Origin of the sequence: Advenella incenata (genome assembly GCF_004217095.1) — a bacterium.
Classification (GTDB): domain Bacteria; phylum Pseudomonadota; class Gammaproteobacteria; order Burkholderiales; family Burkholderiaceae_B; genus Advenella; species Advenella incenata.
Window position 1 is genome coordinate 57,378 of the sequence record NZ_SHKO01000004.1, and the last position, 230,686, is coordinate 288,063.

General features: G+C 54.4%; 211 protein-coding genes and 3 tRNA genes (2 of these 214 only partly in view). 129 read left to right on the forward strand and 85 right to left on the reverse strand.

Translation table 11 applies throughout. The features are described 5' to 3' along the window. The 3 genes from EV681_RS19220 to EV681_RS19230 form a co-directional block, all read left to right on the forward strand. Nucleotides 1-1,316 carry the 3' portion of a PqiB family protein gene (locus EV681_RS19220; protein WP_130304887.1) on the forward strand. It extends 532 nt beyond the left edge of the window, so 1,316 of the gene's 1,848 nt are visible here — the last part of the coding sequence; the start codon falls outside the window, past its left edge; the stop codon is at nucleotides 1,314-1,316. Beyond that, the gene (locus tag EV681_RS19225; RefSeq protein WP_128396829.1) at nucleotides 1,313-1,969 is read left to right on the forward strand and encodes a PqiC family protein; all 657 of its coding nucleotides are present in this window, start codon (nucleotides 1,313-1,315) and stop codon (nucleotides 1,967-1,969) included. The genes EV681_RS19220 and EV681_RS19225 overlap by 4 nt, the downstream gene beginning before the upstream one ends. Nucleotides 1,970-2,063: 94 nt before the next feature. Beyond that, a complete protein-coding gene (locus tag EV681_RS19230; RefSeq protein WP_128396830.1) occupies nucleotides 2,064-3,221 on the forward strand; it encodes an ABC transporter substrate-binding protein in 1,158 nt (385 codons plus the stop codon). 224 nt (nucleotides 3,222-3,445) lie between these two features. Here EV681_RS19230 and EV681_RS19235 read toward each other — a convergent pair whose 3' ends face one another. The 8 genes from EV681_RS19235 to EV681_RS19270 form a co-directional block, all read right to left on the reverse strand. Then, a complete protein-coding gene (locus tag EV681_RS19235) occupies nucleotides 3,446-4,447 on the reverse strand; it encodes a Bug family tripartite tricarboxylate transporter substrate binding protein (protein ID WP_128396831.1) in 1,002 nt (333 codons plus the stop codon). A gap of 135 nt (nucleotides 4,448-4,582) precedes the next feature. After that, nucleotides 4,583-5,029, reverse strand: a complete 447-nt coding sequence (gene dut, locus EV681_RS19240) for a dUTP diphosphatase (protein WP_128396832.1) — start codon at nucleotides 5,027-5,029, stop codon at nucleotides 4,583-4,585. Then, the gene (locus EV681_RS19245; protein ID WP_130304888.1) at nucleotides 5,026-5,541 is read right to left on the reverse strand and encodes a hypothetical protein; all 516 of its coding nucleotides are present in this window, start codon (nucleotides 5,539-5,541) and stop codon (nucleotides 5,026-5,028) included. The genes dut and EV681_RS19245 overlap by 4 nt, the downstream gene beginning before the upstream one ends. Before the next feature lie 55 nt (nucleotides 5,542-5,596). Next, a complete protein-coding gene (locus EV681_RS19250) occupies nucleotides 5,597-6,220 on the reverse strand; it encodes a DedA family protein (protein ID WP_128396834.1) in 624 nt (207 codons plus the stop codon). 33 nt (nucleotides 6,221-6,253) lie between these two features. Then, the gene (gene coaBC, locus EV681_RS19255; protein ID WP_128396835.1) at nucleotides 6,254-7,471 is read right to left on the reverse strand and encodes a bifunctional phosphopantothenoylcysteine decarboxylase/phosphopantothenate--cysteine ligase CoaBC; all 1,218 of its coding nucleotides are present in this window, start codon (nucleotides 7,469-7,471) and stop codon (nucleotides 6,254-6,256) included. Then, nucleotides 7,468-7,986 (reverse strand): signal peptidase II, encoded by a 519-nt coding sequence (gene lspA / locus EV681_RS19260; protein ID WP_130304889.1) that lies wholly within the window; start codon nucleotides 7,984-7,986, stop codon nucleotides 7,468-7,470. The genes coaBC and lspA overlap by 4 nt, the downstream gene beginning before the upstream one ends. Beyond that, on the reverse strand, nucleotides 7,979-10,846 hold the full coding sequence (ileS, locus tag EV681_RS19265; protein WP_130304890.1) for an isoleucine--tRNA ligase: 2,868 nt from the start codon (nucleotides 10,844-10,846) through the stop codon (nucleotides 7,979-7,981). Before ileS ends, lspA begins: the two co-directional genes overlap by 8 nt. Continuing rightward, entirely contained in the window at nucleotides 10,836-11,801 is a 966-nt protein-coding gene (locus EV681_RS19270; RefSeq protein ID WP_130304891.1) for a bifunctional riboflavin kinase/FAD synthetase, read from the reverse strand. Before EV681_RS19270 ends, ileS begins: the two co-directional genes overlap by 11 nt. Nucleotides 11,802-11,850: 49 nt before the next feature. Between EV681_RS19270 and purN the strand changes: the two genes are divergently transcribed. The 5 genes from purN to EV681_RS19295 all read left to right on the forward strand — a co-directional run bounded on the left by purN (nucleotide 11,851) and on the right by EV681_RS19295 (nucleotide 18,205). Continuing rightward, entirely contained in the window at nucleotides 11,851-12,528 is a 678-nt protein-coding gene (purN, locus tag EV681_RS19275; protein WP_128396839.1) for a phosphoribosylglycinamide formyltransferase, read from the forward strand. 98 nt (nucleotides 12,529-12,626) lie between these two features. Beyond that, on the forward strand, nucleotides 12,627-13,988 hold the full coding sequence (locus EV681_RS19280) for an RsmB/NOP family class I SAM-dependent RNA methyltransferase (protein ID WP_130304892.1): 1,362 nt from the start codon (nucleotides 12,627-12,629) through the stop codon (nucleotides 13,986-13,988). A 382-nt stretch (nucleotides 13,989-14,370) separates the two neighbouring features. After that, on the forward strand, nucleotides 14,371-15,573 hold the full coding sequence (locus EV681_RS19285; RefSeq protein WP_128396841.1) for a DesA family fatty acid desaturase: 1,203 nt from the start codon (nucleotides 14,371-14,373) through the stop codon (nucleotides 15,571-15,573). After that, nucleotides 15,570-17,834: a UvrD-helicase domain-containing protein gene (locus tag EV681_RS19290; protein WP_130304893.1), complete on the forward strand. Its 2,265-nt coding sequence runs from the start codon at nucleotides 15,570-15,572 to the stop codon at nucleotides 17,832-17,834. Before EV681_RS19285 ends, EV681_RS19290 begins: the two co-directional genes overlap by 4 nt. Nucleotides 17,835-18,128: 294 nt before the next feature. Continuing rightward, nucleotides 18,129-18,205: transfer RNA gene (locus EV681_RS19295), tRNA-Val, on the forward strand. A gap of 299 nt (nucleotides 18,206-18,504) precedes the next feature. Here EV681_RS19295 and EV681_RS19300 read toward each other — a convergent pair. Further along, nucleotides 18,505-18,837 (reverse strand): winged helix-turn-helix transcriptional regulator, encoded by a 333-nt coding sequence (locus EV681_RS19300; protein ID WP_128396843.1) that lies wholly within the window; start codon nucleotides 18,835-18,837, stop codon nucleotides 18,505-18,507. 148 nt (nucleotides 18,838-18,985) lie between these two features. Between EV681_RS19300 and EV681_RS19305 the strand changes: the two genes are divergently transcribed. Continuing rightward, on the forward strand, nucleotides 18,986-19,312 hold the full coding sequence (locus EV681_RS19305) for a nuclear transport factor 2 family protein (protein ID WP_130304894.1): 327 nt from the start codon (nucleotides 18,986-18,988) through the stop codon (nucleotides 19,310-19,312). A gap of 184 nt (nucleotides 19,313-19,496) precedes the next feature. Further along, the gene (locus EV681_RS19310; protein WP_128396145.1) at nucleotides 19,497-20,198 is read left to right on the forward strand and encodes a class I SAM-dependent methyltransferase; all 702 of its coding nucleotides are present in this window, start codon (nucleotides 19,497-19,499) and stop codon (nucleotides 20,196-20,198) included. 24 nt (nucleotides 20,199-20,222) lie between these two features. Here the strand turns inward: EV681_RS19310 and EV681_RS19315 are convergent, their stop codons facing one another. The 5 genes from EV681_RS19315 to EV681_RS19330 form a co-directional block, all read right to left on the reverse strand. Further along, a complete protein-coding gene (locus tag EV681_RS19315; RefSeq protein WP_130304895.1) occupies nucleotides 20,223-21,167 on the reverse strand; it encodes an alpha/beta hydrolase family protein in 945 nt (314 codons plus the stop codon). Nucleotides 21,168-21,184: 17 nt separating this feature from the next. Then, complete coding sequence (locus EV681_RS19320; protein WP_130304896.1) at nucleotides 21,185-21,616, reverse strand: PaaI family thioesterase; 432 nt, start codon at nucleotides 21,614-21,616, stop codon at nucleotides 21,185-21,187. Nucleotides 21,617-22,209: 593 nt separating this feature from the next. Then, nucleotides 22,210-22,362: a hypothetical protein gene (locus EV681_RS22575; protein ID WP_165393145.1), complete on the reverse strand. Its 153-nt coding sequence runs from the start codon at nucleotides 22,360-22,362 to the stop codon at nucleotides 22,210-22,212. A gap of 306 nt (nucleotides 22,363-22,668) precedes the next feature. Next, nucleotides 22,669-23,007, reverse strand: coding sequence for a hypothetical protein (locus EV681_RS19325; protein WP_130304897.1), 339 nt, complete (start codon nucleotides 23,005-23,007; stop codon nucleotides 22,669-22,671). A 45-nt stretch (nucleotides 23,008-23,052) separates the two neighbouring features. Beyond that, the gene (locus EV681_RS19330) at nucleotides 23,053-23,940 is read right to left on the reverse strand and encodes a LysR family transcriptional regulator (RefSeq protein ID WP_130304898.1); all 888 of its coding nucleotides are present in this window, start codon (nucleotides 23,938-23,940) and stop codon (nucleotides 23,053-23,055) included. A gap of 252 nt (nucleotides 23,941-24,192) precedes the next feature. Here EV681_RS19330 and EV681_RS19335 point away from each other — a divergent pair, with 252 nt between their 5' ends. The 4 genes from EV681_RS19335 to EV681_RS19350 all read left to right on the forward strand — a co-directional run bounded on the left by EV681_RS19335 (nucleotide 24,193) and on the right by EV681_RS19350 (nucleotide 28,168). Beyond that, nucleotides 24,193-24,978 carry a sulfite exporter TauE/SafE family protein gene (locus EV681_RS19335; RefSeq protein ID WP_242612325.1) on the forward strand — a complete coding sequence of 262 codons (786 nt, stop codon included), beginning with the start codon at nucleotides 24,193-24,195 and terminating at the stop codon, nucleotides 24,976-24,978. 128 nt (nucleotides 24,979-25,106) lie between these two features. After that, complete coding sequence (locus tag EV681_RS19340) at nucleotides 25,107-25,877, forward strand: YoaK family protein (RefSeq protein ID WP_130304899.1); 771 nt, start codon at nucleotides 25,107-25,109, stop codon at nucleotides 25,875-25,877. A 269-nt stretch (nucleotides 25,878-26,146) separates the two neighbouring features. Next, complete coding sequence (locus tag EV681_RS19345; RefSeq protein WP_128396151.1) at nucleotides 26,147-27,559, forward strand: 3'-5' exonuclease family protein; 1,413 nt, start codon at nucleotides 26,147-26,149, stop codon at nucleotides 27,557-27,559. Between the two features lie 156 nt (nucleotides 27,560-27,715). Continuing rightward, a complete protein-coding gene (locus EV681_RS19350) occupies nucleotides 27,716-28,168 on the forward strand; it encodes a YaiI/YqxD family protein (protein ID WP_128396152.1) in 453 nt (150 codons plus the stop codon). On the opposite strand, the gene EV681_RS19355 is transcribed toward EV681_RS19350, so the two are convergent. After that, entirely contained in the window at nucleotides 28,153-29,328 is a 1,176-nt protein-coding gene (locus EV681_RS19355) for an NAD(P)H-dependent flavin oxidoreductase (RefSeq protein WP_128396153.1), read from the reverse strand. The two genes, EV681_RS19350 and EV681_RS19355, sit on opposite strands and share 16 nt — an antisense overlap. Nucleotides 29,329-29,802: 474 nt before the next feature. On the opposite strand from EV681_RS19355, the gene EV681_RS19360 reads away from it, so the two are divergent. Next, on the forward strand, nucleotides 29,803-30,108 hold the full coding sequence (locus EV681_RS19360; RefSeq protein WP_128396154.1) for a hypothetical protein: 306 nt from the start codon (nucleotides 29,803-29,805) through the stop codon (nucleotides 30,106-30,108). 147 nt (nucleotides 30,109-30,255) lie between these two features. Further along, nucleotides 30,256-30,417 (forward strand): DUF1328 domain-containing protein, encoded by a 162-nt coding sequence (locus EV681_RS19365; protein WP_024006252.1) that lies wholly within the window; start codon nucleotides 30,256-30,258, stop codon nucleotides 30,415-30,417. Between the two features lie 46 nt (nucleotides 30,418-30,463). Here the strand turns inward: EV681_RS19365 and EV681_RS19370 are convergent, their stop codons facing one another. Beyond that, on the reverse strand, nucleotides 30,464-31,705 hold the full coding sequence (locus EV681_RS19370) for an MFS transporter (RefSeq protein WP_130304900.1): 1,242 nt from the start codon (nucleotides 31,703-31,705) through the stop codon (nucleotides 30,464-30,466). 378 nt (nucleotides 31,706-32,083) lie between these two features. Here EV681_RS19370 and EV681_RS19375 point away from each other — a divergent pair, with 378 nt between their 5' ends. The 3 genes from EV681_RS19375 (at nucleotide 32,084) to EV681_RS19385 (ending at nucleotide 36,145) form a co-directional block, all read left to right on the forward strand. Further along, entirely contained in the window at nucleotides 32,084-34,537 is a 2,454-nt protein-coding gene (locus EV681_RS19375) for a PIG-L family deacetylase (protein WP_130304901.1), read from the forward strand. Nucleotides 34,538-34,666: 129 nt separating this feature from the next. Continuing rightward, nucleotides 34,667-35,338, forward strand: a complete 672-nt coding sequence (ung, locus tag EV681_RS19380; RefSeq protein WP_128396157.1) for a uracil-DNA glycosylase — start codon at nucleotides 34,667-34,669, stop codon at nucleotides 35,336-35,338. A 102-nt stretch (nucleotides 35,339-35,440) separates the two neighbouring features. Continuing rightward, entirely contained in the window at nucleotides 35,441-36,145 is a 705-nt protein-coding gene (locus tag EV681_RS19385; RefSeq protein WP_128396158.1) for a Crp/Fnr family transcriptional regulator, read from the forward strand. 126 nt (nucleotides 36,146-36,271) lie between these two features. On the opposite strand, the gene EV681_RS19390 is transcribed toward EV681_RS19385, so the two are convergent. Genes EV681_RS19390 through EV681_RS19400 form a run of 3 tightly spaced genes read right to left on the reverse strand, consistent with a single transcriptional unit; the run spans nucleotide 36,272 to nucleotide 38,345 of the window. Further along, nucleotides 36,272-36,838, reverse strand: a complete 567-nt coding sequence (locus tag EV681_RS19390) for a carboxymuconolactone decarboxylase family protein (protein ID WP_128396159.1) — start codon at nucleotides 36,836-36,838, stop codon at nucleotides 36,272-36,274. An 8-nt stretch (nucleotides 36,839-36,846) separates the two neighbouring features. After that, nucleotides 36,847-37,458: a DUF4286 family protein gene (locus EV681_RS19395; RefSeq protein WP_128396160.1), complete on the reverse strand. Its 612-nt coding sequence runs from the start codon at nucleotides 37,456-37,458 to the stop codon at nucleotides 36,847-36,849. Then, complete coding sequence (locus EV681_RS19400; protein WP_130304902.1) at nucleotides 37,455-38,345, reverse strand: amidohydrolase family protein; 891 nt, start codon at nucleotides 38,343-38,345, stop codon at nucleotides 37,455-37,457. The genes EV681_RS19395 and EV681_RS19400 overlap by 4 nt, the downstream gene beginning before the upstream one ends. A gap of 273 nt (nucleotides 38,346-38,618) precedes the next feature. Here EV681_RS19400 and EV681_RS19405 point away from each other — a divergent pair, with 273 nt between their 5' ends. Genes EV681_RS19405 through EV681_RS19450 form a run of 10 tightly spaced genes read left to right on the forward strand, consistent with a single transcriptional unit; the run spans nucleotide 38,619 to nucleotide 48,449 of the window. Further along, nucleotides 38,619-38,903: a Flp family type IVb pilin gene (locus EV681_RS19405; protein WP_128396162.1), complete on the forward strand. Its 285-nt coding sequence runs from the start codon at nucleotides 38,619-38,621 to the stop codon at nucleotides 38,901-38,903. A 20-nt stretch (nucleotides 38,904-38,923) separates the two neighbouring features. Next, on the forward strand, nucleotides 38,924-40,327 hold the full coding sequence (locus EV681_RS19410) for a pilus assembly protein TadG-related protein (RefSeq protein ID WP_242612326.1): 1,404 nt from the start codon (nucleotides 38,924-38,926) through the stop codon (nucleotides 40,325-40,327). Between the two features lies 1 nt (nucleotide 40,328). Further along, the gene (locus EV681_RS19415; protein WP_130304903.1) at nucleotides 40,329-41,033 is read left to right on the forward strand and encodes a pilus assembly protein; all 705 of its coding nucleotides are present in this window, start codon (nucleotides 40,329-40,331) and stop codon (nucleotides 41,031-41,033) included. A gap of 38 nt (nucleotides 41,034-41,071) precedes the next feature. Then, nucleotides 41,072-41,791 (forward strand): hypothetical protein, encoded by a 720-nt coding sequence (locus tag EV681_RS19420; protein WP_130304904.1) that lies wholly within the window; start codon nucleotides 41,072-41,074, stop codon nucleotides 41,789-41,791. A 13-nt stretch (nucleotides 41,792-41,804) separates the two neighbouring features. Beyond that, on the forward strand, nucleotides 41,805-42,848 hold the full coding sequence (gene cpaB / locus EV681_RS19425; protein WP_130304905.1) for a Flp pilus assembly protein CpaB: 1,044 nt from the start codon (nucleotides 41,805-41,807) through the stop codon (nucleotides 42,846-42,848). Between the two features lie 11 nt (nucleotides 42,849-42,859). Beyond that, complete coding sequence (locus tag EV681_RS19430; protein ID WP_130304906.1) at nucleotides 42,860-44,389, forward strand: type II and III secretion system protein family protein; 1,530 nt, start codon at nucleotides 42,860-42,862, stop codon at nucleotides 44,387-44,389. A 10-nt stretch (nucleotides 44,390-44,399) separates the two neighbouring features. After that, the gene (locus EV681_RS19435; RefSeq protein ID WP_130304907.1) at nucleotides 44,400-46,385 is read left to right on the forward strand and encodes a TadA family conjugal transfer-associated ATPase; all 1,986 of its coding nucleotides are present in this window, start codon (nucleotides 44,400-44,402) and stop codon (nucleotides 46,383-46,385) included. Beyond that, nucleotides 46,382-47,227, forward strand: a complete 846-nt coding sequence (locus EV681_RS19440) for a type II secretion system F family protein (protein ID WP_130304908.1) — start codon at nucleotides 46,382-46,384, stop codon at nucleotides 47,225-47,227. The genes EV681_RS19435 and EV681_RS19440 overlap by 4 nt, the downstream gene beginning before the upstream one ends. Before the next feature lie 13 nt (nucleotides 47,228-47,240). Continuing rightward, nucleotides 47,241-48,116, forward strand: coding sequence for a type II secretion system F family protein (locus tag EV681_RS19445; protein ID WP_130304909.1), 876 nt, complete (start codon nucleotides 47,241-47,243; stop codon nucleotides 48,114-48,116). Further along, nucleotides 48,117-48,449 carry a DUF192 domain-containing protein gene (locus EV681_RS19450; protein WP_130304910.1) on the forward strand — a complete coding sequence of 111 codons (333 nt, stop codon included), beginning with the start codon at nucleotides 48,117-48,119 and terminating at the stop codon, nucleotides 48,447-48,449. Nucleotides 48,450-48,543: 94 nt separating this feature from the next. Here EV681_RS19450 and EV681_RS19455 read toward each other — a convergent pair whose 3' ends face one another. After that, nucleotides 48,544-49,428 carry a LysR family transcriptional regulator gene (locus EV681_RS19455; RefSeq protein WP_130304911.1) on the reverse strand — a complete coding sequence of 295 codons (885 nt, stop codon included), beginning with the start codon at nucleotides 49,426-49,428 and terminating at the stop codon, nucleotides 48,544-48,546. 102 nt (nucleotides 49,429-49,530) lie between these two features. On the opposite strand from EV681_RS19455, the gene EV681_RS19460 reads away from it, so the two are divergent. The 8 genes from EV681_RS19460 to EV681_RS19495 all read left to right on the forward strand — a co-directional run bounded on the left by EV681_RS19460 (nucleotide 49,531) and on the right by EV681_RS19495 (nucleotide 58,850). Then, nucleotides 49,531-51,204 (forward strand): acyl-CoA dehydrogenase family protein, encoded by a 1,674-nt coding sequence (locus tag EV681_RS19460; protein WP_130304912.1) that lies wholly within the window; start codon nucleotides 49,531-49,533, stop codon nucleotides 51,202-51,204. 74 nt (nucleotides 51,205-51,278) lie between these two features. Further along, on the forward strand, nucleotides 51,279-52,259 hold the full coding sequence (locus tag EV681_RS19465) for a Bug family tripartite tricarboxylate transporter substrate binding protein (protein ID WP_130304913.1): 981 nt from the start codon (nucleotides 51,279-51,281) through the stop codon (nucleotides 52,257-52,259). A gap of 2 nt (nucleotides 52,260-52,261) precedes the next feature. After that, nucleotides 52,262-53,404 carry a CaiB/BaiF CoA transferase family protein gene (locus EV681_RS19470; RefSeq protein WP_128396175.1) on the forward strand — a complete coding sequence of 381 codons (1,143 nt, stop codon included), beginning with the start codon at nucleotides 52,262-52,264 and terminating at the stop codon, nucleotides 53,402-53,404. Between the two features lie 150 nt (nucleotides 53,405-53,554). After that, nucleotides 53,555-55,348 carry an acyl-CoA dehydrogenase gene (locus EV681_RS19475; RefSeq protein ID WP_130304914.1) on the forward strand — a complete coding sequence of 598 codons (1,794 nt, stop codon included), beginning with the start codon at nucleotides 53,555-53,557 and terminating at the stop codon, nucleotides 55,346-55,348. A gap of 154 nt (nucleotides 55,349-55,502) precedes the next feature. Next, nucleotides 55,503-56,147 (forward strand): peroxiredoxin, encoded by a 645-nt coding sequence (locus EV681_RS19480; protein WP_128396177.1) that lies wholly within the window; start codon nucleotides 55,503-55,505, stop codon nucleotides 56,145-56,147. 581 nt (nucleotides 56,148-56,728) lie between these two features. Continuing rightward, nucleotides 56,729-56,941: a hypothetical protein gene (locus tag EV681_RS19485; RefSeq protein ID WP_128396178.1), complete on the forward strand. Its 213-nt coding sequence runs from the start codon at nucleotides 56,729-56,731 to the stop codon at nucleotides 56,939-56,941. Nucleotides 56,942-57,523: 582 nt separating this feature from the next. Further along, nucleotides 57,524-57,910, forward strand: coding sequence for a 50S ribosomal protein L19 (gene rplS, locus EV681_RS19490; protein ID WP_128396179.1), 387 nt, complete (start codon nucleotides 57,524-57,526; stop codon nucleotides 57,908-57,910). A gap of 220 nt (nucleotides 57,911-58,130) precedes the next feature. Further along, nucleotides 58,131-58,850, forward strand: a complete 720-nt coding sequence (locus EV681_RS19495; protein ID WP_128396180.1) for an NUDIX hydrolase — start codon at nucleotides 58,131-58,133, stop codon at nucleotides 58,848-58,850. Nucleotides 58,851-58,924: 74 nt separating this feature from the next. Here EV681_RS19495 and EV681_RS19500 read toward each other — a convergent pair whose 3' ends face one another. From EV681_RS19500 to EV681_RS19510, 3 genes are all read right to left on the reverse strand, one after another. Beyond that, nucleotides 58,925-59,455 (reverse strand): ATP-binding protein, encoded by a 531-nt coding sequence (locus EV681_RS19500; protein ID WP_130304915.1) that lies wholly within the window; start codon nucleotides 59,453-59,455, stop codon nucleotides 58,925-58,927. A gap of 305 nt (nucleotides 59,456-59,760) precedes the next feature. Next, nucleotides 59,761-60,651, reverse strand: coding sequence for a ribosome small subunit-dependent GTPase A (gene rsgA / locus EV681_RS19505; protein WP_130304916.1), 891 nt, complete (start codon nucleotides 60,649-60,651; stop codon nucleotides 59,761-59,763). Next, complete coding sequence (locus EV681_RS19510) at nucleotides 60,648-61,919, reverse strand: M48 family metallopeptidase (protein WP_128396182.1); 1,272 nt, start codon at nucleotides 61,917-61,919, stop codon at nucleotides 60,648-60,650. Before EV681_RS19510 ends, rsgA begins: the two co-directional genes overlap by 4 nt. Nucleotides 61,920-61,972: 53 nt before the next feature. On the opposite strand from EV681_RS19510, the gene orn reads away from it, so the two are divergent. The 9 genes from orn (at nucleotide 61,973) to aceA (ending at nucleotide 70,180) form a co-directional block, all read left to right on the forward strand. Beyond that, entirely contained in the window at nucleotides 61,973-62,518 is a 546-nt protein-coding gene (gene orn / locus EV681_RS19515; protein WP_128396183.1) for an oligoribonuclease, read from the forward strand. A 20-nt stretch (nucleotides 62,519-62,538) separates the two neighbouring features. Continuing rightward, on the forward strand, nucleotides 62,539-62,964 hold the full coding sequence (gene acpS / locus EV681_RS19520; protein ID WP_128396184.1) for a holo-ACP synthase: 426 nt from the start codon (nucleotides 62,539-62,541) through the stop codon (nucleotides 62,962-62,964). Between the two features lie 107 nt (nucleotides 62,965-63,071). Continuing rightward, nucleotides 63,072-64,100: a beta-N-acetylhexosaminidase gene (gene nagZ / locus EV681_RS19525; RefSeq protein ID WP_128396345.1), complete on the forward strand. Its 1,029-nt coding sequence runs from the start codon at nucleotides 63,072-63,074 to the stop codon at nucleotides 64,098-64,100. Continuing rightward, nucleotides 64,063-65,892, forward strand: a complete 1,830-nt coding sequence (gene uvrC / locus EV681_RS19530) for an excinuclease ABC subunit UvrC (protein ID WP_130304917.1) — start codon at nucleotides 64,063-64,065, stop codon at nucleotides 65,890-65,892. Before nagZ ends, uvrC begins: the two co-directional genes overlap by 38 nt. A gap of 50 nt (nucleotides 65,893-65,942) precedes the next feature. After that, the gene (gene pgsA / locus EV681_RS19535) at nucleotides 65,943-66,515 is read left to right on the forward strand and encodes a CDP-diacylglycerol--glycerol-3-phosphate 3-phosphatidyltransferase (RefSeq protein ID WP_128396186.1); all 573 of its coding nucleotides are present in this window, start codon (nucleotides 65,943-65,945) and stop codon (nucleotides 66,513-66,515) included. A 43-nt stretch (nucleotides 66,516-66,558) separates the two neighbouring features. Next, nucleotides 66,559-67,878 (forward strand): MFS transporter, encoded by a 1,320-nt coding sequence (locus tag EV681_RS19540; protein ID WP_165393146.1) that lies wholly within the window; start codon nucleotides 66,559-66,561, stop codon nucleotides 67,876-67,878. 263 nt (nucleotides 67,879-68,141) lie between these two features. Further along, the gene (locus EV681_RS22580; RefSeq protein WP_165393142.1) at nucleotides 68,142-68,291 is read left to right on the forward strand and encodes a hypothetical protein; all 150 of its coding nucleotides are present in this window, start codon (nucleotides 68,142-68,144) and stop codon (nucleotides 68,289-68,291) included. Nucleotides 68,292-68,378: 87 nt separating this feature from the next. Next, a complete protein-coding gene (locus EV681_RS19545) occupies nucleotides 68,379-68,663 on the forward strand; it encodes a hypothetical protein (RefSeq protein ID WP_128396187.1) in 285 nt (94 codons plus the stop codon). 215 nt (nucleotides 68,664-68,878) lie between these two features. Further along, nucleotides 68,879-70,180: an isocitrate lyase gene (gene aceA, locus EV681_RS19550; protein ID WP_130304918.1), complete on the forward strand. Its 1,302-nt coding sequence runs from the start codon at nucleotides 68,879-68,881 to the stop codon at nucleotides 70,178-70,180. Between the two features lie 302 nt (nucleotides 70,181-70,482). On the opposite strand, the gene mltB is transcribed toward aceA, so the two are convergent. Next, on the reverse strand, nucleotides 70,483-71,604 hold the full coding sequence (gene mltB / locus EV681_RS19555; protein WP_128396189.1) for a lytic murein transglycosylase B: 1,122 nt from the start codon (nucleotides 71,602-71,604) through the stop codon (nucleotides 70,483-70,485). A 196-nt stretch (nucleotides 71,605-71,800) separates the two neighbouring features. Between mltB and EV681_RS19560 the strand changes: the two genes are divergently transcribed. From EV681_RS19560 to EV681_RS19570, 3 genes are all read left to right on the forward strand, one after another. Further along, nucleotides 71,801-72,727 carry a histone deacetylase family protein gene (locus EV681_RS19560; RefSeq protein WP_207227112.1) on the forward strand — a complete coding sequence of 309 codons (927 nt, stop codon included), beginning with the start codon at nucleotides 71,801-71,803 and terminating at the stop codon, nucleotides 72,725-72,727. Between the two features lie 219 nt (nucleotides 72,728-72,946). Beyond that, a complete protein-coding gene (locus EV681_RS19565) occupies nucleotides 72,947-73,696 on the forward strand; it encodes an electron transfer flavoprotein subunit beta/FixA family protein (protein WP_128396190.1) in 750 nt (249 codons plus the stop codon). A gap of 1 nt (nucleotide 73,697) precedes the next feature. Next, entirely contained in the window at nucleotides 73,698-74,627 is a 930-nt protein-coding gene (locus tag EV681_RS19570) for an electron transfer flavoprotein subunit alpha/FixB family protein (protein ID WP_128396191.1), read from the forward strand. Nucleotides 74,628-74,982: 355 nt separating this feature from the next. Here the strand turns inward: EV681_RS19570 and EV681_RS19575 are convergent, their stop codons facing one another. The 3 genes from EV681_RS19575 to EV681_RS19585 all read right to left on the reverse strand — a co-directional run bounded on the left by EV681_RS19575 (nucleotide 74,983) and on the right by EV681_RS19585 (nucleotide 77,755). Then, nucleotides 74,983-75,714, reverse strand: a complete 732-nt coding sequence (locus EV681_RS19575) for a M48 family metalloprotease (protein ID WP_128396192.1) — start codon at nucleotides 75,712-75,714, stop codon at nucleotides 74,983-74,985. A 251-nt stretch (nucleotides 75,715-75,965) separates the two neighbouring features. Continuing rightward, nucleotides 75,966-76,781, reverse strand: coding sequence for a BPSS1780 family membrane protein (locus EV681_RS19580; protein WP_128396193.1), 816 nt, complete (start codon nucleotides 76,779-76,781; stop codon nucleotides 75,966-75,968). 5 nt (nucleotides 76,782-76,786) lie between these two features. Further along, entirely contained in the window at nucleotides 76,787-77,755 is a 969-nt protein-coding gene (locus tag EV681_RS19585) for a homoserine kinase (protein WP_128396194.1), read from the reverse strand. A 188-nt stretch (nucleotides 77,756-77,943) separates the two neighbouring features. On the opposite strand from EV681_RS19585, the gene EV681_RS19590 reads away from it, so the two are divergent. From EV681_RS19590 to yfaE, 5 genes are all read left to right on the forward strand, one after another. Continuing rightward, a complete protein-coding gene (locus EV681_RS19590) occupies nucleotides 77,944-79,722 on the forward strand; it encodes a ClcB-like voltage-gated chloride channel protein (RefSeq protein ID WP_165393147.1) in 1,779 nt (592 codons plus the stop codon). After that, on the forward strand, nucleotides 79,719-80,825 hold the full coding sequence (gene dusA, locus EV681_RS19595) for a tRNA dihydrouridine(20/20a) synthase DusA (protein ID WP_278044097.1): 1,107 nt from the start codon (nucleotides 79,719-79,721) through the stop codon (nucleotides 80,823-80,825). The genes EV681_RS19590 and dusA overlap by 4 nt, the downstream gene beginning before the upstream one ends. 306 nt (nucleotides 80,826-81,131) lie before the next feature. Beyond that, complete coding sequence (gene nrdA / locus EV681_RS19600) at nucleotides 81,132-83,405, forward strand: class 1a ribonucleoside-diphosphate reductase subunit alpha (protein WP_128396197.1); 2,274 nt, start codon at nucleotides 81,132-81,134, stop codon at nucleotides 83,403-83,405. Between the two features lie 28 nt (nucleotides 83,406-83,433). Then, nucleotides 83,434-84,567 carry a class Ia ribonucleoside-diphosphate reductase subunit beta gene (gene nrdB, locus EV681_RS19605; protein ID WP_128396198.1) on the forward strand — a complete coding sequence of 378 codons (1,134 nt, stop codon included), beginning with the start codon at nucleotides 83,434-83,436 and terminating at the stop codon, nucleotides 84,565-84,567. After that, nucleotides 84,564-84,896, forward strand: a complete 333-nt coding sequence (gene yfaE / locus EV681_RS19610; protein WP_128396199.1) for a class I ribonucleotide reductase maintenance protein YfaE — start codon at nucleotides 84,564-84,566, stop codon at nucleotides 84,894-84,896. Before nrdB ends, yfaE begins: the two co-directional genes overlap by 4 nt. Here the strand turns inward: yfaE and EV681_RS19615 are convergent. Further along, nucleotides 84,850-85,137, reverse strand: a complete 288-nt coding sequence (locus EV681_RS19615) for a hypothetical protein (RefSeq protein ID WP_128396200.1) — start codon at nucleotides 85,135-85,137, stop codon at nucleotides 84,850-84,852. The two genes, yfaE and EV681_RS19615, sit on opposite strands and share 47 nt — an antisense overlap. A gap of 275 nt (nucleotides 85,138-85,412) precedes the next feature. Between EV681_RS19615 and EV681_RS19620 the strand changes: the two genes are divergently transcribed. From EV681_RS19620 to EV681_RS19630, 3 genes are read left to right on the forward strand one after another with little or no spacing between them, the layout of a single operon-like run. Then, nucleotides 85,413-86,471, forward strand: coding sequence for an alcohol dehydrogenase (locus EV681_RS19620; protein WP_130304920.1), 1,059 nt, complete (start codon nucleotides 85,413-85,415; stop codon nucleotides 86,469-86,471). An 11-nt stretch (nucleotides 86,472-86,482) separates the two neighbouring features. Beyond that, nucleotides 86,483-87,505 carry a diacylglycerol/lipid kinase family protein gene (locus tag EV681_RS19625; RefSeq protein ID WP_165393148.1) on the forward strand — a complete coding sequence of 341 codons (1,023 nt, stop codon included), beginning with the start codon at nucleotides 86,483-86,485 and terminating at the stop codon, nucleotides 87,503-87,505. An 8-nt stretch (nucleotides 87,506-87,513) separates the two neighbouring features. Then, the gene (locus EV681_RS19630; protein WP_128396203.1) at nucleotides 87,514-88,320 is read left to right on the forward strand and encodes a metallophosphoesterase family protein; all 807 of its coding nucleotides are present in this window, start codon (nucleotides 87,514-87,516) and stop codon (nucleotides 88,318-88,320) included. Between the two features lie 203 nt (nucleotides 88,321-88,523). On the opposite strand, the gene EV681_RS19635 is transcribed toward EV681_RS19630, so the two are convergent. Both EV681_RS19635 and EV681_RS19640 read right to left on the reverse strand, forming a co-directional pair. Further along, nucleotides 88,524-88,982: a CBS domain-containing protein gene (locus EV681_RS19635; RefSeq protein WP_128396204.1), complete on the reverse strand. Its 459-nt coding sequence runs from the start codon at nucleotides 88,980-88,982 to the stop codon at nucleotides 88,524-88,526. Between the two features lie 234 nt (nucleotides 88,983-89,216). After that, nucleotides 89,217-90,641 carry a YihY family inner membrane protein gene (locus EV681_RS19640; protein WP_242612327.1) on the reverse strand — a complete coding sequence of 475 codons (1,425 nt, stop codon included), beginning with the start codon at nucleotides 90,639-90,641 and terminating at the stop codon, nucleotides 89,217-89,219. Nucleotides 90,642-90,973: 332 nt separating this feature from the next. Here EV681_RS19640 and EV681_RS19645 point away from each other — a divergent pair, with 332 nt between their 5' ends. The 3 genes from EV681_RS19645 (at nucleotide 90,974) to aroC (ending at nucleotide 94,059) form a co-directional block, all read left to right on the forward strand. Next, nucleotides 90,974-91,348, forward strand: coding sequence for a DUF2069 domain-containing protein (locus EV681_RS19645; protein ID WP_165393158.1), 375 nt, complete (start codon nucleotides 90,974-90,976; stop codon nucleotides 91,346-91,348). Between the two features lie 2 nt (nucleotides 91,349-91,350). Next, entirely contained in the window at nucleotides 91,351-92,835 is a 1,485-nt protein-coding gene (locus tag EV681_RS19650; RefSeq protein ID WP_128396206.1) for a protein adenylyltransferase SelO, read from the forward strand. 168 nt (nucleotides 92,836-93,003) lie between these two features. Next, nucleotides 93,004-94,059, forward strand: a complete 1,056-nt coding sequence (gene aroC, locus EV681_RS19655; protein WP_128396207.1) for a chorismate synthase — start codon at nucleotides 93,004-93,006, stop codon at nucleotides 94,057-94,059. 150 nt (nucleotides 94,060-94,209) lie between these two features. On the opposite strand, the gene fahA is transcribed toward aroC, so the two are convergent. After that, the gene (gene fahA / locus EV681_RS19660) at nucleotides 94,210-95,538 is read right to left on the reverse strand and encodes a fumarylacetoacetase (protein ID WP_128396208.1); all 1,329 of its coding nucleotides are present in this window, start codon (nucleotides 95,536-95,538) and stop codon (nucleotides 94,210-94,212) included. Between the two features lie 129 nt (nucleotides 95,539-95,667). Continuing rightward, nucleotides 95,668-96,987 (reverse strand): omega-aminotransferase AptA, encoded by a 1,320-nt coding sequence (gene aptA / locus EV681_RS19665; RefSeq protein WP_130304921.1) that lies wholly within the window; start codon nucleotides 96,985-96,987, stop codon nucleotides 95,668-95,670. A 375-nt stretch (nucleotides 96,988-97,362) separates the two neighbouring features. Between aptA and leuC the strand changes: the two genes are divergently transcribed. From leuC to EV681_RS19715, 10 genes are all read left to right on the forward strand, one after another. Further along, on the forward strand, nucleotides 97,363-98,766 hold the full coding sequence (gene leuC, locus EV681_RS19670) for a 3-isopropylmalate dehydratase large subunit (RefSeq protein WP_128396210.1): 1,404 nt from the start codon (nucleotides 97,363-97,365) through the stop codon (nucleotides 98,764-98,766). Nucleotides 98,767-98,770: 4 nt separating this feature from the next. Beyond that, on the forward strand, nucleotides 98,771-99,427 hold the full coding sequence (leuD, locus tag EV681_RS19675) for a 3-isopropylmalate dehydratase small subunit (RefSeq protein ID WP_128396211.1): 657 nt from the start codon (nucleotides 98,771-98,773) through the stop codon (nucleotides 99,425-99,427). A gap of 33 nt (nucleotides 99,428-99,460) precedes the next feature. Then, complete coding sequence (gene leuB / locus EV681_RS19680) at nucleotides 99,461-100,537, forward strand: 3-isopropylmalate dehydrogenase (protein WP_128396212.1); 1,077 nt, start codon at nucleotides 99,461-99,463, stop codon at nucleotides 100,535-100,537. 134 nt (nucleotides 100,538-100,671) lie between these two features. Continuing rightward, complete coding sequence (gene asd, locus EV681_RS19685; RefSeq protein WP_130304922.1) at nucleotides 100,672-101,802, forward strand: aspartate-semialdehyde dehydrogenase; 1,131 nt, start codon at nucleotides 100,672-100,674, stop codon at nucleotides 101,800-101,802. Nucleotides 101,803-101,804: 2 nt separating this feature from the next. Further along, on the forward strand, nucleotides 101,805-102,020 hold the full coding sequence (locus EV681_RS19690; protein ID WP_128396214.1) for a hypothetical protein: 216 nt from the start codon (nucleotides 101,805-101,807) through the stop codon (nucleotides 102,018-102,020). A gap of 28 nt (nucleotides 102,021-102,048) precedes the next feature. After that, entirely contained in the window at nucleotides 102,049-102,861 is an 813-nt protein-coding gene (gene truA, locus EV681_RS19695) for a tRNA pseudouridine(38-40) synthase TruA (protein WP_165393149.1), read from the forward strand. A gap of 459 nt (nucleotides 102,862-103,320) precedes the next feature. Next, the gene (locus tag EV681_RS19700) at nucleotides 103,321-104,421 is read left to right on the forward strand and encodes a TRAP transporter substrate-binding protein (protein WP_128396216.1); all 1,101 of its coding nucleotides are present in this window, start codon (nucleotides 103,321-103,323) and stop codon (nucleotides 104,419-104,421) included. Between the two features lie 113 nt (nucleotides 104,422-104,534). After that, on the forward strand, nucleotides 104,535-105,149 hold the full coding sequence (locus EV681_RS19705; protein ID WP_041710160.1) for a TRAP transporter small permease subunit: 615 nt from the start codon (nucleotides 104,535-104,537) through the stop codon (nucleotides 105,147-105,149). A gap of 2 nt (nucleotides 105,150-105,151) precedes the next feature. After that, nucleotides 105,152-106,858: a TRAP transporter large permease gene (locus EV681_RS19710; protein ID WP_128396217.1), complete on the forward strand. Its 1,707-nt coding sequence runs from the start codon at nucleotides 105,152-105,154 to the stop codon at nucleotides 106,856-106,858. A gap of 137 nt (nucleotides 106,859-106,995) precedes the next feature. Beyond that, entirely contained in the window at nucleotides 106,996-107,664 is a 669-nt protein-coding gene (locus EV681_RS19715; RefSeq protein WP_165393150.1) for a phosphoribosylanthranilate isomerase, read from the forward strand. A gap of 92 nt (nucleotides 107,665-107,756) precedes the next feature. Here EV681_RS19715 and EV681_RS19720 read toward each other — a convergent pair whose 3' ends face one another. The 5 genes from EV681_RS19720 to dapC all read right to left on the reverse strand — a co-directional run bounded on the left by EV681_RS19720 (nucleotide 107,757) and on the right by dapC (nucleotide 114,312). After that, a complete protein-coding gene (locus tag EV681_RS19720) occupies nucleotides 107,757-109,703 on the reverse strand; it encodes an ABC-F family ATP-binding cassette domain-containing protein (protein WP_130304925.1) in 1,947 nt (648 codons plus the stop codon). Nucleotides 109,704-109,984: 281 nt separating this feature from the next. Continuing rightward, a complete protein-coding gene (prmB, locus tag EV681_RS19725) occupies nucleotides 109,985-110,884 on the reverse strand; it encodes a 50S ribosomal protein L3 N(5)-glutamine methyltransferase (RefSeq protein ID WP_128396220.1) in 900 nt (299 codons plus the stop codon). Between the two features lie 47 nt (nucleotides 110,885-110,931). Then, on the reverse strand, nucleotides 110,932-112,074 hold the full coding sequence (gene dapE, locus EV681_RS19730) for a succinyl-diaminopimelate desuccinylase (RefSeq protein WP_128396221.1): 1,143 nt from the start codon (nucleotides 112,072-112,074) through the stop codon (nucleotides 110,932-110,934). A 2-nt stretch (nucleotides 112,075-112,076) separates the two neighbouring features. Then, the gene (gene dapD / locus EV681_RS19735) at nucleotides 112,077-112,898 is read right to left on the reverse strand and encodes a 2,3,4,5-tetrahydropyridine-2,6-dicarboxylate N-succinyltransferase (protein ID WP_128396222.1); all 822 of its coding nucleotides are present in this window, start codon (nucleotides 112,896-112,898) and stop codon (nucleotides 112,077-112,079) included. A 211-nt stretch (nucleotides 112,899-113,109) separates the two neighbouring features. After that, a complete protein-coding gene (gene dapC, locus EV681_RS19740; RefSeq protein ID WP_128396223.1) occupies nucleotides 113,110-114,312 on the reverse strand; it encodes a succinyldiaminopimelate transaminase in 1,203 nt (400 codons plus the stop codon). A 205-nt stretch (nucleotides 114,313-114,517) separates the two neighbouring features. Here dapC and EV681_RS19745 point away from each other — a divergent pair, with 205 nt between their 5' ends. Together EV681_RS19745 and EV681_RS19750 are read left to right on the forward strand one after the other, a co-directional pair. After that, the gene (locus EV681_RS19745; protein ID WP_128396224.1) at nucleotides 114,518-115,033 is read left to right on the forward strand and encodes a GNAT family N-acetyltransferase; all 516 of its coding nucleotides are present in this window, start codon (nucleotides 114,518-114,520) and stop codon (nucleotides 115,031-115,033) included. Between the two features lie 152 nt (nucleotides 115,034-115,185). Continuing rightward, nucleotides 115,186-115,270 (forward strand) — tRNA-Leu (locus EV681_RS19750). A gap of 94 nt (nucleotides 115,271-115,364) precedes the next feature. Here the strand turns inward: EV681_RS19750 and EV681_RS19755 are convergent. Then, a complete protein-coding gene (locus EV681_RS19755; protein WP_128396225.1) occupies nucleotides 115,365-116,567 on the reverse strand; it encodes a Hint domain-containing protein in 1,203 nt (400 codons plus the stop codon). Nucleotides 116,568-117,387: 820 nt separating this feature from the next. On the opposite strand from EV681_RS19755, the gene EV681_RS19760 reads away from it, so the two are divergent. Then, nucleotides 117,388-118,344 carry a Bug family tripartite tricarboxylate transporter substrate binding protein gene (locus tag EV681_RS19760; RefSeq protein ID WP_242612328.1) on the forward strand — a complete coding sequence of 319 codons (957 nt, stop codon included), beginning with the start codon at nucleotides 117,388-117,390 and terminating at the stop codon, nucleotides 118,342-118,344. 33 nt (nucleotides 118,345-118,377) lie between these two features. On the opposite strand, the gene EV681_RS19765 is transcribed toward EV681_RS19760, so the two are convergent. Beyond that, on the reverse strand, nucleotides 118,378-119,538 hold the full coding sequence (locus EV681_RS19765; protein WP_128396226.1) for an enolase C-terminal domain-like protein: 1,161 nt from the start codon (nucleotides 119,536-119,538) through the stop codon (nucleotides 118,378-118,380). Nucleotides 119,539-119,784: 246 nt separating this feature from the next. Here EV681_RS19765 and EV681_RS19770 point away from each other — a divergent pair, with 246 nt between their 5' ends. Both EV681_RS19770 and EV681_RS19775 read left to right on the forward strand, forming a co-directional pair. Continuing rightward, nucleotides 119,785-120,102, forward strand: coding sequence for a hypothetical protein (locus tag EV681_RS19770; RefSeq protein WP_128396227.1), 318 nt, complete (start codon nucleotides 119,785-119,787; stop codon nucleotides 120,100-120,102). Nucleotides 120,103-120,678: 576 nt separating this feature from the next. Beyond that, nucleotides 120,679-121,854 carry a porin gene (locus EV681_RS19775; protein WP_128396228.1) on the forward strand — a complete coding sequence of 392 codons (1,176 nt, stop codon included), beginning with the start codon at nucleotides 120,679-120,681 and terminating at the stop codon, nucleotides 121,852-121,854. Here EV681_RS19775 and EV681_RS19780 read toward each other — a convergent pair. After that, on the reverse strand, nucleotides 121,851-122,051 hold the full coding sequence (locus EV681_RS19780) for a hypothetical protein (RefSeq protein ID WP_130304926.1): 201 nt from the start codon (nucleotides 122,049-122,051) through the stop codon (nucleotides 121,851-121,853). The two genes, EV681_RS19775 and EV681_RS19780, sit on opposite strands and share 4 nt — an antisense overlap. A 259-nt stretch (nucleotides 122,052-122,310) precedes the next feature. Here EV681_RS19780 and EV681_RS19785 point away from each other — a divergent pair, with 259 nt between their 5' ends. Continuing rightward, nucleotides 122,311-123,573, forward strand: a complete 1,263-nt coding sequence (locus tag EV681_RS19785; RefSeq protein ID WP_130304927.1) for a porin — start codon at nucleotides 122,311-122,313, stop codon at nucleotides 123,571-123,573. Between the two features lie 119 nt (nucleotides 123,574-123,692). On the opposite strand, the gene EV681_RS19790 is transcribed toward EV681_RS19785, so the two are convergent. Then, a complete protein-coding gene (locus EV681_RS19790; protein WP_128396230.1) occupies nucleotides 123,693-125,384 on the reverse strand; it encodes an argininosuccinate lyase in 1,692 nt (563 codons plus the stop codon). Nucleotides 125,385-125,523: 139 nt separating this feature from the next. Continuing rightward, a complete protein-coding gene (cysK, locus tag EV681_RS19795) occupies nucleotides 125,524-126,441 on the reverse strand; it encodes a cysteine synthase A (protein ID WP_128396231.1) in 918 nt (305 codons plus the stop codon). A 471-nt stretch (nucleotides 126,442-126,912) separates the two neighbouring features. On the opposite strand from cysK, the gene EV681_RS19800 reads away from it, so the two are divergent. Further along, nucleotides 126,913-127,614, forward strand: a complete 702-nt coding sequence (locus EV681_RS19800; protein ID WP_128396232.1) for an MgtC/SapB family protein — start codon at nucleotides 126,913-126,915, stop codon at nucleotides 127,612-127,614. Nucleotides 127,615-127,673: 59 nt separating this feature from the next. On the opposite strand, the gene EV681_RS19805 is transcribed toward EV681_RS19800, so the two are convergent. Together EV681_RS19805 and EV681_RS19810 are read right to left on the reverse strand one after the other, a co-directional pair. Continuing rightward, complete coding sequence (locus EV681_RS19805; protein ID WP_128396233.1) at nucleotides 127,674-128,588, reverse strand: DMT family transporter; 915 nt, start codon at nucleotides 128,586-128,588, stop codon at nucleotides 127,674-127,676. Nucleotides 128,589-128,943: 355 nt separating this feature from the next. Continuing rightward, nucleotides 128,944-130,389, reverse strand: coding sequence for an MFS transporter (locus EV681_RS19810; protein WP_242612329.1), 1,446 nt, complete (start codon nucleotides 130,387-130,389; stop codon nucleotides 128,944-128,946). Between the two features lie 259 nt (nucleotides 130,390-130,648). Here EV681_RS19810 and EV681_RS19815 point away from each other — a divergent pair, with 259 nt between their 5' ends. The 6 genes from EV681_RS19815 to EV681_RS19840 all read left to right on the forward strand — a co-directional run bounded on the left by EV681_RS19815 (nucleotide 130,649) and on the right by EV681_RS19840 (nucleotide 137,254). Next, nucleotides 130,649-131,563 carry a helix-turn-helix transcriptional regulator gene (locus EV681_RS19815; protein WP_207227113.1) on the forward strand — a complete coding sequence of 305 codons (915 nt, stop codon included), beginning with the start codon at nucleotides 130,649-130,651 and terminating at the stop codon, nucleotides 131,561-131,563. Further along, nucleotides 131,553-132,473, forward strand: coding sequence for a LysR family transcriptional regulator (locus EV681_RS19820; RefSeq protein ID WP_130304928.1), 921 nt, complete (start codon nucleotides 131,553-131,555; stop codon nucleotides 132,471-132,473). The genes EV681_RS19815 and EV681_RS19820 overlap by 11 nt, the downstream gene beginning before the upstream one ends. Nucleotides 132,474-132,824: 351 nt before the next feature. Then, nucleotides 132,825-134,015, forward strand: a complete 1,191-nt coding sequence (locus EV681_RS19825) for a CaiB/BaiF CoA transferase family protein (RefSeq protein ID WP_128396235.1) — start codon at nucleotides 132,825-132,827, stop codon at nucleotides 134,013-134,015. A 100-nt stretch (nucleotides 134,016-134,115) separates the two neighbouring features. After that, nucleotides 134,116-135,054 carry a hydroxymethylglutaryl-CoA lyase gene (locus EV681_RS19830; protein ID WP_130304929.1) on the forward strand — a complete coding sequence of 313 codons (939 nt, stop codon included), beginning with the start codon at nucleotides 134,116-134,118 and terminating at the stop codon, nucleotides 135,052-135,054. Between the two features lie 104 nt (nucleotides 135,055-135,158). Next, nucleotides 135,159-136,142 carry a Bug family tripartite tricarboxylate transporter substrate binding protein gene (locus tag EV681_RS19835; RefSeq protein WP_130304930.1) on the forward strand — a complete coding sequence of 328 codons (984 nt, stop codon included), beginning with the start codon at nucleotides 135,159-135,161 and terminating at the stop codon, nucleotides 136,140-136,142. A 173-nt stretch (nucleotides 136,143-136,315) separates the two neighbouring features. Beyond that, on the forward strand, nucleotides 136,316-137,254 hold the full coding sequence (locus tag EV681_RS19840; RefSeq protein ID WP_423191228.1) for a Bug family tripartite tricarboxylate transporter substrate binding protein: 939 nt from the start codon (nucleotides 136,316-136,318) through the stop codon (nucleotides 137,252-137,254). Between the two features lie 90 nt (nucleotides 137,255-137,344). On the opposite strand, the gene alkB is transcribed toward EV681_RS19840, so the two are convergent. Further along, nucleotides 137,345-138,013 carry a DNA oxidative demethylase AlkB gene (gene alkB, locus EV681_RS19845; protein ID WP_130305077.1) on the reverse strand — a complete coding sequence of 223 codons (669 nt, stop codon included), beginning with the start codon at nucleotides 138,011-138,013 and terminating at the stop codon, nucleotides 137,345-137,347. Nucleotides 138,014-138,576: 563 nt separating this feature from the next. Between alkB and EV681_RS19850 the strand changes: the two genes are divergently transcribed. The 3 genes from EV681_RS19850 to EV681_RS19860 all read left to right on the forward strand — a co-directional run bounded on the left by EV681_RS19850 (nucleotide 138,577) and on the right by EV681_RS19860 (nucleotide 142,473). After that, nucleotides 138,577-139,806, forward strand: coding sequence for an MFS transporter (locus tag EV681_RS19850; RefSeq protein ID WP_128396239.1), 1,230 nt, complete (start codon nucleotides 138,577-138,579; stop codon nucleotides 139,804-139,806). Between the two features lie 40 nt (nucleotides 139,807-139,846). Continuing rightward, the gene (locus tag EV681_RS19855; RefSeq protein WP_128396240.1) at nucleotides 139,847-140,449 is read left to right on the forward strand and encodes a glutathione S-transferase; all 603 of its coding nucleotides are present in this window, start codon (nucleotides 139,847-139,849) and stop codon (nucleotides 140,447-140,449) included. A 125-nt stretch (nucleotides 140,450-140,574) separates the two neighbouring features. Further along, nucleotides 140,575-142,473 (forward strand): bifunctional metallophosphatase/5'-nucleotidase, encoded by a 1,899-nt coding sequence (locus EV681_RS19860; RefSeq protein WP_165393151.1) that lies wholly within the window; start codon nucleotides 140,575-140,577, stop codon nucleotides 142,471-142,473. A 37-nt stretch (nucleotides 142,474-142,510) separates the two neighbouring features. On the opposite strand, the gene EV681_RS19865 is transcribed toward EV681_RS19860, so the two are convergent. The 3 genes from EV681_RS19865 to EV681_RS19875 all read right to left on the reverse strand — a co-directional run bounded on the left by EV681_RS19865 (nucleotide 142,511) and on the right by EV681_RS19875 (nucleotide 145,530). Continuing rightward, on the reverse strand, nucleotides 142,511-142,864 hold the full coding sequence (locus EV681_RS19865) for a hypothetical protein (RefSeq protein ID WP_128396242.1): 354 nt from the start codon (nucleotides 142,862-142,864) through the stop codon (nucleotides 142,511-142,513). A gap of 331 nt (nucleotides 142,865-143,195) precedes the next feature. Next, nucleotides 143,196-144,200, reverse strand: a complete 1,005-nt coding sequence (locus tag EV681_RS19870; protein ID WP_130304932.1) for an NADP-dependent oxidoreductase — start codon at nucleotides 144,198-144,200, stop codon at nucleotides 143,196-143,198. A gap of 421 nt (nucleotides 144,201-144,621) precedes the next feature. Then, nucleotides 144,622-145,530, reverse strand: coding sequence for a LysR family transcriptional regulator (locus EV681_RS19875; RefSeq protein WP_130304933.1), 909 nt, complete (start codon nucleotides 145,528-145,530; stop codon nucleotides 144,622-144,624). Nucleotides 145,531-145,667: 137 nt separating this feature from the next. Between EV681_RS19875 and EV681_RS19880 the strand changes: the two genes are divergently transcribed. From EV681_RS19880 to EV681_RS19890, 3 genes are read left to right on the forward strand one after another with little or no spacing between them, the layout of a single operon-like run. Further along, nucleotides 145,668-146,237: a pyridoxamine 5'-phosphate oxidase family protein gene (locus EV681_RS19880; RefSeq protein WP_130304934.1), complete on the forward strand. Its 570-nt coding sequence runs from the start codon at nucleotides 145,668-145,670 to the stop codon at nucleotides 146,235-146,237. Next, entirely contained in the window at nucleotides 146,234-146,851 is a 618-nt protein-coding gene (locus tag EV681_RS19885; protein ID WP_130304935.1) for a glutathione S-transferase family protein, read from the forward strand. Before EV681_RS19880 ends, EV681_RS19885 begins: the two co-directional genes overlap by 4 nt. A 54-nt stretch (nucleotides 146,852-146,905) precedes the next feature. After that, nucleotides 146,906-147,385, forward strand: a complete 480-nt coding sequence (locus EV681_RS19890; protein ID WP_128396247.1) for a nuclear transport factor 2 family protein — start codon at nucleotides 146,906-146,908, stop codon at nucleotides 147,383-147,385. A 9-nt stretch (nucleotides 147,386-147,394) separates the two neighbouring features. Here the strand turns inward: EV681_RS19890 and EV681_RS19895 are convergent, their stop codons facing one another. From EV681_RS19895 to EV681_RS19905, 3 genes are all read right to left on the reverse strand, one after another. Further along, nucleotides 147,395-147,841 (reverse strand): universal stress protein, encoded by a 447-nt coding sequence (locus tag EV681_RS19895; RefSeq protein ID WP_242612330.1) that lies wholly within the window; start codon nucleotides 147,839-147,841, stop codon nucleotides 147,395-147,397. Between the two features lie 404 nt (nucleotides 147,842-148,245). Beyond that, nucleotides 148,246-149,862, reverse strand: coding sequence for a gamma-glutamyltransferase (gene ggt / locus EV681_RS19900; protein ID WP_130304936.1), 1,617 nt, complete (start codon nucleotides 149,860-149,862; stop codon nucleotides 148,246-148,248). 13 nt (nucleotides 149,863-149,875) lie between these two features. Then, nucleotides 149,876-150,856: a Bug family tripartite tricarboxylate transporter substrate binding protein gene (locus tag EV681_RS19905; RefSeq protein ID WP_128396253.1), complete on the reverse strand. Its 981-nt coding sequence runs from the start codon at nucleotides 150,854-150,856 to the stop codon at nucleotides 149,876-149,878. 100 nt (nucleotides 150,857-150,956) lie between these two features. Between EV681_RS19905 and EV681_RS19910 the strand changes: the two genes are divergently transcribed. The 8 genes from EV681_RS19910 (at nucleotide 150,957) to EV681_RS19940 (ending at nucleotide 157,592) form a co-directional block, all read left to right on the forward strand. Next, complete coding sequence (locus EV681_RS19910) at nucleotides 150,957-151,925, forward strand: LysR substrate-binding domain-containing protein (protein WP_242612331.1); 969 nt, start codon at nucleotides 150,957-150,959, stop codon at nucleotides 151,923-151,925. A 273-nt stretch (nucleotides 151,926-152,198) separates the two neighbouring features. After that, nucleotides 152,199-153,479, forward strand: coding sequence for an aminotransferase class V-fold PLP-dependent enzyme (locus tag EV681_RS19915; protein WP_130304937.1), 1,281 nt, complete (start codon nucleotides 152,199-152,201; stop codon nucleotides 153,477-153,479). Between the two features lie 232 nt (nucleotides 153,480-153,711). Beyond that, nucleotides 153,712-154,221, forward strand: coding sequence for a GNAT family N-acetyltransferase (locus tag EV681_RS19920; RefSeq protein WP_207227114.1), 510 nt, complete (start codon nucleotides 153,712-153,714; stop codon nucleotides 154,219-154,221). Nucleotides 154,222-154,634: 413 nt separating this feature from the next. Further along, nucleotides 154,635-154,916, forward strand: coding sequence for a hypothetical protein (locus EV681_RS19925; protein WP_130304938.1), 282 nt, complete (start codon nucleotides 154,635-154,637; stop codon nucleotides 154,914-154,916). A 75-nt stretch (nucleotides 154,917-154,991) separates the two neighbouring features. Then, entirely contained in the window at nucleotides 154,992-155,672 is a 681-nt protein-coding gene (locus EV681_RS19930; RefSeq protein ID WP_130304939.1) for a metallophosphoesterase, read from the forward strand. A gap of 321 nt (nucleotides 155,673-155,993) precedes the next feature. Then, on the forward strand, nucleotides 155,994-156,533 hold the full coding sequence (locus EV681_RS19935; RefSeq protein WP_130304940.1) for an isochorismatase family protein: 540 nt from the start codon (nucleotides 155,994-155,996) through the stop codon (nucleotides 156,531-156,533). A 340-nt stretch (nucleotides 156,534-156,873) separates the two neighbouring features. Then, nucleotides 156,874-157,029: a hypothetical protein gene (locus EV681_RS22585; protein WP_165393152.1), complete on the forward strand. Its 156-nt coding sequence runs from the start codon at nucleotides 156,874-156,876 to the stop codon at nucleotides 157,027-157,029. Nucleotides 157,030-157,256: 227 nt separating this feature from the next. Further along, the gene (locus EV681_RS19940; RefSeq protein WP_130304941.1) at nucleotides 157,257-157,592 is read left to right on the forward strand and encodes a single-stranded DNA-binding protein; all 336 of its coding nucleotides are present in this window, start codon (nucleotides 157,257-157,259) and stop codon (nucleotides 157,590-157,592) included. Between the two features lie 79 nt (nucleotides 157,593-157,671). On the opposite strand, the gene EV681_RS19945 is transcribed toward EV681_RS19940, so the two are convergent. The 4 genes from EV681_RS19945 to EV681_RS19960 all read right to left on the reverse strand — a co-directional run bounded on the left by EV681_RS19945 (nucleotide 157,672) and on the right by EV681_RS19960 (nucleotide 161,988). After that, the gene (locus EV681_RS19945) at nucleotides 157,672-158,655 is read right to left on the reverse strand and encodes an LLM class flavin-dependent oxidoreductase (RefSeq protein ID WP_130304942.1); all 984 of its coding nucleotides are present in this window, start codon (nucleotides 158,653-158,655) and stop codon (nucleotides 157,672-157,674) included. Next, nucleotides 158,652-159,746 (reverse strand): Gfo/Idh/MocA family protein, encoded by a 1,095-nt coding sequence (locus EV681_RS19950; RefSeq protein ID WP_130304943.1) that lies wholly within the window; start codon nucleotides 159,744-159,746, stop codon nucleotides 158,652-158,654. The genes EV681_RS19945 and EV681_RS19950 overlap by 4 nt, the downstream gene beginning before the upstream one ends. Next, a complete protein-coding gene (locus EV681_RS19955) occupies nucleotides 159,739-160,383 on the reverse strand; it encodes a TetR/AcrR family transcriptional regulator (protein WP_165393153.1) in 645 nt (214 codons plus the stop codon). The genes EV681_RS19950 and EV681_RS19955 overlap by 8 nt, the downstream gene beginning before the upstream one ends. Nucleotides 160,384-160,797: 414 nt before the next feature. Then, a complete protein-coding gene (locus EV681_RS19960; RefSeq protein WP_130304946.1) occupies nucleotides 160,798-161,988 on the reverse strand; it encodes an MFS transporter in 1,191 nt (396 codons plus the stop codon). On the opposite strand from EV681_RS19960, the gene EV681_RS22590 reads away from it, so the two are divergent. Then, nucleotides 161,891-162,154 (forward strand): hypothetical protein, encoded by a 264-nt coding sequence (locus EV681_RS22590; protein WP_165393143.1) that lies wholly within the window; start codon nucleotides 161,891-161,893, stop codon nucleotides 162,152-162,154. The genes EV681_RS19960 and EV681_RS22590 overlap by 98 nt on opposite strands. Before the next feature lie 963 nt (nucleotides 162,155-163,117). Further along, the gene (locus EV681_RS19965; protein WP_130304948.1) at nucleotides 163,118-163,447 is read left to right on the forward strand and encodes a hypothetical protein; all 330 of its coding nucleotides are present in this window, start codon (nucleotides 163,118-163,120) and stop codon (nucleotides 163,445-163,447) included. A 1,064-nt stretch (nucleotides 163,448-164,511) separates the two neighbouring features. Here EV681_RS19965 and EV681_RS19975 read toward each other — a convergent pair. The 5 genes from EV681_RS19975 to EV681_RS19995 all read right to left on the reverse strand — a co-directional run bounded on the left by EV681_RS19975 (nucleotide 164,512) and on the right by EV681_RS19995 (nucleotide 169,591). Next, nucleotides 164,512-164,587: transfer RNA gene (locus EV681_RS19975), tRNA-Thr, on the reverse strand. 119 nt (nucleotides 164,588-164,706) lie between these two features. Then, entirely contained in the window at nucleotides 164,707-164,967 is a 261-nt protein-coding gene (infA, locus tag EV681_RS19980; RefSeq protein ID WP_014750950.1) for a translation initiation factor IF-1, read from the reverse strand. 527 nt (nucleotides 164,968-165,494) lie between these two features. Next, entirely contained in the window at nucleotides 165,495-166,748 is a 1,254-nt protein-coding gene (locus EV681_RS19985) for an Hsp70 family protein (RefSeq protein ID WP_130304950.1), read from the reverse strand. 525 nt (nucleotides 166,749-167,273) lie between these two features. After that, nucleotides 167,274-168,203 (reverse strand): 2-dehydropantoate 2-reductase, encoded by a 930-nt coding sequence (locus EV681_RS19990; protein ID WP_128396264.1) that lies wholly within the window; start codon nucleotides 168,201-168,203, stop codon nucleotides 167,274-167,276. Nucleotides 168,204-168,268: 65 nt separating this feature from the next. After that, on the reverse strand, nucleotides 168,269-169,591 hold the full coding sequence (locus EV681_RS19995) for an MATE family efflux transporter (protein WP_130305081.1): 1,323 nt from the start codon (nucleotides 169,589-169,591) through the stop codon (nucleotides 168,269-168,271). Nucleotides 169,592-169,830: 239 nt separating this feature from the next. Here EV681_RS19995 and EV681_RS20000 point away from each other — a divergent pair, with 239 nt between their 5' ends. Further along, a complete protein-coding gene (locus EV681_RS20000) occupies nucleotides 169,831-170,325 on the forward strand; it encodes a MarR family winged helix-turn-helix transcriptional regulator (RefSeq protein ID WP_128396265.1) in 495 nt (164 codons plus the stop codon). Nucleotides 170,326-170,334: 9 nt separating this feature from the next. Here EV681_RS20000 and EV681_RS20005 read toward each other — a convergent pair whose 3' ends face one another. The 3 genes from EV681_RS20005 to EV681_RS20015 all read right to left on the reverse strand — a co-directional run bounded on the left by EV681_RS20005 (nucleotide 170,335) and on the right by EV681_RS20015 (nucleotide 172,557). Continuing rightward, nucleotides 170,335-171,342 (reverse strand): aldo/keto reductase, encoded by a 1,008-nt coding sequence (locus EV681_RS20005; protein ID WP_130304952.1) that lies wholly within the window; start codon nucleotides 171,340-171,342, stop codon nucleotides 170,335-170,337. A gap of 23 nt (nucleotides 171,343-171,365) precedes the next feature. Beyond that, a complete protein-coding gene (locus tag EV681_RS20010; protein ID WP_130304953.1) occupies nucleotides 171,366-171,839 on the reverse strand; it encodes a MaoC family dehydratase in 474 nt (157 codons plus the stop codon). Between the two features lie 184 nt (nucleotides 171,840-172,023). After that, complete coding sequence (locus EV681_RS20015; RefSeq protein WP_130304954.1) at nucleotides 172,024-172,557, reverse strand: PaaI family thioesterase; 534 nt, start codon at nucleotides 172,555-172,557, stop codon at nucleotides 172,024-172,026. Between the two features lie 60 nt (nucleotides 172,558-172,617). Here EV681_RS20015 and EV681_RS20020 point away from each other — a divergent pair, with 60 nt between their 5' ends. From EV681_RS20020 to EV681_RS20030, 3 genes are read left to right on the forward strand one after another with little or no spacing between them, the layout of a single operon-like run. Then, the gene (locus EV681_RS20020) at nucleotides 172,618-173,058 is read left to right on the forward strand and encodes a MarR family winged helix-turn-helix transcriptional regulator (RefSeq protein ID WP_128396268.1); all 441 of its coding nucleotides are present in this window, start codon (nucleotides 172,618-172,620) and stop codon (nucleotides 173,056-173,058) included. Nucleotides 173,059-173,110: 52 nt separating this feature from the next. Beyond that, nucleotides 173,111-174,223 (forward strand): alkene reductase, encoded by a 1,113-nt coding sequence (locus EV681_RS20025; RefSeq protein ID WP_130304956.1) that lies wholly within the window; start codon nucleotides 173,111-173,113, stop codon nucleotides 174,221-174,223. Beyond that, nucleotides 174,220-175,434 (forward strand): multidrug effflux MFS transporter, encoded by a 1,215-nt coding sequence (locus tag EV681_RS20030; protein ID WP_242612332.1) that lies wholly within the window; start codon nucleotides 174,220-174,222, stop codon nucleotides 175,432-175,434. Before EV681_RS20025 ends, EV681_RS20030 begins: the two co-directional genes overlap by 4 nt. A gap of 16 nt (nucleotides 175,435-175,450) precedes the next feature. Here the strand turns inward: EV681_RS20030 and EV681_RS20035 are convergent, their stop codons facing one another. Then, complete coding sequence (locus EV681_RS20035; protein ID WP_130304958.1) at nucleotides 175,451-176,236, reverse strand: SDR family NAD(P)-dependent oxidoreductase; 786 nt, start codon at nucleotides 176,234-176,236, stop codon at nucleotides 175,451-175,453. A gap of 330 nt (nucleotides 176,237-176,566) precedes the next feature. On the opposite strand from EV681_RS20035, the gene EV681_RS20040 reads away from it, so the two are divergent. The 3 genes from EV681_RS20040 (at nucleotide 176,567) to EV681_RS20050 (ending at nucleotide 179,133) form a co-directional block, all read left to right on the forward strand. After that, nucleotides 176,567-177,133, forward strand: coding sequence for a TetR/AcrR family transcriptional regulator (locus EV681_RS20040; RefSeq protein WP_130304960.1), 567 nt, complete (start codon nucleotides 176,567-176,569; stop codon nucleotides 177,131-177,133). A 40-nt stretch (nucleotides 177,134-177,173) separates the two neighbouring features. Continuing rightward, nucleotides 177,174-178,175 (forward strand): NADP-dependent oxidoreductase, encoded by a 1,002-nt coding sequence (locus EV681_RS20045; RefSeq protein ID WP_130304962.1) that lies wholly within the window; start codon nucleotides 177,174-177,176, stop codon nucleotides 178,173-178,175. A 280-nt stretch (nucleotides 178,176-178,455) separates the two neighbouring features. Further along, entirely contained in the window at nucleotides 178,456-179,133 is a 678-nt protein-coding gene (locus EV681_RS20050; protein ID WP_130304964.1) for a cupin domain-containing protein, read from the forward strand. Nucleotides 179,134-179,342: 209 nt separating this feature from the next. Here EV681_RS20050 and EV681_RS20055 read toward each other — a convergent pair whose 3' ends face one another. Together EV681_RS20055 and EV681_RS20065 are read right to left on the reverse strand one after the other, a co-directional pair. Continuing rightward, a complete protein-coding gene (locus tag EV681_RS20055; RefSeq protein WP_128396274.1) occupies nucleotides 179,343-179,921 on the reverse strand; it encodes a peroxidase-related enzyme in 579 nt (192 codons plus the stop codon). Nucleotides 179,922-180,525: 604 nt separating this feature from the next. Then, entirely contained in the window at nucleotides 180,526-181,509 is a 984-nt protein-coding gene (locus EV681_RS20065; RefSeq protein ID WP_128396360.1) for a Bug family tripartite tricarboxylate transporter substrate binding protein, read from the reverse strand. 148 nt (nucleotides 181,510-181,657) lie between these two features. Here EV681_RS20065 and EV681_RS20070 point away from each other — a divergent pair, with 148 nt between their 5' ends. From EV681_RS20070 to EV681_RS20080, 3 genes are all read left to right on the forward strand, one after another. After that, entirely contained in the window at nucleotides 181,658-182,578 is a 921-nt protein-coding gene (locus EV681_RS20070) for a LysR family transcriptional regulator (protein WP_128396275.1), read from the forward strand. Nucleotides 182,579-182,807: 229 nt separating this feature from the next. Next, a complete protein-coding gene (locus EV681_RS20075; protein ID WP_130304965.1) occupies nucleotides 182,808-186,152 on the forward strand; it encodes an acetate--CoA ligase family protein in 3,345 nt (1,114 codons plus the stop codon). Between the two features lie 97 nt (nucleotides 186,153-186,249). Beyond that, complete coding sequence (locus EV681_RS20080; RefSeq protein WP_130304967.1) at nucleotides 186,250-187,182, forward strand: SDR family NAD(P)-dependent oxidoreductase; 933 nt, start codon at nucleotides 186,250-186,252, stop codon at nucleotides 187,180-187,182. A 131-nt stretch (nucleotides 187,183-187,313) separates the two neighbouring features. Here the strand turns inward: EV681_RS20080 and EV681_RS20085 are convergent, their stop codons facing one another. From EV681_RS20085 to EV681_RS20130, 10 genes are all read right to left on the reverse strand, one after another. Next, nucleotides 187,314-188,324 carry a Bug family tripartite tricarboxylate transporter substrate binding protein gene (locus EV681_RS20085; protein ID WP_165393154.1) on the reverse strand — a complete coding sequence of 337 codons (1,011 nt, stop codon included), beginning with the start codon at nucleotides 188,322-188,324 and terminating at the stop codon, nucleotides 187,314-187,316. 48 nt (nucleotides 188,325-188,372) lie between these two features. Continuing rightward, a complete protein-coding gene (locus EV681_RS20090; RefSeq protein WP_130304971.1) occupies nucleotides 188,373-189,158 on the reverse strand; it encodes a cyclase family protein in 786 nt (261 codons plus the stop codon). A gap of 11 nt (nucleotides 189,159-189,169) precedes the next feature. Then, nucleotides 189,170-189,817, reverse strand: coding sequence for a TetR/AcrR family transcriptional regulator (locus tag EV681_RS20095; protein ID WP_130304973.1), 648 nt, complete (start codon nucleotides 189,815-189,817; stop codon nucleotides 189,170-189,172). A 154-nt stretch (nucleotides 189,818-189,971) separates the two neighbouring features. Continuing rightward, on the reverse strand, nucleotides 189,972-190,958 hold the full coding sequence (locus tag EV681_RS20100; protein WP_130304975.1) for a Bug family tripartite tricarboxylate transporter substrate binding protein: 987 nt from the start codon (nucleotides 190,956-190,958) through the stop codon (nucleotides 189,972-189,974). A 71-nt stretch (nucleotides 190,959-191,029) separates the two neighbouring features. After that, complete coding sequence (locus EV681_RS20105) at nucleotides 191,030-191,686, reverse strand: SRPBCC family protein (RefSeq protein ID WP_130304977.1); 657 nt, start codon at nucleotides 191,684-191,686, stop codon at nucleotides 191,030-191,032. 5 nt (nucleotides 191,687-191,691) lie between these two features. Further along, complete coding sequence (locus EV681_RS20110; RefSeq protein WP_165393155.1) at nucleotides 191,692-192,423, reverse strand: enoyl-CoA hydratase/isomerase family protein; 732 nt, start codon at nucleotides 192,421-192,423, stop codon at nucleotides 191,692-191,694. 31 nt (nucleotides 192,424-192,454) lie between these two features. Beyond that, complete coding sequence (locus EV681_RS20115) at nucleotides 192,455-193,273, reverse strand: alpha/beta fold hydrolase (protein ID WP_128396286.1); 819 nt, start codon at nucleotides 193,271-193,273, stop codon at nucleotides 192,455-192,457. Beyond that, nucleotides 193,270-195,693 carry a xanthine dehydrogenase family protein molybdopterin-binding subunit gene (locus EV681_RS20120; RefSeq protein WP_128396287.1) on the reverse strand — a complete coding sequence of 808 codons (2,424 nt, stop codon included), beginning with the start codon at nucleotides 195,691-195,693 and terminating at the stop codon, nucleotides 193,270-193,272. Before EV681_RS20120 ends, EV681_RS20115 begins: the two co-directional genes overlap by 4 nt. Further along, a complete protein-coding gene (locus EV681_RS20125) occupies nucleotides 195,686-196,237 on the reverse strand; it encodes a (2Fe-2S)-binding protein (protein ID WP_128396288.1) in 552 nt (183 codons plus the stop codon). The genes EV681_RS20120 and EV681_RS20125 overlap by 8 nt, the downstream gene beginning before the upstream one ends. Nucleotides 196,238-196,252: 15 nt before the next feature. After that, on the reverse strand, nucleotides 196,253-197,155 hold the full coding sequence (locus EV681_RS20130) for an FAD binding domain-containing protein (RefSeq protein WP_128396289.1): 903 nt from the start codon (nucleotides 197,153-197,155) through the stop codon (nucleotides 196,253-196,255). 402 nt (nucleotides 197,156-197,557) lie between these two features. Between EV681_RS20130 and EV681_RS20135 the strand changes: the two genes are divergently transcribed. Next, nucleotides 197,558-198,532, forward strand: coding sequence for a LysR substrate-binding domain-containing protein (locus EV681_RS20135; protein WP_242612337.1), 975 nt, complete (start codon nucleotides 197,558-197,560; stop codon nucleotides 198,530-198,532). Between the two features lie 263 nt (nucleotides 198,533-198,795). On the opposite strand, the gene EV681_RS20140 is transcribed toward EV681_RS20135, so the two are convergent. From EV681_RS20140 to EV681_RS20150, 3 genes are read right to left on the reverse strand one after another with little or no spacing between them, the layout of a single operon-like run. Continuing rightward, nucleotides 198,796-199,674 (reverse strand): efflux RND transporter periplasmic adaptor subunit, encoded by an 879-nt coding sequence (locus EV681_RS20140; protein WP_207227115.1) that lies wholly within the window; start codon nucleotides 199,672-199,674, stop codon nucleotides 198,796-198,798. 5 nt (nucleotides 199,675-199,679) lie between these two features. After that, entirely contained in the window at nucleotides 199,680-199,895 is a 216-nt protein-coding gene (locus EV681_RS20145; RefSeq protein ID WP_128396292.1) for a DUF1656 domain-containing protein, read from the reverse strand. Then, the gene (locus EV681_RS20150; RefSeq protein ID WP_130304980.1) at nucleotides 199,892-202,009 is read right to left on the reverse strand and encodes an FUSC family protein; all 2,118 of its coding nucleotides are present in this window, start codon (nucleotides 202,007-202,009) and stop codon (nucleotides 199,892-199,894) included. Before EV681_RS20150 ends, EV681_RS20145 begins: the two co-directional genes overlap by 4 nt. A gap of 76 nt (nucleotides 202,010-202,085) precedes the next feature. Here EV681_RS20150 and EV681_RS20155 point away from each other — a divergent pair, with 76 nt between their 5' ends. Continuing rightward, nucleotides 202,086-202,889 carry an AraC family transcriptional regulator gene (locus tag EV681_RS20155; RefSeq protein ID WP_130304981.1) on the forward strand — a complete coding sequence of 268 codons (804 nt, stop codon included), beginning with the start codon at nucleotides 202,086-202,088 and terminating at the stop codon, nucleotides 202,887-202,889. 182 nt (nucleotides 202,890-203,071) lie between these two features. Here the strand turns inward: EV681_RS20155 and EV681_RS20160 are convergent, their stop codons facing one another. Next, a complete protein-coding gene (locus EV681_RS20160) occupies nucleotides 203,072-203,971 on the reverse strand; it encodes a LysR family transcriptional regulator (RefSeq protein ID WP_130304983.1) in 900 nt (299 codons plus the stop codon). Nucleotides 203,972-203,988: 17 nt separating this feature from the next. Here EV681_RS20160 and EV681_RS20165 point away from each other — a divergent pair, with 17 nt between their 5' ends. From EV681_RS20165 to EV681_RS20210, 10 genes are all read left to right on the forward strand, one after another. Further along, nucleotides 203,989-205,476, forward strand: a complete 1,488-nt coding sequence (locus EV681_RS20165; RefSeq protein WP_130304985.1) for an MmgE/PrpD family protein — start codon at nucleotides 203,989-203,991, stop codon at nucleotides 205,474-205,476. Next, nucleotides 205,473-206,438, forward strand: coding sequence for a Bug family tripartite tricarboxylate transporter substrate binding protein (locus EV681_RS20170; protein ID WP_242612333.1), 966 nt, complete (start codon nucleotides 205,473-205,475; stop codon nucleotides 206,436-206,438). The genes EV681_RS20165 and EV681_RS20170 overlap by 4 nt, the downstream gene beginning before the upstream one ends. 84 nt (nucleotides 206,439-206,522) lie before the next feature. Then, nucleotides 206,523-207,533, forward strand: a complete 1,011-nt coding sequence (locus EV681_RS20175) for a quinone oxidoreductase family protein (protein ID WP_130304987.1) — start codon at nucleotides 206,523-206,525, stop codon at nucleotides 207,531-207,533. 1,251 nt (nucleotides 207,534-208,784) lie between these two features. Then, nucleotides 208,785-209,330 (forward strand): MarR family winged helix-turn-helix transcriptional regulator, encoded by a 546-nt coding sequence (locus tag EV681_RS20180; RefSeq protein ID WP_128396361.1) that lies wholly within the window; start codon nucleotides 208,785-208,787, stop codon nucleotides 209,328-209,330. Continuing rightward, nucleotides 209,327-209,893, forward strand: coding sequence for a diaminobutyrate acetyltransferase (gene ectA / locus EV681_RS20185; protein ID WP_130304989.1), 567 nt, complete (start codon nucleotides 209,327-209,329; stop codon nucleotides 209,891-209,893). Before EV681_RS20180 ends, ectA begins: the two co-directional genes overlap by 4 nt. A 77-nt stretch (nucleotides 209,894-209,970) precedes the next feature. Beyond that, nucleotides 209,971-211,269 (forward strand): diaminobutyrate--2-oxoglutarate transaminase, encoded by a 1,299-nt coding sequence (gene ectB / locus EV681_RS20190; RefSeq protein ID WP_128396296.1) that lies wholly within the window; start codon nucleotides 209,971-209,973, stop codon nucleotides 211,267-211,269. A gap of 5 nt (nucleotides 211,270-211,274) precedes the next feature. Beyond that, nucleotides 211,275-211,673, forward strand: a complete 399-nt coding sequence (locus EV681_RS20195; protein WP_130304991.1) for an ectoine synthase — start codon at nucleotides 211,275-211,277, stop codon at nucleotides 211,671-211,673. Between the two features lie 25 nt (nucleotides 211,674-211,698). After that, the gene (gene thpD / locus EV681_RS20200; protein WP_130304993.1) at nucleotides 211,699-212,616 is read left to right on the forward strand and encodes an ectoine hydroxylase; all 918 of its coding nucleotides are present in this window, start codon (nucleotides 211,699-211,701) and stop codon (nucleotides 212,614-212,616) included. A 349-nt stretch (nucleotides 212,617-212,965) separates the two neighbouring features. Beyond that, on the forward strand, nucleotides 212,966-213,223 hold the full coding sequence (locus EV681_RS20205) for a hypothetical protein (protein WP_128396299.1): 258 nt from the start codon (nucleotides 212,966-212,968) through the stop codon (nucleotides 213,221-213,223). Further along, on the forward strand, nucleotides 213,220-213,846 hold the full coding sequence (locus EV681_RS20210; RefSeq protein ID WP_128396300.1) for an ATPase: 627 nt from the start codon (nucleotides 213,220-213,222) through the stop codon (nucleotides 213,844-213,846). Before EV681_RS20205 ends, EV681_RS20210 begins: the two co-directional genes overlap by 4 nt. Here the strand turns inward: EV681_RS20210 and EV681_RS20215 are convergent. The 5 genes from EV681_RS20215 to EV681_RS20235 all read right to left on the reverse strand — a co-directional run bounded on the left by EV681_RS20215 (nucleotide 213,831) and on the right by EV681_RS20235 (nucleotide 222,686). Continuing rightward, entirely contained in the window at nucleotides 213,831-214,661 is an 831-nt protein-coding gene (locus EV681_RS20215) for an IclR family transcriptional regulator (protein ID WP_130304995.1), read from the reverse strand. The genes EV681_RS20210 and EV681_RS20215 overlap by 16 nt on opposite strands. A gap of 165 nt (nucleotides 214,662-214,826) precedes the next feature. Next, the gene (locus EV681_RS20220) at nucleotides 214,827-217,166 is read right to left on the reverse strand and encodes a cytochrome P450/oxidoreductase (protein ID WP_130304997.1); all 2,340 of its coding nucleotides are present in this window, start codon (nucleotides 217,164-217,166) and stop codon (nucleotides 214,827-214,829) included. 13 nt (nucleotides 217,167-217,179) lie between these two features. Continuing rightward, entirely contained in the window at nucleotides 217,180-218,160 is a 981-nt protein-coding gene (locus EV681_RS20225) for a Bug family tripartite tricarboxylate transporter substrate binding protein (RefSeq protein ID WP_130304998.1), read from the reverse strand. 512 nt (nucleotides 218,161-218,672) lie between these two features. Continuing rightward, nucleotides 218,673-219,530 (reverse strand): aldo/keto reductase, encoded by an 858-nt coding sequence (locus EV681_RS20230; RefSeq protein ID WP_128396304.1) that lies wholly within the window; start codon nucleotides 219,528-219,530, stop codon nucleotides 218,673-218,675. Nucleotides 219,531-219,845: 315 nt separating this feature from the next. Continuing rightward, nucleotides 219,846-222,686 carry a valine--tRNA ligase gene (locus EV681_RS20235; protein WP_130305000.1) on the reverse strand — a complete coding sequence of 947 codons (2,841 nt, stop codon included), beginning with the start codon at nucleotides 222,684-222,686 and terminating at the stop codon, nucleotides 219,846-219,848. A 182-nt stretch (nucleotides 222,687-222,868) separates the two neighbouring features. Here EV681_RS20235 and ndk point away from each other — a divergent pair, with 182 nt between their 5' ends. The 8 genes from ndk to der form a co-directional block, all read left to right on the forward strand. Then, on the forward strand, nucleotides 222,869-223,276 hold the full coding sequence (ndk, locus tag EV681_RS20240; RefSeq protein WP_128396306.1) for a nucleoside-diphosphate kinase: 408 nt from the start codon (nucleotides 222,869-222,871) through the stop codon (nucleotides 223,274-223,276). A 43-nt stretch (nucleotides 223,277-223,319) separates the two neighbouring features. Further along, nucleotides 223,320-224,498, forward strand: a complete 1,179-nt coding sequence (gene rlmN, locus EV681_RS20245) for a dual-specificity RNA methyltransferase RlmN (protein ID WP_130305002.1) — start codon at nucleotides 223,320-223,322, stop codon at nucleotides 224,496-224,498. Next, nucleotides 224,495-225,019, forward strand: a complete 525-nt coding sequence (locus EV681_RS20250; RefSeq protein ID WP_128396308.1) for a helix-turn-helix domain-containing protein — start codon at nucleotides 224,495-224,497, stop codon at nucleotides 225,017-225,019. Before rlmN ends, EV681_RS20250 begins: the two co-directional genes overlap by 4 nt. 73 nt (nucleotides 225,020-225,092) lie before the next feature. Further along, entirely contained in the window at nucleotides 225,093-226,394 is a 1,302-nt protein-coding gene (ispG, locus tag EV681_RS20255; protein WP_423191226.1) for a flavodoxin-dependent (E)-4-hydroxy-3-methylbut-2-enyl-diphosphate synthase, read from the forward strand. Nucleotides 226,395-226,453: 59 nt separating this feature from the next. After that, on the forward strand, nucleotides 226,454-227,716 hold the full coding sequence (hisS, locus tag EV681_RS20260) for a histidine--tRNA ligase (protein WP_242612338.1): 1,263 nt from the start codon (nucleotides 226,454-226,456) through the stop codon (nucleotides 227,714-227,716). Between the two features lie 74 nt (nucleotides 227,717-227,790). Then, nucleotides 227,791-228,432, forward strand: coding sequence for a YfgM family protein (locus EV681_RS20265; protein ID WP_130305008.1), 642 nt, complete (start codon nucleotides 227,791-227,793; stop codon nucleotides 228,430-228,432). 2 nt (nucleotides 228,433-228,434) lie between these two features. Further along, on the forward strand, nucleotides 228,435-229,592 hold the full coding sequence (gene bamB, locus EV681_RS20270) for an outer membrane protein assembly factor BamB (RefSeq protein ID WP_130305009.1): 1,158 nt from the start codon (nucleotides 228,435-228,437) through the stop codon (nucleotides 229,590-229,592). Then, nucleotides 229,589-230,686 carry the 5' portion of a ribosome biogenesis GTPase Der gene (gene der, locus EV681_RS20275; RefSeq protein ID WP_128396313.1) on the forward strand. It continues 366 nt past the right edge of the window, so 1,098 of the gene's 1,464 nt are visible here — the first part of the coding sequence; it begins with the start codon at nucleotides 229,589-229,591; the stop codon falls past the right edge of the window. Before bamB ends, der begins: the two co-directional genes overlap by 4 nt.

Below are 230,686 nucleotides of genomic sequence, written 5' to 3' on the forward strand. Positions count from 1 at the left end.
GCGTGTCCGGGCTGGGCACACTGGTTTCTGGCGCCTATATCGGCGTGGATATCGACGATTCGCATCAGAGCGAGGCAGAATATCGCAATGAGTTCATTGGACTGGAAAAACCGCCTGAACTGATCAGCGGCCGGCCCGGTAAACGGTTTACCATCACGGCTCCCAGCCTCAATTCACTGGATTTGGGCTCGCCGGTCCTGTACCGCCGCCTGGAAGTCGGGCAGGTGATCAACTACACGCTCAGCAAGGATGGCAAGGGCGTTGAAGTCCAGATTTTCGTTGATGCGCCCTATGACCGCTTTGTCACCAAGGACAGCCGCTTCTGGAATGCCAGCGGCGTTGACCTGTCCCTGAACGCGGGCGGGCTCAATCTGAAAACGCAGTCGCTGGTATCCGTGCTGGCTGGCGGGATTTCTTTCGGCCAGTTACCGCTGGTCGATGAAAAGGCGCAGCCAGAGCCTGCTCCTGACGGGACCCGATTTGTACTGAATCCGTCAGAAGACAAGGCCCTGGCCAGGCCCGACGGGCTTGCCTTTCCGATACGCATGAAGTTCGACAAGTCGGTCAGGGGATTGCAGACAGGTTCAGCCATCGATTTCAAAGGTATTCTTCTGGGCGAAGTCAAAAATATCTCCATGGAGTTTGATATTGCCACCAAAGAAACCACGGTGATTGTCGATGGCGTGATCTATGAAAATCGCCTGGGCGCAGCGATACCGGAAGCACAGCGGCGCGATAAAAATGGCGAGGCGCTTCATGATGTAGCACTCAAGGAATTTGTCAGTAGTGGCATCCAGGCACAACTGCGTTTTGCCAATATTTTTACCGGCCAGCTGTATGTTGCGTTGGACTATTTCCCTGAAATGGCCAAAAAGCCGCCGGTTCCCGACGTGAACAAGCAGCCTGTGGAAATTGCCACCGTTCCTGGCAGCTTTGACGAACTGCAACAGCAATTGAATGTCATTGTCGAAAAATTGAAAAACCTGCCGATAGACTCTATCGGTCATTCGCTTGACGAGACGCTGCAAAGCATATCCAAACTGGCCCGGACACTGGATACCACCATGGTCCCGGCGCTGACCACGACGGTGCAGAAGGCCGGTCGTTCACTGGAGGGCGTCAATAAGACCATGGGCAGCGTTCGTGGCGTTGTTGCCGACGAGAGCCCGGTCATGCTGCAGTTCAATGGCATGATCAAGGAACTGTCGCGGGCGGCCAAGTCCATTCGAAGCCTGGGCGACTATCTTCAGGCTGAGCCCAGCTCGCTGATCCGAGGCCGCTCGCAAGATAATATCCCGTTCAAGGAAAGTCAATGATGATCCGTAATCTGTCTGCAGCCCTGCGGCCATTGGCGCTGGTCGCCGTTGCCGCCATGCTTGGCGCCTGCGCTTCTGCGCCCACGCAGTATTACACGCTGGCCGCCAGCGACCCGGCCGGTGTGCAGGGCACGGCGCGATACGGCGTCAATATTCATGATGTGACCATTCCCGATGTCGTGGACAAACCGCAATTGATGATTCGCAGTTCAACCGATTCGTCGGCCGTGGTCCCGCTCAACGGATCCCGCTGGGCGGGCTCGTTGCAGGATGAAATCCAGAAAACACTATCGGCGAACCTGGTGAGCCGCCTTGGGGCAATCAATATCCAGGGCATTACCGGCAGTGAACAGAAGCTGCCGGTTTGGCTGATACAGACCACCTTTCATCGCTTTGATATGATTTTGAACAAAGCGGCAGTGATTGACGCCACCTGGCGCATCAGTCCGGTGCGCATGGGTGTACAATCATCCCGCGTCTGCCAGACCAGAATCCAGGTTCAGGCCGACAGCGGCGTGGATGCGCTGGTGCATAGCCAGTCGCAGGCGCTGGCCCTATTGTCCGATGTGATTGCGGGGGCCATCGATGGCCATACCCAGGTGCGCACGACCGATGGCGCCCAGATTCAGTCGTTGGGATGTCATTCGGGTTAGAATGCGGCCACTTCTTGCGTTGCCTGTCGGGGGTGCCAGTTGTTGCGCAACCCCGTGGCATTCCAAGAGACATTGTTTTTCCAAAGGTTTATCCATGAAATTGAAGACTACCGTTTGTGTCGGCCTGCTTGCCGCAACCCTTACGCCACTGGCTTTCGCGGACGTGACCGTGGGCATTACGCTTTCGACTACCGGCCCGGCTGCAGCCATTGGCATCCAGTCGCGCAATGCGATTGATCTGTGGCCCAAAACGCTGGGCGGCGAGCCCGCCAAATATATCGTACTTGACGACGGTACAGATGTCAGCAAAGCAGTGCGAAATGCCCGCAAGCTCACTTCAGAAGACAAAATCGATATTCTGGTAGGACCCAATACGACCGCTGCTGCACTGGCGATTCTGGACGTTCTGAAGGAAACGAAAACGCCCATGGTCGCCCTGGCCGCGTCAGCCGCCATTGTGACACCGCCCGATGACCCTGGTCGCCACTGGGCCTTCAAAATGCCGCAGAACGACAGTCTGATGGCCCAGGTGCTGGTCGAAGACATGGTCAAGAAAGGCTTCAAGAAAATCGCCTTTATCGGTTACGCCGATTCGTACGGAGAAAACTGGTGGAAGGAATTTTCTAACCTGGCTGTCGGTAAGGTTGATGTGGTTGCTCGCGAGTCGTATCAGCGGACCGATCCGTCGGTAACCGGGCAGGTGCTCAAGCTGATGGCCGCCAAGCCCGATGCCATTCTGATTGCCGGTTCCGGCACGCCTGCCGTGCTTCCTGGAAAGACGCTCAAGCAACGCGGCTATAAAGGGGTCATCTATCAGACCCATGGCATTGGTACGCTGGAGTTTTTGCAAGTGGGTGGCAAGGATGTAGAGGGAACCTTGTTTCCTACCGGACCGGGTGTGGTCGCAAAAGGGTTGCCCGATAGCAATCCGGTCAAGAAAGTGGCTAGCGAGTTTACTGAAAAATACGAAGCGAAATATGGCGCCAATTCAGCTACGCAGTTTGCCGGCGATGCCTGGGGGGCGTATATGGTACTGGACAATGCTGTGAAGCAGGCGCTACAGCACAAAGTGCAGCCGGGTACACCGCAGTTTCGCAGTGCCTTGCGCGACGCCATTGAATCGACCAAAGAGCTCACCGTACCCAATGGCGTGTTGAATATTTCAGCCAAGGATCACCAGGGCTTTGATAACCGCGCCCGTGTCATGGGAAAAATTGAGGACGGCCGTTTCCAGTATGCAGCAGACAAATGATGCAGATCGTCACTGTGTTGTATGGTGTGCTATAAGCCGTTGAATTTAAGTTGATAGTTGAGCAGGGACCGCATCTTTGTGCCAGACAGGATGCGGTCCTTTTTCTTGCCTGAAGCCAGAAAATATACTGGCATCACACAGGTCCGATTGCAAGTGTGATAGCAGTTGATGAATGCAGTGGCGCCGGCTGGGGAAATTTATCCTCGCAAGCCAGGCGCCATTTACTACTGCGCTGTGGCGCCGGAGATTTTGACGATCTCCTTGTATTTTGCCATTTCACTTTTGACCTTCGCGGCAAACTCCTCGGGAGAGGAAGGTTTGGTATCCGAACCCATGGTCAGCAATTGTTTCTTGACGGCTTCGTCCTGCATTGCTGTGGCAAACGCCTGGTGCAATGTGTTGACCACCGCATCGGGTGTGCCGCCTGTGGCAAAAATACCGAACCATGTGCTGATGTCAAAATCCTTGATGCCGGACGCTTCCATGGTCGGCACATCTTTCATGATGTCCGATGTCGCTTTGGTGGTCAGGGCCAGGGCACGCACCTTGCCGTCATTGACCAGAGGCAGGGCAGAGGCCAGGTTATCAAACATAAACTGGGTCTGGTCCGACAGGAGCGAGAGCTTGGCGGGGCTGGCGCCCTGATAGGGGACGTGTACAGCATCAATGCCGGTACGCTGCTTGAGCAGTTCGCCGGCAAGATGGCCCGCACTGCCATTGCCGCCCGAAGCGTAATTGAGCTTGCCGGGATTGCTTTTGGCGTATTCGAGCAGCGATGCGACATCCTTGATGTTGTTTTTGTCCGAGAATGCCGTACTCACGACCAGAACGTTGGGTACTTCTGATACCAGCAATACAGGTTCGAAATCCTTCACCGGATCGTAATTGAGGCTTTTGTACAGCCACGGGTTGATGGCGTGTGTGGCGACCGCACCCATGACAATGGAATAGCCATCGGGCTTGGCACGCGCGACCATGGTTGCGCCAATATTGCCGCCTGCACCCGGTTTGTTTTCCACAATAATGGTTTGTTTCAGCGTTTTGCCTGCATGTTCGGCCAGCAGACGCGCTACGCCGTCGAGCGGGCCGCCAGGAGAATAGGGCACAACAAAGGTAATTGGCTTGGTCGGATACGATTTTTCCTGAGCCATGACCGGTTGCAGCAGGGCGGCACCCATCAGGGTGGCCAGTGCGCTTTTTAACAGCGTTCGTTTTGTCTGATTCATTACTTTTTCCTGGAAAATAAGGGGCCGGTGTCGTATGAGCAAACCACGCCAGCATGCTTTCGGGTACGGACTGCCAGCGTCCCTGCTCTGCAATGCGATGGCCATCATACGGCGCCGACCGAGGCTGCAGCCGTATCAGTGGCTGCCGGTACTGCCAAAACCGCCAGTGCCACGTTCGCTTTGTGTAAATTGTTCGACGACATTGAACGAGACTTGCATGACGGGTACGACGACCAGTTGCGCGATGCGCTCCATGGGTTTTAAAACAAAAGACGTCTGGCTACGATTCCAGACCGACACCATCAAGGGACCCTGATAGTCGGCATCGATCAGCCCGACCAGATTGCCCAGCACGATGCCGTTTTTATGTCCCAGACCCGAACGTGGCAAAATCATGGCCGCATAGCCGGGATCCTGCAAATAAATGGAAATGCCGGTAGGCACCAGCAGCGAGGCGCCGGGCGCCAGGGTTTGTTCCTGTTCTACGCAGGCACGCAAATCCAGTCCGGCCGAACCGGGAGTGGCATAAGTGGGCAACTGGTCGCGCATGCGCTCGTCTAAAATTTTGACATCAAGTTTCATGTTTGTTTCTTGGTTTTGACCGAAGTGGGAAATCGTTTGGCGGCATTGCGAATCCGCCTGAAAATAATAAACAGGATCACCAGAATGAAGATCAGCGGTCCGCCCATGCCGTCCATATTCAGGCCGCCAGGGCCCACGCCATTGGCCAGGATAAAAACGGCCACGGCAATCAATCCTGCCACCAGGGCAAAGGGAAAGGGCTGGCTTTTTTTCGTGGCCGGTGCCGCAGGTCGGGTTTCAAACCCGGTGTGCTGCTTGCCGCTGGGTGGCACGGGAAAGCCGATATCAGCCTGAGGGCTGATCGCCGTTGGCGCCCCGGCTCCGGCGTTGCGTGGCGTGCCGGCGGGCGTCGCTTTGCTCTTGCCTCGCGCTGTCGTATCAACCAACTGCGACGGAAAGCCCGAAGAAAAATCCGGGTTTACTGCCTGTTCCTTCATATCAAAATGGCGACTGAGTTCTTCTACATAACTGGCAAAGTCGCCATTTCTGGGTTCGCGGTAGTCCATATTCATTGTTGCACTCCATTGGCTGTCACTGCGTGGATAGCTGCGTGCTGCTGCGCCGGCCTCACTGCTTGTCCAGCGGCTGGCGCGCAGCTCGCCGTCGTCTTGAAACGATAGCGATAATACACACTACTGCCAGTATCGCTAGTATGGCGACGCTGCCTGTGGCGCCCAGCGCATCGGCTCCGCGCACGCCCAGATAACCGGGCAACAGCAACCATGGGAACCAGATCACTGCCGACAGTACATTGGCCAGCTGAAATCGCCCCTGTGGCATCTTCATTATGCCAGCCATGCCCGGGATTAGCGAGCGGAATGCGCCCATGAAGCGACCGGCAAATACTGCCAGAAAGCCATATCGGTAAAACAGCAGACGGGCACGCGCCACCGAGCGTCGGCGTTTGCGCAGGGCGTTGCTTTTAAGCAGGGCGGGGCCGTAGGCATTGCCGATCCAGTAGGAAATCGCATCGCCCAGGATGGCGCCGGCTATTCCCCACAACAGTACCCCGGTAAATTCGAGCGTACCGTTGGCAATCAGTATACCGGTCAGCGGCAGAATGACGGTCGCAGGCACAAATAACCCGACGATCAGCAGCGATTCTCCGAACGACACCAGGCCGATAACCGGCCCGGCCCAGTGTTGATGCAGGGTGATAAATGCAAGAATCTGATCAATATAGGGTTGCATCGGCGATCGGGGTGACGCGGCCAGGGCCGGCGATCAAAGGCTTGTGGGGGCGTCAGACTTGACGGTGCGATTGGCGATCTCTGCGATCAGTCGGCGGGCGGCATCCAGTTTATCCAGCACGGGCAGGGGGTGGCTACCCTGATCGTCGAACAGCACCATACGGGACTGATCCGACTCCATGGTTTCCTGGGCCAGATTGCCGACCAGCAGGGGGATTTTTTTTCGTTTGCGCTTGGCTTCGGCATAGTCGTGCAGGTTTTCTGTTTCAGCGGCAAAACCAACGCACCATGGGCCATGGGCCAGGGCGGCCACTTCAGCCAAAATATCCGGATTTTCGGTCAGCGTCAGATCCAGGCCGCTTTGATTGCCGGTTTTTTTTACTTTCTGAGCTTGCGCATTGCTGACTCGCCAGTCTGCCACCGCCGCTACAGAGATAAAGATATCCTGCTCTGGCGCCAATTGCATGACGTGAGCATGCATTTGCCGGGCCGTTTTTACATTGATGCGATCAACACCGTATGGCGCATCCAGCGCGGTGGGACCGGACACCAGCGTCACGCGCGCGCCGGCTTCCCAGGCAGCGCGAGCAATGGCGTAACCCATTTTGCCCGAGGAGCGGTTGCTGATAAAGCGCACCGGATCTATATCTTCCTGTGTCGGCCCGGCGGTCACCAGAATATTTTTGCCGGCAAGCGCTTTGTTCTGGAAAAAAGCGTGTGTTTCAAAAACGATTTGTTCAGGTTCCAGCATACGGCCATCGCCTACTTCACCGCAGGCCTGCGAGCCGCTGGCCGGCCCCCAGAGCCTTACGCCGTCATTGCGCAGTTGCGCCGCATTGCGTTGCGTTGCCGGGTGGCCCCACATTTCCCGATTCATGGCAGGGACAACCACCAGCGGACAAAGCCCGCGCGCCAGACACACCGTTGACAGCAGATCGTCTGCCAGGCCATGAGCCAGTTTGGCCATGAAGTCTGCACTGCCCGGCACAATCAGAATCAGGTCGGCCTGGCGGCTCAGGTTGATGTGCGCCATGCTGTTTTCCATGCGATCGTCCAGCGTTTCGGTGTAAACCGGATTGCCCGATAGCGCCTGGAACGTTGTGGGCGTGACAAACTGGGTTGCCGCATGCGTCATGGCAACGGTGATGGTCGCGCCGTGATCCTGCAGCCGGCGTACCAATTCTGCCGCCTTGTAGCAGGCAATGCCGCCGGTGACGCCGATCAGGATACGCTTGCCGGAAAGCGGACTCATGTCTGTTGCTCCCTTTTGTTGCGCAGATAGCGCAGCAGTTCATCCAGGACCAGCAGTACGGCCCCGATGGTAATAAACGTGTCGGCCAGATTGAACGCCGGGAAATAGGCGTCGTTCCAGTAAAACAGCAGAAAATCAATGACATGCCCGTAAAGCGTTCTGTCGATGACGTTGCCGATGGCACCGGCCAGTATCAGCGCCAGTGACAGGCAAAAAAGCGGCTGCTCGCGGTGTTTGCGCAGCAGATACAGGATGAACGCCGACGCGGCCAGGCCGAGCAACATGAAAAACCAGCGTTGCCAGCCGGCGCCGTCTGCCAGCATGCTAAAGGCTGCACCCTGATTGTAGATCAGAATGAAATCGAAGACCGGCAGCACGTTCACGCGTTGCAGATACTCGAAATTCTGCTCAAAGTACTGTTTGCTGATCTGGTCTGCACCGATCAGCACCAGCGCCAGCGCGATCCACATCAAATACGGCACAACGCGCGTTGCCGGCTGCACTGCCTTATGCATAGTGCCTGTCCTCGCCACCGTGATGCAAATTGTCGTCACAGCGTGAACAGATATCCGGATGGTCAGCAATGGTGCCCACTTCTTCGCGGTAATGCCAGCAGCGTTCACACTTGCGATGTTCGGACGGCGTGATGGTGAAATTGACGCCTTCGCCCGGCACCCCGGCGTGTACCGTTGCACGCGACACGATGAATACAAAACGCAGGTCGTCGTTCAGGCTTTGCAGATACTCCAGATCCAGCCCGTCGGCAAATACGTCTACTTCGGCCTGTAGCGCTGAACCAATGCGACCGGCGCTGCGCACGTCTTCCAATTGCTTGTTCAGGTCGGCGCGAATCTGCAGAATACGTTGCCACTTTTTGCTCAGCGCTGCGTGATCGGCGACCTCGGGCAGGGAGTGGAATACTTCGGTAAAAATCGTGACGGTGCTTGCACTGTCGGTGTTTTTCAGCGTTGATTTCTGCAGTTCCTGCCAGGCCTCTTCAGCTGTAAAGGACAACACCGGCGCCAGCAGCTTGAGCAGGCTCAGTGTGATGTGCAGCAGGGCCGTTTGCGCCGAGCGTCGCGCCAGGCTGTTGCGATCCGTGACGTACAGACGGTCCTTGAGCGTATCCAGATAGAACGATCCCAGATCTTCCGAGCAGAAAATCTGCAGGCGCGCCATGGCCGGATGGAAATTGAATTCGTCGTAATAGGCGGTCACTTCATTTTGCATATCCAGCGTTAACGCCAGCGCATACTGGTCGACTTCGAACAGCTTGCCGGTTTCCACCATATCTTTTGCTGCATCGAAATCATTCAGATTGCCCAGCAGGAAACACACGGTATTGCGGATACGGCGATAGCCTTCCACTACGCGCTTGAGGATTTGGTCGGAAATGGACAGTTCACCCGAATAATCGGTAGAGGCGGTCCACAGCCTGATGATCTCGGCGCCCAGCGAGTCGGATACTTTCTGCGGGGCAATCACGTTGCCCATCGACTTGCTCATCTTGCGTCCCTGACCGTCAACGACGAAGCCGTGGGTCAGCAGATTGCGATAGGGTGGCTCGCCAAACAGCATGGAGGAGGTCAGTAGCGACGAATGAAACCAGCCTCGGTGCTGATCCGACCCTTCCAGGTACAGATCGGCCGGCCAGCGCAGCGTATCGGAATGCGAACCGGTAGTTGCATTGTCCTTGCCGCCCAGGACCGTGAAGTGAGTGGTGCCTGAATCGAACCAGACGTCCAGTGTGTCGCGGTTTTTCTCGTAATGCACGGCGTCCTCGCCCAGCAGTTCTGCCGGATCCAGCGCCTGCCAGGCTTCAATGCCTTGCTTTTCGACGCGCTGTGCGATCTGTTCAAGCAGTTCAACCGTACGCGGATGCAACTGGCCGGTTTCCTTGTGCACGAAAAACGCCATGGGTACGCCCCATTGGCGTTGGCGCGACAAGGTCCAGTCAGGACGATTGGCAATCATGGCATGCAGGCGGGCGCGCCCCCAGGCCGGATAAAAGCCGGTGGCTTCGATGCCTGCCAGCGCCTTTTCGCGCAGTGTGCCGGTGTCATCATTGGGTTGGCGATCCATGCCGGCAAACCACTGGCTGGTTGCGCGATAGATAATGGGCGTTTTATGACGCCAGCAATGCATGTAGCTGTGCTTATGAGATTCCACGTGCAGCAATGTTCCGGCGTCCTGCATTGCCTTGACGATATCCGGGTTCGCTTCCCAGATTGTCTTGCCACCGAACAAAGGCAGGGAAGGCACATATTTGCCATCGCCCATGACGGGACTGATGATATCCGCATCCGGCATGCCGTTGGCCTTGCAGGACTGGAAATCCTCTACGCCGTACGCGGGCGCAGAGTGCACAATACCAGTGCCAGTGTCCACCGTGACATAGTCACCCAGGTAGATCGGAGACAGGCGGTCATAGCCGGCATCTGCAGTGGCCAGCGGATGGCGGAATGCAATGTGGTCCAGCGCCTGCCCGGTGCACTCGGCGATGACCGAGCCTTGCAACTGCCAGTGTTCCAGACAGGCCTGCACGCGATCCTTGGCCAGCAGCAACAATGGGCCAGTAGGCAGCGGCTCGCTCAGGCGTACCAGCGCATAGACCACTTCCGGATGAACGTTCAGGGCCTGATTGGAGGGAATTGTCCAGGGCGTTGTGGTCCAGATGACGACGGCACCATCTTCTATACTATCGAGGCCGAAAGCGGCAGCCAATTTATCTTTTTGGGCAAAGGGGAAGGCCACGTCGATAGCCGGATCCTTGCGGTCGGCATATTCCACTTCCGCTTCGGCCAGGGCCGAGCCGCAGTCAAAGCACCAGTTCACCGGTTTGAGGCCACGGAACACGTAGCCTTTTTCCATGATGCGCGCCAGTGCTCGCAACTCGTTGGCTTCATTGCCGTAATTCATGGTCAGATAGGGGTTCTCCCAATCGCCCAATACACCCAGCCGCTTGAAATCGGCTCGCTGGCGGTCAATCTGCTCCAGGGCATAGGCGCGAGCCTTCGACTGGACTTCAGCCACCGGCAGGTTCTTGCCGTATTTTTTTTCAATCTGAATCTCGATGGGCATGCCATGGCAGTCCCAGCCGGGGACATAAGGCGCGTCAAAGCCAGCCATCGTGCGACTTTTGAGAATAATGTCCTTGAGAATCTTGTTGACCGCATGACCGATATGAATATCGCCATTTGCATACGGCGGGCCGTCGTGCAAAATATAGGCAGGGCGACCAGCGCAGGCCTTGCGAATCGCCTGGTACACTTTCTTTTCCTCCCATTCAAGCACCCAGCCGGGTTCGCGTTTTGGCAGGTTTCCCCGCATCGGGAAGGGGGTTTCAGGCAGATTCAGGGTGTTCTTATAATCCATGGACAGCAAAGTAGTTGCGAGCAACGTCCGCGTCGTGGCGGATGGCGTCAGTCAGAGTTTGTAAATCGGGGAATTTTTCTTCGTCCCGCACGGCGTGCAAAAAGCTTATTGTAATAAGTTTACCGTATGCCGATACGTTTTTATCGAGAATATGCACTTCCAGCAGGACTTGCCCGTCCTCTTCGACGGTCGGGCGCACGCCAAGACTGGCAATCCCGGCCAGCGGCCCGGCCTCCAGTCCCTCTACCCTGACCACGTATATGCCTGAGCGCAAGGCGCAGCGCGGCATCACACGGATATTGAGCGTAGGAAAGCCGATCGTGCGCCCCAGCTTGCGCCCATGCACCACATGCCCGCTGATTTGATAGGGGTGACCAAGAAATTGGCCAGCGCGTTCAATATCTGCGTAGGCAAGCGCATGGCGCAATTCTGAACTGGAGTAGCGAATGCCGTGAGGATCCAGTACATCACGCAGCGTCTCTACCTCAAAGCCAAACCGTGCGCCGGCATCGCGCAGCAGGGCAATGTCGCCGCGTCGCTTGCTGCCGAAGCGAAAGTCTTCGCCGACATACAGCCACTTGACCGCCAGTTGGCGTACCAGAATATCTTCAATGAACTGTTCAGGTGTCTGCTGGGCAAACGCCTGGTCAAAGCGCCGGATATGAATATGCCGGATGCCGCAACAGGACAGGGCGCGCACTTTGTCTCGCAAGGTCGAAATGCGCGTCGGTGCCAGTTCGGGACGTTGTTCGCGCAGGGCGAAGTATTCGCGAGGGTGGGGCACAAATGTCATAACTGAGGGCACCAGCATCTTGCTGGCTGCGGTTTGCACGACGTGCGAGAGCAACTGCTGATGACCTAGATGGACACCATCGAAATTACCAATGGTAAGGGCGCTGCCGGTTTGGGCAGCCGAGGCAAAAGCCTGACGGGAGATTTGGAGAGGATTTTTCACGCCATACAGTTTACAATTTTAAACTTGCAAGCATTACGGAAGTGTTCAGTTGAAACCAACAAATCCTGCGGCGGCCCGGGTCGTTATCCTTATTTCCGGGCGCGGCTCCAATATGAAAGCCTTGGTGCATGCCGCAAGCCAAATGACAAATGTCAATATAAGCGCCGTCATCTCGCATAGCGCCAACAGTGAAGGATTGGCCTGGGCACGGGCACAGGGTATTCAGACCGAACAACTGGTGTATGATGCGGCAGGCGGCCAGACCCGCGTTCAATATGATCAGGCGCTGGCCGAATGCATTGATCGGTACCAGCCCGATCTGGTGCTGCTAGCCGGGTTCATGCGCATTCTGAGCGATGAGTTCGTGCGGCACTACACCGGGAGGTTGGTCAATATACATCCTTCACTCCTGCCGCTGTTTCCAGGACTGCATACTCACCAGCAGGCACTGAATGCCGGGGTGCGTGTTCATGGCTGCAGCGTACACTTTGTTATTCCCGCGCTGGACCAGGGCCCCATCATCGCTCAGGCGGTCGTTCCTGTCATGGCTGATGATACCGTCCAGAGTCTGGACCAGCGCGTGCTGGTCATGGAGCACAAGCTCTATCCCCAGGTCATGCGCTGGCTGGCGCAAAAAGCAGTGTTTCTGGATGAACAGGGCAAGGTAGGCTTTACAGAAAAACTGCCGTTACAGCAGTTTTACGCAGACACGGAATATGTCAGCTGATATATCGCGTATATCGTTTACGGATATCGTTTGCATCAGCATCGATATTTCACCATTGATATACCCCATTTGACATATCGTTCAATCAGGCAAAAATTATGACAATCAAATCCGCTAGAAAAGACACAGGACGCCGTTCTGTCAAACCCGATTTCACCCGTCGCACGCAACGCGCGCCCCAGCCTGGCGCGCGCCAGCGCGGCATCTACACCACTCGCCTGAGCCAGATCCGCGACGTTCTGAACGAAGTGCTCAAGTGGAAACACCCGGCAGATGCCGTGCTGTCTGCCTGGTTTCGGGCCAACAAATCACTGGGCGGGCGCGATCGCAATGAAGTGGCCGAGGCGGTATTCGATGTGCTGCGTCATTTGCGCCGTTACCGGCAATACGCCGAAAGCGGCACCGGACCAGCATTGGAGCGTCTGGCCATTCTGGGGCTGGCCTCGGTGGTGGGCAAGGACACCATTGCCGGCCAGCTCTCTGAAGAAGAGAAAAGCTGGCTGCTGCGCATGGATACCATCGATCTGGCTTCGCTGGCCCCGGAAATACGCGCCAGCCTGCCCGACTGGCTGTATGAACATATGAGCCAGCTGGACGAGTTCGAAAGCCTGATCGCAGCGCTCAACACCAAGGCGCCGCTTGATCTGCGTGTCAATCCCTTCAAGATCGACAGGGATACGGTACTGGCTCAATTACAGGACACACCGGTGGCCGAGTTTGATCCGCAGCCCACACCGTATTCTCCCTGGGGCATTCGGTTGAACGGCAAGCCGGCAATTTCCCGGTGGGCCTTGTTCGAAAACGGTTCGCTCGAAGTGCAGGACGAAGGCAGCCAGCTGCTGGCGCTGCTGGTCGGACCAAAACGTACCGATATGGTGATTGATTTTTGCGCCGGCGCTGGCGGTAAAACGCTGTTGCTGGGCGCGTTGATGCGCTCGGCCGGCCGCCTTTATGCCTTCGATGTATCGGCCGCGCGTCTGGCCAAGGCCAAGCCTCGCATAGCCCGTAGCGGTCTCTCAAATGTGACGCCGATTGCCATATCGAACGAAAATGATACCCGTGTGAAACGCCTTGCCGGCAAGGCGGACAAGGTGCTGGTCGATGCGCCGTGCACCGGTGTCGGCACACTGCGTCGCAATCCAGATCTCAAGTGGCGCCAGTCTCCGGCCAGCGTGCAGGAACTGACCGAACTGCAGGCGCGCATTCTCAATAGTGCTGCTCGCTGCGTCGCCCCGGGCGGCCGGCTGGTGTACTCTACCTGCAGCGTGCTGCCGCATGAAAATGAACATCAGGTTGATGCCTTCCTGGCAGCCCATCCCGAATTCACGCTGCTCAATGCTCAGGAGGTATTGGGAGACCGATGTCCTGACCTGGGCATGACAACACCTTATCTAAGGCTGCGCCCGGATGTGCACGGCACCGACGGCTTTTTTGCCGCTGTGCTGGAACGCAGTAAATAAATTTGCCGCTGCAGGGAACCAGTTGTTGTTAAAATGGTCTTAAAATGGAGAAATAGGCGATTAACACCCGCTAATTTCTCTGTGGATGTGCGTTTGTAACCTTGCGCAACACAATCGGCGTATAAACCCGCATTGCAGTCTGAAAATAGGGCTATATTTAAAGAAAAGCAGCGGGTACTGTGTCAGAATAATGACATTCTGCTCACGACTTGCTCAAAATCAAGAAAAAAGGCAATTAAATTTTTTCTTAGTTAAATCATAATGTTATAATTTCTGCGCGATTCAATATCGCTCAGCATCCTGCCCGAATAAGGGCACAGTGCCCGCCGTAGCGGGCCAATGCCCGGTAATCTTGGGCATCTCAGGAGACCTTAAAGGGTATATGGATACAATTCTCGACTTTATTTCCGGTGGCTTTTTGCAACTTGGCTGGTGGCAGGTGATTCTTGTCACGCTAGTGCTTACTCACATCACCATTGCCGCGGTAACGATTTATCTGCACCGCAGTCAGGCTCACCGGGGGCTGGATCTGCATCCGGCCGTGTCGCATTTCTTTCGCTTCTGGCTCTGGCTGACCACAGGAATGGTCACGCGTGAGTGGGTGGCTATCCACCGCAAGCACCATGCAAAATGCGAACGTGAAGGCGATCCTCACTCTCCCATGATTTACGGTATCGACCGGGTCTTGTGGAAAGGGGCAGAGCTGTATCGTGAAGAGGCTGCCAACGAGGAAACCGTCAAGCGCTTCAGTCACGGCACGCCCGACGACTGGATGGAACGCAACGTTTATTCTCGCCATACCACGCTGGGCATTTTTACCATGCTGGCCATCGACCTGCTGTTGTTCGGCGCACTCGGCCTGACCGTGTGGGCAGTGCAAATGGCATGGATCCCATTCTGGGCCGCCGGCGTGGTCAACGGTTTGGGTCACTATATCGGATACCGGAATTTTTCCAGCCCCGATACCAGCACTAATTTATTCCCCATTGGCATTATCATCGGTGGCGAAGAGTTGCACAACAATCACCATGCCTACGGTACGTCCGCCAAGTTTTCAAGCAAATGGTATGAGTTCGATATCGGCTGGGGTTATATCCGGATTTTGCAGGCACTACGCCTGGCTCAGGTCAAGAAGGTTGCGCCCAAGCTGAAACTGGTTCGTGAAAAGTCCGATTCTGTGACCGAGCAAACCCTGCAGGGTGTGATTACGCACCGCTATGAAATCATGGCGCGTTACGCCAGCATGTTGCGCCAGTCCGTCCAGTCTGAAATCAAGCGTCTGACCCAGGCTGGCGCCAGCGACCAGGAACGTGAACTGCTGCAGAAAGTGCAATCGCGCCTTGGGCAGGCCGATCTGGCCTTGAATCCACAGGAAAAGCAGGAACTGGATAACATGTTGTCGCAAAACACGATGCTGGCCAAGCTGGTTCATATGCGCGAAGAATTGTATCGTGTATGGACAAGTTCCACAGCCAGCAGCGAGCAATTGCTTGGTGACTTGCAACAATGGTGCCAGCATGCGCAGCAAAGCGGTATTCAGAGCCTTGAACAGTTTGCTCTACGTCTGCGCCGCTATGCCGCATGATCGGGCAGTTAAATCCTGAGCAACTGGCGGCCGTTACCACAGCCAGTAAGCATACGCTTGTTCTGGCTGGTGCCGGTAGTGGTAAAACCAAAGTTCTAACCACCCGCATGGCCTGGCTTATCCAGAATGGAAAAGTCAGTCCATATGGTGTGCTGGCCGTCACCTTTACCAATAAAGCGGCGCGTGAAATGCTCACACGCCTGACGGCCATGTTGCCGGTGGACACCCGCGGCATGTGGGTCGGCACTTTCCATGGTTTATGCAACCGGCTTTTGCGCGCTCATTATCGCGATGCCGGTTTGCCACAAAATTTCCAAATCCTCGATATCGCAGATCAGCTGGCGGCCATCAAACGCCTGATCAAAGCCAATGATATCGACGACGAAAAGTTTCCCCCCAGGGATGTGCAGCGCTTCATCAATAATGCCAAGGAAAATGGCGAGCGGCCCGAGCACGTTGAGGTGTGGGATGCGCATCGCAAACGTCTGGCAGAAATTTATCAGTTGTACCAGGAACAGTGTCAGCGCGAAGGTGTCGTCGATTTTGCCGAATTGCTGCTGCGCGCCTATGAGCTGTTGTCTCGCAATGCCCTGGTGCGTGAGCACTATCAGCGGCGCTTCCGGTATATTCTGGTTGACGAGTTTCAGGACACCAATACACTGCAATACAAATGGCTCTGTCTGCTGGCAGGCGGCGATGCGTCGCTGTTTGCCGTGGGTGACGATGATCAGTCCATCTATGCCTTCCGTGGCGCCAACGTGGGCAATATGTCCACCTTTGAGCGCGATTATGCCGGCAACAATATTATCCGGCTGGAGCAGAACTACCGATCTTTTGGCCACATTCTGGATGCAGCCAATGCGCTGATCGAGCACAATACCGAGCGTCTTGGGAAAAATCTGTGGACCGACAGGGGCGAAGGCGAGCTGCTTCGGGTTGTTGAACAGCCTACCGATCTGCTGGAGGCCCAATGGGTCGTGGACGAAATCCGCGCGCAGATCAATGAAGGCCGCATGCGCAGTGAAATTGCGGTTTTGTATCGCAGCAACGCGCAATCGCGGCCCATCGAACACGCTCTTTTTTCTGCGCACATTCCATACAAGGTATACGGCGGCTTGCGCTTTTTCGAGCGCCAGGAAATCAAGCATGTCCTGGCTTACCTCAGGTTAGTGGCCAGCGGCGATGATGATACCTCGTTCATGCGAGTTGTTAACTTTCCGGCGCGTGGTATCGGCGCCAGAACCCTGGAAAACCTCACCGACTCGGCGCGTCAGATTGGTTGCAATCTGATCCACGCCGTGGGGGCGGTGTCCGGCCGCAGCGGCGGCAAGCTGCTGGCCTTTGCCAAACTGATCGAAACGTTACGCGAAGCGGCGCAAACCCTGACGCTTGCGGAACTGATCAAGCACGTTAACGACCTTTCCGGATTGACCACGCACTACGAAGCCGAACGCGAAGGCGCAGAGCGGCTGGAAAACCTGGGTGAGCTTATTAACGCGGCCACTGCGTTCTGTGCCGAGGAAAATCTGGAAGGCAAAGCCGCCATGGCCCAGGTTGAGCGTTCGGTCGCGCCCGACGATCCCGATTCGCCTTTTGCCCAGGAACAGACAACACCGCTGGCGCTTTTTTTGTCCCATGCTTCGCTTGAGGCGGGTGACAACCAGGCACAGGCCGGACAGGATGCCGTTCAGCTCATGACCATTCATGCAGCCAAGGGGCTGGAGTTTGATTCGGTCTTTATCACCGGTGTGGAAGAGGGTCTGTTCCCACATGAAAATAGCATGATGGCCGAAGACGGACTGCAGGAAGAGCGCCGCCTGATGTATGTCGCCATTACGCGTGCCAAGGAACGCTTGACTATCAGTCTGGCACATGCGCGCATGTTGCATGGACAGACGCGTTATTCGATGCGATCGCGCTTTCTGGACGAATTGCCCGAGGATCACCTGAAATGGCTGACGCCGCGCACCCGCGAACAAGCCGAGCCTTCCTGGGGCATGCGTTTGCATGTTGACGCGCATGCGCGTCCTTCCACTGGCAGAATAGAGCCACGGGCGCCGCGCAGTGTAAGCTCGGGCGTTAGTGTCAGCGGCAAGCAATACCGGATTGGCCAGGGCGTGCGTCACGCGCGCTTTGGTGATGGAACGATCATCAGATTAAGCGGGCAGGGCGCAGATGCCCAGGCGGAGATTGTCTTCAGGGATGCTGGCGCCAAAACGCTGGCCCTGGCAGTTGCTAAACTGGATATCATTGCCGCCTGACCATATCAGGCCAGTTGGTACTAAAGCAGATAAAGGAAATGTTATGAAAGCGATGATATGTACTCTGGCCCTTTTTCTGGGTTTCGGGCTGCTTAGCGGGTGTGCGGGTAACGCGGCGGACAGTGGACGCAGTGGCAGTAAAGTTCAGATTTATGGCACTGTAGACTCCGGTGTTGGCTACCAATCAAAGCGCATATCCCGCGATTGAGACACGCTGAAGAAATTGTTCGCCTTTATGGTTCGAAGATGTGGACAAGCCGGGCAATACAGTGTTAGAATTCTCTTCTTTCTTAAAGGCGGTTAGCTCAGTTGGTTAGAGCGCTACGTTGACATCGTAGAGGTCGCTGGTTCGAATCCAGTACTGCCTACCAGTTTTATCTGTCATTTACCGGTAGAGTGTTTAAGTTTTCTTCAAAGACTTTTTAAGCTTTTTCACCGGCCAGACAATATCATCAAACCCGCAAGCATTTTGCCCTGCGGGTTTTTTATTGCCTGTTAATCTTTCAATTATCTGCCAGTCTGCCCTTCCGGTCTGTCTATCTCTTTATTTGTCCCGCAGGGGCCGCTACAGCCGCCATTGCTCAAAAACCGCATTCCTGTCATCCGGCAATGGCACAATTGTATTTTCAGTTTTTACTCAAGGCGCGGGTGGGCTGCCACTCTGTCGCGCTCAGGGGCGCTGTTCGGCCCATTTGAGTAGCGAGTCCAGGGCAGGGCATAGCGCCTGGCCCCATTCGGTCAGGCCGTATTCCACTTTGGGCGGCACCTCTTGGTGATCGATGCGGCGCACAATGCCGTCGGCCTCCAATTGGCGTAATTGCTGAATCAGCATCTTTTGGGAAATGCCAGGCAGTGTGCGTTCGAGTTCGGAAAAACGCAGTAAACGTCCACCAAAAAGACGAAACAGAATAAGCAGTTTCCAGCGTCCTTCCAGCACGCGAATCGCCTGCTCAACGCCATCGGCCGCTGTATCGGCGGTATACACGGGTCGGGTTATGTTCATGGTTATTTCTTTACGGGTCAATGGTGCTTGCTGTTTAGCACTTACTTTTTAGTGCGTACTTGTTGAATAGTAAGTTTAGTGCCAGTATGTTCAAAAATCAAATTAAAGCTGTCGATTTTTGTTTACCCCTCTTGCATGGAGAACTTGAATGTCTGTCAATTTACCTGAACCGATCCAGGCCTATTTCAATGCCGACAAAGATAACGGCAAGGCGCTAGCCGATTGCTTTACCGAACAAGGTGTCGTTATAGATGAAAAGCAAACGTATAACGGACGCGCTGCCATTGAGCGCTGGCGCGCTGAAGCGACTGCAAAATATGTCTATACGTCCGAGCCTTTTGATGTGATCGAACAGGACCGGCAAATCATCGTCAGTAGTCGTCTGCAAGGCAATTTTCCAGGCAGCCCAATTAATATCCGCTATCGCTTCGTACTTGAAAACAATAAAATCGCCTCGCTGGAGATTGCCCCGTGAGCTTTGACCTGAATATCAAAGGTTGTCGGGCGCTGGTTACCGGCGGTACCGCAGGGGTGGGTGCGGCGGGCAGGCGTCGCTAGACAATGGCGCCTGCAGCTTGAGAAGAACGCGTGCTCAGGCAGGCAGATAACGTGTTCGTTGTCAGGCAAGTCGTTCCTGGCGCAAACGGAAGGAAGTGGTGATGCAATACAAAAATCGTGAACCCGTGATGGCTCATTTGCGTTTTGAGCAATATCGCGAATCCTTGGAAGGCCTCTCGCTGGCAGAGCGGTTCAAGCTGATCGAGAAAATCAACATGTGGGGGGCCGGTGGTTCTGTTTCGGGGCCGGGCTCAGAGCGTCAGGCTACAGAGTCAATTCGCAACCGCCTGCCAGCACTCTTCGATCATCTGGGCGTGCAATCAATCCTGGACGCGCCCTGTGGTGATGCGAACTGGATAAGAGAGATAATAACGGGCATCGCGTATACCGGGATTGATATCGTTCCATCGCTCATCGAACAAAATATCCACCAATGGACAGGCAACGACGCCCATCGATTCACGGTGGCCGATATCACGGTGGATCCTTTGCCGAAAGCCGATTTAATACTTTGTCGTGACTGTCTGGTGCATTTGTCGTTCGCTCATATTGATGCTGCCGTCGCCAATTTCCGGGCTTCGGGTGCCCGATGGCTGCTTACGACTACTTTCCCTCTGATTGAAGAAAATAACGATTGCGAAGATGGCGACTGGCGCGCACTGAACCTGACGCTGCCGCCGTTTTGCTGGCCGCAACCGCAAATGCTCATTGGCGAATCATGTCTGGAGGCCCATGGAACGTGGCGTGACAAAAGCCTCGGCTTATGGCCGCTTGCGGCACCCGTGGCCATGTCTGGACAGTGATAATGTTGCCGGCGCGAGGGCGCCTCAGGTGCCCGGACGGGCCTCTTGTTTTCGTCGGTGGCTGATAATTGTGCCCCTTGCCGGCTCAATGGCTCCTTCAAGCAGCCAGTCAAAGGCAATGGGCCATAGTGAATCAACGAAACGGCTGTGAAAGAACGCAAAGTGCCCGATTGCCTCAAGCCCAATACTGGTTGGTGATATCCGTAGGTGATATCGTTCGCAGCCGCTGTAGTAATCAAGTACCCGGTCCAGTGCAGCCGGTGTGCCAAAGGGGTCGTCACTGACACCCAGTGCCAGCACCGGTGCATTCACTTGCCCAAAGCGTGCTGGCAGCAGGCTGTTTTCGGCGACCGTTTTGCCATATTTGCGACCGATAGACAGTTCAAATCGTGGGCCCATGCCGGCCCAGTCCATGGCCACGCCTTTGGGCGTGTCTTCCATCCAGCCCAGGCGCCTGGCCGGTACAAATCCGAATGCCTTGTTAAGGATCGGCATGGCCACATGCCATTGCAGGAACATACTGGTGCGTGACCGGCGGGCATAGTCGCGCCAGTAGGCGTATTGCGCGCCCATGGTGAAAATGCGCTTGACCAAATGTGCCGATGGCGCCAGTCCGATCAGAAATCCGCCAATCGAATGGCCTACGACGTAGATGGGAGATTGGCCAAATTGGGTGTGGGCATATTGAAGCACTGCTTCAAAATCCGCCTGGCCCCAATCGAGCCATCCTGCAGCGAGGCTGCGCAATGACCCGTATTTGGAATCGCCGATGCCGCGATAGTCATAGGTCAGCACTGTGCAACCGCGGGTGTGCAATGCCTGGGCAAATCTGTCGTAGTATCGACAGCGTACCGATGTGGCGCTATTGATGATGACCACGGGGCCGGGCGAGCTGGTCTGCGCAAGGCGCCACAAGTTCGCCTGCAGCCGGTATCCATCGGTTGTGATAATTTGAATTGCCTGCGACATGGCAAAGGTCCTTCGGCTCAACCGCTATGCGCAACATTCACGATGGAGGCCTGGATCAACGCAACGGTTTTGCCAACGCTGCCGTTGTCATCCAGCTTGCGGACTTCTCCCGTGCAAATGGTCAGCAGTTTACCGGCATTCTGTACTTTCCCGATTGCGATAAAGGCCGGGCCAAGCGCGGGGCGCAACAGATTGATTTTAAATTCGGCAGTCACCACTTCATATCCCGCCGGCGCCATGGTCAGGGCGGCATAACCGCAAGCGCTGTCGACAATGCTGGTGACGGCCCCGGCATGCAAGTAGCCGTGTTGTTGTGACAGATGCGCCGAAAACGGCATTGTGATGTGCACCTCGCCTGCCTGTACCAAGGTCAAGCTGGCACCAAGGGTCTGCATTAATCCCTGTTTGTCGAAGCTGGCTGTTATTCGCTGCTGTATGTTGTTGTCCATGACTTGTCATTAGTGAATTATTAATCAAGACAGATTGTCTCTCCAGTCCGATTATAGGAGAGGATTCGATGGCCAGTGCGGTTGTCTGGCATTGGCGCATCAATGTCGCTGACCGATTGATCAAGGGGCATTCGGCAATGCGATGGCGGTCTGCGGTTTGGGTGTAGGGTTTTTCTACGGGGCTATTGTCTCAGGGTTTTTATTTTTTATGTTTTGTTGGGAGCTGCCACGCGATCACTGGCTTTGGTGCTGGATATGACGATGCTATCCGAAGGCAAGGGGCAAAACATTACAGGTCTGATGTTGTTGACGCTCAGCACAGGATTGCGCTCACGCAGGCAAGGGCAACGCCAACTGTTCAGAGAACGCGGCTAAGGGAGGCAGTTCAGAGGCGGTTTAAGGGCAGTGCAGGATGAGCGGGGCAAAAGAGGGGGAGGCTGAAGACAGAGGCGGTAATAAAAACAGCGAAGACAGCAAGAGGCAGTGATGTCAAGCAAGATACCACACGCAGGTAGCGACACGCAGGTGACAGCGACACAAGGGTTACAGGCGTCTGGCACGGCGATGCCTGGCGGTACTATTCAGAAGGCTGCTTATCTGCCAGCCTTGAAGGCGCGAATCAAATCCCGAACCTGTAGCATGTAACCTTTTGCCACGTTCTTGTTACCACAGGAACGAGCCAGTTTATACTTGGTCACTGCCTTTCGGATCAGGCCGATATGGACCTGTTGGTATGCTGCGTTCATACACATCTCCAAGTGAATTTATACCGATTTTACATTTTTATTACAAGTTGATGCAAACGGTGAAAACCACTATATGTTGCTTAATATCCACAGGTACTTATATGGATACGGGAGCATAAACGCAGGGCAAAAAAAAAGCCAGCTGCAATAGCTGGCGAGTTCACCCAAAAGCAATGAGTTAACGCCATTATAGGGAGAGGGCGCCCAAAGCACAATTTAATAAATGTCAAGTTTGCATCGTTTGGCGCAATAGTGCAGCGAAGGTGCTCAGTAAAGGCAGCTCGAGCAGGGGCAGTCCCGGCAGCATCAGCTAAGCAGCAGCAGTCCCAGCCTTGCCAGTACGTAGAAACCCAGCCCGGCAGCGACGATGCATGCAATGTACGGGGGCGTGCTGAGCCAGGGCCGCCGGCCTACGATAACGCGGCTGGTAAAACCTGCGAGGGACAGGCTATACAGGATGCAGGCAATATGCAGCACCGTAGAGTTTGACAGCGAAAACCCCAGCATGAACAGGGCAGTGCCGATCATGAACGAAGGCAGCGCCACGGCAAAGCTGACTGCACGGTACATGGCTGCGCCATCAATCTCCCATTGCGGGTCCTGTGCGGGCGTGGTATCTGCAGAATCAGTGTTGTGTGGTTTCATGCGAGCGAGCTTTTAGGGCGGTAACGGGACGGATACCTATTTGTTTTATTCAGGAGCCAGAAGATGTTGCATTAGCGCCGTTACATAGGCGGGCAATTGTTCGCTGTTTCGCACGCATAACACCAGGTTGCGGCAGGCCCAGGCGTCAGAAAGTGCAATGATATTCAATTTTAACGCCCGCCGGTGCCGTTTGGCCGCAGCCAGCGGCACGATGGCAATCCCGACTCCATTGCCTACCATTCTGCAGACTGCGTCGATGCTGCGTACCCGCACCCGGTAATGTAGCTGCCTGCCCGCCTGGCGACCGTGCGCCGCAATATGCTCTTGCAAGGCGCTGCCTGCGACCAGGCCGGCAAAGTCCAGATGGCTGATTTGGGCAAGACTGGCCGGGTTCTCAATGGCTTCAGGATACTCGGGCCCGGTGATGACAACAAGTCGGTCTTCGCCTACCGGGAAACTTTGAAGGTCGTGCAGATCAGCCGAATCGGCAACCAGCCCGATATCGGCCATGCCCTGACGGATCAGATCGGCAATATCAGTACTGGTGCGTTCCTCCAGATCAATCGAAATATCGGGGTGACGCTCCAGGAAGCTGCCCAGCAACGCTGGCAAGTGTTCATTGCAGGCCGATGTGTTGCCCAACAGCCTGACATGCCCTTTGATCCCGCTGCTGTACTGCCCAAGGTCGCCGTGCATGCGTTCCATTTGCTGCACAACAACGCTGGCATGATGCAGTAGCGTGCGTCCGGCGGGCGTCAGTTGCACCCCTTTGTGACTGCGGTTGAGCAAAAGCACGCCCAGCGCGTCTTCCATTCCCTTTATGCGCTCACTGGCCGATGCCGTGGTGATGTGGCAGCGGCGCGCAGCTTCGGTGATGGTGCCCGTTTCGTGCACGCTCAGGAACAGGCGAAGGTCGGTTAGGTCAAAGCGCATGTTCGCAGTATAACAGGCTGGTTATGGAAATTCCTTAGTCTGCAATCGAGATTTCCTGATTTTCAGACTGTGGATCGGTCCCTACAATGGGGACGTGTTGCGATTTTATCCCTATGTAGCCGGCAAAGCTTTGGGCAATGGTTGCGAACACTGGTCGGGCATGAGTCTATGTTCTCACTGCCGGTATCAGGTATTTCCTAAGGTGTGCTCCTGCTTGAGCACGCACTCACACTTTTTATGGCGCGCAAATCCATGGTTTTTTTCACTGACTATCTCTCTATCTTCAACGCGAGTGCAGCCTATTCATTCGGCGTGCTGGCGCTGGTGACAATCGTTTTCATACTTGCCGGCGCAGTCAAGGGGGTTGTGGGACTGGGTCTGCCAACCATTTCCATGGCGTTGTTGGCGTTGTTGATGTCGCCAGCCCAGGCCGCAGCATTGCTGGTGATTCCATCGCTGTTGACCAATATCTGGCAAATGCGGCCCTTTGATGTGGTGCCTCAATTATGCCGCAGTATTGGCACAATGCAGATTGGGATATTTGTCGGCACGATTGCGGGTGCCTGGCTGCTGGGGGCGCCGGCCGGACACGCAGCGGGCGTGGCCCTGGGCGTGGCGCTGGTCGCCTATGCATGTTGGGGGCTGACCGGGCGCTCAATTGTTATTTCACCTGCTGCGCGAATCTGGATGGGACCGTTGGTCGGCTTTGTGACGGGATTCATTACCGCGGCAACCGGTGTCTTCGTTGTGCCGGCAGTACCCTATCTGCAGGCGCTGGAACTGTCACGTGATCGCCTGATTCAGGCGATGGGGGTTTCCTTTACTGTATCAACCATTGCTTTGGCCCTGGGACTGTGGCTTAACCACAGTTACGCCCCAGGCGCCGCTGGGCTATCACTACTGATGCTGATCCCCGCGCTGGTGGGTATGTCCTTGGGTCAATTGCTCAGGCAAAGGCTGCCTGTAGGCTTGTTCAAGAAGGTATTCTTTTGCAGTCTGATCGTACTGGGTCTTTATCAAGTGGCTGCCGCTGTCTGATAAGCGCCGGTCTGCGTGGTCCGATCATGGTTCGCGCCATTGTTCTGCAATCGGCATATAATAGGCACAAACAATAAAACGATTGATGTCCTTTTCACGCTAGCCTGTACAAACAGGCCGTCACCTATATGCCACTCCGATATACCCGAACACTGACAGATTCTGTTCGCACACAGAAAGCCGATAAACAGATCGGCACGCTGCTGGCCTTTGTGGCCGGCGCAATCAATGCTGGTGGATTCCTGGCGGTTCATCAATATACCTCGCACATGACCGGTATTGTTTCGACCATGGCCGATCAGTTGATTCTGGGCGCGTACGACCTGGTTCTGGCGGGATTGGCAGCCTTGATCTGTTTTATGTGCGGCAGCGTCTGCACCACCATCATGGTCAATTACGCCAGGGTGCACCATATGCGCAGCGAGTATGCCTTGCCGCTTTTGCTCGAAGCGGTGTTGCTGTTGTGTTTCGGCATGTTGGGGGCCAGGATTGCCCAGATGCACGGTCTGTTTGTGCCAATCACAGTCATGATTCTGTCGTTTCTCATGGGCTTGCAAAACGCCTTGATCACCAAGCTTTCTCGTTCTGTTATCCGCACCACCCATGTGACGGGGATCGTTACCGATATCGGCATTGAGCTGGGCAAGCTGTTCTATTGGAATCGGGGGCGCATGCGAGAAGATAGCCATTTTGTGATGGCGGATCGGGCTCGACTGCGGTTGCATTGCGCACTGCTGGTTGCTTTTTTTGCAGGCGGCACACTGGGGGCCTGGGGGTTCAATCATATTGGCTATATCGCGACGGTGCCGCTGGCTTGCTTGCTGGTACTTATTTCCGGCATACCGGCATTTGACGATGCGCGCGCCTGGCTCACCAACAGGCGGCGCCCGGCCGAGTAAACTGCCTCCCTTGTGGCGTTCATGCCGGGCTGTTGGCCATTGGCCTGTCGCTGGACTTTCTTACCCCCTGGGCTAAACGATCAGCGCCACTCGTATCGATTAGGTTGGCAGCAGTCAGGACCAAGGCACGAGAACGGGACCCAACATTGAGGCCAGGATGGCTTTGCAGATGAAGGGCGCGCATTTGCAACATGGGGCTGGCGTTTACAACACGGCAGGCCATAATGGTGTATAAGTACTGTATAAATTTACAGTGAATAACCTTTACTATGTCCAGCTGCGTTCCTACCACTCCTACTGCAGACAGGCCCTTTGCTTTTGTCGATGTAGAAACCACCGGCGGGTCGGCTTCAACCGATCGTCTGACCGAGATCGCCATTGTGCGCTATGACGGGCACACCGTCAGCACCTGGCAAAGCCTCATCAATCCTGAATGTCGTATCCCGGGCTATATTGAAAGCCTGACAGGGATTACCAGCCAGATGGTGGCCAATGCGCCCACCTTCGCGCAACTGGCAGAGCACATTCAGCAATTGCTTGCCGGCCACATTTTTGTCGCCCATAACGCCCGCTTTGATTACGGATTTATCAAGAATGCCTTTCGGCGGGTAGGGCAGGATTTCAAGGCAAATATGCTATGCACCGTCAAGCTTTCGCGCCGACTCTATCCGCAGCATCGGCGCCATGGGCTCGACTACCTGATTCAGCGGCATGGCCTGATCATGCAGGACAGACACCGCGCCTATGACGATGCCTACGCATTGCTGCAGTTCTGGCAATGCGTCTGCCGAGAACATGACCGTAAAATCGTTGATGACATTGTGCAGGGCCTGATAGCACGGCCTTCGTTGCCGGCGCATATTGACCCGGCCGTGATCGACGACTTGCCCAATAGTTTTGGCGTCTATGTGTTTTATGGCGAAAACGAACTGCCGATATATATCGGTAAAAGCAATCGTTTGCGACAGCGAGTGCTATCGCATTTTGCCAGCGACCATACGGCGCCCAAGGAAATGAAAATTTCCATGCAGATTCGGCGGATCGAGCATATTCGCTGTGCCGGCGAAGTGGATGCGCTGCTGACCGAGTCGCGCTTGATCAAGGAACGCATGCCCACCTTGAATCGCCAGTTGCGCCGACAAAAAGACGTTTTCACCTGGCAACTGATTGAGAAATCTGCCGGCCTGTGGGTTCCTGTCCTCGTGGGCGGGAATGACATTGCGATTGGGCAGGGCCTGCATCTGTACGGTTTGTTCTCATCGGCCCGGGATGCCAAAGAGGCGCTACTGGCTATCATCAAAACCGAAAAACTATGCAAGGCCACGCTGGGCCTGGAAAAAGTACACAACGCCAGCCCGTGTTTTGCACGGCAATTGAAGTCTTGCGCCGGCGCCTGCGTCGGGCAAGAGTCGCTCATTGTCCATTCGGCCCGCTTGATGACCGCCTTGTCCGCGTTAAGACTGCGCGACTGGCCGTTCGAGGGGGCGGCACTGCTGCGCGAAGGCAGTCTTGTTCATGTTATTCATCAGTGGTGTTATTTGGGAACGGCCCGGGACGAAACTGAACTGCAGGCGCTCATAGGCTGTGGCAAAGGTGACTTTTCCCGGGATACCTATCGAATATTGGTCAAGCATCGGGACAAACTGCTGGATGCCAGGGCAGTCAGCCTGGCCTTGGAGTAACGGCAGACCGGCAGGATCTGTTTGACGGTTGGAGAGCAAAGCGCCGTATAATTTTGCGAGCCGGCGCAATGGTGCGTAAGTGTATTCAGAATAAACGTATACATCGGTCAGGCTGTCACAGGCTGCAAATGGGGTTGTCTGCGTCAGGAGCAGAAAATGGAAATTTGGGTGGATGCGGACGCGTGCCCGGTTGTGATCAAAAATATTCTGTTCAGGGCCGCAGTGCGCTGGCAGGTGAAAACGACGCTGGTGGCCAACCAAATGCTCAATGTCCCTCCGTCTGTTTATATTCAGTCACGTCAGGTACCGCGGGGGTTCGATGTTGCTGATGCCTATATCAGCCAGCATGCCAGCGCCGGCGACCTGGTGATCACAGCAGATATCCCGCTGGCTGCCGAAGTGCTGGAAAAGGGGGTTCAGGCATTGAATCCCCGCGGGGAGCTATATTCAACGGAAACCATCCGCGAGCGCCTGGCCATGCGCGACATGATGGAAGAGTTGCGCAGTGCCGGCATCGAGACCGGCGGCCCCCGGTCTTTTGATCAGGCAGACACCCGTGCGTTTGCCGGCCAGCTTGACAAACTGCTGGCGCGTTACGCCAAAGCGTGATTGGCCGCCGGCGCGGTATTGCCCGTTAGCAGATACTGAATGGTGTCGTACACGCTGCGAATCTGCCGGCCAAATGGCAGCGGATCCTTGCCGCGGAAAAACAATCCCTTGCGCACATCGCCGTTGAACGCGTCGGTCAAGCGCTGGTCGATGCAGAATTGACCGATTTTTGAAATCCCGTCCCGCAGCCCGCACACCTGCAGGCAATTCATGCTTTGTACACAGCGGCGCGGATCGGCTTTAGCCGATGCCTGTAGCTTTTGCTCGTTGCGCAGGTATTTCTGTAAATAGGGTGTCATCACCGCCCGCGCCGGGAGCCCGGCGACGGACATGAATTCGACAATATCCTCGTCGCGGGCGCCAGCCAGTATTTGCTTGAAATTGTCATGCGCGTCGCCCTCGCGAGTGACGGCGAAGGCGGTGCCGATCTGTACCGCGGAGGCTCCCCATTGTCGCAGTGCGGTACTGATCTTGCGAACATTTGCCATTCCACCGGCCAGAATGAGCGGAATTTTCTCGCCCTCCAGCCCCAGTTGTCGAAACACCTGTGCGGTTTCTTCCAGCACCCGGGCAAAAGAGAAGCGATCACTGCCCAAATCGTCAATGGTCGTTGCGCCCAAATGGCCGCCGGCGTGATTGGGATGCTCGATCACAATGGCATCGGGCAGGCGGTTTTTCTTCATCCAGCGCTTGAGCACAATCTGTATGCCGCGCGATTCGGACAGAATCGGAATGAGCGCGACCTTGGGATGCTCCCGGGTCAGGTCCGGCAACTCCAGTGGTAGCCCTGCCCCCATGACAATCGCTTGCGCTCCGGATTCGCAGGCCTGCTGTACAAGGGCCGCGTAGTCGCTGACTGCCTTCATCACGTTGACGGCAATCATGCCCTGACCGTTAGCTTGTTTTAAAGCCTTTTTCACCTCCCGGTCCAGGGCGATCCGGTTGAGCCGATCATAGTGTTCCTGACTGGCCAGTGCCCTGGATTGCTCCAGCAGGTCCGGGTGCAGGTGGCGCAGGTCGATGCTGGCGATGGTGCCCATGGCATTTTCACGCGCGACGGCGGCCGACAGGCTGCTGGCCGAAATACCGACGCCCATGCCGCCTTGCACAATTGGCAACAATGTATGATTTTTGATTCGTAGGGGCGCGAAGGAATGCATACGGGTTTCCTGGTTGGATTGAGCACAATGCTGCCTTGCGGGTCTGCGTGATATTGACAGGTGCGACGTGGCGCTTGTGTATATCTCATTGTGCGGGTTCTGGTCTGTTGTCCAGTTGACAAAAATCAATATCAATTGAATTAGACAGCACGCCACAGGACGGCCATGTTCAGTGGAATCGGCAACGTCAGCGCTTGCTGCCTAAGCACATCCAGCAGTCTTTGAAAATACTGAAAAACACCGCTTTGCAATGATTCTTGCCAGAGGTGCAAGTGGCGCGGCGTGCATCTGAAGGCGAAATAAGCCGTTTCTGAAACCGATCGAAATTGACCGGGGTCCGAATCGAAACCCTGCGAAATGCCAGTCATATTTAGTAATAGCAATCACCCGGGCAGCCCATTACTATCGAATCGTGTATTTCATACACATGGTTCCGGCACCACAACGGTATGCCGTTAAGAAAGGAGTATGACTATGGTCTCCATCAAAAAAATGCTTGCTATCGTTCTTGCGTCCCTGTCATTGGGCGCGGCTACGTCTGCGCTGGCAAACGAGCGTCCTTACGAGCGTGGGTATAGCAGCCACCCTTATTCAATGCAGGTTGACCACCGCCATTATGGCGATCGTCATTACCGCAGGGATAACCCACGTTATCGCCACCATGGCTGGCGCAACAAGCCACATTATTACAGTGATCATCGTAGATACGACCGGGGCCATCGCTGGGACCGCCGCTATGACTCACATCGCAGGCATTATCGTTCCCGCGACGTATGGTAATATTCACGTGCAGTCTTTATTTAAATAAATCGTGAGTACATGCAGTGCCCGATTTCAGTTGAATTAAAGATCAGAATACTCAACCGTAAATGCAGTACGGGCCTGCTGTTTGATTATTAATAACCAACAATGTAGCAGGAGAAGCCTATGTTGCACTATGCTGTCGTGTTTTTCATTATTGCCATCATCGCCGCGGTTCTGGGCTTTGGTGGTATTGCGGCCGGCGCCGCATCCATCGCCAAGATCCTGTTCGTTGTCTTTATTGTATTGGCCATTTTGTCGCTGGTATTCGGCGGCAGATTTAAGTAGGGCAGTACTGCGTGCCTGAAACGTTCGTTTTCTTCAAGCGTTCGGTTCAGGCCGTATCCGGTTCGGCGACTATGCTCGTTTGCCTGAAAAGCAATGCTGCGGCAAGGAGCATGACCGCCCCGGTCATCACGAATACCGCTGTAAACCCTGCCTGATTGGTGACCAGTCCTCCGGCCAGCGGTCCCAACACCAGGCCGGCATATTGCGTGGAAGTTGCATATCCGAGTACGCCGCCAGCCGCATCGGCCGGTACATTGTGTCGGATCATGGCTGTAAGCGCCGGCATAATGCCGCAAAGCGTCATTCCCATCAGAAAACGCAAGGCGATAAATTGCCAGTCGGTTTGGGCCAGTCCTTGCAGCAGTAACAGAACAGCGGTCGCGACAAAGCTGGCTATCAGCATTTTAAGGTGACCGTGCGTGTCGCCCCAGCGTCCGGCCCTGGAAGAAAATAGCATGCTGCCGAAGGCCGTGGCGGACATGGCAATGCCTGCCAGCAAGGGAATCTGGTCGGTCAAGGTATGCAGTGACGCCAGATAAAGCGTAATAATGGGCTCTACCGACATATTGGCAAACATCAGCAGGGTGCCGGCCAATAGCATCAGCAACACCAGATTGCGCTGCCGACCCGATTTCCAGAACGAGTAGGGCAGTGCATTTTTTGGCAACGTCGCGCGTGGCTTGTGGGTCTCGCGGATCATGAACACGGTACAGAAAAACGCGATCAGAATAATACCTGCGGCAACAAAAAATGTCAGGCGGATTCCCAGTAACGCGGGCATGATGCCGCCGACCAGCGGCCCCAGCAGGTTACCGGCCAGCGTGCCCGAGGCCAGCATACCCACGGCCCAGCCGGTATGGGCGCGTGGCGTTTGGGTGGCCACCAGAATAGTGGCGCCGGAAGCGTAGCCGCCCAGTAGTCCGACCAGCAGTCGCAGCCAGAACAGCTGCCAGACCGTTTGCGCGCAACCGATAAGGGCAATGCCAATGGCCATGCCAAGGCTGGCGCGAATCAGAATGATTTTCCTGCCATAGCGATCGGCAAACCGGCCCCACACCGGTGCCATCAGGCCCGCGGCCAGAAATGTGATGCTGAAGATCCAGCCCGACCAGCTGACAACCGCCTCGGGATCGGTGACGCCCAGGTTCTGAATATATACCGGTAGGATCGGCAGTATCAGCGTCATCGCCAATATGGTGGTAAAGGAGCCAAAAAGGCAGACATACAGATTCTGTTTCCAGGCAATCTGCTGGACTTCATTGTCGCTGGCGCTGTGTGGGGTAGTCATAAACGGAACTTCGCTAGAGGGGCAACTTGCGAATGGTCCGCTGCCCAAGACTGTCTAAGAGGCGCGACTCGTTGCAAACTGCCCGATGTTGAGCCGGACAGCGATACGAAACGCAGGAGTCTCACTTTAAACACAATTGCGATAATGTGGCTGAAAAATGCCTGAAAAATGCCGAAATTCATGCTCATTTAACCCTTGCTTTCTCGCCGCTGCCACACGATGTGTCTTATTTTTGCGACGGCACCGGGCGATTGAAATGCAGCGACACAAACGCAATGGCTTTTTCTTATACAATCGCCTCACGCTGCAATATCCCTCAGTTTCTTAAGGCTGCGCCATACCTGGTAAGCGGCTGATTATCAAGGACATACTGCACAGATGAATGTGCCCCGATCGCACCTGTTTCAGGGACGGCTGCTAAAGAAGTGCCTGACGACTGCGTTGCTGGTCGCCATTGCGCTCGCGCAGGCTGCGCATGCCGCGCCTGAGCGGGGCGCAACTCTATCGCCATCTGCCGATATTGTGCCCTCACCGCTTCATACGAGCCCTGGTGCATTCGAGTCAACCCCGATAGCACCCACTTCCGATACGCGTGAGCACGTGTTGGCGCCTGTACTCGCAGATCAACCTGCTTCGGGTACCGGTCAGGTCTTGCGCAATGCTCCCATGGGCCGCGGCTTGGCTGCCGGCCGTTCTGTGACTGGAACTGCGTCCGCGGGCGCCCCGGTGTTTTCCCTTCTGGCGGCCAACGCCATTACTGCAGAACCGGTTATGCCCTCAGGTTCAGGGATGCCTGCAGCACCGGGGTCCTCGTTCAAATCTTCTGCGTCACCGGCTCTTGTGCCGCCGATCACATCGCACATTGGCGTCGCACCGGCAGACCGGAATAAAGCACAGACGCAATGTCATGGCAGACGCGACCAGGTTTTCGTGGCGCATGAAGATGATGATCTGCTTTTCATGAACCCCGATATTTTCGACACGATCAGGGCTGGCGGTTGTATCCAGGTTGTCTATCTGACGGCAGGTGAACGAGGTGAAGGTGTGGGATATATGTCTCAGCGTGAAAATGGCGTACGCGCCGCCTATGCCCTGATGGCGGGCGCGGCCAACACCTGGGTGCAATCCCCGCTACTGCTGAACAAGGTGCACATCGCCCAGTATTCATTATGGAAAAATCCGCGCATCTCGCTGGTGTTCCTCAGAATTAAGGACCCGTGGCTGGATAAGGGGTGGGGCGATCTGACACCATTATCCCGGCTGGAAATTCAACCTGAGCAGATGGCCCAGGCGTTGGGTGAGTATTTCGAAACCTACACGCGAGCATCATTGGTCAAGACGCTTTCGGCCCTGATCCTGCGTTTTGAGCCAGGCAAGATCCGTTTGATGGACGACAGCGTGGAAACACCATATAACAAACTGTGCTGGCGCTGCACCGGACATGATCACCCTGATCACATTGCTTCTGCCAGACTGGTCCGCGATGCGATGGCAGTTACAGCGGGCAATTATGAAGCAGTCTCTTACGTTAACTATCCCAATCAGGAGCGCCCGCTGACCCTGACATTGCGGCAATTATCAGAAAAATCGCGGATTTTCAATGTGTACGCGCAATATGACTACCGTTATTGCAACGTACCCCTCAATTGCAGGGAGCCGATAGGACCGGCAGCGCTGTGGGCCGAGCGCATGTACTATTCCAGCCAGTCAAATACAGCTGTGGTCTCGCTGTACACCGAGGCCGCCGGCCTTGGTCTGTTCACACGCGGCGAGTACAGCAACGCAGCAGTGTACTGGAACGGCCGAAAGAAGACCTGGACAGTGTTGGGGGGGCTGGCGTTCACAGGGGTCAAGCCCTTTTTGACGCCCTCGGGCCACCTTGCGGTATTTGCCCGTGACGGACAGGGGCAGCTGTATTTCCGACGCGCCAGCGTGGCCACGCCCGAAAATGACGCTTCCTGGTCTGCATGGTATCGCCTGCCGGTGCTGTTGACCACCCAGCCACAGGTGGTCACGGTCGGCAAGCAGGTCAGGGTGGTGGGCATGGGCGCCGATGGCTACTATTATTATCTGCGCTCCACCGACATGCGTTCATGGCAAAAAAGCCGCTTGCCGGTATTAAAAACGGCGAGCCAGACTTTTGCTTTGTTGCAGCATGGAACGCAGCTCTGGATGCTGGCGCAGACACTGAAGGGCGAATTGTGGATCAGCGTTCATCACGAAAAATCGGGTTGGGGGCCATGGAGCGTGGCCGCCGGCCCGGACAGCCAGGGCGGTCTGACCGCGCTGGTCACCGATAAAAAAATCTTGCTGGCATACTATCGCAACCGTGCCGATGGACATCTTTATCTGGCACAGGGACGGCTGGGCGACGATGCCCGTTCGGCATTGCGCTGGACATCGGTCACCGATCAGGGGCCTGAGTTCCAGGATGCGCCAGCCGTATTGAAAACCCGATCCGGCAGTATGGTGATAGCGACGATGAGTCGCACCGGAAAGTCAATCTGGACTCGGATTGATGATGCGCCAACGCGTATCAAGGGGCCGTTTGCATCGGCACCGACGCTGGTTGACACCGCCGACGGCGTTATGCTGTATGCACGCAAGGCCAGTGATAATCGGTGGATCCAGCAGTACTCGGCCCTGCATCTGGTTGACAAACAGTGGCAGGATAGCGAGCCGGTTATTGCCCCGCCATTTTATGGCGGGCACACCTTTGATGGTTCTACCGATATCCCCGAACAGGAGCAGGCGCAACTGCAGATGCAGCAGCGGCAACCACCACAGCAACGACCACAGCAACCATCACAGCAACCATCACAGCAACAGTGACCCTGCTGACGCCAGACAGAGGCAGCGGTAGTGCGCGGTAACCCAAGTCTGGTGCGGGGCAGGCATGGCAATAATTGGTACAATTCGGTTTTTCACCTACCAATACGGCGCTTGGTGCCGCTAAACCACATGACTGAAGTCGTCCAAAGCTGGGCCGATGCCATCGGGTCCGAAAAGCAAAAGCCTTATTTCATATCGCTGCGCGAGCGTGTTCACCAGGCCCGGGAAAACGGCAATACGATTTACCCATCTGAACACGACACGTTCAATGCCTTTCGGCTAACGCCGCTGGAGCAGGTCAAAGTCGTCATTTTGGGGCAGGATCCCTATCATGGACCAGATCAGGCACACGGCCTGGCATTTTCGGTCAAACCGTCTGTGCGCATTCCGCCGTCACTACTGAATATTTACAAGGAACTCAGAACCGATATTGCCGGATTTACCATGCCCAACCATGGCTATCTTGAAAAATGGGCACAGCAGGGTGTGCTGCTTCTGAATACGGTCCTTACCGTCCAGGCGGGTATGGCACATTCACATGCTGCCTGGGGGTGGGAGACCTTCACCGACCAGGTGATCCGTACGCTCAATGACAAACGCGAACATCTGGTGTTCATGCTTTGGGGCAATCATGCCAAAAAGAAAGGCGAGTTCATAGACAAAAAGCGTCATCTGGTGCTGACAGGCGTTCATCCCTCTCCACTGTCTGCCAGCCGTGGATTTTTTGGCTGCCGGCATTTTTCAAAAGCCAATGACTATCTCCAGGCCCACGGGCAGGCACCGATCGATTGGCAGGTCTAAGAAAATTTGATCGAAATGATGAGATTTTATTGACTTGTATCAAAATGTATTTTCATTAATGCTTTCACAATAGCGCTTATTCTCATTGGAAGGATTAAGCCTATGGTCAGAGGTGGTCTATCTGTTTGTGAATTCCTGGCGCGCTTGCCCATGTTCGAAGGCTTGACGCCGGCTGCAGTCAAGACAATAGCCCTGTCAGTTACGCATCGCTCGTTCCACAAGGGCGCACTCATTCATGACATCATTGAAAAAGGCGCAACCCGCAAAGGGTTTCACATTGTCGTCAACGGCAGTGTCAAGCTGTTGTTTGTAGCCCCCAATGGTGGCGAAAAAGTCATACGTACGCTGGGACCGGGAGATAGTTTCGGAGAAGAGGGCGTCTTTTTGGAGAATATGGAAAATCTGGTGTCGGCGCAGGCCACCAGCAGTCTGTTTTTAGTGCATATTGCAAAGGACGGTATGCTTGCCTTGCTTGAACGCGAGCCGGCATTTGCCATGCGCATGCTCAGCAACATGAGTCGCCGGGTATATGGGTTGCTTAAGGACATTGAATCTTACACGCTCAAATCGGCTACTCAGCGTGTGGTCGACTATTTTCTTGAGCATGCGCAGCTTCAGGACGGCGGGCAGTTCTACTTTGACACGAATAAGGCGTTGGTTGCTTCGCTGCTGAACATCACCCCAGAGCATTTTTCGCGTATCATGCGCGATCTGTGTGTGCGCAACCTTATCACGGTAGAAGGCAGGAACGTTTATATCCCTGATCCGGCCCGGCTGCAGGCCTACGAAACCCTGGGCAGCAGTTAACGTTATGTACCCGCCCGCCAGCGATGTCTCATCACATGTGAGTAATGTGTCTTGGCTACTGTGTCCTGGCAGCAGGATTTTATATGCCCATGCACACAGCCTTTGCCTCGACGTTTAAATCGCCGCTCAGACCTGGGTTTGTCTTGTGAGCTGCGCCTGCGCGCCTTCAGGCAGTCCCACTTCAAAAACATTCAAGGTCATTGATATCAGGGTGTAGTACCCGGCCAGCCCAACCAGGTCCACGACGTTGTCCTGACCCAGCGTGTCGATTGCTTTGTCGTACAGCCGCTGAGGTATCTGACGGGTGGTCACCAGCGTGTGCACAAAATCATGTACAACCTGCTCGTCTTCCTGCGCAAAGGGGATGGGTTGATGATTATTCATCAGCGCGTCAATGGTGTCCTGTGAAATACCCGCTTTGAGCGCGATTGGCTTGTGCGCCCACCACTCAAATTCAGATTGCCACAGCACCGCCATCGTCAAAATAGCCAGTTCAGACAAGCGGGTGCACAGGCTCGAGTCATAGCGGCAGTATTGACCCAGTGCCTGCGCATGTTCGGCCAGACCGGGTCGGTTCAGCCAGATGGCTAGTGGCCCGCGTACCTGACCGCGTGGGCCTGCGGCAATAGCAGCATATACCTGCTTTTGATGGTCGTTCATATTGGCCGGATCCGGCGCTGATAGGCGGGTCATCGCGTTCCTTACTTGATAATGTTGAACATGGTGCGTTTGGTGTTTTTGAAGTGCGGGCGTACCCGGCTGCTCCATTCGGTGCCCCGGACTGTGAGCCATTGCGGTGAACCAAAGGTGTCTTGTGTCTGCAGCAAATAGAGCGCGTGGTAGCGCGGCGCGCCATCAGAGTTGTATAGGCGCATGGCCCTGACGGTGCCTGGTACGGCCGCCAGGCCAGGCATATGTTCTTGCGTATACCAGTCATTGAAGTCGGCCTCGGCGGCGGGGTCAACATCGGTTTCCACAACGTAGTGCCAGGCCGCTGTTTTGTCCCAGGCCTGGCCACGCAGATCCAGCGTCAGTTGCAGCAGGTCTGTGCTCGCATTGGGGTAGTACTGCGCAATGGCAGCTGCCAGTGCACCGGTCGACATGACCTCGCTTGTGATTTTCGTTGACCCTTGCAGCATGGCGCGATCCAGGGCATCTGCAAGATAGATATAAGTCTCGGGCGCGTCAACGGCATGGCACAGGTGGGCACGGTTGTCACTGGCGCCCAGCACGTTACTGAGCAACGCATCGCAGTGCTCTCGGGTTAGCCGAATGCCGGGAATACGGATGACTATGACAGTTGATATAGTCATTCGGCCGCTCCGGTTGCCTGGTTATCATCGAATCGATAAAGCACCTGGGGGTTGTCAACCAGGATTTTCTTGCGCAGTGCGGGATTCTCGCACACGGCGCCGAAGATATTGAGCAACAGGCCATCATCAGGCACCTCGCCTGTGACATTTGGGTGCGGCCAGTCGCTGCCCCATAGCGTACGATCGGGCATGGCGTCGATAATGGCTTTCATGAACACATGGCCTGTCGTATAAGGCGCGGCGCCGCCGGCCAGTCGATCCACTCCTGAAATCTTGACCCAGGCCTGCTGACAGTGACGCAGTTGCAGCAGCGTTTCAAAGGCTTCACTATGTAAGCCTTTATTCGTGTCGATTCGCCCCATATGATCAATCACAAAGGGGACAGGGAGATTTTTAAGGTCCGGCAGCAGGCGCAGCAGTGAAATCTCATCGGCGTGAATACAGATATGCCAGCCCAAATCGGCAATTTTTCCGGCCATGGCCGTCACGTCGTCGATGGTTGCGCCAGCCAGATGCGCAACGAAATTGAAGCGCACGCCTCGAATGCCGGCCTGGTCCAGTTGTTGCAACTGTTCCCGGCTCACGTGTGCCGGCAATAGCGCCACCCCGCGATATTGACCCCGGCTTCGTCCTATGGCGTCTGTGATCGCTGCCATATCATAACCATGGCAGTTGGGCTGGACCAGTACGGCGCGGCCCAGACCCAGATTGGCCTGTTTGGTATTCAGATCGTCAAAGCCAGCATCGGGTGGCGTATAGGAGCGATTGGCATCAAATGGAAAGCGCTCGGCCGGGCCGAAGATATGACAATGGCTGTCGCAGGCATTGACGGGAACATCGAAGGTGATCTTTTCGGTGTGCTTTTTTGCCGGCGCACAGTCAAACATGGGTCGCGTTCCTTGGTGATATTCAAAGGCGGTATTTTAGAGGTGGTATTTCAAGTGGCATATTAGCTCGCTTGCTGCTCATGTTAGTAGGCTGTGGCTGCAAGCGCAATGGGCCGGTTTTGAATTCTGTTATGCATAAAACGTATACACCGGCAGGCAGGGGCGATTGCGCAAGGCGCGGCATATGGAAATGTCGCTGTCGGATTCTGCGAATTGCACCGGTTCCCGCTGCACGGCACACTATCTGCCTCATCAATCAATCGGAGGACAGGTATGCAGGAACGTTTAAAAGCACAACGCGGGCAGGGCATGACCGAGTACATTATTGTTGTTGCCCTGGTGGCTATTTCTGCTATTGCAGTGTTTCAGCTGTTTGGTCAAACGCTGCGTTCGCAGACCGCAGCCATTGCCAGGGAACTGGCCGGCGAAGACGGCTCCGCCGAATCCCAGGCCGCCCGCAGCGCGGCTGAGCGCGCAGCAGGGCAAACGGCAGCCAAATCGCTCAAAAGCTTTACGGGCAATGCAGACGCTGCCGGTGGCGGCTCAACCGGGCAGTAATTGCATTTGTCATGAGCGGGATGTACTTGAAACATCGGCTGAACATGCGGCTTGACACTCAGCGAGGTCAGGCGCTGGTGCTTGGCCTTTTTCTGATCATGCTGCTGGCCGTGGCGCTGATCTATCAGTTCGGTGTCGGGCAGGTCGTCGGGCGTAAGGCGCGACTGATGCATGCGGCCGACGCGGCGGCCTATTCAGGCGCGTTGGTACAGGCCCGGGCGCTGAATATGCAAGCATATATCAATCTTACGCAGACTGCGCACCAGGTGGCAATGGCGCATCTGGTGACACTCGGGTCCTGGAGCCAGTTTGCGGCAGCACAGGGTCAGCAGCTGGCGACGTTCAATCCGCCTGCCCATGTGATCGGCATGATGTTCGGCGCGCAGCACCTGGCAGGGTACACCGCTTCCGCCGCTGCTTTGGCGTTACGAGATATGGCCCGCACAGGGGGCGAACTGCCACGTCTTTTTGCAGAACATGACCGGATCGTCCGGCATGTGCTGCAGGCGGCCTCTGTAGCGGTTCATCACAGCATGCAAAGCGCCAGGGACCAGGCGATCACGCAGGTTCTTGAGCAGAATTTCCCGCAAAGTTCTGTTTCGCACAAAGCGCTATTAACACAGGGCGGACCGGTTCGTGAGCCGGCAACGGTCGTGCCTGTCAGCTATCCGGCGGATCAATCTGCGCCGTTGTCATGGACGGCTCGCAATCACCTCGACAAGCCCTATACAACACGTTACCGGCCAGCCGCAGGCTATCGACGGTTTCTTGAAGACGTGGTGGCGCTTTATGATTTTCTGGATGCTCGCGACCATGTGCATCGCAACAACTGGATGGTGCAGTATCAATGCCCGCAACTGCGTCACGAGCTGCGGCGGCGCGGCCGAACAGTGCTCGATAGCAGCGGCAACTGGCAATCGACAGATACTCAGTCCTATCATGCGCTCAGAAGCAATCAATATATCGGCTGCTACTACCGGGAATACCCCATGGGCTGGGGCTGGATCCCAGGCCGCGCGAACAAGCCGGGGGCCGATATGCCTTACTCAGAAAACGCACCAGATAACTTTGGCGATATTGATTTTTGGCGCTGGGTTACCCGGGCCACAAATTGGGATATTTTTTCCGGCAGCGCCAATCCGCTGGCAAACTCAAGGGCCGTTGCCGGCAAGCCTAAATGGGAGGGTGGCGGCCTGGTCCCTTTTTACGATGTGCGTGAGGCTTATCGCCGTCGCCCGTTGGGGTTCACGATTACAGTCAGGCAGCATTTTGCCGATCAGCCCACACTTGTCGTATCGGCCTCGGCAGAGACGTTCTTTGAGCCCGCCAGTGAAAAAAGGCAGTATCGCAGTGAACAACCGGGAATGTGGCATCCGTTCTGGCAGGCTCATCTAGTCCCGAACCCGGCCCAAAAGGAAGGCTGATATGAAACACCAGCAAGGACAGGCACTCACGGAAGGCTTGATTGTGCTTTTATGCATGCTCATTTTTTTTGCAGCAGCGACTGGGCTGGGGCGACTGCAGGATGTGGCGTTGTATGAGCAACATGCCAGCCGTTTTGGTGCGTTTGAGCTTGCCAGAGCAGGCGATATCGACAACGCCAAATTGTCGACCCGGTTTTTCCAGGGGCGGCATGCGGGCTGGCGTAACCGGCAGGGCAATGCGCTGGTGGTCGATGACCGGATACAGATCGGGTACAACAGGCAAGCCCTGCTTGATCCTCAAAGCCAGCCCGGTGCGGTTGACAGGAACGCGACCATTTTACGTAAGGAGTGGGAACTGCAGGACCGCGGCATCGCCAATGTGTCATTGCGCATTCGTCCGCGAGCGACTACGCCATCCGAACGAACACATACTGAATGGGCAGGGCAGGCACAGAAATTTTTGGGCAGTCTGGTAGTGTCGCTACGCAGGCATACCGCAATTCTGGTCGATGCCGGGCACGCCATCAATGCGCGGTCTGCGCACGAGCGTGCTGCCCGTTCCAATACCGCATGGCAGCAGGCCGCGCGCGCGTCGTATGCGGCGGGAAAAAAAATTGCAGCTGCTGCCATGCCGGTTGATGCACCCTGGGGGCGGGCGGCACCCGTTTTTGACTGGTTCATGCCCTGGGCCGGCAAAAAACCATAAGTCCCTTTGTTGTTGCTTGAATTTTTCTGGACCATTGTATGCAGGTTTTATTCGTCAAAATCGTCTTTGTATTTACATCGCTGCTGTGGTGCGGCGATATGGCTGCAGCCAATGCTGCAGAGAATGCTCCCGTTGCATCGCTGCGTAATGTATGTCGGCAATTGAAGCTGTGCGTCAATCTGTCGCCGGTGTCATTTCAGTTGTTTGGCATGCCCTCGGCGTTTTTGGTGCTCAATCTGCAGGAACCGCCGGGGCAGTTCATGCAGCGATTGCATGGCACGTCTTCACCGTTTTCGCGGTTCACCCGCGTGGGGAACCAGGTTTTCTACAGTGGTTCGTTTGGCCAGACGAGCCTGCAGTTGGTAGTTGACGTGCTCCAAGCAGATACCACTCATGCACTGTTGAGTGCGACGACGCTGCCGCCTGCCGGTACCGGTTCGAATCCAGCAATAGACTCAATGCACTTGCCAGGGCGCCGCATGCTGCAACTGTTGCCCGATGGCGCCAGGCTGCTCATGGACGTCTGCTACCCCGATCGCGAGCGCACCTGCCATCAAGTCTATGCTTATGCGGGTTTGAGTACCGAGCAGCTTGCCAGTGCATTGAAAGCGACGCTTATCGCTGCCAACTGGCAAGCGCAAAGCATAGCAGCAGGTCTTGCGACCTGGATTCGCCATGGTCGAACGCTTCAATACTTCCTGGCCAACGTCAATGGCAATACAACGCTCTATCTGACGGCGCCTGCAATCCTGTGGTAGAGCGGGAGGAAAAATGCGAATTTTCAGATTAAGCCGCAACGCCTTGCTATTGTTTGCGGCTATTGCGGCAGGGCTGGCGGCGGCCTGGTTTGCACGGCGCTATATACAGGATCATATCCGGGCGCTGGACGAGCAGGCCAAAGTGCGAACGGTCAGCCGGATCGTCGCCGATTTTGATTTGCCTGAAGGATTGCGACTGGAGCGCTTGCATCTGGCGGTCATGCAGGTTCCAGTCAGTTGGGCTCCCAGTGGCAGCATTGCACCCGAAGAGGTGCAAAGTATCGAAGGCAAGGTGGTGACAACCGCCGTGAGCAAAGGCGATATTTTGTTGCGTGCCAATCTGGCGCCCCAGCGTCACCACGCATTTTCACAGAAAGTGCGAAGCGGCCGACGCGCTATTACCATTCCGGTGGATGCCATCAATTCGGTCTCGGGCATGCTGGTGCCGGGCGATCTGATCGATCTTTACGTGTCGTTCGAATACCGCCGCAAACGGATTACGGCGCCGCTATTGCAGGGCGTATTGGTGCTGGCCACCGGTAGTGACAGCCAACAGGCAGGTGACGGGGATGAACCCGCTCAAGGCGCAGCCTTTTCAACGGTCACGCTGGACACGGCACCGGAGGAAGCAGCCAGACTGGTGGCGGCGCGGCAGGCCGGCACCATTACAGCCTTGTTGCGACATCCCGATGACGCCAAGGCAAGCAACAAGGGGGTACAGGGGGATCTGGCGACGCTGCTTGGCATTGCAAAACCCTCATCCGTTACACGGACCAGACCGGCCGTCATTTATGGCAACCAGCCGCAGCACAAGCTACCGGCGCTGGCGGCCGACCCAGGGCCGGGCATGCCCGAGTTGTCCAAAGGGCTTATTGAACTGCCCGAGACAGAGGACATCGTGAGTGCATGGATCAACTCACTTGCCGATGTCAGAAAATCTGGCAGCGCCTCGCCGGTTGGACCAATAGCGGCCGAAGAAGAGGCGTTCGTTGTCGCCGATGACATGCGTGATATGGGATCGGCCCAGGCTCAAACGCCAGCAGTACCCAGTAATTAGCAGGAAGCGCCATGAAGTTTATTTATGCATTTTCATTTTTTGTAGCACTGCAAATTGGCGCCATGGTGCCGTCTTGCGCAAACGAGCAGCCTATCGCGCAGATCACCTTGCAGGTTGGTGACGTCAAGGTGTTGCCGTTTGTCGATCTGGCCCGTGTGGCCGTGGGTGACGGCAAAATTGTCAACGCGGTCACCGACGGTGAAAATGAACTGGTGCTGTTTGCCCGGGAGCCGGGACAAACCGTGCTGAACATCTGGGACAAATCACATCGAAGCCAGCAGTTTCATGTATTTGTTCGTGCAGCCGGGGAACAAAAACTGCAATACGAAATACAACGTATGCTCAGTACGATCGGGCGGATCAAAACGACGCAGGTTGGCGATAAGATCATTGTCGAAGGAGACAATCTGAGCGATGCAGATCGTGAGCGCCTGCTGGTGCTTGCCAGGCATTTCCCACAAATTGTGGATATGACTAGCCAGATTGGCTGGGATCAAATGGTACTGCTCGATGTACAGATTCTGGAGCTGCCCCGCAATGTATTGCAGGAGCTCGGTGTTAAATGGGGCACACATGCTGGCGGGTTTTCCATGGGGGCTGTCTGGGACACCGGGTCCTCACGTCTGTCCACCAGGCCAGGCAATAGTGTGCTCGACATTCCCTTCAGGGCAATCTCACCCGCCGGCTATTTTGGTCTGAATGCGCTATTGTCTGCCTCCCTTCAGACTTTGGCCGAGGAAGGACAGGCAGTTGTATTGGCCCAACCGCAATTGATGGCGCGTAGCGGGGCGACGGCAGAGTTTCTGGCCGGCGGCGAGGTCCCTTATGTCACGACCGACAAGAACGGACAGAACCAGACCGTGTTCAAGCCTTACGGTGTGAGTCTGCATATTACGCCGCGCATCCAGAAAAATGGCAACGTGCGATCAAAAATAGACGTTGAGGTCAGCTCGGTCGATGGCTCCATGGCGCTCAATGGCGGGCCCGCACTCAAAACACGCCGCACTTCCACCGAGTTCAACGTACAGTCCGGCCAAACGCTTGTGCTGGCAGGCTTTGTGTCCCGTGACCAGTTTCGCAATGCCGACAAGTTGCCCGGCATGGGTGATCTGCCTATTCTTGGCGCACTCTTTCGGTCAAACCGGTTTCAGCGCAATGAAACTGAACTGGCCATCTTTGTACGACCTGTTGTGGTCTCGGCAGATAACCGTGATTTACAGAAACGCGCAGCCCGTTCACGCGCCATCATTGACGAGACGTTCAACAGCGCGCCGATACTGAATACGCCGGTAGCAGCGGACAGATCCGATGAGTCGCAAGCTGCGCGGGCATCGGTCAAACGCCATTACCCAATCTGGATCCCCGCAGGGCAGCGGTGGCAGTATTCGCGCAAATTGCCGGCTGCGGACCGTGCCGGTCGTTTGGCAAGGGACCGTACCGACGGGGCTCGACACCAGCGCCCTGTGCCGATACGGGTGCGCCACTCCCGATGGAAGCCGATTCTACGACTGCGGTTATCCGATATAGATCAAGCTTTCTGAAGGTGGAACAATGATTGTGATTGACATGCATTTTGAGGATGGAACATTGCAAAGTCGCCAATATGCGTTGCCGGCCATTGTGGGAAGGCAAAAGGACTGCCACATTTGCTTGCGCAGCTGGCGCGTGGCCCGGCAACATGCCCGTCTGGTTCATCGGCAGGCGGGGATCTTTGTAGAAGATATGGGGTCACTTGCCGGTACGATTGTCAATGGCATACGTATCACCGAGTACGGGCCATTGACTGGCGCCGACGAAATACTGATCGGCCCGTGTCGCATGCTCATACGTGATGTATTTGATGCTGATTCGGTCTACACGCGCGGCAACGTCGCTGTCGAGCCTGGCCACGAGCAAGGTCGGGCCAACAGCGCCCCGGCAGAACAGAGGCCGCAACATCAGGGACAACATGTGCTGCCTCATCTGCCAACTGACGAGTCACTTCATCAACCAGCGCATAAACCATTTGATACCGCAGTTCATACCCTACAAAATGATCGATACAAAGAACCACCAGAGGGCGTGTCCGTAACGCAGGCGGGCATTGTTTCTGTCCTAAACCCAATTGGGCCGCAGGGCACACCGGCGTCTATTTCCCGGCAGCAGGCCCGTGCCGTATGTGATCAGAGGCAACAATCAGACCCTACCCATGCTGCGTGCGATCAGCGGTGGTATCAGCAATGGCAAATGCAGCTGCATGCCCGCCTGCTGCAGGCGCTTGATTTGCGGCGCAAGGACGTATCCCATATGACAGACTCGGCGTTACGGCTCGAAGCTGCCGCGATGCTTGACCGGATCCTGGCCGAAAACCAGGAACTGCCGGCAGATATCGACCATGAACGCCTGAAGCAGAATGTACTGGACGAAGTGATCGGGCTCGGGCCGCTGGAGCCCTTGTTGGCAGACCCGGCCATAACCGAAATCATGGTGAATCGCTACGACGAACTGTTCATAGAAAAGGCCGGACGACTGATCCGCTATAACGGCACATTCAGCAGCGAAAAATCGGTGCTTGGGGTCATCGAGCGCATCGTGACGCCATTGGGACGCCGGGTCGACGAAAGCTCGCCAATGGTCGATGCCCGTCTCAAGGACGGTTCGCGCGTCAATGCCATCATCCCGCCGGTTGCCCTGCGCGGGGCCAGTCTGACCATTCGCAAGTTTCCACACTTTCGACCCGGCATGCAGGATCTGCTGCGTCTTGGCTCGCTTGATGCAGCCATGCAGCAATTTCTTACGCTCTGCATCCAGCATCGCAAGAATCTCATTGTCTCGGGTGGAACCGGTTCCGGTAAAACCACCTTGCTCAACATCCTGTCTAACTGCATACCAGAACACGAGAGAATTATCACAATAGAGGATGCGGCAGAGCTACGCCTGAATCATGAGCATCTGGTCGCGCTTGAAGCCCGTCCGGCCAACCTTGAAGGCAAAGGCCAGGTGCAGATCCGCGATCTGGTCAGAAACGCCTTGCGCATGCGGCCAGACAGAATCGTGGTGGGCGAATGTAGAGGGGCGGAAGCATTTGACATGCTCTGGGCCATGAATACTGGCCACGAAGGCTCCCTGACAACCTTGCATGCCAATACCCCAAGGGATGCACTTGCGCGCCTGGAGACCATGATACTGATGGCCGGCATGGACTTGCCTTTGGCTGCAGTCCGGGAGCATATTGCTGGTAGTATCAATTTCATAGTGCAACAAAGCCGCCTTTCTTGCGGCCGGCGCGTGATCACGTCGATTACTGAAATTTGTGGGCTGGAAAGCGGCGTCATCAAATCACAGGAAATTTTTCGCTTCGAGCGCAAAGGCACGGGCGCCTTTATGGGTTTGGGGATTGCGCCTGAATGCTTTGATGCCTTGCGCGTGCAGGGCGTCCCGATCGATATGCAGATGTTCAGCCAGTACACGCCAGCCACTTCCGGGGCCAATGCCTTTGTGTCCTCTGACGGTCAGTTGCCTGAATCACAAACGCAGTTGCAGGAGTGTTCACAATGATCTGGGCAGTGCTGCTGTTTGTCGTGATTTTTATTGCAGTTGTCTTTATATTGCTGCAGCAAATATTTGGCCGTATCTTTAAAAACTGGGAAGATCGGGTCAAGACCGATACAACCCGCAGGCTGCAGGATTTCTTTCTGTTCATCGATCCGTCGGCGCTTTGGTCGGGCAATGTCGTGCTGGCGGTATCACTGGCTTTTATCGCCTGGGCGCTCAGTGGCATGTGGTGGGTGGGCATGATAATCGGCTTGCTCCTCTTTCTGGCCCCCAACTGGTTGGTAGCCAGGTTGCGCCGGCGGCGTCTCGCAAAATTTGACGGTCAATTGCCCACTATGCTACTGGCGCTTGCTGGTGCCCTGCGGGCCGGGGCAGGCGTTCAGGCGGCTATCGCTCAGATAACGGTTCAAGCGGCTGCGCCGCTTTCTCAGGAGTTTGGTCTTGTACAGCGACAGCAAAGATTGGGCATCTCCTTTGAACAAAGCCTTGATGATCTCTTTGTGCGCATGCCCTCAGAGTCTACCGGTCTGCTGGTCTCGGCGTTGAAAATCGCGACCCAAAGTGGCGGTAATCTGGCCGAGGCCCTTGAGCGGATCGCCCAGACCTTGCAGGCACGCCAGCAGATACAGGGACGAATTCGGGCGTTGACCTCACAGGGGAAAATGCAGGCCTGGGTGATGGCGGGATTGCCGTTGCTGTTGATGATAGTGCTCAATATGCTGGACCCGGCAGCCATGTCCCCGATGTGGTTTCATCCGGCAGGATGGATCGTGCTGGGCATTATCTTCCTGTTGGAAGCACTGGGTATTTGGTTGATTCTAAAAATCGTGAATATCGATATTTAGGAATGAACAGAAAATGGCATTCTGGATCAGTTGCATCTTCACGGGTATTTCCATTTGTCTTGGTCTTTATCTGTTGCTTTCACCTGCAAGCACCAAGGTCGTTGTGCCACAGGTCTATCAGGACAAAAGAGTATTAGTCTTGCTCTGGCCGTGGGTTCATGTGCTGGGCCGCACCATCATTCCCTTTATATCATGGAGATATCGCGCGCGTTTGCTGTCATTGCTGCGTAGTGCAGGGCTCGAGCAGGTGGCGCAGATCGATCATGTTGCCGGCATACAATGCCTGTTCGCCTGTTGTGCCTTTGCCGGTACCGTTCTTGTGCAAGTGCCGCAACTGAATGCACGTCCCATATCTGTGCTGTTGATTGCACTTGTCATGGCGCTGGCAGGCTTACTGTTGCCACTGATGTGGTTGCGCGAACGCGGGGCCAGGCGCCGGCAGCAGATCTTGCGTGAGTTGCCGTTCCTGCTGGATATGACTACTTTGTGCGTAGAGGCCGGCCACAACTTGCAAGGCGCCCTGTATTGCACGGCAAACCTGTGTTCACCAGGTATTTTGCGCAATGAATTGAGTTATTGCTTGAGTGAAATACGCACGGGCAAGCCCCGCATTGATGCGCTGAGGGCCATGGCCGCGCGTACTGGTACTGCGGAGGTTTCCCTATGGGTCGCTTCCATTGCGCAAGCGGAAAGCATGGGCATGTCGCTCGGCCCGCTATTGCGTTCGCAATCAGATCAGCGCCGACAGGAGCGTTTTAACCGTGCTGAAAAGCTGGCGCTGGAAGCGCCGGTAAAAATGCTGCTGCCGTTGATTTTCTGTATCTTTCCCTGCACCTTTATCGTTCTGGCGTTTCCCATTGCGATAAAAATCCTGCAATCCGGAGTGTGAATGCGACTCTCGTCCACCTATACCTTAATTACGTTTGACCGTTTTTTTCAACGACTTGTAGGCTTAATGGGAAGAAAGGGCATTGATCCCCGACATGTTTTCCACTTGGTTCCGTGCAACAGTATCCATACCTTTGGCATGACTGTTCCGCTCACAGTTATCTTTCTGGACAAGCAGTTGCGTGTCCTGCATGTGATCGATTATCTGGCGCCTGCGCGCGTGGCCTGGTACCGGCAGGCGTGGTCGGTGCTTGAACTTCGCGCTGGGTCCATTACGTCGAACAGGCAAGCGCAGGAGCTTGTCGCTGCGCTATTGCCCGTGAATATCGTCTGAAAAAACGAAAATACGATCATCAACAAATGGACAACGCTGAACAAGCTCAAGACCGCTGGTCAGTTCAGCCAACAGCCAACGAAACCGGGGACCTTTACGTGGCGTCATAGTACGCAATAATGCGCTCAATGGCATGACTGACGATCGGATCCTGTTTTTTTCTCGACCATATAACAGATGTAATAGAGCGCTGGGTGTGCGCAAACTCCAGAAACTGCAAATCGGGCAGACCGCAGTGCTGCATGCAGGCCGGTACCAGTGATACGCCCATGTTCTGGGACACCATGCTCAGTATACTCAGCCAGTGACGCGTTTCGTCTACAGCCTTGGGAAAGAACCCGGCACTGATGCACATGGACAAGAGTATTTCATAATAAACCGGTGATACATGACGCGAAAAAAAGATGAACCGCTGCGCGCTGAAGTCGGCCAGGGCAGGGGCCTTTCTTTGCAGTATCGGATTATCCTTGTGGGCGCATAGCAGGAATGGCTCGGTGACAATCACCTTGTCCTGCAGTTCAGCAGGCAGGCGATTACTGTGGATAAATCCCACATCAACATGGCCCATGGCAACTTTATCGACAATGTCGCCTGAATTGGATTCGGCCAGCTCAATATCGATCTGCTCGCCTTCACGCCCCAATAGCTGCAGTAATGCTGGCAGGCCGCGATAGACCATGGATCCCACAAAGCCGATGCGCAGGCGACCGCGTTCTGTCGTGTGGGCAAGGCGATTTTTGAGCGAGCCGGCGTGACTGATCAGGAAAAGCGCTTCCTTATAGAGCACGGCGCCCGCAGGCGTCAGGCTGACATGCCGACTGTTGCGTTCAAACAGCTGTGCACCCATTTTTGCTTCAAGCTGCCGGATGGCCAGGCTTAACGGCGGCTGCGAAATGTTCAGACGTGCCGCAGCTTTGCTGAAATTGAGCGTTTCGGCAACGGCGACAAAATAGCGAAGGGCACGAAGTTCCAGGTCCATATCTATACATTATATGTATAGATCTAAATAAAAATAGTATTTCCATATATACATTGTTTTATTTACGCTGTGAATATTATTTAAGTTCACAAAGGCCAGGACATGGAGACAAATAATATTCCGGATAGCCGGGGCAGCAATTTTTTTACGCTGGATCCTTATTCCGGCGCCTTGTTGAAAACTTATCTGCCGGCGCCGCTCTATACCCACCTGTTGCCGGTTTTCAATGAACTGGGCGCAGCAGTGGGGTCACGCCTGGATGAGCAGGCCGATACGGCCGATAAAAATCCGCCCCAACTGTCCGTGCGCAACCGCCAGGGCCAGGATGCCTGCGCGGTTACCAAGCATCCGGCTTATGTGGAACTGGAAAAAATGGCCTATGAAAAACTTGGGCTGGCAGCCATGTCGCACCGGCCGGGGGTTCTGGGCTGGAAAGAACCCTTTCCGCCCGCGGCCAAGTACGCGTTGTCGCATTTATTCGTGCAGGCCGAGTTCGGCCTGTGCTGCCCGGTCAGCATGACCGACTCTCTGGCGCGAACGCTGAAAAAATTCGGCAATCCTGCGTTGGTCGAACAAGTGTTGCCGCAAGTGACGGCAACTGAATTTGCCGATCTGCAACAGGGGGCCATGTTCATGACTGAGCAGGCCGCCGGGTCCGATGTTAGCGCTACGCAGGTGATCGCACAGCCCCACGAAGATGGGCACTGGCGGCTGACAGGAGACAAGTGGTTCTGCTCCAATCCCGATGCGGGCTTTGCCATGGTGCTGGCGCGCAGCGAAGCGGCTGACGGGCTCAAGGGCGTGTCGCTATTTCTGCTACCCAGAATATGTCCTGACGGAGCGCCTAATCAGTATCGAATATTGCGGTTGAAAGACAAGCTGGGTACCCGCTCTATGGCCAGTGGTGAAATCAGGCTCGAAGGCGCCTTCGCATGGCTGATCGGCGAGCGTGGCAAAGGCTTTCAACAGATGGCCGATATGATCAACAACTCCAGGCTGTCAAATGGGATGCGTGCCGCCGGCCTGATGCGCCGTGCAGTCAGCGAGGCGGTCTATTTCTGCAGTCACAGAAAAGCGTTCGGCAAGCGGCTCATCGAAATGCCTTTGATGCAAAGGCAACTGGTCAAGATGATGACACGGGCCGAGCAGGCCCGCTCGGTCATGTTCCAAACAGCAACGGCGCTGGAAAAGGCCGACGGCGGTGATGCGTTTGCAAGGGATTTGCTGCGCATCCTTACGCCACTGATCAAGTTTCGCGCCTGCCGCGATGCTCGCGTGGTAACCGGAGACGCCATGGAAGTGCGGGGTGGCTGTGGCTATATCGAAGAGTGGGTTGAGCCGCGCCTCATGCGCGATGCCCACCTGGGCTCTATCTGGGAGGGTACCAGCAACATCGTGGCGCTCGACGTATTGCGTGCGATACGCAAGAGCAATGGGCTGGCTGCGCTGCAGACCCATGTACAGACATTGCTGGAAACAGGCAAGCCATGCGAGGAATCACTGGCCGTGCTGCAGGCAAACTGTATTGAAAATACATTTGCACTTGCACGGCGTGTGGCAGATAGTGAAGACGCCGTCATGGCGCGACAGGTTGCATCGGCACTGTATCACGTGGCAGCGCTTGCTGGCATGCGCTGGGAAGCCGCCCATGCCGGATTGGAATCACGGGCCATGCTGGCCGATCAGGTCTTGATCCATCGTCTGGCGCCGCGTGATCCGTTATCACAGACGAAATACGAGGGTGCAATGAAGGCCCTGTTGGCGTACGCGCTGTAATCTACATACATACTCAATTCTTACAATATGCGCCACCGGTTATGCTGCACGGCGCGCGCAACAGGAGCATACTCATGAAAAAATCAAGGATATATGTCCTGGCAGGCTTGCTTGCCTGTCTGGCGGTTCCTGGCGCTGCGGTTGCTGCAGATAAATTTCCATCCGAAGTGGTCAAGCTCGTAGTGCCTTATCCGCCGGGCGGCCCTACCGATGCGTTGGCACGCCGGCTGGCACAGGGCGCCGGGGAAAAACTGGGTACCACGATCGTGGTTGAAAACAAGGCTGGGGCCAATGGCAATATCGGCGCCGAGTATGTGGCGCGCGCCAAGCCTGACGGCTATACCATTATGTTCGGCACGTCCGGGCCGCTGGCGATCAACAGCAGCATGTACAAAAACCTCGGGTACCAACCGGAAACAAGCTTTACACCGATCATGAAAATCGGCCATTTGCCCAACATTCTTGTCGTCAATCCCAAGGTCCCGGTAAAAAATGTACAGGAGCTGATTGCCTATGCCAAGGCCAACCCCGATAAGGTGACCTATGCTTCCTCTGGTACCGGGGCGTCGTCTCATCTGGCAGGCGTGTTGTTCAATACCATGGCTGGCACGCGTATATTGCATGTGCCATATAAAGGGACGGGACCGGCGCTCAATGACTTACTGGGCGGACAGGTTTCCATGGCCTTTACCGATGTTCTGACTGCGTTGCCGCATATTCGCGAACACAAATTGAATGCCTTGGGGCTGGCTGCAGGGCAGCGTTCCAAGGCGCTGCCCGAGCTGCCGACCATTGCGCAGCAGGGGCTGGACGGCTACGACGTCAGTGTCTTTTTCGGCATTGTCGGACCGGCAGGCATGTCCGATCAGGTTGTCTCATCATTGAACGAAGCGTTCAAAAGCGCCATGGCAGAACCCGACATTCAGGCTACCCTGGGTAGCCAGGGCATTGTGCAAGCAGACCAAAAGACGCCCGAAGAGCTGGCCCAATTTATTCACAGTGAAGTGAAAAAGTGGCACGACGTCATCACCAACGCATCCATCAAACTCGATTGATTATGACCGAATCACAGACCCTTACTCCTCCAGCCTCGCTTACTGGCATTCGCGTTGTCGACCTGACACGGGTACTGGGCGGGCCGTACTGCACGCAGATTCTGGCTGATCATGGCGCAGAGGTGCTCAAGATCGAGCCGCCGACGGGCGACGAAACGCGAGGCTGGGGACCGCCGTTTATCGACGACACGGCAGCCTATTTCATGGGCGTCAACCGTAACAAGAAAGGCCTTGTCGCCGATTTGTCTACCGAGGACGGACAGCATTTTCTGCGCGAGCTGTTGTCGCAGGCGGATGTTCTGATTGAAAACTTCAAGCCTGGGACACTGGAAAAATGGGGGCTTGGCAAGGATGCGCTGCAAAAGGAATTTCCGCAGCTTATCCATTGCTGCATTAGCGGCTTTGGTGCGGATGGCCCGCTGGGGGGCTTGCCCGGCTATGATGCCTGCGCCCAGGCTTTGTGTGGATTGATGAGTGTTAATGGAGAAAAGGGCGGCGCCCCGACGCGCGTGGGTCTGCCAGTAGTCGATATGGTGACGGGCCTGAACGCGGCCATCGGGGTGCTTCTTGCCGTGAACGAGCGCCGAACCAGCGGCCAGGGACAATATCTGGATATTTCTCTATTCGATTGCGCCGTCTCGCTGCTGCACCCGCATGCGCCCAATTATTTTGCCAGCGGCAAGGTGCCCGGCCTGACCGGCAATGCACATCCGAACATCGCCCCATATGAAAGTTTTCCCACCGCCAGCGGCGAGTTATTTCTGGCCGTCGGCAACAACCGGCAATTTGCAACGCTGTGCAAAGTGCTCGAGCGCCCTGATATTGCCCAGGACGCGCGTTTTATCGATAATGCCCAACGGCTGGCGCATCGACAGATTCTACATGAGACACTGTGTGCAGTGCTGGCGGTGCATCAGGCAGCCGGGCTGGCCGATAAGCTGATGAAGTCTGGTGTGCCCGCTTCGCCGATAAACAACGTGGCTCAACTGCTGGCGCATCCGCACACCAATCATAGAAAGATGGTGATTGAGCAGGGCAGCTATCGCGCCATTAATACACCTATCAAACTGTCGCGCACGCCTGCACAATTTCGGTCACTCCCCCCGGGCTTTGGTGAGCATAACCAGGAGTACGGCGTAAAGTGATTTGTTCAAACACGGTTTAAATCGCACCGTCTGGTTACGGTTTTGCGGATAGTGTAATATTGATTTGACAGGCTTTGCCCGGGCGCCAATCACGCTTGCGCCGCAGCAGGCTCGCCAATATTCAATTTAATACGACACAACGAGACAGACATGACATACAAAACCCCTCTTGACGATATTTTCTTCAACCTTAAGGATATGGGCCTGCTTGAACAGGTGCTGGCCCTGCCAGGGTATGAGGAAATCAGCGACGATATTGTTGACGCTGTATTGCATGAAAACGCAAAATTCGTCCAGGAGGTGGTGGCGCCAACCAACCGGGATGGCGATCAGCAAGGTGCCAAATGGGATAACGGCAAAGTTACCACGCCAGCCTCGTTTGCCCAGGCGTTCAAGGCGTTCGCCGAAGGCGGCTGGCAGGGTTTGCAGCATTCACCAGAGCTCGGAGGTCAAGGTTTTCCGAAACTGATATCGGCCGTTATCTCCGAAAACCTGAACGCGGCCAATCTGGCCTTTGCCTTATGCCCGTTGCTCACAGACGGCTGCGTCGAGGCCATCACGCAGGCGGGCAGCGAGCAGCTCAAGCAGACGTTTATACCGCCCATGCTTGAAGGGCGGTGGACCGGCACCATGAATCTGACCGAGCCCCAGGCGGGCTCCGATCTGGCATTGCTTACTACCAAGGCTATTGCCCAGGGCGACGGCACCTACCGCATCAGTGGTCAGAAAATTTTCATCACTTATGGTGAACATGATCTGGCGGAAAATATCGTGCATCTGGTCCTGGCCCGTACCCCTGACGCACCCAAAGGCGTCAAGGGCATTTCCCTGTTCGTGGTGCCCAAGTTCCTGGTCAATGACGACGGTTCCCTGGGCAAACGCAACGACGTCTGGTGCGCCTCCATCGAAGAGAAGCTGGGCATTCATGGCAGTCCTACCGCCGTGCTTTTGTACGGCGCCGACAAAGGCGAGGTGGGCGAGGGCGCCATCGGGTATCTGGTCGGCCAGGAAAACTACGGGCTGCAATATATGTTCATCATGATGAACGCAGCCAGATACAACGTGGGCATCCAAGGTATATCCGTATCCGAGCGCGCGTTGCAGCAGGCCCGCGCCTATGCGGCCGACAGGGTGCAGGGCAATGCGCTGGAAGGCTCGGCCGGGCCGGTCACCATCGACCACCATCCGGATGTGCAGCGCCTGCTGATGACCATGCGCGGCCTGACCGAAGGTGGTCGCGCCGTGGCGCTGTTCGCGGCCATGTGCAATGATGTCGCGCATCAGCACGCAGATGAAAAAACAGCTGATTTGCATCGTGCCCAGTATGAATACCTGGTTCCCATCGTCAAAGCCTTCAGTACCGAAAACTCGGTCGAAGTGGCTTCATTGGGCATGCAGGTGCATGGTGGAATGGGTTACATTGAAGAGACCGGCGCGGCCCAGTATTATCGCGATGCCCGAATTTTGCCCATATATGAAGGGACGACCGCCATCCAGGCCAATGACTTTATCGGGCGCAAAATCCTGCGTGACGGCGGCGCAGTCAGTCGCGGCTTTATCGCCGCCATGTGTGACACGGTTAATGCGCTGAATCAGCACCAGGATGATCCGGCACTTGCCTTTATTGGTACGCAGCTGGAAGTGGCAGTCCAGGCCTATCAGAATGCCCTGGATGCCACGCTTGAGTTCGCTGCCAGGGGACAGATGCGCAGTGCGTTTGCCGGGAGCGTGCCGCTTCTTATGCTTGCCGGTTATGTACATGCTGGCTGGCATCTGGCTAACGCTGCGCTCAAAAGCCGTGAGCGACAATCGGATATTCATCGGCAGAAACAGGCCACTGCGGTATTTTATGCCGCTCATCTATTGCCCAGAGCACTGTCATTGTCATCTGCAGTCAAGGCGGGCGACAATGTGCAGGAAGCATTTTCAGCCGTATTTTCCTAATACGCATGAGTGCCGCAGTTTTGTTTTAATATGCAAATTGGGTATATCAAAATTATTATTTATTCTTTTAGGGAATAAATAATCTTTGCCATAATCCCGGTATACAGTCCGATGCATTGCATCGGACATTCCCCACGCTTACCAAGGAGATACCATGAGCACAACACTGCGTTTGGGCGATACCGCCCCCGATTTTGAACAGAATTCGTCCACTGGCCCCATCAAGTTTCACGAGTTTCTGGGCGACAGCTGGGGTGTTCTGTTTTCTCACCCGGCCGACTTCACGCCTGTTTGCACCACCGAGCTTGGTTATACGGCAAAGCTGGCCGACGAATTTGCAAAGCGTAATGTAAAAGTACTGGCTGTCTCTGTAGATGATGCCGATTCACACAACAAATGGATCGAAGACATCAACGATACGCAGAATACAACAGTGAATTTTCCGATTCTGGCCGATGATGATCGCAAAGTGTCTACGCTTTACGACATGATCCATCCCAACGCCAGCGCAACGGTCACTGTACGCTCTGTATTCATTATTGATCCGGCAAAGAAAATTCGCCTGACCATTACTTACCCGGCCAGTACCGGCCGCAATTTCAATGAAATCCTGCGCGTTATTGATTCATTGCAACTGACCGATTCCCATAGCGTGGCCACGCCGGTCAACTGGGTAGACGGCGATGACGTAATCATTGTTCCGTCATTGAAAGATCCTGAGGTGCTGAAACAGAAATTCCCCAAAGGTTTTACAGAAGTACGCCCCTATTTGCGTACGACGCCACAGCCAAATAAATAATCGGCCCTGTGGGCATGTTCTGATTGTGCTTTGTCACAGCCAGAACGCCTCACCTTCCTTTGGGCGGTGATTCGACAAAAAAGCCATGACGGTTCAAGTCATGGCTTTTTTACATGTGGCCAAGGCGTTCATGCTGCCGCATCCAGGGACCATGGCTTTTCGGGCCCAGGGAGGCACCTCTCGGTAAAGCGGTACTCGTCTAAAGAGGGCATGTCTGTTTGGCAACCGTGGTGGCCGCAAGTGATATGGATCAGTTGATTGGCAGCGCCACAGGTTTTGCGCGGGCAGAGTAGGGACGAGGGGACTTTTAATCTTCTGATGTAAAAGAAGAAAATATTTTTGGGGGTGTGATATCGAAGATGGAATACAACACAGGGGTGTAACGGGCTGAAATTGCGCTTGCAAAATATACTGTATGGATATACAGTATGACTTATCGCAATGCATAGTCGCGATATAACTAGATTAGGGTCCTAGTTATCGCCTGCCCGCCGTTGAATGTGGTTCCAGTTTGGTGTTTTCCAGCATTCAGATTGTCATTCGGCCCGGGCGGGCACCTCTTAACTCTTGGAGAATTCATCATGACAACCCAAATTCGCAAGCCCGGTGCCCCTTCTGCTTCAACTATATCAGCCTGCCGTCAGTTCGACCAGTCCTTTGCTACGCTTTATCGTAAAAAAAGCAGCAAAATACAGCGCAGCAGTCATGTGCTGGCCGATATTTGCATGGTGGCCGCTTGGTTTGCATTAATTCCGGTTATGAATCTTTTGGGTACGGCAGCCGGTCTGGCTTAATGGCCATATCGTTACGGCGTCAAGGACGGGGCCGGGAGCTGCATATCGCCAATCGATTATATTGCTGATCGACCGCCGCCGCTTCCCAAACATACCGTTGCTTCCTTGTTGTTTCTTTGCCGTTTTCCATATATCACGGTTTTGCATACACCTCGGTCTTCTAAATCGTCGGTTCACCTACAGCGTTTTATCCTATCTATCGCTGTGTCCATAGGCTGCGGTTAGCAGGCTGTTACTCTCGTAAAAACCGCCGTTTAAATAACACCGTTGCGGGCCGGTCGTCGCCTGCCCTGGGTTGTCCTCAGGCGGTGTTGCACCCCGGTGGCCTCGCGCACAGCATGCGATGGCGCGGGGCGACGAAGCTGGTTTTGCTGGGGTTTTGTTGCTTTTTTATTGAATTCAATAACTTAAGCGCAATTGTTTACGCAAAAAGGGCCAGATTGCTGGTCAGCTTATCTCTAATAAGTTATACTTGCGAGTTCTATTTATCCTCTGTCGGCGAACGCACCTGAATGGGTCGGTGCAATCACAAATAATGTGACGTTATTCTAAACAGCCGTTCATGATGAACCGGAGTCTATTATGAATCTTATCGAAAAACTCGAGCAGGAAGAAATCCAGCGTCTGACTGGTGGCACTCCTGTTACTGAATTTGCACCCGGCGACACCGTTGTGGTTAGCGTGAATGTAGTTGAAGGCACGCGTAAACGTACTCAGGCGTACGAAGGCGTGGTCATTGCCAAGCGCAACCGCGGTCTGAATTCTGCTTTCATTGTCCGCAAAATTTCTTCAGGCGAAGCCGTTGAACGGACATTCCAGCTGTATTCTCCACAAATTGCATCTATCGTCGTTAAACGTCGCGGTGATGTACGTCGTGCGAAACTGTATTACCTGCGCAATCGTTCTGGTAAAGCTGCGCGTATCAAAGAAAAATTGGTACGCAAGGCCGATAAACAGGCAACTGCATAAGCGGTTTTCAGTTACTGCTTTATCCAGTTTTACCCTGTTGGCGTCGCCAGGTGTCTTATGGTGGCGTAAATGGGTTGAAAAAAGCCGGCATTGCCGGCTTTTTTCAATGGGCGTTTATCACGCCTTCCAGTTTCATTTTGTTCCGGATGGACAGCAGCGATGCTTACGTGCCGTAAAATGGACATGTTGATAACTATAATCGATTCCATAGGACACTGTTTTGACTGAACCACTAAGAAAGCCTATTACGCCCGGTTTTGACGTGCAGGCACAAAAATGGACGGTGGCCAATGAGAACCTGCACGCTATTTCTCCTTCTGTGCTGACGGCTTCGCTCATCGAGCGCGCCTTTGATCATGGGCTGGTCTGGTCTGCCGATGCGCTGGTTCACCAATGGAACGAAGCAAAAATCATTCAATACCAGTCAGAGTCCTATATTGACTCTGCGGTACTTATGCCTCTGGTAAAGCGCGATGATGAAATTTTCGTGCTGTTGACCAAGCGCTCTGAAAAACTGTATCACCACCCGGGGCAGGTCAGTTTCCCCGGCGGACGGGTAGAAGAGGGCGATATCAATCCACAGCACACAGCATTGCGGGAAACCTTTGAAGAAATTGGTGTGCCTACGCAGGCGGTTACGATGCTCGGTCAATTGCCGGAATTTTATACTGGCACGGGCTTTCTGCTGCGCCCCTACGTTGGCTGGCTCGCTAATACGGTTGAAATAAAAACTGACCAGGTGGAGGTCGCAGAAGTCTTTCAGGTGCCACTGGCGTTTCTGATGGATCCGGCCAATCATCGTCTGCATCATGCCATCGCCCCGGACGGCAATGAAAGATATTATTACTCCATGCCCTGGAACGGTTATTTTATTTGGGGTGCCACTGCAAACGTGATCAGAAATTTCTACCATCGCCTGTTGGCCGTGGTTCAGGCCTGATCTGTCCAGTTTTGCCTTCAGTGAAAATATTCCCAAATGAGTGAGAATGCAATTTCATTGTTGGAGTCAAGATGTCATAAACGAAACTTGCCGGTTTGCATGGCGCTAATGATCATCTCAAGCGTCTCCTGTCGGGTTTTGCCGTCAACAGACAGAACATGGTGTTCCAGTTCGCCGAGCAAAGAAAACTGTTGATGCAGGGCAGCGATAGGTTCTGGGTCTGTCAACGTGTCGTTACCACGTTGCTGACAGCGAGCGATTGCCAGCGCTAACGAAGGGCGCAGGACAATGTAATGTACAGGCGTGGCAATCGTCTGGAAAGAAGGTAAAAACCATGGGCCGATAATGCCATCAACAACAACAAAATAGCCGCCATGCGCATAGCTTTGCGCCACGCCAGAGAGCGCGTTCATGACTACATTGTTTTGTATATGCGCACTGGGCAGATAGGGCGCAATGGCGCCATTTTTGATGAAGCGCCAGAAATCGTCGGTATGCAGGTGAACCTTTGCAGACCCTGCTTGTTCGGTCAGGGCCAGCGCAGCGGTTGTTTTTCCTGAGCCGGGTGGCCCAGTAAGAATTAGAATTTCGCCAGCGTGTTCCATAACAATTCCGTTTGCATGCAACCGCTTCCGATTTTCGATGACGGTTGACGGTGTTTTGCTGCTTTGAAAATAGTCAGGCCAATTGTGAAACAAAATCGAGATATTTGCATTCATTGTGCAATTCCGGCAGGATGCAAATTCCCAATTGATGTAAAAAAGTTAAATCAAGACAGCCATTTTACTGAATTTTCAGCAGGGCATAATGACCGGGATTCGGGGTAACGCCGTTCAGGGCCAGCGCCCCGATGTCACTGGCTCTGCTAATGCTACTTTGCACGCGCAAACTCAGCGGCGGCAGGGTATATTCAATATTTCTGCGGTGCGGTCGACTCGGCTAAGATACGCAAGTAAAGTTCATGCCGCTTGATGCTGATTAACCCCTGTTCTTTGGCAGCCAGCACACCGCAGCCGGGTTCGTGCCGATGTGTGCAATTGTAGAATCGGCAATTCTGGCTGTACGGGCCAAATTCGGGAAAGCCCTGCTCAACTTCTGTCTGGCCCAGGTGTTTCAGGCCAAAGGCCTGGAAACCCGGGGAATCGATCAGATCCCCTCCTGCATCGGGCAGGTGGTACAGGCGCGACGAGGTTGTTGTATGTTTACCGGTGCCCAGCGCAATGGAGTGCGCTTGCGTATCAGCGCGAGCTTCCGGAACCAGGATGTTCAAAATACTGGATTTTCCCATACCGCTCTGGCCAAGCAGCAGGCTGGTTTTGTCTGCCAATAGCGGCAAAAGACTGTCACGCAACGCCTGCGGCTGCAGGGTGCTGGTTTCAATAATGCGCACGCCCAATGCGCTCATATCCGAGAGCAGGGCGCGTGCACGCGGCAGGCTTTCGGTCAGATCGCATTTGTTCAGAATAATGACGGGCGTGATGTCGGCGCTGAATGCGCCAGCCAGTGCGCGCCCGGTCAGGTCTTCGGAAAACAGCGGCTCGACTGCGATCACAATCAGCAACTGATCGACATTGGCGGCAAATTGCTTGGCTCGCATTTCATCTGAGCGGTACAGTAAATTGCGCCGCTCGTGCACTCGTTCAATCCGTCCCTCGTCCTGCCCCTGGGGTTCAATGTCTACATAGTCGCCAACACAAATGCCGGTTTTCTTGCCACGCGTATAGCATTGACGCAGCTGTCCGTCGTCCAGCTCCACCTGATAATGACGGCCGTGAGCGGCAATAACGCGCCCGGCCATCATCCGTTTGTTGCCTGCAACTCTTGAAGCCGCCGAATGCGTAAGGAGGCCGGAGGATGGCTGTCGTAAAACGCCGAATGCACAGGGTCTGGCGTCAGGGTCGACGCGTTGTCATTGTAAAGCTTGACCAGCGCAGAAATCAGTGCCTCGGAGCTGGCCTGTGTGTGTGCGTAATGGTCGGCTTCGAACTCGTCCTTACGGGAAAAGAAGCTGAATATAGGGGCAAAGAAGAATGTGAAGACAGGCATCGCCATAAAGAACAGCAGCAGCGCCATGGCGTCATTGGAACCATTGATGACAGGGGAAACGCCCAGCCCCTGGTAGAACCAGATCTGGTTTTTCAGGAAACCCAGCACCGCAAAAAACACCAGCGCCAGCAAAAAACTGAAAATCATGCGTTTTTGCACATGCTTATGGCTGAAATGCCCCAGTTCATGAGCCAGTACGGCTTCGATCTCTTCAGGGTTCAGTTTGCCCAGCAGGGTATCGAAAAAAACAATCCGGCGTGATTTGCCAAACCCGGTGAAATAGGCATTGCCATGGGCTGAGCGCTTGGAGCCGTCCATGACAAACAGCCCCTTGAGGGCAAAGTGGCAGCGCAGCGCCAGATTGTTGATGCGATCGGCCAGTTCGGGATTGTCCAGTGGCGTAAATTTATTGAAAAGCGGGGCAATCCAGGTCGGAAATACAAACAGAATGAATGCGTTGAACGCCACCCACACCATCCATGCCCAAAGCCACCACAGGGGCCCGGAGGCCGCCATCAGCCAGAGCGTGACAGCAGCCAGCGGCAGGCCCAGCACCACGCTGACCAACAAGCCCTTGATCGTGTCGTTTACAAACAGGCCCAGTGTCATGCGGTTAAAGCCGAATTTCTGTTCCAGTCTGAATTGCTTCCACAAGCTAAAGGGCAGTTGCAGCGCGCCGGAAATCAACAGGACTGAACCCAGCAGCAGAATCTGGCGCCAGAAATCGTTGGGAATAATGCTGATCAGAAACCCATTGATCATTTGCAGGCCGCCAAGCAGGGTGAAGGCGATGAGCACCATTGCGTCAAAGACCCGCCGGGTCACGGACAGTTTCATGCGCTCGACCGTGTAGTCGGCGGCGCGCTGGTGACTTTGCAGCCCGATTTTTTCGGCAAATTCGTCCGGCACCCTGGCGCGATGGCGCGTAACATGGCGTGCCTGACGGCTTGCCAGCCACAAATGGGTGATCGTCTCTAGAAGAAGGAAAAGGACAAATAAAAGCGTAAACGGGGTTGGGGACATTTCTATTGTGTGCTCTGTGCGAAAATAATGTTTCTGAACAATAAGGATCGAAAATGGCGGTAAATGATCTGCGACTGGTATGGCTGGACATGGAAATGAGCGGCCTTGATCCCGAAAAAGAACGTATTCTGGAAGTGGCTGTTGTGGTCACCGAACCTGATCTCACGCTGGTAGCGGAAGGCCCGGTTCTGGTTATCCACCAATCCGATGAGGTTCTGGCGGGCATGGATAAATGGAATACATCCACCCATGGCCGCAGCGGCCTAACCGAAAAAGTGCGCACCTCTGTACTCACCGAAGAACAGGCGGAAGACATCCTGCTCGAGTTTCTTGCGCCGCTGGTACCCAAAGGCGCGTCGCCGCTTTGCGGCAATACGATCAGTCAGGACCGGCGTTTCATGTACAAGTACATGCCGCGCTTCGAAAGCTACTTTCATTACCGCAATCTGGATGTAAGTACGCTTAAGGAACTGTCCCGTCGCTGGAAACCAGAGGTCTACAAAGGATTCGACAAGAAGAGCCGGCACGAGGCACTGGCCGATATTTACGAATCCATTGATGAACTCAAGTACTACCGAGAACATTTTATCAAGCTTTAGCACTTCACGGTGAAATGCCCATGGCTAACGAAGTCACGCTGCCTGCAGCGATTGCCGGTATCGGTACAGATCTGATCCATATCCATCGAATCGCCCAGGCGTACGAGCGCTTTGGCGATCGTTTTGTCGTCCGGATTCTGGGGCCGCAGGAGCGGGAGAAGTTTCTGCGCAGACACGCGCGTGACCCCGAGCGCGGAATTCGCTTTCTGGCGACCCGCTTTGCCGCCAAAGAGGCATTTTCCAAGGCAATCGGGCTGGGCATGCGAGCGCCCATGACGTGGTCGCGCATGCAGACGCTCAATGCGCCCAGCGGACAGCCGCTGGTGGTGCTGGCTTCACCCTTGAAAGACTGGTACGAATCACGCTTCGGACCGGCCCATATTTCCCTGACCGATGAATCCGATCTGGCCATGGCCTTTGCCATGGTGGAACGTAAACCGGTTTAACCAACCTGTTGCCCAACACCCAAAAAGGAGTCCAGGTGCCTGTTGCCCAATCCCGTCCTGCCCGCCGATCTGCTCGATCTGCCGCCACCGCAACCGCTGCTCGGCAAATGCCTGGCCCGGTGATGCTTGATGTTGCCGGCCACCGCCTGACCAGTCAGGAACGGGATCGCCTGGCGCATCCACTGACCGGTGCAGTTATCCTGTTTGCCCGCAATTACGAAAACCCCCGGCAACTAGCCGAGTTGACTGCACAAATTCACGAAGCCAGAGATGAACCGCTGCTGATTGCAGTTGATCATGAAGGTGGGCGGGTACAGCGGTTTCGCGATAACGGTTTTACGCAACTGCCATCCATGCAGGATCTGGGCCGTTATTGGGAGCGTAACCCGCTGCAGGCCATGCGCGCCGCGACCGAGATCGGTTATGTCCTGGCCGCCGAATTGCGCGCCTGCGGCGTCGATTTCAGCTTTACACCGGTTCTGGATCTGGACTATGGCGTGAGCAAGGTTGTTGGCACCCGTGCCTTTCATCGTGATCCGCGGGTTGTTGCGATGCTGGCGCGTGCCCTGATTCAGGGTTTGAGTCTGGCCGGCATGCGTTCCTGCGGCAAGCATTTTCCCGGCCATGGTTTTGTCGATGCCGATTCTCATGTCGCCATTCCGGTAGATGAGCGGGATCTGGAGCAGATCATGGCAGACGATGCCATGCCTTATGACTGGCTGGGCGCACCGGTGCTGTCGGCCGTGATGCCGGCACATGTCATCTATCCCAAGGTGGATGCCTTGCCTGCCGGTTTTTCCAAAGTATGGGTGCAGCAAATATTGCGCCAGCGCCTGAAGTATGATGGCGTGGTTTTTTCGGACGACTTGACCATGCAAGGGGCATCGGTTGCCGGCGACATCACGGCCCGCGCCGAAGCGGCACTATCTGCCGGATGTGATATGGTATTGGTATGCAACCGTCCCGATCTGGCCGATACTGTGCTCTCCTGCCTGAAAGTCGCGCCGTCGGCCTCATCGGTTTCCCGAATCCGTGCCCTGAAGCCGGCTGTGCCGTTCATGGACTGGAATACCTTGCAATCAGACTCACGATATCAGTATGCCCGAGACTTTCGATCTCAAATCCTTTCTGAGTGACCTGCCGCATCTGCCTGGCGTTTACCGTCATCTGGATGCGGAAGGCACGGTATTGTATGTCGGCAAGGCCCGGGATCTGAAGAAACGCGTTTCTTCCTACTTTCAGAAAACGCCTGACAGCCCGCGTATTGCGCTAATGGTCGCACGGGTCTGGCGCGTGGAAGTCACGGTGACACGTTCGGAGGCCGAGGCGCTGATCCTGGAAAACAACCTGATCAAAAGCCTGCGGCCGCGTTACAACATCCTGTTTCGTGACGATAAGTCGTACCCGTACCTGATGATCAGTGCGCATGACTATCCGCGGATTGCGTACTATCGTGGCATTACCAGTCGCAAGGGACGTTTTTTCGGGCCATATCCGAATTCCTGGGCCGTACGCGAAACCATACAGATCCTGCAGAAGGTCTTTCGCCTGCGCACCTGTGAGGACACCGTTTTTGCCAATCGCTCGCGACCCTGTCTGCAGTATCAGATCGGACGGTGTACTGCGCCTTGCGTCAACTTTATCGACGAAGAAGATTACAAGCGTGATGTGCAGCAAGCCGTGCGTTTTCTGGATGGCGAGGCCGACGACGTGGTTAACGACCTGCAGGCACGCATGCAGCAGGCCTCTGACCAACTGCGTTTTGAGCAGGCCGCCGCGTTGCGGGACCAGATGCATGCATTGGCAACCGTACTGCATCAGCAATCGATGGAAGAGGTGGACAAGACCGATGTCGATATCATTGCCGTGGCGCAGGCAGCCGACAAGGCGTGTGTCAACCTGGCCATGGTGCGCGGTGGCCGGCATCTGGGCGACCGCTCGTTTTTTCCGACGCAGGCCGATGGTGAAAGTCGCGCCGATGTGATGACGGCGTTCATTGCGCAGCATTATCTGGAAAATCCATTGCCGCCGGTGCTGGTATGCTCCGAGGCATTGGCAGATGAAAATCTGCTGGCGCTGCTCAACGAGCAGCAGCCATCCCGGATCAAAACCCGTTTGCAGACGCGCCCGCAGGGGGTACGCCGTACCTGGCTGGATCAGGCTTTGCGCAATGCCGAGTTTTCCCTGGCGCGCACGCTTTCCGAGTCGGTCTCGCGTGCTGCGCGCACCCGTGCGCTGGCCGAGCTGCTGCAACTGGATACCGATGATGAATCGCTCGATGCGTTGCGCATCGAATGCTTTGACATCAGTCATACCGCTGGCGAGGCAACTCAGGCATCCTGTGTGGTATACCACCATCATGATATGCAGCCTTCTTTGTATCGTCGTTATAACATCGCCGGCATCACCGAAGGAGATGATTACGCGGCAATGCGCCAGGTGCTGATCCGCCGCTTTTCCAAGGTGGCAGACGGCGAGGCGCCGCTACCGGAAGTGGTGCTGATTGACGGCGGCAAGGGACAAGTGGAAATCGCCCGCCAGGTTTTTGTGGAATTTGGCCTGGATACCCGTGTGATTGTCGGGGTGGCCAAGGGGGAAGGGCGCAAGGTCGGCCTGGAAACCCTGGTGTTTACGGACGAACGCGAGTCGGTGGCGCTTGGGTTGGGATCGGCTGCGCTGATGCTGGTGGCTCAGGTACGTGATGAAGCCCACCGGTTCGCCATCACCGGCATGCGGGCGCGCCGCGCCAAGGCCAGAAATGTGTCGCGACTGGAGGAAATCGAAGGCGTGGGCGCTAAACGCCGACAAAAACTGCTTGCGCGCTTCGGCGGATTTTCCGGCGTGGCAGCGGCAAGCATCGATGACTTGCGTTCGGTAGAAGGTATTTCCAGGGAACTTGCGGAACGCATCTATGAATCTTTGCGTTAGTGGTAGGATTACACATAATGCCTCCGCCGTATTTTGTGTATTAAAGCCCTATGCCACTGAACATACCTATTATCCTGACCTGGATGCGGATCGCCATGATTCCGCTGGTCATTGCGCTTTACTATCTGCCACTGAACTGGATTGACGTTCCTTTGCGCGACACCATCGGTGCGCTGGCCTTTATTTTTGCGGCGCTGACAGACTGGTTTGATGGCTGGCTGGCGCGGCGCTGGAATCAGACATCATCATTTGGCGCCTTTCTGGACCCGGTCGCAGACAAACTTATGGTGTGCGCGGCCCTGTTGATCCTGCTTGACCTGAACCGGCTTGATTCCTTTATTGCACTTATCATTATCGGACGTGAAATAACCATTTCGGCGCTGCGCGAATGGATGGCAACCATCGGCGCGCGCGATAGCGTGGCGGTGCATTGGCTGGGTAAATTCAAAACCGCTGCGCAAATGACCGCCATTCCCTGCCTGCTGTTTTATCAGGATTGGCATGCGATTCCGTTTGCGCCCATCGGAACAGTACTGGTCTATATTGCTGCCATTCTGACGATCTGGTCCATGTTCTACTACATGAAAAAAGCCTGGCCCATCATCAAGCAGCAGCAAAACTGACTGGTTTTTTCTGGCATATTAATCCGGCTATCACAGGTATCATATGACTTCGCAGGTTCTGACTTCTTCAAGCAGGGCTCCCAATGCAGATGGGGATCCACGCGACTGGAAGGTGATTGCGCTGATTGGGCTGCTGCATGGCGGTTCGCATTTTTATCAACTGGTGTTGCCGTCACTGTACCTGTCGCTCAATCGTGATTTTGGCTATAGTTTTGCAGAACTCGGCTTTCTGGCCACGGTATTTTTTGTAGTCTCGGGTGTCGGACAGGCCTCATCAGGCTTTGTCGTAGACCATCTGGGCGCGCGCCCCGTATTGCGTTTCGGATTGGCCTGTATGGTGATCTCTGCGTTGCTGATTGCAGTCGCGGACGCCTATTGGGTTTTTATCATTGCTGCTTTTATTGGCGGGGCCGGCAATTCGGTCTTTCACCCGGTCGATTTTTCCATTATCAATCAGAATGTAAGCCAGCGGCGTCTGGGCCATGCTTTCAGTATTCATGGCGTCTCAGGCAACCTGGGCTGGGCACTGGCGCCAATCTTCATTACCTTTTTTATTGTTCAGACCGGCTCGTGGCGCTTTGCTGCGGCCGCCGCAGCTGTCGTGCTTTTTGCCCTGTTTCTGGCAACCTTTCTCGGGGCGTCGCTGCTGGCTACGCCGGCGGCGCAGACCGATACCAAGAGCGATAAACATACCGATAAGCAGGCCCAGGAACGCCCCCGGGCTGCTGAACCGGGCTTTGCCGCCAAGCTGCGCCTACTGTTAAAAAACCCGGCGCTGTGGGGCGCATTCCTGTTCTTTGCATTTACCTCCGGCTCAATGTCGTCGGTACAGAATTTCACCATTCCCATTCTTGGATCGCTTTATGGCATTGGCAAGGAATGGGCCAGTTCCGCGCTTTCGCTGTATATGGTTTCAGCGGGTGTAGGGCTGCTTATTGGCGGTTTTCTGGCCAGCAGCACCGACAGGACCGAACGCATTGTGGCCGGCTCGCTGGCAACCTCGGGGCTGGTTTTCATTTTGCTGGCCATGGGCATGCTTCCCTCCGGGCTGGCAGTAGCCGGGCTGTGTGTGGCCGGATTCCTGAGCGGCATGGCTGGACCGTCCCGCGATATGCTGGTTCGACGTGTTACGCCCAAAGGCGCCCTTGGCTCCGTTTACGGTCTGGTCTATTCCGGCATGGATGTGGGTTCTGCTTTGGGACCCGTCGTATATGGCTTTATGCTGGATCACCAAACGTATCGTGGTCCCTGGCTGGTGTCCGGTCTGGCGCTGTTTGGCGCGGTGTTGGCGGCGCTCTGGGTTGCCCATTGCGCCCGCAGGCAGCAGCAAGTGAGCTCTGTTGCCCAGGGCAGTGCGGCATGAGCGCCTGAATCGCCAGGCGTCCCCATGCATCCTGGTGGCTTTGATGCCGGATTTCAACCTGCTTCAGACTGCCTATAAGCCAAAAGCCAACCTTTGCACAGGCGGTCATTGGCAGACAGGCAATTGACCTGCGGGCATTCTGGCGTATACTGGTCAGATCATCCTTGGATATAGCGTCAAGGCGACAATATATTCATACTGGCAATCACTTGTTTCATCCAAGGCGCCAACATGCGCGCCGTTACATTTTCAGGGAGGCTCCCATGATGACAAATGTCAAGCTAAGCGTTAAACGATTGGCTGGATACGGCCTGGCCCTGGCGGCGCTCCTGTTTGTGTTTTCCCTGTATACCAATCCGGACCTGTACGTGTCTGTCTCCAATCTTTTCTGGTCCTGCTTCGGGGCTATTTAGTAAACACCATCGCCACTGTTTGCCATGCGTCGTTCTCGGCCGAATGTGAACGCAATGCCGTGTTCCCGGTTCCCTGATCATGCGCCCATGCGCAGCTTCCCTGGGGCACCTGTCGGTAAGCTGTGGATCCTGTCGCGCGCACATATCCGCGTACGCATGCGTACTTATTTGCTTGGCACCTCGCATATGCTGGCTGTTAACAGCCAGGACAAGATCAGCGGCCGGCACCACATCAAGGTTTCCAAATTCAGCGATGCTGCGGGTGTCGTTGCGCCGGGACAGCAAGGAGCCGACAGATTCTATGGGAAAAGCATCAGGCGATGCGAGCCAGTGCATGAGCTGCGTGTAATCGCGATAGATTTCACATTATGATATTGTCATTTCACAACATGAATTTTGCATGTTGCAGTCGCAAATTTTATATTTCATTATCGCAAATTTGATTTCATAATATAAAATAAAAATTATAACTATATGATTTATATAAATATAATAATTAGTCTTATATAAGATATAAGTGTATATTGCACTGCGGTCTTCAGATAGAATTTTCTCCATGGATCTTTTTTTATATACAGGAGTAAATCATGTCAAAACGCGAAACTGCCATCCGTAACCTGCAAAAAGAGTGGGCAGAAAATCCACGCTGGCAGGGTATCAAACGAGGCTACGGCGCCGAGGAAGTGATCAAGCTGCGTGGTTCCCGGCAGAACGAATACACACTGGCCCGTACCGGCTCAGAAAAGCTGTGGGACTTGCTCAACAATGAGCCTTTTGTTAATACACTGGGCGCGCTGACCGGCAACCAGGCGATGCAACAGATCAAGGCGGGCCTCAAAGCGATCTACCTGTCGGGCTGGCAGGTCGCCGGCGATGCCAATATTGCAGGTGAAATGTATCCGGACCAGTCGCTGTATCCTGCAAACTCGGTTCCTTCCGTGGTTCGCCGCATCAACAATTCGCTGACACGTTGTGACCAGATTCAGTGGATGGAAGGCAAGGAAGAGGGTGACGATGGCTATATTGACTACTTTGCGCCGATCATTGCCGATGCAGAAGCCGGGTTCGGCGGTGTACTGAATGCGTTCGAGCTGATGAAATCCATGATCGATGCCGGTGCTTCAGGCGTTCACTTTGAGGATCAGTTGGCTTCGGTTAAAAAATGCGGCCATATGGGCGGCAAGGTATTGGTGCCAACGCGTGAGGCTGTTGCCAAATTGGTATCTGCCCGCCTGGCAGCGGACGTCATGGGCGTACCCACCGTGTTGCTGGCGCGTACCGATGCGGATGCCGCTGATCTGATTACCAGCGACGTTGATGAGAACGATCAGCCGTTCCTGACCGGCGAGCGCACACCCGAGGGCTTTTTCCGCACCAAACCTGGTTTGGACCAGGCTATTTCGCGCGGGCTGGCCTACGCGCCGTATGCCGATCTGCTGTGGTGCGAGACCTCAACGCCGAATCTGGATGATGCGAAAAAATTTGCCGAAGCGATTCACAAACAATTCCCGGGCAAACTGCTGGCCTATAACTGCTCGCCATCCTTTAACTGGAAAAAGAACCTGGACGACGTGACCATTGCCAAATTCCAGCGCGAACTGGGTGCCATGGGCTACAAATTCCAGTTCATCACCCTGGCCGGTTTCCATGCGCTGAACTATGGCATGTTTGAACTGGCTCATGGTTATGCACGCAATCAGATGAGTGCATTTGTCGAGTTGCAGCAGAAAGAGTTTGCGGCGGCCGAGCTGGGCTTTACTGCTGTTAAACATCAGCGTGAAGTGGGTACAGGCTATTTTGACGCGGTTACCCAGACAATCGAAGGGGGCCGCTCTTCGACAACCGCGCTGACCGGCTCTACCGAAGAGGCCCAGTTCTCTCACGGTTGATGGTGCAACTGGCCCGGTACGGTTGCTGGTTTGACCGGATCGGGTATAGCACGTTGACGATACGCTAATAAAAAAGGCCACCGGATTGACTATGCCGGTGGCCTTTTTGTTGCTGGGCGCATGCCATCGTTGACTACAGAGCTGAACAACAAATAGGTGTAATAAATCCGTTTAATTAGTCGGCGGCCTGTTGGTTGCGGCTAATTGCACGTGTGTTAAGCAGCAAGCGCCTGAGCCCGGGTCCGTGTTAACACCGGCGCAGGCACCAAAGCGCGCCTGCGCTTGCCCGGACAGAAGCGTCGTCAATACGGCATGGTGACCTGATGGCCGCTGCTGCGCTGCCGGCTTGCCAGGCCATAAGCCAGCTCTGCCACCGAGGCAGCATAAAAATAGCTACGATTGTATTTGGTGATGGCGAAAAAGTTGCGTGTGGCAGTACGATATTCATGGCTGCCGCGAACTTCGTCGCGCAGATCAATGACGCCGATCTCCTTGCCGTTTTGCCAGTTGCCGCCCGTGCTGCCGGCGCGCAGCGTCGCGCCGCGACTTTGCAACTGGCTCCAGGTCATGGATGGCTCCAGGCCGCCGTCAACCAGCGCTGCAGCCCCAGCCGGCAATGTCACTGGTGCGAACACGGGGGTATCGGCACGCCAGCCATGCTTGGCAAGATAATTGGCCACGGACAGAATGGCGTCCTGCGTACTGTAGCGCAGGTCAATATGCCCGTCATTGTCGCCGTCTACCGCATAATGTTCGATACTAACCGGCATGAATTGCGGCAGGCCGATGGCGCCGGCAAATGATCCGGTCGCACTGTTGGCGTCCACTTTGTCACGATAGTCCAGATCCAGCAGGGCGGCCAGCTGGTTGCGGAACATCTGTCCTTTTTCAGGACGGTTCGGTTCCGGATGGTTAAAGCCCAGCGTATAAAGAGTATCCAGAACGCGGAATGATCCGGTCTGTTCGCCATACACTGTTTCCACACCGATGATGGATGCAATAATGGCTGCGGGCACGCCGTATGTTTTCTCGGCGCGGTTCAGCGTCTGGCGGTTAGCGTTCCAGAATGCGGTTCCCTTGCGCAAACGAATCGGCTCGACGAAACGGCTGCGGTAGCTTTGCCAGGCGCGCGTGACACGCCCGCCCGAACCCTTGGGCGTCATCAGTCGAATCACCCGATCATCCACGGTAGCCGTGGCAAGCAGCTGTTCGATATGCGAGCGTGGTATGCCATGGCGCTCTGATACCTGGGCCACAAAGGTATTGCGGTTCGCGCTCAGGCTCCTGTTTTCTGCCGCCCAGCCCGTGGGTCCGCTGGCACCCGTTGAGCTTGCCGAGCCGCTACTGCTCGATTGGCTGGTGGAGGAGCAGGCTGCAAGGGACAGCAGCAATACAGGAACAAGCAGTGCAAATGATCGTTTCAAGAGGAACCCCGTGAAGTTGTATTGAGATATGGCAGTTAGCAGCATCATGCCACAAGTTGCTGCAAAAACTGAGCGATTGAGTATGGGCCGCAGGATTGCCGCGCGTCTCGTTGCGCCGCAAAATATGGTAGATTGTATGCAGATAAAATAAGATCAATCAATAGTAAATTAGTTATTTGAAAGCAGGACGAATACTGTGGAGACACTATTCATAACGCATTCTTCGTGCCACAGGCACGAAATGCATGCCTGGCATCCCGAGTCGCCAGCGCGGCTGGACGCCATTAATGACCGGCTTGTCGCAAGCGGTCTTGCCGATTTTCTGAATCATGTGCCGGCGCGCGAAGCACAGGAAGCCGATCTGTTGCGTGTGCATACCGAGGAACATGTGCGGTTTCTGCGCGAGCATGCGCCCGAGCAAGGGTATTTTAACGTCGATACCGAAGAAACCTGCATGAATCCTCATACATGGCAGGCGGCATTACATGCAGCAGGCGCCGGGCTGGAGGCCATAGACCAGATCATGGCCGGCCGCGCACGCAACGCCTTTTGCGCCGTCCGCCCGCCAGGGCATCATGCCGAGCCGGCGCGCTCCAGCGGGTTCTGCTTTCTGAATAATGTGGCGATTGGCGTGCGCTATGCGCAGCAACAATATGGTCTCAAGCGCATCGCTATTGTCGACTTTGACGTTCATCATGGCAATGGCACCGAGGCGGCCTTTGCCAACGATGAGTCGGTCATGATGTGCAGTTTTTTTCAGTACCCCCTATTTCCCAATAGTGGTGTGGATCATCCGGCTGACAATATGCACAACAGTCCGGTTGCTGCCTACACCAAAGCTGAAAAGATTCGTGAACTGGTCGCAAGTCTTTGGCTGCCGGCCCTGGAGGCATTCAGGCCAGAGTTGATTTTTATTTCAGCTGGCTTTGACGCCCATCGTGAAGACGATATGGGGCAGCTTGACCTGGTTGAAAAGGATTATGTCTGGCTCACCAGCCAGGTGAAGGCAATAGCCGATAAATACAGCAATGGGCGTATCGTCAGCATGCTCGAGGGTGGTTATGCGCTATCGGCGCTGGGCCGAAGTGTAGAGGCCCATATCCGGACGCTGGCCGGTTTGTGAGCTGCCAGAGCATGTTTTTTTGCGATCAAAGCAGGTTATTGATCTGAAAAACCGCTCCGTATTGCCAATATGGGGCGGTTTGTTGCGCTGTGCAAAACAGGAAACGCAAAATTCACCCGTTTGAATGAATTAGCCAAATCGCTCGTAGCAAGCATGTAAAATAATCGGGTTCAGTAATAAGTCCGGGGCGAGTGCCCCGTAAATCAAGGAGATTGTTGGATGAAGGTATTGGTGCCTGTTAAGCGTGTTGTTGACTACAACGTCAAAGTGCGCGTTAAGTCAGATCAGTCTGGCGTTGATATTGCAAACGTGAAAATGTCAATGAATCCGTTTGATGAAATCGCTGTTGAAGAAGCAACACGGCTCAAGGAAGCAGGTACGGCCACAGAAGTCATTGCGGTCTCTTGCGGTGTAGCGCAGTGCCAGGAAACCCTGCGCACAGCCATGGCCATTGGCGCTGATCGCGCTGCGCTGGTTCAGACCGATGTCGAATTGCAGCCGCTGGCGGTAGCCAAGCTGCTCAAGGCAGTGGCCGAGAAAGAACAGGTTAATCTGGTCATTCTGGGCAAGCAGGCCATTGACGACGACGCCAATCAGACCGGCCAGATGCTGGCTGCGCTGCTGGGCTGGCCGCAAGCCACGTTCGCCAGCAAGGTCGTCATCGAAGGTGAGCACGCCAAAGTGACGCGTGAAGTGGATGGTGGTCTGGAAACCATTTCGGTAAAACTGCCCGCGATTATTACAACCGATCTTCGTCTGAACGAACCGCGCTACGTGACGTTGCCAAACATCATGAAAGCGAAGAAAAAGCAGCTGGATACGCTGACACCGGAAGAGCTGGGGGTCGATGTAACGCCACGGATCAAAACACTGAAAGTGAGCGAGCCACCTTCACGCAAGGCAGGTATCAAAGTGGCCGATGTTGCAGGGCTGGTAGACAAACTCAAGAATGAAGCGAAGGTGATTTAATATGACAACTCTAGTTATTGCAGAACATGATAACCAGCAGTTAAAACCGGCAACATTGAATGCGGTCGCTGCTGCGCAGAAAATCGGTGGCGACATTCATATTCTGGTTGTCGGCGGCGGCGCACAGGATGTCGCGGCCCAGGCAGCCAAGGTTGCAGGTGTTGCCAGCGTACTGCTGGCCGATGCCGAGCATTTGAAAGATTTCCTGGCTGAAAACGTGGCCGAGCAGGTCCTGGCGGTTGCCGGCGATTACAGCCATATCGTTTTTCCTGCGACGGCATCTGGTAAAAATGTGGCGCCGCGCGTTGCCGCGAAACTGGATGTGGCACAGATCTCCGATATTACTGCGGTCGATTCGCCAGACACATTCGAGCGTCCCATTTATGCGGGTAATGCTGTTGCCATTGTGCAGTCTTCCGACGAGAAAAAAGTCATCACCGTGCGCGTCACCGCTTTTGATGGTGTTGCGGCCGAAGGCGGCACTGCCGAAGTCAAAACCCTACAGGCAGTTGCCGATTCCGGTCTGTCTTCATTCGTCGGTCGTGAAGTGGCCAAGAATGATCGTCCTGAACTGACGGCTGCAACGGTTGTTGTATCTGGCGGTCGTGGCATGGGCAGTGCAGAAAACTTCAAGCTGCTCGAGCCGCTGGCCGACAAGCTTGGCGCCGCACTGGGCGCTTCGCGTGCTGCGGTTGACGCCGGTTTCGCTCCGAACGACTGGCAGGTAGGTCAAACCGGTAAAATCGTTGCGCCGCAATTGTACGTGGCCATCGGTATTTCAGGTGCGATCCAGCATCTGGCCGGCATGAAAGACTCCAAAGTCATCGTAGCCATCAATAAAGATCCGGAAGCGCCGATTTTTGGCGTTGCCGACTACGGCCTGGTTGCCGACCTGTTCACTGCCGTACCAGAACTGGAAAAAGCAATCTGATCCATTCCTGATGCAATACGTGCAGGCAGATGCAATTTATAGATCTGTCTGCAATATGCAGCAGGAAACACGTTTGGCACAAAATTTCACCCGTGATGTCGGCCTGTTTCAGGTCGGTACCACGGGTGAAATGCATTTCGGTAAAGCGATCTGAAGCACAGCAATTTGAAGTGTCGCAATCTGTGGAGCTGCAATCTGAAAAATAGCAGTGCGAAGTGATGCAGTAAAAAAACGCATTCAAGCGTGTACCGTCATCAGGGGATGCGTCACGGGGACCGGCCCGGTGGGATGAACCCGAAGGGCCGAACGGGAAGGGGTCCGGAACTGCTGAACCGGCCCCGTCCGCAGGCGCAGATTACATTGCTTCGATGCGATCGGCCCGGTTGCCCGAATCGGGGTGGCTGGAAAATACGCTGGAACTGCCCTGGGACAGGGATTCGAGCTTGCGTAGTGCGGACACAGCAGCTGATTTGTCATGCCCCTGTTCCTTGAGCACTTTCAGGCCGAAAGCGTCGGCCGCGTATTCATGCGACTGGGAATACTGGGCATTGACCAGACCGTTGGCAAGTGCGCCCAGCTGGCTACCCGAAAGCGTGGACAGAATGGGGACGCCACTGGCTGCACCCGCCTGCTGTGCAGCCAGGGTTAGCATGCTTGAGCGCGCCTGGGCCTTGGAATGCCCTTCGATAACGTGCCCGACCTCGTGGCCCAGCACAAACAGCAATTCGTTGTCGGTCATTTTATCCATCAGGCCGGAGTAGACGCGGATACTGCCATTGGGCAACGCAAAGGCATTGACCTCGGGATTGAGATAAGCCTTGAACTGTAAGGGCGTGCCCTGATAGCTGCTCAGATTACGCGTGACTTTGGCAAGCCGGGTGGCATATTTGCTGTTTGCAGACGCAATTTTGTTCTGGGAGTCGAGCTGTTGCTGGGAACTCACAGCCAGTTCCTGAATCTGTTCGTCGGAAACCGTGGCTGCCTGAAACAGGGAAGAAGCAGCGCCGACCATGCCGGCCATATCCATATTCTGGCAGGCGGTCAGGGAACCTACGGCGAGTGCGGCAAGAGCGATGTGTCTGAACATGTATTTTCCTTTGATAAAGCCTTGCTGATAGCGGCAGCCCGCCGTGCCCCGCGGAGCAGGCAAGAGGCAACCATGCGGGTACGGGACGAGCCTGAACGACAGCAAAACCACTGAAAGCGACGTAAAATTTCTGCTGATTATATTTATTTTGTCGTCTTTTGACCATTGGGAACACTAATAGGTCTAACAACAGGTCTAACAACGCGGTCCACAAGTGCACGCTGGCTGCATTGGCATGCTCATCGGACCGTTTACATCACCGTGGGCCTTTCCGTGCCGAAAATGGCCGCGTAACTGGAATAGAATCCGCAGTAAATCGTTGCAACCATGATCATCAGCACCACTTGCATTACAAATGCAATCAGCAGGGCGGGCAGCCCCAGCAATACCAACAGGGGTATGGCGATAAACTGCAGCAAGACAAATAACAGAAACCAGCTTAGAAAATACATTAGAAAGGCCGCTTTATTGCGCCAGGACGCGATAAAAGAATAGAAAATGGCCTTGCCGATAGTGAGGCCTTCCCAGCCGATCAGTTGCGGCACGTGCCAGAACATGAGGGTGACTACAAACAGCAAGATCGCCCAGCCCAATAGCAACACGAGCGAGCTGCCGTCGGGCAGGGTATCGGCAGTGGTCTCGGCGCCGCCCTGGACGCCATAGAGAATGCTGCTGATCTGGGCGATGGTCTGCTCATCCAGTAACGGGTATAGCAGCACGACGCTTAGCAGCAGCAAAAGGGCGGCGTAAATAAAACCGGAAAAAGCCAGGCGGGAAATGACCTTGGGTTTTTGCAGGCTGGCTACCCAGCTTTTGGGATCAAGCTGATTGAATCCTGCCGGCTTGCCCTGGATATCCCGGCAGGCACTGACCACGATCAGACTGGCAATAGGCATGGTAATAATGAACAGCCCAACACCGAGTACCGGGATTTGCATCAGGATCTGGCTGATCATATTAATGACAAACAGCAGCGCGAGCAATGCAAAAGGTTGCTTGCGAAAGATCTGGAAGGCATCTTTGAGCCATTGCCAGCCGGACGAGGCGGGAAGTGTTGCAGCAATCATGGTGGTTACGGTAGTGGCGGAGCCGGTTGTTGAACACGGAGCGTCAAGATACGCTCAAAATGCGTCGGATCGTGCGGCTTGAGTGTCTGGGCAGGGCGCGGACGGAAATAATCGTTCAGGCGGGATGTCCAAAAACGCAGGGCAGCGGCGCGCAGGGCGACCGGCCACAATGCCTTTTCGGTTTCCGTGAACGGGCGTTCCTGTGCGTAGGCATCAAGCCAGGCCTGGACCAGCCAGGGTGTTAGTGCGCCGGTGCTGCGCTCTATGCACCAGTCATTTACCGCAATCGCGACATCGAACAGCCAGGCATCGTGCCCGGCAAAATAAAAATCGATGACACCGCCCATTCGCGGATCATCATAGGTTCCATCGAACAGTACGTTATCGCGGAATAGATCACAATGGCAGGCGCCGGCCGGCATAGCCTTCCAGTCATTCCCCGACTGGACTTGACGCTGCTCATCGAGGCACGAGACAAACAGCGCGTTCTGGGATTCAGTCAGGAACGGGCGGATGGCCGGATAGGTTTGCTCCCACCAGGGCAGGCCACGCAGATTGGGCTGGTACAGGGTAAAGTCTTTGGCGGCAAGATGCGCCTGGGCCTGCGTGCGTGCTGCGATAATACAGTGCTGCACGCCGGGGTCGGATTCGTATCCGCCTGGCAGGCGATCAACGATCGCTGCCGGTTTTCCCTTCAGGGTGCCGATGCGCTTGCCATCGCGCTGCGTCTGGGGCATGGGCACCTTGACGTCTTTGCTGGCAAGCGTATGCATCAATTCGATATAGAAATTCAGCTGCTCATGATTGAGCACCTCGAATACCGTCAAAACATATTCTCCCTGGGTCGTGTTCAGAAAGAAATTGGTGTTTTCAATACCAGCGGTAATGCCGCGAAGGGAGACGAATTGTCCAAGCGCATAGTGGCCGAGAAATTCGGCAGCTTCCTGGTTTGTGATGGGAGTAAAGACGGCCATGAGAAAATACGATACACAAAATCATTGAATGCCGATCATTTTAGTGCAGGTTGAGCACGATAAGCGCGTGGGGCGGTCTGTGTGCAAAAGAATCACAATCGAGTTTTGCTACAATGGGGCACTTTTTACGGTTTGCCGGGATCTGTCTCGCGCGCCGCCCGTTATTTCTCCGAGACCAATCAATGGCCATGTTTTCTCCTTTTGAGGCACGAAACAAACTGACTCAGTTTGCCTGGCTGACAAACCGTCCGGCGTTCTTTGTCTGGGCTATTGTCGTGGGCGTTGCCGCGGCCGGCATGACCATTCTGTTTCACATGGCCATACATTGGGGGCAGTTGCTGACCGGCTCAGTGCCCGGCGAGATTGAAACAGTGGTCAGTCGCTGGACCGATACCGAGCGCATCCTGTTTCCTGTCGTGGGCGGGCTGATTGCGGGCACCTTGCTGTGGCTGTCGTCAAAAGTGCGCAAGGACATGAACGCAGACTACATGGAAGCGGTGGCCCTGTCAGATGGACGCCTGTCCCTGCGCCAGGGGGCGCTGCGGGTGCTCTCGTCACTGTCCACTGTGGTCAGTGGCGGTTCCATCGGCCGCGAAGGGGCCATGGTGCATCTGGGGGCCATGGTTGCGTCGGCCATTGGCCGCTTTCTGGCTTTCAACGCCAATGATATTCGGCTGCTGGTCGCTTGCGGGGCCGCTGCCGGCGTCTCGGCGGCGTACAACGCGCCTCTTGCCGCCGCATTGTTTGTTGCCGAAATTGTATTGGGAACCCTGTCGGTCACGACGCTGGGGCCGCTCATTATCTCGGCAGGGGTTGCCAACATTACCATGCAGCTGACCGGCTATTATCGTGTCACTTATGATGTGAAACCCATTTCACTGTCGATCGATGCGAGCCTGCTGTTGCTGTGTGCGCTGGCGATTGTTGCGGGACTGCTGGCGCCACTGTTCCTGCGTTTTCTGGACGCCATTCGCCAGCTGTTTCGCAAAACCAGATTGCCGCTGCCATTTAGTCTGGCGCTGGGCGGAGCGCTGCTGGGCGGCATTCTGATCCTGCAGCCTGCTGCGTCGGGCAACGGCTACGGGCCGATTGAAGATATGCTGACGCTGTCCTGGACCATGCCGGCGGTATTGCTGATGCTGGCCTACAAGGTGCTGGCCACCGGCGCGACCGTGGGTTCGGGCGCGACCGGCGGTGTATTTACTCCCATGTTGATGGTGGGCGCCAGCGTGGGTATGCTGTTTTACCAGGTCATTTCATTCGTCATACCCGAACTGGCGGCTCAGCCGGCACTATACATATTGATTGGCATGGGCGCATTTTTGGCAGCGGGCACGCACGCGCCCCTGATGGCCATCCTGATGATATTTGAAATGACTCACCGGATTGACCTGGTGCTGCCGCTCATGTTCGCCTGCGTTATTGCAAATGTGGTCAGCAGCCTGTTCAGTACCCCGGCCATGTATGGCGTGACCCTGTCGCGGGAGCAGGCGGCACGGCTCAGAAGGCAGATAAGCAGCATGACCCTCAAGGGGCTGGTGATTGAAGCACAAACCGTGTTGCGTCAGGATCAGACGCTGGAACAGGCAGTGGCCATGTTCCAGGATCATCCGGTGCGGTATATTTATGTGGTAGATGAGAATGATCACTACCAGGGAGTGTTATCCAACCAGGAAGTGACGCGCTGGCTGCTGTCGCAGTCGCTCATGACCACGCCCATATCCGAACTCATGGTGCAGCCCCATTTCATTCCAGTTCTGCATCCCGACATGACGCTGGGCGAGGGGCTGGAGCTGTTCCTGACTTTTATGGGCGAACGTTTGCCGGTATTGTTATCAAAAGATGAGCCGATATTGCTGGGAGTGGTGCGCAAATCGGCCATTCTTGAGCAACTGGAAGAGCAGCGTGCACTCAGTGAGCGGCATCAGCCACCGCATATCGATTTTCGCATTTCCGGCGACAAATGATCATGACACATACAGAGATAACAGAGCGGGTTGCCGCAACGGGTCCAGACATCTGCAGCGGCAGCACCGATATCCATGCCGTTGCTGTTGCAGGGGCGAGCCCGGCAGGCCACGCTGTGCTTGACTATACGGATGAAACTGGCCTGCGTCCCTGGCAGTTCAGTGTGGCGCCGATGATTGATGTCACAGACAGGCATTGCCGCTATTTTCACCGTTTGCTGGCGCCCAATGCGTTGTTATATACCGAGATGATCACCACCGGCGCCCTGGTTTTCGGCGATGTGCCAAGACATTTGCAATTTAGCGCTCAGGAACACCCGGTTGCTTTGCAACTGGGCGGCAGCGAGCCTGCGGCGCTGGCCCATTGCGCCACGCTGGGGCAAAGCTGGGGATATGATGAAATCAACCTTAACTGTGGTTGCCCCTCGGAGCGGGTGCAAAAGGGGGCGTTCGGTGCCTGCCTGATGGCCGAGCCGGCCCTGGTGGCCGATTGCGTCAAGGCGATGCAGGATGCGGTCAGTGTGCCTGTTACGGTCAAGCATCGGCTTGGGCTGGACTACGATCAATCCTATGATTTCGTGCGTGATTTTGTCGGGCAACTGTATGAGGTGGGCTGCCGGGTGTTTATCGCGCATGCGCGCAACGCGGTGCTCAAGGGACTGTCTCCTAAAGACAATCGCGAGATTCCGCCACTGCGCTACGATATTGTGACCCGGCTCAAGTGCGATTTTCCCGATGCACTGTTTGTGCTCAACGGTGGTTTGAATGCGCCTGATCTGATCTGCTCGGCGGTCGACTCATTTGACGGTGCGATGGTAGGACGGGCCGCATGGCACGAGCCCTATTTGCTGCGTGATATCAGTCGGCGCTTGTGGCCCGACACGCCGGTTGCCGATGATGCAACGATTGTGCAGCAGATGGCCGGCTATGCCCTGTCGGAAGTTGCACAAGGCGTTCCGCTACGCGCCATTGTCAAGCCCATGCTGGGCCTGTTCAACGGACGCAAAGGCGCGCGTCAATGGCGACGCCATCTGTCCGACCCGGCGCAACTGGTAACACAGAACCCGGACGTCTTGCATCAGGCCTTTGCTTTTATTGACTAGCGGCACAGCAATCGGCAATGGTCAGGCAAGAAGGGCCGGCATGAACAGGGAGTGTAGCCGTGCCTGAAAAATATGCACATCAATTGCGTATAATCAACATCGTTACATTTTTTTATAACGGATAAAATAACTATATTAATCAATGCATTGTGTTGTTTTTCAAGGTTTTTCACGAAGCCGAAATTACTTGAAATATCCTGATCAATACTATATATTGTGTTAAACCTAAAATAAAACACTATATATAGATTATAGTCGGTCCGGCTCCGAACCGTTCCTTCAACCATCATGGATATGCATACGCTAATGAACAGCACACTCTTGGTCACTAAACGTGACGGCAGAAAAGAACCTATCGATCTGGACAAAATTCACCGTGTTATTGATTGGGCGGCAGAAGGTCTGGACCATGTTTCGGTGTCTCAAGTTGAGCTCAAGTCCCATATTCAGTTCTACGACGGCATCAAGACTGAAGACATTCATGAAACCATCATCAAGGCAGCGGCCGATCTGATTTCACAGGCTACGCCTGATTACCAGTACCTGGCGGCGCGTCTGGCCATCTTCCATTTGCGCAAGAAAGCTTTCCAGCAGTTCGATCCGCCGTCCCTGTACGATCACGTCAGCCGGCTCACCGAAATGGGCAAATACGACGAACATATCCTGCAGGACTACACACGGGAAGAGTTCGACGAACTGAACAGCTATATCGATCACAGCCGTGATATGCGCTTCTCCTACGGTGCGGTCAAGCAGCTTGAAGGCAAGTACCTGGTGCAAAATCGTGTCAATCACGAAATCTATGAAAGCCCCCAGTTCCTGTATATTCTGGTGGCCGCATGCCTGTTCTCGAAGTATCCGAAAGAGACGCGCCTGTCGTACATCAAGGGTTTCTATGATGCGACCTCGCTGTTCAAGATTTCCTTGCCTACGCCCATCATGTCGGGGGTGCGCACGCCTACGCGTCAGTTTAGCTCGTGCGTGCTGATCGAGTGTGGCGATAGCCTGGATTCCATTAATGCCACGACCAGCGCTATCGTGCGCTACGTGTCGCAACGCGCCGGCATCGGTATCAACGCTGGTCGCATTCGTGCCGTTGGCAGTGCCATTCGCGGTGGCGAGGCACAGCATACCGGATGCATCCCTTTTTACAAGCACTTTCAGACGGCCGTCAAATGCTGCTCGCAGGGGGGCGTGCGAGGTGGTGCGGCCACACTGTTCTATCCCATGTGGCATCTGGAAATTGAATCGCTGCTGGTGCTCAAGAATAATCGGGGTGTCGAGGAAAATCGCGTACGTCATATGGACTATGGCGTGCAGATCAACCGGCTGCTGTATCAGCGCCTGATCAGAAACGGCGATATCACGCTGTTTTCTCCTTCGGATGTGCCTGGCTTGTACGATGCGTTTTTCGAAGATCAGAATCGCTTCGAGCAACTGTACGCCCAATACGAGCAAGACCCCACTATTCGCAAGCGTACGGTCAGGGCAACTGAGTTGTTTTCCCTGATGATGCAGGAGCGCGCCGGTACCGGCCGCATTTATATTCAGAACGTGGATCACTGCAATACCCATAGCCCGTTTGATCCGGCCGTGGCGCCCGTGCGCCAGAGCAATCTGTGCCTGGAAATCGCGCTGCCGACCAAGCCGCTGGAAGATATCAATGACGAAAACGGCGAAATTGCATTGTGCACGCTGTCTGCGTTCAATCTGGGGGCCATTGAATCGCTGGACGAGCTCGAAGGCCTGGCCGATCTGGCCGTGCGCGCGCTCGATGCCTTGCTTGATTATCAGGACTATCCGATAAAGGCCGCATATATTGGTTCCATGAAGCGGCGTACGCTGGGTATCGGCGTTATCAATTACGCCTATTACCTGGCCAAGAACGATGCCAAATATTCCGATGGCAGTGGCAATGCCCTGACGCACCGCACCTTCGAGGCGATCCAGTATTATCTGCTCAAGGCCTCGGTCGCGCTGTCCAAGGAGTTTGGCCCATGCACGGCCTTTGATGAAACGACTTATTCCAAGGGGATTTTGCCAATCGATACCTACAAGAAGGATCTTGACGGCATTTGCAATGAGCCGTTGCATCTGGATTGGGAATCGCTGCGCAAGGAAATTACTACCCATGGTCTGCGCAACTCCACCCTGACGGCGCTGATGCCTTCGGAGACCTCTTCGCAGATATCCAATGCCACCAACGGTATTGAACCACCGCGCGGCTTGGTTACTGTCAAGGCTTCCAAAGACGGGATTCTGAAACAGGTAGTGCCTGAGTACGACCGCCTTAAGGATAAGTACGAATTGCTGTGGAGCATGCCAAATAATGATGGCTATTTGCAGATTGTGGGCATCATGCAGAAATTTGTCGACCAGTCTATTTCGGCCAATACGAATTACGACCCAGCCCGTTTTGACGGCGGACGTGTGCCCATGAACCAGATGATCAAGGACTTGCTTACGGCATACAAATTCGGTGTCAAAACACTGTATTACCAGAACACCCGTGATGGCGCGGAAGACAAACAGGAAGATCAGGCACAGGACGACTGCGAAAGCGGCGCATGCAAGATCTGACCAGGCAGTAATTGAGTAAGAGAAAACAATGGCATACAGTACCTTTTGTCAGACACCGAACGACCAGATGAAAGAACCCATGTTCTTTGGTCAGTCGGTCAATGTGGCACGTTATGATCAGCAGAAATACGAAATCTTTGAAAAGCTGATTGAAAAGCAGTTGTCCTTTTTCTGGCGTCCCGAAGAGGTGGACGTGTCTCAGGACCGGATCGACTATCAGACGCTGCCGGAACATGAAAAGCATATTTTTATCAGCAATCTGAAATATCAGACACTGCTCGATTCGATCCAGGGTCGCAGCCCGAATGTGGCGCTGCTGCCGCTGGTGTCCATTCCTGAGCTGGAAACCTGGATTGAGACCTGGTCGTTTTCCGAGACGATCCATTCGCGCTCATACACGCATATCATCCGCAATATCGTGAACAATCCATCAGTGGTGTTCGACGATATCGTTGCCAATGAATATATTCTGAAGCGCGCGAGCGATATCGCCTTCTATTACGATGACGTGATCTCGTATACGCAGTTGTATAACCAGTTCGGCGAAGGCACGCATATGCTTGCCGGCAAGGAAGTGGTTGTATCCCTGCGTGAACTTAAGAAAAAGCTGTATTTGTGCCTGATGGTCGTCAATGTGCTCGAGGCGATTCGCTTTTATGTCAGTTTTGCATGCTCCTTTGCCTTTGCAGAGCGCGAGCTGATGGAAGGCAATGCCAAGATTATCAAATTGATCGCCCGTGACGAGGCCCTGCACCTGACAGGCACGCAGCATATGCTCAATATTTTGCGCAGCGGAGAAGATGATCCGCAAATGGCTGAGATCGCCAGTGAAACCCGCGAACAGTGCTTTGATCTGTTCAAGCAGGCAGCCCTGCAGGAAAAGGAATGGGCCGAATACCTGTTCAAAGGGGGTTCCATGATCGGGCTGAACAAGGACATCCTGTGCCAGTACGTTGAATATATTACCAACCTGCGCATGCAGGCCGTTGGGCTGCAGGCTGCATTTCCCGGAGTACGACAGAATCCGATTCCATGGATCAATGCCTGGCTGTCTTCAGATAATGTCCAGGTTGCGCCGCAGGAAGTGGAAATCAGCTCTTATCTGATCGGGCAAATTGATTCACAAATGAATACCGACGATCTGCAGCATTTCGAACTATGACATCTGTCGTAACGACCGATAGCAGGTTCGAATTGCTGGAGGGAGAAACGCTGCTTGAAGGACTGGAACGCACCAACCACGAAGTGGAGTTCCAGTGCCGCGCCGGCTATTGCGGCTCATGCAGGACGCATGTGCTGGCGGGCAGGGTAAAGTATCTAACGGAGCCGCTGGCTTATATCGCAAAAGACGAAATACTGCCGTGCTGTTGCGTGCCCGAAGGGCCATTGCAGATCGAGGCCCGGCTGTTGCATCTGTCTGAACAGCCTTCGCTCAGTGAAGAATTCAATATTCAGACGTCGCTGGATTTCGGGGCTGACGAGCAGAAGTAGGCGCGCCCTTATGCCGATTGTCCTTGTCATTCGGTCGCAGGGCGTACTTCAATGCGAATACCGTAGCAATGGACCACAGCAGCAGCCAGATAACGTGCATGGTCATCACGAAAATATCACGCCCGGCCAGTGGCGCCGCTTGTGCCATGAAGTCGTTCAGGACCGATAGCGACAATCCGATCATCATTCCGGCAAAAAGCAGAACGGTTAATACAAAAGACCATTTCGGATCTGGTTTCATCGATTTCCCCTGTTATCAGGCAATGCCTGCCGGCACGAGCCTTCGTGAGCGGGCAGGGTCACCCACCGGCAGTATTGACTGCTAGTCTAGGCGATCATCGTGCCGATGTGAAATACCGTATGCTTATGACTATATTGCTGCGGTTCAGATAGCAGATTGACCATTATTATCCGAACTGTACGCTGCATTTGCGAAACCCTCATATACAATACCTATTCCAGAGGAGCTGTGGCATGACCCGCGTGGCATGCGCGAATAATAGGAGTGGTAAAGATATGAAATGTTACTGCATTACCGGTTTCAAATCCCCCTTGCAAATGCTTGAAAAAGATGACTTTACCCCGCAAGGAACCCAGGTTGTACTGGATGTCAAGGCGGCGGGTGTTTGTCACAGTGACCTGCATTTGTGGGAGGGTGGCTACGATCTGGGCCAGGGAAAGCGCCTGGAGCTGAAGGATCGTGGTGTCAGTCTGCCGTTGACGCCGGGGCATGAAACCGTGGGGACAGTGCGGGCAGTGGGGCCGGATGCGGGGCAACTGGATGCCGGAAAAAATTACCTGATCTATCCCTGGATTGGCTGCGGCAACTGCGTTGTTTGCCTGCGCGGCGACGAAAACCTGTGTGCGGCGCCGGCCTGCCTGGGTATTCACCGTGATGGTGGCTATGCCACGCAGATCGTCGTGCCGCATCCCAGGTATCTGGTGGATATTGGCGATCTGGACCCGGTACAGGCAGCGCCTTACGCCTGCTCCGGCCTGACCACCTATTCGGCGTTGCGCAAGTTTGATCCGGCCGTCCTGCAAAATGAGCCCGTGATCATCTTTGGTGCCGGCGGCCTGGGCTTGATGTGCCTGCAGTGGCTGCACGCCATGGGCGGCAAGGGGGCGGTCGTCGTCGATCTGGACCCGGCCAAACGAGAAGCAGCGCTGCAGGCTGGGGCATTGGCCGCTGTTGATGGCAACAGCCCCACGCTGATTCAGGATATTCAGGCAGCGGCGGGTACGCGTACCATCTGGTCCGTGATCGACTATGTCGGCGCCCCGTCCACGGCAACGCAGGCGTTCAACCTGCTGGCCAAGGGTGGCAAGCTGGTCATTATCGGTTTATTCGGCGGACAAAGTGAGTGGCCGCTGGCTATGTTTCCCCTGAAGGCCGCGACGGTACAGGGGTCCTATGTGGGCAATCTGGCCGAGTTGCAGGAACTGATGACGCTGGTCAGGCAGGGCGGGATCCGTCCTATTCCTGTCAGCCAGCATCCGCTGGCGCAGGCAGATCAGACTTTGATGGCGTTGCACGCTGGCAAAGTGATCGGCAGGGCTGTCCTGACGCCGTAAAAGGAATGATAATGACTGTTCCCAATAGTGGATCGCAGGCTTGTGCTGATAATGATGGCGTCCTTGCGGACGCTGCCCCGGCCGAATCAACGTCGGCCGATGTATCGGGACGCGCTTTCGTTTTCTTTACCAATGCCAGCTCCGGCAACCAGGACACGGAAGTGTTTCTGGAAAAAATTGCAACTGCAATGCAGGGGCGCGAGCATCACATTGTCTGTGTCTACCCGCAAGACAGTCATGAGCAAAAGCAAAAAGAAGCGGTCAGCCTGGTAAAAAAACATGATGCCATACTGGTGGTGGCCGGCGGTGATGGCACGATCAGCGCCATGGCCAATCATGCCATTGCCCAGCAGTTTCCGATGGCGATCGTTCCATTTGGTACATTCAATATGTTTGCACGGGATCACGGCCTGTCTTTGGACACGGACACGGCATTGCGCGATTTGCTCACGGGTCGGATCCAGCCGGTGCAGACTGGAGAGATCGGCGGGGTGCATTTCATTGTGAATGCGACGCTGGGCTTGTATTCCCAATTGCTGGCCGACCGGGAGCAATGGAAGAACCAGTTCGGTCGGCGCCGCGGCATTGCCATTTTCGCGGCATTTTCCACCATTATGAAATACGGTCGTTCCTACATCTTGCAATTTAATAAGGGAGAGGGCCGTCAACTGGTGAAGACGGTCAGTTTCATGGCCTGTAATAACAATCTTCAGGCCCAGCAGGCTGGCGTGCAGTATGAAGAGAAAATGGGCGATGGCTATCTTTACGGTATTGTGCTCAAGCCGTCAAGCCGCAAGCGTATGTTGCTGCTGGCCTTGAAGCTGATTTTCCGGCGGCTGGATCAGGATCGGCAGATCATCAGCTTTCCGTTCGAATCACTGGATATCGACAAGAAAAAAGGCGGGCGCAGCATTGAGGTTGCCATGGATGGCGAGGTCCATACGCTGCAGGCGCCCTTTACCGTCAAGGCCAATAAAGACCTGCTCAGGATACTGATGCCAGCGTCGATGGCGCAGCAGCCATCACAGGAATAATATCGCGCATGTATCGGATTATCCAGCTTTCAGATGTTCACTTTGGCACGGTCAATGCACAGGTGCTCAATGCGCTGGTCCATGCCGTCAGGCAGTTGTCTCCCGCCTTGTGCGTCGTGTCAGGGGATATCACCCAGCGTGCCACGCGTCGCGAGTTCCTGGCGGCCAATGCGTATCTGAAAACTCTGCCGTCGCCGGTACTGTGTATTCCCGGTAACCATGATATTCCGCTGTTCGCGCTATGGGCCCGTTTCACGGATCCTTACGGGCGTTATCGCCGTTATCTGCACAAGGAGGTAGAGCCGCTGTTCGAGACCGGTGCAGCGATCGTTATTGGCGTCAATACCACTACGCCATTTCGACATAAGCGCGGTATTGTGACTGATGCACAAATAAGGCGGGTGGAACAACTGGCGCAAGACAATAGCGCGCGCAAAAGTGTGCTGGTGGTGGCGCATCATCCGTTTCATGTGCTGGATCCGGCCGACCAGGGGCAACTGGTCGAAAACCATGAGGCGGCCATCCGCGCCTGGTCTGCCGCCGGTGTAGACCTGATCCTGGGCGGACATATTCATGTGCCGTATGTCTATCCGCTGATTCAACGCTATCCTGATCTGGCCAATCCGATGCTGGTTGTGCAGGGGGGCACGACTACCTCATTGCGGGTCCGCCGACATATACCCAATTCATTGAACGTCATAGATCTGTATCCGGAAAAGAAAATTCACATTACGACCTGGACCTACCAGCCACGAGATGGCAGCCACCCCAACCGGTTCATGTGTGTGGAAAAAGATCTATGGAAGACCAGCTAGATTTGGCCTGTCCGATTGCCAGGCCTGTCTGACAGGGGTGTTGCAGTTACGGGCTTGGTGCAGAAGGTTGCTGCGCCCGATTTTGCAAGACGTTGTAGTGGTAGCGGGGATTACATGGGTTGCAAGCGTTGCAACGCACAGCTGGCAGGCAGAGGCACTTTTCGGCAAGCCGACGAGCGCGCTGCCTGTCAGTGGTTCATTTATCAGTCTTTCTCGTCTTCTGGTTCGCCCGGCCAGTCGCGGATATAGGCCTTGAGCATTTTATTTTCGAACTTGGACGCTTCAAGCATGGCGCGCGCCATGTCGTAGAACGAGATCACGCCCATCAGCACTGGCCCGTCCATGACGGGGACATAGCGTGCGTGATGCTCGAGCATAAGTCGTCGTACTTCCTCGGCTTCGGTATTGGGCGATACGCTCACAGGCGCATCATCCATGATCTTGCGGATGGTGGTATTTTCAAGAGACCCGGGCGAATCGTGCATGTGACGGATGATTTCGCGGAAGGTCAGCATCCCCGTCAGTTGCCCCTGCTCCATGATGACCAGCGAACCGATATCGCGCTCACTCATGGTCGCAACGGCCTGCGCTACGGATTGATCCGGCGTGGCGGTGTAAAGGATATTGCCCTTGACCCGCAAGACTTCACTGATTTTCAACATGGCAATCCTCCTGTAGCCTTTTTTCTCTCGCTCCGGTGCGCTGACCGGAAACTGATACTGGTTATATGGAAATGTACCTGAAATCGACCGTGATGCAAAGCCATTCAGCCGGGGTGTGTGCCCTGCAGGTCACAAACCGGCTGCCTGCCATCGCCGTGACAGGCGCCGTTAGCGGCAGCCCGGGCCGTTGCACGCAATGAAGATGCGCCTGGGTCTGGCATTCAAATTCTGGCTTCAACTGGTGTGCACTGTGGTATTCGTGGCACCAGGCGGCGTTGCCGCAGTATTGTCGTTGTCCTTGTCATGGCCGTTATCGGTGATTGGGGCAGGCGCTGGTGCCGGTCCTGAGTCGGTCTGCGTCAGATACAGGATGTCACGCAATTTTACGGTGTTCTCTTCAGTCAGCAGACGTGCGATCACCTGGCGCAACGCAGGGTCGTGACTGATTTCGATGACCTTGCTGTCAAACAAAAAGCAATCGGCCAGTGGGTCCAGGCTGGCATCCAGGCTGCTGGCAAGCACCCATCTCTCAGAGCGCTTGCCCGCCGTGTTGACAACGTAGCCCATGGAAACCAGCGGCTCAAGAATATCCAGCGTTTCGCTGTAGTTCATCTTGATCTGGCCGGCAATATAGCTGGTGCCATAACCTGGCGGGTTCTGATCGCGTGCGCTATGCAACAGGCGCAGAACGAACAAGGCGGTCACAAAATGTACGCCGGGTGACATCTTGTCGCGCATTTGACCACTGCGTATCTGTGGCGCCAGCGCGGCCACGGTTGCGCCAAACAACACGACCAGCCAGGACAGATAAATCCACAACAAGAAAATCGGGATCGTGGCAAAGGCGCCGTAGATCAGCGTATAGGAGGGGAACCGGGTAATATAGTATGCAAATCCGGCCTTCATGATTTCCAGCAGGACCGCCGTGGTATAGCCACCGATCAAGGCGTCTTTCCAGGCGACTTTCCGGTTTGGAACCAGATAATAGAGCAGGGCGAAGATCAGCCCGGAGACGATCACCGGCACCAGGGTGAATAACACACTCTTGATCACGGAAAACTGGGTAACCAGCCCGAGTTTTTCCTGTGCAATGTAGGAAGAGGTCCACAGGCTGGCACCCAGGAAAACGGGCCCCAGCGACAAAATTGCCCAGTACACCAGGATGCGCTGCCCGATCGGGCGGCGACGGGTCACATTCCAGATATCATTGAGTACTTCGTCGATCGTCATCATCAGCATGATGGATGTCACGATCAGAAAGCCTACCCCGATCGCTGTCAGCTTGGAGGCCTGCTGGGCGAACAGGTTCAGATAGCTCATGATGGTTTCCGAGACTGTCTCGGGCATCAGGTTGTGCGTCAGAAACTGCTCGAGCGAGACTTTGAAATCTGTAAACAGCGGGAAGGCGGTAAACAGCGACAGGATAACGGCCAGCATAGGCACGATGGCCAGCACAGTCGTAAAGGTCAGGCTTGAGGCTACCTGCGTGAGTTTGTCGCGAATCAGCCGCTGTCCGCCGAATTTGATGGCTTTTTTGTAGAACTCGAAGCCCAGTTCCGAGTCTCCCATATTCAGTCGCAACTCCTCCTGAGCTTCCATTGCTTCCTGTTGTTCCTGTTTCTTTTGCTGTTCCAAATCGAAATCGTTGTGTTTTGTCATGATCAGATGGCTGGTTTACCGCGTTGGAATGCCAACACGGTGATACTCGGGTCAGGATAATTTCAGTATAACAAACCGCAAAGATCATGCAGTTGCGCCCTCGCGCGGTGCAGTTGCAAATTGTAATTGCTGGACAGTTGTCGCACTTGCAGCGATTGCGGGGATGACAACGAATATAATGGACAGATTGATTAGCCAGACTGGAAATTATTTTGACAAAGCCTTCTTCAGCGCCTGATGCCGATGTGCCGCAGGCCGGTTCCGCCAACCCGCAGCTATCGCCGACATCCGCAACAGAGCCGGCGCCTGAGTCGGTCCACCAGGCACGGCAGATTGCATTGAATCCGTGCTATCGGGTGGCGGCGTTTGTCTCGCTTTTGCTGCTGTTTTTGCTGTGCATCGCCTGGGAATTATTCCTTGATCCGCTGATGCCTGGCGGCAGCGTGTACGTCCTGAAGGCGCTGCCACTGTTGTTCCCCTTGTATGGTGTTTACAAAGGCAATCTGTATACGCTGCAATGGTCATCCATGCTGGTGCTGCTGTATTTTACCGAAGGGGTGGTTCGCTGGTATTCTGATATCAGCACTACGTCTTCCATGCTCGGGGCCGTTGAAACGGTATTGGCGCTGGTGTTTTTTCTGGCCGCCATTCTTTATGTGCGACCGGCCAAGCAGGCGGCAAAACGCGCCAAAAAACAGGGGAAATAACAATGCATTCGAATCTGAAAGTCAGCAACCAGTTCGCATCCTTGTCGCCGGCATTTTATACGCGGCTCAGGATGCAGGGGCTGACAGATCCGACCTTGCTGCATGTCAATCCTGACGTACTGGCCCTGTTGGGACTGACCATGGAGGATGCGCGTTCGCCACAGTTTTTATCTGTCATGTCCGGCAACGCCGACCTGCCCGGGGGCGTGACGCTCTCGGCAGTATATAGCGGACATCAGTTCGGTGTCTGGGCTGGCCAACTGGGCGACGGGCGCGCCCATCTGTTGGGTGCTATTGGCGGCACAGACGGCAAAGGCAAGCCGGTAGACTGGGAAATTCAGCTCAAGGGATCAGGCAAGACTCCGTATTCACGCATGGGAGACGGCCGCGCCGTATTGCGCTCTTCGGTGCGCGAATATCTGGCCAGTGCGGCCATGACCGGACTGGGCATCCCAACCACCCAGGCGCTATGCCTGGTCGGCTCGGATGATCCTGTATACCGCGAAACCGTTGAAACGGCGGCGATTGTGGCGCGTGTAGCGCCGTCCTTTGTCCGGTTCGGTTCTTTTGAGCATTGGTATGCGGCAAAGGATCCTGCGCGCCTGCGGGAGTTGCTGGACTATGTGATTAGCAATTTTTTTGCCGACCAGGTGCCGGCCCCGGACAGTGAACACACGCTGAACGATGTTATCGAGCGGTTTGTTGATGTCGTGATCGAGCGCACAGCCACGTTGATGGCCGACTGGCAATCCGTGGGCTTCAATCACGGCGTCATGAATACCGACAATATGTCGGTGCTGGGCCTGACGCTGGATTACGGCCCCTATGGTTTCATGGATGCATTCCGTATCAATCACGTTTGCAATCACACCGACGCACAGGGACGCTACGCCTGGAATGCGCAACCGTCTGTCGGTCTGTGGAATTTATATCGTTTTGCCAACTGCTTTGTGGCCCTGGGGGCAGACCCCGAGCGCCTGAAGGCGCGGCTTGAGCGCTACGAGGGTTTGTTCATTGCCGCCTACAGGGACCGCATGCTTGCCAAGCTGGGGTTACAAGCCTGGAAGGAAGGAGACGATGAGCTTATTGATGGCTGGTGGCGCGTACTGCATGACCAGGCAGCAGATTTCACCCTGAGTTTTCGTTATCTGGCGCAGATTGATGATGATGAAAGCGCATTGCGCAGTCTGTTTGCCGATACAGCCGGGCTTGAGCAATGGCTGGTATCGTACCGCGCGCGCTTGCAGGACAATGACGGCGATGCCCAGGCCCGTGCCGGCCGGATGGATCGGGTCAACCCGCTTTATGTATTGCGCAATTATCTGGCAGAAGAGGCGATACAGGCAGCGGCAAAAGGGGATATGAGTGTGACCGATTCCCTGTTGCAAGTGCTGCGTGATCCCTATACTGCCCAACCGGGCATGGAACATTATGCGGAACCGCCGCCGCAGTGGGGGCGTGAGCTTGAAGTCAGTTGTTCATCATAGCTGAGAGCAGTCAGCGGCAGGCGGCCGGATTCTCATCGATTCTGGCTGGCCGGCAAGTGGCAGCTGGCTGCAGTTGACGTTAAGGCGAGCGGTGCCGCAGTTTCTGGTATTCTTCACTACTTTGCTCGGTCCGCAAAAGACGTGCAACACATTTTTACTGGATAAGATATGTCGGGTAACACATTAGGCAAACTTTTTTCGGTCACCAACTTCGGTGAATCCCACGGGCCGGCGATCGGCTGCGTGGTGGATGGCTGTCCGGCGGGCATGGCCTTGTCTGCCCAGGATATCCAGGTTGAACTTGATCGTCGGCGTCCCGGAACATCGCGCCATGTGACGCAACGGCAGGAGCCCGATACCGTTGAGATTTTGTCTGGCGTGTATGAAGGCAAAACTACAGGCACGGCAATTGGCCTGTTGATCCGCAATCAGGATCAGCGCAGCAAGGACTATTCCGCGATCGCCGACACTTTCCGTCCTGGCCACGCCGATCGGACCTATTGGGAAAAATATGGCATTCGTGATCCGCGCGGGGGCGGCCGTTCTTCGGCACGGCTGACGGCGCCAACGGTTGCTGCCGGAGCCATCGCCAAAAAATGGCTGAGCGAAAAGTTCGGTACAGTCATCAGGGGTTATATGAGCCAGTTGGGCCCCATCCAGATCCCGTTCAAATCCTGGGACGAAATTGCAACCAATCCGTTTTATGCCCCCGATGCCTCGGTGGTGCCCGAGCTGGAGGCGTTTATGGATCAGTTGCGCAAGGATGGCGACTCCATTGGTGCGCGCATCGAAGTGGTGGCCCAGGGACTGCCGGCCGGCTGGGGCGAGCCCCTGTATGACAGGCTCGATGCCGATATTGCATTTGCAATGATGGGTCTGAACGCGGTAAAAGGCGTATCCATTGGCGCTGGTTTTGAGTGTATTGCACAGCGCGGTTCAGAGCACGGCGATGAGCTTACACCCGACGGCTATCTGAGTAATCATGCCGGTGGGGTGCTCGGTGGTATATCCACTGGCCAGGACATTACCGTTTCGCTTGCCATTAAACCCACCTCCAGTATTCGCATCGAACGCAAGTCGATAAACCGGGCGGGTGAGCCGGTCATGGTGCAGACGCTGGGTCGCCATGATCCGTGCGTGGGCATTCGCGCCACGCCGATTGCCGAAGCATTGCTGGCCTTGATATTGATTGATCACGCATTGCGACAGCAAGCCTATCGTTGATCTCGCTTCACGAATCTCAAGGCTGGCTTTGCGCGGATGCATGCCAGACCCAGTGTGCCCAGCGGATTGCCCAGGCGTTTGCCAATTGAATCAATATTGAAGCGGACAGGACAGGCATATGTGCGCTATCCGCTTCGTTCACACGACGTCTTACTCTGATTTGAAATTGGCTTTGAGCACCGTGCCCGATACAGATCCAAATGAAATATCGGGATAGCCGTCCTTTTTGCAGACCGCCTTCATGATGATCTCATCGCCGTCTTCCAGAAAGCTGCGGCTCTCACCCCATGGCAGGGAAATGGGTTTTTTGCCGGCAGCAGAAAGCTCAAGCAAAGAACCCGCCTGGTCGGCATTGGGGCCGGACAGCGTACCGGTGCCCAGCATATCGCCAGGTTGCAGATTGCAGCCGTTGACCGTGTGATGAGTGATCAGTTGCGAGGCAGTCCAGTAGGCATCCTTGAAATTGCTGGTGGCCAGCGTAAAGGGTTGCTGACCGCTATCGCGTGACTGTTGCGTTGTGATTTGTACTTCCAGCTCGATATCATAGGCGCCGCCTTCAGCGTTGGCTTGCGAATGCAGATAGGGCAGCGGCTGTGGATCTGTGGCCGGATGGGAAAACGCGGTACGAAATGGCTCTAGCGCTTCCAGGGTGATGATCCACGGTGAAATGGTAGAGGCAAAGTTCTTGGAAAGAAACGGACCCAGCGGTACGTATTCCCAGGCTTGCAGATCGCGGGCCGACCAGTCGTTCAGAATGCAAAAACCAAAGATATGTTTTTCTGCCTGCTCGATATCTATGCGCTGGCCCTGTTCATTGCTTTCACCAACGAATATTCCCAGTTCCAGTTCGTAGTCAAGCCGTTTGCATGGGCCGAAGTCGGGTGCGTCGCCCTCGTTTTGTGGCTTTGTCTGGCCTACTGGGCGCGGGAACGCCTGGCCGGACACGCCAATGCTTGAGGCTCGGCCATGGTAGCCGATGGGTACCCATTTGTAGTTTGGCAGCAGCGGATTGTCGGGCCGGAACTGTTTGCCGATAGAGGTGGCGTGGTGCACGGAGATATAAAAATCGGTGTAGTCGCCAATGCGCGACGGGGTGATGAATTCGGCTTCGTCCTGTGCCACCAGCAATGGACGGATGGCCTCTTCATGCGGCGAGCCGGAACGCAGGGCCTCTGATAATGCCAGGCGCAGTGCAGACCAGTAGGGCTGGCCAAGCGCCATCAAGCCATTGAGCTGGATGCCCTGGCATGCCTCCAGTGCCTGTTGCGCCTTGTCGGTAAACAGATTCAGGTCATACAGGCGGGACAGGTCGACGATCTGATTGCCGATGCCGACCCCGGGACGAAATGCTTCGCCGGATCCGCGACGGCGAAATGAGGCAAAGGGCAGGTTTTGAATGGGGAAACCGTTGCCGGCTGTGTTGGCACTGTCCACCCAGCTGGTGAGGTCTGCCTGGTGTGTCGCGTTAAGTGTAATCATGATTCAATAGTTAACAATAAAAATTCCGGTTGAGAAGTGTACCCAATATTGCAATCGTGGCACATTCGCAGAATCCCGCAGTCGTCTCGCGGACCCCTGTGGGCATCAGTGGCCAGTGTCGGTGGTCACTTAAGCTGTCTGACTAATGGCCTGGCCAAGTACATCAAACAGCGTATTGATCTGTTCTTCATTGACAATCAGCGGTGGCGATAGGGCAATGGTGTCGCCTGTATAGCGCAATAGGACCCCGGCATCATAGCAGCGCTGGAATACCTCGGCAGCCCGTGCGCCCGGCGCGTTCTCTCGCGGCGCCAGTTCTACGCCGGCGACCATGCCCAGATTGCGCACGTCGATGACATTTGGCAAGCCGTTCAGGGCATGGGCAGCCGCTTCGAAAGCGGGCGAGCGCTTTCTGGCGTTCTCGAAGATGCCTTCGGACTGATAAAGCGCCAGGGTTGCGCCAATGGCTGCCATTGCCAGGGGGTGACCCGAATAGGTATAGCCATGGAATAGCTCAATGCCGTTTTCGCTGGCGTTGACAACCGTATCGTACAGGGAATTTGTGACAGCCACCGCACCGGCCGGTACAGCCGCATTGCTGATACCCTTGGCCATGGTGATAACGTCCGGCGTGACGCCGAAGTAGTCACTTGCCGTGTTGGCGCCCAGTCGGCCAAATCCGGTGATCACTTCGTCGAAAATCAGCAAAATGCCATGCTTGCTGGTGATCTCGCGCAAACGTTCCAGATAGCCTTTGGGCGGAATCAGCACGCCCGTTGATCCGGCCATGGGCTCGACAATGACGGCGGCGATGGTAGAGGCGTCATGCAGCGTTACGATCCGCTCCAGTTCGTCGGCCAGATGCGCGCCCCAGGCAGGCTGTCCTTTGCTGAAGGCATTTTTCTCCAGATTGTGGGTATGGGGAAGATGATCGACGTTCGGAATCAGCGAGTTGGAGAAAGCCTTGCGATTCGGGCTGATGCCACCCACCGAAATGCCGCCGAAACCGACGCCATGATAGCCGCGCTCGCGCCCGATCAGGCGGGTGCGTTGCGGCTGGCCATTTGCCCGATGGTAAGCCAGGGCGATCTTTAAGGCGGTATCGACCGACTCGGAGCCGGAATTGGTAAAGAAAATGCGTTGCATCCCTTTGGGCATCAGCGCAGCTACCGCAGTGGCGGTTTCGAATGCCAGCGGATGGCCCATCTGAAAACTGGGCGCATAGTCCAGCGTGGCGGCCTGAGTGGCAATAGCCTGGACAATTTCGTCGCGGCAATGCCCCGCATTGACACACCATAATCCGGCACATCCGTCCAGAATCTGGCGCCCGTCAGTGCTCTTGTAGTACATGCCTTTGGCAGAGGCGAGCAGACGAGGCGCTGCCTTAAAGCTTCGGTTGGCGGTAAAGGGCATCCATAAATGGGAAAGATCTGGGGTCTGAGTCGTCATTCGTGTCTCCGAGTAGATGTTCTATTCTACTCACAATAGCGGCAATTTTCTGTTTCGCTGGCAGGTTTGACCGGGAAGCGACAATTAGGGTGCCGGCGCTGGTGTTGCCAGATATTATAGTAGTATTGATACCAGTATAATATATTGGCTTGTTATCGATATTGATTCGGCCATAATACGTATATAGCGCATGAAACGACTATACCGACCGCGATCCTTGCCAACGCGGGGGGCGTTCGCTCTACCATGCGCAGTCCGGGAAACAAGATCGTATCCATACCATATTGGTTCGGGACAACAGCAGAACGAGCAGCGCACGGCAGGGTTCACGCAACAGTCGATGAATCCGCATACCAGCATTATCAGGAGAACATTTTGGCTCAGACCCTTTACGACAAACTCTGGGACGCCCACGTGGTGCACCAGGAAGACGACGGCACCTGTCTTTTATATATCGACCGTCATTTATTGCATGAAGTGACCAGCCCGCAGGCTTTCGAAGGCCTGGCGCTGGCTGAACGCAAGCCATGGCGCCTGTCTGCCAATCTGGCGGTGGCCGACCATAATGTGCCAACCATGGGTCGTGCCCAGGGCATCAGTGACCCTATCTCGAAACTGCAGGTCGATACGCTGGACAAAAACTGCGAGACTTATGGGGTTACCGAGTTTCGCATGAACGATCTGCGTCAGGGTATTGTGCACGTGATCGGACCGGAACAGGGTGCAACGCTGCCCGGCATGACCGTGGTTTGCGGCGATTCGCATACCAGCACCCACGGCGCCATGGGCGCACTGGCTTTCGGCATCGGAACGTCGGAAGTGGAGCATGTGCTGGCCACGCAAACGCTGTTGATGAAAAAAAACAAGAACATGCTGATCCGTGTCAGCGGCGATCTGCCGTTTGGCTGTACTGCCAAGGATCTGGTCCTGTATATAATCGGCGTCATTGGTACTGCAGGCGGCACAGGCCATGCCATTGAATTTGCAGGCAAGGCCATCAGCGACCTGTCCATGGAAGGTCGCATGACAGTCTGTAATATGGCGATTGAAGCCGGCGCCCGTTCAGGTATGGTCGCCGTGGACGATAAGACCATTCAGTATTTCAAGAATCGCCCATACTCGCCTACTGGCGTCTTGTGGGATCAGGCGGTGGGCTACTGGAAGACATTGCATTCGGATACCGATGCCAAGTTTGACAAAATCATTGATATTGATGCCCGTCAGGTGCGCCCGCAAGTGACCTGGGGCACGTCGCCCGAGATGGTGCTTTCCATTGAGGATCGCATCCCCGATCCTGATCGTGAAAAGGATGATGTTCGCCGCAATGGCATGGAACGCGCGCTGCAGTATATGGGTCTGACACCCAATACACCCATTTCCGACATCAGGGTAGACCGCGTGTTCATTGGTTCCTGTACCAATTCCCGGATTGAAGATCTGCGCGCCGCAGCCAAAGTGGCACGGGGCCGCCGTGTGGCCTCCAATGTGATTCAGGCCATGGTGGTGCCCGGCTCCGGTCTGGTCAAGCAGCAGGCGGAAAAGGAAGGGCTCGACAAGATCTTTGTGGATGCCGGCTTCGAATGGCGTGAACCGGGCTGTTCCATGTGTCTGGCCATGAATGCCGATCGTCTTGAGCCGGGGGAACGTTGTGCCTCCACCTCCAACCGTAACTTCGAAGGCCGTCAGGGCCAGGGTGGCAGAACCCACCTGGTAAGCCCGGCCATGGCTGCTGCAGCCGCTATTGCCGGCCATTTTGTCGACGTCAGAAAATTAGGATAACAGCATGGAAGCATTTACCATTCATGAAGGCCTGGTCGCCCCTTTGGACCGCGAGAACGTGGACACCGACCTGATCATTCCGAAGCAGTTTTTAAAATCCATCAAACGCTCCGGTTTTGGCCCCAATCTGTTCGATGAGCTGCGTTATCTGGATCATGGTGAGCCGGGCATGGACAACAGCAACCGGCCGCTTAACCCCGAGTTCGTGCTCAACCAGCCGCGCTATCAGGGTGCCAGTGTACTGCTTGCGCGTAAAAATTTCGGTTGTGGTTCAAGCCGGGAACATGCGCCGTGGGCACTTACTCAGTACGGTTTCAAGGCAATTATTGCACCTTCGTATGCCGATATCTTTTTCAATAACAGCTTCAAGAACGGCCTGCTGCCAATTGTGCTCTCCGAGCTGGAAGTGAGCCGGCTGTTTGACGAAGTGCGTGCATTCAATGGCTACAAACTGCGCATTGACCTTGAACGCCAGGTGGTCATTGCCGCCGACGGACGGGAACTGGGCTTTGAAGTAGACGCCTTTCGCAAATACTGTCTGCTCAATGGCTTTGACGACATCGGTCTGACATTGCGTCGTTCCGACCAGATCCGCACATTCGAAGCCGAGCGCCTGGCGCGCCATCCCTGGCTGGAAGGCAGTGCCGGCCTGTCACGATAATCCTATTAGCATTAGTAAAGAGAAATACGCGTTATGACACATACAATTGCAGTCCTTCCCGGTGATGGCATCGGTCACGAAATCGTCGAACAGGCCCAGCGCGTGCTGGGGGCCCTGGATCTGGATCTGACCATGGAAACAGCGCCTGTCGGCGGCACCGCCTATGATTTGCACGGCCATCCGCTGCCTGAAGCCACCCTGGCGCTGGCAAAACGCAGCTGCGCCATTCTGTTTGGCGCCGTGGGCGGATGGAACTACGATTCCCTGCCGCGCGAGCATCGCCCGGAACAGGCCATTCTGGGCCTGCGCAAAAGCCTGGGCCTGTTTGCCAATTTGCGGCCAGCTATTCTTTATCCACAACTGGCCAATGCCTCATCGCTCAAGCCGGAAATTGTATCGGGTCTGGATATCCTGATTATCCGCGAACTGACCGGCGATATCTATTTTGGCAAGCCCCGAGGCGTGCGCGTGGTAGAAGAGGGTGAATTCAAGGGTGAGCAGGAAGGCTTTGATACCATGCGTTATGCCGAGTCCGAGGTGCGCCGTATTGCCCGCATCGGCTTTGAAGCGGCGCAGAAACGCAGCAAGAAGCTGTGCAGCGTGGACAAGGCCAATGTGCTGGAAACGTCGCAGTTCTGGCGCGATATCATGATCGATGTGGCCAAAGGCTATCCGGACGTCGAGCTGTCTCATATGTATATCGATAACGCGGCCATGCAGCTGGTGCGTGCGCCCAAGGAATTCGATGTCATTGTGACCGGCAATATCTTCGGCGACATCCTGTCGGACGAAGCGGCCATGCTTACAGGCTCTATCGGTATGCTGCCGTCTGCGTCGCTCAATGCCTCCAACCAGGGCTTGTATGAGCCCAGCCACGGTTCAGCACCGGATATTGCCGGCAAAAATATTGCCAATCCGCTGGCTACCATTCTGTCTGCCGCCATGATGCTGCGTTATTCGCTGAACGAAGCGGCGGCTGCAGATCGGGTCGAAAATGCAGTCAAGGCAGTGCTGGAGCAGGGGTTGCGTACAGCCGACATTTTCGAGGCTGGCACCACAAAAGTTTCCACTTCTCAAATGGGTGACGCCGTATTGAAGGCGTTAAACTGATATAGTTATAAAATTCAGTCACTTATAATGGCGGATGGCGCACCGGGCTGCGCGCATTCGCTATTGCAGTTATATATTGCAGTTATAGTCAACAACAGTTCATTTTTCAGCTTCACAGAATCAGGTAAAGAATCATGTCACAGTCAGTGGGTTTTGTCGGATGGCGCGGAATGGTGGGTTCCGTCCTTATGCAGCGTATGCGCGATGAGGGCGATTTTGCCTTTATTAATCCGGTCTTCTTTTCAACGAGCAATGCCGGAGGCAAAGCCCCGGCGTGGGCCGAGGGTGCAGCGCCTTTGCAGGACGCACATGACATTGATGCTCTGAAGAAGTTACCTATTATTGTGACAGCTCAGGGGGGCGACTATACCACGCAGGTGCATGGCAAATTGCGCGATGCCGGCTGGGATGGGATCTGGATTGATGCGGCCAGCACCTTGCGCATGAAAGACAATGCAATCATTGTACTGGACCCGGTCAACCGCAATGTGATCGATGCGGCCATTGGCAAAGGCGTGCGCGATTTTGTCGGCGGCAACTGTACTGTCAGCTGCATGTTGATGGGGCTGGCTGGTCTGTTCAAACATGACCTGGTTGACTGGATGAGCAGCATGACCTACCAGGCGGCGTCGGGTGGTGGCGCCCAGCATATGCGCGAACTGCTTACCCAGTTTGGTCAGCTGAATGCGGCTGTCAAACCATTGCTGGACGATCCGGCCTCTGCCATTCTTGAAATCGACCGCCAGGTTCTGGCAAAACAGCAGGACCCGGCGCTGCCGCGCGATATGTTTGGCGTGCCACTAGGGGGCAGTCTGATCCCGTGGATCGACAAGGATCTGGGCAATGGCCAATCCCGTGAAGAGTGGAAGGCCGAGGCTGAAACCAATAAAATCCTGGGCCGTGGCGAAGGCTTTGGCAGTGCACCCATTCCCATTGATGGTTTGTGCGTGCGTATCGGCGCCATGCGCTGTCACAGTCAGGCACTGACAATCAAACTGAAAAAAGACGTGTCCATTGACGAAATAAGCGACATGCTCAAGGAAGGTACCCAGTGGGCTCAAGTCGTCCCGAACACCCGTGACGAAACCATGCGGGACCTGACCCCCGTGGCCACAACCGGCACATTGGATATCCCGGTCGGGCGTCTGCGCAAGATGTCCATGGGGCCGGAATATCTGAGTGCTTTCACCGTCGGCGACCAGTTATTGTGGGGTGCGGCAGAACCGTTGCGCCGCATGTTGCGCATCAGCGTCGGAGAGCTGTAATCATGGAATTGCCCACCTGGATAGCGAATTACATTTCGTTTTGGCTGCTTGGGGTATTAGGCGTCATCGTTGTGGGCCTGTTCATCATGCAGCGTTATGACCAGCGCCAGAAGGCCCGGCTCCCTGCGGGCCCCGGCTATGATGCGTTCCAGCAGAAACTCAAATCCATCAATCTGGATCTTGATGCACCTGACTCCGACGCTTCAACCCGTTCCTGAGCAGCAAGCCACCCAGGACGGTGAGCCTGTGTCCAGACGTATCGCGCTGGGCATCTCCTACAATGGCAAACCCTATCTGGGCTGGCAGACGCAGCCGCGCGGGCGCACTGTCCAGGACAGGCTGGAAAAGGCGCTGGCGGCATTCACTTGCGAGCCGACGCCCACCATCTGTGCGGGCCGTACCGATACAGGCGTTCACGCGCGGGCCCAGGTGGTGCACATTAATACTGCCATACACCGGCGGATGGAATCATGGGTCAGAGGGGTTAATGCCCATCTGCCGCCCGATATTACCGTGCGCTGGGCGCAGGAGATGCCCGCCGAGTTTCATGCGCGTTTCTCCGCGACCTCCCGCAGCTATGTTTATCTGCTCAGAAACGAGCGCATTCTGTCTCCGCACTGGCATGGCCGGGCCGGCTGGGATTTCCATCCACTGGATCTGAATGCCATGCAAATGGCGGCGCAGTATCTGGTTGGCCAGCATGATTTCAGCAGTTTTCGCTCCTCGCAATGCCAGGCAGCCAGTCCAATTCGCACCATTGAACATCTTAATATTGTTCAGCAGGGCGCATTTTTTGTTTTCACCCTCAGGGCCAACGCGTTTTTACATCACATGGTGCGCAATATTCTGGGCTGTCTGTTATATGTGGGCAAGGGGCGCTACCCGCCGGACTGGATGCCCCAGGTGATGGCTGCGCGTGACCGTAAGGTGGCTGCGCCTACCTTTATGGCCGACGGGTTGTATTTTGCCCAGGCCAGTTATCCCGCCCATTTCGGTCTGGAACAATTTGATGCCTTCGATCTGAGCCGCCCGATGCAGGCGCTGTTGTTTGAGTCCTGAGTGCAGCATCAAGGGTAAGATGCAGACCATTTGTGGCTGCCAGGCCATCGGCGAGGCTATACAACCGAATGCGCGGCACCTGGCCTTATGCGCATGATCCGCCGGCTGCGTGCACGTCATTCGTCAGCAACTGGTCAGCTTGCCTGCCGTACCCCATGTCGCTGCCCTTGTGCCTTCGCCTTGGCGACATTCTTTACATATGCAATAAAAACAACAAACAGGAACAGGCGTCGTGGCCAAAGGGCCGGAGCGTCCAAAGTTAATCACATCTGCAATAAAGATAGGAAGGGTGGGGTGCTCACAGGCCAGCTGGGCGGCTCATTGCATACGAAATAAGCCAGCGAGATCTCGGAAATAAGGGTAATTCTTGAGGGTAAAAATATCACAAATCCTGTAGCATGCCCCGGTAACCAAAAGTTTCGCTTCTCTTACTCACAATACCCATTGGAGACATCAACGATGAAACGTCGTTCCTTCCTCAAGCAGGCCACAGCCGGTGTTGCCGCAACGGGGGGTGCTGTACTGGCATCGCCCGTTTTTGCGCAAGACGCACCCAGTATCAGTTGGCGTCTGGCTTCCAGCTTTCCAACCAGTGCCGATGCGATCTATAACGGCAGCGTCAATTTTGCCAAACATCTGGCTGAAGCGACAGATGGCAAGTTCAAAGTCAGTGTCCATCATGCAGGGGAAGTGGTTCCTGCATTGCAAGTGCTGGACGCTGTCCAGAACAACACGGTGCAATGTGGTCATAGCGCGGCCTATTATTATTACGGGAAGGATCCTGCCCTCAGTTTTGATGCGGCAGTGCCGTTTGGCCTGAACACCCGCCAGTACAATGCCTGGATGCGGGCCGGCAACGGTCTTGCGCTGACTCGTGAAGTATACAAAAAATTCAATATTGTCAATTTTCCTTGCGGCCACACCGGCACACAGATGGGCGGCTGGTTCCGTAAGGAAATCAATGGTGTAGAGGACCTCAAGGGTCTGAAAATGCGTTGCAGCGCCTTTGCCGGCGCGGTGCTGTCACGTCTGGGTGTGATTCCGCAGCAGGTGGCGGGGGGCGATATTTATCCCTCGCTGGAGAAAGGCACTATTGACGCCGCTGAATGGATCGGCCCGTATGACGATGAAAAACTCGGCTTTAACAAGGTAGCCAAGTACTATTATTATCCGGGATGGTGGGAAGGCGGCTTTCAGGTGTCGCTGTACGTCAATGATGGCGAGTACGAAAAACTGCCTAAACATTATCAGGCGGCTATCATGCAGGCCAGTGCGCTGGCAACTGAAGAAATGATTGGCACGTATGACGCGAAAAACCCCGGTGCATTGCGTCGTCTGATCGCCGGCGGCGGTGTCCTGAAGCGTTTTCCCAAGGCTGTGCTTGATGCCTCTTTTGCCGAAGCGACCAAAGTCTATGAAGAGCTGTCTGCCAAAGACCCGCTGTTCAAGAAAGTCCACGATGACTACATGGCGTTCCGCAATGACGTTTACCCCTGGTTCGGGGTGGCCGAGTTCAGCTACGATGCATTCATGCTGGACGCATTGAGAAACAAAAAATAAAAACACCATGTAAAATTCCTGTTTTGCTGGCTATTTTTCCTTAGGGTCAAATGGTCAGCAAAACAGGCATATGTTGTTTCTCTTCTTTTTCCCTATTTTTGGTGTGAAAGCAAATGAAGTTTCTCTTCACTCTTTCCCGGGCTATTGACGCGCTCATGACTGCGGTTGGCCGCGTTGTGATCTGGCTCACACTGGTCGTGGTGCTGATCAGTGCCGCAAACGCAGTGGTGCGCAAAGTATTTCATTACAGCTCCAATGGCTGGCTGGAAATCCAATGGTATTTGTTTGGCGCGATTTTTCTGCTCGCGGCCGGCTATACCTTTCTTAAGAATGAACATGTACGCGTGGATATTATTTCACAGCGTCTGTCCAAGCGAACTCAGATCATTATCGAGACAGTAGGCGTGCTGTTCTTCATGTTGCCGGCCTGCCTGTTGCTCATTTATCTGTCCTGGCCCTTTTTCATGCTGTCGTTCGAGACCAACGAGCAGTCCTCCAATGCCGGTGGGCTGGTGCGCTGGCCGGTTAAGTTGCTGATTCCTATCGGCTTCTCGTTACTGGTGCTGGCGGGTATCTCTCATCTGATCAAATGCGTGGCTTATCTCAGTGGAAAAGGTCCCGATCCTCTTGCACCCTTGGGTGGCAAGACAGCGGAAGAGCTGCTGGCCGAAGAAATTGCGGCAGAAGCGGAACTGAAACGACAACAATCACTGCAGGCGGGTAACTAAGCATGGAGTTCTTAATTCAAAATATGCCGCCGATCATGTTCCTGACATTGATCTGCTTTTTGCTGCTGGGCTTTCCGGTTGCCTTTTCGCTTGCTGCCAACGGCATTCTTTATGCCTTGCTGGGTATTGCCTTTGGCGAGTTTACCTTCCCGTTTCTGCAGGCGCTGCCTGACCGGGTATTTGGGATTGTGCAAAACGATTCGTTGCTGGCCGTGCCGTTTTTTACCCTCATGGGCCTGATCCTGGAGCGATCGGGCATGGCCGAGGATTTGCTGGAGACCATCGGTCAGCTTTTCGGGCCGATTCGCGGCGGGCTGGCCATTGCAGTTGTGTTTGTGGGCGCCATGCTGGCAGCCACCACGGGTGTGGTGTCGGCTTCGGTAATTTCCATGGGCCTGATTTCACTGCCGATCATGTTGCGTTACGGCTATGATCGCAAGCTGGCAACGGGCGTTATCGCGGCTTCAGGCACGCTGTCGCAAATCATCCCGCCTTCACTGGTGCTCATTATTCTGGCCGATCAGCTGGGACGTTCCATTGGCGATATGTACCGTGGGGCCATGATTCCCGGCTTCATTCTGGCAGGCGCCTACATCGTGTATGTGGTAATTGCATCGCTGATCAAACCGTCGTACGCACCGGCCCTGCCGCCAGAGGCCCGCATCTATCGCGAGCCCAATGGCAGTAACGGTTTGCCGTCATTAGTCGTGCTGGTCGTTGTTGCCAGCGTCGGGGCGTGGCTGCTGGGCAAAGTCTTTCTATCTGAAAAGAGCGCTGCCGATGAAACCATCGTTCTGAACCTGTTGCTGTGGGGTGTTATTGCATTTGCAATCGCTGGCCTGAACAAGCTGTTGCGGCTGAAAATGCTGTCGCAGATTGCCGAACGGGTGGTTTTCGTAATGGTACCGCCGCTGTTTCTGATTTTCCTGGTATTGGGCACCATATTTATTGGCGTGGCCACACCGACCGAAGGCGGTGCCATGGGGGCCGTTGGCGCTATTATCATGGCGCTGATCCGCGGCCGCTTGACGCTATCGCTGCTCAAGCAGGCGATGGATACCACCACCAAACTGACCAGCTTTGTCGTCTTCATTCTGGTGGGTTCAACCATCTTCACGCTGACCTTTACCGGGTTTGGCGGGCAGCATTGGGTAGAGGCACTGTTTGCTTCTCTGCCCGGTGGAGAAATCGGCTTCCTGATCGTGGTCAGTATTGCCACATTCCTGTTGGCGTTTTTCCTGGACTTCTTTGAATTGGCCTTTATTATCGTGCCATTGCTGGGTCCGGTGGCCGACAAGATGGGTATCGACCTGATCTGGTTCGGTGTATTGCTGGCGGTCAACATGCAAACCTCGTTCATGCACCCGCCGTTTGGCTTTGCGCTGTTCTACCTGCGCTCGGTTGCACCAAAACAAGACTACACCGACAGAGTGACTGGCAAACTGATCAAGCGAGTTACGACCGGCGAGATCTACAAGGGCTCCATTCCGTTCATTGTCATTCAGTTGCTGATGGTGGCGTCGGTCATGGCGTTTCCGGGCATGGTCATGCATTACAAGGGTACCGGCACCGGTATCGACCCGAGTCAGGTCACGTTCGACACAGGCAATTCCTACGGTACTGATCCTTACGGATCCGATAGCGGCGCTGACAAGAGTGAAGGTAGTTCCAGCGATGCCTACGACGATCCGGCCAACGCATTTAAATAGCGGTTTTTGCCGGGCAGGGGTGTTTTTCCCTGTTCCGGCGCACCGGTAACGGCATTTTCGCGGCATTGTCCCTGAAATTTCGTTAAACTCAGAACCCTGGCACCTGTTTTTGCCAGGGTTTTTTTATGGGACTGAAAATGAGAACCCGCGTTAAATTCTGTGGACTGTCATCAGAAAAAGATATTCACGATGCGGTTGGCGCCGGGGCGGACGCCATCGGGCTGGTGCTCTATGAAAAAAGTAAGCGCTATGTGCCCCTGGCACAGGCGGCGGCGTTGCGACGCACGGTGCCGGCGTTTGTGAATGCCGTCACGCTGACCGTAAATGCTGACGTGCAGGCCATCGAACAGATTATCAATAGGGTGCGGCCAGATTTCATACAGTTTCACGGTGATGAAACGGCTGATTTCTGCGAACAATTTTCCTATCCCTATATCCGGGCTTTGAGAGTCGGTGCGCCGGGACTGGCTTCACCCGAGGAGATCGCAACTGCGGTTAGTGGCTATCCGAACGCCCGGGCTTTCCTGTTTGACGCCTATTCGCCCGCCTATGGCGGCGCGGGTATTTCATTTGACATTGGGTTGTTGACGCAAGCCACGCAGATTCTGCCGGCGTACAAAATAATGATTGCCGGCGGCTTGAATGCATCCAATATTGCTGCGCTGGTGAACAGCTATCATCCCTATGCGGTTGATTTGAGCAGCGGCATTGAAATTGCGCCTGGCGAAAAAAGTGCCGGCAAAATGCGTTCCTTTATGCTGGCGCTGTCCGAGGCGGACAAGTTGCACTGGCCCGTGAAACTCTAAGTTGCTTGACGACAGCTCGTGATGAGGCTATCAATGGTGGCGTCAGGCAGTTGGCGACGGTTGCGGGCTTAATCGGCCCGCGCATGGGCCCGTTATTCGATTTGGGTCTGACTGGTCAACGCTTCAATCGATTCATGCAATTGCAGCCATTCCTCTTCCAGCGTTTCGGCAGTGGCGGTCAGCTCGCCATGCTCGGCCAACACGGCAACGCGTTCATCTCTGCGCGCATCAGAATAAAAATTTTCGTCGGCAATCAGTACATTGATCTGGGCAATCCGCGCTTGCGCGGTTTCCATGGCCTTTTCGACTTGTGCAAGACGTTTATCCAGCGGTTTGCGCAGCTGTGCAATGCGTTGGCGTTCTTCAGCCTGCTGGCGCCGCACCGCCTTGCGATCCGGAGCGCCGCTTAGTCCATCGGCCGCAAGCGAGGCATCACGTTCTTCCTGGCGCATGGACAGGGCGCGCTGGGCAAGCCAGTCGCGGTAGTCGTCCAGATCTCCGTCAAATTCAATCACCTGACCATCTGCGACGATCCAGAAATTGTCGACGGTGGTGCGCAGCAGATGCCGGTCGTGCGAAACCATCAGCATGCTGCCATCGAATTCAGCCAGGGCGGTGGCCAGCGCTTCGCGGGTATCAACGTCCAGGTGATTGCTGGGTTCGTCAAGCAACAGCAAATTGGGCTTTTGCCAGACGATCAGCGACAGGGCCAGCCTGGCCTTTTCACCACCGGAAAAGGGCGCCACTTTGTCATTGACTTTATCGCCGCCAAAACCAAATCCACCCAGATAATTGCGTAGTTCCTGTTCGCGTGCCTCGGGCGCAATACGCTGCAAATGCTGCAGCGGGCTAGCGTCAACGTCAAGCATATCGAGCTGGTGCTGGGCAAAATAGCCAATTTCCAGGCCCTTTGATGGCTTGTAATGACCCGCAAGCGGCACCAGTTCGCGGGCAATGGTTTTGATCAGGGTACTTTTACCGGCACCATTGACCCCAAGTACGCCGATTCTGGCGCCAGAGCGGATCATCAGCTCTATATTCCGCAGAATGACGGTCTGATTGCCTTGTTCGTCAATATACCCGGTGGACACCTTGTCCAGGCGAAGCAGCGGATCCGGCATGGATGGCGGTGAAGGAATATGAATATAAATACCAGACTCCGCCTGCAGCGGGGCCAGCTTTTCCATGCGGGCCAGCGCCTTGACCCGGCTTTGCGCCTGCTTGGCCTTGGTGGCTTTGGCCTTGAAGCGGTCAATGAACGACTGCAGCCTGGCAGATTCCCGGCCTTGGCGCTCAATCGCGACCTGAAGCTGGCGCACACGCTCGGCGCGCTGAGTCAGAAAATCATCGTATCCGCCCTTATAGCGCACGAGTTTTTGCTGATCCACGTGCAAAATAGTCCGGGCCACTGCATTCAGAAATTCGGTATCGTGGGAAATCAAAATGATCGTTCCCTCATAGGCGGCCAGCCATTTTTCCAGCCACAACATGGCATCCAGGTCCAGGTGGTTGGTCGGTTCGTCCAGCAGCAGCAATTCCGAGGGGGCCATCAGTGCGCGGGCCAGCGCCAGGCGCATTTGCCAGCCTCCGGAGAAACTGTTGACCGCCTGGGTCCACTGTTCGGGCTTGAAACCTAAGCCGGCGAGCAATTGCTCGGCCCGTGACGGTGCGCTCCAGGCGTCAGCCTCTACCAACGCCGCTTCCAGCTCGGCAATGCGGGTGCCGTCAGTATCGGGTGTGGCAGCACGTGCCTGCTGCAGCTCGCGCAGATGCCTGTCTCCGTCAATGACAAATTCCCGCGCAGGCTGGGTAGTGGCGTGGATCTCCTGTTCGACGGTGGCAATCCGCCACGAGTCGGGAATGAACAAATCGCCGGCGTCGGCATCTATCCGGCCTTGTAGCAGGGCGAACAGTGTCGTTTTGCCTGAGCCATTTTTGCCGACAACGCCAACCCGCTCCTTGGGATGAACCACGAAGTCAGCATTTTCCAGCAGCACCTTGGTGCCGCGACGTAAAGTAAGGCCAGAAGAGCGAATCAAAGCGAGTAATCCGAGGAAAAATAATAATTAGAACATGATGGGCGGCATCCGTCAGAATATGACAGGTGATACCAATCACCAATCCACAACCATTCAGCAGCGTCCGATGGGCCGGTAGTACGGGAATGGTTCTCAACCATGGTTGCCGGCGCGTCACATTTGCCGGTATGACGCCGAGCAGTGGCGTTCAATGTCTCGGTGCCGATTGCGACCGTGCAAACCAGGGCCTGTACTTGCCCGGTATGGCGCCAGGCAAGCCCTTGAATGTTTGCAGGATAGCGTCAGCGTGGCTGCAACTGTTCCCGCGTCAATAGCAGGACGGAGTCGTCGCCCTCGGCCGTTTCCAGAAATACCGGATTCAGTGCTGGGAAGGCGTTCATGAAGTTTTCATATTCATTGCCGATTTCAAGAACGATAAAGCCGTCATCGCTAAGATGCGCTGCGGCCTGGTCCAGAATAGTGCGAATGATGTCCATGCCGTCGTCTCCGCCAGCCAGGGCCAGCGACGGTTCGTGCTGGTATTCGCTGGGTAACTGCGCCATGGTGGTGCTGTTCACGTAGGGTGGGTTGCACACAATGACATCGTACCGCTGCTTTTTCAGCGGCGTGTACAGATCACCCTGTAGCACGTTTACCCGCTCGCCCAGTTGGTACATGTCAACATTTCTTTGCGCCAGGCGAATGGCGTGATCAGACAGATCAACCGCGTCTACCTGTGCATTCGGAAAGGCCAACGCAGCAAGAATGGCCAGGCAGCCGGAACCGGTACAAAGATCAAGCACATGCTGAACGTTCTCTGGATCATCCACCCATGGCTCAAGATGCTCGGCCAACAGTTCTGAAATGGGCGAGCGCGGCACAATGACCCGCTTGTCTGTCAGGAAACGGTGGCCCTGCAGCCAGGCTTCGCCAGTCAGGTATGCCAGTGGGACGCGTTTTTTGACACGCAACTCGATCAGACTGACGCATTTCTTTTTCTCGTCTTCCAGCAATCGGGCATCCAGAAATGGATCCAGCGTATCAAGCGGCAAGTGCAATGTGGAGAGGACCAGGTAGACGGCTTCGTCCCAGGCATTGTCACTGCCGTGACCGAAAGCCAGCTGTGCGTCATTGAAGCGGGAGACTGCGTAGCGAATAACATCGCGCACCGTTTTCAGTTCATTGTGGATTTTTGAAGCCATAAAATATCCGATATTAAATGTTTGATATACAACTGGGTAGTGACAGTCTATAACAGAAGGTTTTCAAGCGTTTTACGATAAATGGCGGCCAGCGGCTCCAGGCTGTCTACCTCGATATGCTCGTTGATCTGATGGATAGTGGCATTGATCGGCCCAAATTCAATCACTTGCGGGCAGATTTTTGCAATGAAGCGCCCATCCGACGTTCCACCGGTGGTCGACAGTGTTGTTTGCACACCCGTTACGTCCTGGATTGCGGCAGACAAGGCGTCGGACAGTTCGCCCCGTGGCGTCAGAAACGGCTCGCCGCCGAGGGTCCATTCAATGGTGCTTTCCAACTGGTGCGCATCCAAAATGGCCTGCACACGCGCTTTGAGCGATTCAACGGTACTGGCGGTGGAAAACCGGATATTGAACAGAAATTCGGCGGTGCCTGGGACAACGTTGGTGGCTCCCGTGCCAGAATGGAAATTGGAAATCTGGAAGGTGGTAGGAGGAAAGTACTCATTTCCCTGATCCCATTCGGTGCTCGCCAGTTCATGCAATGCCGGCGCGCACAAATGAATCGGATTGCGGGCAAGATGGGGGTAGGCCACATGGCCCTGCAAGCCTTTGACCACAACCTTGCCTGACAACGATCCCCGTCGGCCATTCTTGATGACATCACCCAATACGGCTGTCGATGTAGGTTCGCCCACGATGCAGTAATCCGGCTGCACGCCCTGTTGCTTCAGATATTCACAGACTTTGACCGTGCCATTGACGGAAGGGCCTTCTTCGTCAGAGGTAATAAGCATGGCAATGGAACCCCGATGGTCGGGGTGTGCCTGCACAAACGCTTTGGCGGCGATGGTAAACGCGGCGATGGAGCTTTTCATATCAGCTGCACCACGGCCATACAGTTTGCCGTCGCGAATCGTAGGCACAAAGGGGTCGCTATCCCACTGTTCCAATGGGCCGGTGGGGACCACGTCCGTATGCCCGGCAAAAATGAGCAGCGGCGACGCAGCATTGCGTCGCAGCCAAAGGTTTTGCACTTCTTCGAAAGGCAGATGTTCTGCCACAAAGCCAGAATCGGCCAGTTCAGCGGCCAGTGTTTGCTGGCAATCCCGGTCGTCTGGCGTGACCGACTGGCGGGCGATCAGCGTCTGTGTCAGGGCCAGTACCGGTGAAGAAATTGCATCACTCATGATCAGGCACGCAGCAGATCGTTAATACTGGTCTTGGCGCGGGTTTTTGCATCCACGCGTTTGACGATCACGGCGCACGCCAGGCTGTGTGAGCCATCAGCCGCGGGCAGGGAGCCGGGCACCACCACTGAACCGGAAGGTACACGACCATAGGTCACTTCACCGGTTTCGCGGTTATAGATTTTGGTGCTTTGAGAAATGAAGACGCCCATGGCGAGGACTGAATTTTCTTCAACAATCACGCCTTCGACCACTTCAGAACGCGCGCCGATAAAGCAGTTGTCTTCAATAATAGTTGGGTTCGCCTGCAGCGGTTCCAGCACGCCGCCAATACCTACGCCACCGGACAGATGCACGTTCTTGCCGATTTGCGCGCAGGAACCCACAGTTGCCCAGGTATCGACCATGGTGTTTTCGTCTACATAGGCGCCGATATTGACGTATGAAGGCATCAGGACCACATTTTTACCGATAAAAGCGCCACGACGCGCGACGGCGTTGGGCACGACACGATAGCCGCCGGCCTTGAAATCTGCTTCGGTAAAGTCCTGGAACTTAAGTGGTACTTTGTCGAAAAACTGCATCGGCGCGCTGTTCATGACCGCGTTGTCATTCAGACGGAAAGACAATAGCACCGCTTTTTTCAACCACTGGTTCACTGACCAGTCTCCGTCCTTTTTCTCGGCAACGCGCAGCGTGCCGTTGTCCAGTCCGGCCAGGGCAGTGCCCACGGCATCGCGCACTTCGGCTGAAACAGTAGAGGAAGACAAATTGGCGCGGTCATCCCACGCTTTTTCCAGAACGGTTTGAAGGTCAGTAGTCATAAGATTTGGATAGTTTGAAAAATAATAAACACAATTGTGAAAGATAGGCCATCTTCCGGATGGGGCGTGCCCATGGCCGGCTAATGCGCTTTTCCTTCGCGGGATACCGAAGCTTAACAAAATCCCCGGCGTTACAGTGAAACCGGGCGCTTGCGCGGCTCTTTACCTGGACTGCAGAAAGGGGCCGGGTCGCGAGCGGCCCGGCTTACAGTCAGCTGCTGTAGCGATCGCGGACAAACCGGGCGATACGCTGGGCGCCTTCCACACATTGGTCTAGCGGCGCAACCAGCGCCAGCCTGATGCGATTGGCGCCTGGATTGATTCCATGCGCTTCACGCCCCAGATAGCTGCCGGGCAGTACCGTCACATGCTGTGCGCCAAACAAATCACGAACGAAATCAGGGTCGGCGACCGGCGTTCCCGCCCAGAGATAGAACGAGGCATCGGGCATTTTTACGTCCAGCACCTCAGCCAGAATCGGGTAAACCGCATCAAATTTGGCTTTATACAGGGCGCGGTTTTGTTCAACATGCGTTTCATCATTCCATGCGGCTGTGCTGGCCGCACTAAATACCGGGCTCATGGCGCTGCCGTGATAGGTTCTATAAAGGAGAAACGATTCAAGCAGGCTTGCATCGCCGGCGACAAAACCCGAGCGCATGCCAGGTACATTCGAGCGTTTGGACAGGCTGGAGAAACAGACACAGTTTTTGAAGTCGGTACGGCCCAGCCTGTATGCAGCCTGCAAGACGCCTACCGGCGGATGCGCATCGTCGAAATAGATTTCGGAATAACATTCATCGGAGGCGATGACAAAGCCGTAGCGGTCCGACAGTTCGAACAACAATGCCCACTCGGCTTCCGGCATGACATTGCCTGCGGGATTGCCGGGAGAGCACACAAATAGCAATTGTGTCTTTTCCCAGATGTGCGCAGGCACGGCCGACCAGTCGGGGCTGAAGTTGCGTTCAGGCACGGCGTTGACGTAATAGGGCTGCGCGCCTCCCAGCAGGGTGGCGCCTTCGTAAATCTGGTAAAACGGATTGGGGCAGATGACCAGGCTGTCGCTGGCGCCGTCAAGCACGGTTTGGGCAAAGGCAAACAGCGCTTCCCGGGAGCCCAGGCAAGGCAGAACCTGGCTTTGTGGATCTGGCGCGGGCATGTCGTAACGGCGGCCGATCCAGGCGGCAATCGTTTCACGCAACAGCGCATCACCCTTGGTCGGCGGATAGGCGGACAGGCCGGTCAAGTGATCGGTGATCGCCGCGTTAACCAGTGCTGGCGTAGCATGCTTGGGCTCACCAATCGACAGGTTCACATGGGTCAGCCCCGCAGCAGGGGTAGGAGCAGTGGCAAGAAGCGCCCGCAATTTTTCAAAGGGATAGGGTTGCAGCAGACGTAATTTAGGATTCATGACAGACCTTGCGAAGATGCGCAAGTTTACCATTTATAGGGGCTGGTCAGCATCGATGCGACCCCCATTCTCTCTATGATATGGCGGCTTATTTCAGACCGTCGTTATTGGATAAGTTCGTCGTTGCTATTTTTCGCAAATACGCCTGGTCCCGTTATGATAGAGTCACCGTGATCGGCGGATTGGCCGCTTTAGAGGTTGTGATATGACGACGTTTTCCCATTCGTTTTCCATGACGAGCACTCGTCTTATTCTGTCTTCGTTTACCGAAGCCGATGCGCAAGATGCCTGGTCCTGCCAGACGCCGACGCTTGCTCGCTACATGGAATGGGACATGAGTCCGAATGAGGAAGCATTTCGGCACGTATGGCAGGGTTGGCTCAGCGGATTTGAGAAGGGGACAGATTTTGTTTTTTCCATCCGCCTGGTCAGGCACAATCAGTTTTTGGGCCTCTGTGGCGTGCATTCTGCAAATACTGGCTCGCCCGAACTTGGCATATGGATCCGCGAGGATGAGCATGGGAATGGCTACGGGCGTGAAGCGGTGCAAACGTTAGGCGTCTGGGCCAGAGCTACTTTGAATCCCGATATTCTGGTTTATCCCGTAGCAGAGGAAAACAGGGCAAGCCGTCGCATTGCACAATCGATGGGCGGCGTTATTGTCCAACGGGAACAGGCGCGCAAGTTTGTGCGTTTGACGTACCACATCGCTTGCCCGTGAATGCGCAAAAACAGCCGTGCCCCTTGAAGGCAAACTGCTGTTTTGGAGGTTATTTATCGCTTTTTATGGTTTTTTCGACTGTGAAAATCATCGAATTGACATAATTTCTTTACGCAGAGCACCAAACCCTACTATAATCCCCGTTCTTTGATGCGAGCGTGGCGGAATTGGTAGACGCACTGGATTTAGGTTCCAGCGCCGAAAGGTGTAAGAGTTCGAGTCTCTTCGCTCGCACCACAGTATTTAAACCTGTTGATTATATAGAATCAATAATCATCAAAATCAACGGGTTACGCATCTGTTTGCCGCTGCGGCACTGAAAAAATAACCACTACCCAACGCGCTCCCGGGCTTCTGGCACCTGCATCCAATTGGCACGTTCAAGCAGCTTGGCGCGGATAGCTTCCAGTAAGGGGCCTTTACGGACCACCGTGATGCCTGGGATATTCGGCCTGCCTTTAGCCGGCCCAAAGTCCGGGTTCATCGCAACTTCATGCGCATTTTGGAACATATTGCGATTACCGGTGTCCACGTATGATTCTGCCGGCACACCTTCGGCCAGCAGGATATCGAACTGCTCCAGCTCGATATGGAAGTACTGGAAGGATTTCATTTCAAATTGCTGCACAATTGATTTCCCATTGACCAGATTCATTGCAGCAACCAGATTACCGTCAAAGCTGACGTGGTGACCAGGTGACATAAACAAGTCGCGGTGTGGCACATTGTCGGCGATGCAGCCTTTCTTAAAAAGGATCGGAAGAGCGCGCTTGGCGTCTTTGTCGGCGATACGGCTTTTGTAAAGCGTACGGTATCCGAGCCATTTTACGGTGGCGACGCCGCCACTGGCAGTTAATATTTTATCGCCGGCTTTTAGGTATTCAACCTGAACCTCACCGTCTGGTGTCGCAATGTGTGTGCCTTTGAGGTAGCATGCAAACGTAAGCGTGTCTCCTTCCAATGTCATGTTGCCGTCAATCCATGGAGCGTTGAAATTGCCAACAATTTCACCCTCACTGTTTTTGAAAGTAAGTTTGCCATCGACAAAACTATAACTATTAGCGCCAATGACCTGTATTTCTGAACCCGGACTCACAACCGTTAATTGAATTAATGAGCTGGACTGATCAATACTGGTTCCTGTCGAGTCATATATAAGCTTGCTACCCCCATTAACCCGAATATCAAATGGGACTTGTCCACTGGATAGAAACTCTGGTGTAAATTCAAGTGTGGAACCATTCTCAACAAAAACAGTGGGCCTGGCTTCGGTCGTAAGGCCCTCCCATGCAGTAAACGCAACAAGCTTGACATTAGCGCCCTCGTCAAACCGTAAATCGGTTGTATAGTGAGAACCCTCTTTGCCCAAGACTGCCAAATTGAGTGGTTCAGGAGAGTCGGAAGGATTGTTGATTATTAATCTGCCAAGATGGCCATTATCCTCAATTTGCACATTAAGTGTGCCGTCTTCAACGTAGTCAGCTTGGTCGACCGACAACGTCTTTACGTAATCATCAACATTTATATCTGCCATGAGTTCACCTATCCTGTTCATTCTCTAATTTTTGTCTTGGATGAGTGAGCCTGCATATTCACCCTTACCGTTTGTAAATAATGGAAATATTTGACAGACTGATTATTAACAGATATGAGGTGAAAATCAACGGATATTTATGTTTGCTCACTCCTGGCAGTGAAATAATTCTTAAATAAACACAATTATTTATGAAATATGACAGTCAATTATCAGGGTGGTCAGAATTTTTGGGCAGTATGTCCGCCTCGCCAATCCGATAGTTCCAGTGGTGTACGGATCCCTATGGAAAATAATCTGGCAAAAAAAGACGCCTTTTGGTTTTTCATTCATTGGCCGCTCCTTTTGCAATTGATCTTATCGAACACGGGTAAACCCGAGATTGTTAACAAACGTTAAGTTTCGTAATATTCCGCAATGCATGCGTTCCATCCTAAGTGTCGTATGCATTTTCGCCTTTCGGCACGCGTGCCTGGGCGTTTTTTTACGTCCTCTATCGGGCGGCAGGGGTAGTGGCTGCGCCGGATTAACCACATTTGTCATTACACTTTTGCCATTAACTCACCCGAACGCGTGTCTCGTTGGTGATGGTGCTCATTGGCAGTATTCAATTTGCTTCATATCCGGAAATATGCCGTCCGCACTGTCGTAGCTGTGCGTCAATCTGGATCGCATTACAGTATGCAGCAGCATATTCCTTGCATCTCAAACTCCTCTGCGTTATCACAATCGTTATACTTAAGAGCAATAACAATTGAATCAGAAGTTCGTTCAAATAATATAGGCCCTTTTATACACTGGGTCATTTGGGAGACATATATTGAAGCGTTCGACATTCATGGCATTGACCTTATCCTTGGCTTGCACGCCTGCGCTGGCTGCTTATCCGGAACGGCCTATCACCTGGGTCATTCCCAGCCCGCCAGGCGACGGCTCAGATTCCATCGGCCGCTTGCTTGCAGATAAGGTAGGCAGGGCGCTCGGGCAAACAATCGTGGTACAGAACAAACCGGGGGCAGGGGGAGTGATTGGGTCGGAGTCGGTTGCCGGCGCCAAACCCGACGGGTATACCATGATTGTCGGCAATGCCGGCTCGCATGGAATCAATGCGGCTATCTATAGCAAATTGCGCTACGACGTTGTTAAAAGCTTCCGCCCCGTGGGCTTGTTCTGCACAGCAGCCAATGTGTTGGCGGTTCGCCAGGATTTGCCGGTCAGCAATCTGAAAGAATTTGTCGCCTACGTAAAGAACAGCAAAACCTCGCTGAATTATTCCTCAGGCGGTATCGGCAGTTCGGCTCATCTTTCTGCAGAATTGTTCAAGAGTCTTGCCGACGTGCCGTTGGTTCACATTCCGTATCGTGGCGCAACACCGGCGGTTCAGGCCGTGCTATCGGATGAGGTGGTTACCATGATTGGCAATTTGCCCCCGTGGCTAAGTCAGATCAAGTCGGGCAAGGCCAAGGCGTTGGCGGTGACCACAAAGGAGCGTGTGCCAGAGCTGCCCGACGTACCGACACTGGCAGAAACCTATCCGGGATTTGAAACGGTAGCGTGGTTTGGCTTGCTGGCGCCGGCCGGAACGCCAAATGAAATAATAGAAAGCGTGAACAAGCAAATCAACGTGGCGCTGGCATCTGCAGAAATTCAGGAGCGGCTTAAGGCAGTCAGTTGTGCGCCGGCCGGTGGCACGCCCGAGGAGTTTGCCGGGCGCATCCGCAATGATGTCAGTCGTTGGAAAAAACTGGCCCAGGAAAAGAACATCAAGGCCGATTGATACGATGCTTGCGGTCTGGCAGCAGTAGTGCAGTCAGACTGCCAGCAACGTTTCAATGCCAAACGGCACAGGCTTGAAGGGATGGGCGCTTATCAATTGCATGTCGGGCTCCACACCCAGGCCAGTACGGTTGGGAACATGGTATTTGCCTTTTTCCAGCGTCGGGTGTTGCTGCCCGACCAGCGCATCATATAGCGGGCTTTCCTCGAATTGTAATTCGAGCATATGGGCCTTGCTGGCGACACAAGCGACATGCAGCGATGCGACAGTGCACACCGGACCGGTCGGATTGTGGGGGGCGAACAGCACATCGTGTGCGGCAGCCATTTCTGCAATTGCCAGCATATGGGCCGGACCGCCGCAATACTTGATATCGGGCATGACCACATCGAGCAGTTTTTCACGAATCTGCATCTCGAAGGAAGCGACGCCAACCTGGGTTTCTGCTGCTGCAATGAGTACGTTCTGTTCATTGGCGCGAGCCTTGATTGTGCGCAGCGAATCCCAGTTGTCATAGGTTTCTGCAAGAGGACATTCAAACCAGTGCAGGCCAACTGCCTGCAATTGATCCAGTACATCAAGCGCGCTTTTCTCGTCGAAACGCCAGTGACAATCCACCATTAATCTGGCTTGAGGTCCAACGGCTTCACGGATGGCATACAGGCAATCTACCCCGTGTTGGATCAACTGGTCAGCTTCTCCTGCAGCGCATGCATCCGGTGTGACGCCGTCAAAGGGCGCAGCCTTGAATCCCGAGAAGCCTGCAGCGGCAGCTCTTCTGGCTGTGGCGGCAAAGCCTGCCGGCGTGCGCTCGACCGTGGCGCGATTAATGTTTGCGTATACTGAAATTGCTTTTCGTTGCAGCGGGGCAAGCACGGCATGTAGTGGCACAGCATCCTGCTCGGCACGAATCGTCCAGAGCGCCTGGGCCAGGGCGCTGAGCACCGCATTGGACACCAGTCCGCCAGGTAGCGAGGCTGACGGTCGCAACTGTGCAATGGCCGCTTCTACCGTCATGCCTACCAGCGGCTGACCATGCAACTGGGTCGCGGTGTGAAGGGCCATTTCCCAGCCGTTAAGCGAGGCTTCTCCCCAGGCCCGGCTGCCATCATCCAATTGAACGAGAATGAAAAACCAGTTTGTTTTTGGGGAAACATTGAACGGTACAGCAGTGACGGACGCGATCGTACTCATATTTGTTCAGGCATGCCAGTAGGATGGATTGGAATCTTCATTGCTCAGCAGGACAGGCGGCTTTCCGGAAAAAGTGTTATTTCAGATGTTATCAACAGCAATATCCTGGAAGTCATAATCATAATGCAGTTCGAAGTGGGAGGGCGCAGGATTGTAAGTATGTCAATGTGAAACATTAGGCTTGTGATTTTCCGGTAAGCTATGGTGCAGCATCGATGCACCGAAATTATAAAAAGGAGTATTCAAATGAAAATGATGACATATGTGGTAGGCGCAATGTGTGTCGTGGCGTCCTTGCAAGCCTATGCGGCAGAGCCGGTAAAGCCGGCGCATCAACACGCCGCATCAGTGTGCAAGCATGTGCAGGACACGGCAGAGGCTACATTGCAGGCGCGCAAGGGTGGTCACAATGACAGGGCCGGGGACAAGGCCAAGCTGGGCAACAAGAGTAATGATCCGATGTTTACGTATGCTATTGATGTTGCGTACGATAGCGACGTTAACAAGACAGGTATCGGAAAGGAAGCGTACGACTATTGCATGTTGCACAAGGCAGGCGCTTGATCTGGTCCGGGTTGTTGGTGTATGAAATCCTGGATTCAGGCACTTGTTGTTATCGCCAATAGTGTTGCAAGCCATTCAATGGCGCTTCGGTTTGGTGCAAATGTCGCACCAAACCGGTGCTGGCGCTGCATATTGTCGTGTCGTTGATGTTCTACCTCGATTCTATAACTTGTCTTGGCCCTTTAATTTGCCATGTTCCTGTAATACTCTGCGTACCTGGGTGATTAACGGCGCGTCGGTGAGGGCCGTTGCCCATCTTCTGGTCCCACAATATCGTACATAAAAACTAATAGGCTGAACAATAGTGCAGACGCAATAACGATCACCGATTGCGTCTTCTGTACCCAATTTCTTTGCCGGCCAAAAGGTGTCGTTGCCGTTGGCCAATGCCATTGCTTCCAGTCTTTGGCGCTTTGTCAATAAAACGGGCACAAGTTTTGCTTTATCAATGATGAGATACGCCCAGCACTGCGCCCGCATGCGAGCAGGCTGGTCGATCCCGGACACAGGTGTTTAACACATATGTGAATGCTTTGGGCACCGCCGCAAAGCCTGTCTGTAACTGGAGAAATAAGTATGAACAAGAGTCTGTTGTCGGGATTGGTGCTGACCGCTTTCGCGGGCCTGGCGCAAGCCGAAACATCGGTGCAACTGTACGGGTTGGTTGATGCCGGTGTGGGATATTCACAAAAGAAGGTCACCTATGGTGACAGTTGGGTCAAGACCCGTGACATCGGCCTGGTCGATGGCATTGGCGGCACCAATAACTGGGGCTTGAAAGGCAATGAAGATCTGGGCAATGGCACCAGCGCCATTTTTCAGTTGGAAAGCGGCTTTAGCCTTGGGACCGGTCGTTCTCTGTCCGAAGATACGCTGTTTAGCAGGCGCGCGCTGGTGGGGTTAACAGGGGCAGACTGGGGTACAGTGATGCTGGGCCGCCAGTTTAACGTGGCCGATGATCTGCTATCCCCCCTGGATCCCTTTGGTACCAATTTCGGACAGGCCGGTGTCACAGGCGGTGCGTTTGGCGATGCTGTCTCGGCCAATATGTCCGACTCGGTAAAATATATGAGCCCGGTCTGGAGCGGCTTTCAATTCGGAGTGGGATTTTCCGGGCGTAATCAGAAAACGGAATACAGCAGCGGCGCCGGGCGCAGTGTAGATAGAGACACTTCTAACTGGATTACCGCGGGGCTGTCCTATACTAATGGTCCCTTGACCGCAGCCGCAGCTTATGACAGGTTTCGTAGTGACCTGACACTGGGGGATCAACATGAAAAATCCACCAGCAATATGTGGAATGTTGGTCTTACCTATGATTTCAGTGTGGTCAAGGCGCACTTGATGTATGGCCAGACCCGCGGTGCTCTGCCAGCGTCAGGCTTGTCGTCAGGACTGATCTATTCACTGGATACCGCATTTGCTGATAGTGGTTATCCGGCATTACTCAGCAGTACCAGTGGATATCGTCAGCAGGCATGGCTGGCCGGACTGACGATTCCGGTTGGTGACGCTGGTAAAGTCATGTTGTCCTATCAGGGCAATCATGTGAAAAACTCGGACAGTGTGTTCGACAAGGCGCGCGGCAGCCTGCATATTGGCAGCCTCGGATATAGTCAGGATTTGTCCAAACGTACCACGCTCTATGCCGTTGCGTCTTACGGCAGTGGCAATGTGCGGTTTGATGCGTTGGACGATAAGGTCAAGCTTAAATCCACATTAATTGCTGCAGGAATACAACACCGCTTCTAAACGATCATCCAAAATGTCGTAAAAAAGCCTGATTGATGCGAAAAAGCGACATCTTTCAGGCTTTTGCTATTGCGGTATTTTTCTGGTGTCACCGGGTGCTTCTGCACTGAGTGCGCCGTCATGCCTGCTATCGCGCCGGCTACGCGCGACATCTCCATATACATGCTTCCGAAGCTTTTTTCCTTTACATGGATCAAGGCGATGAACAGCTCCTCAAAAATACAATACTTCTCAAGCTGCTTCCGTAACCCTTTGATTCAAAAAGATAAGTGGGCCCGTATGCAGTGGTTTGTCAACATGGTTGGCGTGTTTGCTCTTTACGTACAGGCAAACACGACAATCATGGTGTCGAGCTACCGGTTAATCCGGTGAAGCTGGCCGGTGTCATACCGCTAGCCCAAAGGTGTTGAAGTAATCCGGTACGCCGGAATGAAATTTGTAAATGGAGTATTCAATATGAAAAAGGCATTGCAATCTATCGTGCTGCTCGGTGCAGCTACCGGTGTGGCGCAAGCTGCAACTTCTGTCACGCTGTACGGTCTGGTTGACGGCGGTATCGGTTATACCAAGGCCAAAATTACGCAAGACGCGACCAAGTTCAAAGGTGAAAGCTGGAATGAAGAACGCAACGTTGGCATGATTAACGGTATTCTGAATGGCAACCGTTGGGGCCTCAAAGGCACTGAAGATCTGGGTAATGGTACCAGCGCCATTTTCCAACTGGAAAGCGGCTTTGATCTGGGTAATGGTCGCTCCGCACAAGATGGTCGCCTGTTCGGTCGCAAAGCCATTATCGGTCTGACCGGAGATAGCTGGGGTACATTGACCCTGGGTCGCCAATACAACGTGGCCGACGACGTGGTTTCTGGAATTGATCCTTTCGGCACTGGTGTTCTGCAGGCCGGTGTTGTTGACGGCGCATTCGGTGATTCTCCTTCTGCCCGTATGGACAATTCTTTCAAGTATATGTCGCCTGATTTCGGCGGTTTTAAATTCGGTATTGCCTATTCTGGCACTCATAACAAGAAGTCCTCTGAAGAAGGCAGCATTGAGACAGAAAACCGTGATACATCCAACTGGGTCTCTGCCGGTCTTGGCTTTAATAATGGTCCTGTCACTGCCGGTCTTTCCTACGACCGATTCCGCACCGATATTCGTGTTCGCGGACTTGAATTTAATCCATTGACAGGTCGCAATGAGCCTTTTGACACGAAAACCAAAGACACCACTCATATGTGGAACCTGTTTGGCGCCTATGACTTTGAAGTCGTCAAACTGCACCTGGGTTATGGTCAGATCCGCGGTGCCGTCACCAATGCTGCCGGTGTAAGTAGTGTTGGCCTGAATGGTAAATTGGCTGGTTTCACAGAAGTAACGAATCCCGCCAGTGACGTTTTTGGTTTGAACTACACACAAGCCAACGGCTTCCGTCAACAGTCCTGGATGGTTGGCCTGAGTGCGCCTGTGAGCGACACTGGTACCGTCCTGTTCTCATACCAGGGCAATACGTCTAAAAATAAAGCTGACACATTTGATGGTATGAAAGGCAAGCTGAATATTTTCAGCCTGGGCTATGTACAAGGCCTGTCCAAGCGTACCCGCGTGTATGCTGCCGCTTCTTACGGTGTAGGCAAAATGAAGTTTGATGAGTCGCTCCACAGGGGTAACGTTAAACTGAAATCCACGCTGATTGGCGTGGGTCTGCAACACCGCTTCTAATGATATGCATCGCCTGGCGATGTTTTCATAGAGCAGAAAAAACCACCCTTCGGGGTGGTTTTTTCATTGCTGCACAATTGCGTTCTTTACTGGTTTCCGCAGTATCGCTGCATTCCTAATTAGCCTTTGGGCGTGTCTTTTGATTGCGCTGGGGATTTGGCCGACGTACCTTCAGAGGATGGCTTGTCCGCCTGGCTCGCCGAGTCCTTGAGTTTTGTAAACGCCTCGTCCAGATTTTTGTCCGCCTGCGCCAGTTTGTCGCGCGTCGATTGCATCCAGGCTTGATCGTCGCTCAGGCGTTTGTTGCTCTCGGCCAGCATGCGTTCCACTTCTGCCGGCTGCGGCCCGCCAGTACCCACTCTGGTTTTCACCATAAATGCGGGCGACAGTACTTCCCTGAAATGGGCTTCATTGATAGGAAGCTTTGTCTCAGGCAATTTATATTTCTGTAGCGCCTTGTTATACAGTTCACCGGCCTTGTCATAAGGAAAGTCTTTGGGTTTGAAGCCGTTGGCGCGCGCTTCGGTCACAATGGCTGAAGCAAAACTGTGGCCTACACGGAACGGGATCTGATGTTCCTTTTGCAGGGCTTCGGCCAGTTCCATGGACGTCGTCCAATCGTCTTCCAACTCCTCAAGAGAACGTTTTGCATTCACATTGAGCGCTTTCAGAACAGTATTGACGTTGTCGACCATTTTGATCGCTTGCGGAAAGAGCCCAAGGTCGTCCCATGACGATTTATAGTCGGTCATGCCTGTGGTCACGTTATGGGCACGGAATATGACGGTTTGCGCCAGACCGACCACATTGGATGCGGCTTCGCGAGCGCGCATGATCACGCCGGGATTGCGTTTTTGCGGCATGGCGCTACTGGTATAGGTACTGCCTTCGTCCAGCAGTAACCATGGACGGGTCTGATGATATTGGGTGTGAATGTCCTGCAGCAGGGCGCCCAGGCGAATGGCCGAAGACGAAGGAATGCCCGTGGCTTCCAGGGATACATCGGACGGCGCGACCTGACTGGAGTCCAGGGAGTTTTCAATAATGCCGTCAAAGCCCAGCAGGGCAGCCATGCGTTCGCGATTCAGCGGCCAGCTTGAATTGGCCAGCACTGCCGTGCCCATGGCGGACAGATTCATGCGTTTGTATAGTTCGTGAACACGCTGGGCGTCCCGGGCAAAAGAGGCTTCGTAGGCAAGCAGATAATGCGCATAGCTGATGGGCATTGCCTGGACGCCGTTGGTATAGGCCGGCACAATGGTATTGACGTTCTTGGCTGCGGCCGCAAGCAACGCGGTTCGCAATTGGTTCAGCGCGTCCGAATAGTCCAGCACCTGATTGCGCAGTTTGGCCATCCGGTAAGTTGCATACATATCCTGGCGACTGCGGCCGGTATGAATCAAAGAGGCATCCGGGCCAACTTCATCCGTGATGATTTTTTCGATTTGAAGGACATCTTTGGGTCGTTTGCCGTCAGGTTTTTCTGATTGTGCCAGCGAATAGGCAACGCCGCTGGCAAGCTTTGCGCCCATTTCAGGTTCAACAATTTTCTCCTCAGTCAGCATCACAGCTGAGGCCTTGTTGATTTTTCCAATCCAATAGAATTGGTCTTCCTTTTCATCATTCTTGCTGGTGGCCTTGCTGGAGACCGGCTTGGCTATGGCGCCTGCCTTGATGGCCTGCTGCTCGCATTCTGCCGTTGTCTTGCAGGGCAGCTCGCCGGTATTGGCCGCATGGGCCAGTGTGGCAGCCAGGCTGAGCGCCACGATCGCCAGCGCCTGGGGTTTCAAACGAAATAGGTCATTGTTCATGCTGTTGTCTCCTTGATTTAATATTGGTTACTGCTGGCTCTTGTGGCCATCGTGAGCGGGTTGCCCGGTTGACGGCAACCAGAAGTTGCTCCTGGCCTGTCGTCGGCCGTGTTCCGGGCCTTCATGGGCGGGGGTGTTGCTACTCAGGCAAAAAACCGTTGACTGAAAGATACCGCTCGCCAGTATCATAGTTGATGCCCATGACCTTGGCGTTGGCAGGCAGACTGGGTAATGTTTTTGCAATTGCCGCCAGTGTTGCGCCGCTGCTGATGCCAACCAGCAGCCCTTCCTGCGTAGCCGCACGGCGGGCATAATCCAGTGATTCGGGGACCTCAACCGAGATTGTGCCGTCAAGCAGGCTCATGTCCAGATTAACAGGAATGAAGCCGGCGCCAATGCCCTGCAGCGCATGCGGCCCGGGTTCGCCGCCAGCTATGACAGCAGAGGCGGCAGGTTCAACGGCAAGCACTTTCAATTGCGGCCACTGTTTTTTCAGGGTGCGGGCGATACCGGTAATATGGCCGCCGGTACCAACAGCGGTAATCAGAAAATCCAGCCCTTCAGGAAAATCGTCGAGAATTTCCTTTGCTGTGCGCTCGGCATGCACCTGTGGGTTGGCCGGGTTGTCGAACTGCTGTGGAATCCACGCGCCAGGTGTTTGTTCAGCCAGTTCGACAGCGCGCGCAATGGCGCCTTTCATTCCTTTTTCCTTGGGGGTCAGGTCAAACTGGGCGCCATAGGCTTTGATCAGGCGACGTCGTTCTATACTCATGCTTTCAGGCATGACAAGAATAAGCTTATAACCTTTGATTGCGGCCACCATGGCCAGGCCAACGCCCGTGTTGCCGGAGGTGGGTTCGATAATGGTCGCACCCGGTTTAAGTGCACCGGACTGTTCGGCCGCTTCGATCATGGACAGCGCAGCGCGGTCTTTCAGGGAGCCGCCGGGATTGAATCGTTCTGCCTTGATCCAGACTTGCTGCTGGCCGGGGAACATACGGGAAAAACGAATATGTGGAGTCTGACCAATAGTGTCAAGTACGGATTCTGCTTTCATGAAGTCGGATAGGTAGTTAAGGGAGAAAAAACCGAATATAGCATACTGTCTGTGCTGCGGAACACCAGGTTTGCCCGGGCACACGGCCATGCCTGCGATCGCGCTGTAGGTTGGCCTGCAGTGAAGGGCAAAGCACTTTTTACTGTCAAACTGGTCGCCGCAGGCACATCGGGCACGGGGGCTTCATCTAAAAAAAAAAGGCATCTGACTGCTGGCTGACTCTATGACATCTGTCATCCGGCCATTGCGCGAAACGCCTGTTGCTTGGCGCTCGGATGATCCTGCTATACTACAAACGGAATAGAAAAAAATCGTATTGCAAGACAAGTCGTGTTAAGAAAAAAGGTAGCGTGGGCAGTCCGAGTTACCCTAAAAGCGAATATCGCGGCGTATCACAATCGTTATCGATGGTGGGATCGAGCATCGGTTGACCGGTTGCGGGTACAACGGAAACGAACGAGGATATCGGCAATGGCATCAGATCTGGAACTGATAGGAAGGCTGGTCATGTCTGCGGTGCTGGGCAGTGTTATCGGCTTCGAACGGGAGCGATTATCCTGGGCGGCAGGGCTGCGAACACATATGCTTGTGTGTGTGGGATCGACGCTGATCATGATCGTTTCCATATATGGGTTTTCAGATTCTTTGGGGGAGCATGTCACCCTTGATCCATCCCGGGTAGCTGCACAGGTGGTTTCCGGTATTGGTTTTCTGGGGGCGGGCGCCATTCTTGCGCGCGGGCAGGTGATTCGCGGTCTGACCACCGCAGCCAGCGTATGGTCGGTTGCCGGCATCGGGCTTGCTGTAGGGGGCGGGCTGTATATTCCATCCATTTCGGCGACGATTATCATCCTGCTGATACTTGCCGGCATCAAGCCGCTGGAAAAACGCTTTATCGCCTACCACCAGCGGCGCCATGTCACTATCGAGGTCAAGCGCGGGCAACTGACACTGAGCACCTTTAACCAGGCACTTGGTATCAGTGCAAATCGGGTCAAGCAATTTATTGTGCAGCCCTCTGAAAAAGAAGAATACGATAAGGTGTACGTTGTCTTTTCCAGGATGTCACCGCAGGAATACGGATTGATTCGCAAGAAGTTCAACGACATTCCGGGTCTTGAATCCATTTCCGAAAGGGCCTCCGATGAGGAGATCGATCCGTACTCCTGGTAACGACACGCTGACACCAAATTAGACGCGCACGCTCATTCAAATGCAATATGCAGTAGGTGTCAGGCGGCGATCGGCACCGGCCGGGCACGCAGCTCATACAGCGTAATGCCAATGCCGCTGGCGCAGATGACTGCGATGCCAAGCCAGGTGATGCCATCGGGAAACTGGTTCCATATCAACCAGCCTAATGCTGTTGCGCTGATAATTTGCAGATAGACAAAGGGTGACAAGAGCGACGCCGGCGCCTGGCGATATGCCTGAATCTGCAACAAATGACCCAGGCCGCCTGTAATGCCGGTAGACAAAAGCAACAGCCACTGTTTCAGGTCCAGCACTGCGAGCACCTGCAGCACTTCGTCGATGGTAAACAGCGTATATATGGTCAGCACGACGGTGCCAAACAGTCCGCTCCAGATCAGTGTTGTAAATGGATTGTCGCCGGCCAATCGCCGGTTGGCGATAAACTGCATGGAAAAAATCACGGCATTGGACAACCCGAAAAATACCCCTGTAGGATCAAGCCCGCCTGATGGACGGATCACAATCAGAATGCCAAGAAACCCTACGATGGCGGCAATCCACCGAGAAAGCATGGCCTTTTCCTTGAGTATCCACGGCGCGACCGCAAGAAGAATAAGCGGCGCAATAAAATTTATCGCGGTGGCCTGCGCCTGGGGCAGGTAGCGTAACGTCGTGAAAAACACCATGGTGGAAGTGAGCATGAACACGCCACGCAGCAGTTGTTCCACCGGTTTTTTGGTTTTCAGAATCTGCCAGCCCCTGGCCGGTATGATAATGGACGCCACCAGAATCAGATGCACCGAATAGCGCACCCAACACAGTATAAGCAGGGGGACGCCAACAGACATCAACCATTTACCGGTGGCATCCAGCATGGACAGCACCGACATCGCCACCAGCAGGGAAAGGATTCCGGGCAGGGGGCTGGATATTGGCAAAGTCGGCTGATTCATGTGATTCCGAAGGCTGCAGGCCGGGGCTGTCACGGGTGCAGTGTCCGGCAAAAGGTATTGGAGTAAATCCAGACTCTTATGGTAGAGGATTTACCCTGACAACACCAGCGTATGTGGTTGCCGGTTGTGCTTTCCGACTCCGAGTGTTGTCATTATCACAATTGTTGACCTGTTCTGGCGATATCAAACGGCAATGTAAAGTGAGACATGGGCACGCCATGCAAGGACCGCAGCATGATGCGCGATGATGCATGGTGGCGATCCGTGGCCGTCTTCTATAACCTGGCCGACGCTTCAAGCGCGCGGCGCCCTGTACAATATCATGCCAGGTTACGTGCCGATGGCCCGCTGTTCATCAGGCATTGCCCTGAACAGCCAGTCGTGTCCGGCTGCGTGTACGCAGGAAATACCAGATTGATACGGCCATCAATGTGCCCAAGAGCACCATCTCAAGCTGGACGCTGGCATTGAAAGCGTGCTGGTAGTCATGCCCCTGCAGCAGCGACTGAGAAAACACCACGCCCAGCAGCGCTGGTCCAAAGCCCATTGATGCCTGTTGTATCGTCGACAGCATGGCGCTGCCTGAACCGGCCTGGTCTGGCGGAATCTGCGACATACCGATGCGGTAGAAGGCACCGACAATAAATGCCTGCCCGATACCGATAAACAAAGATGGAATCGTCAGCGACAGCAGGTTGGGGGCGGGCCAGACTTGCTGCAATACCCAAAGCAGGATGAGCAGACCCGGAATGACCATTGCGCAACCCAGTATAAGCGTCGGGAGCAATCCTATGCGGGCTACCACGCGGGTGCTCAGTAGCGAGCCCACGAAAAAGAAGATGCCCAGCGCAATAAATGAATTGCCCGATTGCAACGGCGTCAGCCCGGCGCCGGCCTGTAGCGTGAGCGCCAGCACGAACATGAAACCGCTCCAGCAGGCGAAAAACAGGATGGCAGTGAAAAAGCCGAAACGAACGGTGGGCAGACGCAGCAGGGAGGGGGGCAGCAAAGGCAGGACACCGCGGCGTTCCTGACGGACTTCTGTTTTCCACAGTGCGACGGCCAGCGGTATTGCGCAAGCGAGCGCTGCCAGGCATAGCCAGTTCCAGTGCATTGAAGGTCCGAGCGCGACGGGAAGCAGAATACTGATAATGAGCAATGCCAGTAAGAGTGTTCCCGGGCCATCGATGCCTGCCGGATTCTCCCTGCGCGTTTCAGGGATGTGGCGTGACGATAAAAACAGCACGGCCGCACAAACGGGTAAATTGATCAGAAAAATACTGCGCCATTCCGACCCTGCGATATTGGCATGAACCAGGAGGCCGCCCAACACTTGCCCGATAATAAATGACAGTCCGCCTATGGAACTGTACAGCCCAATGGCGCGGGAGTGTGAGTGGCCCCTGAGGCAGACGTGGATTGTAGCCAGTATTTGCGGCACCAGCAGGGCGGCAGCGACGCCTTGCAGTGTACGGGCCAGCAGTAGTAGCGAAATGCTGGGTGCAATACCGCAAAGCAGTGATGAAATACCAAAGAGCAGTACGCCGATATTGAAAAGGCGCCGGCGTCCGTACATATCGCCCAGCCGGCCTCCCATTGCCAGCATCACGGCGAAAGCTACGCCGTATACCGCGACCATCAGCTCAAGCTCATACTCGGTTGCGTGCAGGGAGCGGGCAATCGAGTCCAAGGCCACGTTGATAATGGAAAAGTCTATTTGTGGCAGGAACATGCCCGCCAGCAGGACGGACAGGCCGGCGTTGTTCAGGCGGCTGGTATCTTGCGGTGCATCCGACATCATAAAAAATCCTGGAAAAATATCATCGATGAAGTATTATGAGTATGTTTTTAGAGTGGCACCAGAGCCTGTTTAGCCTGGTATAAATTGTGTAGGTCTGAGCAGCTTGAGCGGCCGTGCAGCTGCAGGGTCTCTGGTCAAAGCAATGCAATTGTGGTTGCAACAGGAAGTTGATTGACCGGGCGCAGGCGAACAAACGCGCTTGCGTTATCACGTTTGTAAAAACCGTTGCAACAGTGCTGCCCAAATGGCAGGAGTGAAAATGAAATTGACTGACAGCATGACCGCCGTTATAACGCATGAGGCAGCAGAGAGCTGGAAAACACCTATTGACGATAGGGTAGATCGGGCGATGGAGTTGGGCATGTTTCTGCGGGCCCGACGTGAAAGTCTCGATCCGCGCCGCCTGGGGCTACCCAGATACGGGCGTACTCGCACGCCGGGGCTGCGCCGCGAAGAAGTGGCGCAACTGGCTGAGATCGGTATCACCTGGTATACCAAACTGGAACAAGGGCGTCCCATACGCGTATCGCCCAAAGTGCTGCAGGCTGTCGCATCTGCACTACAGTGTACCGATACGGAAACGCGTTATATCTTTACCCTGGCAGGTCTGGCCAGCCCGGCCTCGGCCGTGTCCGGGAAAATCTGCCGCATGATGCCAAATGCCATACAAACCATTTTGGACCAATTGCATCCTTTGCCGGCCATTGTGCAAAATGCCAGATATGACATTGTTGCCTTTAACGATGCCTTCTGCCGGATGATTGACCGCGACCTGAATCAGGTTTGCCCCGAAGATCGCAATTGTATTTATCTGACCCTTACCGATCCGCAGATCAGGCAGGTCACGCAGGACCTGCCGGAGACGATCACACACATGGCGGCACGGCTGCGAGCGCAGATGGCCGCGCATCTGGGAGATCTCGCCTGGGAACGCTATTTGCAGCGTTTGCTTGCCTGTTCCTCTGAATTTGCCGAGATCTGGAACCAGAACCGCGTGTGCGCCACGGTGGATCATATCGTGCGCTACAAATATGCCGGTCTTGGCACGCTGGAAGTATTGCAGACCAATTGGTGGAGCATGCCGATGGCCGGCGAGCGTCTGCTTGTTTACGTGCCTATTGACCAGGCGCACCACGCGCTTTTATCCAAAAGGATGCAAACTCATGCTGCCTGAACCGGTGAATCTGTCGCGCTTTGACCCACAGACCCTCAGGTTATTTCTGCTGGCGGCACGTTCGCTGAATCTGACCCGGGCTGCGCAGGATGCGCATATGACGCTGTCGGCGCTCAGCAAGCGGATTTCGGAACTGGAAAAGCAGATCGGCTGCGAGCTGTTTATCCGCAGGGCAAGGGGGTTGGAGCTGACGCCCGCAGGTCATGCATTGGTCGAACATGCGCAACTGGTTATTGCCGCTGTGACGCGGCTCACTTCAGACATGAGTGCATATTCAGCCGGTCTGCGTGGGCAGGTGCGGATCTGGGCCAATACTTCATCTGTGATTCAGTTCCTGCCAGGGGATCTGGCCGCATTTTCCAGAACGCATCCGGCGATCAGGCTGAGCCTTGACGAAAAGCTAAGTCATGAAATCATTACTGCGCTCACGCAGGAAAGAATTGATATTGGCATTTTTGCTGACAACATTCCCAGTGGCCAGGTAGAGAAATATTTCTATCGTCATGATCAATTGGTGGTGCTGGTGCCACGCGGACATCCGTTAGGAAAACACAAGCGGATTCGCTTTGCGCAGGTGCTGGACAATGACTTTGTCGGCCTGTCCGATGGCAGTTCGTTGCAGGTGCGCATGCAGGATGCCGCTTTGGCTGCCGGCAAAACACTTCGGTTGCGCGTTCAGGTCAGCAGCTTCGACGCAATCTGCCGGATGATTGAAGCAGGGTTGGGGGTCGGTTTGTTGCCGCTGGAAGCGGTTCGACCGGAAATTATCGGGAAGGGGCTGCACGCGCTGGCGCTGGATGACGACTGGGGTCAACGCACCTTATATGTCGGCGTACGTAGCGCAGTTGGTCTCAAGCCCGATGCGCAGCGATTGCTTGACTTTCTGAAGCAGGCCCATCTTGCGGGATGATCGCTGCAGATACGCCTGTCCGCGGCAGTGACGGGGGACGGGTCAGGTCTGCACGCGCACTGCCATAATGAATATCGGCACATAAATATTGGCATATGAGTATCTGCTTATGGTTAATTGCATATGAGGATACGCCGAATAATGCATTGCCGAATTACCCATTTGCGCTGCATAAAAGCCCCGTGTGTAGGCATTCCAGCCTTTCATTTGCGGGCAAAATTGCGGCCAATCCGCTACCGATGGCCTCCTAGCCTTGAAAATCTGGAAAGGGTCATCATCAAATTACCAATTTTCAAAAGGGCAAAATCCGGTCATGATGGCGAAAACCCATATTGAATAAACAGGTAATACATGTCGAAACCGCTGGATGGAATCAAAGTACTGGAGCTGGGACAGCTTATTGCCGGACCCTTTGCCACCAAGATGCTGGCCGAGTTCGGCGCAGAAGTCATCAAAATTGAACCGCCCGGTACGGGTGACCCGCTAAGAAAATGGCGCTTGCTGCACGAAGGGACGTCTGTCTGGTGGGCGTCGCAGTCGCGCAACAAGAAATCGGTCACGCTCAATTTACATGAGCCGGAAGGCCAGGATGTCATACGCCGGTTGGTGGTTGATGCAGACGTGATTGTGGAGAACTTTCGCCCCGGCACACTGGAAAAGTGGAATCTGGGTTTTGAGGCACTCAAGCAGATTAATCCACGGCTGATCATGCTGCGCGTATCAGGTTACGGACAGACGGGCCCCTATAAAGACCTCCCGGGCTTTGGTGTGGTGGGCGAGGCGATGGGCGGCCTGCGCCATTTGAGCGGCGAACCGGATCGACCTCCGGTGCGCGTGGGTATTTCTATTGGTGATTCGCTCTCTGCCTTGCATGGCGTGATCGGTGTGCTGCTGGCCTTGCGGCATCGTGATCAATTCAATGGCGCCGGCCAGATGGTGGATGTTGCCTTGTACGAATCCGTGTTCAATATGATGGAAAGCACCATCGCCGAATATTCGGTATTTGGACAGGTGCGTCAGCCGGCGGGCAGCAGCCTGCCGGGAATAACGCCAAGCAATGCCTATCGTTGCGCCGACGATAAATATGCACTGATTGCCGGTAATGGCGACAGCATATTCAAACGGCTGATGTCCCTGATCGGACGAGATGACATTGGGGAGGACCCGGCATTTCAATATAATGACGGGCGTTCAAAGCAGGCCGACTATATAGACGGCGTGATCGGCCAATGGACGGCGCAGCATACGCTTGAACAGGTGCTTGAGCAACTGCATGCGCACCGTATACCTGGTGGGCGCATTTATGATGCGGCCGATATCGCTAAAGATCCGCATTATCATGCGCGGCAAATGCTCATTGAAGGTGAGCTTGAAGATGGCACACCGGTAACCTTGCCTGGAATCCTGCCCAAATTGAGCGAAACCCCGGGCGATGTGCGACGACGAGCGCCGGTGCTGGGGCAGGACACCGAGCAGATCCTGGATCAGTTGGGCATTGACGCCGCAACCCGTGACGACTGGAAGGCGCGAGGCATTATCTAAGGCGCAAGGCCATGACTGCGGCCAAATAATTAATTTCGGCCGTCATTCCGGCATAGCCAGGCATGCAATTTATAGACGCGCAGCGCGTCAGGAGCAAGAGATGAAAAAACTGTTTATTCAGGAAGTCGCCCCAAGGGACGGGTTTCAGAACGAAGCGCGGTTTATTGAAACGGACGACAAGATTGCTTTTATTGACCAGCTGAGCCAATGCGGCTATGCCAAAATAGAAGTGACTTCGTTTACGTCTCCCAAGGCCATTCCGGCCCTCAAGGATGCCGAGGCGGTAATGCACCAGATCCGCCGCAATCCGGATGTTGTCTATACCGTGCTGGTGCCTAATCTGCGGGGTGCCGAAAGGGCCATGTCCTGCGGTGTGGATGAGGTCAATCTGGTCATGTCGGTGAGCGAAACGCACAATCTGTCGAATCTGCGCATGAGCCGCGAGCGCTCATTTGAACAGCTCGCGGCCGTGATAGGCGAGGTCAGAAACACCAGTACCGCTATCAACGTGTCCTTGTCTACGGTTTTTGGCTGTCCGATGCAGGGGGATGTTGCACAGGACGATGTGCTGGCCTGGGTGGACCGATTCGCACAGTTAGGGGTCGATGGCGTAACGCTCTGTGATACCACGGGCATGGCCTACCCAACGCAAGCGGGCAACTTGTTTGCCGCTGTCCTGACGCGCTTCCCGAATTTGCAAGTGACCGCACATTTTCATAATACGCGCGGCATGGCGCTGGCCAATACCGTGACCGCCTTGCAGGCTGGGGTCGTGCGTTTTGACAGTTCTCTGGGTGGCCTTGGCGGTTGCCCCTATGCGCCAGGCGCCTCTGGAAATGTCACGACCGAAGATATGGTTCATATGCTCGAGCTGATGGGCTATGACACCGGCGTAAACCTGGAGGGCATTCTGGCGATCAGTCGCACGCTTGTGCCGCTGATCGGACATGACGTGAACAGTCAGACGCTTGCCGCGGGTACCCGCATGGCCTTGCATCCGGTACCGGAGTACGTCAGGCAGTTGCAGCAGACGCAGTGAGGCCAGCGCAGGATCAAAATCAATTGCAATGATCGGAACAAAGGTAGTCTGCTCTGATTCCCGAAAAGATAGATGAGTATTCATACAAAACAATGGAGACATACATGAAACGCAAATTATTAACACACACGCTGCTGACACTAGCCGCAAGTACGATTGCTATTACGAACGCAATGGCGCAGGAAGCGGCGTACCCACAGCGCCCCATTTCACTGATCGTTTCAGCTGCCCCAGGTGGCACAACCGATCTGGCGGCACGTATGATTGCAGACCCGCTCAGCAAGGAACTGGGCCAGCCTGTGGTGGTGGAAAACAAACCAGGGGCTTCGGGCGGTATCGCTGCGCAGCAGGTATTGCGCGCCAAGCCAGATGGCTACACGTTATTGCTGCAGTATTCGGGCTACCAGGTTATTACGCCAAGTATAGAAAAAGTCAGCTGGGACCCGGTCAAGGACTTTACGCCCATCGCAAATGTGTTGTCGGCTCCTCAATTGCTGGTTGTCAAAAAAGATCTTCCAGTCAACAGCCTGAAAGAGTTGGTGCAGTACGCCAAAGATAATCCGGGCAAGCTCAATTACGCCTCTTCCGGCACCGGTGCGCTTCAGCATGTGGCAACCGAACAGCTTAACCAGATGGCCGGCATCAAGACAACCCATGTTCCATACAAAGGGACCGGGCCTGCGCTGACTGATTTGCTGGCAGGCGTGGTTGATCTGACCATTACCACGCCGCCACCGCTTTTGCCGCATATCAAATCCGGTGCGCTCAAGGCACTGGTTGTTACAAGCAAAGAGCCATTGCCTTCGCTTCCTGAGGTGCCTACCGCCAGCGCTGCGGGCTACCCGGATTTGCTGGTATCTTCCTGGTTTGCCATGTACGGTCCGAAGGGCGTGCCCAGTGAAGTGGTGCAACGGCTGAATGCTGCGATTGAAAAAATTATGGCGACACCGGAGTATAAAAAGAAAGCTGAAGGCCTGGGAGCGACCGCTGAGTACATGGGTCCGGAGCAGTTGGGCAACTATACTGGCGAGGAGTTGGCCCGGTGGAAAAAAGTGATTGATGCTGCTGGCATCAAGGGTGGAAACTGAGCAAATGACCGATTAACCTGAGCGCGCCGTGAGTGTATTCGGTAGCAAAGAGCGATTACGTTTGCAATGGAATTTTTTAGTGGCCGGGGCATGCATATGCAGCCCCGGCCACTATTGCATATATGATAGCGGCATATTTTTTTACTGATGGGGAGACAGAATTGAAAAAATCCATACTGGCCGTTATGGCGGCATTGGCCTCGGGTAGCGCGCTGGCTGCGTATCCGGAAAAGCCAATTACCATGATCATTCCGTTTCCGCCGGGACAGGCGACCGATACCTTTGCTCGTGCACTTGCCGATGAATTGGGTAAAGCGGTGGGGCAGCCTGTTATCACGGAAAACAAAGCGGGTGCCGGCAGCAATATTGGCATGCAGCAGGCTGTGAGAGCCAAGCCCGACGGCTACACGATTGTGGTAGGCGGCAGCGCCGCGGCCGTGAACCAGACGCTCTATACAAAACCCGGATATAGTCTGCAGGGTGATCTGCAGGCTGTGTCGGGCGTATTTTCTGTGCCTCTGATTTTTCTGGCCAATCCCCAGTCTGGGATTCATTCGCTGCAGGATGTCGTTGACAAATCCCGGGCGGAACCCGAGTCGCTGGCCTATGCCAGTGCCGGCATTGGCGGCACCCAGCATTTGTCGGCAGAAATGTTCCAGGCAGGCACTAATATTTCGCTCAGACATATTCCGTATAAAGGCAGCGGTCCTGCACAAACTGATTTTATCGGCAATCAGGTACCGCTCATGGTCGATTCGGTGACCGCTGCATTGCCTTATATCAAGGACAAAAAGGCCGTGCCTTTGGGCGTGACGACGGCCACTCGCTTAAAGGCACTGCCCGATGTGCCGACAGTGGGTGAGATGGTCCCCGGCTTTGAGGCCATTGGTTGGGCTGCCGTATTTGTACCCAGCCAAACACCCGCAGACGTGGTTGAAAAATTGAACAGTGAAATCGTCAAGGCGCTCAACAGTCCTAAACTGTCGGCCTTTATTGCTGATCGCGGCGCGATACCGATGCCACAAACGACGCAACAGGCCAATGACTTTATCAAGGCCGAAGTGGCCAAATGGGGTAAGGCGGTGAAGGATTCGGGCGCGACGGTCGATTAAGGCAAGGCTGGTTAAGCGAAGGCGCGGTTATATGGCAAGGTGCTGTGCAAATCGATTGGCAGTGCTGCCTGTGCAATAACGCGCCGGCTATCAGCCGGTTTTGCGAAAGGTCAGATTAATGCGGTTTGAACCGAGCAACGGGTGCGGATTGTCTTTAAGCGCCATGACGCCGTGGTAACGCAAACGATCGGGTCCGCCCCAAACCACGATGTCGCCATGAAACAGCGGAATTTTCTCGGGACGATCGCTGCGTTTGAGACCACCGAACTGAAACATGGCCGGCATACCCAGTGAGACTGACACAATGGGGGCGCAAAAATCTGTCTCATCCTTGTCCTGATGCAGGCTGAGCCGGGCGCCCGGCACGTAGCGGTTGATCAGACAGGAATCAGGCGCAAAGCCGGCATAACCACAGTGCTCAGCCGCCTGTCGGGCGAGCGCCAGAAATACATCTGGCATAGCAGGCCAAGGCTGGCCGGTTTCCGGGTCAATCGCCGCATAACGATAGCCTTTGCGATCAGCTGTCCAGCCGGCGGCGCCGCAGCAGGTGAGGGCCACGGACATGGTGTAACCGCCGGGTGTGACCATATGGCGAAATGGCGATTGCCGGCGAATTTGGCGCAACTGCGTCAACACCCTGTCCACATAATCCAGCGCATATCCACGCAATACCCATGCACCGGGTCCCAATTGCAAGTCGGTTGCATCTGTATCGGGTGCGGGCAAGGCATCAGGTGGAAAAAGGGAAATCGTACTCATCATATTGAAGTCAAATATCGCGCTGCACGCAGCGCTACGGAGAAGGCTTGTTGGAAATCGGCATTTCGGCATAAAGCAGGAAGAATGCATTGATGCAATTGAACGTTGCCCCATAGCGCGATGGTGTCGATTCTCCAGGCAATGCCAACTGCTTGCATTACCTGTTCGCTGGGCAGAACGACTTGTTCAAATATAAAAAATGTCCGCGTATAAAAATGCCAGCATATAACGTTGTGGTGTAAATTCCGCGGCCTGCAAACAACGAAGCTGGCTGTTGTTGGCGCCGGCAACACAGGGTTGCGGGGTCTGCCTGCGACATAGCGTTCTGACTGTGGTTTAATGTTTCATCTGCTAAAGCGGGGATAACGCTTTAGCGAGAACAACACAGTAGTGGGTCAACGCTGAGACCGGCTGCCCGGGTTCTGTATAACGGGTGCGCAAGGCAGTTATGACCATATTTGCCATATTGGCCATATTGGCCATTATGGCCGGTCAGCTAGCTGCCATGCTGTTATTTTATAATAATACTGTTTAAATATATAGTACTTTATTTTTGGTTACCCATGTCCGAGCAATCGCCGCACCCATCTTACCTGACAACACCTGTGCTGTTTTTGATGGCCATCGCTTGCGGCCTGTGTGCCGGTGGCAACTATTTCAACCAGCCGCTGCTGCACTCCATCTCCGTCAGCCTGGGCATTACAGAGACCCGCGCAGCACTCACTGTCACGGTCGCGCAGGTCAGCTATGCGCTGGGGCTGCTGTTCATTGTGCCGCTGGGCGACAAGTTCGAGCGCCGGCAGCTTGCGGTGGGGCTGATGGTGCTGGCTGCGATCGGACAATTTATCAGTGGCCTGGCAATCAACAGCAGCATGTTGTTTGTCGGAGTCGGCATGGCAGGGCTGTTTTCGGTTGCCGCACAGGTCCTGGTGCCGATGGCTGCCATTCTGTCAGCGCCATCGCGTAGCGGCCGGGCAGTGGGTATGGTCATGAGCGGCCTGCTTACAGGTATTTTGCTGGCCCGAAGCGTTGCCGGCTTGCTATCAGGTATTGGCGGATGGTCAACCGTTTATCTGGTGTCGGGCGTCATCATGCTTGTCATTGCAGCAGTCCTCTGGCTCAAGCTGCCGTCCTCCCGGAACCCGCAAACCCACGGCTATCTGTCCATTCTCGCGTCATTGTTGACTTTGCTGCGTGAGCAGCCGCGCCTGCGCACCCGCGCACTTATGGGCGGGCTGGGTTTCGCATCGGTCAGTGCGCTGTTTTCCACCATGGCACTGCTTTTGGCCGGACCTGCACACGGTTTGAGTGACGTGGCCATTGGCCTGGTGGGCCTGGCCGGCGTCATGGGGGCCTTGATGGCCTCATTGGGAGGCCGCTTGGCCGATCGCGGCCTGGGCGATACGGTGACTGCCGTCAGCGTTGTGTTGCTGCTGCTCAGTTGGGGCCTGCTATGGCTGGGCCACGATAATCTGTGGTGGTTTATTGCGGGCATGCTGGTGATCGACCTGGCCCTGCAAGGCGTACACATCAATAATCAAACCACCATATTTGCCTTGCTGCCACATGCACGGTCGCGCTTGAATGCGGTGTATATGACCAGTTATTTCATTGGTGGTGCCACTGGATCGACACTGGGTACCGTCGCCTGGACTTATGGCGGATGGGCGGGCACCTGCCTGCTCGGCGGCCTATTGGCGATCATGACAGGTCTGGCCACCTGGGCCGATCGCAAGGTCAAGTCAGCTATCTTGCGTGCTGACCGTACACCGGCAACAGCAACAGAACAATAGAAGCCAATTTTTTATTTATTTTCGATCAAGGGAGACACAAATGAAAATTTTTTACTCAGCCGCTTCGCCTTTTGTGCGCAAGACGATGATCGTTGCCGACGAACTTGGCGTCGTGGACCGAATTGAACGCCTGCCGGCTGCAGCCAGTCCTGTCAAACGCGATCGTAATATTATTCCGTTTAACCCACTGGGCCAGGTGCCAACGTTCATCACAGACGATGAGCAGGTACTGTTCGATAGCAAAGTCATTTGTGAATACCTGAATACCACTTTCAAGGGCAAGCTGTTTGGCGACGACAACACCCGCTTCAAGTTGCTGACAGATCATGCAGTGGCAGATGGCGCCATTGCTGCTTCCTTGTTGGTTCGCTATGAATTACTGGCGCGTCCCGAAGCGTTGCGCTGGGACGAATGGCTGGAGGGCCAGACCGATAAAATCACGACAGCATTGCAATACTTCGAAGACAAGGCGCAGGAACTTTACGATCGAATCGATATTGTTACTATCACGCTGGCATGTGCTTTCGATTATCTGGATTTCCGGTTGCCGGACTACAACTGGCAGAAGCGGTTCCCAGGTCTGAAAGCCTGGTATGACAAATTTTCCGTACGTGAGAGCATTGCCAAAACCAAGCCTCAGTAAAAAGGGTACTGATTAGCGGCAGCCGCTTTGTTCATGACTGTTGCCGTGAATCGATGTCGCGAATCGATACCGCTTATCGATGCCGCAGATGGGTTTACCAAGACCGGTTAAGGATACAGGGGGCGATGCATATTACAGATCGAAGGGCTTTTCTTCAGTTGATGGCGGCAGCGGGCGCTGGCATGTTCGCTCCCGCAGTGCTGCGCGCCCAGCAAGGGATGGAGCAGTTTTATGATCTGCCGGCGTTTGGCAACATCAGCTTTATGCACATCACAGATATGCAGGCTCAATGGAAACCTTTGTATTATCGCGAGCCTGCTGGCCAGGCGGAGATTGATCCGGCAGGCGCAACACCGCCCAACATGACTGGCGATGCGTTGCTGCAATACTACAACCTGATGATTGGTTCGGCCCAGGCCTATGCTTTCAGCAGCGCAGACTATGCGGCCTCGGCAGCCGACTACGGCATGCTTGGAGGGGTGGCGCACCTCGCATCATTGATTGACATCGTCAAGCGCTCGCGCAAGCAGGCGTGGCTGCTGGATGGCGGCAATGGCGCGCTGGAGTCGTCGGCCCCCTGGGCTACGGATGATGGGGCGACAGCAATTGATCATGCGCTGGGCGTAGACCTGGGTTTGGCGGATCGGGTGTATATTCAGGCAACCGTAGCTTCAGAGCACACGGGTCTGACGCAGCCATCAGATTCCAATGTACGGCCATCCGCACAGGGGCGAGCTGCGCACTATCCATGCATTGCACACAATGTATTTGATCCGGTTAACGATAAGCCGCTATGTGCGCCCTATATCCTGCAGAAGCGAAACGGCATCACGGTTGCCATTATTGGGCAGGCCGCCCATAACGAACTGTTTGCCAGGGATGGCTGCGGCGAAAACACCAAGCCAGACGCCAAGGCCAGCGTAAAAGATCAATTGATTATACGTGTGGACGAACACGATTTACAGCGCATTGTTGCTGAAGTACGGGACAAAGGTGCGCAAGCCGTGCTCTTGCTTTCCCGGGCCGGCGTAGATGCAGATTTGCAATTGGCAACCCGTGTTACCGGCATTGATGTGATATTGGGTGGGCGTTCGGGTACCCCATTGCCGGAACCCATTCTTGTTTCCAACAAAAAGGGTAAAACAGCTGTCACCAACGCTGGCGCGCAGGGGCGGTTTCTGGCCGTACTGGATCTGGATATCGGCAAAGGCGGCTTGGTGGATTTTCGCTATAGCCTGTTGCCTGTGGTGGCCGGCTTTGTACAGGCCGACAGCCGCATGGCAAAGCGGGTCGACGATGCCTATGCGACGGCCAATACCAGTTTGTCAGAAAAAATAGCCATGACCGACGGGCTGCTTTACCGCCGGGGCACTTTCAATGGCACCTGGGACGAACTCCTGTTGCAAGCCATGTTACAGCGAAGTGGAGCGCAGATAGCGCTGTATCCGGGATACCGCTGGGGATCGACCCTGTTGCCTGGCGCTGCAATTACCCGTGAAGATATGATCAACCAACTGGCCTTGGGTGAAACACAAATGTGTTGGGGAACGCTGCGTGGCAGGCATATCCATGCCGTGTTGGAAGCCGCCGCTCAAGCGCTTTTCGATGCTGACGCGTACAAGCGCTCGGAACAGGATATGGTGCGAACCGGTGGTTTGCATTACCAGATCGATCCAGACCAGGAGCCGGGCCAGCGTATTACGAACGTAATGGTTGGCAATCAACCGTTGCTGGCCGATGAAAAATATAAAGTAGCCACCTGGGGATTGACCGTGCCTTTTGAATCTGACCAGGTAGCGCCAACCGAGGCCAGCGGGGCGGATGCCAAACCGAAAATAAGCAAGAGCAGGGAAAGTAAAGATACAGTGCAGGCCAACGTGACCACCATTGAATCAGAAGAGATGCCGGCCAGAACAACACTGACCATGCTGGAAGTGCTGGAAAATTATTTGACGCAGCACAAGACGATACCGAAGATGGAAACCTATGAGCCGGAGATCGTCAGGGAGAAGCAGCGGGGTTAGCGTTCACGTTTGGAGGTGAAAATTTACCGGATACGTTTTACTCTTCAATCTTGTTATGCGATTCCTGCAGTGCCTTGTTCTTTGCCCTGGTGTCCCAAACAACCAGTCCAAAGATAAGGTTGCAAATGAGCCATATCATAATAATCATGGTCAGGCCCAGGCCTTCGGCGTCTTCGGTGCCACGGGGCAGGGCGCTGGACTGCGACCCGCGATCAAGCACGCCCATACTGACCATAACCCAGCAAATCATGGCCAGGTTAAAGACGATAAAAAGCCATTTGATAACTTTGCCTGTCAGGGTTCGTTGCGGTTCTTCCAATTGAAATCCGCAAGAGACGCATTTGGTGGCTGCGTCTTCAAGTTCAGTGGTGCACTTCGGGCATGTTTTCATCGGACTGCTCCTGTCTCTATTTTTTGCACATGCAACAGTCCAGGCTGCTGCCGCTTTTATCTGCAGTCTGGCGCCGGCTTCGGTATATCACAGCTATCTCGGTAATTGACCGTCTGCCAATCTATATCCTGTATACAGCAATATAGCAGTGACCGGCATTGCTTGCGAGTAAATTTCTTTGCCGTGCCATCAATGCAATGCCTGATTCGTATGCTCCTGGACCAGGCGCTGTGAAATCGCAACGCGACCGCGAGCCAAAGCACTGCCTTACAGGTATTACATTTGCAAGTATATGCGCCGGCTCGTGTATCACGAGTTGATTTATTACGTATTAGATGCGAATCAGTCGCTTACCCAGGTTCTCGCCCCGATACAGTTGCGCAATGGCGTCGGGCGCCGTGTGCAGACCATCGGTAATGTGTTCACGGTAAGTTAATTTTTTTGCCCTGACCAGCTGTTCGAGCTGCTCAACGTATGAAGCATAGGTGTCCTTGTGGTCGAACAGGATGAAACCCTGCATTCGGGCCCGACGGGTCAGCAGAATACGGTTTACGCGAGGGCCCATGGGCGGTGGATCCCAGCTCGGGATTGAGGCTGTTCCGCAGACAATCACACGAGCGCCGATAGCCAGATGCTGCATGACTGCGTCTGAAATGGTGCCCGCCGTGTTATCAAAATAGACATCCACACCCTCTGGGCAGGCATTTTTGATGGCCTGATCAATATCGTCGGTCTTGTAGTTGATGACATGATCGTAGCCAAATGCTTCATAACACGCTTTGGCTTTTTCAGGTGAACTGGTCAAGCCTACTGTACGACAGCCCATGCTTTTGGCAAGTTGCCCCACGCAAGAGCCCACGCCGCCGGCAGCGGTGGACACCACGACGGTGTCCCCTGGTTTGGGGGAGCCCAGTTTGTCCAGCGCAGTGGCAGCCGTGATGCCGTTCAATCCCAATACACCCAGATACAGGGATGGGGGAAGATCACTGGCGGTTATTTTCTGGACAATCGCCTCGGGTTTGACCGTGGCGTACGATTGCCAGCCGAACCAGCCCATCAAGCGCTCGCCCTTGCTGACTGTTGATACGGAGGATTCGACGACCGTTCCTACGCAAAGCGAACGCATCACGTCACCGACATTCACACTTGCGTAGTTATTGGCATCGGCCAGCCAGCCACGCATCGCCGGATCAACCGACAACCATTCGTTGCGCACCCGTATTTGTCCGGCATCAAGTTCAGGTACCGGCTGCTTTTCCAGTCGGAAATTGTCCGCGACAGGAATGCCTGTTGGTTTGGATATCACCCGGATGACTTCGTTTTCAAGCGTATTCATATATCCCTCTACATTTGTACAATTATCTGTCAGATGATAAAAAACTCAGGTTGGCCGTACTCAGTACCAAGTCTTGCCTATTTGCCTCAATGGCTGGCGCCGCAACGCGGCAGTCCGGAAAAAGGTATTGCCCTTCAGTTCATGGCGCAAGCCCCTTGCCCGGGCAGGGTTCAACGCGGTTAATCATGTATTGCAGATGCTATTGGCCTGTGCTGTTCTGCCATATTCTACCTATGGAAGGGATAGGTAGCGCCGTACAAAGGGAGTTGGGCCTGAATTTTTGGGTACCAAATACTATCTTCCACACAAAAGTCTCGGCGTGCTATTTTTTTAATGCAAGTGTCATGAAGTGGCGGCGGTGATTAAACGTTGCTCCTGGTTCGTTTCTATGGCCGGGCCAGGCATAACGACGATTCAAGCGTCAAGCTCGATAAGCAAGTGCAGCGTCTGCGCGCAAGCTGCTCACAGCCATGTCGACGAATGTTCGAACTTTGGCTGCCGCCTGCCGGTTTTCACGGTGAATGACATGGATAGGCAAGGGCGCTGGTTCATAATCGTGCAGTACGATTTCCAGTTTTCCGCAAGCAAGGTAGGGTGCTATCTGATACGACAGCAACCGCGTAATCCCGAACCCGGCCAGAACGGCTTCGATCGCTGCATCATTTGTGGTGAGTGTCAGTCGCGGTGTCATGCGAACGGCACTGGTCTTGTCCTGATGAACGAAGCGCCATTCCGGAACAGGTGAAATACCGCTGGTTGTAATAATGGTATGGGAGTGCAATTGATCGGGCGTACCCGGTACACCATGGGCAGCCAGGTATGCAGGGGAGGCGCACACCACGGTACGAACCTGGCCGACTCGGATGGCTTTCATGCTCGAATCGGGAAGATGACCAATGCGCAGGCCTGCGTCCAAGCCTTCTTCGATCAGATTGACTACCCGGTCTACAAACAGCGAGGTCACATTTACAGCTGGGTAGCGGCGCAAATAGCGCACGACAATTGGTGTTACAAACATTCGACCAAACAGGGCGGGCGCGGTAATCGCCAGGCGTCCTTGCGGTTCGGCAGTGATGCCCGATACTGCCTCGTCTGCTTCGTCAGCTTCGGCAATCACCCGGCGCGCGTCTTCAAGATAACGGACACCCGCGTCGGTGGTCCTGACGATACGTGTCGTGCGGGTAAGCAAACGCACGCCCAGATGCGTTTCCAGTTCGGAAATGGCGCGAGTGACAGCTGGCGCTGACATTCCCAGGCTGCGGGCGGCAGCAGAAAAGCTTTCGGCTTGCGCTACCGACACAAAGATAGACATGGCTCGCAGACGATCCATATATTATTCCGCTATATGCAAGAGTGAAATGTATTGTACAACTATTCTTCTATATAAAGAAATACAGCATAGTGACGGTGTACGCAGCACAACCTGGTGGCCCCCAAGTCCAGACAAACCAACCGGAGCGAGCATCCATGTCACGCGCATTTTCAACCATCACTTTCACACCCGCTGTCCGTGCAGCGCAGGAGCGGTACGGTAGTCGCCAAAGAAATAGCCTGTTCGAAGAAGATCCGCAACAGCGCAATGAAATTACTGAGCAGGAGCGGGCGTTTATACCCGACATTGATACCTTCTTTATGTCGAGCGTTGGCGCAAACGGCTGGCCTTACGTGCAGCATAGAGGTGGCCCCAAGGGGTTTTTGAAAATCCTGGATGATCATACTTTGGGGTTTGCTGACTACGCCGGCAACCGGCAATATATTTCGGCCGGTAATCTGATGCACGACGATCGCGTCATGCTTATTGTCATGGATTTTGCTCGTCGTCGGCGCTTGAAGATATGGGGCCGCGCGCGAATCATTCACGCTGGTGATGAACCGGAACTGCTGGCCCGCCTGCATATGCCCGCCTATCGCGCCCGGGTTGAGCGCGGATACATCATTACAGTACAGGCACTGGATTTTAACTGTCCGCAACATATTACGGCGCGCTTCACCGAAGATGAGTTTGCTGCCATGAACACGATAAAGGAACCTAAATGATTACGCTCTATGATCTTGCCGCTTCAGGCAATTGCCACAAAGTACGTCTGCTTTTGTCCCTGCTGGAGGTTCCATATCACAATTGTCCAGTCAACGTCATAGACGGTGAACATAAGTCGGCGCAGTTTCTGCAAATGAACCTGTTTGGGCAGGTACCGGTGCTGGTTGATGGCGATGTGGTTTTGCGTGATAGCCAGGCGATTCTGGTTTATCTCGCAAAACAGTACGGAGATCAGGGCTGGCTTGCGGCAGATGACTCCAACGCCATGGGGCAGATCATGGCGTGGCTGTCCACCGCGGCCAATGAAGTTGCGCGCGGGCCCAATGACCTGCGCTTGCACTACAAGTTTGGCCGGCAACTGGATATTGTTGCGGCCCGGCAGATCACCGAAAGGCTTTATGGTATTGTTGAGCAGCAGCTTCAGGCTTCAGGCTGGCTTGTCGGCGACCATATCACCATTGCCGATATTGCTGTATATCCATACATCGCATTGTCGCCTGAAGGGCAGGTCAGCCTGGAGCCTTATCCGGCGTTGCGGCAGTGGGTTGGGCGGATACAGGCGTTGCCAGGATATGTGGGTATGCCCGGAATGTATTGCAGTGCCGAAAAATAACTTTGCCAGACGTAGCCATTGATCTTACTCTACACAAAATAAGGGAAATTGTTTATGGAAATGACACCTGAAATACGCCAGCCGGTACCGCCGTTTACATTTGAAGCAGCCGTGCAGAAAGTGCGTCTGGCCGAAGACGGCTGGAATTCACGCGATCCGCAGCGTGTATCTCTTGCCTATACGGTAGATAGCTCATGGCGGAACCGGGCGGAGTTTGTCAACGGCAGGGACCAGATTGTTTCTTTTCTGACGCGAAAATGGGTCAGGGAGCTGGAATACCGGCTGATCAAGGAATTATGGGCTTTCGATGACGCGCGCATCGCCGTGCGGTTTGCCTACGAATGGCACGATGACTCGGGGCAGTGGTTTCGATCGTATGGCAATGAAAACTGGGAATTTGATGATAACGGATTGATGTTGCAGCGCCATGCTTCCATCAACGATCTGCCCATTGGCCAAAGCGATCGCAAGTTCCGGTGGCCACTGGGAAGACGCCCCGATGACCACCCGGGCTTAAGCCAACTGGGATTGTAATTTGTCGTCCTAGTCGTGTGGAATGATGGTTACCGGACAAATAGCAGAATGGATGACAGCGTAGCTGACGCTGCCGAGCAGTCCTGAGAACAATGGGTTCGTACCGCGCGAGCCCATCACAATCATTTCTACCGGTGAGTTGCTGTTCTGCCTATCGGTAATTTCCTGAACAATGCAGTTTTTGGCGTCGCCAATCAGCAGTTTGACTTCATGTTGTACCTCAGACTGCTGCAGCGAGGCTCGCGCCGGTTCAGTCACTTCGTTGAACAACTGCTGCTGATACTGTTCAATATCTTCATGATTGAACAGCGCCTTGGCGTGTACCGTCTGAAAACTTGGCTGCGCATTGACCACAAGCAGTTTGAGGCCGGCCATTTTGGCCATCGAGATGGCCCAGTCCAGGGCTTTGCTCGCATTTTTCGATCCATCGATTGGGACTAAAATAGTTTTGCTCATCATATACCTCCCACGAACAGAAAAAAGGCGCCCCCGTCAGTGAATGCCGGGGATGTTCTTAAAGTGTATTACAACCACAACTGCAATTATTGATGTAAATCAATTTTTATTCAGAATAATGTAAGAAATAGTTTAATACGTTCGTCACTAGGGCAGCTGATAGCCATGCGCAGGTTGTTGTGGAAAATTGCATTGGGATATTTTCATGCTAGAGTGATAGACGGTCGAGTTTGAAGCTATTCGTTGTTTATGAGGTTTTCGCCTGGTATATCGCATAAACGGATAGCTAGGCGACTCATAGTCATGTTACGTCCATAAACGGACTTGATGGCTAGGCAAAAGATCCAAGAACTGATGGTTCCATGCCAGGCCCCCTAGGGCAGGAGGCGTGGCCACAGAACGGATCAAAGGCTATAGGCAACCCCATCTCGCCCCGGGTCTGCCGCACCAGATAATGCACCGCTCTGGTCGATATGAATGGCATGAACCCAGGCTATGGTGTGTCCAAATGGGTTTCTTGCCACCTGATAGCCCATCGCCTCTACTGCACGGCTCACTGATCGCGGGATACGATTTGATATGTCCACGATATTGCTGGTTGACGAGAACCGGGCAGCCGAAACCGCGGCGTCAATAGGCATATCAAAGTCGACGACGTTCAGAATGGTTTGCAGAACGCCCATCACGATTTGGGTGCCGCCTGGCGCACCCAGTATGATTTCCGGTTTGTCGTTTTTAAAAACAATACTGGGGCAGGAAGAAGTAAAGCGTGATTTTCCCGGAGCAATACTGCCCGCACGACCTGGACGTGGGTCAAACACCCCCATGCAGCCGTTATATATAAATCCGAGTCCTGGTGTGATAACGCCAGAGGGCATACCCAGTGAATGCGTGATCGCCACACAATTGCCATCGGCATCGACGACAGATAAATGCGTGGTGTCTTTCGGTGGTGCAATCGCATCGTTAAATCGGGGTACGTCGACCTTTTGTCCAGCGCGGATCATCTGTGCAATTGCGGCGGCATATGACTTGGATAGCATTTTATCCAGGGGGACGTCGACAAATGCCGGGTCTGCGATATGGCGGTCTTTGTCAACCGTAGCCTGTTTCATTGCCTCGCAGACCAGTTGTATATAGTCGGCGCTGTTATGTTTATAACCGGGTAAATCGAAATGCTCGATGATGTTGAGCATTTCGATGAGCATTGCGCCGCCTCCAGGTGGCTGATTGGTTGTGATACGACGATCCCGGTAAGTGCCGACCAGCGGTCGGTTCAAGGTCGGCTCGTAAGCAGACAGATCTTCCAGTGATAGAATCCCGCCCTGATTGGTCAGGTCAGCGATCATTTGCTGCGCTATGTCGCCGCGATAGAACGTATCTGCGCCATCGCGCGCGATCAGCTCTAGCGTTGCTGCATAATCCGGGTTGTACAGCGGTGTTCCAATGGTTTTGGGCGAGCCGTCGGTGCGGCAATATAAATCACGTCCGGATTGCGTCAACGCCAGCCGCTCACTATTGGCTGCCCGGCCAGCCAGGGGCTCGTCGATCCAGAAGGCATACATGGCCGGACGAACAAAGTAGCCGCCGCGCGCCCATTCGATCGCCGGCGCAATCACGTCGCGCCAGGGCAGGCGACCATGGCGTTCGTGCATGCGCTTCAGGCCCAGCAATGTGCCCGGTACACCGATCGATTGCGCTCCCAGATCATTGAGTCGTCCCTTGATTGAAAAACCAAATCCGTCGCGCGCTTCGCCCTGCAGGAGATGTTCCCACATATCGGCCCGAGCCAGGCCCGGTGCGGGCGCATGAAAATCCATATACTCATGGGTTTGCTTGCCAGGCAGGTAAAGCGCTGCCGTGCCAAACCCGGCAATACCACACATCAAGGGATCAACCACAGTCTGGGAAAAAGCGCAGGCTACTGCGGCATCTACCGCGTTGCCTCCTGCTTGCAGGATTTCAATGCCTGATTCTGCTGCCTCGGGTTGGGGGCAGACTACCATGCCATGTCTATTCATTTGTCATTCCTGATTATTTGACGTTCAGATTCAGGTCGCCCACGGCTTGTTGCCATTTGGCAGTATCGCGAACAGTGAAGTCAATCAAAGCGGACGATGGACCAGGCATTGCCCGGACCTGAACTGCGGCAAATTTCTCCTGGGCTGCCGGGTCATTCAGGAAAGTCTGTGTTGCCGCGTGCAGTTTCTTTATTACTGCCTCGGGTGTGCCCGCCTTGACAGCCACAGCGCTCCATCCGATGTTTTCAAACCCCTTTAAGCCTAATTCCCCCGCGGTAGGCACGTCCGGAAGTTCGGGAACACGACTGTCATTGAAAACCAGAAGGGGTTTGAGCTTGCCTTCCTTGATCAAGGGCAGGGCGCTGCTTAAGACAGGCGCCACAATCTGGGTGTTTCCACCGACGGTGGAAACGATACTGTCTGGTTCGCCACGGTAAGGGATATGCAGCATTTTAAAACCCGCCTGCTTCATCAGCATTTCCACAACAAGGTGTGTGGAATTGCCATTGCCAGAGGACGCAAAAGTAATTTTTTCAGGGTCTGATTTGGCCGCTTTTTGTAAATCATCGTAATTGTTGAAACCTGATTGCGGGCTTGCTACCAGGACAAACGGTACTGTGGTGAGCATGCCAACGCCGGCGAAGTCGTTTTCAGGAGAATAGGACAGGGGTTTATAAACGAATTTATTGAGCACCATTTGGGAGACGCCGGCCAAAAACAGCGTATACCCATTGGCTGGCTGGGACAAGACGGCCTTGGCTGCGATCACGCCACCCGCACCGGGTTTGTTCTCTACGACAACGGGTACGTTGAGCGTTTTCCCAACGCTTTCTGCCCACATGCGTGCAAGATTGTCTGTACCGCCGCCAGCTTGCTGAGAAACAATAATTTTTATCGCACGTTGCGGAAATTCATCTGCGGCATGCGCCTGGCCTAGGCAGGCCAGCAGCAGAGCAGTGGGGATCAGTTTGTGTAGACTGGAGTAAACTCTCATGTTTATGCCTTATCGAATATTTTGTAATTCCGCCTATTGTATATAGTTGAAAGCATAAAAATACCGCATATTTCTATGAAATTTTATGGATGGAACATGAGTGAATACTCATATATCAAGTGCAAATAGTTTGGCCTGGGCGCGCCGCCTCAAGGTACGACATCTGGAATATTTTCTTATTCTCAGAAATGCCGGGACATTGTCCGAGGCTGCCCGTGCATTGCATATGACGCAATCGGCAATGTCTCACTGGCTGAACGAACTTGAGACATTGCTTGGCGTGCGGCTGGTTGTGCGCGGCCGCCGGATCAGGTTTACGCCGGAGGGGGAGGTTTTGCTGCGTCTGGCAACCCGGTTGCTAGGAGATATTGCCAGAACCCAGGATGAACTCGAATTGCTGGCCCAGGGTGCGCCAGCCAGTCTTCATGTGGGAAGCGTAACGGCGGGGCTGGCTCATCTGATTCCCAATTCAATCTGTAGCTTTCAGATGCAGGTCCCACAAATTGCGATTCATATGACAGAGGGCGCTTTTTCGTTGTTGCTCGAGCGGCTGGAGGCCAGGGAACTCGATATTGTTGTCGGTTCCATAGATGCAAGGGCCTATGCGGCCGGTCTGGCCCATGAAGTACTGTTCGAAGACCGGATTGTGGCGATTGTCGGCTTGCAGCACCCAATACGTCAAAAAGCGAAGCCGCTGTGGTCGGATCTGGTGCCCTATCCCTGGATCATGCCTGAAAAAAATACGCTCATGCGAAACCGCCTGGACACCGTATTGCTGGAAAACGGTGGGGCAGGTGTGCGTCCGCGCCTGGAAACCGCGTCCATTATCATTATTGAAACGGTTCTCAGGCAAACTGATTATGTTGCAGTGTGTTCAGCTTCGTTGGGTGCCCATTTGCATCGCCTGGGGTTGGTGCATGCTTTGCCGTTGACTGCCGGCTTCGGCCCGGTGGGGGCGGTATATCGAGAACGTGACTCGCACCCCGTGCTCGGCGATTTTCTTGCCGAACTTCGCCGACAAGCAGATCGATTAAGGGCGGATGAAAGCGGCCTTAACCTGGCATTGTGATGCTATTGAATCTGCGGCAAGCGCTGGTTGGTTGATCCGCTCAACTACATTGGACTGTGTTGACGGCACGCGCGTTGCCGTCGATCCCCGCGATTGCCACTATCAGGCGGGCAGGGCATTGCCAGGGGGGTGCGATAAAATGTTGGGCGCTTCGCATAGCTATGCCATCTGAAATGTCTGGATACACAGCCGGCCATTGCGCTGTCATGAGGTAGCAATAGACTCTTCTTATGATGATCGCTTTATTTTTTATAACTGAGTAAAGCAAACATCATGTTAAATATTTCCCGGCGCCAGATGGTTTTTGGCTCTCTGGCCAGTACGGCGCTTTCGTTGATTCCGAGTGTTTTGCAGGCACACAACAGTGCGAGCCCGATCAGCGCTCCACTTTCTGCGTCAGATGCTGCATGGAAGGATATACAGGAACTTTATGCCGTCAACCGGGAGATAACCAACCTGGAAAATGGATACTGGGGGGCCATGCCGCAACCGGTACTTGCCGCTTACCAAGAAAATACCGATTTCATCAATACCAATAACACCATTTATGCGCGTGCCCAGTTCAGTGGCGCCCTGGAAAAAGTGCGCGAGCAGGTGGCACGGGCTGTCGGCGCGGACGTCTCGGAAATTGCACTGACACGAGGCGCAACCGAAGCTCTGCAAAAATTGATCACTGGCTATAATGCGCTGCAGCCGGGCGATGTTGTTGCCTATAGCGATCTCGATTACGACTCAATGCAGTATGCAATGAATTGGCTACAGCAACGACGTGGCGCACGGGTAAAGACATTCAACATTCCAGAACCTGCTACTCGAGAAAATATTCTTGAAACCTACGAGAAAATTTTAAGCACACCGAAGTTAAAGCTGCTTTTACTGACGCATCTTTCTCACCGGACGGGACTGGTCATTCCTGTCGCCGAAATCGCTCAGATGGCCCGGGCTCAGGGCGTGGACGTTATTGTAGATGCGGCTCATTCATGGGGGCAAATAGATTTCAATGTGAAAGATTTAAGCACCGACTTCGTGGGCTTTAATCTTCACAAGTGGATATCGGCGCCAGTAGGCGTAGGCTTTATGTATATTGCAAAAAAACGCCTGATGGATATCGATCCGGATTATGCCGATGAAGATTATGAGTCAGATGATATCCGCTCGCGCGTACACACCGGCACCACCAATTTTGCCGCCTTGCTCACTGTTCCCGTCGCACTGCAATTGCATCAGAAAATATCGGCAAAGGCCAAGCAGCAAAGGCTGACCTATTTACGCGATTACTGGGTTGACGCGTTGCGGAGCAACAAATCGGTCCATATATTGACGCCCGATGATGCTCGCCTGCATGCTGGCATTACCTCCTTTCGGTTTGGTAATGCACGCGACAAGCTACAGAATGATGGCTTGGTAAAGACGTTGCGTGACCAGCACGGTATTCTTACGGTGCGCCGTGGCGGTATTCATAACGGTGACGCTATCCGCGTGTCGCCAGCGCTTTTCACTCGTGATAGCGACATGGATAAATTTATTGTTGCCATGAATAAGCTGGGTAAATAAAAAGCTGTTTATATAAAACAACCATCGATTAAACGCATTTGTGCTCGATTGAATACTCCCTCAGGCCTGGGAATGTAAGGGAGTCATGGTCCTTGACCGAGACGCCGGCGTGCATGTAAAGCGTACCGGCTGCTGGGCGGTTGCCGTTTTTTTTTATTGCATCTTGCCATGCCATCGGCTATGGTTTGATTTTTATCTTCTGGCCCGTCCAGTTCACTATCTCGGCAAAACCATGTTGAATATAACCATTCGTAGCGAGCAACCCGACGACATCGATGCCATTGCATGGGTAACCAAAACTGCATTTGCGCCAGAGCAGTTCGCCAGCCATACGGAACAGTTTATTGTCAATGCCTTAAGGCGAACCAACCAGCTGGCGATATCCTTGGTGGCGCTCTATGAAGGCACGATAGTCGGCCATATCGCTATATCACCAGTCAGTATCTCCTCGGGCGCGTCGGGCTGGTATGGTCTGGGGCCAGTCAGCGTGCTTCCTCAGTGGCAAGGGCAGGGTGTCGGAACCCAGTTAATCCGTTTGGGGCTTGACCAACTGCAACGCTCGGGTGCACGCGGCTGTGTGGTGTTAGGAGATCCGCAATTCTATGGCCGTTTTGGTTTCAAGGCCAATTGCTCTTTGCTGTACGCCCACGCACCAGCCAGGTATTTCCAGGCATTGGCTTTTGCTGGAGAGATACCCTGTGGCCAGGTGTCTTTTCATGAGGCGTTTGAAGCGACGCAGTAGCCCGTATACGGCCATTAACTGGCAGGGGTGTGTGCTTCGCGGCTGTGCAGTGGGAACATCGCTTCACGGTAACTGGACCATGGGGAAAGTCAGGATTGCATACGCTGTTGCGCCTGAGTGTGGACAAGAAGAATGAAGGCGATGGGTTGTTTGGTGTCAGGTTCAGGAAGACGCGGCAAGCGAGGGATGAAGAGCAATTGAGCGTTTTGAGCAGGCCATTGGATACCAATGAAGGCGCCGGTGTACTAACGCGTGTCAAGTAGGGCAATGGATTTTGGCAAGACGAATGGACAACAGGTTTTGCTGCTATTGAAAGTGCGTCGTGCCAGGGTGTATCAGCCGCCGCTGCGGGCCTGTATGTCTGCGCTGGGTACCGTATAATGGGCAAGTGATGAATGAATACGGGGATTGTCATGGATGTGTGGGCCCAGCTGATTGGGATATTGATGGTGGCCGCTACAGTCGTGGCCTTCTTTTTTGCGCCGTCAGGCAAGGAGAAGGAACCACTTTACGTACGCCAGATCGTTGCCTCGGTGTTCGCCTTCAGCGCGGCTGCCGTATGTGCTTCTCTTTTTTACTTTTCCCCGTCCGATACCGAAGGTACAGAAATCGCTTTTGCAATACTTAGCGCGGTAGTCATGATTGCGATTCCCTGTTGGTACGCGATCAGAAGTAAAAAAAACAATAAAAAATAGAGCATTGCCCCTTTTTTGTATGAACAGGCCGGCCTCGGGATGACTCCTGATGGCGAGTGTGGCGGAGCAAAGTAAATGGCATACGTACACAAGTTCGATTTAAACAGTGCTGGCCGCGATTTCGTTGTCGGCGACATCCACGGCCACTATACAAAGCTGATGCAGGCGTTAAAGGCCATAGCGTTCGATACAGGTAAAGATCGGCTTTTCTCGGTGGGTGATCTGGTCGATCGCGGCACTGAAAACGAACAGGTGATTAATCTGATTGACACTGGCTGGTTTTTTCCGGTTTGCGGCAATCATGACGATTATGCCATCCGCTATCATCGCATTGGCCGGATGGATGAGGACAATTACCGACTCAACGGCGGCGGCTGGTTTATTGAGAAAGACCCTGACGATCGGGAAATGCTGGTGGCCAGGCTGGAGCTTCTGCCCATGGCCATAGAGGTAGCGACAGCAAACGGGCGGATCGGTATTGTCCATGCCGATGTACCGTGCCGAAACTGGAGCGATCTGGAAAGCTATTTTGATTCCAAGGCGCATCGCCAGCGTGCCATGTGGGCGCGTGATCGATTCGAGTGCAAAGACGTGACGCGGGTGGCTGGCGTCGATCACGTCATCGTGGGTCACAATTGCCATCCTACGGTTATGACACTTGGCAATGTCCATCATATTGATACAGGCGGGTGGCTGCCGGGCGAGTACAACGGGTATTTCACCTTGCTGGAAATCAGCAAGCAGGGTCTGCTGTGACCGTGATAGTTAGCCAGCGAGCAGTCTTGGCAATCGTTATGCAAAATGGTACGCTTGGCCGGTATTGGGCCCGTGGTTGCGCCAAACGGATCAGGCAACATCAGATGACGAATTAGGAATCCTGAAACGTTTCCTCAAAAACAACTTGCACGATATCTGGCAGGGTTTGATACTTTCTTTAAAGAACTGGCGCTTGGGCGCAGACAAGTCTTGCGGCAATACGGCCAGTTTCTCGGTGCTCTCAATGTGCAAATTGGCTGGCAGATGGCGGACAATTTACATCGGTGTGAACTGGATTGGTTTTCAAGGGAGGAAGGGCACGTGTTAAAAGCTTTACTTATTATTGATATGCAAAATTTCGTTGTGGACAGGATTGAGCAGGGTGTTCAGTACTATCCAGAAAACTGCATCGAAAACATGAAACGCGTGCTCGACCAATTCAGGCAGGCCGGAAAGCCAGTTGTGCATGTTCGCCATCAATCGCTCGAAAAAGAGTCGATTTTTCACGAGAGTTCTCTATTGTCTTTGCCGCTGGCTTCGTTCGAAGAATTAGCAGACGAACCTGTATTCATCAAAAGCACGTCGTCCGCTTTCAGTTCAACTGAACTTTTGTCCTATCTGCAAACAGCGAGGATATCGGAGCTCGTCGTGATTGGCGCAGTGGCAGGTTTTTGCGTTAATTCGACCGTTAGAATGGGGGCAGATCTGGGGCTTAAAATCACAGTTGTGAAAGATGCTGTTATTAGCTTCGAACTTGGCCAGTATGAGCTTGGAGCAGCGCAGATTCACAATGTGACGCTTGCATTACTGGATGCGGACTTTGCTTCAGTCATTGCCTGTTCGCAGTTACTGGTCAATTGATAACCTGCACATTTACAATATGCAGTACAGGGGAAGGAAATCACGTGACCTAGACATACCGCCGAAGACGCTGCCTGTCAGCTTAAAAAATATGCAGCAATTTGATCTGGCGTAAATTGGCTGGAGCCAGAACGTGTTGACGGCTCATAGGCATCTACCGCAGCAATGGGATTAAAGCCGTTGATATACTACGAGACTTTTCGTCTACCTAATTTAAGCTAGGCGACGAATCTGCTGCCGGTTCTACAGGAGCTCGTAGACACAGACCGCGCCAATTCATTATGGATGGGAGAAAGAAACTGATTGTGGTTAACCCATAACCGCAAGATTGGGGCGAACCATGAGACTGATGGCGATGTTTGAAAATGCGTTAAACAAGCATTCTGATGCTGCTATTGCTGCTATTGTTGCGACTGCAAATGCAGGAACCACACGAAAAAAAGCAGAAATAACGACAATAGCAGTAACGAGTAGCCCCGAAAGCCCAGCCAAATAGGGGCCGCAGGGTGTTCGCTTTCCAGAGCAAGGGGACGACATGGGGCGAGCCGAACGAGCTTGCGTGGTTTCTGATTGTGCGAGATAGTCAACGGGATGACCGTCGTAGCTGCGCTGAATGCCAGCGCTATCATGCGGGCAGATGCCGCCAGCGTATCACTCCTATTGGTGGGGCAGCTGTATTCACGTTGCACCGATGCAGGGATTTTCAACAAAACGAGGTGAATAATGATTGATGGGTTAATAGCAGGCAGACTGTACGGCAGCGCCAAACAGGGTACCGGCAAAACGGGTGATACCTATACCACCGCCAAAGTGAAGGCGACGGCAGGCAATGGCGAAACCCTGCTGTGCAGTGTCATTGCATTTGACGATAAAGCCCAGACCGCGCTACTGGCGTTAGATGATGGTGACAGCGTGGCCGTATCGGGGACGCTGACACCGAAGGTATGGACGGACAAGGCAGGTGACACCCGCCCGACGCTGGACGTCGTTTGCCATATTGTGCTTACACCCTACCAAGTAAAGCGCAAGCGCCAAGCGATGGATGAGGGCGACGAATGACACCGAACGCTGAGCGCTTGAAGAAATATAAGAGCAAGATGTCACAGGCCGGCTCTAATTGCTGTCCGTTTATGTTTGCCTATGACTTCATCGCCTCGGCAATCAGTTCGACTGAACGCAGTCGCGCCTGATGGTCGTAGAGGTCGGAGACAATCATCAACTCGTCGGCACGCGTTTCGTCAATGAAGGCTTGCAAACCTGTGCGCACGGTATCTGCGGAACCGACAACCGAACGCGCCAGCATGCGCATGGCCTGCGCCTTTTCCGCAGGCGACCAGTAAGTTTCGATATCGTCGATGGGCGGCTTGCTGACCCCTTGCCGTGCCCGGAACATGTCGACAAACGACATCTGCTGGGTAGTCGCGAGCCGCTTTGCTTCATGGTCCGTATCGGCAGCGATGACGTTGATGCCGACCATTGTATAGGGCCGATCGAGTTGCTCGCTAGGCTTGAAGCGGCTGCGATAGATGTCCAGGGCTGGTAGCAGCATGTCAGGTGCAAAATGTGAAGCGAAGGCGTAAGGCAGGCCGAGTTCGGCCGCCAGCATCGCCCCGAAATTGCTCGAACCCAGTATCCACAGCGGCACGTTGGTTCCGGCCGCCGGCACCGCAATAATGCGCTGATCTGGCGCGGCAGGCGCAAGAAACGCCTGGAGTTCCTGCACATCCTGAGGAAATTGATCGGAGGCGCTGGCAGAGCGCCGCATCGCTCGCACTGCGATCTGATCGGTGCCCGGCGCGCGGCCCAACCCCAGATCGATGCGTCCAGGGTAGAGTCGCTCCAGCGTGCCGAACTGCTCGGCGATGATGTAGGGCGCGTGGTTTGGCAGCATGATTCCGCCGGCGCCGACCCGAATCGTCCTGGAGCCGCTGGCGATGTGGGCGATGGCTATTGAGGTTGCGGCGCTGGCGATGCCCACCATGTTATGGTGCTCGGCGACCCAGATGCGCTTGTAGCCCCATTGCTCCGCGTGAGATGCAAGGTCTCGCGCGTTGTCGAGCGCCATTCGGGCGTCGGTTTCCTGTGTGACTCGGACAAGTTCCAGCAGCGAGAGGGCCGTCATTTTGACTCCTTCCCGGCAGCGGAATGCTCGATCGCATCGATCGTCTCATGCAGCGCGACGGCGTCACTAAAACTGGGTGCCGAGCGTGTGCCCGAACGGATATCCTGCGCGATCAAGGCATAGACGCGGGCGACATTGCGGACGACCGAATTATCCGGCCAGCCGCTATAGGCCGAAGCGGGCGGCGTCAATGGAGCAAGCTCGCTCGTATCACCGTTTGCGCCGCGGATGACCAACTGAACCATCTGTCCGTGGCCACTGGCACCAGTTACCTGGATGTCGCCTTCCGTCCCGTTGATCTCCCACAGCAGGTTGGTGCCGCGGGACATGCCTCCACGATAATGGATCGAGAATGCGGCCCCGCTCTGAAGCGCGCCATGTACGAGGATCTGGTCATGCGTGGTTGCGGGAATCATCTGGTCCGTATCGGTGACGTGCACGGTATTGCGGCGGTTGATCATGCGCGCGGACAGGTGGTTAAAGCCACCCAATACTTCGTGCATACCGGCAAGCATGTGTCCCAATGGGATGCTGAGCAGGGTTGCGCCATTGCTCTTGTCATAAAGATAGGCATGGGCTGCGTCGGTTTCGCCGCCCCATGAGCCACCACTGCCCACAAGCGTCGTCGAGAGCACCTCGCCTACATAACCGTCGGCGATGAGTTGGCGAAGGTGCTCAACCTCTGGGGCAACGCGCATTTGTGTACCGACAGCTGCGACAACGCCCTTCGTTTGTGCGAGATCGGCCAATTCCCGCGCCTCGGCCAGGCCGTTGCCTAGCGGCCATTCACAATAAACGTGTTTGCCCGCGTTCAACGCCGCTGCCACCAGTTCGCGGTGATGCGGTACCTTGACAGTGACGACGACCAAGTCGATCTCGGGCGAATTGACCAGCGCTTGCGCATTCTCAAATGCATGCGGCAGGCCGAATGCTTCGGCGGCGTTTTTTGCGCTGGCAAGGCTGGTGTTTGCGACGCCGACCACCACAAAGTCGTCTGGTAGTGATTTCAGTGCCGGAATATGGGCCTTGGCGGCCCATTGAATGTCCGGATTAAGGCCGATGAATCCAACGCGGATTGGCTTGTCAGTCATGTGGTGCTCCAGTTGTGCTAATGGGGTAGGGCAGATTGGCCGCATCCTGGGCCGCTCCGCTATTGAGATAACCGAAGGCGAGGATCTCCTCTATTTGCTCCGGGGTTGCGCCATATTTGCCGGCCTTATCATGGACGAAGGCCGAACCCACTGCGCTCAGAAACAGCGCAGGCGCGGAAACCGACTGCCTGGCTGCGCCTTCGGCCTGGGCGCGTGAGAGAAACTCGGCCGTTATCGAGACGAGTGTGCTACAGGTGACGGCCAAAGGCGATGCCTGGGCTTCGAAAGCGTCTATGAACGGCTGGGGCAGACCGTTAAAGGCATTAAGATAGTCCTTGAGCGCTATCATCCAGGCGCGAAGCGCAGTCTGCGCGCACGGCTGTGCTGAGGCTTCATCGCGACGGCACAGCAGCTCCTCCTGCCGTTCATGCAGCACCTCGCACAACAAGTGTTCGCGCGTCGGAAAATGACGATACAGCGTGCCGGGCCCAACCTTCGCCTCCCGCGCAATCTCGTCGAGCGAGGTATTCACGCCGTGCGCAGCAAAGTGCCGCGCCGCGATTTTGAGAATACTGTCGCGGTTTCGCCGCGCATCTGCACGCAGTGAGCCCTTCTCGTCGGGTGCATTCGTGATCATAGGTAGGTCCCTTTCGGCACTCCAGCAGGTTAATAGAGACATGCTTCAGGTAGCACGTTTACTATATGGAGATAGTCTCCGTATAATAAACGGAGACTATCTCCGTGTCAATTCGATGCGACCACAGGGAGTGAACGGGAACGGTGCGATGCTGATGGGGTATGGGCGTTGGAAGGATCTGGATTGGGATACATCCTGAAGGCGTGTACGGGCACATATCGATCAGGGGCGTCATTTTTCGGTGTAGCAACGTTGTCTGCAGTCAATTGGCAAAAAGCAGAGTGTGTTCACGACCAATAGGGAACAGGCTGAACATCGATTATTGAACTGTGCACGCTCCAGATGTTTACCTGGTTTTTAGCCAATTTAGCTGACCAGGTGCTCATGCGTATCTTTTTCTATTATTGATCTATTTTACTGCTGGCGCGCTTTATTTCTAAGTACAAGAATTAACGCCAGTAGCGACATTGCTGCGCCGACAATAAAAGTATATTCGGCACCGAAACTGTCCCAAGTCAGCCCTGCCACGATACTAGCAAACAACATTGCAATTCCGCTGACCAGGTTAAAAAAACCAAAAGCGGTGCCGCGCAGATCTGCGGGTGCGGTGTTTGCAATCATGGTTGCCAGCAGCCCCTGGGTCATTCCCATATGCAGCCCCCAGATGGCAACCCCGATAAGTACAATTGCCCAATGGTTGCTGGTTGCCAGCACCAGATCGGCAATGATCAGGACCACCAGCCCCAACGCCAACAGCGTGTGATGGCTCATGCGGTCGGACAATTTGCCTATTGGATAGGCCGACATTGAATATACCAGGTTCATGATCACTAGCACTAAAGGCACCAGTGCGAGCGCCAGACCGCCTTGCTGGGCCCTGAGCACCAGAAAAGCCTCGCTGAACCGGGCCAGCGTAAACACGGCGCCGATGAACACCACCCACCAATAGGGTTGATTCAGGCGTTTGATGTTTTCCAGTTTAATCGGATTGGTTCGCTTAGCGCCCACCTTCTGTGCGGGCTCTTGCAGACCGAAATAAAGTAATGCCACAGAAATAAATGCGGGGATCGCCGCCAGCCAGAATATAGTGCGGAAATCATTGGCCAGCAGGAGCATCAAGCCGATAGCCAGCAGCGGCCCAAGAAACGCGCCAATTGTATCCAGAGATTGTCGCAAACCGAATGCCGCGCCGCGTATATCGGGCGAGACTAAATCGGCAACCAAGGCGTCGCGCGGGGCTCCTCGGATTCCTTTACCGATTCTGTCGGCAAAACGCGCTGTAAACACCATGCCCGATGTTCCTGCCATCGCAAAAAAGGGCTTGGACAGGGCGCCCAGTCCATAGCCGAGCACTGCGAGCCCTTTGCGCTTTCCTAAATAATCACTTAGAGCGCCAGAAAAAATCTTCACGATTAATGCCGTTGCCTCGGCGACGCCTTCTATGACCCCCACCACAAACATGCTTGCGCCAAGTGTAGAAACCATGAAAACCGGTAGCAGGCTATGGATGATTTCAGACGAAATATCCATAAACATGCTGACAAAGCCCAGAACCCAAATACCTTTTGGAATTTTTGCAGAAGACGGTGGAGGCAAGGTATTCATGGCTCAATGGCTCACTTTAAAGAAAGCCGTCAATACTTACGCCGTATGGATTGTTTTCATCCAGACATTGTTGGCGAAGACGATCAGGCTACGGGTCATTTATGGGGCAGCTGTTTTGTTGGCGTGCACGACGGTGAAAGGGACGAAATGGCTTGAGCAGGTGTGAGTATAAAGTGAAGATTTGACAAATGGCGAGGCAAGGGTCATTCGGCCTTGAAATACTCCGCAGGAGGGTACCAGTGCGATGAAATGGTGTTCAATTGGCATGTAAAATTGCGAACCGGCTCATTCGCAACAACGCCACAAGGGCGGACCATGTCAGAGTGAATGAGCACGAATGAGGGGTAGGCTGTCTGGTTTTGCTAACTTCTACGCAGCTGATGCATTTACTGATAGTATGTAACTTCTTTTCGCATATTCACAACAATAGGTGTATTTATGGCTAAGAACGAAAAGACATCGAAATCAGTTGCATCAACGGCAGCACGACTGTTGCAAAATCCTAGAACTCCAGCCCCAGTTAAACGGGTTGCTGCATCTGCTTTGACTCAGGCGCCAAATCGCAGTAGACCGACAGGCTCCAGGAAGAGATAATTTGTCGCCGGGGTATCGTTAAACACCCGGCGTATTATTTCCTTTCTGGTTGTTGCACCCTTATGTGAGGCGCGAGGGTAAAGCCTCATTGCTGCAAATTAAGCAACCTACAGAGTGAACGCGGTTCGTGGTCCGTTCTATATCCTTCAAATTGCCAGCCAGCTGGAACACCAAAAGTGTCATCCCAAATAACGATGTGTAATCGTTCCATCCAATACTCTGAATAATACGTCCTTCGACCCCTCACTGAAACGGCTCAAAGATGTTGATGTTTATGATTAGCAATTAGTTGCCAAGCATTTGCAAAGTTTGGTTCGGTATGACTACCCAACATCGAATTCGGCGAATCTGACGGATGAACAATATATTGTTGTTGGTATCTAGATACAATCGCGGAATAGAAAGAAAATTGTCCGATATAACAGATTCAATTAAATCTTCGCCGGGCGCTCCTAACAGAAAGTATTCTGAATATGGTCGTGTAATGTTGCGTTGGTGAGAACATATCATCGGGTTGATGAAGTAACAAATTCATATGAAAAAAATTCTTATATTTGTTATTGATCTTATTATTGCTCTGTATTCCATATTTAGTGCATTAATGATTGTGTCAATGCCGATAAACAAATTTGAGTGGATGCTTAAGGATCCGCTTTTGGCTGATGAGAAGCTCACATTTTGTACGCTACCTGTAGATGATGGTGGTACACCATTCATTACAGTTTTGTATATACTGCCTTTATTATTGCTAGGGCTCATCATCTTCGCAAAAAAGCGTCAAATTCATCCTACCTTATGGATCGCGCTTGGCTTGTCCATCATTTGGTTTCTTCGGTTTGTTTTGTTGTACCCCTCATGTCCTTGAGCTAAGACGGCATTAGCAACACCGTATTGGGTCGGATTCAATCAATAATAATCGTCGTACAGTGCATAAACTTGATGCGCATCATTTTGCACGATTATAGGAGCTTCTATAATAAACGCAATGGGCTGACAAGCAGCCCATGCGGACCCGGACGTGCCGGGGGTTACTGATAAGGAGATTGCGATGACGCGTATCGCATTACTACTTATCCTGATTAGCATGATGCTGTTGCTAGCAGCTCCAGCCTACTAATCGGGAGACCGGCGGAGTAGCAGCTCCGTCGGTTTCAGGCCAAATTTACTAAATTTTCCCAACATTGTCAATTTGAGAAAGGGTGCACAGAATGGCAAATAGCAACACGGAGCACAGCCGTAAATTGAGAGCAAAAAATGCGACTGAGACGAACAAACGCCTAGTTGCTGCTGGCTTGATTAAGCTTGTCACGTTTCGACTCAAAACTGATCTGGCAAATGAGTTTGACGCTATTGCCCAAGAGCGCGGCTTGAGCCGGCCGGCCACTTTAGAGATGCTTTGCGATATGTACCGACAGCACAACCCCAAATAGTTAACTGTGCGCCGGCTTGCTTCCGATATCGAATTGAAGTACTTGAAGTTTAAGAATTAAGGGCTGCTATGTAGTTTAATGGGTATATGCCGTATTAAGTTCTTCAATCTAGTTTCGTCGCCAGTTCCTCAGCACCTTCCCTGTAATTGACCATCAGTATGGACAAATTCTTTTTGCCGATCATCTTGGCGAGGGCCAGAAATTTTAGTTTCTTCGCCAGTCGAGTTATCGCTGTCGTGCGGTTGTCGTGAAAATAAGGGTTGCATCCGATAGCCGTTTTTTACCAGACGGATAGTAGCCATTTGAGTAGAGCCGAAACTTTGAGCAATACCGCCTGAGGGTCTTGGCCCAATGCGGTTGGAATGGAGTAATAATCGAGTTTGGTGAATGCCCATCCCCTATTTATGGGGTTGAGCCGGCGGAAGCTTGTAGATACAGTATTCTAAGTTTTTGTTTTTTTATGGTTTTTTTGATAAAAAACTAAAGAATTTAGATGGAGTGGTGCCGATAAGAGGAGTCGAACCCCCGACCTTCGCATTACGAATGCGCTGCTCTACCAACTGAGCTATATCGGCAGTCTTACAGAGTCGAAAATTCTAACATATTTTTTTATGTCAGGCTTGCGGCAGAGTATTGCACGAATATCTGCCTGCAAGACTGCATAATAGAAGGCGGCCGTTGGAGCCGTCTGGCCTTAACGGCGACGTGGGCGTGCGGGGCCCGAAGGTGCACGACCGGCAATATGACGGAACGTGATACGACCTTTGCTCAGGTCATAGGGAGACATTTCCAGGGTGACTTTATCGCCAGCCAGAATACGAATATGATGCTTGCGCATTTTGCCGCCGGTGTACGCAATAATGGGATGCCCATTGTCCAGCGTGACCCGAAAGCGGGAATCAGGCAATACTTCTGTAACAGATCCACTCATTTCAAGTAGTTCTTCTTTTGCCATATGTTGTTCTCCTGTAAAGATTAATAATCAACGGCAGGATGCGGTGGAAAGCGGTGCAACCCGAGGGGCGCGAACACACAAACCACGGCAGGTTGCCGGAAAATGCAAATGCGGATGCCAGGCGCTTTCGCAGAAAGCTGATTCTGCATTACTGACTCGAACATGAGCAGTGTTGCAGTCTGAAAAATGATGTTTCCGTACAGAAAACGATGCTTCTGACGTCATCAAGTGAGAAAAATCAACCGTGTGATCTGGGTATGCTTCACAAGGTCATACCGACGGCAATCGTTATGTTGGTGTGAATGCCTTGAAAGGCGGGCAGTCACGGCGTGTTGGTTTATATTCTTATATGTGGGAATTCACGTTGTTAATTATACACTCAATTGTGATTTTCCCTGAAAATTGTGGTATTTTTGGAACAGAATGGCACAAATTTCCTTCTGTTAAGGGCAAATGCGTCACGTATGGCATGACAAAGTACGGCAAATGCCGTACTGATTTCTTGTCAAGTCGTAAATGTTCAATGGTTATTTGAATTTTCTTTTGCCGTCTAATGCCAGACCTAACGCGACGGCACCGAATAAATCACCTTCGTAGATCCTTGATGATGGCAATAAAGCAGATATGCAACGCTTTACTGAAGGAACGCTTGAGGTGCCGCCCGTGAAAAGTACAGCATCTACCCGATCAGATGATATGCCGGCAGATGAGAGTAATGACGTGATGGTTTGAGATAATTTTTGATTGAGTTCTTGTGTTGCAGCTTCGAAGTCGCTGCGGGAAATCGGAATATCAAGACCGACAGCGGTATCTGCTAACGGCACCATGACATGGTGGTCTTCGGTCAGGTTGATTTTAGCTGTTTCAACCCGCAGAGCCACCAAGTGGCCTTCTCTTTTTTTTACCAGAGTCAACAGATTGCCAATTTTATTTTTGTCCAATGAGCCGCTGTAGACTTGTTCAAGATGTGCCATCGATTTTCGCGTATAGGCCAACGGGATTCTATGCCATGTCGAAAGATTGATGAACTGGGTACTCGGTATCGTTTTTTGACCTACCATCATTGAGCCCAGGCCCAGTTCCGGCATGACTTTGTTCATGCTCAGGCCCTTGTCGTAGTCGGTTCCGCCGATATGGACACCCGCGTTTGCGAGGATGTCGTCTTTGCGATCATCTTTTTGTATATTATCCGGGCCTAAGCGGATCAGCGAAAAATCCGACGTTCCTGCGCCAATATCAGCCACCAGTACCAGTGACTCGGCATCAATTCTTGTTTCAAGTTCAAACGCTGCTGCAAGCGGTTCGTACTGAAATTCAATATTGTCAAAACCAGCTGCCTGCGCCACCATATTCAATACGTTAGCCGCTTTCTTATCCGCTGCCTCGTCACCGTCAACAAAATACACGGGTCGACCAAACACCGCATTTTTGAATTCTTTATGGCTCGACGCTTCCGCTCTATGTTTGACCTCTCTTATATATTGCGTCAGGATATCCTTGAAACTGAATGCGCTACCCGATAATTCGGTACTGGATTCCATCAGGGATGTACCCAGAATGCTTTTCAGGGATTTCATCAGACGGCCTTCATAGCCATCCAGATAATCGGATATGGCGGCGCGGCCGAAGCTGGATCCGGTTTTTTCCGTGTGAAAGAAAATTGCTGAGGGCAAGGTAGTGTTATCACCTTCCAGTCTGGCTAACTTTGGATCGTTTTCAGCCATCCAGGCAAGAGCTGAGTTGGACGTGCCAAAATCTATACCACAATAACTTAAATTCATCTCAATACAGTATTTTTAACGGGTTTGCAGACAGGGAGAAAAACGCAATGACGTTTGCGGAGCGATTATTGGTTCTTGGGTGGGGTATCCACACCAATTGTTATTATCGCACGAGCATTTTTTCACCGGGGCATTACAGTCTCATAACAAAGCGATCAATCAATCTCAATCAGGTTTGCAATTTCAAGCGCCAATGACATTCGGAAAAGGTTAGCGTATAAAACTGCCGTTTAGTTTTATTACAGATGTCTTTTGCGCGATAGCAATGAATTGATCAAGCAGTTCAGGCCTGAGCCTTGGTGAACGGCGTGCGATCAGGGTAAGTGGTGGCAACGGAGGATCGGAAACCATTGAAAGAGCTTGCAAATATTACAAAACTGAACATGCGATCCTTGCTGGTTAGCTGATTTAAAAACTACATCGAAATCGCATCAAAACCTATCCACGTCATATCGAAGTGCAAGTCGCAGATTTAGTGGAGGTAATCCGATAGCGACACTGTAGCGCACACTGTCCGTTACCAAGTCATCCCGGTGTGTCGTGGCGACGCTGGTAAACCTGCAAGTGACAATAAGCCACTCTGAGCAACGGCGTATGCAAACCATGTCGCTCGGCCCGAACCAGCATATCTCCTACAATGGCCTGCGCCTCTATACGCGGGGCATCCTGGCTGATGTCTCGCATCATTGAGGCGGCCCAGGTTGATTGTCTGTCAAGAAGACGGGCTTCCACGCGCTGCACATCGTCGGTAGAAAACTGGATGCCTTCTCCATTGGCGACTGCGCGGCATTCTGCCATAGTCTGAGCCATCAACTTTGGCCCGTCATCTGTGGCAAGGATCTCGCCCACTGTCCCGCGCATCAGGCAGGTCATTACGGCACCAGACGCGAGCATGACCCACTTGTTCCAGAGCACTTCGTCCACGTTGGCAGAAAGACTGCGCGTGCCTGGAGATTGCCTGATGAGTGCATGAAACTCCTGTGCAATACGTGTTGAGCTATCCGAACGTGCCCCGGTGATGACCACGTCAGCGGCGCCAAAATGACGAATGCTGCCGTCCGGTTCCAGCATGACTGCAATGTACGCCACGCCGCCCAGGACTCTGGCGCGGCCAAACATCTGGTCTAACCGATCGTAAACGGCAAGCCCATTAAGAAATGGAAGGAGGGTAGTGGAATCGCTCATTGCGGGAGCAATGTCCTGCAGCGTGGCTTCAAGGTCATAGGACTTGCAACTGAGCACGATCAGGTCGTAGTTTGGCTCCAGCTCCTCGGTTGAGATCGTGGCGACAGGGCCACTGAAATTGCCCAACTCGCTGTAGACATGCAGCCCGTTAGCGGCAAGGTGTGCGGCACGGCGGGGTCGTACTAAAAAGGTAACATCAGCGCCAGCCTGTAGCAATCTTGCACCATAATATCCGCCGATTGCACCGGCCCCAACGATAAGAATTCTCATGCTTCCCTCACTATAGTGATAAGCGGTTTACGATGAATTGTTTCGTAGCGTATGAGCTATTTCGCTCAGTTGCCCTCAAACCAGCGACCGGAGTTCACGGCCCACAAAATGCAAAGCCCATACAGCATCATCGCTAATGCTCCCATTGCGAAGAAGGCGGTCAATGACCCGCTTGCGGCAAGTACGGCCCAGCCCAGCCCTGCGAATAAAAACAGGCGCAATGCGCCGGCCAGAAGCGGCCACTTTAAGCGGCCCGCGCCCTGGGAGGCGAAATAGAGCGAAAAGCCCATGGCGAAGAAGCCATAGAACGGACCGACGATGCGTAGATAATACGAACCGGTTTCAAGTAGGCGCTCATCTGCACCGAACAGTCCGAGCCAGGCATGTGGCCAAAGTGCTGCGGCAAGCCCGATAGAAGAGCCGGCTGCGAATGCAATCGCCCCGCCAACCAGTGCTATATTACGAGCGCGTCCGGGCTGGCCGGCGCCGATGTTGGCTCCGACCAATGCCACCATGGGCGCTCCCAATCCGAAGGCGATCGGAATGAGGACGTACTCCAGGCGGATGGCCGTGGCATAGCCGGCCAGCGCTTGCGTTCCCCCATGGGCTCCCACAATGGCGGTGGTCGCGGCAATCAGGCCATTGGTGAATATTGGATTCAGGCAAGCCAGCCCCCCAACTGTCAGGATGTTGCGCATCGGAGCCCAATGCAGCGGCCCGCGGATCAGCCGTGCCGGGTTGCGGCCACTGAGGCAATACCAGCCGAGTACGAGAGCGCCGCAAGTATGGTAGATGGCCAAAGCCAGGGCGCCGCCGGCGACGCCAAGTGCAGGAATCGGACCAAATCCGAAGATCAGCGCCGCGCATAGCGGGATCAACAGTATCGCGCCGCCACAGATAACGGTTCCGGGCAGCAACATGTTGCCTGTACCCCGGATCACGCTGGCCAAGGCGCTCATGATCCAAAGCGGGATTAGGCTGGCAAAAACGATATGCCCATAGGTCATCGCGGCATCCAGCGAAGCACCCTCTGCCCCAAGGACACTGAACAGGGGTGAGCTGAACGCCACAAGTAATACGGTGAATACAAGCCCGATTGCCGCCGTCAAGACCACCGCGTGGCGTGCCAGCGAATTTGCCAGTGCAAAATCTCCGGCGCCTAACGCTCGCGCGACAGCCGCCGATATGCCACCGCCCATCGCGCCTTGTGACATGTTCTGCATCAGCATGAGCACAGGAATGACTACGCCCACGCCAGCCAGGACATCGGTGCCCAGCTTGGACAGAAACCACATTTCAATCAGGCTGGTCGACGCCAGCGAGAGCATCATCAGCACGTTTGGCCAGCTCATTCGCAGCAGGGTAGGCAAGATGGGGGCCGTGAGCATCCGAGTCAAGCGTGGATTGACAATGTGCGGCGCCTGGACTCGTATCGATGGCGATAATGTATTCATGTGGTGCTCGAAGGCCGATGCATCGCGGAAGCTCCAAAAGTATGGGCATATGCAAGTATTTTCGATCAATATAGTTGCATATGCTAATATATGTCAAGAAAATTTGCTGTGCAGATCCAACACAAAAGACCGCTGTTCAAGTAGACAGCACAGCCCCACAGGAGCTGATCGATATGTCGTCATCTACCCGCGTGAAAGACCCACTTGTATGCAATGGTGCGGTTTTACGTAAGGCAACCCGTCGTGTCACGCAGCTTTATGACTCGGTGCTCGCGCCATGTAAACTGAGCGTATCCCAACGCTCAGCGCTTGTGCATATAGAACGTGCAGGCAATCCGACAATGACCGAGCTTGCCCACGCCATGGTGCTCGATCGTTCAGCCCTGGCTCACAATATTAAGCCGCTGGAGCGGGACGGCTACGTGGTGCAAAAGCGCGACGCATCGGATGGTCGCAGCCGACGCATAGAATTGACTGACGCAGGACGAACGAAACTGGCCGAGTCGAACCTGCTCTGGCGTGAAGCTCAAAACAGTTTCGAAGCCGCCTACGGGGCTGATCGCGCCGCAGCCTTGCGCAACTCGCTTGCCGAGATATTTTCCGACGAATTCGCGGACGCCTTTCATCAAGCGACGATGCAAAAGCCTGGGGATTCGAAGTCCGGATAATGGCGCTATTCAGGCAACAACCCTGGGCGCAACACCCTTGGCCCATGGGATCACTATCCTGGTGGAGGCGGGGACGACGGGGCTGCTCACGCTATCGAGCCGATCAAGTTGCTGGGCGGACAGTGTGAGCGACAGGGCGCCCAGGTTGTCAGCCAGTTGCGCTGGTGACCGCGGCCCAACGATCGGTACAGCGCCGTGGGTGCCGGCCCAGGCAATGGCGACCTGGCCCGGGGTCACGCCTAGTTCCTTGGCGATGTAAATGACCGTGTCCAGCACCTGCGTGCGCTGCGCGGAATTTTCCGGCTGGAATACCTTGCCGCCGAAGCCCTCCGCACGGCCTGCCTCGCCCTTGCGGTACTTCCCGGTCAGCATGCCGCCTCCTAGCGGCGACCAGGTGACAATCCCGAGTCCCAGTGCGTGTGATGCAGGAAAAAGCTCGGCCTCTGGCTCGCGGTGGACCAGGCTGTGCTCGAACTGCGCAGCAGCGATAGGCACTGCGCCGGTGAGTTCGGCCAGCGTTGCCGCGCGAGCTAGTCGCCAGGCCGGGAAATTTGATACCCCGGCGTAGAGAATCTTGCCCGCGCGTGCCAGGTCTTCAAAACCTCGGATGATTTCTTCGGTGGGCGTGACACCATCGGGCCAATGTACCCAGTAGATATCGATGTGGTCGGTTTTGAGCCGTTTCAAGCTTGCCTCCAGCGAGGCGATCATGGCCTTGCGGCTGTTGCCCATCGCCAATCGGTTGGGATTGGATGTGGCGCCACGGGTGAATTTGGTTGCGAGCACGAAATTCTCGCGCCTGCCCGCCAGCAAGCTGCCAAGCAACTGCTCGGATTGCCCGAACTGATAAACGTCGGCCGAGTCGATGAAGTTTCCGCCAGCCTCAGCGTAGGCGTTGAAGATTGCCGTACTGACATCTGAATCGGCGCCGTAGCCCCAGCCAGTGCCGAAGTTGCCTGTGCCAAGGGCGACTTGAGATACCTGGAGCCCGGTCTTGCCAAATGTGGTGTATTTCATGAAAATCTTCCCTTGTTAAGCGCTTAAGGACGGTTTTGTTTGTCTTCTGGCTCCCGGCGACGCGGGACCAGGATGTTGCCTACGGAAATCTGCACAGGCTCGTGATTCTGGTTGAGTGTGATGATGCGCAGCTTGACCAGCCCCTGATATGGCCGGGATTTCGATGGGCGTACTTCCAGAACTTCGCTCTCCACCCGTAGTTCGTCGCCTGCTCGCAAGGGACGCGGCCAGCGCAGCTCATCGAAGCCAGCACCGACGATGCCACCTGCCGGTTTGAACTCGCTTTCCACCAGCAGCCGCATCGTCGCTGCTGCGGTGTGCCAGCCGCTGGCAGCCAGGCCATGGAAGATGGAAGCATCGGCAGCGGCCTGGTCTAAGTGAAACGGCTGGGGATCGAATTCGGCAGCAAACGTCTTGATGCGAGCTTCATCTATGCGTATGCGCATGGTGCCGTTGAAGCGCTGGCCCGGCACGATGTCGTCGAGATAGAGGGGCATGGTCTGTTTCCTTTTAGAGCGTTTCGAGCGCGAGACCCTGGCTAAGCCGGTAGGGGCAGTGACATGCGTGTCAGTAGTCATGCTTCTTTCCACGGATCGGTTTTTCGTTGAACATCACATAGGTAATACAGGTTTGGCTGGATCCGAAGCTGCTGGCGTGTCCAGCGGAGGCGGGATTTTCCACTTAACCTGGCGCAGATTGCTCGAAGATCAGGCATGTCGTGGTCGCATGCGCGTACAGCTTGCCGTCCGGGCCGACGAGGCGGCCTTCGGCCGTCGCTACTTGTCGTCCCGCGTGGATGATTTTGCCTTCGGCGCGTATCAGCGGAACCCCATCAGTCAGGGCGCGGACCATGTTCACCTTGAGCTCCAAAGTGGTGTAGCCTTTGCCAGCGGGCAGCATCGAGTGCACAGCGCAGCCAACCGCCGAATCAAGCAGCGCGGCGAACCAGCCCCCATGTACGGTGCCTAGTGGGTTGTAGTGCCGGCGCTGCGGCCTGCCTTGAAAGACCGCGACACCCGGCTCCATGTGAATCGGGAAGAAATCGAGCGTGGCGCCCATTGGCGCTGGCGGCAAGTCACCGGCGAAGATCGCCTCGAACAGCTGCATGCCCGAGAGCCCTGCGGCCTGTACTTTAGGTCCAGCGGGGGCACTCCACCGCGCTCGCACACGCTCTTCGTCCGCTTCCCAACGCGCCACCACCTGATCAACATTCATCAGCCACTCCAGTATTAAAAAATCGTTGCATATACAATAGTTGTAGGTACAATACATGATATGAAGAACTCAATCAAGCCGCAGGGGTGTACCAACCTGAAACTTCGCCAGCTTACGCGCATGGTGACGCGTCATTACGACGGCTATATCGCCGAGACGGGACTTAAGAACACGCAATACGCATTGCTTTCGTACGTCGTCCGACTGGGGCCGCTTCAACCGGTTGATCTGGCCAGGCATATGCGGATGGATGCATCGACCTTGACGCGCAATATGCAGCCACTGGCTACGCAGGGCTTGTTGGCGATCTTCGCAGGCAAGGATGCACGTAGTCGCCTGGTCGAAGCGACCGAGGCGGGGCGTATGAAACAGGCCGAAGGACAGCGCGCATGGAAAGCGGCACAAACTGCACTCAACGAGCGGTTGGGTGTGGAGCGTGTCGCCGCGTTGCATGATTTGCTTGATACTTGTATTGAATACCTTGATAGCAGTTCGGAGTGACATCCAGCAGAGTAATTGCTATCTATTTGTAGAGTTTTTAATGGACGACAGCATGACGCAGACATTGTTTTTTCCTTTACGCCTCGGATCCCTGGATTTGAAGCATCGCGTGGTAATGGCTCCGTTGACCCGTATGCGGGCGGCTCAGCCCGGGAATATTCCCCATGCGCTCAACGTAGAGTACTATCGCCAGCGCGCCTCGCATGGTGGGCTGATTATTTCGGAAGGTTCACAGATCTCGCGCACCGGGCAGGGAATGCCGGCAACACCTGGCATTCACAGCGAGGAGCAGATCGCAGGCTGGAAAGCGGTAACGGAAGCAGTGCATTCGCAAGGCGGGTTGATCTTTCTGCAACTGTGGCATGTCGGGCGTATCTCCCATTCGTCGCTACTGGGTGGTCAATTGCCGGTGGCCCCATCCGCCATCGCCGCACCAGGCAATGCATTTACTGCTTCCTTTGAACGTGCTCCATTCGAAACGCCGCGAGCACTGGAGACAGCGGAAATTGCTTCGGTGATTGAGGAGTATGCCCAGGCGGCACGGCACGCGCAGCAAGCCGGTTTCGATGGCGTGGAAATCCACGCGGCCAACGGCTACCTATTGGAGCAGTTTCTGCAGGGCCGGAGCAACCAGCGAACCGATGCCTATGGTGGCTCGATTGAGAATCGCTGCCGCATCGTGCTGGAGATTGCCGCGGCGGTCTCAACCGTTTTCGGGGCTGATCGTGTCGGCATCCGGTTATCGCCATTCGGGGTGGCTAACGGTAGTGGCGAGGATGATCCATTGCCTCTCTATACGTACCTGATCGAGCAATTGGCGGCACTTGATCTGGCGTATCTGCATCTGATCGAGCCCCGGGCCAGCGGTGCGGGCCAGGCTGAAGTAGATCATCAGAATGTGCCTTTTACATCGGAACTGTTCCGCCCGCATTGGCCGAACGTCCTGATCGCGGCGGGAAACTACAGACCTGACACCGCGGCTGCCGCCATCGAAGCGGGTGGGGCGGACGCCATTGCGTTCGGACGGCTGTTTATCGCCAACCCGGACTTGCCTGAGCGTGCGCGCCAGGGCGCTGACCTCAACGCCTACACCCGAGCCACCTTCTACGGCGGTGGGGCCGAAGGTTATGTGGATTACCCAGCGCTTAAGACGTCGAACCAGTGAGCAATACCGACATAACACCAGTATCATCGCAGGCACCCCGTCCGCCAGCCGAGCGTAGGCTCACGGCCAGCGTACTATTTCTGCTGGCCGCGTTGGCTGCCCTGGGGGCGTTGGCTACCAACATTATCCTTCCGGCATTTCCCGCGTTGGGTAAGGACCTTGGCGTTTCGGTCAGGGAGCTAAGCGCGACGCTGACCAGTTTCTTTCTGGCCTTCGCGCTGGGCCAGTTGTTCGTCGGCCCGCTGTCCGATCGCTTTGGGCGCCAGCGTCTGGTGCTCTTCGGGCTGGTTATCTTTATCATCGGCTGTCTGATCTGCGCGGTGGCCGGCACACTGTCGCAGTTGATCGGTGGCCGGATCATTCAAGCCCTGGGCGTTTGCGCTACGTCGGTATTGTCTCGGGCTATCGCGCGTGACTTGTTTGATGGACAAGAGCTTGCGCGTGCGCTGTCGCTGACCATGATCGCCATGGCCGCGGCACCGGGCTTTTCACCACTCTTGGGTGGAGCGTTCAATAGTTGGCTGGGCTGGCGGGCAACGTTCGGGTTTGTGGGTATGTTGGCCGTTTTGCTTGCTTTTTACTACAACGCAAAGTTGGGAGAAACACATAGGGCTGACAAGCGCTCGATCCTCTCAGTCTCAGCAATATTGAGAATCTACTGGCAACTCCTGGTCGACCGACGATTCATTACACCATCGCTTTCCGTGAGTCTGGTCATTGGCGCGTTGTATGCATTCTTTGCGATGGCGCCGGCAATTTTGATGACCGGATTCCATTTTTCGCCGTTTGAGTTGGGGCTGTTCTTTGCCTCAACCGTTTTTGTCGTGTTTGGCGCCGGTGTATTGGCACCTCGATTGGCCAAAAGAAGGGGGCCCGTGCAAATAGCGCGGGCGGGAATCATTATTGCGCTGGCGGGTAGCGTCGCCTTATTAGTTGGTAAAGAAGATATTTTCTTTTTCTCTGCAGCCTTGATTGTATTTCTGCTGGGAATGGGGCTTATCAATCCACTCGGGACTGCCATTGCGTTACAGCCCTTCGCACGGCATGCAGGGGCCGCTTCGGCGCTATTGGGGTTCCTGCAGATGGGGTGTGCCGCTCTGTCCATCAGTATTGCTGCGGCTCTCCCTTTTCCTGTTTATACATCGCTTGGCATGATCCTGGCTGGCAACCTTACGCTGTCCTTCCTGGTTTTTCTTGCTCTGCGCAAATAGCTTTCAACACGATTATTCACTCCGCGGTTTTATAGCGTTCAGCAGCCTCAGCTTGCTTGATATCTGAAAGCAGTGCTTGTCGTGCCGCATTGAGGGTATCCCAGCGTGCGGCATTGTGCAGCGGTGGGATTGTCACCAGTTCACGGCGATCAAATCCCACCAGCGCAGCGTCGACTAACTCATTTACTTCCATCATCTTGGACGAACTACTTATATCGATTCCCGCACGGTCCCACAGTTCTGTATAGGTTCCGGCAGGAAGCACCGCCTGGATATAAATGCCTTTAGATGACAGCTCCAGGTCCATTCCCTGAGATAAGAACAATACGAAAGCCTTGGTTGCACCGTAGACAGACATATTAAATTCTGGCGCCAAGCCGACGACTGAGCTGATATTGACAATCGAGCCTTTACCCGCCTGCACGAATCGTGGCGTTACTGCGCTGGCCAGTCTTGTCAATGCGGTGGTGTTCAGGGCAATAAGTTTATCGATTGAGTCCGGTGTCTGTTCGATAAAACTGCCGGACTGCGCGATACCAGCGTTGTTGATAAGCGTGTCGATGCGAGCATCGTCTCGAAGACGTGTGGCGACAGTGGCCAGATCACTCGATAGCGTCAGATCGGCCGGCAAGACGTCTACGTTAATGTTGTAATCCTGTCGCAAACGCGCTGCCAGGTTGTCAAGCCGGGCTTTATCGCGGGCGACCAGCACAAGGTCGTGGCCACGACGAGCGAAGCGATCAGCGTAGACAGCGCCAATACCAGAGGAGGCGCCAGTAATGAGAACGGAAGATATGGTCATATATATTTACTCATCTTTATTAGTTGAATAGAAGCGACGATGCGCCGGTACTTAGTTAGCTTGTTGCCCGCTTTATGTCGCGCAGGCTTATTGCGGCTGTGGGTTACTGCTTGATATTGCGTTGTCTGGTGAGACGGCAGAAATGCGAACCGTTAGCGGGCCGAGGTTAAGGGTTGAAATAGAGCGTCGTTGGTCATGTCTTGTGTTTCCCGTTTGAATAAGAGTGAATGCCTACAATGATGATGATTATCATCTAAAATGTCAAGAACTTTGATTATGATCATAATCAAAGTATAATAAGTCAGGAATTTGCAAGGAGAAGCAATAGTTATGAAAGTGACCAAAGCACAGGTACAAGCCAACCGTGAGCGCATCGTAGAGACGGCCTCGGTGTTATTTCGCGAACGCGGCTACGACGGCGTGGGGATCGCTGAATTAATGGCGACAGCCGGGTTTACGCATGGTGGCTTTTATAAGCACTTTGGTTCTAAGGCCGATTTGATGGCAGAAGCGGCGGCATGTAGCTTTGCGCAGTCAGCAGCGCAAACGGGTGACACTGATATTACTGAGTTTGTGCAGCAATACCTGTCCCGGCAGCACCGCGATGCGCCTGGCAATGGCTGCACGATGGCAGCATTATGCGCAGACGCCGGGCGTCAGTCAGCCTCACTAAAAGAAACATTTGCAGCTGGGATTGAAACTCAGCTGGCAATGTTGGCGCAAGAAGACGATGCTACTGATGAAAAACGAGCACAGAGAATTAATGCGATTGCTCATGCGGTGGGCGCCCTTGTCTTGTCTCGCGCTTGTCCAGATGATTCTGGTCTTGCGGATGAAATATTACAAGTGTGTCGCACACAGATTCTGGCCCAATGTAATCAAGAGAATAAAAGTTGAGTGCACGGTTTTGCTCATTACCAGCAGCCACGGAGGCCATATGAAGGCATTTATCATTGATCGTTACGGCAAGAATGAAGTCGGCCACATTGCGGACGTGCCCGAGCCTGATCTGCGGGACGATGACGTTCTCATTCAGATTCATGCCGCCAGTATTAACGTGCTGGACGCCAAGATCCGCTCCGGCGAGTTCAAACTGATCCTGCCTTACCGCTTGCCGCTGATCCTTGGCAATGACATGGCTGGTACGGTTGTGCGTGTCGGGCCTGATGTGCGCCAATTCAAACCGGGCGATGAAGTGTATGCCCGTCCAGATCAGGATCGGATTGGTACTTTTGCCGAGTTCATCTGCATCAAGGAAGAATCGCTGGCACTCAAGCCCCGTAATCTGAACATGGACGAGGCCGCTTCGATTCCGCTGGTCGGGCTCACCGCCTGGCAGGTGCTGGTTGAAGTGGCGCAGCTAATGGCAGGCCAGAAGGTATTCATTCATGCAGGCTCGGGTGGCGTTGGTACTATCGCTATCCAGTTGGCCAAGCACCTTGGGGCCTTTGTAGCCACAACCACCAGCACAGGCAACGTCGCCTGGGTAAAGGCGTTGGGGGCAGATCTGGTCATCGACTACAAGAACCAGCAATTCGAGACTATCTTGCGCGACTTCGATGTGGTTTTGCACAGCTTGGGCAAAGAGGCGCTTGAAAAGTCGCTGCACATTCTCAAGCCGGGAGGTCACCTTATCTCCATTTCTGGTCCGCCCACCCCGGATTTCGCGGATCAGCAGCGACTCTCCTGGCCATTGAAGCAGATTCTGCGTGTACTAAGCTATGGGATAAGAAGGAAGGCAAAGACGCGCGGTATCCGCTACACCTTCGTCTTTATGAAGGCCAGTGGCTCACAACTACGTGAACTCAGCACGCTGATCGAAGCGGGCGCAATCAAACCGGTTGTTGACCGGGTATTTCCATTGGACTCGACTGCGGACGCGCTGGCCTATGTGGAAACAGGGCGGGCCAAGGGTAAGGTGATTATCAAGGTCGAGTGAGCAAGTATCGCTGGATGAAGGCGGGGCAGTGCAGGAAGGTATACACTCGAATTTTTGGATGTAGCTGAAACCAAACTGATAAAATTACAAGTGTGTTACGAGGCGGCTGGGATCTTCCATAGTTTGGACTGCCCTGATACCGCGGGCGCTTATCTGCAGCGGACATTGTTTGGAAACAATAATCGTCGATCAGCGCAAGCCGTTGCTGAATGCAGGAATCAGCCGTTCGGATTCTCGGCGTCGCTTGGTTTTTCCCATGAATACTTTTCGCCCTTGAGCTATGTTGATACATTCAAATTTTTTACAGCGTGCTGCCGTGTTGCCGCAGCAATACCAGTGGGTTGCCTCGCCGCAGCCCGGTGTAGAGCGCGTGATGCTGGATCGGGTCGGTGAAGAGAAAGCCAGGGCGACCAGCATCGTACGCTATGCGGCTGCGTCCCGTTTTCCAGGGCATCAACATCCTGGAGGCGAAGAAATTCTGGTGCTGTCAGGAACGTTTTCTGATGAAAACGGCGATTACCCGGCGGGCTGGTACTTGCGTAATCCGCCCAATTCCGCCCATCAACCGTTTACCCTTGAGGGCGCCACTATATTCGTAAAGCTACGGCAAATGCCAGAAGGTGAGCGCCGCAGCGTGCGAATCAACACGCGCGAACCTTCTGCCTGGATCAGGCGCGCAGAAGGAGAGTCCTGCGTTTTGTTCACTGACGAGCGTGAGCAGGTGTCGCTCGTGAAGCTTGCGGCCGGCGCCCGGCTCTTGGGTCAGTTTATCGAAGGGGCAGAATTGCAGGTGCTCGAAGGAAGACTGAACGAGGCGGCACACGAATATGAGCAGGGCAGCTGGCTGCGTCTGCCGCCTGGAGATCATCCGCAATTGGTTGCCGGTTCCCAGGGCGTGACACTGTATCTGAAAACCGGGCATCTCGGTAAATATCTGACCGGGGTGGTGTCGCCGTAAAGGCCGCCCGGATGGCTGCCACCTAAGTCGAAGGTTTCTTTATATACCTCAGGCTTTAGCACATAAAGCGTGTTTATTACGGTTTGTCGCAAGCGGTGTGAAGCAAAATCACCTTTCAAAAGATGCCGATAACTTAATCATATACCCATGCCATAAACGCAAGAAAATTGCGTTTGTCGTGCCGCCGCTGCAAATGATCCAAATGTGTTTTACCGTCCAAGCGAGTAGAACTCGGCGTTGGGACTCATACTGGTTACATTCGCCAGCCGATTTGACATGCCGAAAAATGCTGAAATTCCAGCAATATCCCAAATGTCATCGTCGCTAAAACCATGCCGTTTCAGAGTTTCGAAGTCGGATTCTCCGACCTCGTGTGCATTTTGTGAGACCAGTATCGCGAAATCCAGCATGGTCTTCTGGCGCTCAGTGATGTTAGCTTTGCGATAGTTCGTCGCAATTTGATCGGCAATAAGCGGATCTTTGGCCCGGATGCGCAGGATAGCGCCGTGAGCGATGACGCAATATTGGCATTGGTTAAGGCTGCTTGTTGCCACAACGATCATTTCACGCTCTGCTTTGGTCAGATTGCCGGGCTTTTCCATAAGCGCATCGTGATAAGCGAAGAAAGCTCGGAACTCGTCGGGCCGGTGGGCAAGCGCCAGGAAAACATTCGGAATGAATCCCGATTTTTCCTGAACCTCCAGAATCCGTGTCCGAATATCCTCAGGCATTTCTTTGAGCTCAGGCACTGGAAAACGACTAACGGCAGGGTGGTTGGCTTGCGTCATTTTTTCTCCTATTGGTAAAAACGAATTCGTTCAATTCCAAGTCTGCACTTCGGGTATTGGCCATTGTTTGCGATGCCATGCTGTGACATGCGAAAATTTTTATCTATCGCGATTGGGCGGCGAGCGATCTGCTGGGTATTTATAGTATCGCAAATGTCCGTTTATTGTTCCACGGCATCTCTGAAACCCTCGATTAAAGGGGTTCAATGCGCGCCTTTTTCGGGAGAGCAGAGAGGCAGTGACTGCCTCCGGAATGAAAATTGCGCCGGGATCGCCGGAAGGTTTGCTCAAGTTCGTACAGGCCGATGGCGATAAATGGGCAAATCTTGTCAAGCAAAGGGGCTTGAAAATAGGGCAGTGATCATACTGTGTATGGCTTTCATATTGCTACTGTTTTTGTGCCCACATCCCGTAAACTAAAAAAATCGGAAATGCGGCGGGAGACCCAAAAAAACATTTAACCCCACGTGACAGCGGGGTTAAATGTCGTTCGCAATTGGCGCGTTGTCACGCCAATTTCAGTCCAATCCCGCAATACAGAGATACTTGAGCTCCAGGTATTCGTCTAATCCATAGCGTGAACCCTTGCGTTGCCTGAAAAAACTCAGGTTCCCTTTATTCCGGCTGCTTTAATTACCTGGCTCCATTTTCGCGTTTCGGCATCAATAAATTCACCAAACTGGGCAGCGTTACTTTGACTGGATTCCAGTCCCAGTGTTGACAGTTTCTGTTGTATGTCCGGATCAGACAGCGCCCGATTGATCTGGTCATCCAGTCTTTTCACAATATCCGCGGGCACGGCAGTTGGGGCCATGAATCCATACCAGCCGGATGCAACGACATCCGATAACCCCTGCTCACTTAGCGGGGTCGCTGCGGGATAAATTGCACTGGGCGTAGTAGAGGCAACGCCTAGCACACGCAAACTGCCGCGACGAATGTGTGGCAGTGCGGCCGTGATTGCAGTCAGCGTCGCGTCAATTCGTCCCCCGGCTAGTAAATCGGTATAGGCAGCAACATCGCCGCGATATTGAACGGTCAGTCCCTTCACTTTTGCATTGCGAAAGAGTAGTTCGCTGGCAAGGTGAGGTAATGAGCCATAACCTGGGGAACCAAAAGTCAGGCCCTTGGATTGTGCTTTTCCGTAGCTGATCAGATCCTTGACAGAGCCTATCGATGTTTTTGCATTAACCACCAGGAAAAGTGGTGCCACTGCGGTCATGGCGATAGGTTGCAGATCTTTGCGCGGATCATATTGCAGCGGGCCGTACAGTGCTTCCAGCGTTGCGTAAGGCGCCGCAGCATACAAAATGGTGTATCCATCATTTGGTGCATGTGCGACGAAGCTATTGCCAACCCGCGTACCTGCTCCGGTTTTGTTTTCGACAATAAAAGCCTGTCCCAGATGCCGGGCAAGATAATCGCCAATCATTCGTGCGGACAGATCATTGGGGCCACCCACGCCATAGGGTGAGACAATTTTAACCGGACGTGACGGCCAGTCTTCCCGGGAAAATGCCCGTGGAGCGAGGCCGCTGCATATGCCCGCAACTGCCGTTCCCAACAACATGCGTCGATTTATTCCCATCATTGTCTCCTGGATATTTGAATCGTTGTACCGCTGGCGGGCGGCCTGGCAAGCAGGGAAGGCGCAGACCTGCTGATATAATAGGTCGCCCGCTCTATACGGACAAGCTTGATTTTCTTTTCAATTTAAAGGCCAGGGTTATAAATCCATGTATGATTCCGAACCGAAGCGACGCGCCTCTACGCCGGAAATCACGCTCCGTCAGTTGCGTGCGTTCCTTGCGGTTCTTGAATCCGGCAGTTTCTCCGAAGCCGCCAGTACAATGCATTTGTCGCAGGCGGCACTCAGCGGCCTGGTCAAGGAGCTGGAAAGCAGATTGGGTGTACGTCTGTTGGATCGCGATACGCGCAATGTCAGCGCATCGCCCGTAGGCGTCGCATTTGAACCCCTGGTGCGTCGATTGCTTGGTAATTTGGAAGAGGCGCTGGAGAGTGTTACTAACCTCAAGGAGTTGCGCAGGGGAGTGGTGCGCGTTGCAGCGCCCGAACCCTTATCCTGTACGTTGCTTCCTGAGCTCATCGCTCGCTATGAAAAGCACAATCCTGGTATTGACGTTCGATTTGAAGATGTGCCCATCGAACAGGTTTTGTCTCGTTTGCATAGCGGCAGCGCTGACATCGGATTTGGGCCGGAAGGCGTGCCTGTTGACGAGGCCATACAAGCCCATATGATCAGGGCCGATCCGCTATGGGTAGCCTTACGGCGGGATGATCCGCTAGCGGCAAACAAATCAGTATGCTGGAAGGAACTGAGCAACAGGCCACTCATCAACTATATGCCTAACCTCACAGTCAACGTATTGAGCAACGTACCACAGCGATACCATCCTCCCAGAATTATTTCCGTGCATCGCGTCAATACTGCGCTTTCCATGCTGCGGGTCCGCCATGGTTACGTGATCTGTCCATCGATGGCCCGAGATCTGGCAGAGGGATTTGGGTTGACGATTCGTCCGCTATCGCAGCCTACTGTCACGTGGCATATCGCAGTCTTCGCCAGGCACCGGTCATCATTGTCTCCGGCGGTGGAGAGCTTTCTTGATTTCACCTTGAATTCGCCATTGGCGTGATTGATATTACCTCTTGGGCAAGATGAACACACAATGTCTGGCTCTAGCCAGTTTTGCAGATCAAAAACTGTATATCAATTAATAATCCATTGTTATTAAACTATCATAAATTACAGTTTGTCTTATAAAAAACGGATCGCTATCATGGCTCTGTCGTCTCTATGGGTTCAAGAAACTGAACCTGCCTTGCATTCTGCAGAGACATACCACGCGAATTCGCAGACAAACTATGATCCAAGCCAATCTCGACTCTTTCTTATCGCCAGCGTCCATTGCCGTCGTTGGTGCATCCTCCAACCCGGACAAGATCGGTGCGGTGCCGGTACGCTATCTTGTCGAACACGGTTACGACGGTGCGCTATACGCCATCAATCCCAACGGGGGACAGATTTACGGACGTCCTGCCTTTGTTTCGCTGCTTGCGGTTAAACAGCCAATAGATCTGGCCATTTTTGCCATTCCGGCAAGTAGCGCCGAGGCGGCGCTGGACGACGCAATTGCCAGCGGTGTTAAAAATATTGTCATGTTTTCAGCGGGGTTCGCAGAAACGGGACAATCAGGAAGTCTGGCGCAGGACCGCTTTTCGAGCAGAGCCCGGGCGGCCGGCATTCGGCTACTTGGTCCAAATTGTCTGGGGTTCATCAATATTGCCCGGTCTGTGTATGCCACTTTCTCCCCTGTATTGAGTGTCGGGTTGGCCAAACCAGGGCCCATTGGAATCGTCAGCCAGAGCGGGGCCTTCGGTGCCTATGCATATGCCATGGCACAGCGGCGTGGTGTTGGCCTGTCGAAGTGGATAACGACGGGAAATGAGTCGGATATTGATATTGCGGATTGCATAGCCTGGATGGCGCGTGATCCGGATACTAAAATCATCATGGCCTATCTTGAAGGTTGCCGCAATGGAGTCAAGTTACGACAGGCACTGGAGCTGGCACGCGCTGCAGGAAAGCCGGTGGTACTTGTTAAGGTGGGACGTACCAGACTGGGAGCACAGGCAGCAGCATCGCACACTGCAGCCTTGGCAGGCGACGATGCTGTCTATGACGCCATGTTCCGTCAATGTGGCGTCTGGCGAGCTCGCTCGATCGAGGAATTTTTTGATATTGGCCAAGGCCTCGCCGTGGCTGGAACCCCAGTCAACGGGCGCCTGGGTTTGCTTACGGTATCTGGCGGCGTGGGCGCGTTGATGGCAGATGACGCTGCTGATGCTTCAATTGATGTAGCGCCGTTACCACCTGCTGTGCAAGCGTTGATCCGCAATAAGGTACCTCTGGCTGTTACCGACAATCCTGTTGATCTGACAGGTCAGGTAACCACTGAACCGGAAGTGATCGAGCTGGCTGCCCGAGCCATGTTGGGAGAAGCAGATTATGGCAGCCTTCTTATATTCCTTGCCGCCTATGGTAGCACCCCGATCATGCAGCAACTTCAGCGCAAGCTGGCCCAGGATTTGCGACGTGATTTCCCAGACCGAGTCATTATCTTCAGTGCGCTCATTGGTGCTGAGCAACTGCAGATGCTCGAAGCGCTAGGTTGTCTGTGTTTCTCGGATCCGGCAAGAGCCATTCGCGTTCTGGCAGCCATGAACTTTTTTGCAGCCCATCATGAACGGCCTTTAACACCGGACCAACCGAAGGGTGAGACCGTTCGCCTGCATCGCGAAGTCTACAATGAAGCCGAAGCGATGGATTTATTGGCCGGTTTTGGTTTTTCTACCGTCCCGTTGCGTCAAGCCCGATCTCGCGATGATGCAACTGTCTGCGCTCGTCATTTGGGTTTTCCCGTGGTCATGAAGGTATTGTCCTCCGACATTATTCACAAGAGCGATGCAGGCGGCGTTGTCTTGAATATACGGGATGGAGACGAAGCTGGTGCCGCTTATGACAGTATCGTGGCAGCAGTGGGCTGTGCAGAACCAACTGCTCAGTTAGACGGCGTGCTTATTGCACCGATGGTCCGCGGGGGCATCGAATGTATTCTCGGCGTGCGTCAAGACCCCTCGCTGGGGGCCGTTGTCATGTTGGGTTCGGGTGGCATCAATGTTGAACTGATGGGCGATATTGCACTCCGGCTTGCGCCTGTCAATCGTGAGCAGGCTCAGGAGATGATCAGCGAATTGAAAATAGCTCCTCTGTTAGCCGGTGCACGAGGTTTATCAAGCGCGGATGTCAACGCCCTTACTGATGCCATCGTGCGTATCTCGCAATTCGCACTCGCGGCTGGCAACAGCCTCGTTTCATTGGAAATAAATCCAATTATGGTGATGCCTGAAGGCCAGGGTGCAATCGCACTGGATGCCGTTTTATTGACCCGCTCGCCAATGTCCGCGACATCACCAGACGCTTGTTCTGCCGTCATGACCACGTTGCCGCTGTTTGAGATGGCACGTATGCGGGCTGCAACAACCCCGCGGCGTCATTCCGTGCAGGGTTTTGCTGGGGATGCGCCGGACTCGAGCATGCGCTGGGTGAATCAATTTACGCATACACGTCGCTTGCGAAGCCCTGACGATAAGGAAGTTGTCACACCCAATAACGACACATTGTTTTCGAATGCCTGGCTTGATTTGTCCGCAGGTCCATTGATAATCGACGTGCCGGCATTCGGATCTCGTTATTGGGTGTTGGGGTTCCTTGATGCCTGGACCAATCCGTGGGCCTATGCGGGGCGGCGAACGACTGGAGGAAAGGCGCAACGGCTCTTTGTCCACGGACCTGGGTGGGACGGGGAAATCCCTGCGGGGATGCATGTCATTAGTGCGCCCAGTGAAGATGTATGGATCATTGGACGTATCCTGGTGGATGCAGATTCTACAGATCTTGCGAAGGTGCATGCTCTGCAAGATCGCTTTGCTATCTGCAGGCCTGACGGCGCGCCGGCGCTGTCCACCGTTGATTGCCTTATCCATAATCGGGATACGGGCACACCGGACGCGAGCGAATACTTGCGCGTGCTGGATATGATGCTCCGCCGTAATCCTCCTGCGGCGCCGGTGCCGGGATGGCCGCCGGCCACATGCGACATTCATACAGCACTGGACGAGGTTTACACCAATCTGCGCGAAGTGGCCAATTCATCAGCGCTGGGTGGAGGATGGACGACTGCTATCAGTATACGTACCGGGTTCGACGACGACATTGTGACGCGCGCAAGAGTAGCACGCAATTGGATCGGCACGCTTGGAATCGACGAGGCGATGTATATCATGGCTGAAGTCGATGCAAGAGATGAGGCGCTGACAGGACAACGACGCTATGTCTTGCGCTTTGCACCTGGCGAAGGTCCGAAGGTCGATGCATTCTGGTCAATTACGTTATATCGACGCAGCGACTGCCTGCTTGTTGCCAATCCGATTAATCGATATTCCATAGGTGATCGGACTCAAGGTTTGCGCCGTGATGCAGACGGCGGCTTGAGCATCGCTATTCAGGCAGATAACCCTGGGTTAGGAAAAAACTGGTTGCCGGCTCCGTCTGGAGAAAATTTCTACCTGACCTTGCGGCTATATCAGCCGCAACGACCACATCTTGAAGGTACGTTTTCTTATCCGGCAATTGAGCGAGTAGATTGAATACAAATAAGTCTATGACAAAAGAAATATTGTTAAAAATCAGGTAAGAAAATTATTACTATTCGCATGGCGAAACCATGCGGAGGAGAAATAGATAATGGACGCTAAGAAATTGAAGGATCGCGTTGCAATTGTGACGGGCGCCGGTACCGGTCTGGGACGTGCGCACGCACTGGAATTGGCGCGCCATGGTGCGCTGGTGGTGGTCAATGACATCAGCGGTCTGGCTCAGGCCGTAGTAGATGACATATGCGAAGCAGGGGGCAAGGGTATTGCCAACTGCGGTGATGTGACTTCCTACCAGGATATGCAGGCGATGGCTGAACAGACACGCGACCACTTTGGGCGAGTGGATATACTGGTGAATAATGCAGGCATTTTACGCGACCGAACGTTTGCCAAAATGACTTTGGACGATTTTCGTCTGGTGATGGAAGTGCATGTAATGGGTGCAGTAAATGCCATCAAAGCCGTCTGGACGCAAATGCAATTGCAGCAATATGGTCGGATCATACTGACGACTTCCTCTTCCGGGCTGTACGGTAATTTTGGCCAGTCAAACTATGGCGCTGCCAAGATGGCACTGGTTGGCCTGATGCAAACATTGTCTCTGGAAGGTGCGAAGCATAACATCCGAGTCAATTGCCTGGCGCCTGCAGCAATAACGGCCATGACAGCAGGCTTGCTGCCTGATGAGGCTGTCAAGGTGTTGACGGCGGAGCGAGTCAGCCCGGGCCTGATCGCCTTGCTAGGAGAGCAAGCACCGACGCGAATGATTATGTTGGCAGGCGGAGGCAGCTTTGAATCGGCCCATATAACCATGACCAGGGGAGTGCATGTCAGTTGGAAAAACGACCCGGCAAAGCAAGTGTGTGAGCAACTGGACCGAATTTTGGATCAGACCGAGCAGTTTGTCCCAGCGTCAGGATGGGATCAGTCGAAACACGAATTGGGCAAAGCGTTCCATGCTGTTGGAGCATTCGCGGAAGATGGCCCCGACGGAGATCGCGGCGTAGGCCAACCAAGCTAGCTTTGCAAAAGCAGGTGCCCCTTGTGCAGACGAACGATCTATGCCACGACGCCTCTGACGCAATGAGATGACGCCTCAAACCTGGCGTCGCCTCCAGTGCGACTCATCAGAGCCTGACAACGTGCTTAGCGCTACTCCACCTTGATGTTTGATTCGCTGATCACACTCGACCATTTTTGTGTTTGATCCTGCATAAACTTGCCAAATTCTGCCGGTGAAGAGGGCGTAGTCTGGATAGCCTGTTTGTCAAAAAATGCAGCCATTTCGGGTGTATTCAGAACGGTTTTGATTTCTGTGTTCAGACGCGAAATGATGTCTTCGGGTGTGCCGGCCGGCGCCAGCATGCCGATCCAGGACTTGGCTTCGAAAGACGGATAATACTGAGTGATGGACGGCACGTCCGGCAATTGAGGTATCGGCTGTTTGGTTGTGACCGCAAGCGCTTTGAGCTTGCCTGCGCGGATATGTGAAAGGACAGAGCTTGTACTGACAAACATGACCTGAACGCGCGCCGCCAGTAAATCGGCAATGGCGGGCGCGCCACCTTTGTACGGAATATGCGTAAGATTGATGCCAGTAGTCGACTTGAATAATTCAGCCGCAAGCTGGTTTGAACTGCCTGCGCCCGTTGATGCATAGTTCAGGGCGGTGGGATCGCGTTTTGCCATTGCAACGAGCTCCGGAACGTTATTGGCTGGTACGGAAGCCGGTACGGCAAGAACCAAGGCCGAGGTGCCGAGCAACGATATCGGCGTCAGGTCCTTGTCGGAGTCGAATGGCAACTTGTACAGAAGCGGGTTGATGGCGTGTGTGTCGAAAGCCATCAGCAATGTGTATCCGTCCGGTGCTGAACGGGCAACCTGCGCGGCACCAATCGAACCACCGGCACCCGCTTTGTTGACGACCACTAACGGTTGCTTTAATGCGCCACTTAACTGGCGAGCCATGCTTCTGGTGACGACGTCGACAATGCCGCCCGGGGGAAACGGTACGACAAGCTCTATCGGCTTTTGTGGGTAAGCTGCAGATGCTGGGGTGGCAATACAGGCCAGCATGACGAAGGCTAGTGCATTTCCGAAAATGCGTGCCGGGGCACGACCAATCTTTTCTTTTGCGATTTGCTTGTATTTATAGAAAGGCATAATGTAAACCATTGTCTCGGTGGTTGTGAAGGGATGGGTAAGGCGTTGCTAATCCAGGATCGCCACTGTCCGACACCAGCCCGCTGAGGCATCTTTGATCTTTATGGGAAAACAACTGATCGTAAATCCATGGGACGGCAACTGATCCAGGTTTGTGAGCTTTTCCATCTGGAAATAGCCGATTTCACGACCTGCTTTGTGGCCTTCCCAGAGGATGGCTGGATCTTTGCTTTTGTTAAATCGCTCAATGACATACTTGAATGCGGGATCCCAGCTGTACGAGTCGGTACCGACAATCCGCACGCCTTGCTCCAGCATCCATAGTGTGGCGTCGCGTCCGAAACCACAGGCACTTTCCCAATAATCCGCTTGCCCTTGTCTGGCTCCAGCACGCGTGTTGGCGACCACGATATCCAGGGGTTTGAGTTCGTACCCGATGCGCTCAAGCTCCTCTTGTATGTCTTGTGGCGTGACCACGTAGCCAGCTTCAAAGTGACGAAAATCCAGCTTGACGCCAGGCCTCAGGCACCAGTCGAGAGGCACCTGATCGATGCCGGGTGCGGGCTCGCCGCCCTCGGTTAATGCGTGATTGGTGGTAGGGTGGTAGTGCCAGGGAGCATCCATATGGGTGCCGGCGTGGGTTGATAATGAAATTTTTTCCACGGCCCAGGCTTTCCGGTCGGGCATGTCAGCGGGAGTCACCCCTGGCAGAAGTTTGCTGAACAATTCCCACGAATCGTCGTGATTGACATAGTCAATTTTTGGTTGGTGGTGGGCAGGAGAGGTGGGCTTGTCTTCAAGAGTGACTGATAGGTCGATAATTTTTCGGGTCATGCGTGTCCTTTTTATTTGCGAACAGTCTTGGAGACGTTGGGCGCCGAAAATCCGGCGACCACGAATGCAACCAGCTGTTTGATGATTACTGTAGGATCGTCCGTGTCGCAAAGCCCGGCCGATAGTCTGTTAAGGCGATGATAGTTTTTATCACCATCGCTGATGATGTACATCATTGCGCCAATGGTGAAGGAATAGCGCCAGAATGCTTCTTCACGGTTCAACCCAGGCGTGACTTTCATAAAAGACTCGACGAACAGCAGGGCCATGGCGTCGTATTGTTCAAAGATCGCGACGTTGGTTGTTGCCTGCGGCAGGGCCCTGGCTTGCATCAGCAGCCTGACCAGAAGCCGGCTATCGCCAGTGGTCTGCAGGCTATGCATGATGGGCGGAGCGACCAGCGCATCCACAATTCGTTCCAGCGTCAGCATCCCGTCTCCTGACAGTTTTTCAAGGGCCTGCATACGCAAGGCGTTGATCGGCTGGGCGACCGATTCAAGTACGGCGCGTATCAGGTCATCTTTATTGCCGAAATGGTAATGGATTGCTGCGACATTGACGTCTGCGAGCGTCGTAATATCTTTTAATGAAATTGCGTCAAAACCCCGGGTCGCGAAAAGAGTGAGGGCGCTGGCGGTGATTTTTTCTTTAGTCGACATGCATCTCAGTTTAAATATAAATTTCAAATAATTATTTGAAATTTATATTTAAACCATGCCAGTGTCAAGATGTTTACAAAAAATCTGACTTACACATTTGAAATGAAGGCTATGCACACTTAACCTAAGGGCTGGCTCAATCGAGGACGCGATTTCATTCCAACGATACGCCGCTACGTTTGACCACCTCTCCCCAGTTATCATATTCCGAGCGGATGTAGGCTGCCGCCTCTTGCGGGCTACTGCTGGTGCGCACGATAGCGCCGATCTGCGAAAGCTTGGCACTTACGTCCGGTGTGCGCATTGCCGTCGACAATGCATCAAATGTCGCTGTGATTCGTGGGCCGGGCGTTCCGTGCGGATAAATGAGCATTAGCCAGGTTGCGGCGAGGAAATCTGCAAACCCTTGTTCTGCAGTAGTCGGGACATCTGGCATGCCGCTCAGGCGCTTGGGCGTGGCTGTCGCCAGTGCGCGCAACTGACCGCTTTTGACGAAGGGTTGCACGCCGGCAGCGGTTTCCAGTGCAAGAGAGACTTGGCCGGCGACAACATCGGTTAAGCCTGGCGCGCTTCCCTTATAGGGGACATGCAATAGGTCTATGCCTACTTGTCGCTTGAACTCCTCCATTGCCAGGTGAGAAACGGTTCCGTTACCGGAGGACGCATGCGTAAGTTTGCCTGGATGGTTTTTCGCGAAACTGATCAGCTCCTGTATGTTAGTAAACGGCTGAGATGGGTGGCAAACCAGTACGAAAGGAAGATCGCAGACCAGTCCAACAGCTTCAAAGTCGTTAATCGAGTCGTAGCGGACGGATTTATACAAATGCGGGTTAGTGGCAACCGCAGACATGTGAGTAAGCATCATGATTGTGCCGTCGCCAGGGGACTTTGCAGTCAGTCCCATTGCAATACTGCCCCCTTGTCCCGGTCTGTTGTCAACAATGTAGTTGTCGCCCGTGATGGTTTGCAATTTTTCGGCAAGCAACCTGGCCACGATGTCCGTTGCCTGCCCAGGGGGAAAGCCAACGATGATCCGTACTACTTCCGCAGCCTTTGAGGATTCCGCGTGGACCAAAGCGCAAAGTCCGGCACTAACTGAGGCGATAAGCATTTTTCGCCGTGAATGCGTGAGTTGTGTCATTTTGTTGTCTCCTATTGTTTTGAATATTTATACTGGCAAAGGTCCGATGGCCATAGCCAGGTAAACGCTCCTTAGCGCATCAGCAGCGTTCCGACCACAGTCAGGGCGGATCCTAAGGCAGTGGCCACCAGCAGCCACCAGCCAGGTACCATTACTCTGGGACGCTCTTCATGAGTCGAGGCAGATGAACCATGGCTGCTGGTAACCGTGCTTTGAACACGCGTTTTGGATTTGGCGGGTGATGTGGTGGGTACAACCAGCGATGCCTCTGCCTCTTGACTGTCAGTTGGTGTCGTAAGTTGCTTTTTGAAGGCCTTGAAAAAGTCGTCAGCCATCTTGCGGGCCACGCTGTCAATAAGCCGTGATCCAACTTGGGCGAGTTTGCCACCCACCTGCGCGCTTGCCATGTAGCTCAGTTGAGTTCCATCTGATGTTTCGGTCAATTCGACCGACGAAGAACCCTTGCCAAATCCAACGGGACCCCCTTGGCCTTCGAAGACCATTGTGCAACTCGAGGGAGGCGTGGCATCGGTCATTCGCAGCGTGCCATTGAAGCGAGCACGCAAAGGACCGATGGCGGCGGCCATGATGACCGTGTATTGCTCGGCATTTATTTTTTCGACGGATTCGCATCCCGGCAGGCATCGTTTGAGAACATCGGGATTGTTGAGCGCATCCCACACTGTTTGGCGGGACGCGGCGAGCGCCTGGCTTCCGGTGATTTCCATGGGAGTCAATGCCCCTTTTTCATCGAAGCGGCCGTGTTTACCATGGAATGTAGCGTTCTTGCGTAATCAATGGCGGCCTGTTCATCCATACGAGGCGCCACGCGTAGGTATTCCTTTAGCCCAAGAATGGCGGGCCGTGGCCGTGCCAGCAGCAGGTCAATGAAGCGTTGCACTTCGCTGTCGAGCCGATTGTCTGAAACAACCTGACTTATCAGACCATAGGCAAGCGCCCGCTGTGCATCAATGAAGTCGGCGGAGTAAGCCATCCACAGTATCGCGTTGCGGTTTAACCGGTCATAGACCGCTGACATAACCATGGTGGGCATGACATTGTGACTGATCTCGGGGATATTGAAGGTCGCGGCATCGCTGGCGAAGCTGACATCGCATAATGACGCAATGGCGGTGCCAAATCCCATGCATCTGCCTTTAATCACACCAATGATCGGTACCTTGGCACCTCGCATGGCTTGATAGCTGCCGAAGATGCCGTCGTATTCATCCCGGCGCGTGTAAGCCTCCGAGGCTGCGGGGGTCGGGCCAGCGTCCCTGATGCGCCCTGTGCAAAAGTCAGGGCCGGCGCTCGTCAGTAGTACTGCATCAGACGTCTCGTGCGCCTTGAGCAGGACGTCGGAAAGTGCCGCCGCCATGCTGTCAGATACGCCGTTGTCCTCGGTACGATTCAGGGTGATGTGGAGTAAGCGGCCTTTTTGTTCAAACTTCAGGTGTTGATGCATGTAGGATATCTCCATCTATTCAGAAAAAGTGTCATAGTGCGTAGCGTACGAAGTGGTGCATGAGTGCTGCGTTGAAGGCTACAGGTTGATCAACATTGGGAAGGTGGCCCGCGTCCGGAATAACTTCAAGTGTTGAGTCGGAAATTCGCGTCTGAAGATCACGCATGGTTTCAGGAAGCACGCCATCATTGGCCCCGACAACAAGTGTGGTAGGTACCTCAATAGCGCCTACAAGATTAAGATAATTTAGAGATTGAATGGCACGCGCGCTGCCGACAAACCCAGGTACCGAGGTACCGTTTGCGATAGATCGGAATCGTTCGTTAACTTCGGGATGACTCTGCAGAAATGGTTTGCCGAACCAGCGTTCCAGCGTGGGCTCGACCAGAGGAGCACAACTGCCGTGCAGCTCTGCCGATGCAATGCGGTCATCCCAGGGGGTAGCCACCGCAGGCGGTGCATCAGCGCGTGCATCACAAAGAAAAAGGCTGAGCAAGCGATCGGCTTGCATCACACCCAAGCCAAATCCGCTCATACCGCCCAACGATAGTCCGACGTAATGCGCTCGCGGAATATTCAATGCCTCGAGCACTGCAACCGTGTCAGCTGCGAGTTCGTCCATTGTGAAAACTTCTGCGGGCACCGACGAATTGCCGTGGCCGGCTGTGTCGATACGTATCACGCGAAAGCCCTTATTTGCGAGGAGGGTAGCCTGCTTGTCCCACATTAAGCTGGAAGAAAGGATGGAGTGGGTCATCACTACCGGTAAGCCGTCCGGCGGGCCTTGCATATAGACTGCCAGGTCGCAAGTGACTCCGCGTATGGTCCGGTGTTCGATATTGTCGATCATGTTGTTTCCTTGGTCGAAAAAGAGGCTTTGCGCAATACACGCCAAATCGCTTGGGGGGTCATGGGAAGTTCGTCGATGGATGCATCTATTGTTGAGAGCGCATCATTCAGTGCGCTGGCAATGGCCGCTGGACTACCCAGATAGCCCGCTTCGCCGGAGCCCTTTTGACCGAAAACGGTCAGGGGCGAGGGCGTGCAATGGTCTACTATCGTTATTGATGGAACTTCTTCAGAGCTAGGAAGTAGATAATCCATGAAGGTACCCGAGAGCAACTGGCCTTCGTCGGAGTAAGCGAATTTCTCCAGGAGTGCCGCACCCAGGCCATGCGCCACGCCTCCGTAAGTCATGCCATGCACAACATCAGGACTAATCATGACGCCGCAATCGTGGCCAACAACGTATCGATGTAGTGTGGTCTTGCCGGTATCCGGATCGATGCTGGCCAGGACGACATGACATTCAAAAGAGTGGCACGGGTACATTTGCACGCGTCCATCCTCGGTTGGCAATTGGCCTCCGGTCGGCACCTCCCAGCAAAATTTCTCTTGCAGGCCCGGTTCCATCCCAGTGGGCATTCGGTGATATTTGCGATGTGCAATTTCGACAAGTGCATCCCAGTCAAGGCGACGCGCCTGTTCGTCCCGGATGAAGATATTGCCGTCCTCGTAAATAAGCGCGTCCTCATTGACGCCTAGATTATGGGCGGCGATGGCCAGCAATTTGGATTTAAGAATTTTTGCAGCGCCAGCTGCAGCACCGCCCAGCATGATCGCCATGCGACTGCCTACCGGGCTATTTGAGGGTAGGGCATTGAGCGAGTCGGCGTGCAGCACCCGCACGGTATCGGGCTCTTTTTGCAGTATTTCGCCGATGACGGTGGAAACAAGCGTCTCATGTGCCTGGCCGGAGGTCGAGGTACCCATTAGTGCGGTTACAGCGCCGTTCAAGTCAATGCGGATCAGACATGAATCCATCCAAGTGGTGGTTTCGTTTTTGGCGTTAAAGAGCGGCTCGAATGCTGAATTACCGCCCGACGGCTCCAGGCAAGTGGAGATGCCGATGCCGGCGAGCATGCCTTGTGCACGCAGCGCATCGCGCTGCTGTTCAATGGCCTCGAAAGGAGCCGCAGACAGGGACTTATCCAGCACCGTTTCGTAATCGCCGGAATCGTAGTGAGTGCCACTGGGAATCAGATAGGGAAATTCATCCTTTCCAATCAGATTTTTACGCCTTAACGCGATCCGATCCATACCCAGGAATCGTGCCACCTTGTCTATACCGGTCTCAATGGCATAGTTGGTAGGCGCTTGGCCGAAGCCGCGCACAGCTTCTTGTGGCGTTTTGTTTGTCATCACTGAATAGGCATCATATTCAACACTGGCAATACGATAGGGCCCCACAATAGCCCCTACTGGCTTACCAAGCTGCAGTGGAGAACGCCCCGAGTAGGCACCGATGTCATCTACTGCACGCATGCGCATGGAACGGATAGTGCCATCGCCGTCGAAGGCCAAACTCACATCGAAGATACGATCAGGACCCTGCATGTCGCCACCGCGCATGTTCTCCAATCGATCTTCGAGAAAACGGACTGGCCGGCCCAGTTTTTTTGCCAGATAGCCTACCAGAATGGAATGCTTTAATCCGCGCTTAACGCCATAGCTGCCCCCAACGTCCACGTCAAAATGCACACGCACGCTGTTTCCTGGTATGCGTAGGCATTTGGCGAGCAAATCGGGGTACTTTGGCATCTGGATCGATGCCCAGACGTCCAAGATCTGTGTCGCATCACTCCATAAACAGGTTGCGACAAACGTTTCAATAGGCACCGTTGAGCTGCGAGCCCAGCGGGCGCGGTAGTTGAGTTGATGGTCAGCATCGGCAAAGTGCTTGCCCACCGGGCCCCAGGTGAACTTGCGGTGCCAGATGACATTCGGGCCATGATCGGGATGCACCTGCGGCGCATTCTCGGCCATGGCGCCTTCTGTGTCAATCACATGAGGAGTCTGTTCGTATTCGATCATGACCATTTCTGCAGCATCTTCGGCCAATGCGCGGGTATCTGCCGCAACAGCCACAACCCACTCGCCGGCATAGCGAACCACGCCCCTTGCCAATGGATAACGCGCGACTTTCGGCGCATCGACACCGGGCAGCATGGGCTCTATCTGGGCAGTGAGCTCTTCGCCAGTGAGCACGTCGTGCACACCGGGCATACTCAGGGCCGTCGAAGTGTCGATGGAAACAATGCGGGCGCTGGCGTAAGGACTGGCGACGATGGCTACATGCAAAAGCCCGGGCAGAGCTACATCGGCTGCATAGTGTCCCTGGCCAGTGACAAAGCGTCGATGCTCCACCGCGCGCCGATGACGGCCAATATACTTGAATGCGTTGTAGGCGGGATGTTTCGGATCAGTCATTCGATGCTTCCTTGATAGCCACTTGGCCAGGCTGTCTAGCGATCGGCTCCGATTTTTCCTTGACTTGGTAACCTGGCGTGGTGGCTAGTTTCACTGCGTCGACGATCTGCTGATAGCCCGTGCACCTGCACAGATTACCGCCGATCGCCTCGCGAATCTGAGCCTCATCAGGTTGTGGCGTGTTCTGGACAAGCGCGTGGCAGGCGATGAGCATGCCTGGTGTGCAATAACCGCACTGAAGGGCGTGCGTTTCACAAAAAGCATCCTGGATTTTGGATAGGCATCCTCGTTGCGGTGCCAACCCCTCGACGGTAGTGACCGACATCCCGTTGGCTTGAACTGCAAACATGCAGCAAGATCTGACGGGTTCGCCGTTGAGCAAGATTGAACAGGCTCCGCAGACACCGTGCTCGCAACCAACGTGCGTCCCGGTCAGTCCCAGGTGATCACGCAGAAAATCGACCAGCGTGGTACGCGGCTCGACCGTTTGTGCTCGAAGCAGGCCATTGACTTTTATTTCAATCGTCACAGGCGGTGAGGGCATTAGAAACTCCTTGGATTAAGCTTGAACGACAGAATTGGTTGTGCCATTCGGACTTGGGGCCGACGCTGCTTGAAGTACCCGGGACAGCATTACAACAGCTAGTTGTCGGCGGAATTCTGCATCTGCGTGCAAATCAGATCCTGGCTCGGTCTGCTGCACTGCGCAATGGGCCAGCTCTCGAGCAATTCGTGCATCAATGCGCTGACCGACGAGTTGTTGAGCAAGTTCCGGAAAAGATCGCGGCACACCGTCCAGGCCGCCTATACCTATAGCTGCCCGCTGGCAGACGCCATTCTCATCGATCTGTAATTGACAAGCGGCAGATGCCATGGCGAAATCGCCGTGTCGCATGGCGGTTTCGTCGAAAGCAGTTCTGACGCCACTACCTTCCCAAATGGGCCATTCAATACTGGTCAGACATTCTGTTTCGGCTGTAGCGGTGAACATGGGGCCCAGAAAAAACTCCTGAGCTGCGATCTCTCGTTCACCATCGGCCTTGCTGCATAGGCGCAGGGTGGCGTCCAGAACGACGGCGGCTAACGGTAATTCTGCCGAAGGATCGGCATGAACCAGGCTGCCACCGATTGTGCCGCGGTTGCGCGTCTGGATGTGCCCTACCCAACGCAGGGCATCGCGCACTAGTGGTATTGCCCCATGTACTTCAATGTTATTCTCAATGGCGCGCTGTCCAGTTGTGGCACCCATGGACACTACGCCCTCGCGTATGTCAACCTGTTTGAGTTCAGCCAACCGGTTGATGTCCAGTAGCATAGAGGGGCGGGCGAGCCGCATGGCCATCATAGGCACAAGGCTTTGACCACCGGCCAAGGTTCTGGCGTCCACTCCGTACTGATCCAGGCATTCCAGCGCATGATCGAGAGATTCAGCGAGGACGTATTCAAAAGGAGCGGCTTTCATCGATTGAATGGCCTATGCGGTATCGCTTTGTGGTGTACAACTTGCGGTATCTTTGTACAAGCCTGGTTGATAGTTAGCATCCTGATGGTCAGCGCGTGTAAGCGCAAAGTGGTTTCGATCTCCAAATTATCTGTGGTACCGACTAACGGGGCAAACGACTTAAGTTCTTAGAGCGTGAGTTATTCTCACGCTCCACAGTTGCCATATCCGATAACAGTGCGTATTTATGGCGAAAATTCAGTCGTGATTAAATTCTGACATGGGTTTGGGGCTGCTACTTTATACGACTATGAGACAAGCAGACTGGCTGCAGTACCCATAGCGACTAGCCAGGGATTCCTGCGAATATATTGCGACGAATCAGTTGAAGCTTTCACGACAAAGTAATACTATCCATTGAGCGTGCGTTTCAGTCACGCCAAGCAAACCACAAATAGGAGAGATCTCATCCGAAAAATGCCCCCGCTCAATGCCGTGCGGGCGTTCGAAGTGGCGGCGCGTCACGTTAGTTTTACAAAGGCCGCAGCGGAACTGAACGTCACCCATGGAGCGGTGAGCCGCCAGGTTGCGTTGCTTGAAGACTGGCTGGGCGTCGCGCTGTTTCACAGGACACCGTCGCAGTTATCACTCACCGAAGAAGGCCGGGAATATCTCAACGAGGTCTCGACTGCACTTGATCGCTTGGTGACCGCGTCTATGCATGTTATGCAGCGGGCGGCGCCTGTTGTGTTGCGTGTCAATGCGCCGCCTACGTTCACCATGCGCTGGCTGATCGCACGCATGTCGGTGTTTCAACGCAAACGGCCTGACGTCGAAATCCGTCTGACTACTTCAGTGGCTCCACCGCATTTTCAGGAGAATACCTACGACATTGCCCTGCGCGGGCAACAAGGGCCCCTGAATAACTGCAGGTCGATTCCCTTCATGACCGAGATCATCATTCCCATCTGTCACGTTGACTTGCAAGAGACGCTGAGGCTTGCGCACCCGCGTGATTTGGCAGCGCATACGCTTATCAGCTATGCCACTGAACCATATGCCTGGAGCGAATGGTTGGCGGCCGCTGGTGTCTCCGATCTGAAGCCCGCCAATATACTGCGCTTCGAGCAGATGTACTTTGCCTTGCAGGCGGCGTCTGAGGGACTGGGGTTGGCAATGGTCCCGCTATTTCTGGCGATAGACGATATAATTGCAGGCCGTCTGTGTGTGCCGTTCGGCCCTCTTGGTGCCAAGAGGCGTACATACTACGTCAACAGCGTTGCGATATCCAAGGCACAGACGCTGAATGTTGATTTTTGCGAATGGCTGCAGCAAGAAGGTCGCGATACAGAGCAGTCGATCACGGCATGGGCGGCGAGTCAAGGGTGGAGACTTTGAACCTGCGTTGAGGTCAGAAAGTCGGCAGTCAATGCGTCTGAAGTAGCCGCACTTTCAATCACTTTAATATCACGAAATTCCCTTAGCCGGACCTTACCAGTTTTTTATATGATTATTGGCACGTGCTGATCGAAGATATGATTTTCTGAACTTCATTCTCCTGCGGCAGACTTTATGTCTGAATGATGCTGCAACATCTGAATATTAGGCAACTGGCACACCTTGCAAAGGACAGAAAATCCAAGCGCAAGACTCATGGCTGTTTACCCTTGGTCACCGTCACGCTCGCGTCGAATGATTTCGACGGTCGCGGTCATGCCCGCTGCGAGCTTGACACCCGGAGCAACCCGATCAATATGGATGCGCACCGGGATGCGCTGAGCAAGGCGCACCCAGGAAAATGTTGCTGCGACATTCGGCAAACCCAGATGACCAGGTGCGTCATTGCTGTTCTCGATACCATGACCGATGCTTTCGACGTGGCCAGATACTGGTTGATCAAAGCCCATTAGCATAATCTGGGCAGGGTTACCGACATTAATTTTCCGGATCTTTGTTTCTTCGAAATAACCGGTTATCCAGAAGCTGGCCGAATCAAGGATGGTGATCTTGGTCACGCCGGCCGTCGCATAGTCGCCAGGCCGAAGCCTGAGATTGGTGACATAGCCGTCGATAGGTGAGCGGATAACTGATCGGGCCAGGTTGAGTTTGGCAAGATTCAGTGTCGCGACTGCCGCTTGATAGGCGGCGCTGGCCACAGCCGCCGCTCCGCTGGCTTGTTGGACCGCTTCTTTGGACACGGCATCCCGAACCTGGCTGTATCGCCGCGCCGTCGCTTGACGAACGATCATATCCTGACGTTTGGCCTGGACGTCAGCATCGGCCAACGCCACTGCGATGCGAAGCCGCTCGGGGTCGATCTTGTAAAGAATGTCACCCCGGCGCACATACTGATTGTCCACTACAGGTACGAAGCTGACCGTGCCGGAGACTTCTGGTGCGATTTGCACGACATCCACGCCAACCCGCCCATCGCGGGTCCAGGGCGTTTGCCCGTAGTGGCCCCAGGCCTTCAACGCGATAAAAAAGGCGATAGTCACAAGACAAAGTGTCAGGGCATAGCGGGTAAGTAGGGATAGCATAAGCTTCAAGGCAATGGTCCAATTAATGGGAGGGACTGCAGAAGCAGACCGTAAATGATGACGAAGGTAGCGAGCTCGACGAGTGCTCGAGAAGCGAACAGGCGTTGGATGCCGGTCGTGGAGAAAAAACGGATCATTGCCACGGCGACTAGCAGCGCAACAAACGCCAGCACCACCAGGCCGGGGATAAGGACGCCGCCAATATTAAGATCAACGATCATGCGCTGTGTTTCCTTGCGTCTGTCGTTTCAGTGGAGCGTAGTGCGAAGCTGAGGTCGATGAGCAAATCCAGTATCCGCAAGCGCTTACTGATCGAGCTGCTCGCCATCAGCGCTGTCAATGTCTCGATGCGTTGATCAAAGTGGTTGTGTTCTGCAGGCGTCATGGGTCCTGTGGCGCTGAAACGTGCGGCGATGGAGCAAAGCAGTTCGTCCATTTTGATACCGGCTTCGCCGGTGACCAGGTGGGCTGTCCGGTGAAGCTGCCCTGCGGCATGGCCGATGCGAAGATGGTTCAAGGTGTCGTCGAGGATGTTCGTATAGCTTTTCCCGGACACCCGCAACCTTGGTAACAGCAATGCTGTTCTATCGATCATAAGACTGGTCCAGCGAGCTTCATTGGGCGCTCCGCCCAGGGCTCGTCTGCTGACGTCCCGTCGACTTAAATGCAGCAACCTGTTGATCGCCACATCGACCGGTACGGTCTGGAGCAGGGACATGCTCACTGCTCCGAACCCGACCCCGGCAAAGAGCGCAACCGAAGTGTTGAGGGATGCGGCGAAGTCACCGGTGTAATGGGCACCCAGATTCAAGAGGATCGGAATAGTGAGGGTAATGCCTAGCGCCATGTACGTTGTCGGCAGGCGCGCCTGCAGCGAGCCTGCGAACAAGAACGCCGGGGCGAGCACAGCGACAAGAACTGCGAAGTCGGTAACTTGGGGAAGGATAGCGAAGCTGTAGGCGAAGCTGATGACTACCCCGTAGATCGAGCCGACTGTGTATTTGACCACGCTAGGCGCTGGTGCATCGACGTTCCCGAAGAGGGCGCAGCATACGCCGAGTATGGAGACGGCCGTTGCTCCGTCTGACCAGGCCGACCAGATCCAGAAGGCGCAGCCAAGAAGGATTCCGATGATTGCGCCCAGCGCAGCGCGGCCCGCCATCCAGGGATCACGGTGATAGACGTAACCCTTGGCACGGCTCGGCCCATGAAGTGATGTTACTTTACTCGATCGTACAGGCGATGCGACATTGCGCTCAAGCCTGTCGCAGTCCTGAAGTAAACCGATCATCTCGGCCAGATGACCGGCGAGGTTCGCCGCAAGCCTGTGGACGGACGTTGCCGCGTCCGCGCCAAAAAGCTTCTGGATCGAACGCGCCCGGACGATCAGTTGGACTGCGGTGTTCTCCTGATTGTCCGTCCCGTTGGTTGCGATCCAGGAACCGATGTCACTAACTAATGCGACCAATTCATCGGGCGCATTGTCGTCGCTTATACCAAGGGAATGGATCCGGTGTTCGATCTCTGTCGTGAGCGCAAGCAATCGAGCGAGCCGGTCATGAATCAGTTGCAGTGTCTCGCGACGTGGCGTCGCGGGAGCGGCATCGTATGGTAAGTGCGTCGCAAGCCCCTGCAGCGCAAGCAGATCCGCGGCAAGCTGGTTGCGGCCACGACGATTTTCCCCGGACGTTCCATTGAGTGCGCCACCCGCCAGCCGACGAGCGTCCCGCAGCGTCGCCAACAACTTACCGGTGAATTGACCGGTCATGCGCTTTGGCAAGACGTAGCGATGAATCAGAACTGCACAAAAAATTCCGATAGATATTTCCTGGACACGCACGAACGCCGTGTCAAAAACCGCACTTGGGTCAAGCACACTCGGGAAACCGATAAGACTCGCTGTGTAGCCAGCAAGGACGAAGGCATAGGCTCGTGGCGTGCGATCAAGTAGTGAGAAAAATAGGCACAGGCCAATCCAGATGGCAAGCACTGCGCTGCATACGATCGGATCGTTCACGAAATTGGGCACGATCAAGACTGTCGCCATGGCGCCAATAAGCGTCCCGGCAAAGCGATAAACGCCACGACCAAGGGATGCTCCGGCAGAAGTCTGCGAGACAACGTAAACGGTAACGATCGCCCAATAAGGCTTGGGAAGCCCGATTCGCAGCGCAATGTAGTAGGCCAGCATCGCCGCAGTGAAACTCTTGGCCGAAAAGAGGATTGCATCCGCATCTGCCTTCATGGTGGGCGTGCGAAGGATATTTGGCACTGCGTGCCGCAATGCTGCACTGGCTTTGCTTTGAATGGTATTTGCGGACTGCGAAGTGTTCATGCCGCAATTATTCTCTATTTTTAATATAAAATAAATTTAGTATTCTGACAAAAAATACCTAAATTATGCCAATGTTATGACCAAGTCTCGATCTGCTATTTCTGCTTTCGACCCAGACCTTACGCCGCTGCCGGCGGTCGCCCATCAATTGGACTTCTCGGATCATCAGGCGGAGGTGCCTTTGCATGTTCACAGGAAGGGTCAGTTGATCCTTGCCTTGCATGGCGCCGTTACATGCACGACGGGCAACGAAATCTGGATCGTGCCTCCAAACTGCGGTGTTTGGATTCCAGGCGGCGTGCCCCATAGCGCACATGCGACTGTGAACGCGCGGCTTAACTATCTGTTCGTGGAACCGGGGGCTGCGAACCTGCCCGAGTACAGTTGTACACTCTCGGTCTCTCCCATGGTCCGGGAGTTAATTGATCGGTTGGCTCGCGAGCGCGCAGATTATCTCGCTGACAGCCATGCTGCGCGGCTTGCGAGGGTAGTGCTGGACGAATTGGCGCAAATGCCTCGTGAGCAGTTCAACCTCCCGATCTCCAGCAATCCGAAGATCCGGGCGATGGCAGAGGCGTTGACAAGCGAACCATCAGATCGCAGTACATTAAGCAATTGGGCGAAGCGGCTGGCAATGAGTGAGAGGTCATTGGCGCGCCTGTTAATCCGGGAAACGGGCCTGACGTTCGGTCGCTGGCGTCAACAACTTCACCTGATCGTAGCCCTTCGTGAACTGGCAAGCGGCGAGTCGGTGCAAAATGTCGCGACCGAACTGGGCTACGAGTCGGTCAACGCATTCATTACAATGTTCAAGAAAGCGCTAGGAAGTACCCCAGCGCAATACTTCAAGAAACGCAATGTACCAGTACATACATCCTAAAGCGGCATTTACGCCGTCATTGACCTGACCACCATAAAATCGCAGGCAGCCATGGCCGGGTTGTCTATTTTCTACCTTTACGCATCAAGTTGATCGAAAGCCTCCCGTTTCACAAGTGCGGCTCGTGTCCGACGGCACTGGAATTGCCACGTTAAGAACTTGGTGTCGCGGGATCTGATTTTCTATCGTAGAGCATTAGATTTTGATTCTTCCAGGAGCGCTAATAAGTTTCTGAGTGCTGTTGTAGCAGAATCTTCGCGCCATGCGACCCCAAGGCTGGCCAACAGCTCAGTCCCCTTAATAGGTATATAGCGCACTTGATCGACACGACTTGTGCTCATGCAAGCTGGAACAATAGTTATTCCAAGCGAGGCCGCCACCAAATTAATGGTGGATGAAATTTGCGGGACATTCTGTACCACGCGAGGGCTAAAGCCCTCCCTTTCGCACGCAGTAATTATCTGATCAGTCAGACCCATCCGGGTCGGCCGCGGGTAGAGCACAAATGGCTCGTCGCGCAATTGAGTTAACTCAAGTATTTCTTTATTTGCCAGGTGATGCGATTTAGCCAAAGCAACGACCATAGGTTCCGTGGAAACCAGCTTGAATTCCATGTCGGAATCACGCCCGATCGGAAGCCGTACAAAGGCAACATCCAGTTGTCTATGACGCAATCGCTCCATTAGTGGTTCGGTTCTGTGTTCCTCCAAAGTTAAATCTACTTCGGGGTACAGTTCGCGAAATTTCTGCAGAACCCAGGTCACTTCGCCTGTGAATGAGGCCGATTCGGTGAAGCCAACGCTGAGCCGGCCGATCCGTCCGGCGTCTGCTAATCGGCACCGTTCGGTTGCTTTGGCCACGCGCTCCAGGATCACTCGACACTCAGCCAAGAGTACTTCCCCCGGCTCTGTCAACCTGACATTACCTGGCTGGCGATCAAAAAGCTTGACGCCAATTTCCTCTTCCAGTGACTTGATTTGGTATGTCAGCGGAGGCTGAGAGATACCTAGGCGCCGCGCGGCTTTCGTGAAGTGAAGTTCCTCCGCTGTCACCACAAAATAACGTAGATGTCTGAGTTCCATATGATTCAAAAAACGTATTGGGACAGCTTGTATTATATATTAGACAGGTAGTGATGGTGTTGTTAAACTTTTTTCACTTCTTCCACTACACATACTTTTTTGTCACTATGCAAACGACCGATCTCATTGACCAGCCAGCGACAATGGCACTTGCTGCATTCGCCTCATCCTTAACTTTGGATCAAATCCCAGCGGAGCTGGTTGATAGTGTGAAGTTACATTTGCTGGACGGTATCGGGGTCGCGTTATACGGCTCACAGTTGCCGTGGACGCAACATGTCGCGCATATCGCCATGGCCGAGGGCTGCACCCCGGTGGCTACCCTGTTGGGCGATGGTCGGCGGACCTCTGCATTGAACGCTGTTCTTGTTAATGCAACGGCCGGCCATGCCTTTGAGATGGATGATATTCACAAGAACTCGGTCCTGCACCCAAATTCGCTGGGGGTGCCGGTGGCACTGGCCCTTGCTGAGGCACATCCCGGCATTGGTGGGGTCGATGTAATCACAGCATTAACGGCAGGAACAGAAATTGGTGTGAGAGTGGGAAACGCCGCGACGACAGCACTTTTTCTCAATGGTTTTCATCCTCAAGGAACGACCGGTGCCTTTGTGTCAGCGGCGGCAGCAGGACGGCTTTTGCGGCTGACGCCTGGCCAGATGCAACACACGCTTGGGATAGCGGGATCTATGGGGGCCGGACTGATGGCGGCTCAGGAAGGTGCAATGGTTAAGCGTTTACACGCGGGCAGGGCTGCGCAAGCAGGATTGCAGGCGGCATTACTTGCTCAGCAAGGCTTTACGGGAATCGAAAATATATTGGAGGCGGGCTACGGTGGATTCTTAAGTGCCTTTGCCCGGACGTGTAAACCGGAGCGACTTTTAGACGGTTTGGGCACAGATTGGGAGGCAGGGAAAGTTGGCTACAAGATGTACCCCAACGTTACCAGCATCCATGCAGCATTGGATGCAATGAAAGCGCTGATGCGGGAGTACGGACTAAACGCTTCTGATATAGATCGTATTGAAGTCGGTTGTGGGCACATGACCTATGTACATACTGCTTGGCCATACGAGCCCAAAGGCGTAACCGCTGCGCAGATGAACCTGTTCTATGGCCTGGCTGTGATGGCATTGAGAGGATCCGTTTCTGCAGGCGACTACGCCCAAGCCCGAATTGCCGATCCAGAAATTATGGATTTTATATCTCGAATTCATCCATTCGAGGATGAGATGATTGAGAGTCGTGGTGCAGAAGCTCGGCATGCCGCACGGCTCCAGGTGAAAACCAAATCAGGACAATTGCTTTCTCATGATGTTTGGGCAAGACGCGGTAGTCCGGAAAATCCGGTGATCCCGGAAGAGGTAAAAGAGAAGTTTTTTGCAAACTCATCGCATTTACTTAATAAAACAACAGCACAAGAACTGGTACGCCAGGTATTAATACTTGAATCCCTGGATTCATTGGAAGGAATTATTTCTCTGCTAAAGGAGGAGAGAACATGACTATTACACGACGTAAATTTGTTTTAGCGTCGATGGTTGCGGGCGCTTTGGGAGGGTTTTCCTTGTCTGCTCGTTCTGCGGGCGCTCCGGTGCGGGTAATCTGCCCGTACGCGCCCGGTGGTGGGACCGACACCATCACCAGGCTGATGGCTAATGGGCTCGCTGAAATCAGAGGCCGGCCTTACATTGTTGAAAATCGCCCAGGGGCTGCGGGCACTATCGGACACCAGTTTGTTGCGTCTTCCCGGCCCAATGGCGGTACATTGTTACTTGGCGCAATTGGACCACTGGCTGTGGCGCCCCATTTGATGAAAGTCTCATATGATCCACTGGAAGATCTGGCCCCGATAACAATGGGGGCCGTTTTTCCGAATGTCCTGGTCGTCAGCCCCGCACTTGGCATCAAGACAGTCAAGGAATTTATCGAACTGGCCAAGACTGGAAAACTGAGTTATGGATCTACCGGTATCGGGTCGTCGTCTCACCTGGCAGGTGAACTTTTAAACAGTAACGCCGAGGTGAATATCCTGCATGTGCCATACAAAGGTGGCTCAGCTGCGCTAGTGGATGTAATAGGCGGAGCTTTATCGGCCTTTTACGCCACGCCTTCATCCTCTAAACCCTTTATCGATTCCGGCAAATTAGTTGCCCTGGCGACAACTGGTCTTACGCGTTCTGAAATACTTCCTGATGTACCGACAATTGCTGAATCGGGATTCAAGGAATTTTCAGCACTTAACTGGTACTGTTTTATGGCCCAGGGGAAAACGCCGGCCCCCATCTTGGACAAACTGAATGATGATATGGTCTCTATACTAAAGCGTCCAAAAGTGCGAGAGGAATTGCTGAGTCATGGGCTCACCCCGCAACCGTCCTCACGGGCAGAATTGCGTCAATTTATCGAGTCTGAATCGACCCGTTGGGGAAAGCTCATCCGCGAGCGGAATATTGCATCGGCCTGACCGTCATTGTGTTTATCGATGCTTTTAGGCGGGTCATAGTGCCAGCCGCCCCGGAACATCCACGTCAACAGGAAGTGAAGCCATATGCGAGCCATAAAGATTAACCGATACGGAGGCCAAGAAGTCGTCCGGTACGAAAATGATGTACCCATTCCCCAGCCACGGGAGGGAGAGGTTCTAGTGGCAATAGCATGCGCCGGCATCAATTTCATGGACATTCACACGCGGCAGGGTAAGTACGAGAATTCCCGAACTTATGCAGTACGCGCACCGTGTACTCTTGGAATGGAAGGAGCAGGCACTATCGTTGCGTTGGGCGAAGGTGTCGATTTTTTGCAGGTAGGGCAGCGCGTGGCATGGTGTATCTCCTGGGGTAGTTTTGCTGAATACGCTAGCGTTCCCGCCTCGCTCATCGCTGTAATTCCCGAGGAGATAGGTTTCGATGTTGCAGCCGCTGCGATGTTCCAAGGATGTACCGCTCACTATTTGGTGAACGATGTTGCCCAGTTAAAGCAGGGGATGGATTGTCTGGTCCATGCGGCATCCGGTAGCATCGGCCAGATCCTCATCCAAATGGCCAAGCTCGCGGGCGCAACCGTGTACGCTACAGCGAGTAGCGAAGAGAAAAGGGCGACAGCCACTGAGCGTGGAGCCGACGTTGTACTTCCCTACGAGGGCGGGCTATTCGCTGACCGGGTTCGGGATCTCACCTCGGGTAGCGGGGTTCACGTGGTTTTCGATTCGTTAGGAAAAACGACGCTGCGTGACAGCATGCGAGCCACACGCACGCGCGGGCTCGTCATCAATTACGGGAATGTTTCAGGCTCCGTTGATGATCTGGACCCCTATGAGCTCGGTGAGCGAGGATCACTATTTCTCACCCGCCCGCGTTTGGCAGATTATATGGCAGGCCACGCAACCGTCCAGCGCCGCGCAGATGCAATATTTTCTGCAATTCTGGATCGTCAATTAGTTATTGATATTGCTGACTGCACGACGTTTGAAGAGATACCAAGCGTTCACGCAGCAATTGAAGCGCGGCAACAAATTGGCAAATGCGTTGCGTGGATTGGCCCGCGCGATGTTTCCGGTTAGACTGCGGAAAATAAAACAGTTTTTTTGTGACGGTACGCCGTGTTCGCTTAATCGATGTTGCGCTCGCGTGGGTGACCCGACGCAGTTATTGCGTGACGGCGCTAGCGGCGCAGAAGAGGTTGTCTGCTCTGACAGTAGATGAGTGGGAAGGAAATACGCAACGGTTGGAAGAAAGAATTAAAACCGAATCAAAATAGGGGCAACAGACAATGCTTGACGCAAGGTCACCCCGGAATAAATCCTTTCCGTACATTTACTGGCAGCAGCATTATTGCTGGTGGATGGACGTCAAACGTCACTAACGAAGATTTATTGCGACATCAGTGACGTTGGGGGAGGTGCGTCGGCTGGCATGGGAGGGGCACCAGTGTAGTGTCCTTGATACACGCCACAGCCGGAGAGAGCGATGAGGATGGCAGATATGGCGACAAATTTTTGCATGATGATTCAGGACCTGGATGGGGGAAATGGGAGTCAAATAGCTAGTGCATCGACTTTCTACAAAAATCAAATACCAATCAAACAAGATCGAGATCAACTTACTCGTTTTCAATAATGGAGCAGTCAATCAGCCTGAAAGGCAAGCAATTCTCATTCAACGCATATGGTTTTAAATAATCCACGGCAGTCGGATTGATGAACAATGTTCGGCCATTCAACCTTGAATTCACTTCTTTGGTATAGACGTATCAGGTTGACCTTTTCGATACTGTTCATAAACAAAACCCTGCGATGATGCTTTAAATCTTTCCGTGATTTTTATGCACTGAAGCGCACGGCATAAAAAATGACGCCCTGCCGGAAGACAAACAACTCCGGAAGGGCGATGCAATCAATTGAAGGGTAAAGGGACAATTGATTGCATAGGCAAATATTAACCGGTCAATTAATGTTTGTCAAAACAAAGCTGTGATTGAACTGATAGGAAAAGCGATCGGGCAGCCAGAGGGCTTCAGCTCGCTCGAAGTTGCATTTGAAATCGGAAGTTTTCATTGGACAATATTTCTTATTTTTTGCAATTATATAAGTAACTCATTGTTAAAAAATAGACCGATTATTGTCGTCATTTAAGAGAAGTTAAAAGAAAATAATAATCAATAGCCTTCATTTTCTTCTGGCAGACTTTATTTCTCATCTTCACTTTTTCTACTGATCATTAGGGTATGAACCGGTTTGACAGCAATCATTCGATCGCATATGATTAGGACTGAAATGATTTTTAAGGGAAGCGATTTCTCTATAAATTTAATTATGAGTAAAACAATTAATATGCAAACTCAATATGACATTCGTATCCTTAGCGCGCTGCGCCGTATAACCCGGGCTATCGCCGTGCACTCACGGCAACTTGCCGCCTACAGCAACGTCACTGCACCGCAGCTGATCTGCCTGGGCGCCATCGTTGAAAACGGGCCCATTACGGCTACCGCCATCAGCCGCAAAATCCACGTCAGTCCCAGCACCGTCGTTGGTATTCTTGACCGTCTGGAAGACAAAGGCTGGATTCGTCGCGAGCGCGGCAAGGAAGATCGCCGCATTGTATTTATCACTGCGACCGAAGCCGGCATTGAATTGGTCAGGGCAACGCCATCGCCCATTCAGACCAAGCTGACAGATGCGCTGAAGGATCTGCCAGAAACAGAACAGGCCGCCATTACGACGTCGTTAGAAAAAATTGTCATGCTCATGGAGGCACACAGCGTTGTGGCACATGAGGTTTCCAATGAACCGGCATCTCCTATCCTGGATGTTCCAGTGACGGATGCCCAACACCCAGAATCCGGAATTTTAATTTGATTGATACGGCCCTCACCACATCTCAAACGCATTCGCAACACGCTCATGCGGCAGGGGCAGCGCAGAACACCGCGCACCTGCTCAGAGCACCTGCCAGGGCCGATGGTTATGACATCTGGCAATTGGTCTCCCAGTGCCAGCCATTGGATTTAAATTCGGTATACAGCTATCTGCTGCTGTGTGAGCATTTTGACAATACCTGCGTTCTCGCGCAGGCCAATGAGCAAATCGATGGATTTGTCTCAGCCTATCAGCCTCCTGATAAGGCCGACGTATTGTTTATCTGGCAGGTCGCCGTCCACGAGCGTGGGCGCGGCCATGGACTGGGTCAGCGAATGCTGCAAAGTCTGCTGGAAAGGCCAAACCTGGCGCATATTCGATACCTTGAAACAACGGTGGGTCCGGACAACGCCGCATCTCGTCGCATGTTCGCCGCCGTCGCTCGCAACATGGGCGCCGGCATCGAAGAAAGCCCGCTATTTGAACCAGAATTATTCGGGCCGCAAGCGCATGACGACGAACGTCTTTTGAAGATTGGGCCGCTTAGGCCAACGCCGGGCTGAGTTCACCAGGGCGTGCCCGGCGTCCGAATGCCTTTAACAGGCATTGTCTTTTAATATTTAATCAAATAGGAAAAATCATGGATTTAGAAATTTTCGACCGCATGGAGTCTGAAGTACGTGGTTACGTACGTTCATTCCCCGTCATATTCAATCAGGCCAAAGGCTCTGTACTGACTGACGAATCAGGAAAAGAATACATCGATTTTTTCAGTGGTGCAGGTACCTTGAATTACGGGCATAACAATCCGATTCTCAAGAAAAAGCTAATTGAATATTTGAATACCGACGGCGTGGTGCATGGCTTGGATATGGCCACATCGGCGAAAAAATATTTTATGGAGACTTTTGAGCGCGTGTTGTTGATCCCGCGCAAAATGAATTACACGCTGCAGTTTACCGGTCCAACCGGCACCAATGCTGTAGAGGCGGCACTCAAACTGGCGCGCCAGGTCAAGGGTCGCTCCAACGTTGTGTCGTTTACTCATGGTTTTCATGGTGTGAGCGGCGGCTCGCTGGCTGTTACCGCCAACGAAAAGTTCCGGGATGCTGCCGGCGTCTCGCTGCATAACACTGCCTTTATGCCTTTTGACGGCTATATCGGCCCCGACGTAGACACCATCGCGTATTTCGAACGCATGCTGGAAGATCCCAGCAGCGGCCTGGACTTGCCGGCAGCTGTTATTGTAGAGACGGTTCAGGGAGAGGGCGGTGTGAATGTAGCCAGTTGGCGCTGGATTCGTGAACTGGAAAAGCTGTGCCGCAAGTTCGACATGCTGCTGATCGTGGATGATATCCAGGTCGGTTGTGGCCGTACCGGCAGCTTTTTCAGCTTTGAAGCAGCTGGCATCAAGCCCGACATTATCACGCTGTCCAAGTCGCTGTCCGGCTTTGGTCTGCCAATGTCACTTGTGTTAATGAAGCCTGAACTGGACGTGTGGAAGCCCGGCCAACATAGCGGTACGTTCCGTGGCAATAACCTGGCCTTTGTTACAGCGGCCCAGGCGCTGGATAGCTACTGGACTGATGATCGCTTCCAGAACGAAACGCGCCGCAAGGAGCGCATTGTGCGCGACTGGCTTGAAAACATTGTGCACAGCTTCCCAGAGGCCGGCTTCAGTGTGCGTGGCCGTGGCCTGATCCAGGGACTGGTCTGCGATGACAAGCCCGAGCTAGCAAATAAAATTGCCCAACAGGCTTTTGCACACGGGCTGGTCATTGAAACCTCGGGCGCCCAGGACGAAGTCCTGAAGATTTTGCCGGCGCTTACTATCGAGGATGCGCAATTGACGCAGGGCCTGGAGCTGATTGAACGCAGCGTCGCAGAAGTGCTCAAGCAGGAAGGCAAGAAATCCAAAGTTCTCAAATTCGGAGCGTAAGAAATATGATAGTTAGAAATGTGAAAGATGTTATTGGTACCGATCTCGAAGTTAAAACCGACACCTGGCTCAGCCGCCGCGTGTTGCTGGCCAAGGATGGCATGGGATTTTCCTTTCATGAGACTGTGATATTTCCCGGCACGGAAACCCATATTCACTACCAGAATCACTTGGAAGCGGTGTGGTGCGTGGAAGGGGACGGCGAGATCGAAACCATAGCCGACGGCAAGAAATACGCACTGGGCCCGGGCGTAGTCTATGCCCTGAATGAGAATGATGAGCATTGGCTGCGCGGTGGGAAAGAGCCGCTACGTGTAATCTGCGTCTTCAATCCCCCGGTAACCGGTCTTGAAGTTCATGACGAAGACGGTGTTTATCCGGCAATGACCGAGGAAACCGCCTGAACTGTAAATAGATAAGGAGTACAAGATGGTCGTAACCGACATTTATGAATCACGTACCAGCGGCACAGCCGCAATTATCGCCAGACAGGAACCCGTGGTATATGGTGACGGCAAGGTTGCCGACGCGCTGTCTGCCGAGCAGATCGCTGCCTACGAACGGGACGGGTTTTTGGTGTTGGACAGCCTGTTTAGTGAGCAGGAAGTCAAGGTGTTGATGGACGAAGTGCTAGCGATGACCAACAACAGCAAGATTGCCTCGAGCGAGGAAGCGATTACCGAACCTGGCAGCAACGCTGTCCGTTCGATTTTCAAGGTGCATGCCTTGAATAAGGTGATTGATCGGCTTTCACGCGATCCTCGCCTGATTCATGTTGCACGCCAGATACTGGGTTCGGAAGTGTACCTGCATCAGTCGCGGGCCAACCTTAAGCCTGGCTTCAAGGGCAAGGAGTTCTACTGGCATTCCGACTTCGAAACCTGGCATACGGAAGATGGCATGCCGCATATGCGCGCGTTAAGTTGCTCGGTATTGCTGACTGACAACAATGAATGCAACGGCCCGCTCATGGTCGTTCCGGGCTCCCATCGGCAGTTTATTTCCTGCCGGGGCGTTACACCCGACGAGAACTACAAAAAATCGCTGAAGGCACAGGAATATGGTGTGCCGGATCCGTTGAGCCTGGAGTTGCTGGCAGAGCAGGGCGGCATCAAAGCCATCACCGGCAAAGCAGGCTCGGTGGTATTTTTCGATTGCAATACCATGCACGGTTCTAACGGCAATATTTCGCCATGGCCACGTGCCAACGTATTCATGGTGTATAACAGCGTTGAAAATACGCTTAATGCACCGAAATATGGGCTGGCGCCGCGTCCTGAATACATCGCGACGCGGGCATTCGAAGGCGCGCTGGAACCGCTGGACGCATTGCAGGAAGTCGCCTGATGTCCAATACGGAACGCATTTGCTACGGTTGAACGCGTTGCCTATTGAACATGGTTGCGCCTGCATGCGCAAGCCAACATTGTTGTAGGAAAATGAGCATCTGAATGGCCCCGGTTTTTTTACCGGGGCCATTTTTTATTGGCCTGCTAGCTGCTGTGAAATGATGGGATATGGCGTCCCGGCCTGAAATGGCTGTTATTTTTTGCAGATTGCATATAATCAGTCGATAGGGTGGGAAATGAGACCCACCTGGTCGATATTGGGCGATGCTTTCGTGCAGTGCCATGGAGTATGCCTTTGTTGTAATGCAAAGATGAAGGCGACACGCTACTGTGCGGTGAGGTTAAGTATGGAAATGAAGCTGGAAAATCTGGAAGCCATGACAGACGTGGAAGAAAAGGTGTTCTGGAGAATGTTTGATGTCAGGATCGTGCGCGATGATGGCGCCGCTGCGCGCGCACACCTGCAGGCCGGCCGCCCGGTTTATTATCGCGAAGACAATACGCCGCCAGGCCTGATCATTAAGGAATTTCCTGACGGGCGACGCCAGTTCGTGCGTTTTGTCGATGGAGTCGAACAAACGGTCGGCGATACTGCAGCGGCATGAGTGCACCAAAACTCTGGGTCGTAGCCGGTCCCAATGGGGCAGGCAAAACAACGCTGACGCGTTTGCATCTGACGGGCCATCTGCCGGTTGTCAATCCGGACGATATTGCCGCGCAGCTTGATATCGAAAACCGCAATAGCGCACAGGTGCAAATGCGCGCCGGCAGGCTGGCTTTGCTGGCGCGAGACAAGCTGCTGGCCAGCGGACGCAGCTTTGCAATAGAAACAACGCTTAGCGGCAACTCAGAACTTGACCTGATGCATCGTGCCCGTCTTGCGGGCTATCAGGTCATCCTGGCTTTTGTTGGTGTGGATGACGTGGGGCTGCTTATTGCGCGGGTCAAATCTCGTGTTGCCGACGGTGGTCACGCGGTTCCGCTGGAAGCGATAGAGCGGCGTTACGGGCGCAGTATGGATAATCTGGGATTTGCGCTGCAGCTTGCTGACCGGGCCTGGGTGTTCGAGAACAAGCGTAAAAGAGGGCGCCGAACTCTGCTTATCCGCGAGGCCGATCGGTTGAAATATGTCAGCAAATCATTGCCGATGTGGGCCAAACGGGCGATCCCCACCGCGCTGCGTAAACGGACCCGTCTACTGAAGAAAAAAAGTCAGGCTATGTTGTAGCCCAGTTGCTGGCTGATGAGTTGCGCTTGTTGACGAACGCAAACGGCGATGGGCCCGTTCAGCGACGTGTCAAAGCCGCCGCTGGCGCCCAGGGCGGTAAGCACTGCAGTAAGTTGTCCGGCGTAGTTAAATACCGGGGCAGCTACGGCGCTGATGCCTTTCAGGTTGGTATCCCTGACACACACACATTCAAATCGGCTTATTTCATCCTGCAATTGCGTCACCAGGGTATCAAATGGTGCGGGCGGGTCCTGAGTTTCGCCCAGGGTATCAAATTCCTGCCGGGCCAATGCGCGAACGGCGGGTTCGTCGTGCAGCCCGAGAAAGACTCTGCCGGTGGCCGACCACAAAAAAGACAGTACTGAGCCCACTCTTACGTTCACGGTGACTGGCAGGCTGGGTTCTTCCATGCGCACGATGGTCGGGCCTTTATTGCCCATGACGGCAATAAAACTGGTGATGCCCAGGTGCTCGCGCAGATGTATCAGGGCGGGCTCCGCGATCCTGATGGGATCGGCCTGTCGCATGGCGGCCAGGCCAATCAGCATAGATTCCAAACCGAGCGTGTACTGTTGTGTATTGGCGTTCTGTGTAACCAGCCCGCCGTCAATCAGGCTTACCAGATAGCGATGGACTTTGGCAGGGTTTTCATCCAGATGCGCAGCCAGGGTGGTAAGGCTGGCGCCTCCGCCCAGGCCTGCCAGCCCTTTGAGTACCGCGACCACGGTGTCGGCTGCCTGTACACTTTGTCTTCTTTCGCGGCTGCGCGCGGGTGTTGCGGCAGTAAGATTGTCTGGGGCGCTCAAGGCGTTCATTTGATGGTTAGACCGGTAGTAAACATGGCCGGTATTATAGATGACGAAAAAAGGACAGGATCGGCCTGAGAGGCATCTTCGCCCGGAACCAGGTAGCAAGGTTGGCAAGGCAGGCAAGCGCAATGGTGGTAATCGTTCATGACCCGACCCTTTATATGCTGACTGTCATAGATCCAGGACGATGCGTTTGTCTTTGGCACGGGAGCAGCAACTCATCATTTTGTTGCCTGCCGCACGCTCGGTGCGCGTGAGTACGACATCCCGGTGATCCGGCTGACCGCTCACTACATTGACTTCGCAGGACCCGCAAAGGCCTTCTTCGCAATCGCTCTGGATGTCGATATTGGCGGCGCGCAAGGCCTGCAGCAGCGTCTGGTCTGCCGCAACGGTAACGGTAATGCCCGACTGCTTCAATTGAGCTTCGAAGGCGTGTTCCCTGGTCGGGTCCAGTTTGCCCAGGGTTGAATGAAAGTGTTCGATATGCAATGCGTCGTTGGGCCAGTTTTCACAGATTCTCTGCAGGCAGTCGGTCAGGCGCTGCGGCCCACAGGCATAGATCTGTGTATCGGCGTCTGGTGTAGCCAGCAGGCTGGCAAAGTCTGCGCGCCGGGCTTCATCGGCAGCATAGACATGCAGTCGCTCGCCATGATCCTGCAAGGAGGCCAGCAGTGCCATGCTCTTGCGGCTGCGACCGCAATAGTGGATCTGGTAATCAATCCCGCGGTTTTTGGCCGCCCGCGCCATGGCGCTGATGGGGGTAATGCCGATTCCGCCGGCTATGAAGATGGCCTTTTTGGCCTGTTCATCGAAATGGAAGTGATTGCGCGGCCCACGAATATGCAAAGGGATGCCGCCACGGACATGCTGATGCACCCATGCCGAGCCGCCGCGACCGGCATCTTCGCGCAATACGGCAATATCCAGAACCTGTGGATTTGCCGGGTCGCCGCAAAGAGAATATTGTCGCGAGATGCCCAGGTTGCCGCACACCAGGTCAATATGGGATCCTGGCGTCCAGCGCGGCAGGGTCTGGCCATCGGCCGCAGCCAGGCGGATTCGCATGATATCGTCGGTGAGCATCTCGGTTTCCTGAACTACAACCTGACGCGATAGCGAATGGGTGGAAGGCTCGCCAAGCCGTATCAGATGCTGTCTGCCCAATATGGCGGGGTTATGGCGTTCCGGATTGGCTGCAGGATCCCAGTGCACCCATAAATGTTCCGGCCCACGGAATGAAGTGTTGGGTACATAGGTAAATGTCTGCTCCGACAATTTCAAATGAGGCAGGCGCAGGGTGAGTTCTTCAAGAAATATCTGCATCTCCATTCGCGCCAGATTCTTGCCCATGCATTGATGCGAGCCATAGCCGAATGTGAGCTGGTCGCTGGCATTTTCGCGCCGGATGTCCAGCAGATCGGCATCAGCAAAATGACGTTCGTCATGATTGGCCGATGAGCTGACAATCAGCAATTTTGAACCTGCCGCAATCTGGATTCCACCGATCTGCACATCGCGCGTTGCGAGTCTGCGCCATGCCGCGACCGAGCCATTATGACGCAGGCATTCTTCCACTGCGTTCGGAATCAGGTTTGGATCCTCACAGATTTCCTGCCAGACATGGGGGTGCGATAGCAGCAACTTGATGGCATTGGCAGAGGCGTTGGCGGTGGTTTCATGCGCAGCCACAATGCCGGCCATCATCATGGAATGCAGGTAGGAGTCAGGCACCACCTCCGGATGCAATTGCTGCATGCGAATGCCGTATTGCATCCAGCCGGGCTGCTCTGGGTTCTTGCGCATCTTTTGCAGAATCTTGCCGGCCAACTGCCAGAAGTTGCCTACGGCATGGGCGACGGCAACTTGTTCTTCCGGCTTTGGGCGGCCCCAGGTATTAACGGTATGCGCGATGGAATACTTGCGCAAGGTGTCCATGTCTTCTTCGGGAACACCAAGAAAATGCAGGGCGACGGTCAACGGCACTTCCCACAGCATCTGTTCGACCAGGTCTGCCTTGCCATCGTTAATAAAGCGATCAACATATTGGCGGGTGAGCTGGCGCACCATGGGTTCGTGATGCTTTAATGCGTCGATGGTAAACGGTTCCATGAGCAGGCGCCGCCGCGGCATGTGCGCCGGCTCGTCTTCATTGACCAGGGTGCGGCTCATGCCGTAATTGTAGGACTCCAGCACGGCATTGGCTTCTGGGCCGGTGGGTGTGATTTTTTCAAGTGCAATAGAGGGGCTGAAGGTGATGTTGTCACGGAATATCTGTTTGATATCCTCGTACCGGGTCACCACCCAGTATCCAAGTTTGGGACTGAAGAATACCGGTTCCTGTTCGCGCGACCATTTCACATACTCTGGCGGGTCCTGTTGGTAGGCATCTTCGAAGGGATCGAACTGCGCAGCGCGCTCGCTTACCGGGCAGCCCGGGGCCGCATTGGTGTGTGCGCCGGAATAAGGGCATTGCGCCTGCGTTGACTGCGAAGTGGGTTGGGTATTCATGATGTATCTCGGATCAGTCCAGAGTAATGTTCAAGTCTTTGATCAGTTTGTGCCAGCGAGTGCGTTCGTCCTCAAGCAGCTTGCTGTATTGCTCGGGTGTATCACCCACCGGTTCGATGCCGAACTCGATCAGCTTTTTGTGTGTCGCCGGCTTGTTCAGGGCAGCAACAACGCTCTTATTGAGGCTGGCAAGAATGTCTGCAGGGGTCTTTGCCGGCGCCACCATCCCAACCAGCGCGGCCGCTTCCACATTGGGATAACCGGATTCGGCAAAGGTGGGCACGTCAGGCAGTTGCGGCAAACGTTTGGCGCTGGCCACGGCCAGTGGACGTATTTTTTTGCCTTTCAGAAAACCGGCGCCCGCCGCCAGATCAACCATCATGGCCTGCACCTGGCCGCCGGCAAGATCTGTGAGCGAAGGGGCCGCGCCGCGATAGGGTACATGGGTCATTTTCAGGCCAGCTTCTGTCTGAAACAGCTCCATGGCCAGATGATGTGGGCTGCCGGCGCCTGCCGAACCATAGTTGATGCTGCCGTTGCTGCTTTTAACGTGCTCGACAAAGTCTTTCAGGTTTTTGATATTGCTGGCCGGATTGACTACCAGAATCATGGGGAACCGTCCGAGCAGGGTAACCGGCGCCAGATCCGTGACCGGATCATAGGAAAGTTTTTTGTACAGCGCTGAATTAAAGACCATGGTGCCGTTGTCAGCCGACAGCACGGTGTAGCCGTCGGCAGCGGAACGCGCCGTGTCGCTGGCCGCTATGGCGGTGTTGCCGCCGGGCTTATTGTCGATCACGACAGACTGTTTGATATCTTCCGACAGGCTTTGGCCGATAGTGCGGGCCAGGAAATCCGAACCACCGCCAGCGGGATAAGGCACGATCCAGCGTATCGGTTTGTCGGGGAATGACTGCGCCAGGGCAGGGGCCATGCCCAGGCTGCCGGCGACAATGGCCAGCGTACAGGATGTCAGGTAGGTGCGAATGCGCATGTTGTCTCCGTTATTGATATAGGTGCTGCGTGGGCGCTACTTTATTGCGTAAATAATATACGCAATGCGTAATGAATACAACACAAATGAAATAAGGGTTTGCCCATGGCAACTGTGATTACAGTATCTGTGGCGGTCTGGCGCGACTTGCACGGCGCCGGGCAATGTTTGCCGCCTGCCGACTGGCAAATGCAGCGCTCGCTGACGGTGTAATTATTTAATAGGGTGTCTGTGCTTTAGCGGTCAGCTCGTGATCGCGGTGTTCAGTGGCAGGCACGGGGGCGTCCCGGCGCAGACAGCCATGGCCAGGGAATGACGTAGTGCTGACAGGGCCATCAATGGCCGCGCTGGCTGGGTATCGGTGCGGGCCAAAACAGCAGTGGCCGCCCTGATCACCTGGGTGAAAAAGGGCGGCCACTGCTGGAGACGCTTGTTGGCGCCGCTTTCATTTCTTCTAGCGGCTTTTTACCTATGATTAGTGATATACGTAGTTATATGGATCGTTGCATGTATCAATCGGGAATGGGCATACTCATGAGCTTGGCGATCCATTCCGGATCCTTGGGGTCACCGGCGCTGCGCTGGTTGGTATCCAGGGCATTGATGGCCGCCATCTGTTCTTCGTTTAACTCGAAATCGTATATCTGGAAGTTGCTCTCTACACGGCTTGGTTTGCTTGAGCGTGGAATGGCCAGTGAGCCGCGCTGCAAGTGCCAACGCAGAATGACCTGGCCAACATCCTTGCCGTGGGACTTGGCGATTTCCTGAAGAACAGGATTGGTCAGCAGCGTAGCGTCGCCCCGTCCAAGCGGCGACCAGGCTTCAAGCAGAATGTCCTGTTCGTTCATATACTTGAGTAGCTCACGCTGCTGAAACAGGGGATGTGTTTCCACCTGGTTCAATACCGGCTTGCTGTTGGAACTGGCTGCCAGTGCCTGCAGATGGTCGATTTCAAAGTTGCATACGCCGATGGCTTTGGTCAGGCCTTCGTCCTGCAGTTTTTCCAACGCCTTCCAGCTTTCCCTGAAGCCTTCGACCGGCCAGTGCAACAGATACAGGTCAACATATTCAAGGCCCAGCTTTTTGAGTGATTTATCAAAGGCGCGCAGGGTTTGCTCGTAGCCGAAATCCGTTACCCAGACTTTCGTGGTCAGATGGTAGTGTTCACGTTTTAATCCCGATTCGGCCAGCGCCTTTCCAACAAAGGCTTCGTTCATATAACGGGCTGCCGTATCAATGACGCGATAACCGGTTTTGATGGCCTGGGTAACTGCGGGCACACAGATTTCTTCCTTGTCCAGTTCCCATGTTCCAAAGCCCAGCGAGGGGATGGTCTGGCCATTATTCAGCGTAAACGTTTTCAATGACATGTGTAATTCCTTGTCTGGCAAATTGGTTAAAAGGGTAGTGTACGTATGGTGAGCCTCATTACAGTTACCATACCAAAAACAAACGTCAGTTGTCTGACAATTGCATCGTGCCGAAAATATTCTGTGAAATCTGCTGTCGGATAATGGGGGCGATTTTCAGGCCTTGCTTAGCACCGGCCGATATGTGGATGATGAAATCGTGGCGCGGCCCGTTGACGAGCAGCAGTGCTGGGTCAGCATAACGCGCCAGCACCGGATATGTCGGGCGAAAAAAGGCTGACCCGAACTCCTAAAAAGGACGGATCAGCCAGACGGTTACTGCAGCCTTGCCTGCTGTCCGCGAATGCCTTCAAGGCGTTCGGTAAACTGGGCCAGGCGCTCTTTTTCCTGTTCAATGACATGACCCGGCGCACGTGCGACAAAGCCTTCGTTGGACAGTTTGCCTTGTGCCTTGGCAATTTCGCCTTCCAGGCGCTGGGCTTCTTTGGCTAGGCGAGCCAGTTCAGCTTCCTTGTCAATTTGCACGTTGAGCATCAACCGGGTGTTGTCCAGAATCTGAACGGGCGCACCCAGATCGGGCAGCAGATCAACAACCTGTACCTCGCTCAGTTTGGCCAACGCCATCAGGTAAGGAGTATTGCGGTTGAGCATTTGGGCGTCGCCTTCGGCGAACAGGGGTACTTTCTGGGCCGGCGACAGGCTCATTTCTCCGCGCAGCGCACGAATGGCCTCTACCTGCGCCTTGAGTGTGGCGACCTGTGTTTCGGCAGCCTCGTCAATTAGCTCGCTGTTGGCAAGAGGATAGGGCTGAACGCTGATGCTGGCTGTCGTGCCCGCTGGCTTTTTGCCAGCCACCGGCGCCACTTTCTGCCACAGCGCTTCTGTGATAAACGGAATGATGGGATGGGCCATGCGCAAGATGGCTTCCAGCACCCGAATCAGCGTGCGGCGCGTGCCGTTTTGCTGCGCCTGGTTGCCATGCTGGATCTGAACCTTGGCCAGCTCAACGTACCAATCGCAGTATTCGTCCCAGACGAACCGGTATATTGCATTTGCAATCATGTCGAAGCGATATTCATGAAACCCTTTCTGTATATCTTCAAGGGTTTGCTGCAGGCGACTGGTAATCCAGCGGTCGGCAAAGGAAAGCTCGTTGTCGTCCTGATTGACTGCTTCGGCGTCCGGCACGTTCATGAGCACAAAGCGGCTGGCATTCCATAGCTTGTTGCAGAAGTTGCGATAGCCTTCACAGCGCTTTAAGTCAAAGTTCATGTTTCTGCCCAGCGTCGCATAGGCAGCCATGGTAAAGCGCAATGCATCGGCGCCGTAAGGTGCAATACCGTCCGGAAATGCCTTGCGGGTATCCTTTTCAATCTTGCCTGCCTGTTTCGGGTTCATCAGGCCCGAGGTGCGCTTGGCGACCAGCGTGTCCAGATCAACGCCGTCGATCAGGTCGACCGGGTCGAGCGTGTTGCCCTTGGATTTACTCATCTTCTGGCCGTAGGCGTCCAGAATCAGCCCGTGCATATAGACATGACGGAACGGTACCTGGCCGGTCAGGTGCATGCTCATCATGATCATGCGGGCCACCCAGAAAAAGATGATGTCAAAGCCGGTGACCAGCACATTCGAAGGCATATAGCGTTTGAAGTCGGCGGTCTCGGCCGGCCAGCCCATGGTTGTAAAGGGTACCAGGGCCGATGAAAACCAGGTGTCCAGCACGTCGTCGTCGCGGCGCAGCGGCCCTGTCACGCCGGCTTTCTTTGCTTTGGTCTGCGCTTCTTGCTCGGTGCGGGCCACAAAAATCTGGCCGTCTTCTGCGTACCAGGCCGGAATCTGGTGACCCCACCACAATTGCCGGGAAATACACCAGTCCTGGATGTTTTCCAGCCACTGGTTATAGGTATTGCTCCAGTTTTCCGGAAAAAAGCGCACTTCACCGTCGCGCACTACGTCGAGCGCCACCTGGGTAATGCTTTTGCCCGGGTTGTACGTGCCTTCCGGAGCTGGCTTGCTCATTGCCACAAACCACTGATCGGTCAGCATGGGTTCAATGACCGATTTGGTCCGGTCGCCCCGCGGTACCATGAGTTTGTGCGGCTTGATGCTCTCCAGAAGCGATTGTGCCTCGAGCTCTGCAACAATTTGCTTGCGGGCTTCGAAGCGGTCCAGGCCCTGGAAGCGGGCGGGGGCGTCTTCGCTGATTTTTGCGTCCAGCGTCAGGATGCTGATCATATCCAGCTGATGGCGCTGGCCCACGGCATAGTCATTGAAATCGTGGGCGGGGGTTACCTTGACCACGCCGGTGCCGAATTCGCGATCGACATAATCGTCGGCAATCACCGGGATGTCGCGATCGCACAGGGGCAGACGCACTGACTTGCCAACCAGGTGGCTATAGCGTTCGTCTTCAGGGTGAACCATGACGGCAACATCGCCCAGCATGGTTTCGGGGCGGGTGGTGGCCACGACCAGATAGTCCAGTCCGTCTACCGGTTCGGTAAGCGGATAGCGGATATGCCAGAGAAAGCCATCTTCTTCCTGGCTTTCGACTTCCAGATCAGAAACGGCCGTGCCCAGGACCGGATCCCAGTTAACCAGCCGTTTGCCGCGGTAGATGAGGCCTTGTTCGTACAGACGGACAAAGGTTTCTACCACGCCAAGGGACATCTGGCTGTCCATGGTGAAATATTCCCGTGGCCAGTCTGCCGACGCGCCCAGGCGTCGCACCTGAGCGGTGATCGTATTGCCCGATTGTTCTTTCCATTGCCAGACCCGCTCTACGAAAGCCTCCCGACCCAGGTCGTGGCGGGTGATTTTCTGGGCATCCAACTGGCGTTCAACGACAATTTGCGTGGCAATGCCGGCATGATCGGTGCCAGGCACCAGGACGGTGTCGCAGCCCAGCATCCGGTGGTAACGGGTCAGGCCATCCATGATCGTATGATTGAAGGCGTGCCCCATATGCAGTGTGCCTGTGACATTGGGGGGCGGAAACTGGATGGTATAGGGTTCGCCACTTTCCGGTGCGTCTGTGGAGGTGTGGCGGCCGGCCCGAAAGACGCCCATGCGTTCCCACTCATGGAGCCAGGTGCGTTCAAGCTCCTTGGGTTCAAAACTTTTGGGCAATTCGTCTGTGGCAGGTGTTTGAGTCATAGTATCAACAGTGGATGGGCCGGCAGTTTATGGCCGTCAGGCCCAAAGGGTCAGCAAAATGGTGAGTCTTTATCGAAAACCCTTATTTTAAGGTGTAGCGCCCTAATTTTGCATGTTAAAATGCCGAGTTAGTTAAAACTTCGCAGAAGTAACTGTTTTCATTGAATATTTGGAGTAATTAAATGGCTGTTGAACGTACGCTCTCTATCATCAAACCCGATGCTGTTGCCAAAAATGTAATTGGCCAAATCATTTCCCGCTTCGAAAACGCCGGCCTCAAAGTGGTTGAAGCTCGCATGCAGCAACTGAGCCAGGCCGAAGCCGAAGGCTTTTACGCCGTTCACAAAGAGCGTCCTTTTTTCAACGATCTGGTCAAGTTCATGATTTCCGGCCCCGTCTTTATTCAGGTTCTGGAAGGTGAAAACGCCGTCGCCAAAAACCGTGAACTGATGGGCGCTACAGATCCCAAGAAAGCCGACGCCGGTACCATCCGCGCCGACTTCGCCGACAGCATCGACGCCAACGCTGTACATGGCTCCGACGCCGCTGACACAGCAGCCAACGAAATTGCTTACTTCTTCAAGAAGTAATAGGCTCGCTGAAAACGTGCTCCATTTTCCGCAAAAGGCTGTTATGACTACTACCGATCAACGCATCAATCTTCTGGGTGTCGAATCCGATTCGCTCGTCAAGCAGGTGGGTGCCTGGGGTAACAAGCCTTTTCGCGCGAAACAGTTGCTGCGCTGGGTACACCAGCGCGGCATCTCCGATTTTGACCAGATGACAGATCTGGCCAAGGGCTTTCGCAGCACGCTGACAGAACGCTGCACGCTGCAAACGCCATCGGTTATTACCCAGAAAGTGTCTACAGACGGTACGCGCAAGTGGCTGTTTGATGTAGGTAATAATAATGCTGTCGAAACCGTATTTATTCCGGAAGATGACAGGGGAACCCTGTGCATTTCCAGTCAGGCCGGCTGTACCGTGGGCTGCCGTTTCTGCTCTACCGGTCACCAGGGGTTCAATCGAAATCTGACCACAGCTGAAATTGTCGGCCAATTATGGAAAGCCCGTCACGACATTATGCAGGACAAGCCTGCCGCACGCCTGGCCGCCGCAGGGCAGGGGGAAGCCCCTGTCTCAGTACAGGACCAGGACCTTCGCGTCATCAGCAATGTCGTCATGATGGGAATGGGCGAGCCGCTCCTTAATTATGATCAGGTTCTGCCTGCATTGCAGCTTATGCTCGACGATAATGCCTATGGGTTATCGCGACGCCGCGTCACGGTGTCCACCTCCGGTGTCGTACCGTTTATGGACCGTCTGGCGCATGACTGCCCGGTTGCGTTGGCTGTATCGCTGCATGCGCCGAACGATGCGTTGCGCGATCAATTGGTGCCGCTCAATCGCAAATACCCACTGGCCGAACTTATTGCCGCCTGTAACCGCTATCTTGAGCATGCGCCGCGTGACTTCATCACCTTTGAATATGTCATGCTCGATGGCGTGAATGATTCAGATGAGCATGCTCGGCAATTGATAGATATCACGCGCCAGGTCAAATGCAAGCTGAATCTGATTCCGTTCAATCCGTTTCCGGAGTCGGGGCTGAAGCGGTCCAGTAATGCACGCATTCGCCAGTTCTCCAGCTTGCTGGTGGATCACGGCGTGATTACCACGGTGCGTAAAACCCGAGGTGAAGATATTGATGCCGCCTGTGGACAGCTCGCGGGCGACGTAAAAGACCGTACCCGCATCAGCGAACGCATGCAGGCCTTCAAATCCATTCCCATTACCGAGATTTCTTCATGACCAACGAAACAGACATTGCCGCTGATATGCCCCGTGAAGAGTCAGCTCCCGTACAGTCGCTGGGCCAGACGCTCGCGACGCTGAGGGCTGCCCGGGGTCTTACGCTGGCTGAAATCTCCAATCGCATCAAGTTTTCCGAGACTCAGTTGCGCGCGCTGGAAAGTCAGAGCTGGGCATCGTTGCCCAGCGGCTTCATGTTGCGTGGCATGGTCAAGAAATATGCGCAGGTATTGGAAGCGGACGAACAGCCATTGCTGCAATTGCTGAGTCAGCAACCCGGCATCGAAGGCGGCCAGCAGGCTGTTGCTGCTTCTGCGGCTCCGACCAATATCAATCTTAAACGCAGCACCGATTATGAAATCCGGGACAGTTACTCTCGGTCCGGGCGCTCCAGTGGTACAGGCTTGTGGCTGTTTGTTATCCTGCTTGTGCTGGTGGTTATTGCTGTCTACGGCTTTACCCGCGGCTGGTATACCTTGCAGGATCTCGGTCTCGAAAGCCTGCAGCACTGGTTTGAATAACTGATTCAATGGTGTCGCTGCAGTGCGCTGACCCGACTTCGGCAATACCACTCTGTTTATGACTGACACTACCATGACCATCGTTGAACAATCGCCGTTTCCCATTGGCCAGCTGACCCGCCGTCTGACGCGTGGTGCGCGTGTCGTATGGGGAGACAAGCAGGTCCAGATTGGTGGTGGTGCGCCAGTCGTGGTGCAATCGATGACCAACACCGACACGGCTGATCCGATTGCGACTGCAATACAGGTCAAGGAATTGGCGCAGGCCGGTTCCGAGATGGTGCGCATCACCGTCAATACACCCGAGGCGGCAAAGGAAGTGCCGGCAATTCGCGAGCAACTGGACCGCATGGGTGTCTCGGTCCCGCTGGTGGGCGACTTTCACTACAATGGGCACAAGCTGCTTACCCAGTTTCCAGAGTGCGCGCAGGCGCTGTCCAAATACCGGATCAACCCGGGCAATATGGGCGGTGGAAAAAAGCGCGACGACAATTTCGCGCAAATGATTGAAGTGGCCTGCCGCTACGAGAAGCCGGTACGCATCGGCGTAAACTGGGGCAGCCTGGATCACGAGCTCATGGCGCGCATGATGGACGACAACAGCCGGCGCAGCGTTCCGTGGGACGCATCGGCTGTCATGCGCGAAGCGCTGGTGGTGTCTGCCATCACCAACGCCGCCCGCGCCGAAGAGCTGGGTCTGGCCGACGATGCCATCATTTTGTCCTGTAAGGTGAGCCACGTCCAGGATCTGATTTCGGTATATCGGAATCTTTCGGCCCGTTGTGATTATCCGTTGCATCTGGGCTTGACCGAGGCCGGTATGGGTAGCAAGGGCATTGTGGCTTCTACGGCCGCGTTGTCCGTACTACTTCAGGAAGGAATCGGTGATACGATTCGCATTTCCCTCACGCCTGAACCGGGGGGCGATCGCACCCGCGAGGTGATTGTGGCGCAGGAAATACTGCAGACCATGGGCTTGCGGGCGTTTACGCCCATGGTGGTGGCATGTCCCGGTTGCGGGCGTACCAGCAGTACTTACTTTCAGGAGCTGGCCGATAGCATTCAGTCTTACCTGCGGCGACAGATGCCGGTATGGAAGGCGCAGTACCCTGGCGTAGAATCCATGAACGTTGCAGTCATGGGCTGTGTGGTAAACGGGCCTGGCGAAAGCCGCCATGCCGATATCGGAATCAGTCTGCCGGGCACCGGAGAGGTCCCGTCAGCGCCGGTCTTTATCGATGGGCAGCGCAGCGTTACCCTCAAGGGTGATGCGATTGCCGAAGAATTCCAGGAAATCGTGCGTGATTACGTTCACAAGCGTTATGGCGCACAGGGTTCGGATGTATCCGGACAGAACAGCAATAATTTGAACTGACAAGAGTAACTATTTTGAGTAACACAACCGCCTTCCAGAAGGTCACAGCTTTACGCGGAATGAACGACATCCTGCCAGGCCAGTCGGCCCATTGGGAGCAACTGGAAGCCTTGCTGCGGCAGTGGCTAAGTTTATATGGCTATCAGAACGTACGCACCCCCGTTCTGGAACAGACGCGTCTGTTTGCGCGCGGCATTGGCGAGGTGACCGATATTGTCGAGAAGGAAATGTATACCTTCAGCATGTCGGCCGACCGGCAGGACCTGATGACGATGCGCCCCGAATTTACTGCAGGCGTTGTGCGGGCCGCGATTGAGCACAATATGTTGTATGAGCGTGCGCAGCGCCTGTATACCATGGGGCCGGTGTTCCGGCACGAGCGGCCGCAGAAAGGACGCTACCGGCAGTTTCATCAGATTTCGGTCGAAGCCCTGGGCTTTGCCGGACCCGATATTGATGCCGAGCAGATCATCATGCTGGCGCGCCTGTGGAAGCAACTGGGTATCAACGACATCCGGCTGGAACTCAATTCGCTTGGGCAGCTGGAGGAGCGACGGGCGCATCGTGAAGCGTTGATCGCGCACCTGGAAAAGCACAAAGCGGTTCTGGATGCTGACGGGCAGCGGCGCATGTACAGCAACCCCTTGCGAGTACTAGATACAAAAAATCCGGCGATGCAGCAAATGGCCAATGACGCGCCCAAGCTGTTTGATTTTCTGGGCACTGAATCCAGGGCGCACTTTGATGCCCTGTGCCAGCGTCTGGATGATGCCGATATCGCCTATACTCTGAATCCGCGACTGGTGCGCGGGCTCGATTACTATAATCTGACCGTGTTTGAATGGGTGACTGACAGGCTTGGCGCCCAGGGAACCGTATGCGGGGGCGGGCGCTATGATGGCCTGTTTGATCTGCTGGGCGGTAAAACGGCGCCAGCCATCGGCTTTGCCATCGGACTGGAACGATTGCTCGCATTATGGCTGGAGGATGCGAAAGTGCAGACGACGCCCGAATGTGATGTATATTTCGTCCATAGCGATGCGCAATCGGCCCGTGTGGCTGCCAGCATGGCTGAATCGGCCAGAGATCTTGGTGTGCGCTGTATTGTGCATCCTGGCGCGGGTTCATTCAAATCGCAATTTAAACGAGCCGATGCCAGCGGCGCGTGCCTTGCTGTAATCTTAGGGGAAACCGAGATGGCGCAGCATACGGCATCCGTGAAGTTTTTGCGTGCAGATGCCCAGGGCGCGACCGCGGCGCAATTTAGCGTGGCGCAAAGCGAGCTGGCAAGTGCATTGCTGGATAAGCTCCAGGCTCAGTAAATAATTAACAATCAACAGCAGGCAGTCTCGTTACGTGATCGGCTTGAAAAATCAGTAAAGGATAGTTGAATAATATGGCTTTTGACCTCGAAGAACAGGAAAGGATCGACTCGCTAAAGGGGTGGTGGGATCGTTTCGGCAACACAATTCTGACCGCCATCATCGTGGTCATGCTCGGCATACTGGCCTGGTACGGATGGAACTGGTATCAGTCCTCGCAGGTAAAGCAGGCGCTTGGCTACTATGAAATCGTCCAAACCTCGGCCGTGTCTTCTGACGCAGATAGCCAGGCCAGGCTGGACCAGGCTGCGGCTGAACTCAAGAAGAGTTATGGCGATACCGCCTACGCTGCCCGTGGCGCTTTGCTGGCGGCCGATTTTTATATTCGCGGCGGCCATTATGAGCAGGCGCAGCAGGAATTGACCTGGCTGGCCGAACGCGGCAGCGATTTCCCTGAGTTGTTGCCTGTAGCAAAGCTGCGTCTGGCCAGTGTCTACGCTGATCAGAAAAAATTCGACGAGGCGCTGGCCCAATTGAATAATCCTCCCGAGGCGTTCAAGGCGCTTTACGATGATCGTAAAGGTGATGTCCTGATCGCCCAGGGCAAGAAGCAGGAGGCGGTTGTAGCGTGGAAAGCGGCGCTTTCAGGTAAGCAGTTGCCAGCAGCATTTGTGAACACCATTCAATTGAAAATCAGTGCTTTAGGTGGAGAATAATCATGATGTTTCAACATACGCCTCGTCGTTTTCTGAAACTTACGGTGCTGGTCGGCGCGCTGGCGCTCGGCGGTTGCAGCCTGTTTGAGACTCCGTCGCAATTTGAGCCGGTTGATCTGACCGAATACACGCAGACCACCGTACCTGCAGCAGCGTGGAGCACATCAATTGGTTCCGGCAGCGGTGTCGGGTTCGCTCCTGCGGTTGCTGGCGATAGTGTCTTTGCTGCAACGCCGGATGGGTCAGTGGCCCGAGTGGCGCTGTCCAATGGCGCAATCCAATGGAAAACATCGGTGGGCGACGCTTTGTCTGCCGGCGTGGGAGCAGATGGCAATATCGCCGTGGTTGCCGCCCCGGATGGCAAGATTACGGCGTTGGATATGGCTGGCAAAACGTTGTGGACTGCTAAAGCCAGCACACGGGTGTCAACGCCGCCAGCAGTAGGGCAAGGCGTTGTGGTAGTGCGGGCCGACGATTATCGTGTACAAGGTTTTGATGCCGGCAGTGGCGAACTGCTGTGGAACTATCAGCGCACCAATGCTGCGCTGGCGCTGCGCGCCGTTTCCCGCATGGTTATCGACAAGGGCAATGTCCTGGTCGCTGTTCCCAGTGGCCGACTGGTTGCGCTGGACCTGAAAACCGGCAGATTGCAGTGGGATATCCTGGCTGGCCCCATTCGCGGCGTGACCGATCTCGATAGCGTGACTGACGTTGTGGGCGCACCGGTGCTGGTCGGCAATGGTCTTTGCGTGGCCACTTACCAGGGCAATGCCGGCTGCTATACACCGGACCGCGGCGACGGACAGGCATTGTGGTCACAACCGTTCTCCAGCGCGACAGGCGTCACACTGAATAATAATTCGCTGTATGCCACCGGCATTCACGGTGAAGTCGTACGCATGGCATTGGGTAACGGTCAGCAGCAATGGATCAATCAGGTTCTGAAAAACCGGGGCCTGACCAACGCCGTGTCCAACGGCAATGTTGTTGCTGTTGGTGATTATGAAGGCTATATACATTATCTGTCTGATGCCGATGGGCATCTGCTTGGCAGATCCGAATTCGGCGGCGATTCTATGTTGTCGCCGCTGACCGCCACCGCCCAGGGTATCCTGGTGCAAACCGGTGCGGGTAATCTTGTTATGCTTGGTGCACGTTGAGTACTGTTTCCTTTAAACCCGTGGTATCGCTGGTTGGCCGGCCCAATGTCGGCAAGTCAACCCTGTTTAACCGCCTGACGCGCTCCCGGGCGGCGCTGGTGGCCGACTATGCCGGTCTCACGCGCGACCGGCACTACGGCGAAGGCCGGGTTGGCGACATTCCGTTTCTGGTCGTGGATACTGGCGGTTTCGAGCCGGTAGCCAAAAGCGGCATCCTCATGCAAATGGCAAGGCAAACCAGCCTGGCCATCTCCGAATCTGATGTTGTTATTTTTCTGGTTGATGCGCGCGCCGGAGTCAATGCCCACGATCATGAGATTGCCCGTCTGTTGCGCAAGACGCGGGCGCATGTCTTTCTGGCCGTGAACAAGGCCGAGGGCATGAACCATGGCGTAGCCACAGCAGACTTTCATGAACTCGGCCTGGGCGAGCCCTATGCGATTTCATCGGCGCATGGCGATGGCGTGGTCGATCTTATCGAGACCGCGCTGGCTAAGGTGCTGGCAAAGAACCAGCCTGCCGGCCAGGCTGAAGCGGAACACGACGAACAGGCCGATGAGGTGGAACTGTCAGATGAGCAGATCGCCCAGGTGCTGGCGAGTGCAGACACGCCAGAGGACGTGGCCGAAGTCGCGCCTGAAGCATTTACTGACCATCGCCTGAAGCTGGCGATTGTGGGGCGCCCCAACGTTGGCAAATCCACGCTCATCAATACACTGCTGGGCGAAGAGCGGGTGATCGCCTTTGATATGCCGGGCACCACGCGCGATGCAATTGAAATTGATTTTGAACGCAATGGTCGTCTGTATACCCTGATCGATACGGCAGGCCTGCGCAAGCGCGGCAAAGTGTTCGAATCTATCGAAAAGTTCTCGGTGATCAAAACGCTGCAGGCGATTGAAGCCAGCAACGTGGTCGTGCTTATGCTTGATGCGCAAAGCGAAATTTCCGAGCAGGATGCGCACATTGCCGGGTTCGTGCTTGAGACCGGCAGGGCGCTGGTGGTTGCCATTAACAAATGGGACGGCCTGGATCGCGATAAGCGCGACTGGATCGAGCGCGAGTTTGAGCGCAAACTGCGGTTCCTGTCATTT

Bases quoted from the DNA above. Each gene is read 5' to 3' on its own strand.
- EV681_RS19225 (WP_128396829.1), top strand. From the start codon at position 1,313: ATGATGATCCGTAATCTGTCTGCAGCCCTGCGGCCATTGGCGCTGGTC.
- EV681_RS19230 (WP_128396830.1), top strand. From the start codon at position 2,064: ATGAAATTGAAGACTACCGTTTGTGTCGGCCTGCTTGCCGCAACCCTT.
- EV681_RS19235 (WP_128396831.1), bottom strand. From the start codon at position 4,447: ATGAATCAGACAAAACGAACGCTGTTAAAAAGCGCACTGGCCACCCTG.
- dut (WP_128396832.1), bottom strand. From the start codon at position 5,029: ATGAAACTTGATGTCAAAATTTTAGACGAGCGCATGCGCGACCAGTTG.
- EV681_RS19245 (WP_130304888.1), bottom strand. From the start codon at position 5,541: ATGAATATGGACTACCGCGAACCCAGAAATGGCGACTTTGCCAGTTAT.
- EV681_RS19250 (WP_128396834.1), bottom strand. From the start codon at position 6,220: ATGCAACCCTATATTGATCAGATTCTTGCATTTATCACCCTGCATCAA.
- coaBC (WP_128396835.1), bottom strand. From the start codon at position 7,471: ATGAGTCCGCTTTCCGGCAAGCGTATCCTGATCGGCGTCACCGGCGGC.
- lspA (WP_130304889.1), bottom strand. From the start codon at position 7,986: ATGCATAAGGCAGTGCAGCCGGCAACGCGCGTTGTGCCGTATTTGATG.
- ileS (WP_130304890.1), bottom strand. From the start codon at position 10,846: ATGGATTATAAGAACACCCTGAATCTGCCTGAAACCCCCTTCCCGATG.
- EV681_RS19280 (WP_130304892.1), top strand. From the start codon at position 12,627: ATGACAATCAAATCCGCTAGAAAAGACACAGGACGCCGTTCTGTCAAA.
- EV681_RS19285 (WP_128396841.1), top strand. From the start codon at position 14,371: ATGGATACAATTCTCGACTTTATTTCCGGTGGCTTTTTGCAACTTGGC.
- EV681_RS19290 (WP_130304893.1), top strand. From the start codon at position 15,570: ATGATCGGGCAGTTAAATCCTGAGCAACTGGCGGCCGTTACCACAGCC.
- EV681_RS19300 (WP_128396843.1), bottom strand. From the start codon at position 18,837: ATGAACATAACCCGACCCGTGTATACCGCCGATACAGCGGCCGATGGC.
- EV681_RS19305 (WP_130304894.1), top strand. From the start codon at position 18,986: ATGTCTGTCAATTTACCTGAACCGATCCAGGCCTATTTCAATGCCGAC.
- EV681_RS19310 (WP_128396145.1), top strand. From the start codon at position 19,497: ATGCAATACAAAAATCGTGAACCCGTGATGGCTCATTTGCGTTTTGAG.
- EV681_RS19315 (WP_130304895.1), bottom strand. From the start codon at position 21,167: ATGTCGCAGGCAATTCAAATTATCACAACCGATGGATACCGGCTGCAG.
- EV681_RS19320 (WP_130304896.1), bottom strand. From the start codon at position 21,616: ATGGACAACAACATACAGCAGCGAATAACAGCCAGCTTCGACAAACAG.
- EV681_RS22575 (WP_165393145.1), bottom strand. From the start codon at position 22,362: ATGAACGCAGCATACCAACAGGTCCATATCGGCCTGATCCGAAAGGCA.
- EV681_RS19325 (WP_130304897.1), bottom strand. From the start codon at position 23,007: ATGAAACCACACAACACTGATTCTGCAGATACCACGCCCGCACAGGAC.
- EV681_RS19330 (WP_130304898.1), bottom strand. From the start codon at position 23,940: ATGCGCTTTGACCTAACCGACCTTCGCCTGTTCCTGAGCGTGCACGAA.
- EV681_RS19335 (WP_242612325.1), top strand. From the start codon at position 24,193: ATGGTTTTTTTCACTGACTATCTCTCTATCTTCAACGCGAGTGCAGCC.
- EV681_RS19340 (WP_130304899.1), top strand. From the start codon at position 25,107: ATGCCACTCCGATATACCCGAACACTGACAGATTCTGTTCGCACACAG.
- EV681_RS19345 (WP_128396151.1), top strand. From the start codon at position 26,147: ATGTCCAGCTGCGTTCCTACCACTCCTACTGCAGACAGGCCCTTTGCT.
- EV681_RS19350 (WP_128396152.1), top strand. From the start codon at position 27,716: ATGGAAATTTGGGTGGATGCGGACGCGTGCCCGGTTGTGATCAAAAAT.
- EV681_RS19355 (WP_128396153.1), bottom strand. From the start codon at position 29,328: ATGCATTCCTTCGCGCCCCTACGAATCAAAAATCATACATTGTTGCCA.
- EV681_RS19360 (WP_128396154.1), top strand. From the start codon at position 29,803: ATGGTCTCCATCAAAAAAATGCTTGCTATCGTTCTTGCGTCCCTGTCA.
- EV681_RS19365 (WP_024006252.1), top strand. From the start codon at position 30,256: ATGTTGCACTATGCTGTCGTGTTTTTCATTATTGCCATCATCGCCGCG.
- EV681_RS19370 (WP_130304900.1), bottom strand. From the start codon at position 31,705: ATGACTACCCCACACAGCGCCAGCGACAATGAAGTCCAGCAGATTGCC.
- EV681_RS19375 (WP_130304901.1), top strand. From the start codon at position 32,084: ATGAATGTGCCCCGATCGCACCTGTTTCAGGGACGGCTGCTAAAGAAG.
- ung (WP_128396157.1), top strand. From the start codon at position 34,667: ATGACTGAAGTCGTCCAAAGCTGGGCCGATGCCATCGGGTCCGAAAAG.
- EV681_RS19385 (WP_128396158.1), top strand. From the start codon at position 35,441: ATGGTCAGAGGTGGTCTATCTGTTTGTGAATTCCTGGCGCGCTTGCCC.
- EV681_RS19390 (WP_128396159.1), bottom strand. From the start codon at position 36,838: ATGACCCGCCTATCAGCGCCGGATCCGGCCAATATGAACGACCATCAA.
- EV681_RS19395 (WP_128396160.1), bottom strand. From the start codon at position 37,458: ATGACTATATCAACTGTCATAGTCATCCGTATTCCCGGCATTCGGCTA.
- EV681_RS19400 (WP_130304902.1), bottom strand. From the start codon at position 38,345: ATGTTTGACTGTGCGCCGGCAAAAAAGCACACCGAAAAGATCACCTTC.
- EV681_RS19405 (WP_128396162.1), top strand. From the start codon at position 38,619: ATGCAGGAACGTTTAAAAGCACAACGCGGGCAGGGCATGACCGAGTAC.
- EV681_RS19410 (WP_242612326.1), top strand. From the start codon at position 38,924: ATGTACTTGAAACATCGGCTGAACATGCGGCTTGACACTCAGCGAGGT.
- EV681_RS19415 (WP_130304903.1), top strand. From the start codon at position 40,329: ATGAAACACCAGCAAGGACAGGCACTCACGGAAGGCTTGATTGTGCTT.
- EV681_RS19420 (WP_130304904.1), top strand. From the start codon at position 41,072: ATGCAGGTTTTATTCGTCAAAATCGTCTTTGTATTTACATCGCTGCTG.
- cpaB (WP_130304905.1), top strand. From the start codon at position 41,805: ATGCGAATTTTCAGATTAAGCCGCAACGCCTTGCTATTGTTTGCGGCT.
- EV681_RS19430 (WP_130304906.1), top strand. From the start codon at position 42,860: ATGAAGTTTATTTATGCATTTTCATTTTTTGTAGCACTGCAAATTGGC.
- EV681_RS19435 (WP_130304907.1), top strand. From the start codon at position 44,400: ATGATTGTGATTGACATGCATTTTGAGGATGGAACATTGCAAAGTCGC.
- EV681_RS19440 (WP_130304908.1), top strand. From the start codon at position 46,382: ATGATCTGGGCAGTGCTGCTGTTTGTCGTGATTTTTATTGCAGTTGTC.
- EV681_RS19445 (WP_130304909.1), top strand. From the start codon at position 47,241: ATGGCATTCTGGATCAGTTGCATCTTCACGGGTATTTCCATTTGTCTT.
- EV681_RS19450 (WP_130304910.1), top strand. From the start codon at position 48,117: ATGCGACTCTCGTCCACCTATACCTTAATTACGTTTGACCGTTTTTTT.
- EV681_RS19455 (WP_130304911.1), bottom strand. From the start codon at position 49,428: ATGGACCTGGAACTTCGTGCCCTTCGCTATTTTGTCGCCGTTGCCGAA.
- EV681_RS19460 (WP_130304912.1), top strand. From the start codon at position 49,531: ATGGAGACAAATAATATTCCGGATAGCCGGGGCAGCAATTTTTTTACG.
- EV681_RS19465 (WP_130304913.1), top strand. From the start codon at position 51,279: ATGAAAAAATCAAGGATATATGTCCTGGCAGGCTTGCTTGCCTGTCTG.
- EV681_RS19470 (WP_128396175.1), top strand. From the start codon at position 52,262: ATGACCGAATCACAGACCCTTACTCCTCCAGCCTCGCTTACTGGCATT.
- EV681_RS19475 (WP_130304914.1), top strand. From the start codon at position 53,555: ATGACATACAAAACCCCTCTTGACGATATTTTCTTCAACCTTAAGGAT.
- EV681_RS19480 (WP_128396177.1), top strand. From the start codon at position 55,503: ATGAGCACAACACTGCGTTTGGGCGATACCGCCCCCGATTTTGAACAG.
- EV681_RS19485 (WP_128396178.1), top strand. From the start codon at position 56,729: ATGACAACCCAAATTCGCAAGCCCGGTGCCCCTTCTGCTTCAACTATA.
- rplS (WP_128396179.1), top strand. From the start codon at position 57,524: ATGAATCTTATCGAAAAACTCGAGCAGGAAGAAATCCAGCGTCTGACT.
- EV681_RS19500 (WP_130304915.1), bottom strand. From the start codon at position 59,455: ATGGAACACGCTGGCGAAATTCTAATTCTTACTGGGCCACCCGGCTCA.
- rsgA (WP_130304916.1), bottom strand. From the start codon at position 60,651: ATGATGGCCGGGCGCGTTATTGCCGCTCACGGCCGTCATTATCAGGTG.
- EV681_RS19510 (WP_128396182.1), bottom strand. From the start codon at position 61,919: ATGTCCCCAACCCCGTTTACGCTTTTATTTGTCCTTTTCCTTCTTCTA.
- orn (WP_128396183.1), top strand. From the start codon at position 61,973: ATGGCGGTAAATGATCTGCGACTGGTATGGCTGGACATGGAAATGAGC.
- acpS (WP_128396184.1), top strand. From the start codon at position 62,539: ATGGCTAACGAAGTCACGCTGCCTGCAGCGATTGCCGGTATCGGTACA.
- nagZ (WP_128396345.1), top strand. From the start codon at position 63,072: ATGCCTGGCCCGGTGATGCTTGATGTTGCCGGCCACCGCCTGACCAGT.
- uvrC (WP_130304917.1), top strand. From the start codon at position 64,063: ATGCCCGAGACTTTCGATCTCAAATCCTTTCTGAGTGACCTGCCGCAT.
- pgsA (WP_128396186.1), top strand. From the start codon at position 65,943: ATGCCACTGAACATACCTATTATCCTGACCTGGATGCGGATCGCCATG.
- EV681_RS19540 (WP_165393146.1), top strand. From the start codon at position 66,559: ATGACTTCGCAGGTTCTGACTTCTTCAAGCAGGGCTCCCAATGCAGAT.
- EV681_RS22580 (WP_165393142.1), top strand. From the start codon at position 68,142: ATGATGACAAATGTCAAGCTAAGCGTTAAACGATTGGCTGGATACGGC.
- EV681_RS19545 (WP_128396187.1), top strand. From the start codon at position 68,379: ATGCGCAGCTTCCCTGGGGCACCTGTCGGTAAGCTGTGGATCCTGTCG.
- aceA (WP_130304918.1), top strand. From the start codon at position 68,879: ATGTCAAAACGCGAAACTGCCATCCGTAACCTGCAAAAAGAGTGGGCA.
- EV681_RS19565 (WP_128396190.1), top strand. From the start codon at position 72,947: ATGAAGGTATTGGTGCCTGTTAAGCGTGTTGTTGACTACAACGTCAAA.
- EV681_RS19570 (WP_128396191.1), top strand. From the start codon at position 73,698: ATGACAACTCTAGTTATTGCAGAACATGATAACCAGCAGTTAAAACCG.
- EV681_RS19575 (WP_128396192.1), bottom strand. From the start codon at position 75,714: ATGTTCAGACACATCGCTCTTGCCGCACTCGCCGTAGGTTCCCTGACC.
- EV681_RS19580 (WP_128396193.1), bottom strand. From the start codon at position 76,781: ATGATTGCTGCAACACTTCCCGCCTCGTCCGGCTGGCAATGGCTCAAA.
- EV681_RS19585 (WP_128396194.1), bottom strand. From the start codon at position 77,755: ATGGCCGTCTTTACTCCCATCACAAACCAGGAAGCTGCCGAATTTCTC.
- EV681_RS19590 (WP_165393147.1), top strand. From the start codon at position 77,944: ATGTTTTCTCCTTTTGAGGCACGAAACAAACTGACTCAGTTTGCCTGG.
- dusA (WP_278044097.1), top strand. From the start codon at position 79,719: ATGATCATGACACATACAGAGATAACAGAGCGGGTTGCCGCAACGGGT.
- nrdA (WP_128396197.1), top strand. From the start codon at position 81,132: ATGAACAGCACACTCTTGGTCACTAAACGTGACGGCAGAAAAGAACCT.
- nrdB (WP_128396198.1), top strand. From the start codon at position 83,434: ATGGCATACAGTACCTTTTGTCAGACACCGAACGACCAGATGAAAGAA.
- yfaE (WP_128396199.1), top strand. From the start codon at position 84,564: ATGACATCTGTCGTAACGACCGATAGCAGGTTCGAATTGCTGGAGGGA.
- EV681_RS19615 (WP_128396200.1), bottom strand. From the start codon at position 85,137: ATGAAACCAGATCCGAAATGGTCTTTTGTATTAACCGTTCTGCTTTTT.
- EV681_RS19620 (WP_130304920.1), top strand. From the start codon at position 85,413: ATGAAATGTTACTGCATTACCGGTTTCAAATCCCCCTTGCAAATGCTT.
- EV681_RS19625 (WP_165393148.1), top strand. From the start codon at position 86,483: ATGACTGTTCCCAATAGTGGATCGCAGGCTTGTGCTGATAATGATGGC.
- EV681_RS19630 (WP_128396203.1), top strand. From the start codon at position 87,514: ATGTATCGGATTATCCAGCTTTCAGATGTTCACTTTGGCACGGTCAAT.
- EV681_RS19635 (WP_128396204.1), bottom strand. From the start codon at position 88,982: ATGTTGAAAATCAGTGAAGTCTTGCGGGTCAAGGGCAATATCCTTTAC.
- EV681_RS19640 (WP_242612327.1), bottom strand. From the start codon at position 90,641: ATGACAAAACACAACGATTTCGATTTGGAACAGCAAAAGAAACAGGAA.
- EV681_RS19650 (WP_128396206.1), top strand. From the start codon at position 91,351: ATGCATTCGAATCTGAAAGTCAGCAACCAGTTCGCATCCTTGTCGCCG.
- aroC (WP_128396207.1), top strand. From the start codon at position 93,004: ATGTCGGGTAACACATTAGGCAAACTTTTTTCGGTCACCAACTTCGGT.
- fahA (WP_128396208.1), bottom strand. From the start codon at position 95,538: ATGATTACACTTAACGCGACACACCAGGCAGACCTCACCAGCTGGGTG.
- aptA (WP_130304921.1), bottom strand. From the start codon at position 96,987: ATGACGACTCAGACCCCAGATCTTTCCCATTTATGGATGCCCTTTACC.
- leuD (WP_128396211.1), top strand. From the start codon at position 98,771: ATGGAAGCATTTACCATTCATGAAGGCCTGGTCGCCCCTTTGGACCGC.
- leuB (WP_128396212.1), top strand. From the start codon at position 99,461: ATGACACATACAATTGCAGTCCTTCCCGGTGATGGCATCGGTCACGAA.
- asd (WP_130304922.1), top strand. From the start codon at position 100,672: ATGTCACAGTCAGTGGGTTTTGTCGGATGGCGCGGAATGGTGGGTTCC.
- EV681_RS19690 (WP_128396214.1), top strand. From the start codon at position 101,805: ATGGAATTGCCCACCTGGATAGCGAATTACATTTCGTTTTGGCTGCTT.
- EV681_RS19700 (WP_128396216.1), top strand. From the start codon at position 103,321: ATGAAACGTCGTTCCTTCCTCAAGCAGGCCACAGCCGGTGTTGCCGCA.
- EV681_RS19705 (WP_041710160.1), top strand. From the start codon at position 104,535: ATGAAGTTTCTCTTCACTCTTTCCCGGGCTATTGACGCGCTCATGACT.
- EV681_RS19710 (WP_128396217.1), top strand. From the start codon at position 105,152: ATGGAGTTCTTAATTCAAAATATGCCGCCGATCATGTTCCTGACATTG.
- EV681_RS19715 (WP_165393150.1), top strand. From the start codon at position 106,996: ATGAGAACCCGCGTTAAATTCTGTGGACTGTCATCAGAAAAAGATATT.
- prmB (WP_128396220.1), bottom strand. From the start codon at position 110,884: ATGGCTTCAAAAATCCACAATGAACTGAAAACGGTGCGCGATGTTATT.
- dapE (WP_128396221.1), bottom strand. From the start codon at position 112,074: ATGAGTGATGCAATTTCTTCACCGGTACTGGCCCTGACACAGACGCTG.
- dapD (WP_128396222.1), bottom strand. From the start codon at position 112,898: ATGACTACTGACCTTCAAACCGTTCTGGAAAAAGCGTGGGATGACCGC.
- dapC (WP_128396223.1), bottom strand. From the start codon at position 114,312: ATGAATCCTAAATTACGTCTGCTGCAACCCTATCCCTTTGAAAAATTG.
- EV681_RS19745 (WP_128396224.1), top strand. From the start codon at position 114,518: ATGACGACGTTTTCCCATTCGTTTTCCATGACGAGCACTCGTCTTATT.
- EV681_RS19755 (WP_128396225.1), bottom strand. From the start codon at position 116,567: ATGGCAGATATAAATGTTGATGATTACGTAAAGACGTTGTCGGTCGAC.
- EV681_RS19765 (WP_128396226.1), bottom strand. From the start codon at position 119,538: ATGAGTACGATCGCGTCCGTCACTGCTGTACCGTTCAATGTTTCCCCA.
- EV681_RS19770 (WP_128396227.1), top strand. From the start codon at position 119,785: ATGAAAATGATGACATATGTGGTAGGCGCAATGTGTGTCGTGGCGTCC.
- EV681_RS19775 (WP_128396228.1), top strand. From the start codon at position 120,679: ATGAACAAGAGTCTGTTGTCGGGATTGGTGCTGACCGCTTTCGCGGGC.
- EV681_RS19785 (WP_130304927.1), top strand. From the start codon at position 122,311: ATGAAAAAGGCATTGCAATCTATCGTGCTGCTCGGTGCAGCTACCGGT.
- EV681_RS19790 (WP_128396230.1), bottom strand. From the start codon at position 125,384: ATGAACAATGACCTATTTCGTTTGAAACCCCAGGCGCTGGCGATCGTG.
- cysK (WP_128396231.1), bottom strand. From the start codon at position 126,441: ATGAAAGCAGAATCCGTACTTGACACTATTGGTCAGACTCCACATATT.
- EV681_RS19800 (WP_128396232.1), top strand. From the start codon at position 126,913: ATGGCATCAGATCTGGAACTGATAGGAAGGCTGGTCATGTCTGCGGTG.
- EV681_RS19805 (WP_128396233.1), bottom strand. From the start codon at position 128,588: ATGAATCAGCCGACTTTGCCAATATCCAGCCCCCTGCCCGGAATCCTT.
- EV681_RS19810 (WP_242612329.1), bottom strand. From the start codon at position 130,389: ATGATGTCGGATGCACCGCAAGATACCAGCCGCCTGAACAACGCCGGC.
- EV681_RS19815 (WP_207227113.1), top strand. From the start codon at position 130,649: ATGAAATTGACTGACAGCATGACCGCCGTTATAACGCATGAGGCAGCA.
- EV681_RS19820 (WP_130304928.1), top strand. From the start codon at position 131,553: ATGCTGCCTGAACCGGTGAATCTGTCGCGCTTTGACCCACAGACCCTC.
- EV681_RS19825 (WP_128396235.1), top strand. From the start codon at position 132,825: ATGTCGAAACCGCTGGATGGAATCAAAGTACTGGAGCTGGGACAGCTT.
- EV681_RS19830 (WP_130304929.1), top strand. From the start codon at position 134,116: ATGAAAAAACTGTTTATTCAGGAAGTCGCCCCAAGGGACGGGTTTCAG.
- EV681_RS19835 (WP_130304930.1), top strand. From the start codon at position 135,159: ATGAAACGCAAATTATTAACACACACGCTGCTGACACTAGCCGCAAGT.
- alkB (WP_130305077.1), bottom strand. From the start codon at position 138,013: ATGAGTACGATTTCCCTTTTTCCACCTGATGCCTTGCCCGCACCCGAT.
- EV681_RS19850 (WP_128396239.1), top strand. From the start codon at position 138,577: ATGTCCGAGCAATCGCCGCACCCATCTTACCTGACAACACCTGTGCTG.
- EV681_RS19855 (WP_128396240.1), top strand. From the start codon at position 139,847: ATGAAAATTTTTTACTCAGCCGCTTCGCCTTTTGTGCGCAAGACGATG.
- EV681_RS19860 (WP_165393151.1), top strand. From the start codon at position 140,575: ATGCATATTACAGATCGAAGGGCTTTTCTTCAGTTGATGGCGGCAGCG.
- EV681_RS19865 (WP_128396242.1), bottom strand. From the start codon at position 142,864: ATGAAAACATGCCCGAAGTGCACCACTGAACTTGAAGACGCAGCCACC.
- EV681_RS19870 (WP_130304932.1), bottom strand. From the start codon at position 144,200: ATGAATACGCTTGAAAACGAAGTCATCCGGGTGATATCCAAACCAACA.
- EV681_RS19875 (WP_130304933.1), bottom strand. From the start codon at position 145,530: ATGGATCGTCTGCGAGCCATGTCTATCTTTGTGTCGGTAGCGCAAGCC.
- EV681_RS19880 (WP_130304934.1), top strand. From the start codon at position 145,668: ATGTCACGCGCATTTTCAACCATCACTTTCACACCCGCTGTCCGTGCA.
- EV681_RS19885 (WP_130304935.1), top strand. From the start codon at position 146,234: ATGATTACGCTCTATGATCTTGCCGCTTCAGGCAATTGCCACAAAGTA.
- EV681_RS19890 (WP_128396247.1), top strand. From the start codon at position 146,906: ATGGAAATGACACCTGAAATACGCCAGCCGGTACCGCCGTTTACATTT.
- EV681_RS19895 (WP_242612330.1), bottom strand. From the start codon at position 147,841: ATGAGCAAAACTATTTTAGTCCCAATCGATGGATCGAAAAATGCGAGC.
- ggt (WP_130304936.1), bottom strand. From the start codon at position 149,862: ATGAATAGACATGGCATGGTAGTCTGCCCCCAACCCGAGGCAGCAGAA.
- EV681_RS19905 (WP_128396253.1), bottom strand. From the start codon at position 150,856: ATGAGAGTTTACTCCAGTCTACACAAACTGATCCCCACTGCTCTGCTG.
- EV681_RS19915 (WP_130304937.1), top strand. From the start codon at position 152,199: ATGTTAAATATTTCCCGGCGCCAGATGGTTTTTGGCTCTCTGGCCAGT.
- EV681_RS19920 (WP_207227114.1), top strand. From the start codon at position 153,712: ATGTTGAATATAACCATTCGTAGCGAGCAACCCGACGACATCGATGCC.
- EV681_RS19925 (WP_130304938.1), top strand. From the start codon at position 154,635: ATGGATGTGTGGGCCCAGCTGATTGGGATATTGATGGTGGCCGCTACA.
- EV681_RS19930 (WP_130304939.1), top strand. From the start codon at position 154,992: ATGGCATACGTACACAAGTTCGATTTAAACAGTGCTGGCCGCGATTTC.
- EV681_RS22585 (WP_165393152.1), top strand. From the start codon at position 156,874: ATGAGACTGATGGCGATGTTTGAAAATGCGTTAAACAAGCATTCTGAT.
- EV681_RS19940 (WP_130304941.1), top strand. From the start codon at position 157,257: ATGATTGATGGGTTAATAGCAGGCAGACTGTACGGCAGCGCCAAACAG.
- EV681_RS19945 (WP_130304942.1), bottom strand. From the start codon at position 158,655: ATGACGGCCCTCTCGCTGCTGGAACTTGTCCGAGTCACACAGGAAACC.
- EV681_RS19950 (WP_130304943.1), bottom strand. From the start codon at position 159,746: ATGACTGACAAGCCAATCCGCGTTGGATTCATCGGCCTTAATCCGGAC.
- EV681_RS19955 (WP_165393153.1), bottom strand. From the start codon at position 160,383: ATGATCACGAATGCACCCGACGAGAAGGGCTCACTGCGTGCAGATGCG.
- EV681_RS22590 (WP_165393143.1), top strand. From the start codon at position 161,891: ATGATTTCAGACGAAATATCCATAAACATGCTGACAAAGCCCAGAACC.
- EV681_RS19960 (WP_130304946.1), bottom strand. From the start codon at position 161,988: ATGAATACCTTGCCTCCACCGTCTTCTGCAAAAATTCCAAAAGGTATT.
- EV681_RS19965 (WP_130304948.1), top strand. From the start codon at position 163,118: ATGAAAAAAATTCTTATATTTGTTATTGATCTTATTATTGCTCTGTAT.
- infA (WP_014750950.1), bottom strand. From the start codon at position 164,967: ATGGCAAAAGAAGAACTACTTGAAATGAGTGGATCTGTTACAGAAGTA.
- EV681_RS19985 (WP_130304950.1), bottom strand. From the start codon at position 166,748: ATGAATTTAAGTTATTGTGGTATAGATTTTGGCACGTCCAACTCAGCT.
- EV681_RS19990 (WP_128396264.1), bottom strand. From the start codon at position 168,203: ATGAGAATTCTTATCGTTGGGGCCGGTGCAATCGGCGGATATTATGGT.
- EV681_RS19995 (WP_130305081.1), bottom strand. From the start codon at position 169,591: ATGCTCACGGCCCCCATCTTGCCTACCCTGCTGCGAATGAGCTGGCCA.
- EV681_RS20000 (WP_128396265.1), top strand. From the start codon at position 169,831: ATGTCGTCATCTACCCGCGTGAAAGACCCACTTGTATGCAATGGTGCG.
- EV681_RS20005 (WP_130304952.1), bottom strand. From the start codon at position 171,342: ATGAAATACACCACATTTGGCAAGACCGGGCTCCAGGTATCTCAAGTC.
- EV681_RS20010 (WP_130304953.1), bottom strand. From the start codon at position 171,839: ATGCCCCTCTATCTCGACGACATCGTGCCGGGCCAGCGCTTCAACGGC.
- EV681_RS20015 (WP_130304954.1), bottom strand. From the start codon at position 172,557: ATGAATGTTGATCAGGTGGTGGCGCGTTGGGAAGCGGACGAAGAGCGT.
- EV681_RS20020 (WP_128396268.1), top strand. From the start codon at position 172,618: ATGAAGAACTCAATCAAGCCGCAGGGGTGTACCAACCTGAAACTTCGC.
- EV681_RS20025 (WP_130304956.1), top strand. From the start codon at position 173,111: ATGACGCAGACATTGTTTTTTCCTTTACGCCTCGGATCCCTGGATTTG.
- EV681_RS20035 (WP_130304958.1), bottom strand. From the start codon at position 176,236: ATGACCATATCTTCCGTTCTCATTACTGGCGCCTCCTCTGGTATTGGC.
- EV681_RS20040 (WP_130304960.1), top strand. From the start codon at position 176,567: ATGAAAGTGACCAAAGCACAGGTACAAGCCAACCGTGAGCGCATCGTA.
- EV681_RS20045 (WP_130304962.1), top strand. From the start codon at position 177,174: ATGAAGGCATTTATCATTGATCGTTACGGCAAGAATGAAGTCGGCCAC.
- EV681_RS20050 (WP_130304964.1), top strand. From the start codon at position 178,456: ATGTTGATACATTCAAATTTTTTACAGCGTGCTGCCGTGTTGCCGCAG.
- EV681_RS20055 (WP_128396274.1), bottom strand. From the start codon at position 179,921: ATGACGCAAGCCAACCACCCTGCCGTTAGTCGTTTTCCAGTGCCTGAG.
- EV681_RS20065 (WP_128396360.1), bottom strand. From the start codon at position 181,509: ATGGGAATAAATCGACGCATGTTGTTGGGAACGGCAGTTGCGGGCATA.
- EV681_RS20070 (WP_128396275.1), top strand. From the start codon at position 181,658: ATGTATGATTCCGAACCGAAGCGACGCGCCTCTACGCCGGAAATCACG.
- EV681_RS20075 (WP_130304965.1), top strand. From the start codon at position 182,808: ATGATCCAAGCCAATCTCGACTCTTTCTTATCGCCAGCGTCCATTGCC.
- EV681_RS20080 (WP_130304967.1), top strand. From the start codon at position 186,250: ATGGACGCTAAGAAATTGAAGGATCGCGTTGCAATTGTGACGGGCGCC.
- EV681_RS20085 (WP_165393154.1), bottom strand. From the start codon at position 188,324: ATGCCTTTCTATAAATACAAGCAAATCGCAAAAGAAAAGATTGGTCGT.
- EV681_RS20090 (WP_130304971.1), bottom strand. From the start codon at position 189,158: ATGACCCGAAAAATTATCGACCTATCAGTCACTCTTGAAGACAAGCCC.
- EV681_RS20095 (WP_130304973.1), bottom strand. From the start codon at position 189,817: ATGTCGACTAAAGAAAAAATCACCGCCAGCGCCCTCACTCTTTTCGCG.
- EV681_RS20100 (WP_130304975.1), bottom strand. From the start codon at position 190,958: ATGACACAACTCACGCATTCACGGCGAAAAATGCTTATCGCCTCAGTT.
- EV681_RS20105 (WP_130304977.1), bottom strand. From the start codon at position 191,686: ATGGAAATCACCGGAAGCCAGGCGCTCGCCGCGTCCCGCCAAACAGTG.
- EV681_RS20110 (WP_165393155.1), bottom strand. From the start codon at position 192,423: ATGCATCAACACCTGAAGTTTGAACAAAAAGGCCGCTTACTCCACATC.
- EV681_RS20115 (WP_128396286.1), bottom strand. From the start codon at position 193,273: ATGATCGACAATATCGAACACCGGACCATACGCGGAGTCACTTGCGAC.
- EV681_RS20120 (WP_128396287.1), bottom strand. From the start codon at position 195,693: ATGACTGATCCGAAACATCCCGCCTACAACGCATTCAAGTATATTGGC.
- EV681_RS20125 (WP_128396288.1), bottom strand. From the start codon at position 196,237: ATGCCCTCACCGCCTGTGACGATTGAAATAAAAGTCAATGGCCTGCTT.
- EV681_RS20130 (WP_128396289.1), bottom strand. From the start codon at position 197,155: ATGAAAGCCGCTCCTTTTGAATACGTCCTCGCTGAATCTCTCGATCAT.
- EV681_RS20140 (WP_207227115.1), bottom strand. From the start codon at position 199,674: ATGCTATCCCTACTTACCCGCTATGCCCTGACACTTTGTCTTGTGACT.
- EV681_RS20145 (WP_128396292.1), bottom strand. From the start codon at position 199,895: ATGATCGTTGATCTTAATATTGGCGGCGTCCTTATCCCCGGCCTGGTG.
- EV681_RS20150 (WP_130304980.1), bottom strand. From the start codon at position 202,009: ATGAACACTTCGCAGTCCGCAAATACCATTCAAAGCAAAGCCAGTGCA.
- EV681_RS20155 (WP_130304981.1), top strand. From the start codon at position 202,086: ATGACCAAGTCTCGATCTGCTATTTCTGCTTTCGACCCAGACCTTACG.
- EV681_RS20160 (WP_130304983.1), bottom strand. From the start codon at position 203,971: ATGGAACTCAGACATCTACGTTATTTTGTGGTGACAGCGGAGGAACTT.
- EV681_RS20170 (WP_242612333.1), top strand. From the start codon at position 205,473: ATGACTATTACACGACGTAAATTTGTTTTAGCGTCGATGGTTGCGGGC.
- EV681_RS20175 (WP_130304987.1), top strand. From the start codon at position 206,523: ATGCGAGCCATAAAGATTAACCGATACGGAGGCCAAGAAGTCGTCCGG.
- EV681_RS20180 (WP_128396361.1), top strand. From the start codon at position 208,785: ATGAGTAAAACAATTAATATGCAAACTCAATATGACATTCGTATCCTT.
- ectB (WP_128396296.1), top strand. From the start codon at position 209,971: ATGGATTTAGAAATTTTCGACCGCATGGAGTCTGAAGTACGTGGTTAC.
- EV681_RS20195 (WP_130304991.1), top strand. From the start codon at position 211,275: ATGATAGTTAGAAATGTGAAAGATGTTATTGGTACCGATCTCGAAGTT.
- thpD (WP_130304993.1), top strand. From the start codon at position 211,699: ATGGTCGTAACCGACATTTATGAATCACGTACCAGCGGCACAGCCGCA.
- EV681_RS20205 (WP_128396299.1), top strand. From the start codon at position 212,966: ATGGAAATGAAGCTGGAAAATCTGGAAGCCATGACAGACGTGGAAGAA.
- EV681_RS20210 (WP_128396300.1), top strand. From the start codon at position 213,220: ATGAGTGCACCAAAACTCTGGGTCGTAGCCGGTCCCAATGGGGCAGGC.
- EV681_RS20215 (WP_130304995.1), bottom strand. From the start codon at position 214,661: ATGAACGCCTTGAGCGCCCCAGACAATCTTACTGCCGCAACACCCGCG.
- EV681_RS20220 (WP_130304997.1), bottom strand. From the start codon at position 217,166: ATGAATACCCAACCCACTTCGCAGTCAACGCAGGCGCAATGCCCTTAT.
- EV681_RS20225 (WP_130304998.1), bottom strand. From the start codon at position 218,160: ATGCGCATTCGCACCTACCTGACATCCTGTACGCTGGCCATTGTCGCC.
- EV681_RS20230 (WP_128396304.1), bottom strand. From the start codon at position 219,530: ATGTCATTGAAAACGTTTACGCTGAATAATGGCCAGACCATCCCCTCG.
- EV681_RS20235 (WP_130305000.1), bottom strand. From the start codon at position 222,686: ATGACTCAAACACCTGCCACAGACGAATTGCCCAAAAGTTTTGAACCC.
- ndk (WP_128396306.1), top strand. From the start codon at position 222,869: ATGGCTGTTGAACGTACGCTCTCTATCATCAAACCCGATGCTGTTGCC.
- rlmN (WP_130305002.1), top strand. From the start codon at position 223,320: ATGACTACTACCGATCAACGCATCAATCTTCTGGGTGTCGAATCCGAT.
- EV681_RS20250 (WP_128396308.1), top strand. From the start codon at position 224,495: ATGACCAACGAAACAGACATTGCCGCTGATATGCCCCGTGAAGAGTCA.
- ispG (WP_423191226.1), top strand. From the start codon at position 225,093: ATGACCATCGTTGAACAATCGCCGTTTCCCATTGGCCAGCTGACCCGC.
- hisS (WP_242612338.1), top strand. From the start codon at position 226,454: ATGAACGACATCCTGCCAGGCCAGTCGGCCCATTGGGAGCAACTGGAA.
- EV681_RS20265 (WP_130305008.1), top strand. From the start codon at position 227,791: ATGGCTTTTGACCTCGAAGAACAGGAAAGGATCGACTCGCTAAAGGGG.
- bamB (WP_130305009.1), top strand. From the start codon at position 228,435: ATGATGTTTCAACATACGCCTCGTCGTTTTCTGAAACTTACGGTGCTG.